Origin of the sequence: Mycobacterium haemophilum DSM 44634 (assembly GCF_000340435.2) — a bacterium.
Lineage (GTDB): Bacteria > Actinomycetota > Actinomycetes > Mycobacteriales > Mycobacteriaceae > Mycobacterium > Mycobacterium haemophilum.
Genome location: NZ_CP011883.2, coordinates 2,937,822 through 3,168,507, shown reverse-complemented (window position 1 = coordinate 3,168,507; position 230,686 = coordinate 2,937,822). Strand labels below are relative to the sequence as shown.

At 64.0% G+C, this 230,686-nt stretch carries 180 protein-coding genes, 2 tRNA genes, 3 rRNA genes and 23 pseudogenes (2 of these 208 only partly in view); 126 read left to right on the top strand and 82 right to left on the bottom strand.

Annotated features, from left to right (window positions below):
* The 3 genes from pks2 to B586_RS14800 form a co-directional block, all read left to right on the top strand.
* Window positions 1–1,599 carry the 3' end of a sulfolipid-1 biosynthesis phthioceranic/hydroxyphthioceranic acid synthase gene (pks2, locus tag B586_RS14810; RefSeq protein ID WP_054879563.1) on the top strand. Its footprint begins 4,803 nt before the window's first position, so only the last 1,599 of its 6,402 coding nucleotides appear in the window; its start codon lies off the left edge, out of view; its stop codon occupies window positions 1,597–1,599.
* Between the two features lie 79 nt (window positions 1,600–1,678).
* The gene (locus B586_RS14805; RefSeq protein ID WP_054879564.1) at window positions 1,679–3,094 is read left to right on the top strand and encodes a condensation domain-containing protein; all 1,416 of its coding nucleotides are present in this window, start codon (window positions 1,679–1,681) and stop codon (window positions 3,092–3,094) included.
* Between the two features lie 63 nt (window positions 3,095–3,157).
* Window positions 3,158–6,193, top strand: coding sequence for an MMPL/RND family transporter (locus tag B586_RS14800; RefSeq protein ID WP_418001107.1), 3,036 nt, complete (start codon window positions 3,158–3,160; stop codon window positions 6,191–6,193).
* 136 nt (window positions 6,194–6,329) lie between these two features.
* On the opposite strand, the gene B586_RS14795 is transcribed toward B586_RS14800, so the two are convergent.
* The 11 genes and pseudogenes from B586_RS14795 to B586_RS14755 all read right to left on the bottom strand — a co-directional run bounded on the left by B586_RS14795 (window position 6,330) and on the right by B586_RS14755 (window position 15,816).
* Complete coding sequence (locus B586_RS14795) at window positions 6,330–6,917, bottom strand: PPE family protein (RefSeq protein WP_054879566.1); 588 nt, start codon at window positions 6,915–6,917, stop codon at window positions 6,330–6,332.
* Between the two features lie 47 nt (window positions 6,918–6,964).
* The gene (locus tag B586_RS14790; protein WP_054879567.1) at window positions 6,965–7,264 is read right to left on the bottom strand and encodes a PE family protein; all 300 of its coding nucleotides are present in this window, start codon (window positions 7,262–7,264) and stop codon (window positions 6,965–6,967) included.
* A gap of 390 nt (window positions 7,265–7,654) precedes the next feature.
* Window positions 7,655–8,245, bottom strand: coding sequence for a PPE family protein (locus tag B586_RS14785; RefSeq protein ID WP_054879568.1), 591 nt, complete (start codon window positions 8,243–8,245; stop codon window positions 7,655–7,657).
* A gap of 46 nt (window positions 8,246–8,291) precedes the next feature.
* Window positions 8,292–8,420 (bottom strand): hypothetical protein, encoded by a 129-nt coding sequence (locus B586_RS22420; protein ID WP_257720466.1) that lies wholly within the window; start codon window positions 8,418–8,420, stop codon window positions 8,292–8,294.
* A gap of 298 nt (window positions 8,421–8,718) precedes the next feature.
* On the bottom strand, window positions 8,719–9,309 hold the full coding sequence (locus tag B586_RS14780) for a PPE family protein (RefSeq protein WP_054879569.1): 591 nt from the start codon (window positions 9,307–9,309) through the stop codon (window positions 8,719–8,721).
* A 47-nt stretch (window positions 9,310–9,356) separates the two neighbouring features.
* Window positions 9,357–9,656: a PE family protein gene (locus B586_RS14775; protein ID WP_054879570.1), complete on the bottom strand. Its 300-nt coding sequence runs from the start codon at window positions 9,654–9,656 to the stop codon at window positions 9,357–9,359.
* Between the two features lie 120 nt (window positions 9,657–9,776).
* Window positions 9,777–10,222: pseudogene (locus tag B586_RS22925) on the bottom strand (IS6 family transposase); the annotation flags it as partial.
* Window positions 10,223–10,294: 72 nt separating this feature from the next.
* A complete protein-coding gene (locus tag B586_RS14770; protein WP_047314967.1) occupies window positions 10,295–11,380 on the bottom strand; it encodes a PE-PPE domain-containing protein in 1,086 nt (361 codons plus the stop codon).
* A gap of 159 nt (window positions 11,381–11,539) precedes the next feature.
* Window positions 11,540–12,232, bottom strand: coding sequence for a GAP family protein (locus B586_RS14765; RefSeq protein ID WP_047314966.1), 693 nt, complete (start codon window positions 12,230–12,232; stop codon window positions 11,540–11,542).
* 32 nt (window positions 12,233–12,264) lie between these two features.
* A complete protein-coding gene (gene fadD21 / locus B586_RS14760) occupies window positions 12,265–14,004 on the bottom strand; it encodes a fatty-acid--AMP ligase FAAL21/FadD21 (protein WP_047314965.1) in 1,740 nt (579 codons plus the stop codon).
* 180 nt (window positions 14,005–14,184) lie between these two features.
* Window positions 14,185–15,816, bottom strand: a complete 1,632-nt coding sequence (locus tag B586_RS14755; protein WP_156406795.1) for a PucR family transcriptional regulator — start codon at window positions 15,814–15,816, stop codon at window positions 14,185–14,187.
* Window positions 15,817–15,899: 83 nt separating this feature from the next.
* Here B586_RS14755 and pruA point away from each other — a divergent pair, with 83 nt between their 5' ends.
* From pruA to B586_RS22150, 5 genes and pseudogenes are all read left to right on the top strand, one after another.
* The gene (pruA, locus tag B586_RS14750; RefSeq protein WP_047315017.1) at window positions 15,900–17,531 is read left to right on the top strand and encodes an L-glutamate gamma-semialdehyde dehydrogenase; all 1,632 of its coding nucleotides are present in this window, start codon (window positions 15,900–15,902) and stop codon (window positions 17,529–17,531) included.
* Window positions 17,531–18,526 (top strand): proline dehydrogenase family protein, encoded by a 996-nt coding sequence (locus B586_RS14745; protein WP_054880892.1) that lies wholly within the window; start codon window positions 17,531–17,533, stop codon window positions 18,524–18,526. The genes pruA and B586_RS14745 overlap by 1 nt, the downstream gene beginning before the upstream one ends.
* Before the next feature lie 52 nt (window positions 18,527–18,578).
* Window positions 18,579–19,226 (top strand): TIGR03085 family metal-binding protein, encoded by a 648-nt coding sequence (locus B586_RS14740; RefSeq protein ID WP_047314964.1) that lies wholly within the window; start codon window positions 18,579–18,581, stop codon window positions 19,224–19,226.
* A 277-nt stretch (window positions 19,227–19,503) separates the two neighbouring features.
* Window positions 19,504–19,803: pseudogene (locus B586_RS22155) on the top strand (PE family protein); the annotation flags it as partial.
* Between the two features lie 712 nt (window positions 19,804–20,515).
* Window positions 20,516–20,827: pseudogene (locus B586_RS22150) on the top strand (PE family protein); the annotation flags it as partial.
* A gap of 693 nt (window positions 20,828–21,520) precedes the next feature.
* Here B586_RS22150 and B586_RS20325 read toward each other — a convergent pair.
* From B586_RS20325 to B586_RS22525, 3 pseudogenes are all read right to left on the bottom strand, one after another.
* A pseudogene (locus B586_RS20325) lies at window positions 21,521–21,768 on the bottom strand (WXG100 family type VII secretion target).
* Window positions 21,765–22,095, bottom strand: a pseudogene (locus tag B586_RS14725) (WXG100 family type VII secretion target). Before B586_RS14725 ends, B586_RS20325 begins: the two co-directional pseudogenes overlap by 4 nt.
* Window positions 22,085–23,173 (bottom strand): annotated as a pseudogene (locus tag B586_RS22525) (PPE family protein). The pseudogenes B586_RS14725 and B586_RS22525 overlap by 11 nt, the downstream one beginning before the upstream one ends.
* A 406-nt stretch (window positions 23,174–23,579) precedes the next feature.
* Between B586_RS22525 and B586_RS14715 the strand changes: the two are divergent.
* The 6 genes and pseudogenes from B586_RS14715 to B586_RS14695 all read left to right on the top strand — a co-directional run bounded on the left by B586_RS14715 (window position 23,580) and on the right by B586_RS14695 (window position 28,166).
* Window positions 23,580–24,494 (top strand): alpha/beta fold hydrolase, encoded by a 915-nt coding sequence (locus B586_RS14715; protein ID WP_054879572.1) that lies wholly within the window; start codon window positions 23,580–23,582, stop codon window positions 24,492–24,494.
* Window positions 24,495–24,539: 45 nt separating this feature from the next.
* On the top strand, window positions 24,540–25,970 hold the full coding sequence (locus tag B586_RS14710) for an acyl-CoA synthetase (RefSeq protein WP_054879573.1): 1,431 nt from the start codon (window positions 24,540–24,542) through the stop codon (window positions 25,968–25,970).
* A gap of 319 nt (window positions 25,971–26,289) precedes the next feature.
* A complete protein-coding gene (locus tag B586_RS14705; protein ID WP_054879574.1) occupies window positions 26,290–26,586 on the top strand; it encodes a PE family protein in 297 nt (98 codons plus the stop codon).
* A gap of 16 nt (window positions 26,587–26,602) precedes the next feature.
* Complete coding sequence (locus B586_RS14700; protein WP_054879575.1) at window positions 26,603–27,178, top strand: PPE family protein; 576 nt, start codon at window positions 26,603–26,605, stop codon at window positions 27,176–27,178.
* Window positions 27,179–27,336: 158 nt separating this feature from the next.
* Window positions 27,337–27,510 (top strand): annotated as a pseudogene (locus B586_RS20320) (PE family protein); the annotation flags it as partial.
* 77 nt (window positions 27,511–27,587) lie between these two features.
* Window positions 27,588–28,166, top strand: coding sequence for a PPE family protein (locus B586_RS14695; RefSeq protein WP_156406793.1), 579 nt, complete (start codon window positions 27,588–27,590; stop codon window positions 28,164–28,166).
* 50 nt (window positions 28,167–28,216) lie between these two features.
* On the opposite strand, the gene B586_RS14690 is transcribed toward B586_RS14695, so the two are convergent.
* Entirely contained in the window at window positions 28,217–29,482 is a 1,266-nt protein-coding gene (locus tag B586_RS14690; protein ID WP_054879577.1) for an Rv1453 family transcriptional regulator, read from the bottom strand.
* A 495-nt stretch (window positions 29,483–29,977) separates the two neighbouring features.
* Here B586_RS14690 and B586_RS14685 point away from each other — a divergent pair, with 495 nt between their 5' ends.
* The 7 genes from B586_RS14685 (at window position 29,978) to B586_RS14655 (ending at window position 35,060) form a co-directional block, all read left to right on the top strand.
* Window positions 29,978–30,283 carry a PE family protein gene (locus tag B586_RS14685; RefSeq protein WP_054879578.1) on the top strand — a complete coding sequence of 102 codons (306 nt, stop codon included), beginning with the start codon at window positions 29,978–29,980 and terminating at the stop codon, window positions 30,281–30,283.
* A gap of 55 nt (window positions 30,284–30,338) precedes the next feature.
* Entirely contained in the window at window positions 30,339–31,052 is a 714-nt protein-coding gene (locus B586_RS14680) for a PPE family protein (protein WP_054879579.1), read from the top strand.
* Between the two features lie 387 nt (window positions 31,053–31,439).
* On the top strand, window positions 31,440–31,760 hold the full coding sequence (locus B586_RS14675) for a PE family protein (protein WP_047314957.1): 321 nt from the start codon (window positions 31,440–31,442) through the stop codon (window positions 31,758–31,760).
* Between the two features lie 55 nt (window positions 31,761–31,815).
* Window positions 31,816–33,084 (top strand): PPE family protein, encoded by a 1,269-nt coding sequence (locus B586_RS14670; protein WP_054879580.1) that lies wholly within the window; start codon window positions 31,816–31,818, stop codon window positions 33,082–33,084.
* Between the two features lie 72 nt (window positions 33,085–33,156).
* Complete coding sequence (locus tag B586_RS14665) at window positions 33,157–33,456, top strand: WXG100 family type VII secretion target (RefSeq protein WP_054879581.1); 300 nt, start codon at window positions 33,157–33,159, stop codon at window positions 33,454–33,456.
* A gap of 67 nt (window positions 33,457–33,523) precedes the next feature.
* Window positions 33,524–33,811, top strand: a complete 288-nt coding sequence (locus B586_RS14660; protein WP_047314363.1) for a WXG100 family type VII secretion target — start codon at window positions 33,524–33,526, stop codon at window positions 33,809–33,811.
* Window positions 33,812–33,995: 184 nt separating this feature from the next.
* On the top strand, window positions 33,996–35,060 hold the full coding sequence (locus B586_RS14655; RefSeq protein WP_082129417.1) for a PPE family protein: 1,065 nt from the start codon (window positions 33,996–33,998) through the stop codon (window positions 35,058–35,060).
* Window positions 35,061–35,111: 51 nt separating this feature from the next.
* Here B586_RS14655 and dapD read toward each other — a convergent pair whose 3' ends face one another.
* A complete protein-coding gene (gene dapD, locus B586_RS14650) occupies window positions 35,112–36,065 on the bottom strand; it encodes a 2,3,4,5-tetrahydropyridine-2,6-dicarboxylate N-succinyltransferase (protein WP_156166363.1) in 954 nt (317 codons plus the stop codon).
* 44 nt (window positions 36,066–36,109) lie between these two features.
* Between dapD and dapE the strand changes: the two genes are divergently transcribed.
* Window positions 36,110–37,174 (top strand): succinyl-diaminopimelate desuccinylase, encoded by a 1,065-nt coding sequence (gene dapE, locus B586_RS14645; protein ID WP_047315011.1) that lies wholly within the window; start codon window positions 36,110–36,112, stop codon window positions 37,172–37,174.
* A gap of 24 nt (window positions 37,175–37,198) precedes the next feature.
* Here the strand turns inward: dapE and B586_RS21655 are convergent, their stop codons facing one another.
* A complete protein-coding gene (locus tag B586_RS21655) occupies window positions 37,199–39,382 on the bottom strand; it encodes an AAA family ATPase (protein WP_054879582.1) in 2,184 nt (727 codons plus the stop codon).
* 85 nt (window positions 39,383–39,467) lie between these two features.
* Between B586_RS21655 and B586_RS14635 the strand changes: the two genes are divergently transcribed.
* The 7 genes and pseudogenes from B586_RS14635 to B586_RS20315 all read left to right on the top strand — a co-directional run bounded on the left by B586_RS14635 (window position 39,468) and on the right by B586_RS20315 (window position 45,276).
* On the top strand, window positions 39,468–40,031 hold the full coding sequence (locus tag B586_RS14635) for an LOG family protein (protein WP_047314951.1): 564 nt from the start codon (window positions 39,468–39,470) through the stop codon (window positions 40,029–40,031).
* A gap of 31 nt (window positions 40,032–40,062) precedes the next feature.
* Window positions 40,063–41,847, top strand: coding sequence for a long-chain-acyl-CoA synthetase FadD6 (gene fadD6, locus B586_RS14630; protein ID WP_047314950.1), 1,785 nt, complete (start codon window positions 40,063–40,065; stop codon window positions 41,845–41,847).
* Between the two features lie 8 nt (window positions 41,848–41,855).
* Window positions 41,856–42,810, top strand: a pseudogene (gene folP, locus B586_RS14625) (dihydropteroate synthase).
* Entirely contained in the window at window positions 42,807–43,787 is a 981-nt protein-coding gene (locus tag B586_RS14620; protein WP_054879584.1) for a glucosyl-3-phosphoglycerate synthase, read from the top strand. Before folP ends, B586_RS14620 begins: the two are co-directional and overlap by 4 nt.
* Window positions 43,788–43,911: 124 nt before the next feature.
* Window positions 43,912–44,256 (top strand): DivIVA domain-containing protein, encoded by a 345-nt coding sequence (locus B586_RS14615; RefSeq protein WP_054879585.1) that lies wholly within the window; start codon window positions 43,912–43,914, stop codon window positions 44,254–44,256.
* Window positions 44,257–44,261: 5 nt separating this feature from the next.
* On the top strand, window positions 44,262–44,837 hold the full coding sequence (locus B586_RS14610; protein WP_054880893.1) for a DNA-3-methyladenine glycosylase I: 576 nt from the start codon (window positions 44,262–44,264) through the stop codon (window positions 44,835–44,837).
* A gap of 271 nt (window positions 44,838–45,108) precedes the next feature.
* Window positions 45,109–45,276 (top strand): DUF3117 domain-containing protein, encoded by a 168-nt coding sequence (locus B586_RS20315; protein WP_003406247.1) that lies wholly within the window; start codon window positions 45,109–45,111, stop codon window positions 45,274–45,276.
* A gap of 26 nt (window positions 45,277–45,302) precedes the next feature.
* Here B586_RS20315 and glgA read toward each other — a convergent pair whose 3' ends face one another.
* Window positions 45,303–46,475: a glycogen synthase gene (gene glgA, locus B586_RS14605; protein WP_047315009.1), complete on the bottom strand. Its 1,173-nt coding sequence runs from the start codon at window positions 46,473–46,475 to the stop codon at window positions 45,303–45,305.
* A gap of 173 nt (window positions 46,476–46,648) precedes the next feature.
* On the opposite strand from glgA, the gene glgC reads away from it, so the two are divergent.
* Both glgC and B586_RS14595 read left to right on the top strand, forming a co-directional pair.
* Window positions 46,649–47,863 carry a glucose-1-phosphate adenylyltransferase gene (glgC, locus tag B586_RS14600; RefSeq protein ID WP_047314946.1) on the top strand — a complete coding sequence of 405 codons (1,215 nt, stop codon included), beginning with the start codon at window positions 46,649–46,651 and terminating at the stop codon, window positions 47,861–47,863.
* 79 nt (window positions 47,864–47,942) lie between these two features.
* Window positions 47,943–48,590, top strand: coding sequence for a TetR/AcrR family transcriptional regulator (locus B586_RS14595; protein WP_418001106.1), 648 nt, complete (start codon window positions 47,943–47,945; stop codon window positions 48,588–48,590).
* A 4-nt stretch (window positions 48,591–48,594) separates the two neighbouring features.
* On the opposite strand, the gene B586_RS14590 is transcribed toward B586_RS14595, so the two are convergent.
* The 5 genes from B586_RS14590 to B586_RS14570 all read right to left on the bottom strand — a co-directional run bounded on the left by B586_RS14590 (window position 48,595) and on the right by B586_RS14570 (window position 53,261).
* Window positions 48,595–49,269, bottom strand: coding sequence for a methyltransferase family protein (locus tag B586_RS14590; protein WP_054879587.1), 675 nt, complete (start codon window positions 49,267–49,269; stop codon window positions 48,595–48,597).
* A gap of 40 nt (window positions 49,270–49,309) precedes the next feature.
* On the bottom strand, window positions 49,310–50,962 hold the full coding sequence (locus tag B586_RS14585; protein WP_168162548.1) for an ABC transporter permease: 1,653 nt from the start codon (window positions 50,960–50,962) through the stop codon (window positions 49,310–49,312).
* Window positions 50,959–51,888, bottom strand: coding sequence for an ABC transporter ATP-binding protein (locus tag B586_RS14580; protein ID WP_054879588.1), 930 nt, complete (start codon window positions 51,886–51,888; stop codon window positions 50,959–50,961). The genes B586_RS14585 and B586_RS14580 overlap by 4 nt, the downstream gene beginning before the upstream one ends.
* Window positions 51,878–52,516 carry a TetR/AcrR family transcriptional regulator gene (locus B586_RS14575; protein WP_047314942.1) on the bottom strand — a complete coding sequence of 213 codons (639 nt, stop codon included), beginning with the start codon at window positions 52,514–52,516 and terminating at the stop codon, window positions 51,878–51,880. The genes B586_RS14580 and B586_RS14575 overlap by 11 nt, the downstream gene beginning before the upstream one ends.
* Window positions 52,517–52,586: 70 nt before the next feature.
* Window positions 52,587–53,261: an O-methyltransferase gene (locus B586_RS14570; RefSeq protein WP_047314941.1), complete on the bottom strand. Its 675-nt coding sequence runs from the start codon at window positions 53,259–53,261 to the stop codon at window positions 52,587–52,589.
* Between the two features lie 299 nt (window positions 53,262–53,560).
* Between B586_RS14570 and sigE the strand changes: the two genes are divergently transcribed.
* From sigE to tatB, 4 genes are all read left to right on the top strand, one after another.
* Entirely contained in the window at window positions 53,561–54,325 is a 765-nt protein-coding gene (gene sigE, locus B586_RS14565) for an RNA polymerase sigma factor SigE (RefSeq protein WP_047315007.1), read from the top strand.
* Window positions 54,326–54,431: 106 nt separating this feature from the next.
* Window positions 54,432–54,872, top strand: a complete 441-nt coding sequence (rseA, locus tag B586_RS14560) for an anti-sigma E factor RseA (protein ID WP_197079872.1) — start codon at window positions 54,432–54,434, stop codon at window positions 54,870–54,872.
* A gap of 129 nt (window positions 54,873–55,001) precedes the next feature.
* Complete coding sequence (gene htrA, locus B586_RS14555) at window positions 55,002–56,531, top strand: serine protease HtrA (protein WP_047314939.1); 1,530 nt, start codon at window positions 55,002–55,004, stop codon at window positions 56,529–56,531.
* 53 nt (window positions 56,532–56,584) lie between these two features.
* Window positions 56,585–56,959: a Sec-independent protein translocase protein TatB gene (tatB, locus tag B586_RS14550; RefSeq protein WP_047314938.1), complete on the top strand. Its 375-nt coding sequence runs from the start codon at window positions 56,585–56,587 to the stop codon at window positions 56,957–56,959.
* An 88-nt stretch (window positions 56,960–57,047) separates the two neighbouring features.
* Here the strand turns inward: tatB and B586_RS14545 are convergent, their stop codons facing one another.
* The 5 genes and pseudogenes from B586_RS14545 to B586_RS14525 all read right to left on the bottom strand — a co-directional run bounded on the left by B586_RS14545 (window position 57,048) and on the right by B586_RS14525 (window position 62,052).
* The gene (locus B586_RS14545) at window positions 57,048–58,211 is read right to left on the bottom strand and encodes an Mrp/NBP35 family ATP-binding protein (RefSeq protein ID WP_082607640.1); all 1,164 of its coding nucleotides are present in this window, start codon (window positions 58,209–58,211) and stop codon (window positions 57,048–57,050) included.
* A 30-nt stretch (window positions 58,212–58,241) separates the two neighbouring features.
* A pseudogene (locus B586_RS14540) lies at window positions 58,242–59,378 on the bottom strand (lytic transglycosylase domain-containing protein); the annotation flags it as partial.
* Window positions 59,379–59,499: 121 nt separating this feature from the next.
* On the bottom strand, window positions 59,500–60,042 hold the full coding sequence (locus B586_RS14535; protein WP_047314936.1) for a DUF1003 domain-containing protein: 543 nt from the start codon (window positions 60,040–60,042) through the stop codon (window positions 59,500–59,502).
* On the bottom strand, window positions 60,042–61,346 hold the full coding sequence (locus B586_RS14530) for a magnesium transporter MgtE N-terminal domain-containing protein (RefSeq protein ID WP_047314935.1): 1,305 nt from the start codon (window positions 61,344–61,346) through the stop codon (window positions 60,042–60,044). Before B586_RS14530 ends, B586_RS14535 begins: the two co-directional genes overlap by 1 nt.
* An 85-nt stretch (window positions 61,347–61,431) precedes the next feature.
* Complete coding sequence (locus B586_RS14525; RefSeq protein WP_054879590.1) at window positions 61,432–62,052, bottom strand: DUF4190 domain-containing protein; 621 nt, start codon at window positions 62,050–62,052, stop codon at window positions 61,432–61,434.
* Between the two features lie 193 nt (window positions 62,053–62,245).
* On the opposite strand from B586_RS14525, the gene B586_RS14520 reads away from it, so the two are divergent.
* The 6 genes from B586_RS14520 (at window position 62,246) to B586_RS14495 (ending at window position 67,794) form a co-directional block, all read left to right on the top strand.
* On the top strand, window positions 62,246–62,773 hold the full coding sequence (locus B586_RS14520; RefSeq protein WP_047314933.1) for a general stress protein: 528 nt from the start codon (window positions 62,246–62,248) through the stop codon (window positions 62,771–62,773).
* A gap of 83 nt (window positions 62,774–62,856) precedes the next feature.
* Window positions 62,857–64,200 carry an extracellular solute-binding protein gene (locus B586_RS14515; RefSeq protein WP_276011595.1) on the top strand — a complete coding sequence of 448 codons (1,344 nt, stop codon included), beginning with the start codon at window positions 62,857–62,859 and terminating at the stop codon, window positions 64,198–64,200.
* A gap of 29 nt (window positions 64,201–64,229) precedes the next feature.
* A complete protein-coding gene (locus B586_RS14510) occupies window positions 64,230–65,144 on the top strand; it encodes a carbohydrate ABC transporter permease (protein ID WP_047315005.1) in 915 nt (304 codons plus the stop codon).
* A 16-nt stretch (window positions 65,145–65,160) separates the two neighbouring features.
* A complete protein-coding gene (locus tag B586_RS14505) occupies window positions 65,161–65,985 on the top strand; it encodes a carbohydrate ABC transporter permease (protein WP_168162596.1) in 825 nt (274 codons plus the stop codon).
* A 4-nt stretch (window positions 65,986–65,989) separates the two neighbouring features.
* Window positions 65,990–67,171 (top strand): ABC transporter ATP-binding protein, encoded by a 1,182-nt coding sequence (locus tag B586_RS14500; protein WP_047314930.1) that lies wholly within the window; start codon window positions 65,990–65,992, stop codon window positions 67,169–67,171.
* Window positions 67,168–67,794: a suppressor of fused domain protein gene (locus B586_RS14495; protein WP_054879592.1), complete on the top strand. Its 627-nt coding sequence runs from the start codon at window positions 67,168–67,170 to the stop codon at window positions 67,792–67,794. Before B586_RS14500 ends, B586_RS14495 begins: the two co-directional genes overlap by 4 nt.
* A 398-nt stretch (window positions 67,795–68,192) precedes the next feature.
* Here the strand turns inward: B586_RS14495 and corA are convergent, their stop codons facing one another.
* Window positions 68,193–69,302: a magnesium/cobalt transporter CorA gene (gene corA, locus B586_RS14490; protein ID WP_047314928.1), complete on the bottom strand. Its 1,110-nt coding sequence runs from the start codon at window positions 69,300–69,302 to the stop codon at window positions 68,193–68,195.
* Window positions 69,303–69,500: 198 nt separating this feature from the next.
* Between corA and B586_RS14485 the strand changes: the two genes are divergently transcribed.
* The 3 genes from B586_RS14485 to B586_RS14475 all read left to right on the top strand — a co-directional run bounded on the left by B586_RS14485 (window position 69,501) and on the right by B586_RS14475 (window position 72,755).
* A complete protein-coding gene (locus B586_RS14485) occupies window positions 69,501–70,490 on the top strand; it encodes a malate dehydrogenase (protein WP_047314927.1) in 990 nt (329 codons plus the stop codon).
* 232 nt (window positions 70,491–70,722) lie between these two features.
* On the top strand, window positions 70,723–71,907 hold the full coding sequence (locus B586_RS14480; RefSeq protein WP_054879593.1) for an NAD(P)-dependent malic enzyme: 1,185 nt from the start codon (window positions 70,723–70,725) through the stop codon (window positions 71,905–71,907).
* A 44-nt stretch (window positions 71,908–71,951) separates the two neighbouring features.
* Window positions 71,952–72,755 carry a glycine betaine ABC transporter substrate-binding protein gene (locus B586_RS14475; protein ID WP_276011593.1) on the top strand — a complete coding sequence of 268 codons (804 nt, stop codon included), beginning with the start codon at window positions 71,952–71,954 and terminating at the stop codon, window positions 72,753–72,755.
* A 123-nt stretch (window positions 72,756–72,878) separates the two neighbouring features.
* Here the strand turns inward: B586_RS14475 and B586_RS14470 are convergent, their stop codons facing one another.
* The 3 genes from B586_RS14470 to B586_RS14460 all read right to left on the bottom strand — a co-directional run bounded on the left by B586_RS14470 (window position 72,879) and on the right by B586_RS14460 (window position 78,390).
* Complete coding sequence (locus tag B586_RS14470) at window positions 72,879–73,709, bottom strand: SDR family NAD(P)-dependent oxidoreductase (RefSeq protein WP_054879595.1); 831 nt, start codon at window positions 73,707–73,709, stop codon at window positions 72,879–72,881.
* On the bottom strand, window positions 73,709–77,425 hold the full coding sequence (locus B586_RS14465; protein WP_054879596.1) for a multifunctional oxoglutarate decarboxylase/oxoglutarate dehydrogenase thiamine pyrophosphate-binding subunit/dihydrolipoyllysine-residue succinyltransferase subunit: 3,717 nt from the start codon (window positions 77,423–77,425) through the stop codon (window positions 73,709–73,711). The genes B586_RS14470 and B586_RS14465 overlap by 1 nt, the downstream gene beginning before the upstream one ends.
* A gap of 185 nt (window positions 77,426–77,610) precedes the next feature.
* Window positions 77,611–78,390, bottom strand: a complete 780-nt coding sequence (locus tag B586_RS14460; protein ID WP_047314922.1) for a hypothetical protein — start codon at window positions 78,388–78,390, stop codon at window positions 77,611–77,613.
* Window positions 78,391–78,616: 226 nt separating this feature from the next.
* Here B586_RS14460 and B586_RS14455 point away from each other — a divergent pair, with 226 nt between their 5' ends.
* The gene (locus B586_RS14455; RefSeq protein WP_211141500.1) at window positions 78,617–80,479 is read left to right on the top strand and encodes an MFS transporter; all 1,863 of its coding nucleotides are present in this window, start codon (window positions 78,617–78,619) and stop codon (window positions 80,477–80,479) included.
* A 6-nt stretch (window positions 80,480–80,485) separates the two neighbouring features.
* Here the strand turns inward: B586_RS14455 and B586_RS14450 are convergent, their stop codons facing one another.
* Both B586_RS14450 and B586_RS14445 read right to left on the bottom strand, forming a co-directional pair.
* A complete protein-coding gene (locus B586_RS14450; protein WP_054879598.1) occupies window positions 80,486–83,977 on the bottom strand; it encodes a TM0106 family RecB-like putative nuclease in 3,492 nt (1,163 codons plus the stop codon).
* A gap of 48 nt (window positions 83,978–84,025) precedes the next feature.
* Window positions 84,026–84,622 (bottom strand): LppP/LprE family lipoprotein, encoded by a 597-nt coding sequence (locus B586_RS14445; protein WP_047315004.1) that lies wholly within the window; start codon window positions 84,620–84,622, stop codon window positions 84,026–84,028.
* A 108-nt stretch (window positions 84,623–84,730) separates the two neighbouring features.
* Between B586_RS14445 and B586_RS14440 the strand changes: the two genes are divergently transcribed.
* From B586_RS14440 to B586_RS14430, 3 genes and pseudogenes are all read left to right on the top strand, one after another.
* Window positions 84,731–86,446 (top strand): DEAD/DEAH box helicase, encoded by a 1,716-nt coding sequence (locus B586_RS14440; protein ID WP_054879599.1) that lies wholly within the window; start codon window positions 84,731–84,733, stop codon window positions 86,444–86,446.
* Window positions 86,443–87,603, top strand: coding sequence for an acyltransferase family protein (locus tag B586_RS14435; protein ID WP_047314918.1), 1,161 nt, complete (start codon window positions 86,443–86,445; stop codon window positions 87,601–87,603). The genes B586_RS14440 and B586_RS14435 overlap by 4 nt, the downstream gene beginning before the upstream one ends.
* A 51-nt stretch (window positions 87,604–87,654) precedes the next feature.
* Window positions 87,655–88,221 (top strand): annotated as a pseudogene (locus tag B586_RS14430) (siderophore-interacting protein); the annotation flags it as partial.
* Between the two features lie 63 nt (window positions 88,222–88,284).
* Here B586_RS14430 and B586_RS22140 read toward each other — a convergent pair.
* The 6 genes and pseudogenes from B586_RS22140 to tap all read right to left on the bottom strand — a co-directional run.
* The gene (locus B586_RS22140) at window positions 88,285–88,581 is read right to left on the bottom strand and encodes a hypothetical protein (protein WP_231584586.1); all 297 of its coding nucleotides are present in this window, start codon (window positions 88,579–88,581) and stop codon (window positions 88,285–88,287) included.
* Window positions 88,545–89,099: pseudogene (locus B586_RS22135) on the bottom strand (PPE family protein); the annotation flags it as partial. The pseudogene B586_RS22135 and the gene B586_RS22140, both read right to left, overlap by 37 nt.
* A gap of 300 nt (window positions 89,100–89,399) precedes the next feature.
* Complete coding sequence (locus B586_RS14415; RefSeq protein WP_047315001.1) at window positions 89,400–89,990, bottom strand: TetR/AcrR family transcriptional regulator; 591 nt, start codon at window positions 89,988–89,990, stop codon at window positions 89,400–89,402.
* On the bottom strand, window positions 89,990–91,201 hold the full coding sequence (locus B586_RS14410) for a cytochrome P450 (RefSeq protein WP_054879600.1): 1,212 nt from the start codon (window positions 91,199–91,201) through the stop codon (window positions 89,990–89,992). Before B586_RS14410 ends, B586_RS14415 begins: the two co-directional genes overlap by 1 nt.
* A 56-nt stretch (window positions 91,202–91,257) precedes the next feature.
* Window positions 91,258–92,625: an FAD-binding oxidoreductase gene (locus tag B586_RS14405; RefSeq protein WP_054879601.1), complete on the bottom strand. Its 1,368-nt coding sequence runs from the start codon at window positions 92,623–92,625 to the stop codon at window positions 91,258–91,260.
* Window positions 92,624–93,882 (bottom strand): annotated as a pseudogene (tap, locus tag B586_RS14400) (multidrug efflux MFS transporter Tap); the annotation flags it as partial. The gene B586_RS14405 and the pseudogene tap, both read right to left, overlap by 2 nt.
* Before the next feature lie 109 nt (window positions 93,883–93,991).
* On the opposite strand from tap, the gene B586_RS14395 reads away from it, so the two are divergent.
* Entirely contained in the window at window positions 93,992–94,804 is an 813-nt protein-coding gene (locus B586_RS14395; protein ID WP_054879602.1) for a uracil-DNA glycosylase, read from the top strand.
* 203 nt (window positions 94,805–95,007) lie between these two features.
* Here B586_RS14395 and B586_RS14390 read toward each other — a convergent pair whose 3' ends face one another.
* Window positions 95,008–95,442, bottom strand: a complete 435-nt coding sequence (locus B586_RS14390; protein WP_047314912.1) for an HIT family protein — start codon at window positions 95,440–95,442, stop codon at window positions 95,008–95,010.
* 22 nt (window positions 95,443–95,464) lie between these two features.
* Window positions 95,465–96,628 (bottom strand): MalY/PatB family protein, encoded by a 1,164-nt coding sequence (locus B586_RS14385; RefSeq protein WP_047314911.1) that lies wholly within the window; start codon window positions 96,626–96,628, stop codon window positions 95,465–95,467.
* Between the two features lie 159 nt (window positions 96,629–96,787).
* On the opposite strand from B586_RS14385, the gene B586_RS14380 reads away from it, so the two are divergent.
* From B586_RS14380 to B586_RS14365, 4 genes and pseudogenes are all read left to right on the top strand, one after another.
* Window positions 96,788–98,185 carry an amidase gene (locus B586_RS14380; RefSeq protein WP_156406789.1) on the top strand — a complete coding sequence of 466 codons (1,398 nt, stop codon included), beginning with the start codon at window positions 96,788–96,790 and terminating at the stop codon, window positions 98,183–98,185.
* A gap of 139 nt (window positions 98,186–98,324) precedes the next feature.
* Window positions 98,325–99,557, top strand: coding sequence for a metal-dependent hydrolase family protein (locus B586_RS14375; RefSeq protein WP_047314910.1), 1,233 nt, complete (start codon window positions 98,325–98,327; stop codon window positions 99,555–99,557).
* Between the two features lie 42 nt (window positions 99,558–99,599).
* A pseudogene (locus B586_RS14370) lies at window positions 99,600–100,760 on the top strand (adenylate cyclase regulatory domain-containing protein); the annotation flags it as partial.
* 479 nt (window positions 100,761–101,239) lie between these two features.
* On the top strand, window positions 101,240–101,812 hold the full coding sequence (locus tag B586_RS14365; RefSeq protein ID WP_047314909.1) for a hypothetical protein: 573 nt from the start codon (window positions 101,240–101,242) through the stop codon (window positions 101,810–101,812).
* 9 nt (window positions 101,813–101,821) lie between these two features.
* Here B586_RS14365 and B586_RS14360 read toward each other — a convergent pair whose 3' ends face one another.
* Window positions 101,822–103,543, bottom strand: a complete 1,722-nt coding sequence (locus B586_RS14360) for a serine/threonine-protein kinase PknH/PknJ (RefSeq protein WP_054879603.1) — start codon at window positions 103,541–103,543, stop codon at window positions 101,822–101,824.
* A 463-nt stretch (window positions 103,544–104,006) separates the two neighbouring features.
* Here B586_RS14360 and B586_RS14355 point away from each other — a divergent pair, with 463 nt between their 5' ends.
* Window positions 104,007–104,672: a PPE family protein gene (locus B586_RS14355; RefSeq protein ID WP_082607635.1), complete on the top strand. Its 666-nt coding sequence runs from the start codon at window positions 104,007–104,009 to the stop codon at window positions 104,670–104,672.
* A 22-nt stretch (window positions 104,673–104,694) separates the two neighbouring features.
* Here the strand turns inward: B586_RS14355 and B586_RS14350 are convergent, their stop codons facing one another.
* Together B586_RS14350 and B586_RS14345 are read right to left on the bottom strand one after the other, a co-directional pair.
* Window positions 104,695–106,587 carry an ABC transporter ATP-binding protein gene (locus B586_RS14350; protein ID WP_054879605.1) on the bottom strand — a complete coding sequence of 631 codons (1,893 nt, stop codon included), beginning with the start codon at window positions 106,585–106,587 and terminating at the stop codon, window positions 104,695–104,697.
* The gene (locus tag B586_RS14345; RefSeq protein WP_054880896.1) at window positions 106,584–108,338 is read right to left on the bottom strand and encodes an ABC transporter ATP-binding protein; all 1,755 of its coding nucleotides are present in this window, start codon (window positions 108,336–108,338) and stop codon (window positions 106,584–106,586) included. The genes B586_RS14350 and B586_RS14345 overlap by 4 nt, the downstream gene beginning before the upstream one ends.
* A 195-nt stretch (window positions 108,339–108,533) precedes the next feature.
* On the opposite strand from B586_RS14345, the gene B586_RS14340 reads away from it, so the two are divergent.
* Window positions 108,534–109,100, top strand: coding sequence for a DUF3558 domain-containing protein (locus B586_RS14340; RefSeq protein ID WP_047314905.1), 567 nt, complete (start codon window positions 108,534–108,536; stop codon window positions 109,098–109,100).
* An 8-nt stretch (window positions 109,101–109,108) separates the two neighbouring features.
* Window positions 109,109–109,672, top strand: coding sequence for a DUF3558 domain-containing protein (locus B586_RS14335; protein ID WP_047314997.1), 564 nt, complete (start codon window positions 109,109–109,111; stop codon window positions 109,670–109,672).
* A 7-nt stretch (window positions 109,673–109,679) separates the two neighbouring features.
* Here B586_RS14335 and B586_RS14330 read toward each other — a convergent pair whose 3' ends face one another.
* Window positions 109,680–110,195 carry a SixA phosphatase family protein gene (locus B586_RS14330; protein WP_054879606.1) on the bottom strand — a complete coding sequence of 172 codons (516 nt, stop codon included), beginning with the start codon at window positions 110,193–110,195 and terminating at the stop codon, window positions 109,680–109,682.
* A gap of 35 nt (window positions 110,196–110,230) precedes the next feature.
* A complete protein-coding gene (locus tag B586_RS14325) occupies window positions 110,231–111,628 on the bottom strand; it encodes an HNH endonuclease signature motif containing protein (protein WP_054879607.1) in 1,398 nt (465 codons plus the stop codon).
* Between the two features lie 147 nt (window positions 111,629–111,775).
* On the opposite strand from B586_RS14325, the gene B586_RS14320 reads away from it, so the two are divergent.
* The 3 genes and pseudogenes from B586_RS14320 to B586_RS14310 form a co-directional block, all read left to right on the top strand.
* Window positions 111,776–112,975 carry a metallophosphoesterase family protein gene (locus tag B586_RS14320; RefSeq protein ID WP_054879608.1) on the top strand — a complete coding sequence of 400 codons (1,200 nt, stop codon included), beginning with the start codon at window positions 111,776–111,778 and terminating at the stop codon, window positions 112,973–112,975.
* A complete protein-coding gene (locus tag B586_RS14315; protein ID WP_054879609.1) occupies window positions 112,972–115,593 on the top strand; it encodes an AAA family ATPase in 2,622 nt (873 codons plus the stop codon). Before B586_RS14320 ends, B586_RS14315 begins: the two co-directional genes overlap by 4 nt.
* A gap of 35 nt (window positions 115,594–115,628) precedes the next feature.
* Window positions 115,629–116,439: pseudogene (locus tag B586_RS14310) on the top strand (alpha/beta fold hydrolase); the annotation flags it as partial.
* Here B586_RS14310 and B586_RS14305 read toward each other — a convergent pair.
* The 4 genes from B586_RS14305 to B586_RS14290 all read right to left on the bottom strand — a co-directional run bounded on the left by B586_RS14305 (window position 116,426) and on the right by B586_RS14290 (window position 121,968).
* A complete protein-coding gene (locus tag B586_RS14305; protein ID WP_054879611.1) occupies window positions 116,426–118,120 on the bottom strand; it encodes an ABC transporter family substrate-binding protein in 1,695 nt (564 codons plus the stop codon). The pseudogene B586_RS14310 and the gene B586_RS14305 overlap by 14 nt on opposite strands.
* Window positions 118,121–118,259: 139 nt before the next feature.
* Entirely contained in the window at window positions 118,260–120,098 is a 1,839-nt protein-coding gene (locus B586_RS14300) for a dipeptide ABC transporter ATP-binding protein (protein WP_054879612.1), read from the bottom strand.
* A complete protein-coding gene (locus B586_RS14295; protein WP_054879613.1) occupies window positions 120,095–120,994 on the bottom strand; it encodes an ABC transporter permease in 900 nt (299 codons plus the stop codon). The genes B586_RS14300 and B586_RS14295 overlap by 4 nt, the downstream gene beginning before the upstream one ends.
* On the bottom strand, window positions 120,991–121,968 hold the full coding sequence (locus B586_RS14290) for an ABC transporter permease (RefSeq protein ID WP_047314898.1): 978 nt from the start codon (window positions 121,966–121,968) through the stop codon (window positions 120,991–120,993). Before B586_RS14290 ends, B586_RS14295 begins: the two co-directional genes overlap by 4 nt.
* A 192-nt stretch (window positions 121,969–122,160) precedes the next feature.
* Here B586_RS14290 and B586_RS14285 point away from each other — a divergent pair, with 192 nt between their 5' ends.
* Window positions 122,161–122,652, top strand: a complete 492-nt coding sequence (locus tag B586_RS14285; protein ID WP_047314996.1) for a beta-class carbonic anhydrase — start codon at window positions 122,161–122,163, stop codon at window positions 122,650–122,652.
* 86 nt (window positions 122,653–122,738) lie between these two features.
* Here the strand turns inward: B586_RS14285 and B586_RS14280 are convergent, their stop codons facing one another.
* On the bottom strand, window positions 122,739–123,173 hold the full coding sequence (locus tag B586_RS14280; protein ID WP_054879614.1) for a PaaI family thioesterase: 435 nt from the start codon (window positions 123,171–123,173) through the stop codon (window positions 122,739–122,741).
* Between the two features lie 120 nt (window positions 123,174–123,293).
* Between B586_RS14280 and cysD the strand changes: the two are divergent.
* From cysD to B586_RS14265, 3 genes and pseudogenes are all read left to right on the top strand, one after another.
* Window positions 123,294–124,285: pseudogene (gene cysD, locus B586_RS14275) on the top strand (sulfate adenylyltransferase subunit CysD).
* Window positions 124,285–126,135, top strand: coding sequence for an adenylyl-sulfate kinase (cysC, locus tag B586_RS14270; protein ID WP_054879616.1), 1,851 nt, complete (start codon window positions 124,285–124,287; stop codon window positions 126,133–126,135). The pseudogene cysD and the gene cysC overlap by 1 nt, the downstream one beginning before the upstream one ends.
* 70 nt (window positions 126,136–126,205) lie before the next feature.
* Window positions 126,206–126,691 carry an Rrf2 family transcriptional regulator gene (locus B586_RS14265; RefSeq protein WP_047314894.1) on the top strand — a complete coding sequence of 162 codons (486 nt, stop codon included), beginning with the start codon at window positions 126,206–126,208 and terminating at the stop codon, window positions 126,689–126,691.
* On the opposite strand, the gene B586_RS14260 is transcribed toward B586_RS14265, so the two are convergent.
* Window positions 126,688–127,077, bottom strand: coding sequence for a VOC family protein (locus B586_RS14260; protein WP_047314893.1), 390 nt, complete (start codon window positions 127,075–127,077; stop codon window positions 126,688–126,690). The genes B586_RS14265 and B586_RS14260 overlap by 4 nt on opposite strands.
* 181 nt (window positions 127,078–127,258) lie before the next feature.
* Between B586_RS14260 and B586_RS14255 the strand changes: the two genes are divergently transcribed.
* From B586_RS14255 to B586_RS14245, 3 genes are all read left to right on the top strand, one after another.
* Window positions 127,259–127,744: an NUDIX domain-containing protein gene (locus tag B586_RS14255; protein ID WP_211141641.1), complete on the top strand. Its 486-nt coding sequence runs from the start codon at window positions 127,259–127,261 to the stop codon at window positions 127,742–127,744.
* 30 nt (window positions 127,745–127,774) lie between these two features.
* Window positions 127,775–128,311, top strand: coding sequence for a pyridoxamine 5'-phosphate oxidase family protein (locus B586_RS14250; RefSeq protein WP_054880897.1), 537 nt, complete (start codon window positions 127,775–127,777; stop codon window positions 128,309–128,311).
* Between the two features lie 123 nt (window positions 128,312–128,434).
* Window positions 128,435–128,905: an Rv2253 family sensor-like surface protein gene (locus tag B586_RS14245; RefSeq protein WP_054880898.1), complete on the top strand. Its 471-nt coding sequence runs from the start codon at window positions 128,435–128,437 to the stop codon at window positions 128,903–128,905.
* Between the two features lie 266 nt (window positions 128,906–129,171).
* Here the strand turns inward: B586_RS14245 and B586_RS22520 are convergent.
* Window positions 129,172–131,049: pseudogene (locus B586_RS22520) on the bottom strand (PE family protein).
* A 467-nt stretch (window positions 131,050–131,516) separates the two neighbouring features.
* On the opposite strand from B586_RS22520, the gene B586_RS21020 reads away from it, so the two are divergent.
* Window positions 131,517–131,807: a type II toxin-antitoxin system RelE/ParE family toxin gene (locus B586_RS21020; RefSeq protein WP_054879618.1), complete on the top strand. Its 291-nt coding sequence runs from the start codon at window positions 131,517–131,519 to the stop codon at window positions 131,805–131,807.
* Between the two features lie 14 nt (window positions 131,808–131,821).
* Entirely contained in the window at window positions 131,822–132,121 is a 300-nt protein-coding gene (locus B586_RS21015; protein ID WP_054879619.1) for a HigA family addiction module antitoxin, read from the top strand.
* 604 nt (window positions 132,122–132,725) lie between these two features.
* Here B586_RS21015 and B586_RS14215 read toward each other — a convergent pair.
* Entirely contained in the window at window positions 132,726–133,082 is a 357-nt protein-coding gene (locus B586_RS14215; RefSeq protein WP_156406785.1) for a hypothetical protein, read from the bottom strand.
* Window positions 133,083–133,207: 125 nt separating this feature from the next.
* Window positions 133,208–133,280: transfer RNA gene (locus B586_RS14210), tRNA-Arg, on the bottom strand.
* Window positions 133,281–133,590: 310 nt separating this feature from the next.
* Between B586_RS14210 and argS the strand changes: the two genes are divergently transcribed.
* The 21 genes from argS to B586_RS14105 all read left to right on the top strand — a co-directional run bounded on the left by argS (window position 133,591) and on the right by B586_RS14105 (window position 155,550).
* Window positions 133,591–135,243, top strand: a complete 1,653-nt coding sequence (gene argS / locus B586_RS14205; protein ID WP_047315857.1) for an arginine--tRNA ligase — start codon at window positions 133,591–133,593, stop codon at window positions 135,241–135,243.
* 53 nt (window positions 135,244–135,296) lie between these two features.
* Complete coding sequence (gene lysA, locus B586_RS14200) at window positions 135,297–136,658, top strand: diaminopimelate decarboxylase (RefSeq protein ID WP_211141639.1); 1,362 nt, start codon at window positions 135,297–135,299, stop codon at window positions 136,656–136,658.
* 21 nt (window positions 136,659–136,679) lie between these two features.
* Entirely contained in the window at window positions 136,680–138,005 is a 1,326-nt protein-coding gene (locus B586_RS14195) for a homoserine dehydrogenase (RefSeq protein ID WP_054880899.1), read from the top strand.
* Window positions 138,002–139,084, top strand: a complete 1,083-nt coding sequence (gene thrC, locus B586_RS14190; protein ID WP_054879623.1) for a threonine synthase — start codon at window positions 138,002–138,004, stop codon at window positions 139,082–139,084. Before B586_RS14195 ends, thrC begins: the two co-directional genes overlap by 4 nt.
* Window positions 139,085–139,166: 82 nt before the next feature.
* Entirely contained in the window at window positions 139,167–140,117 is a 951-nt protein-coding gene (thrB, locus tag B586_RS14185; RefSeq protein WP_418001139.1) for a homoserine kinase, read from the top strand.
* Between the two features lie 266 nt (window positions 140,118–140,383).
* Window positions 140,384–142,219: a transcription termination factor Rho gene (gene rho / locus B586_RS14180; protein ID WP_054879625.1), complete on the top strand. Its 1,836-nt coding sequence runs from the start codon at window positions 140,384–140,386 to the stop codon at window positions 142,217–142,219.
* 240 nt (window positions 142,220–142,459) lie between these two features.
* A complete protein-coding gene (gene rpmE / locus B586_RS14175; protein WP_054879626.1) occupies window positions 142,460–142,699 on the top strand; it encodes a 50S ribosomal protein L31 in 240 nt (79 codons plus the stop codon).
* A gap of 94 nt (window positions 142,700–142,793) precedes the next feature.
* Window positions 142,794–143,867, top strand: coding sequence for a peptide chain release factor 1 (gene prfA / locus B586_RS14170; protein ID WP_054879627.1), 1,074 nt, complete (start codon window positions 142,794–142,796; stop codon window positions 143,865–143,867).
* A 53-nt stretch (window positions 143,868–143,920) separates the two neighbouring features.
* Window positions 143,921–144,808: a class I SAM-dependent methyltransferase gene (locus B586_RS14165; RefSeq protein ID WP_368859893.1), complete on the top strand. Its 888-nt coding sequence runs from the start codon at window positions 143,921–143,923 to the stop codon at window positions 144,806–144,808.
* Window positions 144,805–145,458 (top strand): L-threonylcarbamoyladenylate synthase, encoded by a 654-nt coding sequence (locus tag B586_RS14160; protein WP_054880900.1) that lies wholly within the window; start codon window positions 144,805–144,807, stop codon window positions 145,456–145,458. The genes B586_RS14165 and B586_RS14160 overlap by 4 nt, the downstream gene beginning before the upstream one ends.
* A gap of 32 nt (window positions 145,459–145,490) precedes the next feature.
* Window positions 145,491–146,702: a glycosyltransferase family 4 protein gene (locus B586_RS14155; RefSeq protein WP_047315848.1), complete on the top strand. Its 1,212-nt coding sequence runs from the start codon at window positions 145,491–145,493 to the stop codon at window positions 146,700–146,702.
* A gap of 249 nt (window positions 146,703–146,951) precedes the next feature.
* Entirely contained in the window at window positions 146,952–147,407 is a 456-nt protein-coding gene (locus B586_RS14150; protein ID WP_047315847.1) for an ATP synthase subunit I, read from the top strand.
* Window positions 147,400–148,155 (top strand): F0F1 ATP synthase subunit A, encoded by a 756-nt coding sequence (gene atpB, locus B586_RS14145; protein ID WP_047315846.1) that lies wholly within the window; start codon window positions 147,400–147,402, stop codon window positions 148,153–148,155. The genes B586_RS14150 and atpB overlap by 8 nt, the downstream gene beginning before the upstream one ends.
* Before the next feature lie 88 nt (window positions 148,156–148,243).
* Window positions 148,244–148,489 (top strand): F0F1 ATP synthase subunit C, encoded by a 246-nt coding sequence (locus B586_RS14140; RefSeq protein ID WP_047315845.1) that lies wholly within the window; start codon window positions 148,244–148,246, stop codon window positions 148,487–148,489.
* A 21-nt stretch (window positions 148,490–148,510) separates the two neighbouring features.
* Window positions 148,511–149,023: a F0F1 ATP synthase subunit B gene (locus B586_RS14135; RefSeq protein ID WP_054879629.1), complete on the top strand. Its 513-nt coding sequence runs from the start codon at window positions 148,511–148,513 to the stop codon at window positions 149,021–149,023.
* Between the two features lie 5 nt (window positions 149,024–149,028).
* A complete protein-coding gene (locus B586_RS14130; protein ID WP_047315843.1) occupies window positions 149,029–150,369 on the top strand; it encodes a F0F1 ATP synthase subunit B/delta in 1,341 nt (446 codons plus the stop codon).
* Between the two features lie 60 nt (window positions 150,370–150,429).
* Window positions 150,430–152,082, top strand: coding sequence for a F0F1 ATP synthase subunit alpha (gene atpA, locus B586_RS14125; RefSeq protein WP_047315842.1), 1,653 nt, complete (start codon window positions 150,430–150,432; stop codon window positions 152,080–152,082).
* A 7-nt stretch (window positions 152,083–152,089) separates the two neighbouring features.
* On the top strand, window positions 152,090–152,986 hold the full coding sequence (locus B586_RS14120; protein WP_047315841.1) for a F0F1 ATP synthase subunit gamma: 897 nt from the start codon (window positions 152,090–152,092) through the stop codon (window positions 152,984–152,986).
* Window positions 152,987–153,240: 254 nt separating this feature from the next.
* A complete protein-coding gene (gene atpD, locus B586_RS14115; RefSeq protein ID WP_047315840.1) occupies window positions 153,241–154,692 on the top strand; it encodes a F0F1 ATP synthase subunit beta in 1,452 nt (483 codons plus the stop codon).
* A gap of 42 nt (window positions 154,693–154,734) precedes the next feature.
* On the top strand, window positions 154,735–155,100 hold the full coding sequence (locus tag B586_RS14110; protein ID WP_047315839.1) for a F0F1 ATP synthase subunit epsilon: 366 nt from the start codon (window positions 154,735–154,737) through the stop codon (window positions 155,098–155,100).
* 6 nt (window positions 155,101–155,106) lie between these two features.
* Window positions 155,107–155,550, top strand: a complete 444-nt coding sequence (locus tag B586_RS14105; RefSeq protein ID WP_047315838.1) for a DUF2550 domain-containing protein — start codon at window positions 155,107–155,109, stop codon at window positions 155,548–155,550.
* 360 nt (window positions 155,551–155,910) lie between these two features.
* On the opposite strand, the gene B586_RS14100 is transcribed toward B586_RS14105, so the two are convergent.
* Complete coding sequence (locus B586_RS14100) at window positions 155,911–156,486, bottom strand: cob(I)yrinic acid a,c-diamide adenosyltransferase (RefSeq protein ID WP_054879630.1); 576 nt, start codon at window positions 156,484–156,486, stop codon at window positions 155,911–155,913.
* A 114-nt stretch (window positions 156,487–156,600) separates the two neighbouring features.
* On the opposite strand from B586_RS14100, the gene murA reads away from it, so the two are divergent.
* From murA to rrf, 4 genes are all read left to right on the top strand, one after another.
* Window positions 156,601–157,857 (top strand): UDP-N-acetylglucosamine 1-carboxyvinyltransferase, encoded by a 1,257-nt coding sequence (murA, locus tag B586_RS14095; protein WP_047315836.1) that lies wholly within the window; start codon window positions 156,601–156,603, stop codon window positions 157,855–157,857.
* 300 nt (window positions 157,858–158,157) lie between these two features.
* Window positions 158,158–159,689, top strand: a 16S ribosomal RNA gene (locus tag B586_RS14090).
* A 301-nt stretch (window positions 159,690–159,990) separates the two neighbouring features.
* Window positions 159,991–163,107: ribosomal RNA gene (locus tag B586_RS14085) — 23S ribosomal RNA — on the top strand.
* Window positions 163,108–163,198: 91 nt separating this feature from the next.
* Window positions 163,199–163,311, top strand: a 5S ribosomal RNA gene (rrf, locus tag B586_RS14080).
* The 16S, 23S and 5S rRNA genes sit together here, the layout of an rRNA operon.
* 58 nt (window positions 163,312–163,369) lie before the next feature.
* Here the strand turns inward: rrf and B586_RS14075 are convergent.
* Window positions 163,370–163,867, bottom strand: a complete 498-nt coding sequence (locus tag B586_RS14075) for a methylated-DNA--[protein]-cysteine S-methyltransferase (protein ID WP_047315835.1) — start codon at window positions 163,865–163,867, stop codon at window positions 163,370–163,372.
* A complete protein-coding gene (locus B586_RS14070) occupies window positions 163,864–165,360 on the bottom strand; it encodes a DNA-3-methyladenine glycosylase 2 family protein (protein ID WP_054879631.1) in 1,497 nt (498 codons plus the stop codon). The genes B586_RS14075 and B586_RS14070 overlap by 4 nt, the downstream gene beginning before the upstream one ends.
* 194 nt (window positions 165,361–165,554) lie before the next feature.
* Here B586_RS14070 and B586_RS14065 point away from each other — a divergent pair, with 194 nt between their 5' ends.
* Window positions 165,555–167,024, top strand: a complete 1,470-nt coding sequence (locus B586_RS14065; RefSeq protein WP_054880901.1) for an FAD-dependent oxidoreductase — start codon at window positions 165,555–165,557, stop codon at window positions 167,022–167,024.
* On the opposite strand, the gene B586_RS14060 is transcribed toward B586_RS14065, so the two are convergent.
* A complete protein-coding gene (locus B586_RS14060; RefSeq protein ID WP_054879632.1) occupies window positions 167,021–168,640 on the bottom strand; it encodes an adenylate/guanylate cyclase domain-containing protein in 1,620 nt (539 codons plus the stop codon). The genes B586_RS14065 and B586_RS14060 overlap by 4 nt on opposite strands.
* A gap of 45 nt (window positions 168,641–168,685) precedes the next feature.
* Here B586_RS14060 and nucS point away from each other — a divergent pair, with 45 nt between their 5' ends.
* Together nucS and B586_RS20280 are read left to right on the top strand one after the other, a co-directional pair.
* Window positions 168,686–169,357 carry an endonuclease NucS gene (nucS, locus tag B586_RS14055; protein WP_047315832.1) on the top strand — a complete coding sequence of 224 codons (672 nt, stop codon included), beginning with the start codon at window positions 168,686–168,688 and terminating at the stop codon, window positions 169,355–169,357.
* A 23-nt stretch (window positions 169,358–169,380) separates the two neighbouring features.
* Window positions 169,381–169,689 carry a hypothetical protein gene (locus tag B586_RS20280; RefSeq protein ID WP_082607633.1) on the top strand — a complete coding sequence of 103 codons (309 nt, stop codon included), beginning with the start codon at window positions 169,381–169,383 and terminating at the stop codon, window positions 169,687–169,689.
* Here B586_RS20280 and mce read toward each other — a convergent pair.
* Window positions 169,686–170,153 (bottom strand): methylmalonyl-CoA epimerase, encoded by a 468-nt coding sequence (mce, locus tag B586_RS14050; protein ID WP_047315831.1) that lies wholly within the window; start codon window positions 170,151–170,153, stop codon window positions 169,686–169,688. The genes B586_RS20280 and mce overlap by 4 nt on opposite strands.
* 90 nt (window positions 170,154–170,243) lie before the next feature.
* Here mce and B586_RS14045 point away from each other — a divergent pair, with 90 nt between their 5' ends.
* From B586_RS14045 to B586_RS22120, 5 genes and pseudogenes are all read left to right on the top strand, one after another.
* Entirely contained in the window at window positions 170,244–171,425 is a 1,182-nt protein-coding gene (locus B586_RS14045; protein WP_047315830.1) for an acetyl-CoA C-acetyltransferase, read from the top strand.
* Window positions 171,426–171,475: 50 nt separating this feature from the next.
* Window positions 171,476–172,414 (top strand): thioredoxin family protein, encoded by a 939-nt coding sequence (locus B586_RS14040; RefSeq protein WP_054879633.1) that lies wholly within the window; start codon window positions 171,476–171,478, stop codon window positions 172,412–172,414.
* 57 nt (window positions 172,415–172,471) lie between these two features.
* Window positions 172,472–173,563, top strand: a complete 1,092-nt coding sequence (locus B586_RS14035) for an LLM class flavin-dependent oxidoreductase (protein ID WP_156406783.1) — start codon at window positions 172,472–172,474, stop codon at window positions 173,561–173,563.
* Between the two features lie 105 nt (window positions 173,564–173,668).
* Window positions 173,669–174,406 carry a hypothetical protein gene (locus B586_RS14030; protein WP_054879634.1) on the top strand — a complete coding sequence of 246 codons (738 nt, stop codon included), beginning with the start codon at window positions 173,669–173,671 and terminating at the stop codon, window positions 174,404–174,406.
* A 222-nt stretch (window positions 174,407–174,628) separates the two neighbouring features.
* A pseudogene (locus B586_RS22120) lies at window positions 174,629–174,886 on the top strand (PIN domain-containing protein); the annotation flags it as partial.
* 200 nt (window positions 174,887–175,086) lie between these two features.
* Here the strand turns inward: B586_RS22120 and glgB are convergent.
* Entirely contained in the window at window positions 175,087–177,294 is a 2,208-nt protein-coding gene (gene glgB, locus B586_RS14025; protein ID WP_054879635.1) for a 1,4-alpha-glucan branching protein GlgB, read from the bottom strand.
* Between the two features lie 5 nt (window positions 177,295–177,299).
* Window positions 177,300–179,387: an alpha-1,4-glucan--maltose-1-phosphate maltosyltransferase gene (locus B586_RS14020; protein WP_211141498.1), complete on the bottom strand. Its 2,088-nt coding sequence runs from the start codon at window positions 179,385–179,387 to the stop codon at window positions 177,300–177,302.
* A gap of 173 nt (window positions 179,388–179,560) precedes the next feature.
* Here B586_RS14020 and glgP point away from each other — a divergent pair, with 173 nt between their 5' ends.
* A complete protein-coding gene (gene glgP / locus B586_RS14015; RefSeq protein WP_054879637.1) occupies window positions 179,561–182,161 on the top strand; it encodes an alpha-glucan family phosphorylase in 2,601 nt (866 codons plus the stop codon).
* Here glgP and B586_RS14010 read toward each other — a convergent pair.
* The 5 genes from B586_RS14010 to B586_RS13990 form a co-directional block, all read right to left on the bottom strand.
* Window positions 182,148–186,608: a protein kinase domain-containing protein gene (locus B586_RS14010; protein ID WP_168162547.1), complete on the bottom strand. Its 4,461-nt coding sequence runs from the start codon at window positions 186,606–186,608 to the stop codon at window positions 182,148–182,150. The genes glgP and B586_RS14010 overlap by 14 nt on opposite strands.
* Before the next feature lie 13 nt (window positions 186,609–186,621).
* Window positions 186,622–187,497: a DegV family protein gene (locus B586_RS14005; RefSeq protein ID WP_054879639.1), complete on the bottom strand. Its 876-nt coding sequence runs from the start codon at window positions 187,495–187,497 to the stop codon at window positions 186,622–186,624.
* A 141-nt stretch (window positions 187,498–187,638) separates the two neighbouring features.
* Window positions 187,639–190,890, bottom strand: a complete 3,252-nt coding sequence (locus B586_RS14000; protein ID WP_082607631.1) for an MFS transporter — start codon at window positions 190,888–190,890, stop codon at window positions 187,639–187,641.
* A 132-nt stretch (window positions 190,891–191,022) separates the two neighbouring features.
* Window positions 191,023–193,047, bottom strand: coding sequence for an ATP-dependent DNA helicase (locus B586_RS13995; RefSeq protein ID WP_054879640.1), 2,025 nt, complete (start codon window positions 193,045–193,047; stop codon window positions 191,023–191,025).
* Window positions 193,048–193,050: 3 nt separating this feature from the next.
* Window positions 193,051–194,406 carry a nicotinate phosphoribosyltransferase gene (locus B586_RS13990; protein WP_156406894.1) on the bottom strand — a complete coding sequence of 452 codons (1,356 nt, stop codon included), beginning with the start codon at window positions 194,404–194,406 and terminating at the stop codon, window positions 193,051–193,053.
* A 98-nt stretch (window positions 194,407–194,504) separates the two neighbouring features.
* On the opposite strand from B586_RS13990, the gene clpS reads away from it, so the two are divergent.
* The 11 genes from clpS (at window position 194,505) to B586_RS13935 (ending at window position 202,101) form a co-directional block, all read left to right on the top strand.
* Window positions 194,505–194,822, top strand: coding sequence for an ATP-dependent Clp protease adapter ClpS (gene clpS / locus B586_RS13985; protein WP_047315820.1), 318 nt, complete (start codon window positions 194,505–194,507; stop codon window positions 194,820–194,822).
* 25 nt (window positions 194,823–194,847) lie between these two features.
* A complete protein-coding gene (gene aosR, locus B586_RS13980) occupies window positions 194,848–195,438 on the top strand; it encodes an oxidative stress transcriptional regulator AosR (RefSeq protein ID WP_047315819.1) in 591 nt (196 codons plus the stop codon).
* Window positions 195,435–196,496: a P1 family peptidase gene (locus tag B586_RS13975; RefSeq protein ID WP_047315818.1), complete on the top strand. Its 1,062-nt coding sequence runs from the start codon at window positions 195,435–195,437 to the stop codon at window positions 196,494–196,496. The genes aosR and B586_RS13975 overlap by 4 nt, the downstream gene beginning before the upstream one ends.
* A complete protein-coding gene (locus B586_RS13970; protein ID WP_054879642.1) occupies window positions 196,487–196,900 on the top strand; it encodes a M67 family metallopeptidase in 414 nt (137 codons plus the stop codon). The genes B586_RS13975 and B586_RS13970 overlap by 10 nt, the downstream gene beginning before the upstream one ends.
* A 41-nt stretch (window positions 196,901–196,941) precedes the next feature.
* On the top strand, window positions 196,942–197,214 hold the full coding sequence (locus tag B586_RS13965; RefSeq protein WP_047315816.1) for a MoaD/ThiS family protein: 273 nt from the start codon (window positions 196,942–196,944) through the stop codon (window positions 197,212–197,214).
* Window positions 197,215–197,223: 9 nt separating this feature from the next.
* On the top strand, window positions 197,224–198,186 hold the full coding sequence (locus B586_RS13960) for a cysteine synthase (RefSeq protein WP_047315815.1): 963 nt from the start codon (window positions 197,224–197,226) through the stop codon (window positions 198,184–198,186).
* 73 nt (window positions 198,187–198,259) lie between these two features.
* Window positions 198,260–198,940, top strand: coding sequence for a rhomboid family intramembrane serine protease (locus tag B586_RS13955; protein WP_047315814.1), 681 nt, complete (start codon window positions 198,260–198,262; stop codon window positions 198,938–198,940).
* The gene (gene murI / locus B586_RS13950; RefSeq protein WP_047315813.1) at window positions 198,937–199,779 is read left to right on the top strand and encodes a glutamate racemase; all 843 of its coding nucleotides are present in this window, start codon (window positions 198,937–198,939) and stop codon (window positions 199,777–199,779) included. The genes B586_RS13955 and murI overlap by 4 nt, the downstream gene beginning before the upstream one ends.
* 72 nt (window positions 199,780–199,851) lie before the next feature.
* Window positions 199,852–200,634, top strand: coding sequence for a cyclic nucleotide-degrading phosphodiesterase (locus B586_RS13945; RefSeq protein WP_047315812.1), 783 nt, complete (start codon window positions 199,852–199,854; stop codon window positions 200,632–200,634).
* Window positions 200,635–200,683: 49 nt separating this feature from the next.
* Window positions 200,684–201,463 (top strand): ribonuclease PH, encoded by a 780-nt coding sequence (gene rph / locus B586_RS13940; RefSeq protein ID WP_054879643.1) that lies wholly within the window; start codon window positions 200,684–200,686, stop codon window positions 201,461–201,463.
* Complete coding sequence (locus tag B586_RS13935; RefSeq protein ID WP_236971412.1) at window positions 201,460–202,101, top strand: non-canonical purine NTP pyrophosphatase; 642 nt, start codon at window positions 201,460–201,462, stop codon at window positions 202,099–202,101. Before rph ends, B586_RS13935 begins: the two co-directional genes overlap by 4 nt.
* A 54-nt stretch (window positions 202,102–202,155) precedes the next feature.
* Here the strand turns inward: B586_RS13935 and B586_RS13930 are convergent, their stop codons facing one another.
* Window positions 202,156–202,500 (bottom strand): DUF3817 domain-containing protein, encoded by a 345-nt coding sequence (locus B586_RS13930; RefSeq protein ID WP_047315808.1) that lies wholly within the window; start codon window positions 202,498–202,500, stop codon window positions 202,156–202,158.
* Window positions 202,497–202,877 carry a lipoprotein LprD gene (locus B586_RS13925; RefSeq protein ID WP_047315807.1) on the bottom strand — a complete coding sequence of 127 codons (381 nt, stop codon included), beginning with the start codon at window positions 202,875–202,877 and terminating at the stop codon, window positions 202,497–202,499. The genes B586_RS13930 and B586_RS13925 overlap by 4 nt, the downstream gene beginning before the upstream one ends.
* Before the next feature lie 305 nt (window positions 202,878–203,182).
* Between B586_RS13925 and B586_RS13920 the strand changes: the two genes are divergently transcribed.
* The 6 genes and pseudogenes from B586_RS13920 (at window position 203,183) to B586_RS13900 (ending at window position 206,242) form a co-directional block, all read left to right on the top strand.
* Window positions 203,183–203,265 (top strand) — tRNA-Leu (locus B586_RS13920).
* A 132-nt stretch (window positions 203,266–203,397) separates the two neighbouring features.
* Window positions 203,398–204,138 (top strand): 3-oxoacyl-ACP reductase FabG, encoded by a 741-nt coding sequence (fabG, locus tag B586_RS13915; RefSeq protein ID WP_047315806.1) that lies wholly within the window; start codon window positions 203,398–203,400, stop codon window positions 204,136–204,138.
* Between the two features lie 7 nt (window positions 204,139–204,145).
* Window positions 204,146–204,601: pseudogene (locus tag B586_RS21000) on the top strand (2-methylfumaryl-CoA isomerase); the annotation flags it as partial.
* Window positions 204,600–204,962 (top strand): annotated as a pseudogene (locus B586_RS13910) (FCD domain-containing protein); the annotation flags it as partial. The pseudogenes B586_RS21000 and B586_RS13910, both read left to right, overlap by 2 nt.
* 296 nt (window positions 204,963–205,258) lie before the next feature.
* The gene (locus B586_RS13905; RefSeq protein WP_047315865.1) at window positions 205,259–205,558 is read left to right on the top strand and encodes a PE family protein; all 300 of its coding nucleotides are present in this window, start codon (window positions 205,259–205,261) and stop codon (window positions 205,556–205,558) included.
* 78 nt (window positions 205,559–205,636) lie between these two features.
* Entirely contained in the window at window positions 205,637–206,242 is a 606-nt protein-coding gene (locus B586_RS13900) for a PPE family protein (protein WP_052915601.1), read from the top strand.
* 229 nt (window positions 206,243–206,471) lie between these two features.
* Here B586_RS13900 and B586_RS13895 read toward each other — a convergent pair whose 3' ends face one another.
* On the bottom strand, window positions 206,472–207,278 hold the full coding sequence (locus B586_RS13895; RefSeq protein ID WP_054879645.1) for a TetR/AcrR family transcriptional regulator: 807 nt from the start codon (window positions 207,276–207,278) through the stop codon (window positions 206,472–206,474).
* A 167-nt stretch (window positions 207,279–207,445) separates the two neighbouring features.
* Here B586_RS13895 and B586_RS20275 point away from each other — a divergent pair.
* The 3 genes and pseudogenes from B586_RS20275 to B586_RS13880 form a co-directional block, all read left to right on the top strand.
* Window positions 207,446–207,805: pseudogene (locus tag B586_RS20275) on the top strand (SDR family oxidoreductase); the annotation flags it as partial.
* 38 nt (window positions 207,806–207,843) lie between these two features.
* Window positions 207,844–208,163: pseudogene (locus B586_RS20270) on the top strand (dihydrodipicolinate synthase family protein); the annotation flags it as partial.
* Between the two features lie 171 nt (window positions 208,164–208,334).
* Window positions 208,335–209,555: a cytochrome P450 gene (locus B586_RS13880; protein ID WP_054880904.1), complete on the top strand. Its 1,221-nt coding sequence runs from the start codon at window positions 208,335–208,337 to the stop codon at window positions 209,553–209,555.
* A 72-nt stretch (window positions 209,556–209,627) separates the two neighbouring features.
* Here B586_RS13880 and B586_RS13875 read toward each other — a convergent pair whose 3' ends face one another.
* From B586_RS13875 to B586_RS13850, 6 genes are all read right to left on the bottom strand, one after another.
* Window positions 209,628–209,915, bottom strand: a complete 288-nt coding sequence (locus B586_RS13875; RefSeq protein ID WP_054879647.1) for a WXG100 family type VII secretion target — start codon at window positions 209,913–209,915, stop codon at window positions 209,628–209,630.
* A gap of 69 nt (window positions 209,916–209,984) precedes the next feature.
* Complete coding sequence (locus B586_RS13870) at window positions 209,985–210,284, bottom strand: WXG100 family type VII secretion target (RefSeq protein WP_054879648.1); 300 nt, start codon at window positions 210,282–210,284, stop codon at window positions 209,985–209,987.
* Window positions 210,285–210,362: 78 nt separating this feature from the next.
* Entirely contained in the window at window positions 210,363–211,565 is a 1,203-nt protein-coding gene (locus tag B586_RS13865) for a PPE family protein (protein WP_054879649.1), read from the bottom strand.
* 49 nt (window positions 211,566–211,614) lie between these two features.
* Window positions 211,615–211,911 (bottom strand): PE family protein, encoded by a 297-nt coding sequence (locus B586_RS13860; RefSeq protein ID WP_047315799.1) that lies wholly within the window; start codon window positions 211,909–211,911, stop codon window positions 211,615–211,617.
* 412 nt (window positions 211,912–212,323) lie between these two features.
* A complete protein-coding gene (locus B586_RS13855) occupies window positions 212,324–212,884 on the bottom strand; it encodes a hypothetical protein (RefSeq protein ID WP_047315862.1) in 561 nt (186 codons plus the stop codon).
* Window positions 212,885–212,937: 53 nt separating this feature from the next.
* Entirely contained in the window at window positions 212,938–213,687 is a 750-nt protein-coding gene (locus tag B586_RS13850) for a hypothetical protein (RefSeq protein ID WP_054879650.1), read from the bottom strand.
* A 187-nt stretch (window positions 213,688–213,874) separates the two neighbouring features.
* Between B586_RS13850 and B586_RS22805 the strand changes: the two are divergent.
* Window positions 213,875–213,997: pseudogene (locus tag B586_RS22805) on the top strand (acyl-CoA dehydrogenase family protein); the annotation flags it as partial.
* 4 nt (window positions 213,998–214,001) lie between these two features.
* Here B586_RS22805 and B586_RS13845 read toward each other — a convergent pair.
* The gene (locus tag B586_RS13845; RefSeq protein ID WP_054879651.1) at window positions 214,002–215,963 is read right to left on the bottom strand and encodes a SpoIIE family protein phosphatase; all 1,962 of its coding nucleotides are present in this window, start codon (window positions 215,961–215,963) and stop codon (window positions 214,002–214,004) included.
* A gap of 716 nt (window positions 215,964–216,679) precedes the next feature.
* Between B586_RS13845 and B586_RS21640 the strand changes: the two genes are divergently transcribed.
* A complete protein-coding gene (locus tag B586_RS21640; RefSeq protein ID WP_054879652.1) occupies window positions 216,680–217,459 on the top strand; it encodes a DivIVA domain-containing protein in 780 nt (259 codons plus the stop codon).
* Window positions 217,460–218,226: 767 nt separating this feature from the next.
* On the opposite strand, the gene B586_RS13830 is transcribed toward B586_RS21640, so the two are convergent.
* The 4 genes from B586_RS13830 to B586_RS13815 form a co-directional block, all read right to left on the bottom strand.
* A complete protein-coding gene (locus tag B586_RS13830; protein ID WP_047314363.1) occupies window positions 218,227–218,514 on the bottom strand; it encodes a WXG100 family type VII secretion target in 288 nt (95 codons plus the stop codon).
* Between the two features lie 68 nt (window positions 218,515–218,582).
* Window positions 218,583–218,882 carry a WXG100 family type VII secretion target gene (locus tag B586_RS13825; protein ID WP_054879653.1) on the bottom strand — a complete coding sequence of 100 codons (300 nt, stop codon included), beginning with the start codon at window positions 218,880–218,882 and terminating at the stop codon, window positions 218,583–218,585.
* A 157-nt stretch (window positions 218,883–219,039) separates the two neighbouring features.
* Window positions 219,040–219,672 (bottom strand): PPE family protein, encoded by a 633-nt coding sequence (locus B586_RS13820; protein WP_168162546.1) that lies wholly within the window; start codon window positions 219,670–219,672, stop codon window positions 219,040–219,042.
* Between the two features lie 184 nt (window positions 219,673–219,856).
* Complete coding sequence (locus tag B586_RS13815) at window positions 219,857–220,171, bottom strand: PE family protein (RefSeq protein ID WP_257720481.1); 315 nt, start codon at window positions 220,169–220,171, stop codon at window positions 219,857–219,859.
* Window positions 220,172–220,660: 489 nt separating this feature from the next.
* Here B586_RS13815 and B586_RS13810 point away from each other — a divergent pair, with 489 nt between their 5' ends.
* Together B586_RS13810 and B586_RS13805 are read left to right on the top strand one after the other, a co-directional pair.
* Window positions 220,661–221,371 (top strand): DUF1906 domain-containing protein, encoded by a 711-nt coding sequence (locus tag B586_RS13810; RefSeq protein ID WP_047315792.1) that lies wholly within the window; start codon window positions 220,661–220,663, stop codon window positions 221,369–221,371.
* Between the two features lie 501 nt (window positions 221,372–221,872).
* Window positions 221,873–230,686: pseudogene (locus B586_RS13805) on the top strand (fatty acid synthase subunit beta domain-containing protein); it runs 467 nt beyond the window's last position.

Here is a 230,686-nt window from a genome sequence, read left to right as displayed (position 1 = left end):
GAGATCTTCGCGACGGCGGGTAGTCCGCAGCGGCGACAGCTGCTGCGCGACATGGGTATTGAGCATGTCTACGACTCTCGCAGCCTCGAGTTCGCCGAACAGATCCGTCGTGACACCAAGGGGTACGGCGTTGACGTCGTGCTCAACTCGCTGCCCGGCGCTGCGCAACGCGCCGGAATCGAATTGTTGGCCTTCGGTGGGCGGTTCGTCGAGATTGGCAAACGCGACATCTACGGAGACACTCGACTCGGATTGTTCCCATTCCGCCGCAACCTGTCGTTGTACGCGGTCGACTTGGCGTTGTTGACGCATACCCACCCGGAAACCGTTCGGCGCCTGCTGACCACCGTGTACCAACGCACCGCCGAGGGGGTGTTGCCGGTGCCGCAGACCACGCACTATCCCATTCATGACGCGGCTGGGGCCGTCCGCTTGGTCGCTGGTGCCAGGCACACCGGCAAGGTGTTGCTGGACGTGCCGCACACCGGATCCAGTGTGGCCGTGGTGCCCCCGGAGCAGGTTCGTGCGTTTCGGGCCGACGGCGCCTATATCGTCACTGGCGGGTTGACCGGCCTGGGGCTGTTCCTCGGCACCGAGATGGCCGCCGCGGGCTGCGGACGGGTGGTGCTCAACTCCCGCTCGGCGCCCAATCCCCAAGCGCAGCAGACAATCGAGCGGCTGCGCGCCAAAGGCGCCGACATCCAGGTGGAGTGTGGTGATATCGCTGAGCCCGGGGTTGCTGACCGCTTGGTGGCGGTGGCGACCCAATCGGGGCTGCCGGTTCGCGGCGTGCTACATGCAGCGGGGGTGGTTGAGGACGCTACGTTGACCAACGTCACCGATGAACTCATCGACCGTTGTTGGGCGCCCAAGGTCTACGGCGCGTGGAACCTGCACGTGGCTTTGAAAGAAGTAGCCCTGCAAGAAGGAAAAGCCGCACAGCCGCTGGATTGGTTCTGCTCGTTCTCGACGGCCGCCGCGCTGGTCGGTTCGCCGGGGCAGGGTGCATATGCGGCGGCCAACAGCTGGTTGGATGGTTTCTCGCATTGGCGCCGGGCGCAGGGCCTTCCGAGCACCGCGATCGCTTGGGGGGCATGGGGTGAGATTGGTCTCGCCACCGCCTTGGCCGAAATGGCCGGCGCAGCGATCGCACCCGCCGAGGGCGCTCGCGTCTTCCAGACGCTGCTGTGCTACAGCCGCCCCTACTCCTGCTATGCGCCGATCATGGGAACGCCGTGGTTGACGTCCTTTGCGCAACGCAGCCGCTTCGCCGAGGCGTTCCAGTCCATTTCCCAAGGCCAAAAAGACAAAAGCAAGTTCCTGGCCGAATTGAAAGTATTGCCTCGCGATGAATGGCCCAGCATGATTCGACGGCTGGTGTCCGAGCAGATCAGCTTGCTGCTGCGGCGCACCATTGACCCCGATCGGCCGCTATCTGACTATGGTCTGGATTCGCTCGGGAATTTAGAATTACGAACCCGCATCGAGACAGAGACGGGGGTACGCATAAGTCCCACTAAGATCACCACAATTCGAGGTCTCGCCGAGCACCTGTGCGAAGAGCTGGCAGCTATGGAAGCTGAGTCACCAGCCAGTTGATAGCAGGCGCTTACATCGTCGGGGGATGATAGCCGCCCCAACCGGGGCATAGCGGGGAGTTCGAGTCAAGGAGAAAACGTTGCGGGTCGGGCCGTTGACACTAGGAACACTGCTGGATTGGGCACCCCGAGCGGGTAAGACCATCTCGTGGCAACCAACACCTGCCACCTGCGAGAAGGTGTCGCAGGCACCGGTGAGTTCGGTGCCGGTCGCCTACATGCAGGCGCAGCACATCCGCGGTTATGTCGAGCAGAAAGCGAAGGGGCTCGACTACTCACGGCTGATGATTGTCAGCTGCGACCAGCCCGGCCAATGTGATATCCGTGCGGTCAACTACATCGTCAACGCGCACCTTCGCCGCCATGACACCTACCGTAGCTGGTTCGAGTACACCGACGACGGCGAAATCATCCGACGCACGCTATCCGACCCCGCAGACATCGAATTCGTGCCCGTCGAACACGGCGAGCTGTCGTTGGCCCAAATACGCGAACTTGCGGTGAGCACACCAGATCCGCTGGAGTGGGGCTGCTTCCAGTTCGGGGTGATCCAAGCCGAGGAGCACTTCACGTTTTATGCCAGCATCGACCACGTCCACGTGGACGCGATGATCGTCGGTGTGACGCTGATGGAATTCCACATGATGTACAGCGCACTTGTCAGTGGCGCTGGTCCCCTCGAGCTGCCGGAGGCGGGCAGCTACGACGAGTTCTGCAGTCGCCAGCACCAATTCACCTCCATGCTTACTGCGGAGTCCCCACAGATTCGCTCGTGGACCCAGTTCGCTGAGCCTAACGACGGCAGTTTTCCCGATTTCCCGCTGCCACTTGGTGATCCGTTGCAGCCCACTGAGGCCGACATCGTCACCGTGACCATGCTCAATGAGCAGCAGACGGATCGATTCGAGGCGGCATGTACCGCCGCCGGCGCTCGTTTTGTCGGTGGTGTGCTGGCTTGCTGCGGCCTGGCCGAGTACGAATTGACCGGTGCCGACACCTATTACGGGCTCACCCCGCGCGACACCCGTCGCACTCCGACCGATATGTTGACCCAAGGCTGGTTCACCGGCCTGGTTCCGATCACGGTCCCTATCGCTGGCTCATCGTTCGGCGACGCCGCGCGCGCCGCGCAGAGTTCCTTCGACACCGACGTGGACTTAGCCGAAGTCCCCTATGACCGGGTGGTGGAGTTGGCGCCGACGGTGCACAAGCCGCGGCCGAACTTCCCAGTGATCAACTTCCTTGACGCGGGCACCGCGCCGCTTTCGGTATTGCTCACCGCGGGATTGGACGGCCTCAATATCGGTGTCTACAGCGATGGTCGTTACTCGTATCAGATGTCGATCTACGTGATCCGGGTTGAGCAGGAGACCGCGGTGGCGGTGATGTTCCCGGATAACCCGGAGGCCCAAGAATCGGTCGCCCGCTATCTGGAGACGTTGAAGTCCGTGTTCGAGCGCGTCGCCGAAAGTGGGCACTGGCGCAATGTCGCATGATCCCCGTCGCACCTGGCCGGCGCTATTGGAGGTGAACTCATCTTCGGTCGGTTAGGCGACATCGTGGCACGGTGGCCGTGGGTTGTGATCGGCTGCTGGGCCCTGCTTGCGCTGGTGCTCCCGATGACGGTGCCGTCGTTGACGGAGATGACTCAGCGTCATCCCGTCGCGATTCTGCCCGCCGACGCGCCGTCGAGCGTCGCAGCCAAAAAGATCTCCCAGGCGTTCCACGAGGCCGGCTCGGAAAACGTATTGATCGTGCTGCTGACCGACGACAAGGGGTTGGGACCGGCCGACGAAACCGTGTACCGCACGCTGGTGGATCGGCTGCGGCGGGACACCAAAAGCGTTGTGATGCTGCAGGACTTCCTCAGCACGCCGCCGTTGCATGAGCTGCTCGCCAGCAAGGACGGCAAGGCGTGGATTCTGCCGGTCGGCCTGGCCGGCGAGCTCGGCACGCCCACGTCCTACCAGGCGTATGTACACGTCGCGGCCATCGTGAAACAGGCCTTGGAAGGCGCAGCCGGATCGTCACTCCAGGCCAACTTGACGGGGCCAGCGTCCACCGTCGCTGACTTGACCGACGCCGGAGCGCGAGATCGCACGTCGATTGAGCTGGCGATTGCCGTCTTGTTGCTGATCATCCTGATCATCATCTATCGCAACCCGATCACCATGTTGTTGCCGCTGATCACGATCGGCGCATCGTTGCTGACCGCGCAGGCCGTGGTATCCGGCGTCTCAGTGCTGACTGGCCTGGCTGTGTCCAACCAGATGATCGTGTTGCTGTCTGCGATGATCGCCGGTGCGGGAACCGATTACGCGGTGTTCCTCATCAGCCGCTATCACGACTACGTCCGGCTGGGTTCTGGCTCGGCGCAGGATGCGGGTCGCGCCGTGCGACAAGCACTGACATCCCTCGGCAAGGTGATCGCCGCGTCGGCGGCGACCGTAGGCATCACGTTCCTCGGGATGGGCTTTACCAAAATCGGAGTGTTCTCCACAGTCGGTCCGGCACTGGCGATTGGGATCGCGGTAGCGTTCCTGGCCGCGGTGACCCTGATGCCGGCCATCCTGGTGCTCGCCGGGCCGCGTGGCTGGGTCGCACCGCGGCGTGACCGCGCCGGCGCATTCTGGCGGCGAACCGGGGTGCGGATCGTGCGCCGCCCGGTGGCCTACTTAAGCGCGAGCATGGTCATTTTGATTGCGCTGGCCCTGTGCGCCAGCCTCGTTCGCTTCAATTATGACGATCGCAAGCAGTTGCCGGCCTCGGACCAGAGCTCTGTCGGGTATGCCGCCCTGGAACGCCATTTCCCGGTCAACCAGACGATTCCGGAATACCTGCTGATCCAATCGCCGCACGATCTGCGCACGCCTCGTGCCCTTGCCGACATGGCTGAGCTGGCGCAACGGGTGAGCCAGATTCCGGGTATCGCCCTGGTCCGCGGGGTCACCCGGCCCACCGGAAAGCCGCTTGAAGAGACCAGCGCGACGTATCAGGCGGGCATGGTCGGCAAACAGCTAGGCAGTGCGTCCCACATGATCAGCGAAAGCACCGGAGACTTGAACCGACTGGCCTCGGGCGCTGGCTTGTTGGCAGACAAGCTCGGCGACGTACGCACCCAAGTCGGCCAGGCCGTCGCCGGCATCAATGGGCTGCTCGACAGTCTGGCGTCCGTGCAGAAGATGTTTGGTGGCGGTAAGACGTTGGGCGAGGTCGACACCGCCGGCAAGCTTGTCTCGAGCATGCGTGCCCTGGGCAACACGCTGGGGATCAACTTCTCAGCCTCGATGAACAACATCAACTGGGTCGGCGCCGTGGTCATCGCCCTCGATGCCAGCATGCTGTGCGACACCAACCCCCTCTGCGCCGATGCGCGCGCCCAGTTCCACAAGCTGCTCACCGCATCCGAAGACGGAACCCTGGACAATATCGCTAACCTGTGGAAGCAGTTGGGGTCCACGCAGTCCGCGCAGACCGTGGGCGCCACGATCAACGGTCTGGAGAAAACGCTGACCGCCGTTAATAGGTCGCTGCGCTCCTTGGGGCTGGATAATCCGAGTGCGATGCGCTCGAAGTTGATCGGCTTGCAAAACGGCACCAACGACCTCGCGAGCGCCGGCCGTCAGATCGCCGACGGTGTAGCGGTGCTCGTCGACCAAACCAAGACGATGGGCACCAGTCTGGGCCGGGCGTCGGCCTTTTTGACAGAGATGGGCCAAGACGCGTCACAACCGTCCATGGCCGGATTCAATATGCCGCCGCAGCTGCTCAACACGGAAGATTTCAAAAAACTCGCTAAGACTTTCATCTCGCCGGACGGCCATTCGGTGCGGTACTTCATTCAAACTGACCTCAACCCGTTCAGCAGCGCGGCCATGGATCAGGTCAACACGATCCTCAACGTTGCCAAGGGCGCCCAGCCAAACACCACCCTGTCCGACGCGTCGATCTACCTCTCCGGCTATACCGTGACGCTTCGAGACACCCGCGACTACTACGACCGAGATCTGCGACTTATCGTCATCGTCACGATCATCGTTGTGCTTTTGATCCTCATGGCACTGCTGCGCTCGATAGTCGCGCCGCTGTACCTCGTCGGGTCGGTGATTGTCTCGTATCTGTCGGCGCTCGGACTCGGCGTCTTGGTGTTCCAGGTGCTATTGCGGCAGCAATTGCATTGGAGTGTGCCGGGATTGGCGTTCGTGGTGCTGGTCGCGGTGGGTGCGGACTACAACATGTTGCTCGCATCGCGGCTGCGTGACGAGTCGTCACACGGCGTGCGTGCCAGCGTCATTCGTACCGTACGTTCCACCGGTGGAGTCATCACCGCGGCGGGCCTTATCTTCGCCGCATCGATGTTTGGTCTGCTGTTCGCCAGCATCGGAACCGTCGTGCAGGCCGGCTTCGTGCTCGGGTCCGGAATCTTGCTCGACACTTTCATTGTCCGCACTATTACCGTGCCTGCGGTGGCCGCTTTGCTGGGACGGGCGAGTTGGTGGCCCGCGCGGCCGTGGCAACAGGGCGCAGCCGATGATGACTCGGCAACGACGAAGACCGTGTTCGACGCCGTGACCGACGCCTCACCGGAAAGCTGAAGCTGAATCCTGTTGCCCTGCTTCTAGGCGGCCCGCATTGTCGCAGGGCTGAATTCGATTGCCCTGTTCCTCCTCGGGCCGCTGGGCGGCCCGCATTGTCGCAGGGCTAGCGAACAGGAACTAAGCGCCGCGCTAGTCAACCACTTGACGATGCCGACGAACCAGAAACCGATGTGTCCGTGCGAACCGGCTGGACCGACTCGGTGTTGTTGGTGATCGACGGTGGCGACGGCCACGGAGCCAACCTCGACGACGCATCCGCCAACCTGGCCCTGTACCTGTTCCACACCTGACCGTTATGGGTGCAGAACTGCTGGTATTGCTGGTCGAGTAGCGTGATTCCGTAGGTGTTTACCCCGAGCGGGTTATTGAGCAGCTGCGCTCGCCGGGTTAAGTTACCGCGGATTGCCGTTGGGGGCACCACATCGCGATGTGCACGCCAATAGCCCCTGATGATGCGCTCGATCTGATTTTGTGTCTCAACGAGCTGCTGACCGAGGTCATCCAGCCACGTTAGAAACGGCTTGGTTGCCTCAATCATCTGCATCGCCACGGGACCCGACCACTCTTCTGTCAGACTGACGAGCATTTGGTTGAATGACGACTTGAAGTCCAGTAGCTCCTCGCTCAACGACCCCCACTCGTCGGCGGCGCGCTGCATCGAGGCAGGACCCGGGCCCACACGCGTGTAGTTGGTGATGGTCTCCGCTCGTAGATCCGGCATTTGTTGTTCGTTGTTCCTTCTGGCTCGTAATAACTGTGATGACTCGTTTAGCCCATGGTCTTGGCGCTGTCGGCCTCGGCGGTCGCATACTGAGCAGCAGCGGCGTCCAAGGCGGACGCAAACTCCGCAAGAATCACCGCCGCCTCAGCGAGGGTCTCCCGAAACTCCTGCGCGTACCGGACTAGATGCGCTGCCGCCTTTTGCGAGTCCGGATCGGGCGCGGGAGCAACCACAGCGGTTATCGTTGGGGCCGCCCCAGCATCGACGGTCGCCGCCTCGTCACAAATTTTTCGCACGTACGCAGCCGCTTCCGTCAATACCGGAGGGGCTGTGGTCAGAAAAGACATACCAACTCCACTTCGTGACTAACGAATCCGCGCAAACTGCACCGGGCTAATCGCCTATCGATGGTTTGCGCTATCGGCCACACACGTTGGGGCCCAAGAGATAAAATCCGCGTAACTACTGCGAATCTGACCTCTCACAATACACGCTGCCACCAGATGGCGCCACTGTTCCGTTGATTCGCCCTCATCGTGGCATCACAACGTTGTTTGAAAATAGTTGTGGCACAGTGGGTGTAGGTGATTTGTTGCTAAATCAGGTTTCTGAGTGCGTCTTTCATGCTGCTGCGGCGGCTGTGGTTTCGTCCGAGATTGGCAATCGGTTGGTCATCTTGCGAACGGGAACCGTTGAGCCTTCTTATACGTTGGTGCAATTGCCAGCACCGCGCTAGGTCAACCGCTTGACGATGCCGACGAATCAAAGACCGACGTGTCCGTGCGAACCGGCTGGACCAACCCGGTGTTGTTGGCGATCGGCGGCGGCAGCGGAAACGGAGTTATCTGCGACAACGCGTCCGACAACTCAGACCTATACCTTTCCCACACCCGACCGTTGTGGGCCCAGAACCGCAGGTATTGTTCGTCGAGTTGCGCGATCTCGTGAGCGTTTTGCCCGAGCGGGTCATTGACCAGTAGCTGCGCCCTCCGCGTACGGTTAGCGTTGATCCGCGCCGTGGGCACCACAGTGTGATACGCATTCAAATAGGCGCAGATGATGCGAAAGATCTGCTCCTTGATCTCAAATAGCTTGACACTGAGGTCATTCAGCCATCGCAGAAGTGCCTTGGCTGCCTCAATCACCTGCGTTGCTATGGGACCCGACCACTGTGCTGTCAGAGAGAGCAGCATGTGGTTGAACCTCGACTCGAGGTCGATGATCTCCGCACGCAACACTCTCCACTGGCAAGCGGCGCGCCCCATCGAGGTAGGACCCGGGCCGACACGCAGGTAGTTGGCGATGGTCTCCGGTGGCAGATTCGGCATCGTTTGTTCGTTGTTCCTTCTGGCTCGCAACGACTGTGATGACTGTTTAGCTCAAGGCCTTGACGTTGTCAGCCTCGGTGGCCGCATACTGAGCAGCACTGACGTCCAAGGCGAGCGCAAACTCCTCAAGAATCGCCGCCGCTTTCGAATCCAGATCGCGCTCGGGAGCAAACACAGGAGTTCAAATCTGGGAAACTAGTGCAAATTCCCGACTTCCAACGGTACATGCTGTCACCTTATGGCGTCATTGTCCCGTTGATTCGTCCTCTTCGTGGCGTCACAACGTTGTTTGAAAATGGTTGTGGCACAGTGTGTGTAGGTGATTGATTGCTAAATCTGATTTCTGAGTGTGTCTTTCATGCCGCTGAGGCGGTTGTGGTTTCGTGCCGAGATTGGCAGTCGGTTGGTCATCTTGCGAACGGGAACCGTTGAGCCTTCTTATGTATTGGTGTAATTGTCGGTACCGCGCTAGGTCAGCCACTTGACGATGCCGAGGAATCAGAGACCGACGTGTCTGTACGAATCGGCTGGACCGACTCGGTGTTGTTGGCGATCGGCGGCGGCAGCGGAAACGGAGTTATCTGCGACAACGCGTCCGACAACTCAGACCTATACCTTTCCCACGCCCGACCGTTGTGGGCCCAGAACCGCAGGTATTGTTCGTCGAGTTGCGCGATCTCGGCAGCGTTTTGCCCGAGCGGGTCATTGACCAGTAGCTGCGCCCTCCGCGTACGGTTAGCGTTGATCCGCGCCGTGGGCACCACAGTGTGATATACATGCGCATAGGCACCGATGATGCGGGCGATCTGCTCCTTGGTCTCAAAGAGCTTGACGCTGAGGTCATTCAGCCATCGTAGAAATGGCTTGGCCGCCTCAATCATCTGCAGCCCCACGGGACCGGACCACTGTGCTGTTAGACCGACCAGCATGCGGTTGAACCTCGACTCGAGGTCCATGATCTCCTCACGCAACAACCTCCACTGGCGAGAGGCGCGCCCCATTGAGACAACATTTGGGCTGACACGCATGTAGTCGGCGATGATCTCCGGTGACAAATACGGCATCGTTTGTTGGTTGTTCCTTCTGGTTCGTAATGACTGTGGTGATTCGTTTAGCTCATGGTCTTGGCGTTGTCGGCCTCGGTGGCCGTATACTGATCGGCACCGGCGTCCAAGGCGAGCGCAAACTCCTCAAGAATCGCCGCCGCCGCAGCGATGGTCTCCGAATACTGCTGCGCGTGCCGGACTAGATGTTCTGCCGCCCTTTGTGAGTCCGGATCGGGCGCGGGAGCCACCACAGCGGTTATCGTTGGGGCCGCCGCAGCATCAACGGTAACCGCCTCAGCACGAATCTTTCGTGTCTCCGTAGCCGCGTCGTTCAATGCCTCGGGGGCTGTACTCAGAAATGACATGTCAACTCCACTTCGTGAATTAACGAATCCGCGCAAATTGCATCGGACTGATCAACTGCACCGCCGACAATCATGCGAGCATCAATGCCGTGCATTGCACCAGTTCTCGGATCCTGGTCGCTGATAGCAGTTCTCAGCCCGATTGTTCAGGTATCTCGAGTGGCGCACTGGGTCACCGACACCAGAAGCTCGCGGCGAGTGATCTGATAGCTCGCCAGCTTGTCGGTGATAATCACCCGCGGCGCATAACGCGGGCCCGTGAGCAGTTTGTGGAAAACCGCTTGGCCGCTTTGGCACTTCGTCGCGACTGAGCGAACATATCGGGTAGGCCACGGTGCTGGTCGACGGCACGCCATAGGTAATAGGTCATGCCGGGTGATCTTGATAAAGACCTCGTCGAGATGCCGTATGTCGCCGGGGCGGGGCCGGTCGACACTGACGCAGCTGGTTGGCGTAGTCCGGCCCAAACTTGGCTCACCAAGAGCCGATCGTCTCGTAGCTGACCGCGGAAACCGCGGACCAGTATGTATCAACTCCTCAACGTTGCGTAGGCTCAGCGCAAAACGATGCTACACAGCACCGCGCTAGGTCAACAACTTGACGATGCCGACGCGTACTAAAGCCTGATAAAAGTCAGGTCAGCCTGGGGGTGGCGGGAGGATCGAGCGAACCTGGGCGAAGGCATCGAGGATGCTGTCGCGGAGCCCCGGGTCGATGCTGGTGATCGGGTCCATACCGTTCACTGGATCTACAGAAATCGGCTTGTCGAACGGATTGTCGTTGTACGCATACGCGGCATCGATTTTCGGCTGCAGCACCGCATCGATTTGATCCACCAAAGCGTCGGACCAGCCAAGGTAGCGCAGCGGCAACGTCAACGGAAGATGATTCAGAGGAATGAAATACGTCGTCGTCTTGGCGCCCCGTGAGTTAACAGTGGTCTTGATGTTCTGCGGGGGCACATCGCCAGGATTGAGGAACGCCGATGGGGTGTGCGAGATTGCTGCCCCGGCGGCGCAATTCAGCTGAGCTAATAGGTTGTCTGCCCGGTCAGGAAAGTCGGACAGCCCATCGTAGGCGGCGACAATTCGGTTGCTGTCGTACTGGCTGTCCACGTGCGGGGGCATCGTGTAGTCGATCAGCGGGATATAGTCACCAGGTCGGAAGATGCTGGCAAGCACGCTCTTGCCGAATCCTTGGTATCCCGACGGATCACCGAAGGTGTTGAACGTCAACTGGTCTGGTGGTGGCGCCGTCGGGTCAGTGGCGAGCCGCGCCTGTTCGGTGTCGAGCGCAAGGCTGCCCTGGGACAAGCCGACGACGGCGCCCGGCTCGGTTCCCTGGTGAATGGCTTGGTTTAGGTTTTTCGTCGCTACGGCAATCGCCTCGCCGATAGTCACCTCGTCTCGAGGCCCCGGCACCAAAAACGTCGGCACATAGCGAAAAGGGGCCCCGGCGGGGTAGTCGATGAGCTTGCGCTTGATGTCCGGAAAGAAACCCTCGCCGGCCCGGATGGTGTAGTAGTCCCAGTCAAAGGTCGGCGGTCTCGCGCCGCCCAGCGCATAGACGACTTTGGCGGGCGAGTCCTCACGCACCGGAACCGGGCTGGGTGGCAGCCATGGTTCCCATGGTGTCCCGGGCTCGGCTGAGGCGACGGCCGGGCCAAATCCACCGGCCGTACCCACGGTCAAGGCGGCAAGGGCCGCAGCCAGCAGTCGCTTCATCTCGTATTCTTCTCCCCGAGTAACCCGCTGGGGCTGTGCATCCGCGTAATGGTAGCGATTTTCGCGCCGCAATGCGCGCCGAGCCGCGATGCAAGGACGTTTACGGTACTTACGGTACCGCATGGTTGCCGGTTGCCGCGCAGTAACTTGGACACCCGCTCACAGCCCAGCTGTGCCGACTGCGAGCAGGACGCAGCCGACTCCGGCCAGCAAAGTGGCAACTTCGAGACGGCGGCGTGATCGGATCCAGTCGTTGAGCGCCGCCATCCATGCCCGCGTCGCATCGGGCGCCAGCAGGTAGGCGGCGAGCGGGATCTCTATCAGCGCGAAGGCTACGACGTTGAACATCAGTAGTGCCCCGACTTGTGCCGTGGCTGCGGCGTCGGAGGCCAAAATGACAGCAAGGGCGGCCAAATAGTCCACAGACGGCAGCGCGATCCCCAGGCCGGCCACGCCCGCGACCCAGAGCGAACCCCCATTCAACAGTCTTGCGAGCGGTCTTGGTGCCCACTTTGACAGTTTCGGCGGGCCCGAAGCGCTATCGACCGGAGACTCCGCTGGTTGCTCGCGGTTGACGGCGACCTTCACGGCCAGTACGGCGGCGACCAACAGAGCCAGCACACCGATCAGAATTTGCACCTTGGGCAACGTGAATTGTGTTGAGGCCATGAGTCTGCGGCGAAAGACGAACAACACAACGAAACCCACGGTCATCCCCATCGCGAATCCGCCGCACAGGAATGCGAGCAGTTGCAGCATCGGTCTGGGTCTGTTCAGCATCAGTACCGTCATGCCGATCCGGAACGGTTCGAGGCTCACTGCGACGGCCATCACCAGGATAGTGATCCACATGGTAACTCGTGGTGGTCAGCTAGCGGGTGCGCTTAGCCGTCCAACCGGGAGAACTGCTGTCGCCGGTACTGCTCGACACAGGCGGCCCGTCTGATCTTGCCGCTCGTCGTGGTGGGAATCGACCCCGGTGGTACCAGAACGAGGTCCGCGACGTTTAGGCCGTGCGCCTTGGATATCGCCGCGGTGACGTCGTTCTTGACGGCGGCGAGCTTCTGCATCGCCTCCTCATCGGAATCGCCGCGCTTTTTGACTTCGATAATGGTGACCAATTTCTCGGTCTCATCAACCGGGACGGATATCGCCGCGACCCGACCACCGGTGATCTGCTGGACCGTCGATTCGATGTCCTCGGGGTAGTGGTTGCGCCCATACACGATCAGCAGATCTTTCATACGGCCCACGATGAACAGCTCATCCTCGGAAATGAATCCGAGGTCTCCGGTCCTCAGCCACGGTCCCTCGGGCGTGCCCGGCGAGGGGTTGGCCACCGTTCCGCCGAAGGTACGTTGGGTCTCCTCTGGTTTATGCCAATAGCCTTCGGCGACGTTGTCGCCATGTAGCCAGATTTCACCTACCGTTCCTGCTGGGCACTCGAGGCACGTCTCGGAATCCACGATTCGCACTATCGGCGACTTCGGCGTGCCGTAGCTCAGCAGCGGCGCGCCACTGCGTGCGTCGCACCGTTCCACGGTGCCTTCCGACAGCTTCTCGGGTTCGAAATAAACGACCTCCGGCGAGCCCCCCTTAGGGCGGCTGGCGGCATAGACAGTTCCTTCGGCTAACCCGTAGGAGGGCAGCAGCATGTCGTCGCGGAAATTGAATGGGGCAAACCGATCGGAGAACCGATTGAGCGTGGCGGGGTGGACTCGTTCACTGCCGCTGAGGATGCCCTGGCAGGCGCCGAGATCGAGGCCGGCCATATCGGCGTCTGATGTCCGGCGTGCAGCCAATTCGAAGGCGAAGTTCGGCCCTCCCGAAAACGGGTGGCTGCTGGTGGCCAGCGCTTGGATCCACCTGGCCGGACGTTGCAGGAACGCGATGGGACTTGTGAGCTCGCCGCGCCAGCCGCCCAGGATGGGTGCGACGACGCCGAGAACCAAGCCCATATCGTGGTAGAACGGCAGCCACGACACGATGGTGAGATCAGGTGGCGCCGCGCCGTTGGTAGGCGCGAAGTAGTCAGCCATCAGCTGTTGGAAATTCACCATAAGGTTCCGGTGCGTGATCATGACTCCGGCTGGCAGGCGGGTCGAGCCCGAGGTGTACTGCAGGTACGCCGTGCTCGGCGCACCGGTGAGCCGAATACTCGATGGATTCTCGGCGTCCAGATTTGGTGAATCGACTTCGATGATCGTCGGGACGGCGTCGGTGTTCGGTTGACGAACGTAGTCGGCGACTGCTTCGGCAACCGCAGACGTCGTCAGGACGACCGAGGGCGAGGTGTCGGCAAGCACCGCACCCACACGTTCGTCATGGGAGCCGGCTTGCGGCACCGACAGCGGAACCGCGATAAAGCCGGCCTGCATCGCGCCCAGGAACGCGACGATGTACTCCAGACCCTGGGGAGCCAATATCACGGCCCGGTCTCCCATCGAGCCGTGCCGCCTGAGCTCGTGCGCAACGTTCAAGGTTCGCTGATACAGCTGCGCCCAGGTCAGCGATTCGCGGACGCCCGCCCAATCCTGCTCGTAGTCGGTGAAGCTGAACGCGACATCGTCGGGCTGCAGACCAGCACGTTCGCGCAGGAGGGAGAGGACGGACGAGTTGTGCATGGGCGTTAGGTTACCGTCTCAGCCGGGGTCGGCGAGACGATGCGTTGGCGCCGGGGCACTGCGCTTCGTCACTCGAGCGGTCCGAGCGCTCGAGCGTGAAGCTGGCCGCACGCTGGAGCTCGAACGTGCGGCCAGCTTCACGCTCGGGCGCTATGTGCCGTGCGGGACAGCATATCGCGGCTAAGCCGAACGCTCCGTGACCCGCAGTCCTAGCGAAAAGAGCAGCCGCACATCAGGATCAGCGAGCGATGTCGACAGCAGCTGCTCAATCCGCCGGACCCGGTAACGCACAGTGTTGGGATGCACGTGCAGCCGCTGCGCGGCAGCGGCGATGTCGCCGAAGCTGTCCAGGTACGCTCGTAGGGTCTGGGTCAGCATCGGATCCCGCGACCGTAGGTCGTGCACCCGCGGGTCGACCAGCCGTTCGTCGGTGCCAATCAAGGTGATGATCTCGTCGAGTAAGACGGTGGTCCGCGCTTCGGCCACGGATGTCACCTGATCAATCGAGACCGGGTGGCGCTCAGCGCTATCGAGCACGCGGTCGACTTCGACACGTGCCGCAGCAACGCCGGACAAACCAGCGATGGGCGCGGCGATGGCGGCCCGCAAGGCTACGCCTAGCTCGGTTTGCAGTGCCCCGATCGCGCCGCGGACCCACGAGGTAACCGAGCGCGTCGTCGTGGTGTCTGGTAACAGCACGTAGATCCGCGATCCCTGAGAGGCGACCTGGGCGTCACGGCGAAAAGCGCTGGCGCTCAATGCCAAGACGTCAGCCGGTCGCGCATGGCGGTTCCCAGTGTGCTCAGCGTCCCCGTCGAAGCCGATCAGCGCGGCGTTCCCCTCGGCGGCGAGGCCGAGTTCGCGGGCGATGACAGCCGCGGTGTCGGCTGGCGAAACCTCCATGTCGCCGAGACCCAGCAGTTGCTGCAGCCGCCGCGCGTGTGTGGAGGGTGTAGCTGCCAGCCGCGACATGATTCGGGCCGCTAACACCGCCGCCCCCCGCAGTATCTCTTCGGCGTCGTCGGCCAACGGCTGTGCGCCTTGCTGCACCCAGATCGCGCCGGCAAACACCGGTGGTCGCCGCGGCGCGATCGGCGGTCGATGGATCCCGATCGCCAGCCTAGGACGCAGACCCAATTCCGGGCGCTCGCCGACGCGCACTACTTCGCCGCCGGCCCGGAGTGCATCGAAGATGCCCCATTGGCCGATCCACTCCAAATGTTCTGGCGGGCCGGCACGTCCAAGGATGGACATGCGTCGCAGCTCGTCGGCTTCGTCGTTGGAGGCCGAGTAGGCGAGGACATGTGACTGGGCGTCTTCGATGCTGACCATGCCGTGGATGCGGTCGGCCAGGGACTGCGCCAAACCGAACAGATCGGTACCCGAGTCGTCCGCGGGGTCGCCGCGGTCCCCCAAAGACGGCTGGTGATGTTCGAAGACGTGGTTCACCAGCTGGTAGAGCCGCTCCCACCGGGCCCGCGGCTCCACGGCCACCACCGCTGATCCGGCCGCGACCGCCGTGGACACCAATGTGTTGGACGGCTCCTTGACAAAAATAGCCACCGGCGCGCGCCGTGCTTGCTGGTGGAGCCACCGCAATGCTTCGGCTTGCTCCTGCTGGGGGATGCCCAGCAGGAAGAACACGTCGGCCGCACCCGTCGCCGCGGCCAGGCCTAGACGCACATCATCGGAGTCGATCAGCGCCGCCGAGCCCACCGGAAGGTCTAGGCCCCGCGGCGCGTCAACCAGGCTGACCATGGTCGCGTCCAACGCAAGCAGCAGCTGGCCCAGCCCAACACCGGCCACCCGCATATTGTCTGATTCTACTACATTGCCCGTCCTATCTTGTCTGATCAGCTAACAAGATGGGGTGCCGCGTCGAGGATCCTGGCAGCATGGACGCGATCACCCAGGTGCCGACACCGGTCAACGAGCCAGTCCACGACTATGCGCCGCAATCCCAGGAACGCACCCGGTTGCGCACCGAACTGGCGGCGCTGGCTGACCACCCGATCGAGCTCCCGCATGTCATCGCCGGTAAGCATCGGATGGGTGACGGAGAGCCGATCGACGTCGTCCAGCCGCACCGGCACGCTGCGAAGCTGGGCACCCTGACCAACGCCACGCACGCGGATGCCGCCGCGGCGATCGAGGCCGCGATGGTCGCAAAGAATGCTTGGGCAGCAATGCCTTTCGACGAGCGGGCTGCGGTGTTCCTGCGGGCCGCCGAGCTGCTGGCAGGGCCGTGGCGGGAAAGGATCGCTGCCGCAACGATGCTCGGCCAATCCAAGTCCGTCTACCAGGCCGAGATCGATGCGCCGTGCGAGCTGATCGACTTCTGGCGGTTCAACGTGGCGTTCGCGCGGCAGATCCTGGCGCAGCAGCCGATCAGCGGACCGGGGGAGTGGAACCGCAGCGACTACCGCCCGCTGGATGGCTTCGTCTACGCGATCACGCCGTTCAACTTCACCTCGATCGCCGGCAATCTGCCGACCGCGCCGGCGCTGATGGGCAACACGGTGGTGTGGAAGCCGTCGATCACCCAGACCCTGTCGGCGTATCTGCTCATGCAACTGCTCGAGGCCGCGGGGTTACCGCCCGGGGTGATTAACCTGGTCACCGGCGACGGTTTCGCGGTCTCCGACGTGGCGCTGGCCGATCCGCGGCTGGCGGGCATCCACTTCACCGGATCGACGGCCACCTTCCAGCATTTGTGGCAGCAGGTGGGCGCCAACATCGGGCGCTACCACAGCTATCCGCGGCTGGTGGGCGAGACCGGTGGGAAGGATTTCGTGGTTGCCCACGCCTCGGCGCGCCCGGATGTATTGTGCGCGGCGTTGATTCGCGGAGCCTTCGACTACCAGGGCCAGAAATGCTCGGCGGCGTCACGCGCGTTCATCGCGCATTCGGTGTGGCAGCGGATGGGCGACGAATTCCTGGGTACTGCAGCCGAGCTGCACTACGGCGACGTCACCGACCTGACCAACTACGGCGGAGCGCTGATCGACCGACGTGCCTTTGCCAAGAACGTCACTGCCATTGAACGGGCGAAAGGCACGGCCGCTGTCACCATTGCGGTGGGCGGCGAATATGACGATAGCGTAGGTTATTTCGTGCGTCCGACGGTCTTGCTATCCGACGACCCGACCGACGAGTCCTTCGCGACCGAGTACTTCGGTCCGCTGCTGTCGGTGCACGTCTACCCCGATGACCAGTACGAGCGGATCCTCGACCTCATCGATACCGGGTCCCGCTACGCGCTGACCGGTGCGGTCATCGGCGACGACCGCCAGGCTGTCCTGACGGCGCAGCACCGACTGCGGTTTGCCGCGGGCAACTTCTATGTCAACGACAAGCCGACGGGGGCGGTGGTCGGGCGCCAGCCGTTCGGAGGTTCGCGAGGCTCGGGTACCAACGACAAGGCGGGTTCGCCGCTGAACCTGTTGCGCTGGACGTCGGCACGTACCATCAAAGAGACGTTCGTCGCGGCCACCGAATGCAGCTACCCGCACATGGCGTCGGACTGATGGGCGGACTGTTCGCCCACACTGTGCGTCCGGCGATGCTGGCGGCTAGCCGGGCTGACAGGTTGCGCCGTACCGTCGAACGATCGCGGCTCACCCGCCGGGTGGTGCGCCGGTTTGTCCCCGGCGACACACTGGACGGTGTGTTGGACATCGTTGCGGCGCTGCGAGATTCGGGCCGTTATGTCAGCATCGACTACCTGGGCGAAAATGTCACCGACGCCGACGACGCTGCAGACACCGTGCGAGCGTATCTTCGCCTGCTGGATGCGCTGGGCAGGCGGACCGACGCAGTACGCGATGGCATACGGCCGCTTGAGGTATCGCTGAAGCTTTCGGCGCTTGGGCAGGCGTTGGATCGCGACGGCGAGAAGATCGCCTTGGACAACGCTCGCACCATCTGCGAGCGGGCCGAGCGGGTCGGCGTCTGGGTCACGGTGGACGCCGAAGACCACACCACCACCGATTCGACGCTGTCCATCTGTGGCGACCTGAGGGTCGACTTCGGATGGCTGGGCCTGGTTTTACAGGCCTACTTGCGACGCACGCTGCGCGATTGCGCGGAGCTGGCCACGGTTGGAGCGCGAGTCCGGTTGTGCAAGGGTGCCTACGACGAACCGGCAGCGGTGGCCTACCGTGACGGTGCCGCCATTACCGACGCGTATCTGCAGTGCCTGCGCGTGCTGATGGCCGGATCAGGTTATCCGATGGTGGCCTCCCACGACCCGATGGCGATCGGCGCGCTACCTAGAATGGCGCGCGAATCAGGCCGTAACGCCAGGGATTTCGAATACCAGATGCTGTATGGCATCCGTGACGACGAGCAGCGACGGCTGGCAGCCTGCGGCAACCAGGTACGCGTGTACGTGCCGTTTGGCACCCAATGGTACGGGTATTTCATGCGGCGGCTGGCCGAGCGCCCAGCCAACCTGACATTCTTCCTGCGGGCCTTGGCGCAGCACGGTCACGGAGCGCGCCTGGGTCGGGTGCCGGGTTGATCTAGTGGGGGATACGCGAACGCAGGCCGAATCGCGTTGGCACCATGGAGATATGGAAGACCTTCAATTTGATACCCAGGAGCGCCTTGCGCTGTGCGATCTCTTCCGAAAACTCGGTGCTGACGTACCCACGCTGATAGAGGGCTGGACCGCCCAAGACCTCGCCGCCCATCTCGTGCTGCGTGAACGCGATCTCATCGTTGGCCCGTGCATGGTCCTTCCCGGGCCGTTCCAACGGTTTGCGGAGCGACGCAGAGTGCAGTTCGCCCGGCAGCGAGAATTCGGGTGGCTTGTCGCGCGGATCCAGTCTGGCCCACCGCCCGGATTCTTCCGCATCGGATGGGTCCGTTCCCTGGCGAACCTCAACGAGTTCTTCGTCCACCACGAGGATGTGCGCAGAGCCAACGGCATGGGCCCTCGCGATACCCTCACGCCAGCATTCGAGGCTGCCTTGTGGCGAAATGTCCGTCGCGGCGCTCGCTACCTGAGTCGGAGGTTGCGCGGGGTGGGTTTGGAGATCGGGTGGGCGGGGACCGACGAGTGGATGACGGTTCGTAGGGCCCAATCCACTGCTCGACTCAGCGGTCCGCCTGGCGAGCTGCTGCTGTACCTGTTCGGGCGCAAGCGCGCGGCGCAGGTCGAGGTGACTGGATCGGCACAGACGGTCACGACGGTGCACCGGACGCACTTCGGGATGTGAGGTGCTCAGGCGAGACGGGTGATAATCCAAATCAAGGTTTCCGGTCGTGGAGTCACCACGGTGTAGCCCGCCGCAAGTGTGTGCACTGTGCACCGTTGTGGGTATTTGGCTGCGGTGGTTTGAGGAGATTTACCCTGTCGCGGTCGTTGCGCGCCGATGATCATTGGCGGCGGCTCGCGTCAGCAACGTAGTCCGTGCGCACAGCGCCGACTTCCGGATCGCTGGGGTGCGCTACTGGTACTTGATCATCACTGGCAGTTGTTTGAGGAGAACTCTGATGTCTCATCCATTTCCCCATCCGTTTGTGACGGTAGAACCGGGCGCTCTCGGGGCAGCCACCGGAGATTTGCAGGGCGTCGGTGCGCAGCTGGCCGCTAGCAATGCTGCGGCGGCCTGCGCGACGACCGGTATTGTGCCGGCGGCCGCCGACGAGGTGTCGGCGCTCAACGCGCTGCACTATAGCGCGCAAGGGGAGCTCTACCAGGTGATCGCGGCGCAAGCCGCGGTGATGCATCAGCAGCTTGCCGACACCCTTGCTACCGGCGCGGATTCGTATGTCACCACCGAAGCCACCAACCAGACCAACCCGGCGGACATTCCGCAGATCCCACAGGAGGAGATCGCGAACCTTCCCGCTGGCCTTAATTTTGAGGAAATCCGTCAGATGTATGCCCAGCCCTATGGCCCGCCGGTACTTCCGCCATTGCCTGAGCCGGACCCGGTGCCCTTACACCCGGTATTTACCTACGTCACCTATCAGGATTTCTGCAATTTCAGTTATGACGATTTCTTAGATATGTATGACTATATGGATAGTCTGCCGTGGGGTCCGCCCGGGTCAGACCTATCGCTGGAGCCGGACCTAGCGTATGACCCGCCGGGGAGTCCGCCAACGCAAGAGATATGGCTGGATGAGGGAATGGACGACCCGATGCGGCAGTTCATACGCTACGGACATTTCGGCGTGGGGCCAGGTGGTGGTCCAGGCATATAAACCGGTGTTGGTGCAGTGCCTGCAAGCTAACGTGCGCACAACGATTATCAGCAGAATGCTGACGGCTGATCGGTCATGGTGTGTGCGTTGTGCACCATCGAGTCAGCGAATTGGCAAGGGTTTTGGTGGATTTACCCTGGTGGGGGCGTTGCGCGCCGGCCATTATTAGCCGCAGTTCGCATCAGCAAAGCCGCCGGTGCGCATAGCGCAAGTGACTAAATCACTGGGGCGCGCGCTAACGGTAGGTGATCATCGATCGCGGGCAGTTGCTCGGGTTATTTGAGGAGAAACTCAGATGTCTCATCCCTTTCCCCATCCTTTTGTGACAGTAGAACCAGCAGCCCTCACGGCAGCCGCCGGCGACTTGCAGGGCATTGGTGCCCAGCTGGTTGCCAGCAATGCTGAGGCCGCCCTCGCGACGACCGGTATTGTGCCGGCGGCCGCCGACGAGGTGTCGGCGCTCAACGCAGTGCACTTTAGTGCGCAAGGTGAGCTCTACCAGGTGATTGCCGCTCATACCGCGGTGATCCATGAACAGTTTGCCAACACCGTTGTCACTGGTGCGGATTCCTATGCCGACGCCGAGGCGACCAACGCGGCGGCGGCGGCCGAACAGGCCGCCCACTGGGATAACGTCCCGCAGATTCCACTGGACGCGCCCGGAAATGACTTCCCACAGATTCCAACGGACGCCGACTGGGATAACGTCCCGTTTGGAGCGGACGCCGATTGGGGCAGTAGCAGCACTAGCAGCAGTAGTGGTAGCGATTCCGACTTCGTCATCTACGGGGATAACGAAGGTAACATCTACGGGCGCAAGATAATCCCGGACAAGATTGGTAGGCTCGGCGGCGAGTACCTCATCGACTGGCAAACCTACCAGGCTCCGGCAATGCCCGAGCAACAGCCGTTCTACAGAAGTTAACCGTTCCCAACTGGGCCCGGATGAAGCATCCTGCTGGTAACTGATGTACGCACGCCGTGCCGTGGCTGATTAGTTGGTGGTTGGTGCGGATTCGTGTACGCGATCACCTCACGTGGCGATCCACGCGATCAATAGTCACATCGGCCACAGGAGTACCGGGAGCCGGCAATCACCCTATTGGTCGGTTGCGTGATGGCTTGCGAATCGTCAACCGACCTGCTTTGAGCGCGATGGCTAGGACGATTAAATCTGTTGATACACAGCATGGTTCGCGATAATAGGGGCGCTCACTTTGAGCCGGGGCTGGAACATTCGTGCGCACCCGCCCGACGACCGCGCCAACACCAACACCCCAATCCGCGACACCGGTGCGCACTACACAATCCTGCAACAGGCTCCAGAGTGTTGCGGGTTAGACCCAACCCGCTCGTAAATCATCTGAAAGTTGCGGCCCAAATCGGTGATGAACCTGCTGGCAGGACGCCGAACCGGCGCCGCCCCAAAAGTTCGCGGCCGCAAGCACATCGCGCACGATGGCTTGATGTTCAGCCTCCAGCGAGGCGGCCTGGGCGCGGATGGTGGCCCCGTGGGCGTCAATATCGCCGAAACTGATAGTTGATCATCGTGATAGCTCTCCTGATAGGTAAATGGTTGGCGAGCTGCTCAAGACCCGCTGGAAAGCGTGCTCTTGGTGCTCGTAGTTGTTGGCGTCGCGCGCTAGCTCGTCGCGCACCCCGTGCAGCATGTTCACGATGTTGCGGAACGCCTGATCCATCCGCCCGATGGTGTCGTACGAGATCGCCTGCGCGGTCCCACTCCAGCCCGCGCCCGCGATGTTCAGCGACCACGCCCACATCTTTGCGGGCCTCGTCCTCCACGATCTCGAGGTTATGGGTCCGACCCGCCCGGGTGCGGCTCAAACCCTCACGGCCGCAACTGCTATCCGGCAGCCACGTAACGGGGCATCACAAGGGCACGCGATGGCAGGCGCAGCGAGTCGCTACCCCCGCCGCTGCCCATGCCGGAGGCCAGCTACCCCAGGGGCAGCCCGCCCAACGTGTTTGCCGACCCGGTTTCGGCGGCACCGGACAGGCTGTTGGTCAGCGGCAATGCGCTCGCGGCCACACCCGAACCCCTCAAACCGGATGTGCTGCCAAGCGATTCCACCGCTGTGGCCCCGTCTTGGGCCACGGTTTGAGCTGCGCTAGTCGCCGCTGAGGTGAAATTTTTCATCAGCGAGCCCATAGTGTTGGTCATCGACATACCCGAGTTCGTCGTCGACACCTGGTTGTTGACCATCGAGACGACGCTGCTCAACGGCGCCACGGACGAGTTGGTCGCCGATAACAACTGGGGGGACTCGGTGGGCATAGCGGCTTGTTGGGCCCCGGGCGTGGCCAGTTGTTGCAGCATCTGGGGCGCGATGTTCATCACCTGACTGGCTGCGTGTTGAGCAACGGCCTGGACAGTTGCGGTGGCCTGCTGGCCCAGCCCGGCCTCATTAACCACCGCTGGCGCCTGCTCAAACGGCGTCGTTGCGCTTGCCGCGGCCGCCGAAGCACCCGCATAGCCATACATCGCCGCCGCATCCTGGGCCCACATCTCGCCATAGAGCATCTCGTTGATCGCGATCGCTGGGGTGTTTTGCCCTAACAAGTTGGTTGCGATCAGCACCGCGTTCTCCGCGCGGTTCTCCGCAACCATCAGCGGCGGCACCGTCATCGCAAATGCCGCCTCGTAGGCGGCCGCGGTGGCCTTGGCCTGACTAGCAGTCAGCTCGGCTTGAGCCGCGGTCTGGCTTAGCCACGCCACATACCGTCCAGTCGCTCCCGCCATCAACGCCGACGCCGCACCCAACCAGCTCGCCGTCAACCCCCATACCACCGACTGAACCGACTGCGCTATAGAAAACAGCTCAACGGCCAACCCGTCCCACTGCGCGGCAGCAACCAACATCGGGCCAGAACCCAAACCCGCGTACATCCGCGCGGAGTTAACCTCCGGCGGTAACACACCAAAATCCAACATCTTTCTTACCCTCCTACTGCTTGCTGTATCAGCGTGCGCTACAGGAGATTTGGCCTCTGCGCGGTACGTACCAGCAACGTTGCCGGTGTCGAACTGACTCAAATAATCACCGCGACGCAACGTCCGCGACAGGGTAAAACCCCCCAAACCACCGCAACCGAAAACCCGCAATGGTGCACAATGCACCGACAGGCCCAGCCGACGGGCGATTCCCCCAAACCGCAGCAGCCAACAAACCCGCCATGGTGCACACTGCACACAGCACACTGCATCACCGCGTCGACGCCGGGTCAGCACAACGATCGTCCGTCACGAACTGGGCCTCGGTGAGCGCGCGCGGGCCGGGCCGTCCCCAATAACACAGACGCGACTTTTGTGGCGGCTTGTCACATGCGAAGCTCTCGGCATGGTCCTCGCTATCGCCCGCCCCAAACTTGAGGGAAACATCGCCGTCGGCAACAACCGCCAGATGGGCTTCGCCGAGTTCGGTGCTCCGCAGGGGCGCGCGGTCTTCTGGCTGCACGGAACTCCAGGTGCTCGCCGGCAGATTCCGACCGAGGCCCGGGTTTACGCGGAACACCACAACATCCGTCTGATCGGCGTTGACCGGCCTGGGATTGGTGCGTCGACACCGCATCAATACCCGGCGATAGCCGCGTTCGCCGACGACCTGCGGGTGATCGCGGACACGCTCGGAATCGGCAGGATGGCCGTCGCCGGTCTGTCCGGGGGCGGTCCCTACACCCTGGCGTGCGCTGCGCGGTTGCCTGACCGGGTGGTCGCGGCCGGCGTGCTCGGTGGCGTGGCGCCGACGACCGGCCCAGACGCGATCAGCGGCGGTGCGATGGCCCTCGGTGTGCTGGTCGCGCCGCTGCTGAAAATGGGCGGCGGCCCGCTGCGGGTGTGTGCGAGTCTGCTGATCCGGGCGGCTCGGCCGGTCGCGTCGCCCGCGCTCGACGTGTATGGCCTGCTCTCGCCGCGAGCAGACCGGCACCTGCTGGCTCGTCCTGAGTTCAAGGCGATGTTTCTCGACGATTTGCTGACCGGGAGCCGCAAGCAGCTAGCCGCGCCATTCGCTGACGTCATCGCGTTCGCCCGCCACTGGGGTTTCGGGCTGGATGAGGTGAAAACCCCGGTCCTCTGGTGGCACGGCGACCATGACCACATCATTCCGTTTTCCCATGGGGAGCACGTCGTTTCCCGGCTGCCCGATGCCAAGCTGGTTCACTTGCCCGGCGAAAGTCATCTTGCCGGGCTTGGCCGCGGCGAGGAGATCTTGTCCACCTTGATGGAGATCTGGGACCGCGACGAGCGGGCGTGACTCGGTCTCGCACCGAGCTTGCACTACCCCGGGTAACCTGCTCACGTGTTGCTGGCATCGCTGAATCCGTCCGTCGTTACCGCCACCGACATCGCTGACGCGGTACGCATTGACGGCGTCGTGCTGAGCCGCAGCGATTTGGTCGGTGCCGCAACCTCGGTGGCTGAGCGCGTCGGAGGCGCGCGCCTGGTCGCGGTGCTGGCCACGCCGACGACGTCGACGGTGCTAGCGATCACCGGTTGCCTGATCGCCGGTGTGCCGGTGGTCCCGGTGCCCGCGGATATAGGTGTGGCCGAACGCCGGCACATGCTCGCCGACTCCGGGGCACAGGCCTGGCTGGGCCCAGCACCCTGCGAGGACTCGGCGTCGGAGGGGTTGCCGCACATCCCGGTCCGACTGCATGCCCGGTCCTGGCACCGCTATCCCGAGCCGTCACCCGATGCCACCGCGATGGTGATCTACACCTCGGGTACTACCGGGCTGCCTAAGGGGGTACCGCTGAGCCGGCGAGCGATCGCCGCTGATGTGGATGCGCTCGCCCAAGCCTGGCAGTGGACGGCCGATGACGTTCTGGTGCATGGATTGCCGCTGTTTCACGTGCACGGACTGGTACTGGGTTTGCTCGGATCGCTTCGGATTGGAAATCGCTTCGTGCACACCGGAAAACCCACCCCGACCGGCTATGCCCAAGCCTGTGCTGAAGCCAGGGGATCGCTGTTTTTCGGGGTCCCCACGGTATGGTCGCGGCTGGTGGCAGACGAGGCAGTTGCCCAGGCGTTAAGACCCGCACGGCTGCTGGTGTCGGGGAGTGCCGCATTGCCGGTTCCGGTGTTTGATCGGCTAGCGCACCTCACCGGTCACCAGCCCATCGAAAGGTATGGCAGCACGGAATCATTGATCACCCTATCGACGTTGGCCGACGGTGAGCGCCGCGCCGGCTGGGTGGGCCTGCCGCTGACAGGCGTGCAGACCAGGCTGGTTGATGAGAACGGCGGTCCGGTACCCCACGACGGGGAAACCGTTGGGAGGCTTCAGGTTCGCAGCCCGACCGTGTTCGGAGGCTACCTGAATCGACCGGAAGCGACGGCCGAGGCCTTCGACGACGACGGCTGGTACCGCACCGGTGACGTCGCGGTCGTCGACAATGGCGGGATGCATCGCATCGTGGGCCGCGAGTCGGTGGACCTCATCAAGTCCGGCGGATACCGGATCGGCGCCGGCGAAATCGAGACGGCGCTGCTCGGACATCCGGACGTGCGGGAGGTGGCAGTGGTCGGGCTGCCGGACGAGGACTTGGGCCAACGGATCGTCGCATTCGTCGTCGGCTCGGCGGCACTCGGTGCTGATGAGTTGATTAACTATGTTGCCCAACAGCTTTCGATACATAAGCGGCCGCGTGAGGTCCGCTTTGTGGATGCGCTGCCGCGCAACGCGATGGGCAAGGTCCTCAAGAAGCAGTTGCTCTCCGACGGCTAACTAATGAAGTCTTTTGCCGTTGCTGGGTATTGGGTGATCGCCGAAACTAATTGAACATCAGTAAAATACGCGACCTGCTGGTGTGACTTGCGTCTTCGAGGATCAGTTTATTGTGCTTGAGTGCGGTTGCGCGGCGATGCGTCGCTGTGTAATCTGCCTGCAAGCCAGTTCTGGCAAATTCAATCTATATACATCAACTATTGCGCCCGTCGCATCGCTGCGATCGTTGGCCACTGGCTTGCGCCACCACCGCTGGCGGTGCTTGATACCCGTCTCCAAGTAATCGGCTTGGGGTTCCTTGCGAAGGACTGGAGTTGGCATGTCTTTTGTGACCGCAGTGCCTGCGACGCTGGCGGCAGCGGCTGATGTATTGCGGGGTATCCCTGCTAGCACCGCTGCGGTGTATGCCGCGGCGGGTCCGCGGACCTTTGTTACTGGCCCGGGTAACGACGTGGTGTCACGTCGGGTGGAGCGATTCTTCGGCGCGCACGCGGAGAACTATCGGGAGATCAGCGCTCGGGCTGAGTGGATGCTTGGCCGGTTTGCCGACTGCATGTCGAATGCCGCAAATCAGTATTCGACCGCCGAGGCCACCAACGACAACACCTTGGGCTGACGAAGGGAATACTGAGTTGGTTGAATCTGCAGCGTTGGGTGCCTGGGAACTGGCGTATTTTGCGTCGCAAACGCCGGAGGCCAACGCTACCAGCCTGCTTGACGGCCCGGGTCCCGCTTCACTAAAGGCCGGCCACAAGGCATGGCGCGAGGTGTATTACGGGCTATGTGAGGCAAAGCATACTTTTGAGGATGCGTTCCGGTCGTTGCAGTGGACGGGTCCGGCGGCAATCGAGATGATCCGGGCGGTCAGCTGCTATGCATTGTGGTTGGACGACACCAAAGATCTTGTCGGGGAGACCGCCAAGCAGATCGTCCGGATCGTGTCGGCCTACGATGCGGCGTGGCTGAAGATTGTGGGCCCGGATCGGATTGCCAAGAACCGCGCTCAGCTGCAGGAGCTGATCGCGAGCGACCGGTTTGGGGAAAATGCTGAGGCGATCACGGCCACGGAGGCCGAATACGAGCAGTACCGGGTGCAGAACGCCGAGGTGATGTTCCGGTATGCAAACGAGGCGACCGCGGCAATGTCGCAGGTGCTGCCGTTTGAGGAGGCGCCGCCGATCACCCATGAGGCGCGTCCACATCTATGACGTAGGCGAAATTAATGAAGGACCGCCAAATTGAGTGGCCATGTAATCGGCTGGAACCGCAGTCAGTTTACAGGAGCTGATCGCGCGCGACCGGTTCGCGAAATGCTCCGGCGATCGCGGCCGCCGAGGTTGTGTAGCGGGCCTTTGTTACTGGCCCGGGTAACGACGTGGTGTCACGTCGGGTGGAGCGATTCTTCGGCGCGCACGCGGAGAACTATCGGGAGATCAGTGCTCGGGCCGAGTGGATGCTTGGCCGGTTTGCCGACTGCATGTCGAATGCCGCAAAACAGTATTCGACCGCCGAGGCCGCCAACGACAACACCTTGGGCTGATCTCGCTGACGGCGGCACCAGCCCAGCAGCGTCGACACGAAATACAGCAATCGTTACCAGTCGAAAGGAATGTCGAGTTGGTTGAATCTGCAGCGTTGGGTGCCTGGGAAATGGCGCATTTTGCGTCGCAAACGCCGGAGGCCAACGCCACCAGCCTGCTTGGCGGCCCGGGTCCCGCCTCGCTGGTGGTGGGAGGCGCGGCGTGGCGCGAGGTGTATTTTGAGCTGGTTGAGGCAAGGCGTACTTTTAAAGATGCGTTGCGGCTGCTGCTGCAGTGGACGGGTCCGGCGGCAATCGAGATGACCCGGGCGGCCAACGGTTATCTAATATGGATGCACGACACCATAAATTCTGTCGGCGTGATAGCTAACCAGATGCTCTGTATCGCGGAGGCCTACGCCGCGGCGCAGCTAAAGATTGTGGCACCGGGTCGGATTGCCAAGAACCGCGCTCAGCTGCAGGAGCTGATCGCGAGCGACCGGTTCGGGGAAAATGCTGAGGCGATCACGGCCATGGAGGCCGAATACGAGCAGTACCGGGTGCAGAACGCCGAGGTGATGTTCCGGTATGCAAACGAGGCGACCGCGGCAATGTCGCAGGTGCTGCCGTTTGAGGAGGCGCCGCCGATCACCCATGAGGCGCGTCCGCATCTATGAGTTTGTAGCCGTAATCCTCAGGGTGCTAGCGAAATAACCCCGCCCAGAGGTTATGCCGGCACGCCATCGTTGCGACCGGCGCGGGGGCCGGAGGTGTTGGATTGGTCGCCGCGCCACTGCAGAGCTTCAAGAGCGACGGCAATGTGGACGCTGGTGTGGTCGAGGGGCCGCGGGAGGAGTTTTTCCGCGGACTCGATCCTGCGCAGCAAGGTGTTGCGGTGAGTAAATAGCCGTTTCGCGGCACGGGAGGCGTTGCACTGTTCATTGATGAACGTCAGTAACGTCTGCTGCAGCGCTGGGCTGGCTGACTCGAAATCTCCGAGCGTGCTGGTGATGAATTCTTTTGCGGCCGCTGGATTTTGGGTGATCAACGAGACCAATTGCACGTCAGCAAAGAACGCAACCTGCTGGTGCGACTTCAGCCGGGCCAAGGTGCGCTGTGCGGTAAGGGCTTCCAGATGGCTGCGTCGAAAGCCTTCGATGCCGGCTGCGCTAGTCCCGATGGCGACACGCGCCTTAGTCAGGTTGAGCAGCGCTTTCTGCACTTCCGAGACGTCCAGGGCGACCGCCTCGGCCAGCCACACCCAGCGAGCGGCGGCACTGGCGACCACGATCAGCTGCTGCGCTGACCCGACGACGTGGCTGAACGCTTCAGCGGCCTGGTCGAGGTAGCCACGGTCGCCATCAAGGTCGTCGCTCCAGATCACGGCGGCGGTATGTGTGGGGCTGAGACGATAACCCAAGCGCGCTTCGGCGCGCTCCTGAGTGACCGGGGCGCCTTCGAGAATAAGGTCGACAACTTCCAGTCGTTCGGCGTGGGTGCTGCGGGTCAGTTCGTCGTGCTCCAGTTGCATTTGCGCGGCGATGGCCTCCAGCGTGGCCGCGACGTACTCGTTGATCGATTGCGCGGACACGTCGAGCATTTCGCGTAGTTCTTGGGGGTCGGAGGTGAGTTCGAACGCGATCTCCATCCACCGTCGCCAGGCTGTGTACTCCCCGACTCGATAAATGTCGAGCGCAAGCACGTCCCGCCCGCGCCGCACCAGATCCCGTGCCATGGTCAGGGGCTCAGGGCCGAGATTGGCCGGCACCGGGGCGCCAGGGTCACGCAAATTGGCGGTAGCCCAGTGCACCAGATGGGCACGGCTGGCGCGCCGAACGACCTTGGCCAGGACCGGGTCATTAGCGATGGCGGGGTTGGCGGTGACGGTAGCGCTATCAAGTTGGTCGATCCACTCTTGGCTGGGGTTGAGCGCGATCCGTGCGCCTTCACGGATCAGCTCACGCACTCGTGGAGACGGGCGTTGCCTGGCCATGGGCACACTGTAGGGCCGATGTGTGAAGATTGACACCTCGGGTCGAGCCAAATGGGGAACATTTCACCCTTGGGCCGTCGCGGCGCAACCGTCGTCGCCAGCGTAAAATCCCTTGCCATCAGCGGTATTAATGGTGGATAGCGGGAGCACGTGGTCCCGGATATCAGAACGTATTGAACAACGGCTAGACGGCTAGTTCACCTGGGTTCTGTCGGCGGAGTTTGATTCCGGATGATTGCCGGCCTAGTGTGCATTTTGCACTTTTGGATGGGAGCAATATTGGCAAGGTCGCACCACCGGCCGGCTTGGTGGGTGCATTTTGCACCCTTGGTCTCCGTTGTTCGGGTGGATTTAACCTGTCGCAAATGTTGCCGAAAGGTAATCATTAACGCAGTTCGCGCCGCCAAGCAGTCGATAGGGAGAGCGCAGGTGACCAGGTCGCGTGATCTTTCCCCTGTAGTAGCTCGGATCCATTGAGTTTCGAGGAGGAACCACATGTCCTTTGTGTTCGCACGCCTAGACGAGCTGGAGGCGGCAGCTGGCCAGCTGCAGACCATGGGTTTCTCCTCGGCGGCAAGCAACGCCGCGGCGTACCCGGTGACCACCGCTGTTCGTCCCCCGGCTCGCGACGAGGTGTCAGCGCTGGTAGCGAGGTTTTTTAGTAACCAGGCGAAGCAGTACCACGGGTACGCCGCTCAGGCCGCGGACAATCATCAGAAGCTTATCGAGAGCTTGCGGACGGGCTCGTTTGCGTATCGGGACGCCGATTCCGACATCGCGAACGAATTCGGGATCTTCTAGCGGACGTCGCTAGCTGCACACGACTGGATACCAGCCAGCAGTAAGGAGCAACGCGATGCTGGACTTTAGTGCCTACCCACCCGAAGTTAACGCCACCCGGATGTATTTCGGTGCAGGTGCTGGCTCGATAGTAGCCGCGGCCACCCAATGGAGTGATCTGGCGACCCAGCTAAGCACCACGGCGGAGGGGGTGCAGTCAGTGCTCCAGACGTTGCTGCCGTCGTTTAGGGGTGTCGCGGCGGAGGCGCTGACCAGGCGGGTCGGGCCGTATGTGGAGTGGCTGACTACGACTGCCGCGAGCGCCCAGCGGATCGCGATCCAGCTCGGGGCCGCAGCAAAGGCCTATGAGACCGCCCGCGCGACGACGGTGCCGCCGCTGACCGTGTACGCGAACCGCGCGCAGACCATAGCGCTGAAGGCATTCAACTGGTTCGGGCAATTCTCCACCATGATCGCGGACAAGGACGCCGACTACGATCGGATGTGGGACGAAAACGCGACAGCGATGGCTACCTATCACTCTCAAGTGGTCGACGTGATAGGGCAGACGCTACCGTTTGAGGCAGCACCAAAGCTGGTCAGCGACGTCGGGCTGGTCAGACGTGTCTGGCCAGGCCTACGAGAGTCACTCGATTTCTTCGTTAGCCAGGTGGACCAGGAGCGCGACGCGACCGGCGAACTCGTGCTCAATCGGAGGATGACCGCTACTTCCACGGAGGGGACGCCGCAGTCCCAAGTCCCCACCTCACAATCCGTTCGTGGGTGCTAGTTGGCTGTGGCAAACGGGTCTGTCGATGGTCAACGGCATGGGGTCGACCCCTTAGGTGAACAATGGCTAGACGGACGGTTCACCTAGATTCTGTCGGCGGTTCTGTCGGCGGAGTTTGATGCCGGCCGATCGCCGGCCCAGTGTGCATTTTGCACCTTCGGGTAGGCAAAATTGGGAAGATCTCACCACCGGCCGGGCCGGTGGGTGCACTTTGCACCCTAGATTCCTGTTGTTCGGGTGGATTTAACCTGTTGCAAACGTTGCCGAAAGGTAATCATTAGCGCAGTTCGCACCACCAAGCAGTCGATAGGGGGAGCGCAGGTGACCGGGTCGCTTGACTTTCCCCGTGCCGTAGCTCGGATTCTTTGAGTTTCGAGGAGGAACCGCATGTCTTTTCTTGTGAATGTAGACCCACTTGCGATGACAACAGCAGCTGGCCAGCTGGAGCTGCTTGGTTCCAACACGGTGGCAGCCAATGTCGCGGCGGCCTCGGTGACCACGGTGATTCCTCCGCCGGCCGCCGACGACGTGTCACAGTATTTATCGCAGTTCTTTAGCAACCACGGGCAGGAGTATCAGGCACATGCCGCTCGGGGCGCGGTCATTCACCAGAAGTTGGTCACGAGCCTGGAGAATGGCGCGATTGACTATGTGGACGTCGAGATGCGCAACGGGCACGACTTCGACGAAGTGGATTCTTGGTTCTAGCGGACGTCGCTAGCTGCACACCAGTGGTTACCAGCGAGTAAAAGGGAGCAACGGAATGTTTAATTTCGCAGAGTTGCCGCCCGAGACCAACTCCACCCGGATGTATCTCGGCGCGGGTTCTGCCCCGATATGGGCCGCCGCCGCGGCCTGGACTGTTCTGGCCAAGGAGCTGGGTGTGGCGGCGCGCGGGTTGGAGTCAGTGCTCGCCAAGCTATTGGAGTCGTATAGGGGTGAGTCGTCGGAGGCATTGACAGGGCGGATCATGCCGTATGTGCGGTGGCTGGATCTGACCGCGGCGAGCGCCGAGGAGACCGCGACCCAGCTCGAGGAAGCGGCGGTCGCCTACGACACGGCTCGAGCGGCGACGGTGCACCCGCTGGCGGTGTACGCGAACCGCGCGCAGGTTATGGCGCTGAAGGTAACCAATCTTTTCGGGCAATTCTCCACCTTGATCGCGGCGAAGGAACTCGAATACGACGCGATGTGGGAGCAAGACGTAAAGGCGATGGTGGCCTATCAGGCGGCCGTGCTCGAGGCGACGGCGGCGACAAGGTCGACGGCGGCGTTTACGCCGGCACCGGAGATGGTCAACGAGGTCGGGCTGGTCGAAGAGTCCTTCGGTTCCTTCGTTAATGACGGGGTCGAGGAGTTCGACGAACTCATGGGGGTCGGTACTTCTAAGCTCGGTACTTCCAAGGTGGGGACGTCCAGGGTGGGGACGTCGCCACTGGGGTCCAGGGTCGCCACCAACAAAGTCGCTCTGGGGCTCTCGTCGACTGCGGCGAAGCCGTTGTGGGGGGGCGTTGCACAGCACTTGGGGCCCATGAGCAACGTCGTCTCGATGGTCAACAACAAGGTGGGGATGGCCAACACGGGTCTGTCGATGGTCAACGGCATGGGTTCGATGATGAAGAGCGTCGTTCCCACAGCGGCGGCGAAGGCTGCAGAAGTTGTGGCCGAAGGTGGCCAGGCGCTGGGCAACGCTTTCGGGTCGATGGGGCGTGGCGCGCTGGGCTCGGGCCTAGGTAGTCAGTTGACCGGCGGCTTGGGCAAGGGGGCCTCGTTGGTCGGCTCGTTGCGGGTGCCGGAAGCTTGGAGCGCGGCCAACAAGGCGGTCACGCCGGCGATGCACGCATTGTCGCCGCTCACCAGCAACATGGCTACCGCGGTAGAAAGCGGGTCGGCGCCGCTGATGGGGGGGGTACCGATGGCGCCTATGGCCTCTGGCATGGGCGGCATGGGTGGTATGGGTGGCACCGTCAACACCGTATTTAAGACCCCAACGCGTAGTTTCATAATGCCTCGCCCCTGGGCCGGCGGATAACCGCTGCGGCTCGCAACTGTGTTACCCATAACGCAACGAAATTAACGAAATCAACTGAAGGAGACACAAAGCATGACTGCACGTTTTATGACCGATCCGCACGCGATGCGGGATATGGCGCGTCGTTTTGAGGTGCACGGCCAGACGGTGGAGGACGAGTCGCACAAGATGTGGGCCTCGACGCTGAACATCGCGGGTGCGGGCTGGAGCGGGACCGCGCAGGCGACGTCCTTTGACACCATGGGGCAGATGAATCAGGCGTTTCGCAACATCGTGAACATGCTGCACGAGGTGCGTGACCAGCTAGGTGCCGCCGCCACCCGCTACGAGCAGCAAGAGCAGGCCTCCCAGCAGATCCTGCAAAGCAGCTAGCCTCGAAAACTACTGCTGTCCACGACCTTTTCTCATTCACTTTCTCAATTGAGGAGCACAAAAACTCATGTCCAGCATTAACTACCAGTTCGGGGATATCGACGCCCACGGCGCCACCATCCGCGCGCAAGCGGCGTCGTTGGAAGCCACCCATCAGGCCATCCTGGCCAGTGTGCGCGACGCCGCTGACTTTTGGGGCGGCCAGGGCTCGGCGGCATGCGAGCAGTTCATCAGTGATCTGGGACGCAACTTCCAGATGATCTATGAGCAGGCCAACGCCCACGGCCAAAAGGTGCAAGCCGCCGGTAACAACATGGCCGACACCGACCGCTCGGTCGGTTCCGCTTGGGCCTAACCTAATACCCCACCTGAGGGCCGCCCGCTGTCAACGTTGACACCGGGCGGCCTTTGGCGGTATTGAAGACAGGCGTCTCGGTTGCGAGGCGTTATCTGGCCTATAGTCTGATCAAGCTGTACCTAGGGGGGATTTGCGCGGCAATGCCTGCCGGCCTGTCCGGTAGAACAAGCGCAGCAGATAACTGATGGATTTCGGGGCGTTACCACCAGAGGTCAATTCGGCGAAGATGTATTCCGGTCCGGGTGCGGGCCCGATGTTGGCTGCTGCGGCGGCCTGGGATAGCCTTGCCGCCGATCTGTACTCGGTGGCGTCCTCGATTCAGTCAATCATCTCGGAGCTGACATTGGGGTTGTGGCTGGGCGCGTCGTCGGCGTCGATGGCCGCCGCGGCCATGCGGTATGTGGCGTGGCTAAACGTCACCGCTGCGCAGGCTAAGCAAACCGACATCCAGATCGCGACCGCGGCGGGCGCCTATGAGACGGCGTTCAGGATGACGGTGCCGCCGCAGGACGTCGAAGCGAACCGTACCCTGGTCCGGGTGTTGACCGAGACCAACATCGCCGGGGAAAACGCCCCATTGATAGCCGACGCCGAAGCGGCCTACGACGAGATGTGGGACCGGGACGTTACCGCGATGTATGGCTACGCGAACGCCGCGGCGGCCGCGGTGGCGGCGACGACGCCGTTTGAAGCGCCGCCGGAGATCGTCAACGAGACTGGCCTGGGCCAGCAGGCTATCGGCATCACCATGGGGATGCGCAACGTGCTGTCGATGCTTAGTGACAACGGTGGCATGGTCGACTCGGTGCTTTCCATGGCCGACACGGCGAGCTCGATGTTGGCGGGTGTCCTTCCCGCGGCCCCGGCGGCTGTCGAAGATACGGTGCTAGCAGTTGGTGACGAGGCTGCCGCGTTGGCGCAGGCAGTGGGCGGCGCACTGGGCCGGGCGGCGGGTGTGGTCGGCGTGGGCGGTCCGGAGCTGTCTGCGGGCTTGGGGCGGGCCATGTCGGTCGGCTCATTGTCAGTGCCGCCAAGCTGGGACGCGGCCAACCAAGCGGTCGCCCCGGCGGTCCGCGGCTTGCCGGTAACCGGCCTGGGCCATGCGGCCAACAGCGGGCCAGCCCCGCTGATGGGGGGTCTGCCGGTGGGGCAGCTGGCCCACGGCGCGGCCGGTAGCGGGGTCAGCAGTGCGCTGCGGACGCCGCCGCGCGCTTTCGTGATGCCCAGCACCCCGGCCGCCGGATAGTTCCACTTCGGCCAAAATCGCAGGAGCGCATTCATTGGTAGGGTCCGGTCGTTAGTTAGCGTGCAAGGCTTCGTTGAGCGTGCTGCCCTGACCGTCGCGGGCTACCACCTCGACCGCCCCCGTCACCGAATTGCGCCGGAACAGCAAGTTGCTGCCGCCGGAGAGTTCACGAGCCTTGACCGATTTGCCGTCCGGGGTGTTGACCTTGGTGCCGGCAGTGACATACAAGCCGGCTTCAACGACGCAGTCGTCGCCCAGTGAGATACCCAGCCCCGAGTTGGCGCCGAGCAGACACCGCTTGCCTATCGAAATGACCTGCGTGCCACCGCCGGACAGGGTGCCCATGATCGACGCTCCACCGCCGACGTCGGAGCCGTCGCCCACCACCACGCCCGCTGAGATGCGGCCCTCCACCATCGACGCGCCTAGGGTTCCGGCGTTGTAGTTGACAAAGCCCTCGTGCATCACCGTGGTGCCCGGCGCCAGGTGAGCGCCTAGCCGCACCCGGTCGGCGTCGGCGATGCGCACCCCGGTGGGGACGACATAGTCGACCATCCGGGGAAATTTGTCGACGCCATAGACGGTGACCGGTCCGTGGCGGCGCAGCCGTGCCCGGACGGCTTCGAAGCCGTCGATTGCGCAGGGGCCCCGATTGGTCCAAACCACGTTGGTCAATACCGAAAACAAGCCGTCGGCGTTCAGCCCATGCGGCGCCACCAGCCGGTGCGACAGCAGATGTAACCGCAGGTAGGCGTCGTAAGCGCCGGCGGCGGCTTCGTCCAATGAGCCGATGACCGTGCGGACCGCGATGGTCTCGGTGCCGCGGTCGTCATCGCGGCCGATCAGCGCGGCCAGCTCGGGGGGAACGTCGGACGCCGCCAGTCGTGAGGTGGCGCTGGTGCCCGATTCGGTCAGTTCCGGTGCGGGAAACCAGGTGTCGAGGATCGATCCGTCCGAGGCAAGGGTTGCCAACCCGATGCTTGCAGCTCCAGTCACGGCGGTCAGGTTACTTGCTCGGCATCCAGGGCATCACCAGTACCCTGGGATGCGTGCTGGACTTGCGGGGGGACCCAACCGAGCTGACCGCGGCGCTGGTCGACATCCCCAGCGAGTCGCGGGCCGAAGCGCGCATTGCCGACGAGGTGGAGACCGCGTTGCGGGCCCAGACCTCCGGCTTCGAGGTCGTTCGTAGCGGCAACGCCGTGCTGGCGCGCACCTCGTTGCACCGGCCGTCGCGGGTGCTGCTCGCCGGGCACCTCGACACCGTCCCCGTGGCCGGAAACCTGCCCAGCCGCCGCGAGAACGACGTGCTACACGGCTGTGGCACCGTGGACATGAAATCCGGTGATGCGGTTTTCCTGCACTTGGCGGCCACCGTGGCCGAGCCGGTGCATGACCTGACGTTGGTGTTCTACGACTGTGAGGAAATCGATTCGGCGGCAAATGGTTTGGGCCGCATCGAGCGGGAGCTGCCGGAGTGGTTGGCCGCCGACGTGGCCATCCTGGGCGAGCCCACCGGCGGCTATATCGAGGCCGGCTGTCAGGGGACACTGCGCGTCGTGATCGGTGCGGTTGGAACCCGTGCGCATTCCGCACGTTCCTGGTTGGGCGACAACGCAATCCACAAACTGGGTGCCGTGCTGGACCGGTTGGCCGCATATCGGGCGCGCACCGTCGACATCGATGGATGCGTCTACCGCGAGGGCCTATCTGCGGTGCGCATCGACGGCGGTGTCGCCGGAAACGTGATACCCGATGCGGCCTCGGTGACAGTCAACTACCGCTTTGCTCCCGACCGGTCGGTGGCCGCGGCGCTACACCACGTGCACGACGTGTTCGATGGGCTCGACGTGCAGATCGAGCAGACCGACGCGGCGGCGGGCGCGCTGCCCGGCCTGTCGCAACCGGCCGCCAAGGCCTTGGTCGAGGCGGCCGACGGGCAGGTCCGCGCGAAATACGGCTGGACGGATGTGTCGCGATTCGCCGCGCTGGGTATCCCGGCGGTCAACTACGGCCCCGGTGACCCCAACCTGGCGCATCGGCGCGACGAACGCGTGCCGGTCGCCCAGATCGGCGCCGCCGTGGACATGTTGCGCCGCTACCTCCGCGGCTGACGCTGGCCAGCGTCAAGGTGCGGTTTACCCGCAGCGTTCGGCGGCTGCGGCCGCATCGGCGGCCGCGGCGCGCATCCCGATCGCGGCCAGCTCCTCGGACACAGCCGTCAGGGCGGCAGGGTCGCGCGTGGCCAATGCGCGGGCATGGTTGACGACGATGTTGCCGACGGCACAGTCGATTTCGGCGGCCAGCCGGGTCACCGGGTCGACGGCGCGGATGTCGCCCAGCCGCACGGCGTCATGCCAGGCGTGCAGTGCCACCGCCGATTGGCCGGAACGCTCTGCTGTACGGGCGGCCTCGCGGGCCGCCGCGATCGCCCCCGTCGCGTCCCGGGCGGTGGCTTTGGTCCAGGCGCGTGCCAGCCCAAGCTCGGGTGCGAACAGTGCCGACTTCGTTCCATGCCGGGTTTCGGCGCGCCGCAACGCTTTTGCGGACTCGGGTATGTCGCCCTGCTGCGCCAGCGCCATCGCCAGCAGCATCAGCGAGAGCGGTCCCCACGAGTAGCCGGTGCGCTCTAAGGCGGCTGCTGCCGGGCCGAGCAGCGCCGCGGCGTGACCGAATTCGCCGTTAGCGATCAGCACATGCGCCAGTAGCACCTCGCCGATCGCGCGGCCTGGCTGCAGCAGTTCGGCGAAGTCGGTGAACTGCTGAGCGAGGTCGGCTGCCATGCCGAGTTGACCCGCCATCAACAGCGCGGTCGTCTGACCCAGCCCGACCGTGAAGCGCAGCAGCCCGGGATGTTCGGCGTTCAGCACACGCTGCGCCATCGGCTCGACATCGTCGAAACGGCCTTGCCGCGCCGCGCACAATGTGGCCGCGCTGGCCGCCCAGGCCACCGCCAGGTCATCGGCCGACGGTGAGCCCAGCACATTGTCGGCGATTTCGACGGCCTTCCCGACATTGCCCGCGTTCATGGCGAAGGTGGCGCTCAGCGCGTCGAGCGTGGTGCGCGGGCCCGCATCCGTGACCCGATTGCGGATGGTTTGCAGGAACGCGGTAGCCCGTTCCGGCTCGCCGAGCATAAAGAACTGATTGGCGGCCCGCAGGAGTGTCCAGGCCATCAGGTCCGGTTGCGACAGCGTCGCGGGGTCGGCCGCGGCCAGCAACGCATCGGCGTCCCGGCCCCGGCCCTGCCATGCCAGTGCATTGGCCAGCGGCAGCCGCGCCGCCAGGGCCGCCGAGTCGCCGGAACGTTGCAGCGCCGAGCGGGCCAGTCGTTCCCCCAGCGTGAGGTCGCCGAGTCGCAGCGCTTGCTCGGCGGCGGCGATGACGTCACCCACCGGCTGCGGGGCATCGCTGTCCAGCGCCAGGGACGCCAGCCGCAGCTGATCGCTGAGGTTGTCCGACGGATGCTGCGAATGCAGCACGACCAGCTCGGTGCGGCGCCGTCGCGCACCGTCGTTGCCAAGCGCGGCCCGCGCCCGCTCACCGAACAGCGGGTGCGCTGTGTAAACCACCGGGTTGTCCGCGTGTTCGCCGCGGAGCCGGGTTTCTGCCGCGCCCCATTCTTCGGCCTGCCCGACCGCGCCGTCGCCGGCGAGGGTGGTGAGGTCGGCGAGCGTCAGCGGCTCCTCGACGGCGAGGTAATCCAGCACCGTGCGCGCCGGTGCGGGTAACTCGGCGATGAATTCGTCGACCTCGGCTGGCTCGGAGGACTTTGTCACACCGCCGGGTGCGTCGATGTCGATCCGCTGCAGTAGACCGTCGGTCCACAGCGCTGCGATGGCCTCGGGTGCGGCGTCAGCGCGGGCAGTCACAATCATCCGGGCCGTGCCGGCCAGCGCTAACTGGTACACCAGTGTGGCCGACAGGACGTCCAGGTCGTGGGCATCGTCGACGACAAGCAGCAGATCGCGCTGCCGATCGTCACCGCTCAACGACGCCCGGGCCGCCCGCAATAACGCAGCCGGTTTCCCGATATGGGCCCCGAAACCAGGAAAGTCCACCAGATGGCTGAAGGCGCCGAACGGGACCGCGCGCTCGGTCGGGGTGCCGATAACCCAGCGGATGACAGTGCTCGGGTGGCCGCTGATGAAGTGTTCAGCGGCCAATCGGGCCAAGGTGGACTTGCCGACGCCATCGGGTCCAAGGACAACGGCCCCCGCGGAGCGGGACGATTCGATCCCAGGTTGTGACACCTCGCCGAGCGCAACATTCAGCTGCTCCAAGGCGGCCGCATGGTGAGGGACGTTCCATCGAATCGGCACTGCCGGATTTTAGTGCGCGCTCGGGCCGAATAGTGGTATGGCCAATGTCATGGTCTCAACGGCGTTAGTCTACCTTTGAACGACTATGCCTCCGGACCGCAGTACACCCAATGAGTGGGCGATTTGTGTCTTCTGCGCGGCTGGACCGACGCACCCCGAGTTGCTCGAACTGGCCGCCGAACTCGGTGAGGCGATCGCTGAGCGCGGCTGGACCCTAGTCTGGGGCGGAGGCCGCGTTTCGGCGATGGGCGCGGTGGCGTCCGCGGCGCGGACACGTGGCGGTCGGACAGTCGGCGTGATCCCGGAAATGTTGCAGCGCCGCGAGATTGCCGACACCTACGCCGGTGAGCTGATCGTCACCGAGACGATGGCCGAACGTAAACAAGTCTTGGACGATCGCGCTGATGCGTTCATCGTGTTGCCGGGCGGTCTGGGGACCTTGGATGAGCTGTTCGAGGCATGGACCGCAGGCTATTTGGGTATGCACAGTAAACCCATCGTGATGCTGGACCCCTGGGGGCACTACGACGGCCTCTGGGCTTGGCTGCACGGATTGGCTGATAGTGGTTATATCTCGCCGGTAGCGATGGAGCGGCTGGTAGTGGTCGACAAAGTGGACGCTGCACTCGAGGCTTGCGCGCCCGTCTGAGTTCGGTCGGCAACAGAATCGGGGGTGTACGGTGTCCGATCGCGACGGTGCTGCGCGCACCGCGGTCAGCCTGACCGATATCGCATCTGGGGTCGCCGGCGTTGTTGCCGATATACCGGTGATCATGCGAGGGGTGCTGACCGGGTTGCTGGCTTGGCCGAACTCGAAGAAGTCGATCGGGTCCGTCTTCCAACAGCGGGCCGCTCGTTACGGGGACCGGGTCTTCCTCAGGTTCGGCGATCAGCAAGTGAGCTACCGCGACGCCAACGCGACCGCCAACCGGTACGCCGCGGTGCTGGCCGCACGCGGCGTCGGCCCGCACGACGTCGTTGCGATCATGCTGCGCAACTCGCCTAACGCGGTGCTGGCGATGTTGGCTGTGGTCAAGTGCGGCGCCATCGCAGGCATGCTCAACTACAACCAGCGCGACGAGGTGTTGGCGCACAGCCTGGGTCTGCTCGACGCCAAGGTGTTGATCGCGGAGACCGACCTGCTCAGCGTCGTCACCGAATGCGGTGGCTGCAGCGGCAGCGAACCGCTGACCATCGAGGATCTAGAGCGATTCGCCGCGACAGCACCCGCCACCAACCCGGCCACGGCGGCTGCGGTGCTAGCCAAGGACACCGCCTTCTACATTTTCACCTCGGGCACCACCGGGTTCCCCAAGGCTAGCGTGATGACCCACCACCGGTGGCTGCGCGCGCTGGGTGCATTCGGCGGGCTGGGGTTGCGGCTGAAGGGCTCCGACACGCTGTATAGCTGCCTACCGCTGTACCACAACAACGCGTTGACGGTCGCGGTGGCCTCGGTTGTCAATTCGGGCGCGACATTGGCCCTGGGTCAGTCGTTTTCGGCGTCGCGGTTCTGGGAGGAGACGATTGCCAGCCGGGCCACGGCGTTCATCTACATCGGCGAAATCTGCCGTTATCTGCTCAACCAGCCGGCCAAGCCGACCGACCGCAAGCACCGGGTACGCCTGATCGCCGGCAACGGGCTGCGACCGGAGATCTGGAGCGAGTTCACCACACGTTTTGGCATCGCGCGAGTGTGTGAGTTCTATGCTTCCAGCGAAGGCAACACCGCTTTTATCAATATCTTCAATGTGTCCGGGACTACCGGGTTCTCGCCGATGCCGCTGGCGTATGTGGCGTACGACTCCGACACCGGTGCTCCGCTGCGTGACGAGAACGGGTGGGTGCGTCGGGTGCCGTCCGGTGAACCCGGCTTGTTACTCAGCCCGGTCAACTGGCTGCAGCCGTTCGACGGTTACACCGACAAAGCGTCAAGCGAAACAAAGTTGGTGCGCGACGCTTTCCGGGCGGGCGACTGCTGGTTCAATTCGGGCGACGTGATGCGGCCGCAGGGCATGCGCCATGCCGCGTTCGTCGACCGGCTTGGCGACACGTTCCGCTGGAAGGGTGAGAACGTCGCCACCACACAGGTCGAGGCGGCGCTGGCGTGCGACAAGTCTGTCGAGGAGTGCACGGTTTTCGGTGTCGAGGTTCCACGCACCGGCGGCCGCGCCGGGATGGCGGCGATCAAGCTGCGCGACGGCGCCGAATTCGACGGCCGATCGTTGGCTCGCGCGGTGTATGACCAGCTGCCGGCCTACGCGCTGCCGCTGTTCGTGCGGGTGGTGGAGTCGATCGTGCACACCACCACATTCAAGAGCCGCAAGGTGGAGCTGCGCAAGCAGGCCTATAGCCCCGACGTAGCGGACCCGCTGTACGTGTTGGCCGGCCGCGCCGACGGCTACGTGCCCTACTACGACGGCTACCCCGCCGAGGTGTCGGCCGGTAAGCGACCGCAAAGCTAGACGCCCCCTTGCCGAGCGTGCGGCCAGCCGCACGTTCGGCGTCGAGTGTGCGGCTGGCCGCACACTCGCGTGGGGCACTATTGATTGGTGCAGTCAACGCTGTGCGGCCGGCCGGTCGCAGCGGATCGCCCGCTGATCATGGCGATCGTCAACCGCACCCCGGACTCGTTCTATGACCGGGGCGCGACCTTCACCGACGAGGCCGCCCGGGCTGCCGCGCACCGGGCCGTCGCCGAGGGCGCCGATGTCATCGACGTCGGCGGCGTCAAAGCAGGACCCGGTCAGGGTGTTGACGCAGACACCGAGACCGCCCGGTTGGTGCCGTTCATCGAATGGCTGCGCAGCGCCTATCCAGACCTGCTGATCAGCGTCGACACCTGGCGATCAGAGGTGGCAAGACTGGCCTGCACCGCAGGCGCCGACCTGATCAACGACAGCTGGGGTGGCGTCGACCCGGCCATGCCCGAGGTCGCCGCCGAGTTCGGCGTGGGCCTGGTGTGTTCGCATACCGGTGGCGCGCTGCCCCGCACGCGTCCCTTCCGGGTGAGTTACGGCACGACGACCCGCGGTGTGGTGGACGATGTGATTCGCGCACTCACCGCCGCCGCCCAGCGGGCGGTCGCGGCCGGAGTAGCCCGCGATTCGGTGTTGGTCGACCCGACCCACGATTTTGGCAAGAACACCTTCCACGGGCTGCTGTTGTTGCGTCATGTGGACGAACTTGTTAAGACCGGGTGGCCCGTGCTCATGTCGTTGAGCAATAAGGACTTCGTCGGGGAGACTCTGGGCGTGGGTTTGACCGAACGGCTCGAGGGGACGTTGGCTGCCACCGCGTTGGCGGCGGCAGCTGGCGCCCGCATGTTTCGGGTGCACGAGGTCGGAGCGACCCGGCGGGTCCTGGAGATGGTGGCCTCGATCCAGGGGACGCGCCCGCCGACGCGCACGGTGAGGGGACTCGCATGACGGCATCGGAGCTGGTCGCCAGCGCGCTAGCGGCCCGGCCCGGGGATGCGTGGCTCGCGGACCGCAGCTGGAGCCGTCCAGCCTGGACGATCGACGAATTGGTGGCAGCCAAGGCCGGGCGGACGATCTCGGTGGTGCTGCCGGCCCTCAACGAGGAACAAACCGTCGAATCGGTGATCGACAGCATCTCACCGCTGGTCTCCGACCGTGCGGGGCTGGTCGATGAATTGATCGTGCTGGACTCGGGCTCGACGGACGAGACCGAGATCCGGGCCATCGCTGCCGGCGCCCGAGTGGTCAGCCGTGAACAGGCGGTGCCTGAGGTCCCGACCCGGCCCGGCAAGGGTGAGGCATTGTGGCGCTCGCTCGCCGTTACCAGCGGCGACATTGTGGTGTTCGTCGATTCTGATCTGATCAACCCGCACCCGATGTTCGTGCCGTGGCTGGTCGGCCCGCTGCTCACCGGTGACGGCATTCACCTGGTCAAAGGTTTTTACCGGCGGCCGCTCAACAGCAACGATGTCAGCGGCAGCGCGCGTGCCACCGGTGGCGGGCGGGTCACCGAGTTGGTGGCCCGGCCGTTGTTGGCGTCGCTGCGGCCGGAGTTGGGCTACGTGCTGCAGCCGCTGAGCGGCGAGTACGCAGCCACCCGCGAACTGCTGACAGCGCTTCCCTTCGCGCCGGGCTATGGCGTGGAGATCGGTCTGCTGGTCGATACCTTTGACCGGCTGGGCCTCGACGCGATCGCGCAGGTCAACCTCGGCGTTCGAGCGCACCGCAACCGGCCGCTGGCCGAGTTGGGCGCCATGAGCCGTCAGGTCATTGCGACCTTGCTGTCGCGTTGCGGTATTCCCGACTCTGGGGTCGGGCTGACCCAATTCTTTGTCGACGAGTCCGACGGTGACGGCTACACCCGGCACACGTGGCCGGTGTCGCTGGCCGATCGGCCGCCGATGAACAGGGTGCGGCCGCGTTAGGAGCGATCGCAAGCGCGGCGCTGCCGGGCGCAGCGGGTCGCGACTGTTGGATTGGGAGCGATCGCAAGCGCGGCGCTGCCGGGCGCAGCGGGTCGCGACTATCAGATAGGGCAATATCGTTCCCGTGGCGTTGGTGTTGCTGTACCTGGTGGTGCTGGTCTTTGTCGCGATTGTGCTGTTTGGCGCGGCCAGCCTGCTGTTCGGTCGCGGCGAGCGGCTGCCGCCCTTGCCTCGCGGGACGACGGCGACAGTGCTGCCCGCGCACGGCGTTACCCGCGCTGACGTCGACGCCGTCAAGTTCACCCAGGTGTTGCGCGGGTACAAGCCCAGCGAGGTGGACTGGGTGCTGGACCGGCTCGGCCGCGAGCTCGAGGCGTTACGTGGTCAGCTGGCGGCGACCGCAGACACCGAAGCAGATGCCGATGTCTCGAATGTCCCCAACGGGGACGACGGTCAGGATGTCACGTGAGCCGCATCGACGACGGGCTGGTTCGCTGTGGCTGGGCCGACGTTCCATCCGGGCCCCACTGGCAGCTGTATCGCACCTATCACGACCAAGAGTGGGGCCGCCCAGTACACGGCGGAGCGGCCTTGTTCGAGCGGATGAGCCTGGAGGCCTTTCAAAGTGGTCTGTCGTGGCTGATCATCCTGCGCAAGCGGGAGAATTTCCGGCGCGCCTTCTCCGGGTTCGATATCGAGAAGGTAGCCGGTTATACCGATGCCGATGTGCAACGGCTGTTGGTCGACGACGGAATCGTGCGCAACCGCGCCAAGATTGAGGCGACGATCACCAACGCGCGTGCGGCCGCTGACCTGGGGTCTGCAGCGGACCTGTCCGAGTTATTGTGGTCATTCGCCCCACAGCCGCGGCCCAGGCCCGCTGACGGATCCGAAATCCCCTCGACCAGTGCGGAATCGAAGGCTATGGCGCGTGAATTGAAGCGACGCGGATTCCGCTTCGTCGGGCCTACTACGGCCTATGCGCTGATGCAGGCGACGGGGATGGTCGACGACCACATCCGCGCTTGCTGGGTGCCCCCAACCCGGTGACCCCAGCGGGTCGTCCACCGCCCCGTTGTCGGGACACCCCCAGCCGCGCAGCGGCGAGGGGGACGGCGAGGGGGAGCCGGGCAACTAGGCGCAGCACCCTGGTTAGGCCTGAGAACCGGGTCTTTGTGCACTCGCCGACCTGAATAGGGAACAATAGAGGGGTGATTTGGCAGTTCAATGTCGGGTATTACTGGAAATCCACTGACGGGGCATGCTCGGCGCCGAACAGGTCCGCGAGGGCGGGCCAGCTTGAATTTGGAGGGAGCACACGATGGCGGCGATGAAGCCCCGGACCGGAGACGGTCCTTTGGAAGCGACGAAGGAGGGGCGCGGCATCGTGATGCGGGTACCGCTAGAAGGTGGTGGCCGACTCGTCGTCGAGCTGACACCGGACGAAGCCGCCGCTCTGGGTGACGAACTTAAGGGTGTTACCAGCTAAACCGGTCAGTTGGCAGGTAGTCCTGGTTATGCACAGACTTTCCGGTAGATGTTCAGCGTCTGTTCGGCGACGTGGGCCCAGGAGAATTCCTCGATGCAGCGCTGGCGTCCGGCGTGGCCGTAGCGTTCGGCTTTTCCTGGGTCGGCGACCAACTCATTGACCGCCGTAGCCAATCTGCCCTGGTAACCTTTTGCGTCGTCAGGGTCGTAATGCACCAATGACCCGGTGATCCCGTCGGCGACTACTTCGGGTATCCCGCCGACGTCGGAGGCCACTACCGCCGTCCCGCACGCCATTGCCTCCAGGTTGACGATTCCCAACGGCTCGTACACCGACGGGCACACGAAGACTGTTGCTGCCGAAAGTACTTCGCGTATCTTCCCGATGGGAAGCATCTCCCGGATCCAAAACACCCCGGTGCGAGTGCGGGCCAGTTCGGAGACGGCGGCCCGCACTTCATCGGCTAACTCCGGGGTATCGGGAGCACCGGCGCACAGCACCACCTGCACGTCCGGGCTAAATCGGTGTGCGGCCGCCACCAGATGGGCGACACCCTTCTGTCGGGTGATCCGTCCCACGAACGCCACGGTGGGCCGGCTGGGATCGATGCCGACCTCGGCCAGTACCGACCCGGTACGCACCGGCCCGGCCGGATACCACACATCGGTGTCGATCCCATTCCGGACGACGTGCACCAGGCTCGGATCCAGCGTGGGATAGACCCGCAGCATGTCGTCGCGCATACCGGAGCTAACCGCGATGATCGCGTGAGCACCCAGCACCGCGGTGTGCTCCACCCACGTCGACACCCGGTAGCCGCCACCGAGTTGTTCGGCTTTCCATGGGCGCAGCGGCTCAAGCGAGTGTGCGGTCAGCACATGGGGAATGTCGTAGAGCAACGCGGCGAGATGCCCGGCCAGACCGGTGTACCAGGTATGCGAATGCACGATGGTGGCCGCTGACGCGGCATTGGCCATCATCAGATCCGACGACAAGGTAGACAGCGCCGCGTTGGCATCGTGGAACCGGGGGTCGGGCTGATGGGCCTGCACTGCATGGGCGCCCGGACGGGGTGCGCCCATGCAGTGCACATCGACCACGCACCGACGGCGCAATTGTGCGACCAGTTCGGTGACGTGTACCCCGGCCCCGCCGTAGACCTCCGGTGGGTACTCCCGAGTCATCATGGCCACTCGCATACCGGCACCGTAATGCGGCGACCCCGAATTTTCGAGTGGCCGCCGAGTCGGGCCGAAGAACTCGAACTGCCCGTCGAACCGAGGCCAAATACCTTGACGGACAGCCCTCCAGGACGGCGCCATCGAGGGATTCCCCCTGGCAGCGGTGCGCGGCGGCCGATAGGTTTGGAGCCATGAGGGAAGTGCCACACGTGCTGGGCATTGTGTTGGCCGGCGGTGAGGGCAAGCGGTTGTACCCACTGACCGCGGACCGGGCCAAGCCCGCTGTTCCCTTCGGGGGCGCCTATCGGCTGATTGATTTCGTGCTCTCTAATCTGGTCAACGCCCGTTACCTGAGGATTTGCGTTCTCACTCAATACAAGTCGCATTCCCTAGACCGCCACATTTCGCAAAACTGGCGGTTGTCGGGCCTCGCCGGTGAATACATCACGCCGGTGCCAGCACAGCAGCGGCTCGGTCCACGCTGGTACACCGGCTCGGCGGACGCGATCTATCAATCACTCAACCTCATTTATGACGAAGACCCTGACTACCTAGTGGTTTTCGGCGCCGACCACGTATACCGGATGGACCCCGAGCAGATGGTCCGGTTCCACGTCGACAGCGGGGCCGGCGCCACGGTGGCCGGCATTCGGGTTCCGCGCAGCGACGCCACCGCGTTCGGCTGCATTGACGCCGACGACTCTGGCCGTATCCGCCGTTTCGCTGAGAAGCCGCTCGACCCGCCCGGGACACCGAACGACCCCGATACGACGTTTGTCTCGATGGGCAACTACGTCTTCACCACCAAGGTGCTCGTCGACGCGATTCGCGCCGACGCCGATGACGACCACTCGGATCACGACATGGGCGGTGACATCATCCCGCGGCTGGTGGCCGACGGGATGGCTGCGGTGTATGACTTCTCCGACAACGAGGTGCCTGGCGCCACCGACCGGGACCGCGCCTACTGGCGCGACGTGGGCACGCTGGACGCGTTCTATGACGCCCACATGGATCTGGTGTCGGTGCATCCGGTGTTTAACCTGTACAACAAGCGTTGGCCGATTCGCGGTGAGTCGGAGAATCTGGCGCCGGCGAAGTTTGTCAACGGTGGCTCTGCTCAAGAATCGGTGGTGGGTGCGGGGAGCATCATTTCGGCGGCCTCGGTACGCAACTCGGTGCTGTCGTCGAATGTCGTGGTCGACGACGGCGCGATCGTGGAGGGCAGTGTCATCATGCCGGGTGCTCGGGTCGGCCGCGGCGCGGTGGTGCGCCACGCGATCTTGGACAAGAACGTCGTCGTCGGGCCCGGTGAGATGGTTGGCGTGGATCTCGAGAAGGATCGGGAACGCTTCGCGATCAGTGCTGGCGGGGTAGTCGCGGTCGGCAAGGGTGTGTGGATCTAGCCCGACGTAGGTTAGGCCAGCCGTTGAATCATGTCGACGAGGTTGTCGATGTCTATCGACACACCGGTAAACTATGGCCGTGGTTGATCACTCTTCGCAGAGCAATTACGTGCCTGCGTCACGAGGCCGCCGGTCGTCGCAGCTTTCCGGCGACGACCGCGAACAGGCAATCCTGGCTGTCGCTGAACGGCTCCTGGCGGAGCGACCGCTGGGTGACTTCTCCGTCGATGACCTAGCCAAAGGCGCCGGAATCTCGCGCCCAACCTTTTATTTCTATTTCCCGTCAAAGAACGCGGTATTGCTGTCGCTGCTCGATCATCTGAACATCAAGTCACGCTCGGCGGTTGAAGCACTCGCCGAACAGCTACCCGCGGACCCCGCCGCGGTTTGGCGGGCCGCAATCACGGCCTTCTTCGAGGCGTGCGGAACTCACCGAGCGGTGGCCGTTGCTGGTGCCGCGGCCAAAGCCACTAACCCCGAGGTGCGCCAGCTGTGGTCCAAGGTTATGCAGCAGTGGATCGACTACAACACAGCTGCGATCAAGGCCGAGCGCAAGCGCGGCGCAGCCCCCGACACCGTTCCCGCCGAGGATCTGGCAGTGGCTCTGCAACTGATGACCGAACGAGTGATGGCCGCGACATTCGCCGATGAAAAGCCATCGATCCCCGAGAAGAAAGTTGTCGACACGCTCGTGCATATCTGGCTGGCCAGCGTTTACGGCAGCTGACCGCTCACCACACGTGGGGCGCCAGCCGATATCGCACCCGCTGCGTGTATTCGCGGTATCCGCTCAATTCTTGGGTAAGCATCTTCTCCTCGTCGAGGATGCGGAAGACGAGCCCCGCCACACCAGGGATCACCAGCAGCAGCCCCCAGTAGGACCCGAGCGCCAGCGGTATGCCCAACATCATGATCACGTTTCCGACATACATCGGGTGTCGGACGAACTTGTAGACACCGCCAGCGATCACCGTCTGGCCTGCCTCTACGGTGACAGTGGCTGCCGCGTAGCTGTTTTGGATTATCACCAACATGGCGATACCGAGCCCGGCCGCTACCAACACATCACCCAGCAAGGACACCCGGGTAGGTACCGACGACCATCCCATCCGATGGTCTACTGCGCTCACAATCATCATCGCGAACAGGTCCACAACCGCACCGGTGATGACGATCTTTTGCACGGTTCTGCCTTCTGCTCGTGGGCCGGCGCGCATCCGTCGCCGCAACGCAGCAGGGTTCGTCCGGGCCAAGTAGATGGCGGGGGAGACCGATGCGGCTGTGAATACGCCGATGAAAACCCATGCCTGCCAATAATTGAACGTGCCGGCCGGTAAGAATAAGAGCAAACTCACCACGGCCAGTCCATACACTGATGATGCGATGAGTCGAACACCGATCTTCATGATTCTATGCACCTCGCTGTCGCAGGCCTGCTGAGCCAACCTAACTACGTAGATCGCGTCGTCGGAAAGACGTTGCTCCCAATGCTATTAGCACTGCATCGATCGCCAGCAGCCAAAGCAACGGCACGACGGTGAAGTCACCGCCACCCACCCGAGGAATGTGTGCGAATGGTTCAAGGTCGAGCATCCACTGCGGGAATCCGGCTAACGAACCGATCAAGTACAGCGCAACGAATGCGGCCAGCACGCCCCATGCCACCGGCGTGAACCTCGGTGCGAGACCGAACAATCCGACCGTCACTGCGGCCAACAACCAGACGGCGGGCAGCTGCACTGCCGCGGTGCCGACCACGATGGCCGCCTTGCCGCCGACGTCGCCCGCCGCGGCGCCGTAGACGAGGCCGAACGCTAGCCCTGCGACCAGCATTGCCGCCGTGGATCCAACCAACGCAGCAGCCAAATGACTTGCCAGCCAACGAGTTCGGAGAACCGCGCCGGCCAACACCGGCTCGGCTCGCTGGCTGGATTCTTCCTGGTACAGTCGCAGGGTGAGCGAGATGGCGAACGCGGCAGCCACCATGGCTATCATCGTGAACGCCACCGTGATGAAGGCCTGCTCGAGCGCATCAATCCTCGTGCCGCCCATGCGGGCGACGATGTTACGTGCCATGGTGCTGTCACCGAGCTCGTCGCCGATGCCGTGCACCACGCTGCCCATCACCACGCCATACAGGCATAGGCCGACGGTCCATAGCAGGATCGCGCCCCGGTCCAGCCGCCACGTCAGCCCGGTGGCGCTGCGCAGTCCCGCCGCGGCGGTGGCGGGACCGGTGCGTTCGGGGATCAGTCCCGCGCCGACATCGCGGCCGGCGAGCAGCCGGTAGGCCGCCAGGGTGAGCACGACTGTCGTCGTCAGGGGTAGCAGCAGCACCCACCAGCGATCGCCCGCATACGGCCGCACCTGCAGTGACCACCCCAGTGGGGAGAGCCACGACAACGTGCCCGAACCGGCATCACCGATGGCGCGCACCGTGAATGCCGTCGCCAGCACGGTGAACGCGGCGCCGCGGGCGACCCGGGCGCTCGGTGAGAGCTGCGCGGCCACCGCGGCCACGGCGGTGAAGACCAGACCGGAGCATGTCAGCGCCGCCCCGAAGGCCAGCGATCCGCCGGCCGGAATGTCGGTGGTGAGCAATCCCGCCGCCCCGATCGCACCGGTGGCGATCGACGCCCCGATCGACAACGTCAGTGCCGCGGTGAGGCTGGCATTACGGCCGACGGCGGTCGAGTCGATTAGCTCGGTGCGGCCGGTCTCCTCGTCGGCACGGGTGTGCCGGATCACGGTGAGGATGACTGCTACCGCGATGATCAAGTGGAACATCCCTGCCTTCCAAATGCCTACCGCCCCAAGGCTGTTGTTGTAAACCTGGCCGTAGAGGGCGCGCTGGGCGGGGCTGGCCATGATGGTGGCCGCCAACATGGCGCGGCTGGCCTCGGTGGGGTAGATCTTCGAGATGCTGCCCACGTACACGCTGGCCAGCGGCAGTGACAGCAGCAACACCCACAGCGGCAACACGACTCGGTCGCGCCGCAGGTAGAGCCGCAACATGCCCAACGTGCCGGAGAAGTTGGAACCGGTGCCTGGCGCCGGGTGCGACGGATGTTGTGGTCGATCCAGGGTTGCGGTGCTCATAGTGCCGGCACCTCTTCGGTGACGTCCCCAATGTCGTAGTGGCGCAGGAAGAGCTCCTCGAGCGTGGGCGGCTGGCTGACCAGGCTGCGCACGCCGGCGTCGCCGAGCACTCGGATCAGTTGCCCGAGGCTTTCGCTGTCGACCTGGGCACGCAGCGTGTTGCCGTCGACGCTGACGTCCTCGACACCCTTGATCCGGCTGATATCGCCAGGATCACCGATCATTTCGGCTTTGATCGAGGTGCGGCTCAGGTGCCGCAGCGAGTCCAGTGAACCGCTCTCGACGGTCTGGCCGGCCCGGATGATGGTCACTCGTTGGCACAGCGCCTCTGTTTCGGCCAGGATGTGGCTGGACAACAGCACCGTCACGCCGCGGTCACGCGCTTCGCCAACACACTGCTGAAACACGTTCTCCATCAACGGGTCCAATCCGCTGCTCGGCTCGTCCAAGAGCAGCAGCCCGGCCCGCGACGAAAATGCCGAAATCAGGGAGACCTTTTGACGGTTGCCTTTCGAGTAGGTGCGGGACTTTTTATGCGGGTCAAGGTCGAAGCGCTCGATCAGCTCGGCGCGGCGCTTCTCGTCGATGCCGCCGCGCATGCGGGCCAGCAAATCGATGGTCTCGCCGCCCGTCAGTGACGGCCACAGTGTGACATCGCCTGGCACATAAGCGATCTGGCGGTGCAATTCGACGGCATCGGTCCACGGGTCGCCACCCAGCAACCGGACGCTTCCGCCGTCGGCCTTCGCCAGGCCCAGCAGGATGCGGATGGTGGTGGACTTCCCGGCACCGTTCGGTCCCAGGAAGCCGTGCACTTCGCCTTGGCGCACCGTCAGGTCAAGGCCGTCCAGCGCCCGCACTGAACCGAAATTCTTTCTCAGATTGCGGATTTCGATGGGAAAATTGACGGAGTTTTTAGTTGGCATGGGATTCTCCTTGATTCTCTGCAGCCAGAAAGGCGTCGTACATGGTCCGGTCGGTCAGCAGGCCTTCGCTATAGACCTCGAGTGCGGGCAGCACCATATCGCGCGAATAGTCGCGCAGCACCGCACGCAGATCCGTTGGGGTTGCATGCATTTGCAGATAGAGCAGGAAACCGCCGCCACCGGTGATGGCCAAATACCTGGCCCGGGCATGCGGATCACGGCTGGGCATAATGGTGCCCGCCCGCACGCCTTCGTCTATGTACTCTTCGGCATTGTCAATCATGCGCTGCCACAACATTTTCGCCAGGTCGCCGCCGGACTGCATGCTGCGCACCAGGTAGGCCATCAGCGGGGCGTAGGACTCGATCGCGGCGAGCTGTCCGAACCAGGTGGCCGGATCGTTGGACCTCAGCGCCTCCGATTTGCTGCTGCGGATCTCTTCGGCAACGTAATCGTCGCAGGCTTTGCGCAGGCCGTCCTTGGAGCCGAAGTGGTGGATGACCAGCGACGCGCTTACCCCCGCTGCTTCGGCGATCGCGCGTACCCCAACACCGAAGCCATGCTGCCCGAACTGTTCGATGGCCGCATCGCGGATCCGAGCGGCAGCGGTCAGATCCACTGAACGCATGTTCAGGAGATTAAACGTGCGTTCAGTCCTCGGTCAAGGATGTGGTGCGTTAGGAATCCGTAAAAGTTGGTTACTCGCGGACTGCGGCCAGCAGGCCGTCACCGAGCGGCACCAGCGCCGGGGTGAGTCGCTCGTCCTCGGCGATGAGTCGGGCTGCCTCGCGGACCGCGGTCACCTCGGCATCGCGTGCCGCGGGATCACCGGCTCGCCCGCCTAACGCCGCTCGGTGCACCACGATGACCCCGCCGGATCGCAGCAGTCGCACGCCCTCAACGACGTAATCCGGCTGGTCGATCGGGTCGGCGTCGATGAACACCAGGTCGTAAGATTCGTCGGCGAGCCGGGTCAGGACATCTTGGGCGCGGCCGCTGATCAGCCGGGTGCGCGACGGTCCGACACCCGCCTCGGAGAACGCCTGTTTGGCCAGCCGCAGATACTCGGGCTCGATATCGATCGTGGTCAAAACACCGTCGTCGCTCATGCCGGACAACAACCAGAGTCCGCTGACCCCGGCACCGGTACCCACCTCAGCGACGGCCTTGCCGCCGCTGAGCTTGGTCAGCAGGCTCAGCAGTGCCCCGACCGCGGGCGTTACCGCCCCGGCGCCGATCTCCGCGGAGCGTTCGCGAGCACTAGCCAAGATGGCGTCTTCTGATATCGATCCCTCCGCGTGCGCGAAGAGTGAATCGGCTCGACTAGCGGCAGCCTGGCCAGGGGTGACCGAGCGGTTATCGGTACCGTCCATGCCCGCAGCGTATGTCGAATTCGCAGCGTGGTCGGGCAGGCGCGCTTAGCGTGGCGACGGCGAGCGCCGGCCCTATGGCCGGCGCGAGTTAGGAGTCGCGCAATGAGACCCAGCGTGGCGACGGCGAGCGCCGGCCCTATGGCCGGCGCGACACGCTCTGAGGCCGCGGAGCGACGAACGTCACATTCTCGGTGTCCACCGCCGATATCTGCTGTGTAGATCTGGTCACGATACGGTTTCTCAGGCAAACCTCAGTTTGCTCCTATATCGCGCATACGCCGATGGGCGACGGTATCGATATGGAACGCGGAGGGTGCTGGACCGGGAATACACAATGCCAGCTGCGTGTTGCGCCCGGTGACGAACTGCCTACCCTTGAAGGCAGGGCAAATCCGGAGGATCCGATCATTACCACGCTGTTGAGCCCGACCACCATGTCTCATCCCCTACCCAGCCGCGACGACGACTGGGTAGAACCATTTGACGCGTTGCAGGGCACCGCGGTTTTCGACGCGACTGGGGACAAGGCAACGATGCCGTCGTGGGATGAACTGGTGCGTCAACATGCGGATCGGGTGTACCGGCTGGCCTATCGGCTTTCGGGCAATCAGCACGACGCTGAGGACCTGACGCAGGAGACCTTCATTCGGGTGTTCCGATCGGTCCAGAACTACCAGCCAGGAACCTTTGAAGGCTGGCTGCACCGCATCACGACGAACCTGTTCCTCGACATGGTCCGCCGGCGGGCCCGCATCCGCATGGACGCCTTGCCCGACGATTACGACCGGGTGCCTGCCGACGAGCCCAATCCCGAGCAGATCTACCACGATTCGAGGTTGGGACCTGATCTACAGGCCGCCCTGGATTCACTGCCGCCGGAGTTTCGTGCCGCTGTTGTGCTGTGTGACATCGAGGGTTTGTCCTACGAGGAGATCGGTGCAACCTTGGGTGTGAAGCTGGGCACCGTACGTAGCCGCATCCACCGCGGACGTCAGGCGCTACGCGACTACCTAGCCGCGCATCCCGCACACGACGCCGACGCCATGCAGATTAAGTCGGCTTAGTCCTGCCAACTCCCCGGTCGTGCTGGGGTTTTGCCGGCTCTATGCGGGTATTGGGCACCGCGCCGCGCTACATTCGAGGTATGGGTGGCAGCGAAAGGGGTTGGTGATGGCCGGCCCGGAAAACATGGGACAGGTGTTCCGGCGCGCGTTCTCCTGGCTCCCTGCACAATTTGCGTCCCAGAGTGATGCGCCAGTCGGCGCGGCGCGCCGGTTCGGCTCCACCGAGCACCTGTCCGTCGAGGCAATCGCGGCGTTCGTCGACGGTGAGTTGCGGATGAACGCGCACTTGCGAGCCGCACACCACCTTTCGCTGTGCGCCCAATGCGCGGCCGAAGTGGATGATCAGAGCCGAGCACGTGCAGCGCTGCGTGACTCCCACCCGATTCGGATCCCGAGCACGTTACTCGGATTGTTGGCTGAAATTCCGCACTGTCCACCCGACGACACATCTCCAGTTTCGGAGCCGGTTTCGGAGCCTTTTTCGGACGGACCAGTATCCGACCGTTTCGTTGATGGCGAGGTCCGTGACCAGCGGAAGCGTCGATAGCTTGACGGCCGCGTGCCGGAGCTCAGGTGATAGCTGCTGGCTGCGTGGCCGCGTGCCGACCAATCGGGGACCGTGGATACTAGGGTGGACACGTCTCGAGCGCTCAGAAGAGGATCCAAAGAGGATAATGTGACCTCCGACCAAGGCAACGACCCTGGCCAAAAAAGCGGCCAAAGCCCCGGCCATCGCCTGGCACCGCGCCCCGTCTCTCGGCCGCCGGTCGACGCGGCATCGCGTCAGACGTTCGGTCGCCCCCGTGGGCTGCGGGGATCCTTTGTAGCCGAATATGTGCGCCCACAGAAGTATCGGGACCGCAGCGAATTCCGGCCTGATGATCAACCGGCCGACCCCGTCCTTGCCGAAGCGTTCAGCCGGCCATTCGGGAGCAGCGATTCGCTGCAGCGCCATCCTGTCGATGCGGGCGCGCTGGCTGCTGAGAGAGACGTCGACCAGTCGGACGAACCCGACGATCCGTGGCGAGACCCTGCGGCTGCGGCCGCTCTGGGGAGTCCTGCAGTGTCTCCGCCGATGCCGCACACCGCATTGGGCCGGGGCGGCAAGCTCGGCGTGCGCGATGTGTTATTTGGCGGCAGGGTGTCCTACCTTGCTCTGGTCATCTTGGTCCTGATTGCGTTGGTGATTGGCGCGGTCGGCGGTGTAATCGGTCGTAAGACGGCTGAAGTCGTCGACGCGTTCACCACGTCGAAAGTGACGCTGGCAACCAATCACAATGCTGAAGAGCCGGCCGGTCGGTTCGCCAAGGTGGCGGCGGCCATCGCCGACTCGGTGGTGACGATTGAGTCGAAGAGCGACCAGGAGGGTATGCAGGGCTCCGGCGTCATCGTTGACGGCCGCGGCTACATTGTCACCAACAACCACGTGATTTCGGAGGCGGCCAACAATCCCAGCCAGTTCAAGACGACCGTGGTGTTCAACGATGGCAAGGAAGTGCCCGTCAACCTGGTGGGCCGCGACCCCAAGACCGACCTGGCCGTCCTCAAGGTCGACAACGTGGACAACCTGACCGTGGCGCGGCTTGGTGATTCCGGCAAGGTGCGGGTTGGCGACGAGGTCCTGGCGGCAGGTGCGCCGCTGGGGCTGCGCAGCACCGTGACCCACGGCATCGTCAGCGCGCTGCACCGCCCCGTCCCGTTGTCGGGAGAGGGATCCGACACCGACACCGTGATAGACGCCATCCAGACCGACGCCTCAATTAACCACGGCAACTCTGGTGGTCCGCTGATCGATATGGATTCCCAGGTGATCGGCATCAACACTGCCGGCAAGTCACTGTCGGACAGCGCCAGCGGGCTGGGCTTTGCGATCCCGGTCAACGAGATGAAATCGGTTGCGCAAGCACTGATCAAGGACGGCAAGATCGTGCACCCGACGCTGGGGATCAGCACCCGGTCGGTGAGCAATGCGATCGCGTCCGGTGCCCAGGTGGCCAATGTGAAGGCAGGAAGCCCCGCGCAAAAGGGCGGAATCCTGGAAAACGACGTCATAGTTAAGGTCGGCAACCGGAAAGTCGCCGACGCTGATGAGTTCGTCGTCGCCGTGCGGCAGCTGACCATTGGACAGGACGCCCCGATAGAGGTGGTCCGCGACGGTCGGCACGTCACGCTGACGGTGAAACCCGACCCCGATACCAGCTCGTGATGATCGCAAGCGCGGCGCAGCCGGCCGCAGCGGGTCATCACCATCCGACCTAGGTGTTCGCCAACATCGGCTGGGGGGAAATGCTCGTCCTTGTGGTGGTCGGGCTGGTGGTGCTTGGTCCGGAACGGCTTCCCGGAGCCATCCGCTGGACATCGGGCGCACTGCGGCAGGCGCGCGATTACCTCAGCGGTGTGACCAACCAGCTGCGCGAGGACATCGGCCCCGAGTTCGACGACCTGCGTGGCCAACTCGGTGAGCTACAGAAGCTGCGGGGTATGACACCGCGTGCGGCGCTGACCAAGCACCTCCTCGACGGCGATGACTCCCTGCTTACGGGGAATTTCGATCAGCCGGTGAACGACACGCCGGTACCGCCGGCCGAGCCACGGCCTGGCGACCACACTCCGTTCGACACCGACGCAACCTGAACCGCGTGCCGTAAGCCCGCGAAGGTGCGCGGATGTACGCATTTTGCGGCGTGTCCTTGTACAGACGCGCACGCTCGCGGGAGGCGGGTTAACGCCGCGACGGGTCGAGTCCCAGCGACATGCCCGCCAGTCCGCGGCGCCGTGACGACAGCTCGTCGGCGATGCGGAGCAGTTCCTTACCTACCGGCGAATCCGGTGCGCTCAGCACGATCGGTATGCCCGAATCACCGGCGGCTACCAGCGCGGGATCCAGCGGGATCTGACCCAGCAGCGGCACCTCGGCGCCAACCGCGCGGGAGAGCCGCTCCGCGACCTGTTGGCCGCCGCCCGCGCCGAAAACCTGCAACGTTGAGCCGTCAGGCAGCACCAGCCCGGACATGTTCTCCACCACACCCGCCAGGCGCTGCCGGGTCTGCAGCGCGATGCTGCCGGCTCGTTCGGCGACCTCGGCCGCGGCCAGCTGCGGCGTGGTCACCACAAGAATCTCAGCGTTGGGGATCAGCTGAGCCACCGAGATGGCGATGTCGCCGGTACCCGGCGGCAGATCGAGCAGCAGCACATCCAGATCGCCCCAATACACGTCGGCTAGGAACTGCTGCAATGCCCGGTGCAGCATGGGCCCGCGCCACACTACCGGCGTATTACCCTCGGTGAACTGCGCGATCGAAATGACCTTCACTTCGTGCGCGATGGGCGGCAGGATCATCGACTCAACTTGGGTGGGCCGGTCGCTGCTGCCCATCATCCGGGGGATGGAGTGACCGTGGATGTCGGCATCCAGCACGCCGACCGACAGACCACGGGCGGCCATCGCTGCGGCCAGGTTGACCGTGACGGTGGACTTTCCGACTCCGCCCTTGCCGGACGCGACCGCATACACCCGGGTCAACGAGCTGGGCTGGGCGAACGGGATGACGGGCTCGCGAGCATCCCCACGCAGCTGCTTGCGCAGCTCGGTGCGCTGCTCATCGCTCATCACGTCCAGATTGACCCGCACCGCTTTGGTGCCGGGAACGTCGGTGACCGCCTTGGTGACCCGCTCGCTGATTTCGGACTTCTTCGGGCAGCTGGCGATGGTGAGGTAAATCCCAATCTGCACATTGCCGTCCGGCTCGATGTCGATACTTTTGACCATCCCGAGTTCGGTAATGGGGCGCCGCAGTTCGGGGTCGATCACCTTTGCCAGCGCGGTGCGGATTGCCGCGCTCAGGTCGGCTTTCACATCAGCAGAGTCGTGACCAGTTCCAGACATCACCGCCGAGTGTAGTCAGCCGGCCGGATCGGGCGCCGGGCTCGGTGGGCCGATGCAGATCAGGGTGCAGCCCGGCAGCGGCAGCACCGGCTGAGGTGTGGCGGGCGCCAGCCACGGAAACATCGGCGGCTGGCTGACGAGCTGCGGCGGGCTGAGGTCGATCAGCGGCAGCTGCGCCATCGGATCGTTTATCGGCAGGCCGTTGACGTTCAACGGCAGCCCAGGCCCGAGTCCCTCCGGACGTTCGAGGTGCGCGTCGCCGAGCGGCGGCACCGGCCCGGTGATCGGCGGCAGATCCACCGGGACTACACCGGTGGCATAGGCCGCGGCCCAGCCCAGCACGTTCTGCGCATACGCCGCCGAGTTGTTGTAGCGCAAGATCGCGGCTAAAACTTGTGACGGGTCGCGCAGGTTGAGCCCGCCGCTGCACAGGTACCGGGCAGCGGCCAGCGTGGAGTCGAACAGATTCTGTGGATCGGCGTTGCCCCCGATGCCGTGGCCTTTGCCGTCCGAGGCAAATCGCGCCCAGGTGCCGGGCAAGAACTGCATTGGTCCTATCGCCCGGGCGTAGGTGATGCGGTTGCCGACACGGCTTGAGATGATGATCTCGTTGCCGGGCAGCGTGCCGTCCAGGGCAGGCCCGTAGATCGGGTGGATCGCAGTGCCGCGGGCATCAACGGCGCCGCCGCCCGCGTGGCCCGATTCGATGCGCCCGATCCCGGCCAGCAAGTTCCAGCTGACTCCGCAGCCTGGGGAGGCGACGGCCATCTTCTGTTCGGCAGTGCGGTAGGCCGACAGCGCGACAGTCGGAATGCCAAGTGCGCCATGTGTGTTCACGACCATGGGTGGCGGCGGTGCGGAGACAGCAGTCGCGGCGACGTGGAAGCTGGTCGGCGGGCGCTGCACAGCTACAACAAGCACGCCACGCGGGCCGGTCGGGCCGGACAGACTACTGTCGGACGGGGAAACCGCAGCCACCGGAGTGATCGCGGTGCGCAGCGCGGGGATCTTTCCGGGAAATGCGGGGGCCGCGCCCCCGACCGCTCCAGCGAACACGAGGGGAATGATCACGGCGGTACCGAACGCGGGCGCCCGTGTTGCTCGACGTGCCCGCTGCCGCACCGCTGCGATGGCCGGGTGTGCACCCCAGCGTCCCCCTATGCGCACTCGACCATCCTCAGTTGTGAGCTGTCGGGAAACTACGCTTTCTAACCCGTTCCTTAGCCTAGTGAACTAGCTCACCATACATAATTCTTGTGACCGGAGTGGCGCATTGGGCGCTTGGTTCTCAGCAGGATTTCTTCGCGTGCCGATCGACGCTGTCACCGGTCTGGGCCGGCTCGCTGCGCGAGTTGCTCGGCTGCAGGTTAGCCAGCAGGGTGCGCACGTCTTCCAGTTCGTGGCGCAGGTATTCACGCGTCGCGACCTCGCCGATAGCCAGCCGCAAGGCAGCCAGTTCGCGGGCCAAATACTCGGTGTCGGCCTTGGTTTGCGCAGCGCGACGACGATCCTCTTCGAGTGCGACTCGGTCCCGGTTTTCTTGACGATTCTGGGCCAGCAGAATGAGCGGCGCCGCGTAAGCGGCCTGTGTGGAGAAAGCCAGGTTGAGCAGGATGAAAGGGTAAGGGTCCCAGCGCCACTTCAGTGCGAATAGATTCAGCGCAACCCACACCAACACCACGATCGTCTGCAGCAGCAGATAGCGGCCGGTGCCGAAGAAACGCGCAATTGATTCGGTGATGTGCCCGACGGTCTCGGTGTCCCAGCTCGGCGTCAACCTGCGCGATGTCCGTGGGGTGTAGAGCCGTCGCGGTGCGGGGGACTTCCTCATCAGGACCCTCCGGGTATGCCGGCGGTTCCGCACCTCGAGAACTCCGGTACATCCACGCGCCAGTCGTGTGGCAGCAGGTGGTCGAGCAGGTCGTCCACGGTCACCGCTCCCAACAGGTGGTTTTGGTCGTCGAGCACCGGCCCGCATACCAGGTTGTAGGCGGCGAGGTAACGGGTCACCGCGGCCAACGGAGTCTCCGGTGTCAGCGTGGGTAGGTCAGTGTCGATGATTCCACCGACCAGCTCGGCTGGCGCTTCGCGCAGCAGCCGCTGCAGGTGTACGCAGCCTAGGTAGGGCCCGGTGGGCGTGGCTGTGGGCGGCCGGGCCACGAACACCATGGACGACAGCGCGGGGGATAGGTCGGAATCACGGACCCGGGCCAGTGCTTCGGCGACGGCGGTGTCCGGCGTCAGCACCACCGGATCGGAGGTCATCAAGCCGCCCGCGGTATCTGGCGGGTACGTCAGTAGCCGTCGCACTGCGCCGGAATCCCCAGGATCCATCCGGGTCAGCAGCAACTCGGCGTCGGTCGGACTCAGCACGCCGAGCAGGTCGGCGGCATCATCGGGATCCATCGCCTCGAGCACATCGGCGGCGCGTTCGGTGCCCAGTTGCGACAACACATCGGCCTGATACAGCTCGGGCAGCTCCTGCAGAATGTCGGCGAGCCGTTCGTCGTGGAGCGCTTTGAGCACCTCGTAGCGTCGCGCGCGCGGAAGTCCGCGGATGGCGTCGGCCACATCGACCGCCTTGCGTCCGTCAAACTGATCCAGTAGCTGCGCAACCCCTTTACCCGGCATTGCCAACGCCGAGGGCGTCAAGCCCTGCACGTATTGCCAGTCCACGACGTGCACGGGGCCGCGTCGTCCCAGCCGTCGTTGGGCCCGGACGGCGATTTTGGTGACCATCCAGTCGCGCGTTCGGGTTTGTTCGATACCCAGGTCAGTGATCACGACGTCAACGCCGGCCAACTCGGGCAGTGCGGGATCGTTGACTCTAACCGGGGTGTCGAGCACTTGACCGAGTGCCAGCACCTCGCCCGGCCGCTGCCCGAAGTGGTGCAACGACACGTTGCTGGTGGCTAGTGTCACCGCGTCTGGCTCGATCGCGGCGACCCGCAGCATCGGGATGAAAATGCTGCGGCGGGTCGCCAAATCGACGACCAACCCCAGGATTCGCGGTTGCTGGCGGACAATGCTGATGCTGATCACGACATCACGGACCCGCCCGAAGGATTCGCCGAGTGGGCCCAACACCAACATCCGCGCGAGCCGCGCCACATATACCTTATTGACCGATCCCATGCTGGAAAGCGTAAGCAGCCGCGTCCCGGATGGGCAGCTGCCCGGGCATCGGCACGCCCGCACCGCAGGCCCCGCCCTGCAGGCCCTAATGCGAATGCAGCGCGAATACCGCGACGATCAAACTCACCAGCAGGGTCGCGATGCCGATCACTATGCCGGCGACGGCCAGGCCGTAGCCTTCTTGGCGAGTCCGCTTGATCTGATTGAGGGCGATGGTGCCGAGCACGATGGCCACCATCGAGCCGATGCAGCACACCAACCCGGTGAACGAGGAGATCAGCGAGGCGATCGCCATCGCGTTCATTCCTGGCTGGGTGGCGCCGTAACCTCCCAGATAATCCGGCGGGTAGTAGTCCCCCGGATAGGTGCCTGGATACTCGCCCGGATGCCAAGGCGGCCCATGGCCGCCCGCCGGTGCGCCAAATTGCGGCGGTGGGTAGGACGGCCCGCCGTAGCCTGGCGGCTGTCCGTATCCCGGCGGGGCGGGCGCCATGGGTTCTGGATAGTCGGCCGGAAGGTCCTGCGGATAGCCGGGAGGAACATTGGGTGGTGGATACGCCGCGGGCGGGTAGTCGGCTGCGTGCGATGGTGCTGGCGGATTCCAGGGTGCACCCCAAACCGGCTGCCCTGGAGTCCCGGTACCGGTCGGCGGGTTAGCCTCATCGTCGTGGGCACTTTCGCCGAAGGCGCCGCCGGGAGCTGTCATGCTGTTCAACCTAGCCTATGCGCTGCTGGCGGCTGCGGCCGCAAATCGAAGGCGGCAGCCGATGATTCGACGGGATGTCACGTTTGCTTAAAGGTTGTCTGCAGGTTTCCCTGGATAGTGTGGGAGCGCTCGGATGAAACGATGGCCTAGAACCGGGGGGAGCAGAAGGGGGGAGCAGAGGAGATGAGCATCGATGACTAGCCCTTTCCAGCCTGGACAGGTTCCTGGCGCAACACCTGGGGCGACGGGCGCGGGTCGCCGCGGCACGCCCGGGTTACCCACCCCGCCTAAAGGCTGGCCGGTCGGGTCGTATCCGACCTACGCTGAAGCGCAGCGTGCCGTCGACTACCTATCCGAACAGCAATTCCCGGTTCAGCAGGTGACCATTGTTGGCGTCGACCTCATGCAGGTGGAACGGGTCACTGGTCGGCTGACATGGGCCAAAGTGCTGGGCGGCGGCGTACTTAGCGGCGCCTGGCTTGGTCTGTTCATCGGGTTGGTGCTGGGCTTCTTTAGTCCTAGCCCGTGGGCGGCGCTGGCCACCGGTTTGGTTGCCGGCGTGTTCTTCGGGTTGATCACCTCCGCGGTTCCCTACGCAATGGCCCGCGGCACAAGGGATTTCAGCTCGACTTTACAATTAGTGGCCGGCCGCTACGACGTACTCTGCGATCCGCAAAATGCGGAGAAGGCGCGCGATCTGCTGGCGCGCCTGGCGATCTGACGCCCGGACGGCAGGCGCAGGTGGTGATTCGGCGCGTCCGCCGAGCGGGCGCGGTCGTGCTCGCAGCGTTGACCCTCGCATCGATGGTGTCGGCCTGCGGGACCGGCGGTAATCGGCTAGTGATCAGCTTCTACACGCCCGCTAACGAGGATGCGACATTTACCGAGGTCGCGCGGCGTTGCACCGAGCAATTGCACGGCCGGTTCGCCATTAAGCATGTGAGTCTGCCGAGGTCGCCAGACGAGCAGCGATTGCAACTGGCCCGGCGGCTGACCGGTAACGACCGCACCCTGGACGTGATGGCGATGGATGTGGTGTGGACCGCGGAGTTCGCTGAGGCGGGATGGACGCTGCCGCTATCGGACGATCCGGCGGGGCTGGCTGAGGCTGATGCGACCGTCGACACCCTCCCGGGCCCGCTCGCGACGGCCACCTGGAAGCGCAAGCTGTATGCCGCGCCCGTCACTACCAATACCCAATTGCTCTGGTACCGAGCAGATTTAGTGGATCAACCGCCAGGTGACTGGAATGGCATGGTGGCTGAGGCGGCCCGGTTGCATGCGGCTGGCGAACCCAGCTGGATCGCCGTGCAGGCCAATCAGGGCGAGGGACTCGTGGTGTGGTTCAACACGCTGCTGGTGAGTGCGGGCGGACAGGTGCTGTCCGAGGATGGCCGCCACGTCACCTTGACCGACACGCCGGAGCACCGGGCCGCCACCGTCCGCGCGCTGCGGATCCTCAAGTCGGTGGCCACCGCGCCCGGAGCCGACCCGTCGATCACCCGGACCGACGAAAGCACCGCGCGATTGGCGGTTGAGCAGGGGAAGGCCGCGCTGGAGGTCAACTGGCCGTTCGTGCTGGCGTCGATGCTGGAGAACGCGGTGAAGGGCGGGGTGGCTTTCCTGCCGTTCGATCGGATCCCCGCGTTGGCCGGCAGCATCAACAACGTCGGGACATTCGTACCCAACGACGAACAATTTCGCATCGCGTATCAGGCCGCCCGGAAGGTGTTTGGTTTCGCGCCGTATCCCGGTGTGTCGCGCAGCGAGCCGGCCAAGGTGACGATCGGCGGGCTGAACCTGGCGGTGGCCAGCACCAGCCGTCATAAAGCCGAAGCGTTTGAAGCCGTCCGGTGTCTGCGCAGTGAGCAAAACCAGCAGTACCTCTCGATCGAAGGGGGGCTGCCGGCGGTACGGGCCTCGCTGTACTCCGACCCGAAATTCCAGGCCAAGTACCCGATGTACACCATCATTCGAGAACAGCTGACCGATGCCGCGGTGCGGCCCGTGACGCCGGCCTATCAGGCGGTGTCGATCCGGCTGTCGGCCGCGCTGAGTCCCATCACCGACATCGACCCCGAGCCCATGGCCGACAAGCTCGCCGCGCAGGTGCAAAAGGCCATCGACGGGAAGGGGCTGTTGCCGTGACCACCTGCTTGCGGGCGAGAGCGGCGGCCATGACAGCGGTGGCCGGCAAAACGTGGCAGGTGCGCGCCAGGAGCGTGCACCCAGAACAGCGACTGGCGTTCCTTCTGGTCGCGCCCGCCGCGATGTTGATGCTGGCGGTGACGGCCTATCCGATCGGATACGCGGTCTGGCTAAGCCTGCACCGCGACAACCTGGCCACCCCGAACGAGACCGCGTTCATCGGTCTAGACAACTACCAAACGATCTTGACCGACCCGTATTGGTGGACGGCGCTGGCGGTGACGGTGGCGATCACCGTGGTTTCAGTGTCGATCGAATTCATTTTGGGCCTGACGTTGGCGCTGGTGATGCACCGCACCCTCCTCGGCAAGGGCCTGGTGCGCACGGCGGTGCTCATCCCATACGGCATCGTCACGGTGGTCGCGTCGTACAGTTGGTATTACGCCTGGACGCCGAGCACCGGATATTTGGCGAACCTGCTGCCGCAAGGCAGTGCGCCGTTGACCGAGCAGATCCCGTCGTTGGGCATCGTTATCCTCGCGGAGGTCTGGAAGACCACTCCGTTCATGTCGTTGCTGTTGCTGGCCGGGTTGGCACTGGTTCCCGAGGATTTGCTCAAAGCTGCGCAGATGGATGGCGCCGGCGCGTGGCGGCGACTGACGAAGATCATTTTGCCGATCATTAAGCCGGCGGTCGTGGTGGCGCTGTTATTCCGGACGCTGGACGCGTTCCGCATTTTCGACAACATCTATGTGTTGACTCAAGGTGCCAACAACACCGAATCGGTGTCGATCCTGGGCTACGACAACCTGTTTAAAGGCTTCAACGTGGGGCTCGGTTCGGCGATCAGCGTGCTGATTTTCGGCTGCGTAGCCCTCATCGCGGTGATTTTCATCAAGGTGTTCGGCGCCGCGGCGCCCGGAGGTGACGGCAATGGGCACTGAAAAAGGAAGGGCGCGGGTGGGCGCGCGGCGCACCACGATTTGGGTCATCATCGATACCGCCGTGGTGGGATATGCGCTACTGCCACTATTGTGGATTCTGTCCCTGTCGCTCAAACCGACGTCAACGGTCAAGGACGGCAAGCTGATTCCGTCGTCAGTGACTTTCGACAACTACCGCGGCATCTTTCGGGGTGATCTTTTCAGCGCAGCGCTGATCAACTCCATCGGAATCGGATTGACTACCACCGCGATAGCGGTGATGCTCGGCGCGATGGCGGCCTACGCGATTGCCCGGCTGGCTTTTCCAGGTAAGCGACTATTTGTCGGTACCACCCTGCTGATCACCATGTTCCCGGCGATCTCGCTGGTGACGCCGTTGTTCAATATCGAACGCCGGGTCGGTCTGTTCGACACGTGGGCGGGGCTGATCCTGCCCTACATCACTTTCGCGTTGCCGCTTGCCATCTATACCTTGTCGGCATTCTTCGCCGAGATCCCGTGGGATCTAGAGAAGGCGGCCAAGATGGATGGCGCCACGCCGGGTCAGGCGTTCCGTAAGGTGATCGTCCCGCTGGCGGCGCCGGGTTTGGTCACCGCGGCGATCCTGGTGTTCATCTTCGCGTGGAACGACCTGCTGCTCGCGCTGTCGCTGACCGCCACCAAGGCGGCGATCACCGCCCCGGTTGCCATCGCGAACTTCACCGGTAGTTCGCAGTTCGAGGAGCCGACCGGTTCGATCGCGGCCGGTGCAATCGTGATTACGGTCCCGATCATCGTCTTTGTTTTAATTTTCCAGCGACGAATTGTTGCCGGGTTGACTTCTGGTGCTGTGAAGGGATAGCTCGATGGCCGAGATTGTGCTGGAGCACGTCAACAAGAATTACCCGAACGGCGCAACCGCGGTGCGCGACCTGTCCATCACCATCGCCGATGGGGAATTCCTGATCTTGGTTGGGCCTTCCGGCTGCGGTAAGACCACGACTCTGAATATGATTGCTGGACTTGAGGATATCTCGTCAGGTGAGTTACGCATCGGCGGTGACCGGATGAACGAGAAGGCGCCCAAGGACCGTGATATCGCGATGGTGTTCCAGTCTTACGCGCTGTACCCGCATATGACCGTGCGGCAGAATATCGCGTTCCCGCTGACGCTGGCCAAGATGAAGAAGGCGGAGATCGCGCAGAAGGTCTCCGAGACAGCCAGAATCCTTGATTTGACTGATCTTTTGGACCGTAAGCCCTCGCAGTTGTCTGGCGGGCAGCGGCAGCGGGTCGCGATGGGCCGGGCGATCGTTCGCCATCCCAAGGCATTCTTGATGGACGAGCCACTGTCCAATTTGGATGCCAAACTGCGGGTGCAGATGCGTGGCGAGATCGCCCGGCTGCAGCGCAGGCTGGGTACCACCACCGTCTACGTCACCCACGACCAGACCGAGGCCATGACGCTAGGGGACCGCGTGGTGGTCATGCACTCTGGTGTCGCACAGCAGATCGGTACGCCCGATGAGCTTTATGAACGTCCGGCCAATCTATTTGTCGCGGGGTTCATCGGTTCGCCGGCGATGAATTTCTTCCCCGCCACGTTGACACCGAATGGACTGGCCCTGCCCTTGGGGGAGCTGACCTTGTCGCGGAAAGTCCAGGCGGTGATCGGGCAGCACCCGGTGCCGGACAGGGTTATCGTCGGGGTGCGACCCGAGCACCTGGCCGATGCCAAGTTGATCGACGCAGACCAACGCGGTGCGGCGCTGGTTTTCGAGGTAAAAGTCGACTTGGTCGAATCGCTAGGAGCCGACAAATACGTCTACTTCACCACCGCTGGTTGTGATGTGCATTCAGCTCAGCTGGACGAGTTGGCGGCTGAATCGGAAGCACGTGAAAACCAGTTCGTGGCACGAGTTCCCGCTGAGTCAAAAGTGGCCATTGGAGAGTCAATCGAGTTGGCTTTCGGCGCAACGAAAATCGCCGTTTTCGACGCTGACTCTGGGGTGAATTTGACCGTTCCTGCACTGACTGATGCGCGGTGACAAAGACTTTGGCTCAAGTGCGTGCATACCTGTGCCGAAAATTCGCGCAGGCAGGTGTCGCAGGTATAGCCGCCGAGCCTGATTCGGCGAGCGTGACGTTCCTGGGTACCGAACCTATCGAGGTGCTGCGATTCCGTTCCGGGGCAGACGGATTGCTGCACTACGTGTCGTTGGGGTGCTCGCGTTATCCGATGACTGATCCGACCGAGATGCTCGCTGACCGGTTACGCGGCCCACGTGCTGAAGTTGTGCTGTGCCTGCGCGATCCCGGGCCGGTCACCGGGCTGGCGCGCAGCCTGGCGGTGTTGGCGGCGACGCCGGCGGTCGACGGTGTGGTGCTGGTCGAGGATGCGCTGATCGACCTCGGATCGCCGCTGTGGGTGCGACCATCGGGGCGGTTGCCGTTCACCGCGGTGTTGTTGGGCCGCAGTGATATCCCTGACCTGCCGCTGGCGCCCCCTCGGGATCCAGTGCGTTTTCTGTCGGTGACTCCTATCACCGCGACCGAGGCGGCCTGGGTTCGGCTCAACGGCGCCCTGGGTGCTCAAGCCTTGCGGCAGGCATGGCAGAGCGACGGCGTCGACGTGTTAGATCCGAATCGCCGTGCCGCGCAACCCGATTGATGCGTTCATCGATTGTGCGTGCACGGCGTTGACTGTGCGTCAAGGGCGGCCGAATAACGGAGTTCTCGCCCTAGACGCACACCCAATGCCCTGACCGCACACTCGATGCGGTAGGCCCAGCTCGAACCGATTGCCCGGTTAGCCCGCTCGTCGCTGCGGCGCCGGGCTCGAACCGATTGCCCGGCTTCTCCTCACGCCGCCACGCGGCGCGCATCGTCGCCGGGCTCGAACCGATTGCCCGGCTTCTCCTCACGCCGCCACGCGGCGCGCATCGTCGCCGGGCTCGAACCGATTGCCCGGCTTCTCCTCACGCCGCCACGCGGCGCGCATCGTCGCCGGGCTCGAACCGATTGCCCGGCTTCTCCTCACGCCGCCACGCGGCGCGCATCGTCGCCGGGCTAAAGCCAGTTCCTGTTACGGAATTGCCAGTAAAGGACCGTACAGATAATGGCCATCCCGGCCATCACCGCCGGGTAGCTCCACGTCCAGTTCAGCTCGGGCATGAAACGGAAGTTCATACCGTAGATGGCGGCGACCATGGTGGGCACCGCCACGATACCGGCCCAGGCCGCCATCTTGCGCATATCGTTGTTCTGCTGCATCCCGACGCGCGCCAACGCGGCTTGTACCAGTGAATTGAGCATGTCGTCGTAGCTGGCGATCTGGTCCGCGGCTTCGGTCTGGTGGTCAGCGACGTCACGCAGGTAGCGGCGCAATTCCTTGGAGATTAAGTCTTTGTTATCCGTTTGCATTCGCCCGAATGCGGCCGACAGTGGAGCAACACAGCGGCGAAGTTCGACGACCTCGCGCTTGAGTAGGTAAATCGGCTCGACGTTGAGCCTGCGGCCGGGGGCAAACGCCACTTCCTCGATGGCGTCGATATCGCCTTCCATCAGATTGGTCACCGCTAAGTAGTGGTCCACCACGTAGTCGGAGATGGCATGCATCACCGCGTACGGGCCCAGCCGCAGATGCTCGGGGTCGGCATCCATCCGGGTGCGCACCTCGGACAGCGCGCCATGCTCGCCGTGGCGGACCGTGATCACGAAATTCTTGCCGACGAAGATCATCACCTCGCCGGTCTCGACGATCTGGCGGGCCAGCACCACCGATTCGTGCGGGACATAATTGACGGTCTTCAGGACCAGAAACAACGTGTCGTCGTAGCGCTCCAACTTGGGCCGCTGATGGGCGTGCACGGCGTCCTCGACTACCAGTGGGTGCAGCCCGAAAACGTCGGCGACGTTCTGCATGTGGCTTGTGTCAGGCTCGTGTAACCCGATCCAGACGAAGCCCTCGTGCCCCATCAGTTCGATCTCGCGCACCTTGCTCAGTGCGGCGGCGTACGTCGTGTATTTGCCGGGCAGCCGATGGCCTCCGACATAGACGCCGCAGTCGACCAAGGGCTCAGCGGGCGGAGGGGAAATGGGATGTACGTGGGGCTCATACGGCTGGGGCTTCGCGACCGGTCTCAGCGCTTCAGGCAACGCGTCAAACCCCGGGAACATCTCAACCTCCCATCGCGGCACCGGTGCATTAAGCGGTGCTTTATGGTACGCGTCCTGGCAGAACAGCGGAGGACCGACGATTGCCGGACGGGTCCCAGCGGGGGGACAGCACTGCTGGACCGAAAATCTCGGGCCGGTAGGGGTGCGCTAGTTTCGACCTAGTTTCCTCCAAGACCTTCTCCATAAGGAGTAACCGAAGTGAGCGCAAGTCCCCTCAAGGTCGCCGTCACCGGCGCTGCCGGCCAGATCGGCTATAGCCTGCTGTTCCGCTTGGCGAGCGGCTCGCTGCTGGGGCCCGACCGCCCGATTGAGCTGCGTCTGCTCGAGATTGAGCCCGCGCTCAAGGCGCTCGAGGGTGTCGTGATGGAACTCGACGACTGCGCGTTCCCGCTGTTGGCGGGTGTCGAGATCGGCGCGGATCCGACCAAGGTCTTCGACGGCGTCAACCTGGCCCTGCTGGTCGGGGCCCGGCCGCGTGGACCGGGTATGGAGCGCGGGGACCTGCTGGAGGCCAACGGCGCGATCTTCACCGCTCAGGGTAAGGCCCTCAACGCGGTCGCCGCCGCCGACATCCGCGTCGGTGTGACCGGCAACCCGGCCAACACCAACGCACTGATCGCGATGACCAATGCGCCCGACATCCCGAAGGAGCGGTTCTCGGCGCTCACCCGTCTGGACCACAACCGGGCGATCTCGCAGCTAGCCACCAAGACCGGTGCCGCGGTCACCGACATTAAGAAGATGACGATCTGGGGCAACCACTCGGCCACCCAATACCCCGACGTTTTCCACGCCGAGATCGGCGGTAAGAACGCCGCCGAAGTCGTGGGCGACCAGGCCTGGATCGAGGACTACTTCATCCCGACCGTCGCCAAGCGCGGCGCCGCGATCATCGATGCACGCGGCGCCTCGTCGGCCGCCTCGGCCGCGTCGGCCACCATCGATGCCGCCCGGGACTGGCTGCTGGGTACCCCCGCAGGCAACTGGGTCTCGATGGCGGTCGTATCCGATGGTTCGTACGGCGTGCCGGAGGGTCTGATCTCCTCGTTCCCGGTGACCACCAAGGACGGCAACTGGACGATCGTGCAGGGGCTGGAGATCGACGAGTTTTCGCGCGGGCGGATCGACAAGTCGACCGCCGAGCTGGCCGACGAGCGCAAGGCCGTCACTGAGCTGGGTCTGATCTGAGCCTGGGCCTGCGCTAGGCGTCCGTCGCCCGTCGTGGCCGGGATTGCCAGCGGTTCCCGGCGTTCCGGTCCCGCCGCTCAGGCCGTCGGTGCCGATAAACAAGGAGCCGAGTCCGCGAAGGCCGGCCGCGCCGCCGCCGTCCCCGCGGCTCGTCTTTGCGCCGTCACCGATCAGCGGGCGTTCCAGCAGCAGCTGGGTTTCGTCCGGCTAGCCCTGCAGTACCCTCGACCCCGTGCCAAAAATCGACCTGCCGCCACAGATCGTCATCGACGACGACGAGATCTTTCAGGCCCACGTAGGAGGCAAGCTTTCCGTAGCGCTTAAGGCACCGCTGGACACCCAACGTGCGTTGTCGATCGCCTACACCCCGGGCGTGGCGCAGGTCAGCCGCGCCATCGCCGCCGATCGCACCCATGCCGCCCGCTACACCTGGGCGAACCGCCTGGTGGCCGTCGTCAGTGACGGCAGCGCGGTACTCGGGCTCGGTGACATCGGACCCGCGGCGTCGCTGCCGGTGATGGAGGGCAAGTGCGCGCTGTTCAAGGCATACGGCGGGCTTAACGCGATCCCGATCGTGCTGGACACCAAAGATCCCGACGAGATCGTCGAAACCCTGGTGCGGCTGCGCCCGACATTTGGCGCCGTCAACCTCGAGGACATCGCCGCGCCGCGTTGCTTCGAGATCGAACGGCGGGTTGTCGAGGCGCTGGACTGCCCCGTTATGCACGACGACCAGCACGGCACCGCGATCGTCGTGCTGGCCGCACTGATGGGCGCCACCAAGTTACTCGGCCGCGACATGTCCTCGCTGAAGGTGGTGGTGTCCGGCGCCGGTGCTGCAGGTGTCGCGTGCACGAATCTCCTCCTCGCCATGGGTGTTTCAGGAATTACTGTGCTCGATTCGCGTGGCATTCTGCATACCGGGCGTGACGACATGAACCGCGTCAAGTTCGATTTGGCGCACCGCACCAACCCCGACGGTCTCACCGGCGGCATGGCCGATGCGCTCGCCGGCGCGGACGTGTTCCTCGGGGTGTCGGCGGGCCTGGTCGGTGAAGAGTTGATCGCCACGATGGCACCCGATCCGATCGTGTTCGCGCTATCCAATCCGGACCCGGAGATACACCCCGACGTCGCGGCCAAGTACGCGGCGGTGGTGGCGACCGGGCGCAGTGACTTCCCGAATCAGATCAACAATGTGCTCGCCTTCCCCGGGGTATTTCGCGGCGCTTTGGATGCTGGAGCGCGTCGGATCACCGAGAAGATGATGGTGGCCGCGGCCGAGGCGATCTTCTGTGTCGTCAGCGACGACCTCGCTCTCGACCGGATCGTCCCGAGCCCGCTGGACTTCCGAGTCGGGGAAGCGGTGGCCAGCGCGGTGGCGCTGGCCGCAGAAGTGTCAGACACCGCGGGGTGAGGGTCGGTAGGCTGGCCGCGCTGCTGCTCGCCGGGACGCTGGCGATGGCTGGCTGCTCGGCCGGCACCGGTGATCGTCATCCGGAGCTGGTTGTCGGGTCCAAGCCTGATTCGGAGTCCACACTGCTGGCCGACATCTACGTCGCGGCGTTGCGGTCATACGGTTTCGGGGCGCGTGCCGAAACCGCGAGTGACCCCATGGCGAAACTGGATTCGGGCGGATTCACCGTCGTCCCTGGATTCACCGGCAAGGTGTTACAGATCTTGCAGCCCGGTGCAGCGGTATTTTCCGATGCTCGGGTCTACCGTGCGATGGTCTCCGCACTGCCCGAGGGCATCGCCGCCGGCGACTACACCACCGCCGCCCAAGACAAGCCCACGCTGGTCGTGACTCCGGACACCGCGAAGGTCTGGGGTGGCCGTGACGTGAGCCTGGTGCCCAGCCACTGCACCGGGCTGGTCGTCGGGATGGTCGCCGGCGCCCACACCCCCTCGGCGGTGGGCGCGTGCCGGCTGCCCGCCGCGCGTGAATTTCCTGATTATCCAACGATGTTCGCCGCGCTACGGGTCGGCCAGCTGACCGCGGGCTGGGCCACCACCGCCAACCCCGACCTCCCCACCGACCTGATTGTGCTGGCCGACGGCAAACCCGAGCTGGTGCAGGCCGAGAACGTGGTGCCGCTCTATCGGCGCAACGCGCTGACGGATCGGCAACTGCTGGCCATCAACGAAATCGCGGGGGTGCTGGATACCGCGGCCCTGACCGAGATGCGCCGCCAAGTTGCACGCGGTGCGGACCCGCAGGCGGTCGCCGACGGGTGGATGGCAGAACACCCGCTGGGCCGTTAGTTGCCGCGAGGGCGCGTGTCGGTACAACGACACGCCGTGTGGGCCGTACAACAGCGCACCTTCGGGAGCGCTGCGCGGGTGGCCGGGCCGGGGGCACCAGGGGTGCCGGCGGCGATATCAGCTTTAGCGTTGACCGGGGATCAGCCGGCTCGCCACATGCGCGAACAGCCGCTGATATCCAGATCCCCCCAAACGTGCCACCACGTCCACGACCTTGGCATCCGGGCCGACCAGCACCCGCGCCTTCTTTTTGTGCACCGCTTTGAGGATGATCCGGGCGGCGCGCTGCGGGCTGGTATGGGCCACCCGCGTGTCGAATCGGCTGGCCATCTTGCTCACGTCGAGTCCCTCGGCGGCGGTGGCGTTGCGGGCGATCGCGGTCTTGATGCCGCCCGGGTACACAGTGGTCACCCGCACCGGGCGGCCGGCCAACGCCATCTCCTCGCGCAGCGCCTCGGTGAAGCCGCGGACGGCGAACTTGGCCGCGTTGTATGCCGCCTGCCCCGGTACTGAGAACAAGCCGAACACACTGGAGACGTTGACGACGTGGCCATCCCCGGAGGCGATCAAATACGGAAGGAACGCCTTAGTGCCGTTCACCACACCCCAATAATCGACGTCCATCACCCGTTCGATGTCTTTGAACTGGCTGACCTCGACGTCCCCGGTGTATGCGATGCCGGCGTTGTTGTAGATCTGGTTCACCTTGCCGAAGTGCTCGTTGACCGCGTCGGCATAGGCCAGGAAGGCCTCGCGTTCGGTCACGTCGAGTCGGTCGGTCTTGACCGACGCGCCGATCGCCTTCAGCTGTTCCTCGGTCTGCGCGAGCCCTTCGGTGTCGACATCGCTAATCGCCAGCTTGGCACCCGAACGGGCCAGTTCGATAGCCAAGGCTTGCCCGATACCCGAACCAGCGCCGGTGACCACGGCGACCTTGCCGGCGAACCCCTCCACTAGCAGCTTCCCTCGCCAAACGCGGTATCGAGGATCTCCTGCTGCTCGACGGCGTGCACCTTCGACGAACCCGACGATGGGGCCGACATCGCCCGGCGCGAAATGCGCTTGATCCCGCCGAGCAGGTCGGGCAGCAGCTCGGGCAAGGTCAGGCCTACCGACGGCCAGGCGCCTTGGTTGGCCGGCTCCTCCTGCACCCAGAAGAACTCCTGGACGCCTGCGTAGCGTTCGAGTGTTTCGCGCAGTCGACGCCTCGGCAGCGGGGCAAGCTGCTCAAGGCGCACGATCGCGACGTCGTCCCGGTGGTCCTTGGCTTTGCGGGCGGCCAGCTCGTAATAGAGTTTGCCGCTGGTCAGCAAGATTCTTCTGACCTTGCTGCGGTCGCCGACCCCATCCTCATAGGTGGGTTCCTCCAGCACCGAGCGGAACTTGATCTCGGTGAAGTCCTTGATGTCGCTGACTGCGGCCTTGTTGCGCAACATCGACTTGGGCGTGAACACGATCAGCGGACGCTTAATGCCGTCGAGAGCATGCCGGCGCAGCAGGTGGAAGTAGTTCGACGGAGTCGACGGCATCGCAATCGTCATCGAACCCTCCGCCCACAGCTGCAGGAAGCGTTCGATGCGGCCGGAGGTGTGGTCGGGGCCCTGCCCCTCGTGCCCGTGCGGCAGTAGCAGCACCACCGTCGACAATTGTCCCCACTTGGCCTCACCGGAGCTGATGAATTCGTCGATGATCGACTGTGCGCCGTTGACGAAGTCGCCGAACTGCGCCTCCCACAGCACCACGGCATCCGGGTTGCCCACCGTGTAGCCGTACTCGAAACCGACAGCGGCGTACTCCGACAGCGGCGAGTCGTAGACCAGGAACTTGCCGCCGGTGGGGCCGCCATCGGGGTTGCTGGCCAGCAGCTGCAACGGAGTGAATTCCTCGCCGGTGTGGCGGTCAATGATCACCGAATGCCGCTGGGAGAAGGTGCCGCGCTTGGTGTCTTGGCCCGACAGCCGCACCAGCTTGCCTTCCGCCACCAGCGACCCTAGGGCCAGCAACTCGGCGAAAGCCCAGTCGATCTTGCCTTCGTAGGCCATCTCACGGCGCTTCTCGAGCACCGGCTGCACCCGCGGGTGCACGGTGAAACCCTCTGGTACCGCCAGGAATGCGTCGCCGATGCGGGCCAGCAGCGCCTTGTCCACCGCGGTGGACAACCCCGCGGGGATCATCTGGTCGGACTCCACCGACTCGCTGGGCTGCGCGCCGTGCTTCTCCAGGTCGCGGACCTCGTTGAACACCCGCTCCAGCTGACCCTGATAGTCGCGCAGCGCGTCCTCGGCTTCCTTCATTGAAATGTCGCCGCGGCCGATCAACGCTTCGGTGTAGCTCTTACGGGCGCCGCGCTTGGTGTCGACGACGTCGTACATGTACGGGTTGGTCATCGACGGATCGTCGCCTTCGTTATGCCCACGTCGGCGGTAGCACAGCATGTCGATGACGACGTCTTTCTTAAACCTCTGCCGGAAGTCCACGGCCAGCTTGGCTACCCACATGCAGGCTTCTGGGTCGTCGCCGTTGACGTGGAAGATCGGCGCGCCGATCATCTTGGCGACATCCGTGCAGTACTCGCTGGACCTGGAGTACTCCGGCGCGGTAGTGAAGCCGATCTGGTTGTTGACGATGATGTGGATGGTGCCGCCGACGCGGTATCCGGGCAGGTTCGCCAGGTTGAGCGTCTCGGCGACCACGCCCTGGCCGGCGAAGGCCGCGTCCCCGTGCAGCATCATCGGGACCACCGAGAAACGCTGCTCACCGTCGCCGTCCAGCAGGTCCTGCTTGGCCCGGACGAGACCTTCGAGCACTGGGTCCACGGCTTCCAGATGTGACGGGTTAGCGGTCAGCGATACCTGAATGTCGTTGTCGCCGAACATCTGCAGGTACAAACCGGTAGCACCGAGGTGGTATTTGACGTCGCCGGAGCCGTGCGCCAGCGCTGGGTTCAGATTGCCCTCGAACTCGGTGAAGATCTGCGAGTACGGCTTGCCGACGATGTTGGCCAAGACGTTGAGCCGGCCGCGGTGCGGCATGCCGATGACCACCTCGTCCAGGCCATGCTCGGCGCACTGGTCGATCGCTGCATCCATCATCGGGATGACGCTCTCGGCGCCTTCCAGCGAGAACCGCTTCTGCCCGACGTACTTGGTATGCAGGAACGTTTCAAAGGCTTCGGCCGCGTTAAGCTTGCTCAGGATATATTTCTGTTCGGCCACAGTCGGTTTGACGTGCTTAGTCTCGACCCGCTGTTGTAGCCACTCCTGTTGTTCGGGGTCGAGCATGTGGGTGTACTCCACGCCGATATGGCGGCAGTAGGCGTCGCGAAGCAAGCCCAGCACGTCACGCAGCTTCTTGTATTCACAACCGCCAAAGCCATTGACCTTGAATACCCGATCCAGGTCCCACAGCGTCAGGCCGTGAGTCAGCACGTCGAGGTCCGGGTGACTGCGGAAGCGGGTGTTATCCAACCGTAGCGGATCGATGTCGGCCATCAGATGGCCGCGGTTGCGGTAGGCCGCGATCAACTCCATGACGCGAGCGTTCTTGTCGACGATCGAGTCTGGGTTGTCAGTGCGCCAGCGCACCGGCAGGTACGGGATGGAAAGCTCGCGGAAGATCTCGTCCCAGAAGCTGTCCGAGAGCAGCATTTCGTGGATCGTGCGCAGGAAGTCACCCGATTCTGCGCCCTGGATGATGCGGTGGTCGTAGGTCGAAGTCAGGGTGATCAGTTTGCCGATACCCAATTCGGCGATGCGCTCGGCGCTGGCGCCTTGAAACTCGGCGGGGTATTCCATGGCGCCCACGCCGATGATGGCGCCCTGGCCAGCCATCAGCCGCGGCACCGAATGCACGGTGCCGATAGTGCCGGGGTTGGTCAGTGAGATCGTGACGCCGGCAAAGTCTTCGGCGGTCAGTTTGCCGTCGCGGGCCCGGCGGACGATATCTTCATAGGCGGTGACGAACTGCGCGAATCGCAGTTCTTCGCAGCGCTTGATGCCGGCCACCACCAAGGACCGCTTGCCGTCTTTACCGTGCAGGTCGATCGCTAGGCCGAGATTGGTGTGGGCCGGCGTCACCGCGGTGGGCTTGCCGTCAATCTCCGCGTAGTGCCGGTTGATGTTCGGGAACTGTTTGACCGCCTGCACCACGGCGTAGCCCAGCAAATGCGTGAAGGAGATCTTCCCGCCGCGGTTGCGCTTGAGCTGGTTGTTGATGACGATCCGGTTGTCGATCATCAGCTTGGCCGGAACGGCGCGCACACTGGTCGCTGTCGGCACGTCCAGCGACGCGGACATATTCTTGACGACCGCTGCGGCGGCGCCGCGCAGCACCTGCAACTGGTCACCTTCGGCAGGCGCGGCAGTGGCGGCTTTGGCGGGGACTGCGGCAGGGCCGGCTGGTCCGTTGGCTACCGCTGGGGTGGCCGCGGGCTTGGCCTTGCTCGCTGCCGGCTCAGCGGCCGCAGCTGGCTTCGCTTGAGGCGCGGCCGCGGGTTGTCTGTCAGCGGAGGTCGGGGCCGCAAGTACCTGTTCGGCGGTCGATTCGGGGTTGTAGTCAACCAGGAATTCGTGCCAGCTGGGATCGACCGAGGAGGGGTCGTCGCGGAACTTGCGGTACATCTCTTCGACCAGCCATTCGTTTTGCCCGAATGGTGAACTTATGTTGGCCACGGCCGCTGTTCGCCTCGATTCTTCTGTCCTGCAAGCGCATTGCGCGACGCCTGCCACTTTCTGCACTCTGGTTGGCGGGGTACCCTCGCACCCGCCGCGGTCTTGAACGGTCTCCGCCCCCCATAAAGGCTATCGCTTCGGCTGCGATTAGCCAGACAGACCGGGGCTCTGCGCCTAGTTGACGTCTAACCAGCCTCATGAACCGCCGGCAGCAGGACCAGGGTGGCTGGCCAGCGCGACGGCGCGGTGCCGAACGCGTTGCGGGCATTGTGGACAATCTTCTTGCCCACTATGCGGTTGCCAGCGCCGCCCACCGCGGCGCCGATACCGACCGGCAGCATCTTGCCGAACATCAGCGCTCCGCGACGCACCGTGTACCGTTTGACGACGTACTTGAGCATCCGTGTGTTCAACCGGGCCCACGTCGATAGCGGCAGCGAGGCCATGCCCTCCGCCAGCCACCCCCCATTGGTGCGGCCCGGACCGATCAGTTCACCGATGGCGCGCCTGGTGTCGTCTCCGACCAGCACAGCCAACACCAGCGCGCGGCGTCGTTCCCGGTGGTTGGCGGGGATGCCGTACACCGATGCGGTCGCCAGGACGAAGACCGCGGTCGCCTCCAGGAAGAACACCGTTTCACCGGCGCCCGCAGACACCGCAGCCAACGTCCCGACCCCAGGCAACGTGGCCGCCGAACCCACCGCCGCACCGCTCGCGGTCAACGCGGCCAGATAACGCTTTTCCAGCATGACGACGATCTCAGCCGGGCTGGCACCTGGGTGTGTACGTCGCAGCCGGGCCACATAAGCCTCCGCCACCGGGCCCTGCATCCGCGAACTACGCTCGATGACCTGCGCCAATGCCCGGGTGGACGCTTTGGGCTGGCCGCCTGCAGTGGCTGGAACTTGGTCCGGCTGAGACTTATTCCAGGACCTATTCTGAGGACCGTTCCGTCGGGCGCACATATTGCCTCTCCTGTGAATGGCGTGCCTTTAGGCTAACGCCGGTTCGGGTCATCGCTGGCAGAGCCGAAATCATGCCGGGTCGCGCACCCGGCACCAAGTCCGGTGGCGTCGTGTTGAGTTGCCCAGCCGAAATAATGCGGGCTGAATATTTAGGTCGGCGACGATGCGGGCTGTCGACCAGCTGGGGAGGGATATTCCGGACAGGAGAGCTGAACGAGGTGGGCAAATGACGTCGGCTCGCATCGACTCCGCAAACCCGTGGTATGCGCTGTGGGCGATGATGACCGGCTTCTTCATGATCGTGCTCGATTCGAACATCGTCGCCATCGCGAACCCGACCATTATGGCCGACTTGCGTGTCGGGTATAACACGGTGGTCTGGGTGACCAGCGCCTACTTGCTGGGGTATGCGGTGGTGTTGCTGGTGGCCGGGCGGCTGGGCGATCGGTTCGGCCCCAAGAACCTCTACCTGATCGGCCTGGTGGTGTTCACCGTCGCTTCGGCGTGGTGTGGGTTGTCGGGCAGCGCCGCCATGCTGATCGCCGCTCGGGTCGTGCAAGGCGTTGGCGCTGGGGTGCTTACCCCGCAAACTTTGTCGACGATCACCCGGATCTTTCCCACGCAGCGCCGCGGTGCCGCGATGAGCGTGTGGGGGGCGACCGCCGGCGCCGCCAGCCTGTTGGGGCCGTTGGCCGGCGGCGCGCTGGTCGACGGGCTGGGCTGGCAGTGGATTTTCTTCGTTAACGTCCCCGTCGGCATCGTCGGCTTGGCACTGGCGGTTTGGTTGGTGCCGGTGCTGCCCACCCAGGGGCACCGGTTTGACCTGGTCGGGGTCGGGCTGTCTGGGGCGGGCACGTTTCTGATCGTCTTCGGGCTGCAGCAGGGGCAAACCGCTCATTGGGCGCCGTGGATCTGGGCGACCCTCGTGGCAGGTGTTGGGTTCCTGGCGACATTCGTCTACTGGCAGGCAGTCAACACCGGCGAGCCGCTGATCCCACTAAATATCTTCGGCGACCGGGACTTCAGCCTGTGCAACGTCGGGGCAGCGATTGTGGCGTTCGCGACGATGGCGCTGCTACCGCTGATGTTCTATGCGCAGGCGGTGTGCGGACTGTCGCCGACCCGCTCGGCGCTGCTGATCGCGCCGCTGGCGATCACCAACGCGGTGCTGGCGCCAGTTGCCGGCATGATCATCGACAGGTACCACCCGCGGCCCGTGCTCGGTTTCGGCTTTTCGATGCTGGCGATCGCGCAGACGTGGCTCTCGTTCGAGATGGCCCCGGGCACACCAATCTGGCGGTTGGTGTTGCCGCTCAGTGCAATCGGTGCTGGGCTGGCGTTCGTGTGGTCGCCGCTGACCGCCACCGCGACCCGCAACCTGGCGCCGCAGCTCGCCGGTGCGAGCTCTGCTGTGTACAACTCGATCCGCCAGCTCGGAGCCGTGCTCGGCAGCGCGGGCATGGCCGCATTCATGACGTCGCGGATCAGTGCCGAGCTACCGTCGATCCCGCGCGGCGGGCACGCGCCCGCGGGCTCCAACGCCTTGGCGTTGCCCGACTGGCTGCGCGGCCCGTTCGCGGCCGCGATGTCGGAGTCGATGTTGCTGCCCGCGTTCATCGCCTTGTTCGGAATTATCGCGGCGCTGTTCGTGGTCGGCGGCACGGCTTCGGCGATGAGCCGTGCGGTCGGCGAGCGACCCGGCCCCGTCTCCGAAAATGGCGACCGTGACAGTGGCTATGACGACGATAATGATGACTACGTCGAGTTGATACTTCATCGCGAGCCCGACATCGACGTGACGCTGAATGCGCAGAACGAATCGGTGTGCGATACCGAACCGATAATGGTGCGGTTCCAACACCCGCAGCCGACCCCCGCCGACGCATGGCACAGCGATCCCGTGGAATCGCGGCACAGTTTGCTCGCCGATTCCGATTCGGTATCGTCTCAAACTGAACCGATTGGCTTGACCCGCAACGGCACTCACGTCGACGGCGAGCAGCGATTCCGCCCGACACCGCCAAATCGGCATTACCGTCGCGATCCGGACGATCCCGTCAGCTATGGCCGGCACGCGTCCGGTAGATAGTCTTACCTAGGTCGATGGTGATGACCCGCTGCGCCCGGCTTCGCCGCACTTGCGATCATCACTAGATTCCGGTCCGCCGGCCACATCGAATGCCGCCAGCGTCAAAAATGCGCCCAAGTCAATCAGGCCACCGGGCGTGGCAGGCAGGTACTCGGTCAGCGTCTCCGAGCGTACGATCACTGCCGCATATTGTGCCCGACTGACGGCGACGTTAAGCCGATTCCTGTTGAACAGGAACGAAATTCCACGTGGTACCACGTCAACAGACGAGGCGGTCATCGAGATAAAGACTACCGGAGCCTGCCCGCCCTGAAACTTATCCACTGTTCCGACCCGCACCCCACCGAGCCCGGCCGACATCAATCGTTGACGCACCAGCGCCACCTGGGCGTTATACGGTGCCAGCACTAAGACGTCGGAGACGTCCAACGGCCGGGTGCCGTGCTCGTCGGTCCACGGCGTGCCGAGCAGCCGCTGGATCTCGGCGGTGACGGCATCGGCCTCCTCGGGGCTCTCTGTCGAGTTGCCTTGGTGGTGAACGGCAAGCACGTGCACGCCGGGCTGATACTGGTCGAGGCGCCGCGCTGCCGTGTACTCGGCGTGGGCATGCAGTCTGCCTTCGTAGGACAGTGTCGAGACTGCGGCACAGACCGCAGGATGCATCCGGAAGGAGCGGTCCAGAAAGTAGCCGCGTTCATCGGGCAGGGTTCGCTGACCATCAACCAGCCAATCCAACGCGGAAATATCGACCGGTTCGGGATGAGTGCCCTGACTGACCTGTGGTAGCTGTTGCGGGTCGCCGAGCAGCATGAGATTCGCCGCCGCGGGCGCGACGGCGATGGTGTTGGCCAAACAAAACTGGCCGGCCTCGTCGATTACCAGCAAATGTAGGCTTCCCGGTGGAACACGACTGCGATTGGCGAAATCCCATGCTGTACCACCGATTACGCATCCGTCGGGGTCGGCGATAAAAGCGGGGTAATCGTTCGCGTCGATCTCCTGCCAGCGCGGAGCGCTGCGGTCATGCCGTTTCTTTGCGACTCGTCGCGGATCGAGGCCGGCTGCGATCACGCCGTCCAAGAGGTTCTCCACCGCGGCGTGCGATTGCGCGACAACGCCAATGCGCCAGGCATGGTTGCTGACCAATCGCGTGATTACGTGCGCGGCGGTGTGCGTCTTGCCGGTCCCGGGTGGTCCGTGCACGGCCAGGTACGACGAATCCAGGTCCAGCACCGCAGCGGTGATGTCGGCGACCGTATCGGTGCCGCGCGGTAGTGGGGTGCCGCTGCGGGTTTGGGGAGCGCGGCGCAGCAGAATGTCGACCAGCGCGGTGCGGGGTAGTTGCGGCAAGCTGGCGGCCAGCGCACTGGCCGTTGCTTCGATCGAATCCCGCAGGGCCGTTGTTGCTATCGGTGGCCCGGGGGTCAGCGCGAACGGTAACTGGTGAAACATGTTGCCGTCATTGCCTACTCGCTCGACGATGACCACCTCGGTGGGTACCGTCAGGTCGTCGGCCTCGATAACCTCGGCTCGGCCGGCGGCCCGCCGGTCGGGATGGACGGCCATAGCCGGCGGAGCGGGAGGCTCATAGAGTGCAAAAACCGCCGAACTGAGGTCGCCACGTGCCAGCCCGCCGCGCAGCCGCACCCGTCGCTGCGGCTTGCGTGCGCGAGGTGGCGTGTGCCAATCGACGATGACCGACGCGTCGTCGGCAACGAAGACGTCTGTGTTGTCGGCCCACTCGTCAACAGGGAAGTTCAGCCGGTCGAAGTGCCCCCACCAGAACGGCTTGTCCTCGCGTCGATGGTAGCCGCGCGCCGCGGCCACCAAGGCGACCGCGGTCTGCTCGGGTGTGCGGTCGCCGACGGCGGCATCGCCGGTGAAACTCGACAAGGCCGACAACGTTGCATCGTCGCCGTTCTGGATGGTGTTCCCCTCGGGAACTGGTTGGGCGCCAACCGGTACGACGCCGGCTTCGTACGCGCGCAGCAGCAGCCAGTTGCGCAGTTCGCGAGTGGACCTGCAGTCGTAGTGGTTGTAGTCTTCGATCTCCTTGAGCACGGTTGCCGCCTCGTCTAAGCTGCCGGCGGCACGCAATTCGCAGTACCGCCCGTAGCAGGTGATCGAGTCGGCGGCGGTGGTTACGTCGCCGGCGCGCAGTTGCGCCCCCATATACAGCGGCTCCAGCGCCTTCAGGCTAAACGATTCGGCGCCTACGCGAATGCTCTTGCGTACCAACGGGTAAAGGTCAACCAACGTGCCGCTGCGCAGTAGCTCGTCGACTTCATCCTCGCCGACCCCGTATCGTCCGGCAAGCCGCAACAGCGCAGTCTTCTCGTAGGGTGCGTAATGGTAGATGTGCATCTGCGGTCGACGCTTACGACGCTTGGCCACCATCGCCAGAAATTCAGTGAGCGCCTGGCGTTCGTCCACCCGGTTGTGCGCCCACAGCGGGCGAAAGGTCCCGGCGGGTCCGGCCTCCAAGATGCCGAACAGGTATTCCAGACCCCATTCTTGGCCGTCGACCGTCCATAGCGGATCACCCTCGAAGTCGAAGAACAGGTCACCGGGATCCGGCTCGGGTAACAGCGCCAGCGGTTGCGGGTCAACGATCTCGAACTGCGCAGTACTGGTGTCACGTTGGCGGACTTGCAGTTTGGCCTGTGCGGCTAACATGCTGAGCGCGCTGGACGACAGGTCGGGTACCGGGCCGGAATGATCGGCCAGCTCGGCGATGGTAGTGATGCCGACGTCAAGCAGCTTGTCGCGCTGGCTTACTCGCATACCCGCGATCAGCAGCAGATCGTCGGTCGCACGCAGCTGTTCGGTGCACTGCGGACAGCGAAAACAGGCCCGCACCCCGTCGTCTTCCCAGCGCACCGCCGTGCCTGCGGCATAGTGCTGGTCGAGCAGCCGCTGCAGGAGCGCGCGCTGAGACCGGTAAACCGGGATCAGGTCGCAGACACGGTAGCAGACGACCGTTCCGTCGCCCAGCCGCAGCTCGGCCTCCGCTGCCACCGGGACGCCCGAGCCGGCCAGCGCATCGGCGTAGGCCGCCAGCTGCAACAGCGCGGTGACTTTCGGCGAGCGTGCCAGCTTGGTATCAACGACCCGATAGTGCTCGCCGTCTCGTACCAGGAAGTCGGCGAACCCGACGAAGCGGCCGTCGAACATCGTGGCCTGATACACCGCCGGAGCACGGTTGGCGATGGCGCGCTGGGTCGCCTCGGCGGCGGCGGCGAATCCGGCGCAGGTGTATGCCGGACGGCCAATGACCGCAACCGCATCCCCGAACTTGTGTCGCAGTTGGTCAAGGTGACGCCGTTCATGCTCGGCACCCAGAGCGCTGGTTCGCGCGAACAGTTCATCTTCGGTGGTGGTGACGACCGGGCCCCAGCCCAATCTCGCGTCGAAATCCCGCAGTAAGGCGTACTCGCACCGGGCCGCGGCGGCAAGATCCGACGCGCTGTACACGATGGTCTCGTCGGTGACGAACACAGCACCAACTGTAGGTGAGAGGTCCGACGGTAGCGGGGTGCTGTGTGGCTAGCCGCCGGGTGCGTTACCGATGAGCTCGACCGCGTTGCCGTTCCAATGGAACCTCACCGCGGTGGTTAAACCGTCAATGCCGCTAGGGTAGGTCAACGCCACCGTGTCGCCGGTGGTCTGCGCTGGGTCAATGCCGTTGAACCCGTATGTATCGGGCACCCCTTGCGGGATGAACTGGCCAAGATGAAACAGCACCGCCCGGGTGGTGGGGTTGACCGCGTTCGTGTTGGCCTTGATGATCACCGCCGATAGTTGAGCGCACTCGTTGTAGTTACCGGCCAAAGGTTCTGGATTCCAGGGCTGTTGGCTGCGTGGATCGCGGGGTAGCTCGGAGACCACCCTGGCGATGGTGGGTGCGGCAAGATTGACCGCGCACGGATCGGCCGGCGGCGCGCTGCTGGTGGGCGGGGCAGCCGTCACGGACGGCGGATTCGGTGCACTGGTGATGATGGTTGAGGTGGTCGCGGGGGCCGCTGGAGTCTTTGCGACCGTGGAGTCTCCTGAACCACAGCCGGTCAACGTCCCGGCGACCAACACGACGGCGACCACGCCCGGCAGTGACTCGGGACAGGGCGGCGACCACACATCGCGCACGGTACCGCCTGCCGTCGCGAGCGTCCGCAGTTGTACGGCTGATGCGGCGTGTCGCGGTACAGACACGGACGCCCGCGACCGGCGGTGCGCAGCTAAACTCCATGTGCGATGGCCATCCCAGACAACCCGCCCGTGGCGTCCCTTGAAACGTTTGCCGATCTGCAGATCCATCCGCGCGTCTTGCGGGCGGTTGCCGACGTCGGCTACGAATCGCCGACAGCTATCCAAGCGGCGACGATTCCGGCGCTAATAGCAGGTTCCGATGTGGTGGGACTAGCGCAGACCGGCACCGGCAAGACGGCGGCTTTCGCGATCCCGATCCTCTCTAAAATCGACATCACGAGCCAAGCAACACAAGCTCTGGTGCTGGCGCCCACTCGTGAGCTGGCTTTGCAGGTAGCCGAGGCGTTCAGTCGCTACGGGGCTCATTTGCCGCAGGTCAACGTGCTACCGATCTACGGCGGGTCATCGTATGGCGTGCAACTGGCCGGGCTCCGACGCGGTGCGCAGGTAGTGGTCGGCACCCCCGGCCGTGTCATCGACCACCTCGAACGCGGCACACTGGACCTGTCGCGACTGGACTACCTGGTGCTCGACGAGGCCGACGAAATGCTCACCATGGGTTTCGCCGAAGACGTTGAGCGCATCCTTTCCGAAACCCCGGAATACAAACAGGTAGCTCTATTTTCGGCGACCATGCCACCGGCGATCCGCAAACTCACCACCAAGTACTTACACGATCCGCTCGAAATCACGTTCAAAGCGAAAACCGCTACCGCCGAGAATATTTCGCAGCGCTACATCCAGGTTGCCGGTCCACGCAAGATGGACGCATTGACCCGTGTCCTAGAAGTCGAGCCGTTCGAGGCGATGATCATCTTTGTCCGCACCAAACAGGCGACCGAGGAGGTCGCCGAAAAACTGCGTGCCCGAGGATTCTCTGCCGCGGCTATCAACGGCGACATTCCGCAGGGGCAGCGCGAGCGGACCATCACCGCCTTGCGTGAAGGCGCCATCGACATCCTGGTTGCCACCGATGTCGCCGCGCGCGGGCTGGACGTGGAACGGATATCGCATGTGCTCAACTACGATATTCCGCACGACACCGAGTCCTACGTACACCGGATCGGACGCACCGGCCGGGCCGGCCGCTCGGGAAAGGCGCTGTTGTTCGTTTCCCCACGGGAGCGCCACCTACTCAAGTCGATCGAAAAGGCTACCAGGCAAGCGCTTACCGAGGCCGAATTGCCTACCGTCGAACATGTCAATGCACAGCGGGTAGCTAAATTCCGCGATTCCATCACCGACGCGCTCGGCGGCCCGGGAATCGAGCTATTTCGTAGGCTGGTCGAGGACTACGAACGCGAGCACAATGTCCCGATGGCTGACATCGCCGCGGCGCTGGCGTTGCAGTCCCGTGACGGCGAAGCGTTCCTAATGGCACCCGAACCGCCGCCCCAGCGACCCGAGCGGCGCGAAGGCAAAAATCGCGACCAACGTCGGGAACGTTCCGAAAAGCTGAGGAGTGGAAGGGACTTCGCGTCATATCGCATCGCTGTGGGCAAGCGGCACAAGGTTGGTCCCGGCGCGATCGTGGGCGCCATTGCCAACGAGGGAGGTTTGCATCGCAGCGACTTTGGCCATATCACCATCGGGCCAGACTTCTCCCTGGTAGAGCTGCCGGCTAAATTGCCTCGCGCCGCACTGAAAAAGCTTGAGCGCACCCGAATTTCGGGCGTGTTGATCAACCTTCAGCCCGACCGGCCACCCGAGAAAGCCCGCGGTCGTGATGGCGGCAAACCACGCAGAAAACACACCGGATGACGCTGTCCGAGGAAAGGGACGCCCACGGCGGACTCGAGCAGGTGTCGCAGGTGGATCGGGTCGCGTCGCTGACCGGCATCCGGGCGGTTGCCGCCCTCCTGGTCGTTGGCACCCACGCGGCGTACACCACCGGCAAGTACACCCACGGCTATTGGGGCCTGGTCGGTGCTCGCTTGGAGATCGGCGTCCCGATCTTCTTCGTGCTATCCGGTTTCCTGCTATTCCGCCCGTGGGTGGCCTCGGTCGCCACTGGCAGTCCGCCACCGTCGGTGAGCCGCTACGCGTGGCACCGGGTTCGGCGCATCATGCCTGCGTACGTGATCACCGTGTTGTTCGCCTACGCGCTGTATCATTTCCGCACCGCGGGGCCGAACCCTGGACACAGCTGGATGGGATTGATCCGCAACCTCACGCTGACGCAGATCTACACCGACGGCTATCTGGGTTCGTATCTGCACCAGGGCCTCACCCAGATGTGGAGCCTGGCAGTGGAAGCCGCTTTCTATGTGGCGCTACCGCTGTTGGCATATCTGTTGTTGGTGCTGCTCTGTCAGCGGCGCTGGCAGCCAAAGTTGGTGTTGGCTGCTCTTGCGGGGACGTTGTTGATCAGCCCGGGATGGTTGATCCTGGTGCACACCGATCACTGGTTTCCTGACGGCGCTCGGCTGTGGCTGCCGACCTACCTGGCCTGGTTTCTCGGCGGCATGATGCTGGCCGTGCTGCAGGCGATGGGTGTGCGCTGCTATGCGTTCGGGGCGATACCGCTAGCGATCATCTGCTACTTCATTGTGTCGACACCGATCGCTGGCGCGCCAACCACATCGCCGGCATCGCTGGGGCAGGCGCTGGTCAAAACGGGCTTCTACGCCGCGATTGCCACGTTGGCGGTGGCGCCGCTGGCCTTAGGTGATCTGGGGTGGTATTCGCGGCTGCTGGCCAGCCGGCCGATGGTGTGGCTGGGCGAGATTTCGTACGAGATCTTCCTGATCCATCTGGTGACGATGGAGTTCGCGATGGTCTACGTGGTCCAAGATCACGTCTACACCGGCTCGATGCTGAACCTCGCCGTTGCCACGCTGGCGCTGACGGTCCCCCTGGCCTGGCTGCTGCACCGCTGCACGCGGGTACGGAACGGAACAGAACCTTCGGCTAGATAGGTTACCCTGTCCTAAGTTAGCGGCTGGCGATGAAGGGGAGCCAGGACCTGGCTCGCCGAGCATTCCGTGCATCCGACGATGTGGATCCGGATGTGGTTCGCCGACGGGCACCAACGCGGTTACACGCTGGTCAATCCCAATCCGGTGGCCGGCACCGTGGATATCGAGTTCGCGCTGCACGACGGTTGCGCGTCGGATTGGGCGCGAGCCGCACAGCCCGGCGACACCATCGGGGCGACGGTGTTGGGTAGCAAGTTCGCCATCCCTGAGCCACCTCCGACTGGGTACGTCATTGTGGGCGACACCGCGTCACTGCCCGCGATCAACTCCCTGCTCGACTCGATCGGGGACGCCCCCGCATCCGTGTTTCTCGAGGCCTGCTGCGACGACGACAAATGCCTGCCGGTGCTGCGCCGTGCCGGTGTCACCTGGGTGGACCGCAGGAACGGCGGCGGCGAGTTGCTCGAGACCGTGCGGTCGGCGGCGTTTGACGCGAGCGATCACTTTGGCTGGGTGGCCTGCGACACCCGTACCACGCGGTCAGTCGCAAAGGTGCTGCGGCAGCACTTTGGCATACCGAAAAAATCCATTAAGGCACAAGCTTATTGGGTGGCCTGACCGGATCTTGCCGCGTGCGCCACACCGAGCCCTGATACGTCGCTACTTCGGGGCTAAGTCGGGCTACCGCGGCCCTACTCGGGTGCGATGCGCATCCTTGCTGGAGTGGGCATCCTTGGAGGTACGGAGGGCGAGCGCACCGGCGGCCTCGTCGCGTCTCCCGGCGGTGTTGGCCTTGGCGGTGGTGTTGGCACTGGCCTTGGCGCCGGCACTGGCCTTGGCGGTGGTGTTGGCCTTGGCGTCCCGCCCCCCGGCGGTTGCGCCGGCGGTGGCGGCGTCACCGGTGGTGGCGCGCCCCCCGGCGGTGGCGGCGTCACCGGTGGTGGCGCGCCCCCCGTCCCGGGCATGCCAGGCAGGCACCGCGTCAGATAGTGCAGCGGTGACAGCTTCGACCAGGCCTGCGAGGCGCCGGCGTGGTAGCAGCCCATCGCGCTCACATCCTGGGCCCACATCTGTTCGTACTCGGACTCGATGGCCATCAGCGCCTGGACGTTCTGCCCGAAGATATTGGTATGCGCCAGACATGACAGCAGGGCCCGATTAGCGGCCACCAGTGGAGGCTTCACCGTGGCGGCCAACGCCGATTCGAAAGCCGCTACCACCGCCGCGGCTTGGGCGGCAGCCTCCTCGGAATGGCTAGCCGCCGTGGCGAGCCATGCTGTGTATGGCGCGGCCGCGGCCGACATCGCGGCAGCGGCGGGACCCTGCCACGTCGCACCAGCCAAGCCCGAGGTCACCGATCCAAACGAGCTTGCCGCCGAGCGCAGCTCGCTGGCTAATCCAGTCCAGGCTGTGGCAGCCGCGAGCATCGGCCCCGACCCGGCTCCGGTCTCCATCAGCGCCGAATTGACCTCGGGGGGCAACATTGGGTAACTCATTACCAATCCTTCCTTAGGGCGTGAACTCAGTGGCTTTTCGTGAGCACCCTGATGACAGGCCAATCCGATTGCCGCCCAGCAGCGGCCGCGACGCGAAGAGGTTGTGTGCGAACAACAAACATGCCTCGCATCACCTCCACGACACTCTGATTAACCGGCGATGATCGATGAGCCCTAACATAACGCCGGCCCGGTGCCGAATTCAGCAATATCGACAAAAATTCGCATCGACATAATCGGGCATTAGCGCTACGCCGGTGCGCCGCGGTGCACGCTGTGGCAGGCCGGCTGAACGAACAACTATTGGGCGGGGACCTGCGTCACGATCGGGACGACGAACTCCTCAATCATTGCCCGCTCGTCGGCGTCGTCTTGGCCCGGGAACATCAACAACGAGGTGATCACCCGCACCACCCAACGGGCCCGGCGTGCGACGGTGGCGGTGTCGTGGGGCCCCAGTGAGTTGACGAATGCGGTAGCCAGGGCCGTGATCACCTCAGACTGTCCGGCTATCTCGCCGCCGAGCGGCGGGCGGGTACTGACAAACCACGACGCCAACGCCGGGCTTTCGCGAACCATCCGCAACGCGGTGGTGATGCTCGCGGCCAAACGTTCGTGTGGGTCGTCGATGCCGTTGATCCGCCGCTTGATCTCGCCACTGAGCCGGTAGGTCTCGCGGTGCACGTATGCGGTCCGCAGTGCCTCACGATTCTCGAAATACCGGTACAGCGTCGCGCGCGAACAGCCTGCCGCCCTGGCGATCTCGTTCATACCAATCGAAGCCGGGTCGCCCTGAGTGTAAAGGTCCTCGGCGGCGTCGAGTATCCGATCAGCGGCAACCTCGGTGCGTCTGGCGGCCAACCAGTCGCTGCCTTTTACCGGGCCCGCCATCACGGCCGCACCGTAATCGGCACTGACAGTGGGCGTCGTATGTAACTGCCGCCGGCCCACGCGATACCGGACTCGTCGACCTCGAAGTCGGGGCAACGGGCCAGCAGCTCGGTCAGCGCAACCCGGGATTGCATCCGGGCCGCCGCGGCGCCCAGGCAGTGGTGTGCGCCGTGGCTGAAGGTCAGGATGTTGCGTGGGCACCGGGTCACGTCCAGCTCGCCGGCCTGCGGGCCGTATTGGCGTTCGTCTCGGTTGGCCGACCCGTAGAGCAGCAACACCCTGCGACCCGCCGCGACGGTGGTGTCGCCGATCGTGACATCACGCGTGGTGGTGCGCGCTAGTCCCTGGACGGGGGAGGTCAGCCGCAGCAGTTCCGCAACCGCATCGGGGATCAGTTCTGGGTGGTCGACGAGCAATTGACGCTGGTCGGGCCGCTGGTGAAGCAACGGCATCGAGCCGCCGAGCAGGCCGGTGACAGTGTCGTTTCCGCCGGTGACCATCGTGAACGTGAACGCCAGCACCGACGGGGCGCTGACCCCGGCAGCGACCAAGTGCGAGACGGTGTCGTCCTCGGGTTCGGTACGGCGTCGCTCGACCAGCGCGGTGAAGTAGGCCATCATCGACTCGACCGCATCGCCGGCGGTTTTCAGCGCGTTGGTGCTGCCGTCGGCGTCCGCCGTGTTGGTCGCCACGATGGCTTGAGTCCAGCCGTCGAACTGAACCCGATCCTCCTCGGGGACACCGAGATAGTGTGCGACCACCATCGACGGCAATGGCTTGAACAGTTCGGTGACGATATCTCCGCCGCCACGGGCGCGCAGTCTCTCGATGCGCTCGACGACGAAATCACGCACCTTCGGCTCCACCGCGTCGACCTGTCGCGGGGTGAAACCGCGTGACACCAGTTTGCGGAACTCGGTGTGCACTGGCGGATCCTGCATCACCATCGGTGGGTTGTTTTGCAGCCCAAGTAGTTCCATATCGCTGTAGTTGACGGTGAGCCCCCGCCCGGAGGAGAACGCCGCGTGGTCGCGGGCCGCCGACCAGACGTCGGCGTGTCGGGACAGGACGTAGTAGTCGTCCTCGGGCTGGTCGGCGGGGATAACGTGGTGCACCGGGTCGTGGTCGCGCAGCGCGCGGTACATCGGCCAAGGATTGGGCCAGGTGTCGGCAGTGGCGAGCTGAAACCCGTGAGACATTGCTCGCAACATGTCTCATGTCTAAGACGCGAAGCCGGCGATGTCAATCGCTATCCGGCGGTCACGGGCTAGATCGCCGCGCCGGGGTTCAGGATTCCTAACGGATCCAATGCGTGCTTGATGCGCTGGTTGAGCTCCATCACGTCGGGCCCGAGGTAGCCGTCCAGCCATGGCCGCTTCAACCGGCCGACGCCGTGTTCGCCGGTGATGGTGCCGCCGAGGCCGACGGCCAGGTCCATGATTTCTCCGAACGCGAGATGGGCGCGCTCCGTCATCGCGGCATCGGCGGGGTCATAGACGATCAACGGATGGGTGTTGCCGTCGCCGGCGTGCGCGATCACCGAAATCATCAGGTCGCGTTCGGCAGCGATGCGCGCGATCCCGGTAACCAACATGCCCAGCGCCGGCAGCGGCACTCCGACGTCTTCGAGCAACAGCGATCCCTTGCTTTCGACCGCCGGGATACAGAACCGGCGCGCGGCAACAAACGCTTCGCCCTCGTCTGGATCGTCGGTGGAAAACACCTCTGTGGCACCGTTTTCGGCGAACACCGCGGCCATCAGTTCGGCGTCCTGACTGGCCGCGCGCCCGCGTTCATCGGAGCCGGCCACCAGCATTGCCGCGGCCGAGCGGTCCAGGTCCATCCGGCAGGTGTCCTCGACGGCATTGATTGCCACCGAATCCATGAATTCGAGCATTGCGGGACGCAGCCGAGCGGTGACCCCCAGCACGGCATCGACAGCCGTCTGGACCGAGGCGAAGGTGGCCACCACGATGCTCGACGCGTTTTGGGCGGGCAACAGCCGCAGTGTTACTTCGGTGATGACGCCCAGCGTGCCTTCGCTGCCAACGAAGAGTTTGGTCAGGCTCAGCCCTGCGACGTCCTTGAGCCGCGGGCCACCCAACCGGACCGCGGTGCCATCGGCCAGCACTACCTGCATGCCCAGCACGTAGTCGCCGGTGACGCCGTACTTCACACAGCACAGCCCGCCGGCGTTGGTGGCGACGTTGCCGCCGATGCTGCATATCTCGAACGACGACGGATCAGGTGGATACCACAGCCCATGTTCGGCGGCGGCCTGCTTCACCTCCACGTTGAACAGGCCGGGCTGACACACCGCGGTGCGGGTGACGGGGTCGACGGTGATGTCACGCATCTTTTCCGTCGACAGCACGATCCCGTCATCCAGCGCGGTAGCACCGCCCGACACGCCGCTGCCGGCTCCCCGGGCCACCACCGGCACCCGGTTGGCGCTGGCCCAGCGCAGCACGGTCTGCACCTCGTCGGTGCGTCGTGGCCGAACCACGGCCAGCGGCTTGCCTGCCGACGGGTCCAAGGCGCGGTCCTGCCGGTAGCCCTCGGTGACGGTCGGGTCGGTGACCACCATCCCGTCGGGCAGATCGGCGATGAGACTGGTCAGCACATCCGCAACCACGACCCGATCCTACGGGCCCGGATCGACGACCAACTCTGGTGCGTGGTCTAGTTCGCGCAGCGACGGCAACCCGACGCAGACAAGCCCGGTCACCACGATGGGCAGCGCCAACGCCAAAAACGCTGCCCGCAATCCGGCGGCGTCGGTCAACGGACCGGCCAGCAGCAGGCCCAACGGGCCGGCGGCGAACGCCAGCGACGTCATCACCCCGACCACCCGGCCACGCAGATAGTGCGGCGCCCGGGTTTGCACCACGTAGTTGTAGATCGGTGCGATCGGCCCATAGAGCAGGCCGATCAGCGCGACCAGTACCAGGATGATCGGCAACGGCGGCAGCAGCGCGATCAACACCGTCGCCGAACCGAAGGTCAGGATTGCGGTCAGCATGATCGTGCGTCGGCGCGCGTGTTGTGACAGCACGGCGTAGCCGAGCGCGCCCACCAGACCGCCCATCGAGAGCGCCATCAATACCCAGCCCAGCTGCTGGGGTTGATGCCGGTCGGTGAAGTATTTCGGAAACAGCACGCTTTCCATCGGCAGGTACAGTGCGGTGACCGCCAGGTCGATCATGGCCAGGGTGCGCAAGACCCGCAGGCTCCACACGAAACGCAGCCCGTCGGCGATCCCGGATACCAGCCCCTGCGGTCGGGTCGCGTGGTGCGGCTTACCGGCGCCCTCGAGCCGCAACGCGGTAATCGCCAGGATCGACAATCCGAAGGCTCCCGCGGTGATCCACATCGTGGTGATGCCGCCGACCGTGGCGATCATCAGGCCACCGACACCCGGGCCGACCACAAATGCCAGGTTGAGGATCGCCTCGTAAACACTGTTGACTCGGTCCAAAGACCAGCCCGCCCGAGCGGCGGCCTCGGGCAGCATCGACAGGCGAGCCGTCACCCCTGCGGGGCCGAAGAGCGCTGCGAGCGCGGCCAGCGCGGCCAGCACCCCGACATTAACTGCCTGGCCGCCAAACGCCCACGCCACCAGCGGGACACCAGCCACCGCTGCGCCAGACAACGCATCGGAAACCAATGACACCCGGCGGCGTCCGAAGTAGTCGACCGCCGTGCCGGCGATCAGTGTCGAGGCGAGCAAGGGCAGTGTGGTTGAGCCGGCCACGATCGACGCGTCCCGTGCGCTGTCGCCGCGCTGTAGCACCAGCCAGGGGAAGGCAATGATGGAAATGCCATCACCCGCGCACGCCACTAACGCGGCGCACAGGATCAGGAACGCCGGGCCGCGGCTGTTGTTTCTCATGCGGGGCTGAATTTAACGCCAAGGCCGCACGCAGAGCCACCGAATTTCGGACCTCACAGTAGTGGGGCCACATTCGCCGCCGCGCGCGGCGGAATGCTTCGATGTTCGTGTGCTCAGCCATCCCAATACCGGCCAGTCGTTCGGTTCTCCAGTCGGGCCTGGAACCGGCTGGCCGGGCGATCCGGCCACACCGCGGACCCCGGTTGCCGCCGATGCCGAGCAAGTTTTGGTGTTGGCGGGCGGAGCTGGGTCGATTCCCGAACTCAACGCGCAGATCAGCGTGTGCCGAGCCTGCCCGCGATTGGTCGATTGGCGTGAGGAGGTCGCGGTCGTCAAACGCCGAGCCTTCGCCGACCAGCCGTATTGGGGGCGGCCGGTTCCCGGCTGGGGATCGGAGCAGCCGCGGCTGTTGATCGTGGGGCTGGCGCCCGCCGCGCACGGCGCCAACCGGACCGGGCGGATGTTCACCGGCGACCGTTCTGGGGACCAGTTGTACGCCGCGCTGCACCGGGCCGGGCTGGTGAACTCACCGATCAGCGTGGACGCCGCAGACGGGTTGCGGGCCAACCAGATTCGGATCACTGCACCGGTACGGTGCGCCCCGCCGGGCAATGCTCCGACGCCGGCGGAGCGGGTGACCTGCTCGCCCTGGCTGGATGCCGAATGGCGGTTGGTGTTCGAGCACGTCCGGGTAATCGTCGCCCTGGGTGGATTTGCCTGGCAGGTCGCGCTTCAACTACCGGGCACCTCCGGAATGCGCAAGCCGCGATTCGGCCACGGCGTTGTGGCGCAGCTGCCCTCCGGTGTGCGCTTGCTCGGCTGCTACCACCCGAGTCAGCAGAACATGTTCACCGGTAGGTTGACGCCGGCAATGCTCGACAACATTTTCCGCGACGCCAAGAAGTTGGCCGGGATTACCTGAACGGCTAGGAGGCTGCCGCTCCGCCAGGCATTGACCTGGGCGTCGGCGATGTGCCCGGCTCCGCCCCCGTAGCGCGCGCCGCGCGCCCAGCGTCGAAATTGCTGTGGGGGTTGTGCAAGCGCCACTAGTCACGACCATCACGGCAATTTCGCCGGCTTGACCGCCAAGCCGATCACGTTCTTAACAGCACGGCAAGAGCTTTGCTAGTCCGACCGGCTCACATCAATCTGGGCCAGGGCTTCCCGCAGGATCCGACCCGTCGTTTCCCGGTCCGGGTCCCGGCGCAGCACCATCCCTTTGGCGACCGATAACTTGTCGCCGTTGCGGCGCGGCAGCACGTGCAGATGAATATGAAACACCGTCTGGAAGGCGGCGCGACCATCGTTGATCGCGATGTTTGTGGCGTCGGCCAGTTCGGTCGCGCGGGCTGCCTGAGCGATCCGTTGGCCGATGGTGACCATCGCAGCCAACGTCTCCGGTGGCGTGTCAGCCAGATCTACGGTGTGCCGTTTGGGCAGCACCAGGGTGTGGCCGCGGGTGAACGGGCGGATGTCCAGGATCGCCAGGTAGTCGTCGTCTTCGTAGATCCGGACAGCCGGAGCTTCCCCGGCGACGATCGCGCAGAACACACAGGACATGTCGCCACGTTACTGGTCCAAGTCACCGAACGATCGCGGTGGCGATCGCTTCGATCGCCCGATCGAGGATTGCCCGGGTAGTGCCGAAGTTCAGCCGCGCGAATCCGGCGCCCACCGTGGCGCCGAACGGGATACCGGGCGACAACGCCACCTTCGCGTTCGCAAGCAAGTACTCGGCAGGCTCGGCCGGCAGGTTGAGGCCGCGGAAGTCCACCCAGGATAGATAGGTGCCCTCCGGGACGTTGACCTTCACCCCGGGGACCAACTCCGGCAGCACCCGCACCAGGTGGTCGCGGTTAGCCTGCAGGTAATTGATCAGCTCGTCGAGCCACGACGCGCCATGTTGGTAGGCCGCGATGTTGGCACGGATACCAACCGTGGATGTGCCCATTTTGTGCAGCATGTTGATCCGGTCCCACTCTTCGACGTCTCGACTATTGGACAGGATGACCTGAGCGCACATCAGGCCGGGCAAGTTCCACCCTTTGGAGGCCGATACCAGCGTGACCACCGTTTCGGCGGCCGGGTCGGACACCGACGCGGCCGCGATGTGGCGGCGTCCATAAACCAGTGGCCCCCAGATCTCGTCGGCGATGACCCGGGCGCCATGGCTGGCGGCAATGTCCACAATCGCTTGCAGCTCAGCTTCGGTGAATGCGGTGCCCAGTGGGTTGTTGGGATTGCACAGAATCACCGATCCGGCCCCCTGCACGAATGCGGCCTCAAGAGCGTCTAGGTCAAGAACGTAGCGTCCCGAATCTTGCTGCACCGTCGGGATTTCCACTCGCTGGCGGCCAGTGACCTGCAGGACACTAAAGAACGGCATGTAGGCGGGCACGGGCAACGCGACCGGACTCTCTGGGCGAGTGAGGAAGTTGACAACGACTTCCATTCCCTTGAGGACATCGGGAACGACGCGGATCCGGTCGGGTTGGACGTGCCAGCCGTAACGTTGCCGGCACCAGTCGGCGGTCGCCCTCGGCAACGTGTCCTCGCCGAACGGTGGGTAGCCGAACTCCTCGTTCTCAACGCAGGCCCGCGCCCCGTCAAGCACCGCCGGTGCCGTGGGATAGTCCATCTCCGCCACCCACAGCGGCAACACGTCGGGTCCGAAGAAGTTCCACTTGATCGTGTTGCGGGCCCGAAGCTGCTGCTCGGTCAACAGATTGAAAACGTTGTCGTGCATGTCAGTAGTCTGTGCCCTCTCGTCTTTTGCTGCCGGGTACCAGCCACCACCCCAACGTGGCCACAGCGTGGCTGAGCCCACTGTGCACGGGAGAATATGCACCACATCTTCGCGCCTGACGCCCGCGGGTCGCTTAAGCCAGCCCGATATGCTGCCGCGGTGAACGCAACCGATCTCGCCTTCGCCGGCGCTGCCGCACAGGCACGAATGCTGGCCGACGGTGAAGTCACCGCGCCAGCTCTGCTGGAGATGTACCTGGGACGGATCGCGCGTCTGGATACTCAGCTGCGCTGCTATCGCGTCGTACTCGTCGATCAAGCGCGGGCCGAAGCTGCCGCGGCACAGGACCGCCTCGATGCCGGTGAGCGGCTGCCGCTGCTGGGGGTGCCGATCGCCATCAAAGACGATGTCGACGTCGCCGGCGAGGTGACGACGTACGGCAGTGGCGGCCACCGTCCGGCGGCGATCTCCGACGCTGAGGTGGTGCGTCGGCTGCGCGCGGCGGGCGCGGTCATCATCGGCAAAACCGCAGTGCCCGAGCTGATGATGATGCCGTACACCGAGTCGCTGACCTTCGGGGCCACCCGTAACCCGTGGAACCCGGCGCGCACGCCGGGCGGCAGCAGCGGCGGGAGTGCTGCCGCGGTGGCCGCCGGGCTGGCTCCGCTGGCACTGGGGTCCGACGGCGGCGGGTCGATCCGCATCCCGTCGTCCTGGTGTGGCGTGTTCGGTCTGAAACCGCAACGCGATCGGATCTCATTAGAGCCGCATGACCAGGCGTGGTACGGACTCAGCGTCAATGGCCCGATCACGCGGTCGGTGATGGACGCGGCGTTGTTTCTTGACGCGACGGCCACAGGGTCCGGGGCCCCCGGTACCGAAGGTGAGTTCGTGGCCGCGGCGGCGCGTAATCCCGGCAAGCTGCGAATTGCCTTGAGCACCAAGGTTCCAACGTTTCCCGTTAGGGTCGGCCGGGAAGAGCTGGCAGCCGTCGGCCAGGCCGGTGCATTGCTTCGCGAGCTGGGCCACGACGTCGTCATACGCGACCCTGAATATCCGCGGCCCGCGTTCTATGCGAACTATTTGCCCCGATACCTGCGCGGCATCAGCGACGACGCGGATGCGCAGGCGCACCCCGACCGGCTCGAAGCACGCACCCGGGTGCTGGCCCGGTTGGGATCATTTTTCTCGGACCGGCGAATGGCCGCCATTCGCGCCGGAGAGGCGGCGCTGAGCCGCCGGATCCAGTCGATCTTCGACGACGTCGATGTCGTCGTCACCCCGGGCACCGCCAACGGCCCGTTCCGCGTCGGCGCCTACCAGCGCCGCGGCGCGCTGTCGACACTGCTGCTGGTAGCGCAACGCATTCCGTACTACCCGATCTGGAATCTGACCGGTCAACCCGCCGCGGCCGTCCCATGGGACTTGGACGGTGATGGCCTGCCGATGTCAGTGCAGCTCGTCGGGCGGCCGTACGACGAAGCGACGCTGTTGTCGCTGTCCGCCCAGATCGAAGCCGCACGACCGTGGGCCCACCGGCGACCGCCGGTGTCATGACGCGGCATTAGTAAAGTCGTTGGCCACCAAGCTTTTCAGATCGATCATGGCGCTTAGGTGAACCACTGACTGGTCGCCGGCTTTATTGCCGCTGTATGTTTACCGGTGACAGCCGCAGGCACGTCGAAAGACCCTTGATATGCAGTCCGCACCGCGATGCATTGCGATTCGCGCTGATCACGTGTTCGACGGGTACCGGTTTCACAGCGGACCGGCAACGATCATGGTTGAGGATGGTCAAATCCGGGCAGTCGATTTTGCCGGCGCCGTCTGCCCGCCGGATATGCCTCTGGTGGACCTGGGGGAGTCAACTTTGTTGCCGGGCCTCGTGGATGCGCATGCGCATCTGTGCTGGGACCCCACCGGTAACCCCCAAGATTTGGCTAGCGACCCGGCGGAGGTGCTGCTGCGGCGGGCACGACGGCATGCTGAGGCCGCGCTAACTTCGGGCATCACCACGATTCGCGATCTGGGCGACCGCGACTTTGCGACCTTGTCGCTGCGCGACGAATACCGGCAGGGAGCCACGGTGGGGCCGGAACTGGTGGTTGCCGGGCCGCCATTGACTCGCACCGGTGGGCATTGTTGGTACCTCGGCGGTGAGGCTGATAGCACCGAGGCACTCATTGACGCGGTGCAGGAGCGGGCCGCGCGGGGAGTGGATTGGATCAAGGTGATGGCCACCGGCGGATTTACCACGGTCGGAACCGATCCGTGGCGGCCGCAGTACGACCATGATCAATTGGCCGCGGTGGTTGCGGCGGCTCATCAGGTCGGATTACCGGTGACTGCACACGCACACGCCACCGCTGGGATTGCCGAGGCGCTCGCCGCGGGTGTGGACGGGATCGAACACTGCACCTTCCTCAGCGAAAACGGCCCTCAAATCGATGTCGCCAGTCCGGACATCATTGCAGCGATCGTTGCTCAGGGGGTGTGGTGCGGTATCACGATTGCTCGCGTGCACCCGGGGATGGCGCAGCACATCGTGTCAATCAGCCGGGATATCCGGCGAAATATCCGCCAGCTCATGGATTCTGGTGCGCATGTCGCCTTGTCTACCGATGCTGGTGTCAGCCCGGAAAAACCCCATAACGTGTTACCCCACGAGCTGGTGGATCTGTCCCGACATGGCTTCACCGGCACCGAGGTGCTGACGTGCGCGACGGCCGCGGCCGCTGCCAGCTGTGGACTGGGTCACCGCAAGGGCCGTATCGCACCGGGTTATGACGCTGATCTGCTGGCTGTTGCCGGCGGTGTAGACGATCACGACCTCGCCGGGCTTTGCGACGTCAAAGCCGTCTGGCGCAGTGGAACCCAGGTGCCGCTGCACCCATCCGATGGCAGCCCCAGCACTAGCCCGTCGCGCTGATCACCGCACCCGACTGCGCGCCGGCGTTATACGTTGACCAGTGTGGACAACCACATAGATCAAGCGTCCCAGAACATCGAGGATCTGCTCGGCGGCTTGGCAGGCGCCGCGCGTGCGGAACGCGCCGAGCTTGTCGAGTGGTTGATAGGGCAGGGCATCACCGCTGATGAGATCCGGGCGACCAACCCGCCGCTGCTCGTAGCTACCCGTCACCTTGTTGGTGACGACGGCACCTACGTTTCGGCTCGCGAGATCAGCGAGCGGTACGACGTTGACCCGGTGTTGCTGCAGCGCGTGCAGCGCGCCATCGGACTCGCCAGCGTGGATGACCTTGACGCGGCCGTGCACATGCGCGCGGACGGTGAGGCGGCCGCACATGTACAGCGGTTCATTGAGCTTGGGCTGGATCCCGATCACGTCGTGCTCGTCGTGCGGGTCCTCGCCGAGGGCCTGTCACATGCTGCAGAAGTTATGCGATACACCGCTTTGGCGGCGATCATGCACCCGGGAGTCACTGAGGTGGAGATCGCCAAAGCGTCGCAAGAGCTGGTCAGCCGGATCGTGCCGATGCTCGGCCCGATGATTGAGGACATGCTGTTCATGCAGCTGCGGCACATGATGGAGACCGAAGCGGTCAGTGCGGGCGAGCGAGCCGCCGGAACGCCGCTGCCGGGTGCGCGTCAGGTGACCGTCGCCTTCGCCGACCTTGTCGGCTTCACCCGGCTGGGTGAGGTGGTTTCAGCAGAGGAGCTAGGGCAACTCGCCGGCCGCCTGGCTGAGCTCGCGCGTGACCTGACTGTCCCACCGGTGCGCTATGTCAAAACGATTGGCGACGCGGTGATGTTTGTCTGCCCCGAGCCGGCGCCGTTGCTGGATGTGGTGCTAAAGCTTGTTGAAGTTATTGACACCGACAACGACTTTCCTCGGTTGCGTGCGGGGGTGGCTTTTGGGATGGCGGTGAGCCGGGCCGGCGATTGGTTTGGTAGTCCGGTGAATGTGGCAAGCCGGGTCACGGGGGTGGCACGGCCGGGCAGCGTGCTGGTTGCGGATTCGGTGTGCGAGGCGGTCGGTGACGCGGCGGGATTCCACTGGTCATACGCCGGCCCACGTCGCCTCAGGGGCATCAAGAGTGAGGTCAAACTCTTTCGGGTCCGGCGAGGCGATGGGTCCGACAAGTCGGATCCCGCCTCGGATCCGTCCCCAGGGGGCTCCCAAAACGCCCCACCCGCCGCTGCCGTGCCCAGTTCGGCGCGGCAAAAGTTGCTGCGGCGAACGACGTAGCTAGCTGATTCGGCGCACAAATGGGCAGGCCCGGAGCGCCTCTAGGGGACGTCTGACAGCGTCCTGCGCTAGTCCCACGCGGCCGGCTCTCACCCCGTCTTCCGGCGCTTTGGATTGGTCGCTTCCGGGCCTGCTTCGCTACCAAAAATACAACGTCGCGCCCCTGATAGCAACGCTTTTCCGGGCTGAGCGCACTCGCTTGGGCTAGCCGCCGAACAACCAGGCTGCTCGTCGGCGTGGTGGTCGACGGCGTGAATGGGCTGGCGGGTCATTCTGCCGCTGCGGCTTGGGCTTCGGTCGGCAGTTTCGCCCGTGTCGAGACACTGGCCCCGGCAACGGTTTGACGTTCGCTGCCGGTGAACGCGGTTTCCTGCCAGATATAACAGTGTAATCATGTAATCATGAAGCAATATCACACGCATGGGCGCCGATACGGCCGCCCCGGGGGCTGGCAGCAAGCTGCGCAACCCGATGCCAGCGGCGCGGCGGAATGGTTCGCCGGCCGCCTTCCCGATGACTGGTTCGACGGCGATCCCATGGTCATCGTTGACCGCGAAGAGATCACGGTCATCGGCAACCTCGCTGAATCCGACAGCGTCGGAAAGGAAGAAAGCGAGGCCCGCGCGCAAGGCCGGGTCTCGCGGTTCCGTGAAGAAACCCGGCCGGAACGAATGAGGATCGCCGATGAAGCGCAGGATCGCTACGGCCGCAAGGTATCTTGGGGCGTAGCGGTCGCAGGTGAACGAATCCTATTCACTCACATCGCCGTACCGGTGATGACGCGCCTGAAGCAACCGGAGCGTCAGGTGCTGGACACACTGGTTGATGCCGGCGTCGCCCGGTCCCGCGCCGACGCACTCGCGTGGTCGGTCAAGTTGGTTGGTGAGCACACCGAGGAGTGGCTGACCAAGCTGCGTACCGCGATGTCGGCGGTCGACGATTTGCGTGCGCAGGGGCCGGATCTTCAGCCTTAACCGACGCGGCTATTGGTTGTTGATTCTTTCGACGATCTTGTCGGTGATCTGGCCACCTTGATCGCTGTCGATGTGGTAGCCGCATGCGTTCACGTCGACGATCACATTGTTGGCCACGCCCATCGCGCGTTGGCACTCCCAGCCGTCAGCGCCCTCCTGCGTGTCCACCACCGTAATTTTCGGAGGATGGCCGTTGATTTGTGCAAACGTCCACCTGTACGTCTTGTTTTTGTTCGTGACGGTAATTGTCTTGCCGGAGCAGCCTTTCCAGTTGTGTGCCGACGTCTCTAGGAATGCCTTGGCTTTGTCCGCCGACGGAAAGAGCACCACGGCTTGGTTGACCCAGTGGTCGTAGTTGTCTCCGGGTTCGGACGACACTAAGCCGCTTACCCCGATGTAGCCGGTGCCTGCATACACCGGATCCTGACTGGTATAGAGGGCGCCTTGGCAGGCTGGCTGTGACAGCGTCACCGGGGAGGCGTCCATCGACGTGATGGGCTTCCCGGGCTCCATGGTTGAGGAGTCCATGATGGAGTCGATTTCTGAGGGGCTCAGCAATAGATCGCTGAGACGCTCAGCCGGTATTGGATGGGGAGCCGGTGCAAGTGTGGGTTTGGGATTGGGTCTGACAACTATCCAGATGCCCACAGCGCCAACGATAACAACGAGGACAACGGCGACAGCAGCGATGATGGGCCAGGGGTTGCGGTTGCGTGGTGGTGGTGGTGTGTATGGGGGTAGGCCGCTCCAGTTGTTGGTTGGCGTCCAGTTGGGGTAGCCGGTGGGTGGCTGTTGCGGTGGGGTTGGTGGACGTGGTGGTGCGGTGGTGGCTGCTGGGGTGGGCAGGGTGGCTTCTTGGCTGCGGCGCACGATGTTGGCGGCGTGGTCTTGGTCGGGGTCGCTGAGTGCTTCGTGGGCGGCTAGTGCGAGGTCGCCGGCGCTGGCGTAGCGGTCTTCGGGTTTTTTGGCCATGCCGCGTGCGATGACGGTGTCGAAGGCTTTGGGGATGCCTGAGCGTTGGGTGCTGGGTTGGGGGATGGGGTTCATGAGGTGGGCGGTGACCAGTGTGCTGGCGCTGTCGGCTCGGTAGGGTGGGGCGCCGGTGAGGCACTCGTAGAGCACGCAGGCGAGTGCGTAGATGTCGGCCCGGTAGGTTACCTCGTCGTTGGAAAACCGTTCGGGGGCCATATATTTCCAAGTGCCGACCGCGGTTCCTAGTTGGGTGAGTTTTTCGTCGGTGGTGGCGCTAGCGATTCCGAAGTCGACTAGGTAGGCGAAGTCGTCGCGGGTGAGTAGCACGTTAGGGGGTTTAACGTCGCGGTGCATCACGCCAGCGGCGTGGGCGGCGTCAAGGGCTGAGGCGATTTGGGTGATGATGGCGACCGCGCGGGGCGGGGTTAGTGGGCCGAACCGTTTCAGCACGCTGTCCAGGTCGGTGCCGTCGATGAGGCGCATTTCCAGATACATTTGCCCGTCGATGTCGCCGTAGTCGTGGATGGGTACTACATGGGGCTCATGCAGTCGGCCTGTGATGCGTGCTTCGCGTTTCATTCGTTCGCGAAATATCGGGTCGTTGCTGAAGGTTTGCGACATCAGTTTGACTGCTACTGTCCACTCTTTGATGGTGTGATCGGCTTCGTAGACTTCGCCCATCCCGCCGCGGCCGAGCAGCCGTTTGAGGTGATAGGGGCCAAACATTGTCCCCACCCGCGAGTCCCGCGCGTCGTTCATCGCTGATCCTCCCGACCAACCCACAGTCCGCCGCAACGTTCCGGCGTGGCAATCATGACGGTAAGCCCACACCAGGCCGGCCGCACGAAAACCGCAACATCTCGCATAATGCGAGCGTGCGGACTGCCTCACCACGTTGCACCGCTGCTAAGGGGCGGACTGGTCTGGTGTTAGCGAAAAGTCTTGTAGTAATTGGTCGATTTAGATGTGGGCTGTTTCAGTGAAAAATGTTGCACAGCACGAACGCCTAGCCTAGTGTCCCGCAGCGATCTGGAATGTAAATTCATCATCACAGATGCGGACATGGACACCGTCGTTCAGCGTGGCTGCGGCGCGGGAAGCGGAGGTCGGCATGTCTTGTGCGATCACGAACCCCGAAGCGTTGCAGGTAGCCGCTGTGCAGCTATGATGCCACTGCTGTGTCCCTCGTGACCGACGATGCCAAAGCCTTCGACTGACCCCGATGAGGGCAATACCAGCACCGCAAACATACGAACAACAGCAGTCGTCACGAACCGAAAGGAATAACGAACAAAGTGACGTTAGTCGGCGCGTTACCATCAGAGGTCCTATACGGAGATTCCCACCAGAGATCAACTCCGCCAACATATATGCTGGGCCGGGTCCTGCTTCGTTGCTCGCCGCCGCCGAGGCGTGGGAATCCGTAGCTGCGCAGATGACTTCCGAGGTTTTTAAGCCGTTCATGAAAGTGCTCGACACGCTGCTGGCGGAGTGGTCAGGTTCGTCGGCGATGCAGATGCATCAGGCGATCGGTCCGTTTTTTGAGTGGCTGATTGAGCTCGAAGCGCAGCTTGGCGTGATTCCCAAGGAGATCCACCGCATCCACGAGGCCTATTTGACTGCGCGTAAGAAGATGGTGGACCCAAAGGATATTAGCGCTAACCGCGATGCGGTTCATCAGCTGGAGACCGACAACGCGTTGGGGCAAAACACTGCGGCGATCGCGACCCTCGAGGCCAAATACAAGCGGTACTGGATGGACGACGTCCACGAGATGACGGTCTATGAGCTGGCGGTGCTCGACGCGTTGTCAGCGATGACTCCGTGGGGGTCGCCGCCGCCGATCACCATCGAAACCGGGTCAGCCCAGGAGGACAACATCGGTTAGCCGGCCAGCCACAAGGCCGCGCTCAGGCTTGCGTCATTCGGTAATACGCCCCCCGTCGGGCCAGGAGCTCGGCGTGATTGCCTTGTTCTACAAGCTGGCCGGACTCCACCACCAGAATGCGGTCCGCATCGCGGATCGTTGAGAGACGGTGCGCGATAATGAAACTCGTTCGATTCTGGCGAAGCTCGCGGGTGGCGCGTGCGATGAGGGCCTCGGTGCGGGTATCGACCGAACTGGTTGCCTCGTCCAGGATTAACAGCTGCGGCCGGGCCAGAAATGCGCGGGCGATGGTGATGAGTTGCTTCTCGCCGGCGCTGAGGTTGCCGCCGTCGCCACTGACCCGGGTCTGGTAGCCCGCCGGCAATGTGTGGACAAACCGGTCGACGTAGGCCGCCTTGGCGGCTGCTATCACCTCGTCGTCGCTGGCCTGCGGCCGTCCGTAGGCAATGTTTTCCGCGATCGTCCCGTCGAATAGCCAGGTGTCTTGCAGCACCATGCCAATTCGTGAGCGCAGCGCATGTCTGCTCATCATGGTGATGTCGACCCCGTCGATCAGGATTCGGCCGCAATCCACCTCATAGAATCGCATGAGCAGGTTCACCAGGGTGGTTTTGCCCGCTCCGGTCGGTCCGACGATCGCTACCGTGCTGCCCGGTTCGGCCACCATCGACAGGTCGTCGATCACCGGGGTGCCCGCGCAGTAAGCGAAGCTCACATGCTGAAACTCCACCCGCCCGCTGGTACGTGGGCGCTGGCCATTGGGCAGCGGCAGCTCGGCTGCCGGCGGTGCGTCGGGTTTCTCAGGGACCTCGTCGAGCAAGTCGAAGACCCGCTCGGCGCTGGCTACCCCGGATTGCAGGGTGTTGTACATTCCCGCCACCTGGCTCAGCGGCATGTTGAATTGCCGGACGTATTGAATGAAGGCCTGGATGTTGCCGAGCGTGATTTGTCCGGTGGCTACCTGTAGGCCACCCAGCACAGCGACCACCACGTAGCCCAAGTTGCCAATGAACGTTGTTGCCGGTGATACCAGACCGGAGCAGAACTGGGCGCCGAAACTCGCCTGGTACACGTCATTGTTGAAGGTGTGGAACTGTTCTCGCGCTGCAGCCTGGTGGCCGAACGTCTTAACCACCGTGAACCCGCTGTAGGTCTCCTCGATATGGGCGTTGAGACGTCCGGTGCTCGTCCACTGAGCCACGAACAGCCGCTGCGAGCGTCGCGCGATCGCTCGCGTCGCTAGTAGCGACATCGGCACCGTCAGCAACGCAACCAGCGCCAGCAACGGCGAGATCGACACCATCATCGCCAGCACCGCCACCACGCTCAACAGTGACGTCAACAGCTGGCTGAGTGTCATTGACAGTGAGGATTGGAGGTTGTCGATATCGTTGGTGACCCGGCTCAGCAGCTCACCGCGCTGCCGTGCATCGCAGTAGGACAGCGGCAGCCGGTGCACTTTGTCTTCGACGTCGGAACGCAGCGCGACCATGATGCGCTGCACGGTGACGTTGAGCAACCTGGCTTGTGCCCAAATCAGCAGTGCGGAAAGCAAATACAGAGCCAACGCCAGTCCTAGCGTTCTTCCTACCGCGACGAAGTCCACGCCTTTGCCTGGGGTTACGTTCATCCCAGACAATAGGTCGGCGAAGGCATTGTCGCCACGGGCCCGGGCTGCGGCGACCGCCTGCGCTTTGCTGATTCCCGCGGGTAGCCGTCGCCCGATCACGCCGTTGAAGAGCAGATCGGTGGCGTGCCCGAGAACCCGCGGAACGATGACCCCGATAGCGGTGCCGGTGATGCCGAGTGTGACCACCGCGAGGCTTAACCGACGTTGCGGCACCAGCTGTTTCACCAAGCGTCCAGCCGAACCCCAGAAGTCGCGGGACCGGGCGGGTGCGGCGGCTACCGTCACTGCGCGTCTCCGGCGCCGGCACTGACCGACTGCGAGTCGGCGAACTCCGCATAGGTAGCGCAGTCAGCCATCAGTGACTCATGAGTGCCCGAACCCGCCAGTTTCCCGTCGTCGACAACGATCACTTGGTCGGCCTGGGTGGCAGTCGAAATTCGCTGTGTTACAACGATAATTGTGGCATTGTCGGATATCTCGCGCAGCGACTCGCGGACCCGTGAGTCGGTGTGTACGTCGAGTGCGGAGAACGCGTCGTCAAACAGATAGATGGTCGGACGGCGGATGACGGCGCGCGCAATGGCCAACCGTTGCCGTTGCCCACCAGAGAAGTTGATTCCGCCCTGGGCGACGCGCATCTGCAGTCCGTCATCGTGTGCCCGGACGAATCCGTCGGCGTCGGCCACCCGCAGCGCAGCCCACATCTGCTCGTCGGTGATCACCTGATCGGGGGCCGCGCCGTAGCGCAGGTTGTCGGCGACGGTGCCGGAAAACAGGTAGCCGCGTTGGGGCACCAGCCCGATCGCCGACCAGAGCCGCTCGGTGTGGTAGTCGCGGATGTCGACGCCGTCGACCAGGACCGCGCCGGCGGTCACGTCGTACAGCCGGCAGATCAGCGCCACCAGCGTCGACTTGCCCGAACCGGTGCTGCCCACCACCGCTGTCGTGGTACCGGGCAGTGCGGTGAACGAGATGTCCTGCAGCACTGGACGGTCAGCGCCCGGGTAGGTGAACGTCACGTCGTCCAAGCGCACTACGCCGGTGACCCCACCGCGCGGGAATCGGGGGCATGGCGGGTTGCCGACGGCAGCGCGGGTGGACAGCACCTCGGTGATCCGCTCGGCGCACACGGATGCGCGGGGCAAGACCACCAAGGTCATCGTTGCCATCAACACCGCCATCAGGATCTGGGTGAAGTAGGCCAGGAAGGCGGTCAGCGAACCGACCTGCATCTGGCCGTTATCGATGCGCAGCCCGCCGAACCAGATCAGCGCGACGCTGGACACATTGATGGTCAGCGTGGTGACTGGCAGCATCAGCGCTTGCCAGTTACCGGCGCCCAGCGCGGCATCCGAGAGCGCGGCATTGGCCCGCTCAAACCTGGCACGCTCAAAGGGTTCGCGGGTGAACGCCCGGACCACCCTGATGCCGGACAACTGATCGCGCATCACCCGATTGATGCCGTCGATCAAACTTTGCATGCTGCGAAACAGCGGCAGCATATGGGAGCTGATCCAGTAGTTTGTCACCGCCAAAATCGGGACGCTGACCAGCAGCAGCCAGGTCAGCGCGGCCTCCTGGTGGATGGCCATGACGATGCCGCCGACGCACATGATCGGCGCGGTCACCAGCACGGTGCCGGATATCTGAACCAAGTACTGGATCTGCCGGACATCGTTGGTGGTTCGAGTCAACAACGTCGGCGCTCCGAATCGCGCGGTCTCGCGCTCGGAGAACGTGGTGATGTGATCGAACATCGCCGAGCGCAGGTCACGGCCAAAACCCATCCCGGTCCGGGAGCCGAAGTAGACCGCCCCGACCGAGCACAACGCCTGCAATCCGGTGACCGCCAGCATCACCATGCCGAGCCTGACGATGGTCGCGGTGTCGCCTTTGGAGACGCCGTCGTCGATGATCGCCGCGTTGACCGTCGGGAGATACAGCGACGCCAGGGTACTGATCAGCTGCAGCACCATCAGCACCGCGACCAGTCGGCGGTACGGCCGGATGTACTGGCGCAGCAGTGCCAGGAGCATGTGGTAACTGTCGCACATGGCATGCGTCCGAGTCGTCACCCCGATACTTGGGGGCCGGATGGTTCTGTGCTGACGGCGTCAACACGAAGAGGATTGAAATGCCTGATCAGGTGGCGTGTCGGTGGTTGACTCGCCAGGCTGACGCTACAGTGCATCCTGTGGACCAGCAGCAGGCTCAGCAAGAGGGTAGCCGCAGTGCGACGTGACGTGGGGGCGCTGGCCCTGGCGGCTCGGGGGCTGATGGCGCTGATGATTGTGATTCCGACGGTTGCGGGGTGCTCCAATTCAGGCTCCAATAAGTCGGGAGGGACGATAGCGTCGACGCCGGGGAATGCGGGTGGGCATCACGGCCCGATGTTCCCGCAATGCGGCGGCATCAGCGATCAGACAGTGTCGCAGCTGACGAAGGCGGCTGGCCTGACGAACACCGCCCGGAATTCGGTGGGCTGCCAGTGGCTGGCCGGCGGCGGTATCCTCGGCCCGCACTTCTCGTTTTCGTGGTACCGGGGCAGCCCGATCGGGCGTGAACGCAAGACCGAAGAGCTGTCACGGGCGAGCGTCGACGATATCAACATCAACGGCCACAACGGTTTCATTGCGATCGGAAACGAGTCCAACCTGGGCGATTCACTCTGCGAAGTCGGAATCCAGTTCCAGGATGACTTCATCGAATGGTCGGTCAGCTTTAGCCAAAAGCCATTCCCGCCGCCGTGCGACGTAGCTAAGGAACTGACTCGCCAGTCGATTGCGAACTCGAAATGATGGAGTGGATGCGGCTCAGGGTGCGGGGTAGGCGAAGCATTTTTACCGGTGTCGCCGTGTTGGTTAGCGCGGCGCTGGTTGTGACCGGTTGCTCGAGGTCAGTTGGGGGTACGGCGGTCAAAGCGGGCTCAGGTGGCGTCCCACGCAACAACAATTCCCAGCAGCTATACCCGAACCTGCTCAAGGAGTGTGAGGTGCTGACCACCGACATCCTGGCGAAGACGGTGGGTGCCGATCCGCTTGACATTCAGAGCACGTTTGTCGGGGCGATCTGCCGGTGGCAGGCGGCCAACCCGGCGGGTCTGATTGACATCACCCGGTTTTGGTTCGAACAGGGCAGCCTCGCCAACGAGCGCAAGGTGGCTGACTTCTTGAAGTACAAGGTCGAGAGTCGTTCGATCGCGGGTGTGGATTCGATTGTGATGCGCCCGGATGACCCGAATGGTGCGTGTGGTGTCGCCAGTGATGCGGCGGGAGTGGTCGGTTGGTGGATCAATCCTCAGGCGCCCGGTATCGACGCCTGTGGGCAGGCCATCAAGCTTATGGAATTAACGTTGGCCACCAACTCCTAAACCGGGTTCAGCGTGGTACATGGAAGGCGACCAGCGCGGCACCTTCTAGTTCGAGGTGTTGCCAGCAACCGGCTACATGGAGCACTGCGATCCCCGACGTCGGGAACTTCGTTGAGATGCGTTGGGCGGCATCATTGTTGGTGCCGGCACCAGCCAGGGCGAGCGCCACAGCAGATATCGTCGGTTCATGACCAACGACGAGCAACGTGGTGACCTCGTCGCTGACCGCGTTGATCTCCTCGATGACCGTGCCGGGGGCGGCCGCGTAGAGCCGCTCGGTGTAACGGACTGGGGCCTCGATGCCGCTGCGTGCCAAGGTCTCCCGGGCACGCGTCGCCGTCGAACACAACACTTCCTCGACAGCAGGCACGTTGGCGCGCAGCCAATCACCTGCCAGGCCAGCTTCCCGCACCCCGCGAGGCGCTAGTGGCCGGTCATGGTCGGCTATCTGGTCCGGGAAGCCCGGCGGGTACGACGACTTCGCATGCCGCATCAGCACCAGGCGGCGGTGTCCGTCCTTCATCTGGCTGACGTTACTCATCACGGAAGCGGGACTCGCTATGCCGCGTCGTCATCGTCGTCTTCGTCCCCGTCGTTGTCTCCGGCATGCAGGAGTTTTTCGGGGTGCCAGTAGGTGTTGGTGCGGGGTTGGCCGTGGTCGAGGTGGGGTGGTGGGATCCATTCGGTGTCGCCGTGGGTGTTTTTGCGGGTGGTCCAGCCGCCGGGTTGTAGGAGGCGGTGTTGGGGGCCGCAGCCGAAGGTGAGGTTGTTGATGTCGGTGCTGCGGCAGGTGGCGTAGGCGGTGACATGATGCACTTCGCAGTAGTAGCCGGGTACTGTGCAGCCGGGCGCGGAGCAGCCACGCTCCTTGGCATACAAGACGATTCGCTGCGCGGGGGAGGCGAGTCGCTTGGTGTGGTAGAGCGCCAGCGCCTTGCCCTTATCGAAAATCGCCAGATAGTGCCGGGCATGCCGCGCTAGGCGGATGACATCACTCATGGGCAATAGGGTGTCGCCGCCGGTGAGGCCCTTGCCGGCGGCGGCCTCGAGCTCGGCCAGGGTGGTGGACACAATGATGGAGGCCGGTAGCCCATTGTGCTGGCCTAGTTTTCCCGAGCACAGCAGGGCGCGCAGCGCCGCGTTGAGGGCGTCGTGATTGCGCTGGGCAGGGCTGCGGGTGTCTTTGTCGATGGCCTGTTGCGAAGGCACGCCGTCCACACACGGGGTGTCATCGACGGGGTTACACATGCCCGGCGCGGCCAGCTTGGCCAGCACAGCTTCCAGGGTGGCGCGCAGCTCGGGGGTCAGCCAGCCGTGCAGCGCCGTCATGCCGTCGGCTTGCTGGTTGCCTAAGGTTAAGCCGCGCCGCCGCGCCCGATCCTCGTCGCTGTAGGTGCCGTCGGGGTTGAGGCAGTCGGCGAGCCGATCGGCCAGCCCGGCCAGGTGCTCGGGCCGAAACTGGGAGCCCAGTTTCGCAAGATGCGCTTCGGCGCGTTCGCGGGTCACCACATCAACCCAGCCCGGCAACCCGTGGCAGAACTTCCGAATCACCGCCACCTGGCCGGCGCCCAGCCGTCCGGAGCGTTGCGCGGCGGCGGTAGCCGCCAGCGCCGGTGCCAGCACTTCACCGGTAATCGCGCGCCGCTCACCCAGATCGGCGGCCTCCCGGATACGCTTGGCGGCCTCGGCGCGGCTGATCAGCGTCCACTCGGCAATCGCATGCGAGAGCCTACCGCCCAACTCTTCGGGGGTGGCTTGACGGGCCAGGGAATTAATCACGCCATGCTCCACCGCGGGCAACCTGCGGCGCACCCGCTCTACCCGCTCCAACAACACCAACCACTCCCGGGCGCACAGCGCATCAAAATCCAGCGCGACCACACCATCGACGGCGGCATCCAACGCATCAAAGGCCGCCGTGATCGCCTCTCGATCAACCACACCGCCCGAGCTCATACTGTGACGCTATCGGAGGGGTATGACAAAAACGCCGCCCAGAAACCACGCAAACCCAACCTGCCGAGCGAGGTCCCGCGACTTGTCGGGGCGCCGCCCTACACTCGCGTTGCCTCGATAGCCACGCAAATTTCTCGGAGAGACGGAATGCGATTCCTACACACCGCTGACTGGCAGCTCGGCATGACCCGGCACTTCCTTGCCGGCGACGCCCAGCCACGGTATTCGGCGGCCCGCCGCGACGCGGTGGCCGGGCTAGGCGCGTTGGCCGCGGAGGTGGGCGCCGAGTTCGTCGTGGTGGCCGGTGACGTCTTCGAGCACAACCAGCTCGCGCCGCAGGTGATCAGCCAGTCTTTGGAGGCCATGCGCGCCATCGGTATTCCGGTCTACCTGCTGCCGGGCAACCACGATCCGCTAGACGCGTCGTCGGTGTACACCAGCGCGCTGTTCACCGCCGAATGCCCGGACAATGTCACCGTGCTTGACCGGGCCGGTATCCATCAGGTTCGGCCCGGACTCGAGATCGTCGCTGCGCCATGGCGGTCCAAGGCCCCGACCACGGACCTGGTCGCCGACGTTTTGGCGGGTCTCGCGGCGGACACCGTCACACGCGTGCTCGTCGCCCACGGCGGTGTCGACGCGCTTGACCCGGATCGCGACAAACCCTGCCTGATCCGCCTCACCGGAGTCGACGATGCGTTGGCCAGCGGCGTGCTGCACTACGTGGCTCTTGGTGACAAGCATTCGCTTACCCAGGTCGGCAGCAGTGGTCGGGTGTGGTACTCCGGCTCGCCGGAAGTCACCAACTTTGACGACATCGAATCCAACCCCGGCCATGTCCTGGTCGTCGAGATCGATGAAAATGACCTGCGACGCCCTGTCACCGCGACGGCCCGACATGTCGGTCGTTGGCGGTTTTTCACCTTGCACCGTCAGGTGGACACCGGCCGGGACATCGCAGACCTCGACATGAACCTGGACCAGATTACGGACAAGGACCGCAGTGTGGTGCGGCTCGCCCTGACCGGTTCGCTCACCGTCACCGACCGTGCCGCGCTGGATGCGTGTCTGGACAGATACGCACGGCTATTCGCGTGGCTAGGCCTCTGGGAACGTCACAGCGACCTAGCGGTGATACCCGCCGACGGTGAATTCAGCGACCTCGGTATCGGTGGGTTCGCGGCCGCCGCCGTCGACGAGCTGGTCGCCGCCGCACGCGAAGGAGACACGGAGTCCGCCGTCGACGCCCAGGCGGCGCTGGCACTACTGTTGCGGCTCGCCGAAACAACAGGTGTGCGGCTCGCCGAAACAACAGGTGTGCGGCATGCCGCCCGGGGAGCGGCATGAAGCTGCACCGGCTGGCGCTGACGAATTACCGTGGTATCGCGCACCGGGAGATTGAGTTTCCCGACCGCGGTGTGGTTGTGGTTCACGGCGCCAACGAGATCGGCAAGTCGTCGATGATCGAGGCGTTAGACTTGCTGCTGGAATCCAGGGATCGGTCGACGAAAAAGGAAGTGAAGCAAGTCAAACCGGCCCATGCCGATGTTGGCTCCGAGGTCTGCGCTGAGATCAGCAGCGGCCCTTATCGTTTCGTATACCGCAAACGCTTTAACAAAAAGTGCGAGACGGCACTGACGGTACTGACACCGCACCGCGACCAACTAACCGGCGACGAAGCGCACGACCGGGTCCGGGCGATGTTGGCAGAGACGGTCGACAACGATCTGTGGCATGCTCAACGGGTGCTGCAGGCGGCGTCGACCGCCGCGGTGGATCTGTCCGGCTGTGATGCGCTGTCACGTGCCCTCGATGTCGCGGCCGGGGACACCGCGGCGCTGTCTGGTACAGAGCCACTGCTTATCGAGCGAATCGAAGCCGAGTATCGGCGCTACTTCACTTCGACCGGACGTCCCACCGGGGAGTGGGCCGCCGCGATCTCCCGGCTATCCGACGCTGAGGCTGCGGTGGAGGAGTGCGCCGCGGCGGTCGCTGAGGTCGACGACCGGGTGCGTCGTCATGCCGTCCTGACTGAGCATGTGGCCGAACTGTCGCAACAACGGCTCGCCGCTGGACCGCGGTTGGCCGTCGCTCAGGCCGCCGCTGACAAGATCGCAACCCTCGCCCGCCAAGCGCGCGAAGCCGAGCTGGTCGCAGCCGCCGCAGCCGCGACGAACGCCGCAGCCGCTACCGCCCACACTGGGCGGCTGCGGCTGCTCGCCGAAATCGACACTCGCGTCACCACTCTTGCTGCCGCCCAGGCCGAAGCCCACGAAGCCGCCGACGCGGAATCGACGATACGTGCCGACGCTGAGGCGTCAGATGCCGCAGTCGAGGAGGCTACCGAGGCCCTGACTGCGGCCCAACGGCGCGTTGACATCGCTCGGCGCACCGTCGACCAGCTCGCCGACCGCCAGGAGGCGGACCGGTTGAGCACTAGGCTGGCCAAGATCGACGTCATCCAGGGTGAGCACGACCAAGTCTGCGCCGAGCTATCCGCGGTCACGTTGACCGAGCAACTACTGCAGCGCATCGAAAAGGCCGCGGCCGCAGTGGATCGCACCGGTGACCAGTTGACGCTGATCTCAGCGGCGGTGGAATTCACCGCCGCTGCCGACATCGAACTCACCGTTGGTCAGCAACGAGTGTCGTTGGCGGCAGGACAAAGTTGGTCGACAACAGTTACCGGCGCCACCGAAGTCGAGGTTCCCGGTGTCCTGACTGCCCGCGTGATACCTGGCGCTACCGCACTCGATGCTCAGTCCAAATACGCTGCAGCACAACAAGAGCTGGCCGAAGCGCTGGCCTCTGGTGATGTCGTTGATCTTGCGGCGGCGCGGTGCGCCGACCAGCGGCGCCGTGAACTGCAAAGTAGCCGCGACCAGTTGAGTGCCGCTCTGGCCGGCCTGTGTGGTGATGATCAGATCGACCAACTGCGGGCACGGCTGGCGCAGTTACGCGACGGTCACGCCGGTGAACCCGATCTCTTCGCAGCGGACACCGGTTCCGCTCGTGCCGAACTCGAAGCGGCCGAGACGGCTCGCGCTGCCGCCGACGCCGAACGCGAGGTTCGTCGTCGTGTCGCGGCGGTTGCAAGTTGTCGACTTGCCGAAGCATCAGCTCGAGCAACGGTTTTACTGAACAAAGCGGAAACTCAACGGGCCGAGCTCGATAAGGCCACCGACCAGCTGGCCCAGCTGCGGGCGTCGGTCAGCGATGAAGACCTGGCGTCGGCGGCGCGAGCCGGGCTGCGGGCGGCGCAAACGGCGCAGCAACGGACCGCTGAGCTGGCTGAGGAGTTGGCTGCCGCGGCGCCGGACGCGGTGACCGCCGAATTGGCGGCTGCCACCGCGTCGGCCGAGTCGCTGCGCGATCAATACGAAGATGCCACCGGCGCGTTGCGCGAGATCAGCATCGAACTCTCGGTTTTCGGCACCGAGGGGCGCCAAGGCAAGCTCGATGCCGCCGAGACGGAGCGTGAACACGCGATCAGCCAGCACACGCGGGTCGGCCGCCGAGCGCGGGCCGCCCAGCTGCTGTGCTCGGTAATGGCACGCCACCGCGACGCCACACGGCTGCGTTACGTCGAGCCCTACCGCACAGAATTGCAACGGCTTGGCCGACCGGTGTTCGGGTCCACTTTCGAGGTCGACATCGACAGTGACTTGCGGATCCGCAGCCGCACCCTGGACGGGGTTACCGTGCCTTTCGAGTCCCTGTCAGGCGGGGCCAAAGAGCAACTCGGCATCCTGGCGCGGCTTGCCGGCGCCGCCCTAGTCGCCAAGGAAGATAGCGTTCCGGTGGTGGTCGACGACGCGCTGGGATTCACCGATCCAGACCGGCTGGTCAAGATGGGGGAGGTCTTTGACACCGTGGGTGCGCACGGACAGGTGATCGTGTTGACGTGTAGTCCCGACCGGTACGACGGCGTCACGGGTGCGCACCGCATCGATCTCAACGTTTAGCAGTCGGCTCGCTGTTCGGTTCAGCGTGCCGCCGCCGTAAGTCTGCGCACCCGCTGGTTAATCATCCCGGGCGGCCCGGGCGTGGCGTCGCTGCAGCTATACCAAGGGCTGCGGCGCCGGGCCGTCGCTGCCGGTCTCGATGTCATCATGATCGAACACCGCGGGGTAGGAATGTCGCGCCGCGACGACTTTGGGGCTGACCTGCCGCCCCAAGCGCTTACCCTCGATCAGATCGTCGACGATGTGGCCGCGGTGCTCGATGACGTCCAGGTGGACTCGGCCGTCATCTACGGCACCTCGTACGGCACCTATATCGCGGCGGTGCGCGACGCCATTCGGGGCCGGCTCCTGCAGGGCGATAAGCCTGAAACCGCCGCATTGGCGCCCAAGGTTCGCCAACTTGTCGACGCAGGACTGATGACCGCGGCCACGCTACTCGATCGCCTACTCGACCTGGTGCTCGGTGGTCGAATTATGTTGTGGCAGGGACTGTCCCGGTTCGTCGCGATGACTAACCACACGGTGCCCTACCGTTACGAAGCCGACCTGGTGAACCGCATCGCATTCCGCGAACTTGACTACGCCGCTGCTGCCGAATGCGGTGCTGTTGACGCTCCCGACTATGGCGCACAGCGCGCTGGACTTTCGTGAGCCCGCGGCGCTGGCCATCGCCGTCCGGTATGGCGTGGCGACTTCAACGGCCTGGCCAGCCAGGCCGCGACGCTGGACGTGCTCCCGGCGCGTCCGGTCGTGCGGCTGCTGTGGAAGGCGATCGATGTGGCCGCCGCAGCCGAGAGCGCCCTGCCGGCGGTATTGCCGCTGCGGCGCCGCCTCAGCTCTGCATAAATCCGATGGCGGTGTAGTTCAGGTCGCCGAGGCCGGCTGCGCCGAAATTGGCTAGCGTGCTGCGGACAGCGACGTCGCCCGGAGATTGGGTGAGCGGCAAGCTGAACCCTTCGGCCCAGATCAGCTTGTCGACCTCGTTGGCCAACGCGCGCGCCTTGGCGGGATCTAGCTCGGCCAGCGTTCGTTCGATCGCGGTGTCGACCGCCGGGCTACCGATCTTGCCGAAATTGCTCTCCCCGTCGGATTGATAAATCTGGGTGAGCGCTGACAGTGGGAACGCGTCGCCGACCCAGCCGAACTGCACGATATCGAAAGCCCCCACGTTGACGTAGTTGGTGAAAAAGCCGCTGCCCGATCTGGCTTGGAGTTCGAGCTTGACGCCGATCTGCGCGAGGCTGTGCTGGGCGATCTGAGCAAACTCCCGGCTGCCCTGCGCGTCGTAGAACAGATCGCGGATGACCAGTTGACGGCCGTCCTTCTCCCGAAACTGACCATTGAGCTTCCAGCCCAAGGCGTCGAGCTCGTGTTTCGCCCGCTCTGGGTCGTAGGCGACAACGCCGCTGTTGTCCTGGTAGCCCTCCTGCCCGTCGACGTAGACATGGTTGTTCAACGGCTCGGGGTTATTGGTCAGGCCGTACTGGACTACCTTGGCGATGGTGCGCCGGTCGATGCCCTTGGACACCGCGAGGCGCAGCCCCTTGTCGGCGAGGATGGAGCCGGCGGCACCGTTGAAGGTGAAGTGAGACCAGCTGGCGGCGGGTGCGTGCCGGATGGAGATGCCCTTGGTGCGCGCTGCGATGGTCAGCTGGTCTAGCGTGCCGACTCCGGTCGCATCGATCGTGTTGTTTTGCAACGCTGGCAGCCGCGCGGCGTCATCGAGGACCAGGTAGGTGATGCTGTCCAGGCGCGGTGGTGTTCCCCACCATTTCGGGTTGCGGGTCAACATGATTCGCTGTGTGGTTCGATCCAGTGACGACACCATAAACGGGCCCGCCGACGGGCCTGGCCTGTCGAGCTGGCCCTTGTTGAACGCTTCTGGGGTGGCGGTCATGGTGGCGGGCAGCAGCATGCCGTTGCCGGCGAACATGCCGCGCCACTCGGCGTACGGCTGGGCGAAGGTCACGACGGCTTGCCGGTCGTCGACACCGGGGCGCACCGAACCGACGCGCTCGCAGCCGTTGGGCGCGGCGATCTCGAATGCTTTGTCCTTGCCGCTATTGGCGTGGATCTGGCGGTCGATATCTCGCCAAGTGATCGGCGTGCCGTCGGACCAGACCGCCTTGGGATTGATGGTGTAGGTGACCACCTGCGGGGAAGTGCTGGTGAGTTCGATGCTGGTGAAGTAGTTGGTGTCGACAGTTGTCGAACCGTCCGGACCAATGATAAACGCTCGCGGCATGGTGGCTTTCATCATCGAGGCGACCTCGGCGTTGTTGCCATCGATGTGCAGAATGTTGAAGTTTGACGGGAAGTCGGTTAGCGCCAGCCGCAAGTTGCCGCCGTCTTTGAGCGTGGCCGGATCCTGCGGGTTGATATCGCTGGTTGTGCCGAGCGCAGTGTTCCCCTCGGCGGAGGGCACAAGGCGGGTGGCTGCCGAGCATCCATTCAGGATCAGGCCGACCCCCAGCAACGCCGCGACGACCCGGCTCGGTTTGATGTGCGGCGACCGTCGAGTGTGCATCCAGGGCGACGACACGCGAGCGTGCACCGCCCTACCCGCACACTCGAAGCCCACAGCGCACAGTCGACGCCACCAAGCCACCACCGACCACTCCAACCCAACCCGGGGACATGCCTGGTCGGGCTGGGGTGAAACCCCACTAGGCATCATCACCCACCTCCGGTTGTGGTACCGCGCTCAGCAACCGCCTCGTGTAATCGTGCTGTGGATTGCGGAAGACATCGTGACTGTCGCCCTGCTCGACAACGGTACCAGCGAACATCACGGCGACGTGGTGTGCGAGATGTTTGACCACCGAAAGGTCATGGGACACAAACAGGTACGACAGCCCAAACCGGTCTTGGAGGTCAAGCAACAGGTTGATGATGCCGGCTTGGATGGATACGTCGAGCGCGGACACCGGTTCGTCGAGTGCCAGAATTTTGGGTCGCAATGCCAGCGCTCGTGCGATACCGATGCGCTGCTTCTGTCCGCCGGAGAACTCGGCCGGATAACGAGCTGCGTCGGCGCGGCGCAATCCCACGATATCGAGCAGTTCGGCGACCCTCGTGTGAGTAGCGCTCTTGCCGAAACCATTGGCGTGCAACGGTTCGGCGATCAGTTCGAAGACCGGCAATCGCGGGTCCAGCGACGCGACCGGGTCTTGGAACACGACCTGAATGTCGCGTCGCAGCGATCGCCGGCCTGCCCGGTTCAGGGTGGCCACATCGGTGCCGAGCACTTCGATCGATCCCGATTGCGGCGCAGCGAGTCTCAGGATTTCGTGCAGAGTCGTTGACTTACCCGATCCGGACTCACCGACGATGCCGAGGGTGCGACCCTGGTGCAGCTCGAAACTGACACCGTCGACCGCGCGGACTTCGCCGATAGCGCGGCGTAACACCACACCTTTGGTTAATCGGTATGTCTTCACCAGATCTCGTACCCGCACTACGACTGACGAGTCGCTGACTGCTGATGCGAGGGTGTCGGTGGTGATGCCGTAGATGTCGGCGGCACTGCGCCCATTGACCTGGTCGGTGCGGATGCAGGCGGCCCGGTGATCAGCCCTGACTTCGATCAATTCTGGTTCGCGCACCCGGCATTCGTCGATTACTAGCGGGCAGCGCGGTGCGAACGGGCATCCTTGCTGGCGGCCGGCTAACGAAGGGGGCGCACCGGGTATCGGAACTAGCCGGGTGCCCTGCGCGGCGTCCAACCGAGGTACCGAGCCCAACAGCCCTACGGTGTAGGGCATCTGGCGTTCCCGGTAGAGGTCGTTCACTCGGGCCGACTCGACGACCCGGCCGGCGTACATGACCAGCGCCCGGTCGGCGAATGCGGCGACCACACCGAGGTCATGGGTGATGATGAGCACCCCGGCCCCGGTGACGTCGCGCGCCGTCTTGAGCACTTCGAGGATCTGCGCTTGCACGGTGACGTCCAGTGCGGTGGTGGGCTCGTCGCAGATCAGCAGGTCGGGATCGTTGGCGATCGCGGTGGCGATCACCACCCGTTGCCGTTCGCCGCCGGACAGCTCGTGCGGAAAGGCGCGAGCGCGACGCTCTGGCTGCACGATCCCAACTAGCTCAAGCAGTTCCACGGCGCGTCGACGGGCGGCCCGGCGGCCCACCCGCGGCTGGTGCACTTCGATTGCCTCGGCGATCTGGTCGCCAACGGTGTAGACCGGGGTTAGCGCAGACATCGGATCCTGGAACACGGTGCCGATCGCTTTGCCGCGAAACCGTGACATGGCCTCGTCGGCGAGCCCGACGAGTTCGGTGCCGTGTAGCCGGACCGAGCCGCGCACCTTGGCGTATTCCGGCAGCAAGCCCACCACCGCCATCGCCGCCGCGGATTTACCTGAACCCGATTCGCCGACCATGGCCACGACTTCCCCGGCGTCGATGTGATAGCTGATACCGCGCACCGCGGTCACGGGTTCGCCGTCCGTTCCGAACGTGACGGCCAGGTCAGATACTTCCAGCAGTGGGCTCATCGCCGCAGGGTCCCGCTGCCTGGGTCGAACGCATCGCGCAAGCCGTCGCCGGTCAGGTTGGCGCACACCAGAATCAGCACCAACACGCCGGCGGGAAACAAAAACACCCAAGGGAACGTCGTTGCGGACTGAGTGCCGTTGGCGATCAAAGTGCCCAACGACACATCGGGCGGCTGAACGCCGAAACCGAGAAAGCTCAAACCGGTTTCGGCCAGGATGGCGGCGCCCACGTTGAGCGCGGCGTCGATAATCAAGATCGACGCCACGTTGGGTACCACGTGGCCGACGATGATGCGGCGGCTGGAGACTCCCATATACCTTGCGGCCTGGATGAATTCGCGTTCGCGCAAGCTCATAGTCATGCCGCGCACCATGCGAGAGCTGACCATCCAGCCAAAGCCGGCCAGCAGCAGAACGAGCAGCATAATGTTGGCCGAACTCTTGGTTCGCGGTGACACGATGGCGATGAGGACGAAGCTGGGCACCACCAGCAATAAGTCGACCACCCACATCAGCGCCCGATCCCGCCAGCGCCCGAAATAACCCGCGATCGACCCGACGGTAGCGGCGATGCCGGTGGAGATAAACGCCACGCAGACGCCGATCAACATCGACTTCTGCATTCCCCGTAGCGTCTGCGCCAACAAGTCCTGACCCAGCGCGTTGGTGCCCAGCCAGTGCCGGGTGTTCGGCGGCTGCAGCAGCGCGGTGAAATCAAGGTCGTCGTAGGAATAGGGCAGCAGCGACGGCAGCACATAGCAGGCGACGAACAGCAGCACCAGCAGCATCAGAGACGCCGACGCGGTTCGGTTGCGCGCAAACCGGCGCAGCACCAAGGTACGGCGCGAAGTGAAACTCGTTGGCTCCGAACCTGATAGACCGTCGGTGAGGGTCATGACACCCGGACCCGCGGGTCAAGTGCTGCATAGATGACGTCGGAGAGCAGGCCAGCTAGCAATATCACCGTGCCGAAGAACACTGTGATGGCCGCGACGATATTGGTGTCCTGAGTCGCGACACCCTGCACCATCCATTCACCCATGCCATGCCAGCCAAAAATTTTCTCGACAAACAGGGCTCCGGTGACCAGCCCGGCGACCCCATAGGCGAACAGGGTGGCCATCGGGATCAGTGCGGTGCGTAATCCGTGTTTCAGCAGCGCGCGCCGACGGGTGAGCCCTTTGGCGCGGGCCGTCCGAATGAAATCCTGGCCGAGAACGTCAAGCATCGCGTTGCGCTGATATCGGCTGTATCCGGCGGCACCAACCAGCGTCAGCGTCAGCGTGGGCAGGATCAAATGCCGCAACCGGTCGATTAAGTGAGGCCACGTCCCACCGTCGACTCCTGGTGACGTCTCTCCGGTGTAGTCGAAGAGCTGGATGCCAACGGCCCAGTTCACCCGCAGCGCGCTCAGGATCAACAGGTTGGCGATCACGAATGTCGGTGTGCTGAGCACCAGCAGCGCCAGCAGGGTGACCACGCGGTCGCTGAGTCGGTACTGGCGGATGGCGCCCCACGCCCCGGCTGCCACACCCAGCACGGTGCCCGTCACAGAGCCAATGATCAGCAGCCGCAGGCTGACTCCAACGCGGCGCCCGAGAGTGGCACCTACCGGCTGTCCGGTGATGGTGGTGCCGAAATCACCGCGTATGGCGTGCGACGCCCAGTTTGCGTAGCGGATCGGTATGGGTTTGTCCAAGCCGAGCGCATGGGCCTTTGCGTCGATCATGGCTTGCGGCGGGCGGGGACTGCGCTGTAGCAGGCTGTCCAGCGGCGAGAACGCCGCCGAGGTGAGGCAGTAGGTCAGAAACGATGCCAGTGCCAGCAGTACGACGTAGTTGAGCAACCGGCGCGCCAAAAAGCGAATCATGGCTGACCATCCCGCTCGTGTCGCATTGGGACAGGTTAGCGATCGATGCCGCCCAGCACGACGGCGCGCTCGGCTGGACCGTTCTAATCGAGCTGATTCTCATGGGTGAAATCTTCAGTGCCGATTGTTAAAATCCACCGCGGCATTGATCTGTGTAGCAAATTCCTTACCGCGATACTCGAGGAGACTTGCGTGACGGTTACCGAGGACTACCTGGCCAATAATGCTGAATATGCGCGCACCTTCAAGGGGCCGCTTCCGATGCCACCGAGCAAACATGTCGCAGTCGTCGCATGTATGGATGCCCGGCTTGACGTCTACCGCCTGCTGGGTCTCAACGAGGGGGAGGCTCATGTCATCCGGAATGCCGGCGGCGTCGTGACCGACGATGCCATCCGCTCGCTGGCCATCAGCCAGCGGTTGTTGGGAACCCGAGAGATCATTCTGATTCACCACACCGACTGCGGGATGCTCACCTTCACCGACGATGACTTCAAACGCGCTATCCAGGACGAGACCGGCGTGAAACCGCCATGGGCGGCCGAGGCTTTCCCCGACGTCGAGGCGGACGTCCGCCAGTCGTTGCGCCGCATTGGGAACAGCCCGTTTGTGACCAAACAGGTGTCCTTGCGTGGGTTTGTCTTCGACGTTGCCAGCGGCAAGCTCAACGAGGTCACGCTGTAGATCTCGTCGAGATTGCCGTCAGGGCTGTGTTACCCCCCGGGCGCCACGACCATGACGGCAATCTCGGCGATCGTCTGATTACGCGGTCAGCCGACCTTGTAGGTGGCAAGCGCCTTGGCGAGCAGTCGGCCTTCCGGATCGACGATCTCAGCCTCGCAGTTGACCAGTGACCGGCCGCGCCGCAGCACCTTGCCCACCCCGATCAAGTCGGTGGCTCGGGCCGGCGCCATGAAGTCCAGCGTCATCGACACTGTCACGCCCCGGAGTTCGGGCGGCGCTTCCGCGCCGCACCACGCCGCCGCCATGATGGTCACGTCGGCGAGGGTGGCGATAGCGCCGCCATGCACCATGTCCCCGATGGTGACATTGGACGGATCCCAGGGCAGCCGCAGCCGTATTTCGTCGTCGGAGAGCCGATCGGTGACGATTCCCAGCTTGGCGACAAACGGCGACTGGGGCAGGAACTGCGCGATGACGTCGCGGCCACTGCGCGGTCCGGCAGCATCGAAAGGGTCTGGCATTTGTCCATGCTGTCACGCCATCGGGCGCCGCCGAAATTGGAATCTGAGGCTCGTGGCCCGGTGGTGGCTAGCACCGCGATCGTCTTTCATTGACAGGGCTGGGGGAGGCTGGTTCTATTGATGACAATACAAGTAAACATGGTCATTTCTACCAGATTTATCGGGAATGCTAGCAGGAGACCATGATCAGTGATCTAAAGTCTGGCCCCGCGGTCGGCCAATACGAATTGAGCCATCTGCGCTTGCTAGAGGCCGAGGCGATCCACATCATTCGGGAGGTGGCCGCCGAGTTCGAGAGGCCCGTGCTGTTGTTCTCGGGTGGCAAGGACTCCATCGTCATGCTGCACTTGGCGCTCAAGGCGTTCCGGCCCGGGAGGCTGCCGTTCCCGGTGATGCATGTCGATACCGGCCACAATTTCGACGAGGTCATCGCGACCCGTGATGACCTCGTCGCGGAGTTCGGGGTGCGCTTGCTCGTGGCGTCGGTGCAAGACGATATCGACGCCGGGCGGGTTGTTGAAACCATCCCGTCGAGAAATCCGATCCAGACCGTCACGTTGTTGCGTGCCATCCGGGAAAACAAGTTCGACGCAGCATTCGGGGGAGCGCGGCGTGACGAGGAGAAGGCGCGCGCCAAGGAGCGGGTGTTCAGTTTCCGCGACGAATTCGGCCAGTGGGACCCCAAGGCGCAGCGGCCCGAACTGTGGAACCTCTACAACGGTCGACACCATAAGGGCGAGCACATCCGGGTCTTCCCGCTGTCCAATTGGACCGAGTTCGACATTTGGTCGTACGTCGGAGCCGAGAAGGTCATATTGCCGTCGATCTATTTCGCACACCGGCGCAAGGTGTTCACCCGCGACGGCATGTTGCTGGCCGTACACCGGCACATGCAGCCACGCGCCGACGAGCCGGTGTTCGAGGCCACGGTGCGATTCCGCACCGTCGGGGACGTCACGTGCACCGGGTGCGTCGAGTCGACGGCATCGACCGTCGCTGAGGTCATCGCCGAGACCGCGGTGTCGCGGCTGACCGAGCGCGGGGCGACCAGGGCTGACGACCGGATCTCGGAGGCCGGAATGGAAGACCGCAAGCGGCAGGGTTACTTCTGATGGCCGCACCCGCTACGCTCTTGCGGCTTGCGACAGCCGGCTCCGTCGATGACGGCAAGTCCACACTGATTGGGCGCCTGCTCTACGACTCCAAGGCCGTGATGGAAGATCAGTGGGCGTCGGTGGAGCAAACGTCTAAGGAACGTGGACACGAGTACACCGACCTGGCGCTCGTCACCGACGGCTTGCGCGCCGAACGTGAACAGGGCATCACCATCGACGTCGCCTACCGCTACTTCGCTACTCCCAAGCGGAAATTCATCATCGCCGATACCCCTGGTCATATCCAGTACACCCGCAATATGGTGACCGGGGCGTCCACTGCACAGCTGGTGATCGTGTTGGTCGACGCGCGGCACGGCCTGCAGGAGCAATCTCGTCGACACGCTTTCCTGGCGTCGTTGTTGGGCATCCGTCACCTGGTGCTCGCGGTTAACAAGATGGACCTGATCGATTGGGACCCAGAAAGATTCGAGTCGATTCGAGACGAATTCCACGCCTTTGCGGCACGGCTGGACGTCCAAGACGTCACCTCCATTCCGATTTCCGCGCTGCACGGCGACAACGTGGTGATCAAATCGGACCAGACGCCGTGGTATGACGGGCCGGCGCTGTTGTCGCACCTCGAAGAGGTTTACATCGCCGGTGACCGCAATCTGGTCGACGTGCGGTTCCCGGTTCAATACGTCATCCGGCCACACACCCATGAGCATCGAGACCACCGCAGCTACGCTGGGACGGTGGCCAGCGGGGTGATGCGGCCCGGGGATGAAGTAGTCGTGCTCCCGATCGGCAAGATCACTCGGATCACAGCGATTGACGGACCGAACGGTCCAGTGGCCGAAGCGTTTCCACCGATGGCCGTCTCGGTGAGTCTTGCCGACCAGATTGATATCTCGCGGGGCGACCTCATCGCACGCACCAACAATCACCCGAGGGTCGCGCGGGACTTCGACGCGACGGTGTGTTGGATGGCGGATACCGCGGCCCTAGCGCCCGGCCGCGACTACCTCATCAAGCACACCACCCGAACCACGCGCGCGAAGGTAACCGCGCTGGACTACCGACTCGATGTCAACACCCTGCACCGTGACAAGACCGCAACGGCGTTGAAGCTCAACGAACTCGGTCGCATTAGTCTGCGCACCCAAGTACCTTTGCTACTCGACGAGTACACCCGCAACGCCAGCACCGGTTCGTTCATCCTCATCGACCCGGACACAAACGGAACGGTGGCGGCCGGCATGGTGTTGCGCGACGTCGCGGCGCACACGGCAAGCCCGAACACCGTGCGGCACCAGTCACTGGTCGCCGCCAAAGACCGGCCCCGGGGCGCGACGGTGTGGCTTACCGGTCTGTCGGGCTCCGGCAAGTCATCGGTGGCAATGCTGGTCGAGCAGAAACTACTCGAAAAGGGAATTTCTGCTTACGTTCTCGACGGCGATAACCTACGGCACGGCCTGAACGCCGATCTGGGCTTTTCCATGGCCGACCGTGCCGAGAACCTACGTCGGTTAGCACATGTGGCCACTCTGCTCGCCGACTGCGGCAACATCGTGTTGGTGCCGGCGATCAGTCCGCTGGCCGAGCACCGCGCGCTGGCCCGTAAAGTGCACGCCGACACAGGATTTGACTTCGTCGAGGTGTTCTGTGACACTCCGCTCGAAGACTGCGAAAAGCGTGATCCCAAGGGGCTGTATGCCAAAGCGCGGGCGGGTGAGATCACGCACTTCACCGGTATCGATAGCCCGTATGAGCGGCCGAAGAGTCCGGATCTGCGGCTCACCCCAGACCGCGGCCTCGACGAGCTGGCGCAGCTAGTCATCGATCTGCTCGAGTCGCGGACCTAGCAGCAGGTCGTTCCCCGCGCCGCTACGCGAGGCGCATCGTCGCCGGACGATGGGTGGCACAATCCTCAGAATGCGCATGTCAGCAAAGGCGGAGTATGCGGTGCGGGCGATGATCCAGCTCGCCACGGTCGCCAACGGCACGCTGGTTAAGACCGACGACTTGGCCCAGGCTCAGGGCATTCCGCCGCAATTTCTGGTCGACATCCTTACCAACTTGCGCACCGACCGGCTAGTGCGAAGTCACCGCGGTCGTGAGGGTGGCTACGAGCTGGCGCGTCCGGGAACCGAGATCAGCATTGCCGATGTGCTGCGCTGTATCGACGGGCCGCTGGCCAGCGTTCGCGACATCGGACTCGGCGACCTGCCGTACTCGGGCCCGACCGCGGCGTTGACCGACGTCTGGCGGGCACTACGCGCCAGCATGCGGTCGGTCCTGGAAGAAACAAGCTTGGCTGATGTCGCCTCCGGTGTCTTGCCGAAGCACGTCGCGAAACTCGCCGACGACTACCGGGATCAGGAGAGCACGCGGCACGGTTCACCGCGGGGCGGCGATTAGCCGCCCGAGCCGTAGGGTCGGGTAAGGATCTCCATGGCATGGCCGGAGGGATCCGAAAAATACACTCCGCGGCCGCCGTCGTTGTGGTTGATCTCGCCGGGACGTTTGGCGCCCGGGTCCGCCCAGTGCGGCAATCCACGCGATTCGATCTTGCCGTAGATCGCGTCGAACTCCTGGTCCGAAACCAGAAATGCGTAGTGCTGCCGTGGGATCTCTTCGCCTTCTTGGACATCCGCATAGTCGAGATTGACGCCGTGTTCGAGGGCGACGACCATGAAACGGCCAGACGGTGTGGGGCGCGGCAGGCCGAACAGCTCGGTGAGAAATTCCGCGGATTCTTGCTTGTCGCGTGACGCGACAATGGTGTGGTTGAAACTGATAGTCATCGTTCTTGCCAGTCAACCACTGTTGCCGCGACGCGACAACAAATCAATCGAGGCATCGAGGAGACGTTCCGACGCGTCAAGCAGGCCGCCGAGTCATCGGCCTGATTCGGCGCAGGTAATACTAAGCGACGTGCCTATTATCGAATACGTTGCGTCTCGTGAGATCTACCGGACCCCCTGGATGGTGCTCCGCCAGGACGACATTCGCCTCCCTGATGGCAGCCCCAGCATCTACGGCGTCGTGGACAAGCCGACATACGCGCTGGTGATGCCCTACGATGGGCATCGCTTCCAGTTGGTCGAGCAGTTCCGGTATCCCGTCGGCGCCCGGCGCTGGGAGTTCCCTCAGGGCACGGCTCCTGATCTGACTGACCTCGAACCGGCTGAGCTGGCCGAGCGTGAGCTACGCGAGGAGACCGGATTACGTGCGACATCGTTCGAGGCGCTCGGCCAGCTCGACACCGCGCCGGGAATGACCAGCCAGCGCGGGTGGGTGTTTTTGGCCACCGGGATCTCCGAGGGAGCAGCGGAGCGCGAGCACGAGGAGCAGGACATGCGCAGTGCTTGGTTCTCGCGCGAAGACTTCGAGCAGATGATCCGCTCGGGGGTGATCGTTGACGCGCAGTCGATTGCGGCCTACGGCCTGTTCTTGCTGAGCGGGCGATGACTCCTAGGGCCGGTGTTGGTCAATACCGGCATGACAATCACACAGCGCAATCTCGACGGATACGGGGCGCCGACGATTGAATGGGCCCGCGTCAAAGCTGTGCTCGACGGCCAGCTGACGCAGGCGCCAGGCACCGGTGGTCCGCAACGCCACACGGTGTGGCTTACCACGATCAACCCTGACGGCAGCCCGCATGTGATGCCGTTGGGGGTGGTTCACCGCGGTGGCTCCTGGTACTTCACATCCGGCCCGGTCACTCGGAAATCGCGCAACTTAGCCCGCGACCCCAGGTGCGTGGTCAGCGTCGCTACCGATCCGTTTGACCTCGTCATCGAAGGTAGCGCCGAACGGGTGACCGATGCGGGCGAATTAGGTTCCGTCGCTGAGGCTTTCGTCAGCGCCGGATGGCCTGCTGAGGTTGCCGGCGACGCGCTCACGGCCCAGTACAGTGCGCCGTCGGCCGGGCCGGCGCCGTGGCACGCCTATCGGCTGAAGCCGTCGACAGTGTTCGCGCTGGGCACGTCGGAGCCCTTTGGCGCCACAAAGTTTCAGTTGGACCGAAGCTAGGCCGAGCTACCACAGCGCGATCGTGTCCGTGCTGATATCGCATTGCGTCATCGAACCCGCACCATTGACACGATGGATCCGCGATCGAGGTGTGCAACTCAGTTGGCTGCGGTGCTCAGCGTCATGGCAGTCGTGACTTTTGTCGCCCCCGTGGCTGTGGTGCACGCGGCGATGCCGTCCTGGAATGGCAAATACTCGTTGGTGAGATATGCCGTGAACAAGACCGGCACTAGCGCGGCCGCCAGCCAAGCCGAACCCACTTTCAGCGCCGACTATGTGTTTGTCACCTCATGTTCGGCAGGTAGGTGCCTCGCTACTGCGACCGACGGACCTACTCCGAAAAACCCGACGCTGCCCACGCCGTCGCGCTACAGGTGGGACGGAACCAGATGGGTCGAGCACTTCGATTTCCAGTGGGATTGCTATATGGGAGAAGGCGTTCCGAAGGTGTGGGCACCGGCGAAGTCGTGGGCGTTCTATACGCCCCAGCCCGACGGGTCGTTGCGCGGTACCTGGCACACGGACATCGACAGTGGTCCGTGCCGGGGATCCGTTGAAATGCCGGTGGCCGCGTTTTCCGTGGGGCCTCGATAAACGGCGCTGCCCGCAGCTATTTCGAGGTGAGCTGATGCGACCGGTGATCGTGACAATCCACGCGGTCTAGCCATCTCCGCTTGCGCAGCAATCCGGACAGGCTTGCGCCCGCTCAGTGCCAATACCTGTCGGATCGACCTCCATGGCAGGCGCCTGGCCCCCGGGGTCCATTCGACAACGATGAGTTCGCAGCCTATTTGGCCCTTGCGAAACGAGCAGCACGACCGTCCGCGGCAGGCAAATAGGTTCCGCGCCAACCGAGATGCTTAACCGTGTGAGCCGTCCGCGCCGTTGGTGCCAGGGTTGCCGTTGGGGCTTTGGGGAGGGCTGATCGCTCCGGTGCCGCTCGTACCGCCAGTGCCGACCGATGTACCTCCAGGGCCGCCCGCGCCGCCGGCACCACCAGGTCCTGCGGTACCGCCGGTACCCGAGGCACCGCTCAGGAACCCTCCGTGCCCACCCGTTCCACCGGGAACACCGCCGATGCCGCCGGTTCCGCCGGTGCCTCCGTTGCCAGCGTTACCGCCGGTGCCACCGGCGCCACCGACGGTGTCAACCCCAGGCACGCCGTTACCGTCGCCGCCATTGCCGGCGTCGCCGCCGCCCCCGCCGACCCCGCCGAGGCCGCCGGCCCCACCGGCCCCGGCATCACCCCCGTTGCCGCCGTTGCCGAACAACCCCACTGCCGCGCCGCCGTTACCGCCGGCGCCGCCGGTGCCGCCGGTGCCGCCGGTGCCACCCTCGCCGCCGGTGCCGCCATGACCGCCCGCTCCGCCGGTGGACGAGATATTGGCGGAGCTGCTGGTGCCGTTGACCGTCGCGGTGCCGGCGTTACCACCGATACCACCGCACCGCCGGCTGCGCCGCCGCCGCCGACGCCGCCGCCCACCTACGCCGCCGTTGCCGCCGTTGCCGAACAGCGTTCCGCCGGTGCCGCCCGCGCCGCCGGCCCGCCAGCGCTGCCGTTGCCGCCGGAAGCGCCGGTGGCGCCGTTGCCACCGGAACCGCCACTACCCCCCTGGGTGGCACCGACGCCCCGCACCGTGGTGGCGGTGCCACCGTCGCCGCCGTCGCCGCCACTGCTGCCGGGGGCCACCCCCATGGTCCCGTTGGCACCGTTACCGCCGATGGCATTGCCGTTGAAATCGGTGACTGTCGCGTTGCCCCCTGCGCCGCCGGCAGCGCCGGCGCCGCCGGCGATGGAGGCACCCGGGCTGCCGCCGGCACCGCCCGTGGCAGTGACGCTAGTACCCGAGGTGGATGTCGCGCTGGCACCTTCGCCGCCGGTGCCGCCCGTCGGAGTCAGGCCGACACCTGTGGCCCCGGTGCCGCCGTTGGAGCCAGTTTGGCTGTCCGGCCCAACGACATCCGCGGGGCTGGTGCCGGTGCTGGCCGCGGGGCCGGCAGTGGGGTTGACACCTGTTGCCCCGGCTAGTCCGGCCCCGCCGGTACCACCGGCCCCTCCGGTACCGATTAGGCCAGCGTTGCCGCCGTTGCCCCCGACAGCTCCAATGCCGCCGTTAATGCCGGCCACGCCGACACCGCCGGTCCCGCCACTACCCGCCGTTGCCGTACAGCCATCCGCCTGCCCCGCCGGTCCCGCCGGCTGCGCCGGCACCACCCGCTCCACCCATGCCGCCCTTGCCGATCAGCCCCGCCGCGCCGCCGGCGCCGCCGGGCTGACCGACCGCGCCGGCCGCACCGTTGCCGCCGTTGCCGAACAACAACCCGCCCGCCCCGCCGGGCTGCCCCGGCGTCGTCCCGTTGGTGCCGTTGCCGATTATCGGACGCCCCAATAGCACCTGAGTTGGCGCATTCACCACGTCCAGCACACCCTGCTCCAGTATCTGCAACGGTGAGGCGTTCGCGGCTTCGGCGGCCGCGTAGGACCCCGCACCCGCGGTCAGGACCTGAACGAACTGTTCATGAAACGCTGCCGCCTGATTGCTGAGCGTCTGATACCCCTGCGCGTATGCACCGAAGAGCGCCGCGATGCCCGCTGACACCTCGTCGGCGGCCGCGGCCATCATCCCCGTCGTTGACAACGCCGCGGCCGCGTTAGCCGAGTTGATCGCCGAGCCGATGCTGGCCAAATCGTTTGCTGCTACCGACACCGCTTCTGGCACCGCGGTCACAAAAGACATGCCCCAACTCCCAACCCAAGCACGACGGTCGGCGATCACCAGTCACCGCAAGAAGTACGGACAACCAGCAGCATATGTGCATCGCAACTGGTCATATGGCGTTTTCGTCACATCTGGTTGTCGCTACCTGAGGTGAGCCCGTCGTAGTGGTCTGAGGGACCGGCTAGGTGGATGTCGGTTCGCGATGCCCTCGCCCCGGTGGTGTGGCCGTGTCGCCTGGCGGGCCGGCCCGTAAGGCATTGACAGGACGGCGACCGAACCGCGGGCGTGCATGGGGCCCCGGCGGGTGGGCACCGCTCGCGATACCGGGTCGACAATTATCTATTTGCCGCTAAACGAAAAAGCAGACAACCGTCAAAGGGCGTTTTCGAGGGTGCGCTTGCCCGTGGCAGTGGATAGCCCCCCGGGCGGGCCCGCTGACTGCTAATGTTTGACGTTAGTAACGGACAGCGTTAGCATACAGACTCGTGATCCGGTCGTTCAGCGACAGCGACACCCAGAAGATCTGGGAGCTGCGCTGCCCGAAAGGGATCAGCAAGGATCTGGCGAAAGCGGTTCGCCGGAAGATGCAGATCCTCGACGCCGCAGAGAACATCAACGATCTACGGGTTCCTCCAGGGAACCGCTTGGAAAAGCTGACGGCTAAGGGCGGCCGTGAAGGGCAACACAGCATCCGCATCAACGACCAGTACCGAATCTGCTTCAAGTGGAGCAACGGCGGCGCGGACAACGTTGAACTGGTTGACTACCACGACTGAGAAAGGAGCAAACAATGGCCGATTTCGCACCCACCCACCCCGGCGAGATCCTCGCCGAGGAGTTCCTGGTACCCATGAGGATCACCCCCTACCGTCTCGCGAAGGAGATCGGCGTACCGCAGACCCGCCTGAGTGAGATCATCGCCGGCCGGCGTGCCATCACGGCTGACACTGGGCTGCGGCTATCGCGGGCACTGGGCCTTAGTGACATGTTCTGGATCAACCTACAGGCGCGCTACGACGCCGACATGGTCCGCATCGACAAGAGCGCCGAGCTCGAGCACATTCGTCCACTAGCTGCGTGCGCTGGCTGATTCAAAGCGCCGCTTGTTGTCATCGACAGCATGGCTCCTGACCCGCTGCTGCGCTGCTGCACCTAAGGTCACCAGCATGTCAGCACAATTCTGGCGAAGCTCGTTGCCATCGTCTGGTCCGCGGCCATACTCGTCGCCGTCTTTATCGGCTTGCCGACGTTACTGACGGCGACCGGCGCAGAGATCCATGCTGGATTGGTTGTCAATGCCCTGCCCGCAATCGGTTCCTTGACCCGGCCAGTGTGGCGCTGTGGGTTGCTACGAGCGACCGGCTTGAGCGAACACGAGAACGTAACGCGGAAGACGTTGCTCAATCCAAGCTCGTCGGCATTCGACCGCTGCACCGCGGATACAACACACAGACTGCTGAGGGGCCGACGCTGGCCATCGACGTCATCAATTGTGGTACGAGGGTCATCGTTGACGTGACTTCTCAGGCTGGATGTGGAAGGACATGACCCCGGCATCGATCAATACACCCGCGACTCGCTCACGCGGATGTGGGGCCAACTCGTCAAAGCTGCGGCTGTACGCCCGATCCGGCTGCACGACGCCCGCCACTCGTGTGGCACAGCGTTGCACCTTCGGGGCGTGCCACTGGCCGTTAAAGCCAAGTGGCTCGGGCAGGCGGACGCCGCTTGTTCTCTACGTTAGGGTCGGCCCTGCCCGCGCGGTTATAGAACATGTCCCGAATCGCGTTGAAGGCGCGCTTGGTGTCGATCGTGTTGGTAAGTATGTCCGTGCAAACCTCGGTGAACTCGCTGGCTGCCGCATAAAGATTCTCTTCTTCGCGCAGCTTGTCCTCGCGGGTTTCTCTGCGGTCGAGCACCTTGTCTTCTTGTTTGAACTTCCGCTTGTCACTGGCGTGTGTGGTGAAGTAGGTGCCGATACTGCCGAGACCGCCCACGATGACGCCGCCCGTCCAGAACTCATGGGTTGTGAAGATGTGGGCCCAGCTCACGTGTTCCAGCCTAGGGCCGGTCACCGCGCTGCTCACGGAGGCGTGCCGCGTATCCGTTGGCGTCACGCCGATGACCTTTAGTTGCACGAATCTCGCACGGACCTGCAAACGTGCTGGTCAGATAGTGCCCCCGGCAGGATTCGAACCTGCGGCCTTCTGCTCCGGAGGCAGACGCTCTATCCCCTGAGCTACGGGGGCGCACGAATAACATGTTGCGCCAGTGGGCCCCGACAGACTAACGCATCGGGATGACTGGGCTGCATTGCCCGGCTCGCCCCGGCAAGCGGGAGGTGCCCCCACCTCAGACGGCCATGCCGTCTGCATCGTCGCCGGGCTGGGCTGCATTGCCCGGCTCCTCCTCAGACGGCTACGCCGTCTGCATCGTCGCCGGGCTGGGCTGCATTGCCCGGCTCCTCCTCAGACGGCTACGCCGTCTGCATCGTCGCCGGGCTGGCGGCCACCGCGACGGATTCGGGCGTTATGGCCCCAGCCCATAGGATGGACGTTCGTGACCCCCGCCGACCTGGCTGAGCTGCTCAAAACCACCGCTACTGCGGTGCTGGCCGAGCGTGGGCTCGACGCTGCCGCTCTGCCGCCGACGGTCACCGTCGAGCGGCCGCGCAATCCCGAGCACGGCGATTACGCCAGCAACCTGGCCATGCAGCTGGGCAAAAAAGTCGGCGCAAACCCGCGTGAGCTGGCCGGATGGCTTGCCGAAGCGCTGGTGCAGGCCGACGGCATCGCGGACGTAGAGGTGGCCGGACCCGGCTTCATCAACATGCGCCTCGAGGCGTCGGCGCAGGCCAAAGTTGTCAACACCGTCATTGACGCTGGCAACAGCTTCGGTCACTCCGAGGCGCTGGCCGGCCACCAGATCAACCTGGAATTCGTCTCGGCCAACCCGACCGGACCGATCCACATCGGCGGCACTCGGTGGGCCGCCGTCGGCGACGCCCTCGGCCGCCTCCTCACCACACAGGGTGCCGACGTGGTGCGCGAATACTATTTCAACGACCACGGCGCCCAGATCGACCGGTTCACCAACTCGCTGATCGCCGCGGCCAAAGGCGAGCCCACCCCGGCCGACGGCTACGCGGGCACCTACATCACCGATATCGCCGCGCAGGTGATGCAGCAGGCGCCCGACGCGCTGAGCCTGCCCGAACCCGAGATGCACGAGACCGTCCGCGAAATCGGCGTTGACCTGATGTTCACCCACATCAAAAAGTCACTGCACGAGTTCGGCACTGACTTCGACGTCTACACCCACGAAGACTCGATGCACACCAGCGGCCGCGTCGATCAGGCCATCGCCAGGCTGCGCGAGACCGGCAACATCTACGAAAAAGATGGCGCAACCTGGTTGCGCACCAGCGCTTTTGGTGACGACAAGGACCGCGTCGTGATCAAGAGCGATGGCAAGCCGGCTTATATCGCCGGCGATCTTGCCTACTACCTCGACAAACGGCAACGCGGCTTCGACCTGTGCATCTACATGCTCGGTGCCGACCACCACGGATACATCGCCCGACTCAAGGCTGCGGCCGCCGCATTCGGCGATGACCCGGCCACCGTCGAGGTGCTCATCGGGCAGATGGTGAACCTGGTCCGCGACGGCCAGCCGGTCCGGATGAGCAAGCGAGCCGGCACCGTGATCACCCTCGACGACCTGGTCGAGGCGATCGGCGTCGACGCCGCGCGCTACAGCCTGATCCGCTCGTCGGTGGACACCGCGATCGACATCGACCTGGAGCTGTGGTCCTCGGCATCGAATGAAAACCCGGTCTATTACGTGCAATACGCGCATGCCCGGCTATCGGCACTGGCCCGCAACGCCGCCGAACTCGGCCTGATCCCGGACACCGGCAACCTCGAGCTGCTCAGCCACGACAAAGAAGGTGCGCTATTGCGCACCGTCGGTGAATTCCCGCGGGTGCTGAAAACAGCTGCGTCGCTAAGAGAACCCCATCGGGTATGCCGTTACCTGGAAGACCTCGCCGGCGACTACCACCGGTTTTACGACTCCTGTCGGGTGTTGCCTCAGGGCGACGAGCAGCCTACCGATCTGCACACCGCGCGCCTGGCCCTGTGCCAGGCCACTCGTCAGGTTATTGCTAACGGGCTGGCAATACTTGGAGTCAGCGCACCGGAGCGGATGTGAACGCCCATCCCGCCGGTCCCCGGCACGCCGAAGAAACCCGTCACACCGCGACCCTGTCGCGGCGGCAAGCTCCAGACGATCTGTTGCAGCTAGCGTCAAATGTATGGCCACGCAACACAACTCGCGACGAAACCGGCGTGGCCTGCATTGCCGGCAGCAAGCTGACCGACCTTGCCCAGGAGTACGGGACTCCGCTGTTCGTCATCGACGAGGACGACTTTCGCGCCCGTTGCCGGGAGATTGCGGCGGCATTCGGCGGCGGGGAAAATGTGCACTATGCCGCCAAGGCCTTCCTGTGCACCGAGATAGCGCGGTGGATCGACGAGGAAGGTCTTTCTCTCGACGTGTGCAGCGGCGGCGAGCTGGCCGTCGCGCTGCACGCCGCCTTTCCGCCAGAGCGGATTACCTTGCACGGCAACAACAAATCGGTCGCAGAGTTGACTGACGCAGTCAAAGCCGGAGTGGGCCATATCGTTTTAGACTCGACGACCGAAATCGAGCGCCTCGACGCCATCGCGGGCGAAGCGGGCATCATCCAAGATGTCCTGGTGCGCCTGACCGTCGGTGTAGAGGCGCACACCCATGAGTTCATCGCCACTGCACACGAAGACCAAAAGTTCGGGCTGTCGGTGGCCAGCGGTGCGGCGATGGCAGCGGTCCGCCGGGTGTTCGCGACCGATCATCTGCGACTGGTTGGGCTGCACAGCCACATCGGTTCGCAGATCTTCGATGTCGCCGGCTTCGAGCTTGCCGCGCACCGGGTTATCGGCCTGCTGCGCGAGATTGTCGGTGAGTTTGGACCCGGCAAGACGGCCCAGCTATCGACCGTCGATCTCGGTGGCGGCCTGGGTATCTCGTACCTGCCGGACGACGACCCACCGCCGATCGCCGAGCTGGCGGCCAAGCTGAGCGCCATCGTGAGCAACGAGTCGGCCGCGGTGGGGCTGCCGGCGCCCAAGCTTGTGGTCGAGCCCGGACGCGCCATTGCCGGACCAGGCACCATCACCCTGTATGAAGTCGGCACCGTCAAGGACGTCGACGTCAGCGCCACCGCGAACCGGCGTTACGTCAGCGTCGACGGCGGCATGAGCGATAACATTCGTACCGCGCTCTACGACGCACAATATGACGTCCGACTTGTCTCGAGAACCAGCGATGCGGCAGCGATACCTGCTCGGATCGTCGGAAAGCACTGCGAAAGTGGCGATATCGTGGTGCGTGACACCTGGGTACCCGGCGACCTGCAGCCCGGCGACCTGGTTGGGGTCGCCGCAACGGGGGCCTACTGCTATTCGCTGTCAAGCCGTTACAACATGATCGGCCGTCCCGCTGTGGTCGCGGTGCGCGCCGGGCGGGCTCGTCTGATCCTGCGCCGGGAGACGGTCGACGATCTGCTGAGTCTGGAAGTGAGGTGACCTGTGTCCGGTGACACCCCTATGTCCGGTGATGAAAAGCCGGTCGGCGTAGCAGTACTCGGGCTGGGCAATGTCGGCAGCGAAGTTGTTCGCATTATCGAGGACAGCGCTGACGACCTCGCGGCTCGCATCGGTGCTCCACTGGTGCTGCGGGGCATCGGGGTCCGCCGGGTCGCCGCCGACCGCGATGTTCCGGTCGGCCTACTGACCGACAACATCGAAGAACTCGTCTCGCGTGAGGATGTCGACATCGTCGTCGAAGTGATGGGGCCAGTTGAGCCGTCTCGCAAGGCGATCCTGTCGGCGCTCGAGCACGGCAAATCCGTCGTCACGGCGAACAAGGCGTTGCTAGCCACCTCCACAGGAGAATTGGCGCAAGCGGCCGAAAGTGCGCATGTCGACCTGTATTTCGAAGCGGCAGTAGCAGGTGCCATTCCGGTAATCCGCCCGCTCACCCAGTCACTGGCCGGCGACACCGTGCTGCGGGTGGCCGGCATCGTGAACGGCACCACCAACTACATTCTGTCCGCGATGGACAGCACTGGCGCCGACTACGACAGCGCGCTGGCCGACGCGAGCGCGCTGGGCTACGCCGAGGCCGATCCCACCGCGGACGTCGAAGGCTATGACGCCGCGGCCAAGGCCGCGATCCTGGCATCGATCGCCTTCCACACCCGGGTCACTGCCGATGACGTCTATCGCGAGGGCATCACCAAGATCACCCCGGCTGACTTCGAGTCGGCGAAGGCATTGGGATGCACCATCAAGCTCTTGTCCATCTGCGAGCGCATCACCGCCGACGACGGCCAGCAACGAGTTTCGGCCCGCGTGTATCCGGCGCTGGTGCCCATGTCGCATCCGCTTGCCACGGTCAGCGGAGCGTTTAACGCCGTGGTGGTGGAGGCTGAGGCGGCCGGGCGGCTGATGTTCTACGGCCAGGGCGCCGGCGGCGCACCTACCGCGTCGGCGGTGACCGGCGACTTGGTAATGGCAGCGCGCAACCGAGTGCTCGGCAGCCGCGGACCAAAAGAATCCAAGTATGCTCAACTGCCTGTGGCACCAATGGGTTTCATTTCGACTCGGTATTACGTGAGCATGAATGTCGCCGACAAGCCCGGCGTATTGTCCGCGGTGGCAGCAGAATTCGCTAAGCGCGAGGTGAGCATCGCCGAGGTCCGCCAAGAAGGTGTGGTGGATGACGGCGGACGACGGGTGGGAGCCCGTATCGTAGTGGTCACCCATGGCGCCACCGACGCTGCGCTCTCCGAAACCGTCGATGCGCTGGCTGACTTAGACGTCGTGCAGGGTGTCACAAGTGCGTTGCGACTGGAAGGAACCAGCCTGTGAGCGGCCAGCAGACGACCACCCACCAGCCCTGGCCGGGCGTGATCGCGGCGTACCGGGACCGATTGCCAGTGGGCGACGATTGGACCCCGGTCACCCTGCTCGAGGGTGGCACGCCGCTCATCGCCGCGCCCAGACTGTCCGAACAAACCGGCTGCACGATCCACCTCAAGGTGGAGGGCCTCAACCCCACCGGCTCCTTCAAGGACCGGGGCATGACGATGGCGGTGACCGATGCACTGGCCCGTGGGCAGCGGGCCGTGTTATGCGCGTCGACGGGAAACACCTCGGCGTCGGCGGCGGCCTACGCTGCCCGCGCCGGTATCACCTGCGCGGTGCTCATTCCGCAGGGCAAGATCGCGATGGGCAAGCTCGCACAGGCGGTTATGCATGGCGCCAAGATCATCCAGATCGACGGCAACTTCGACGACTGCCTGGAGCTGGCTCGCAAAATGGCCGCCGACTTTCCGATGATCTCTTTGGTCAACTCGGTCAACCCGGTGCGCATCGAAGGTCAAAAGACAGCGGCGTTCGAGATCGTTGACGCGCTGGGCGCCGCACCACACGTACATGCCCTTCCGGTCGGCAACGCCGGGAACATCACTGCGTACTGGAAGGGCTACACCGAATATCACGCCGATGGGCTGATCGACAGGCTGCCCAGGATGCTGGGCACCCAGGCCGCGGGCGCGGCGCCCCTGGTACTCGGCGAGCCGGTGAGCCACCCCGAGACCATCGCTACCGCGATCCGTATCGGCTCGCCGGCGTCGTGGACGTCGGCCGTCGAGGCCCAGCAGCAATCCAAGGGGCGATTCCTGGCCGCGACGGATGAGGAGATCCTGGCCGCATACCACCTGGTGGCGCGTGCTGAAGGCGTCTTCGTCGAGCCCGCGTCGGCGGCCAGCATCGCTGGCCTCCTCAAGGCCATTGATGACGGCTGGGTGGCTCGTGGATCAACGGTGGTGTGTACGGTAACCGGCAACGGTCTCAAGGATCCCGACACGGCGTTGAAGGATATGCCGAGCGTGTCCCCAGTGCCTGTCGATACTGCCGCCGTTGTTGAGCAGTTGGGGTTGGCCTAGTGGCGATCGCAAGCGCGGCGGAGCCGGGCGCAGCGGGTCGCCACTTGTTAGGCCTAGTGCACAGGGACTGTTGGTGACCCGGATGTTGCCTGCTGGGCTGGTGGCGAGCGCCGTGGTGGCGGCGTCCAGTGCGAACCTCGGGCCGGGTTTCGATAGCGTCGGTTTGGCATTGAGTCTTTGTGACGAGATCGTGGTCGAGACAACAGATTCCGGCTTGGTTGTGGTCGTCGACGGCGAGGGTGCCGACCAGGTGCCGACGGGCTCTGAACATCTGGTGGTGCGTGCCGTCCGACGCGGCCTGCAAGCCGTCGGGGTCAGCGCGGCTGGCCTGGTAGTGCGCTGCCGCAACGCCATCCCGCACTCCCGCGGTCTCGGCTCCTCGGCGGCGGCCGTGGTCGGTGGCCTAGCGGCGGTGAATGGCCTTGTTGCCCAGATTGATTCGACGCCGTCGGATTCGGCACCGCTAAGCGAAACTCAGCTAATTCAGCTCGCGTCGGAGTTCGAGGGTCATCCCGACAACGCGGCGGCTGCAGTATTGGGCGGTGCGGTGGTTTCGTGGATCGACCGCAGCTGTGATCGGCTTAACTACTGCGCGGTACCGCTGCGGCTTCATCCCGATATCCAGCTGTTCGCCGCGATTCCCGAGGAGCGTTCGTCAACCGCGGAGACTCGGGTGCTGCTGCCCGTCCAGGTCAGCCACGACGACGCGAGATTCAACGTGAGTCGTGCCGCGTTGTTGGTGGTAGCGCTCACCGAGCGGCCGGATCTGCTGATGGCCGCGACAGAAGATGTGCTTCATCAGCCGCAACGTGCGTCGGCGATGCCGGCCTCGGCGGAATATCTGCGACTGTTGCGGCGTCATAACGTGGCAGCGACACTTTCTGGAGCGGGTCCATCCCTGATCGCCTTGAGCACCCAGTCGGAGTTGCCCCGGGAAGCGGCAGAGTACGGCGCTGCAAACGGATTTATCATCACCAAAATGACCGCCGGCGAGGGAGTTCGCTGGCGGCCAGGAGTCACAGTTCCCGGGTAATCCACACCGTTGCCGGCGGGTTTGCTTGCTTCCGGCAAGGAAGCGGGCTATCCTCGGAGCCGTCCAGCAATTGCAGCATCTGCATCTGCATCCATACTGCGTTGACGCTAGGACAACACCAATTCTTCTCGTGGACGAGGTTCGCTGTTTGGGCCGCCGATCCTGGCGATCACCGTTAAAGAGTCGATGATTGGGCGCACTCAGCGCTTTGGCTGAATGCAACGACCCCTCGTATGACGTGATCAGCGAGGGAAGAAAGGAAATCCGTGACTGAAACGGACCTCATCACGGCTGGCGAAAACACTGACAGCACAGAGCTGTCGAACGCCGTGACTACAGACACTTCGGACGTCAAAACCACTGCGGTCACAGCGTCACTGGGATCGCTGTCCACGATGGTGCTGCCTGAACTGCGGGCGCTGGCCAATCAGGCCGGTGTCAAGGGCACGTCGGGCATGCGTAAGAGCGAACTGATCGCCGCAATTGAGGAAAGCAGGGGGCAGGCCAACGGCACGTCGGTCAACGACGGCCCATCGCGAGACCACGGCGGATCCGAAACAGCGGTCAGCACCGAAGCACCGGCTGCCCAAGAGGAGCAGAACGATTCAACCGTCGAGGCGGCGCCCCGCCGGGAACGACGCGGCGCTTCCCGGGAAACGGGTGCCGCGGCCCGCACTGGCACAGCAGAGGGCACGGAATCGGATCGCCGGGGCACCGCTGTCGACGACACTGACACCCTCCAAGGGAGCCAATCGGACACCAAGACCGACGAGCGCGGACCAGATGCGGGTAGCGATCAGGGCGTTGACCAGCAGGGTTCGGGTTCGCAGCCGCGCGGTGACGAGGACGGCGAGGGCCGCCAGGGCAGGCGCGGACGCCGATTCCGCGACCGCGATCGTAGGCGGCGCGGTGAGCGGTCGGGCGATGGTGCCGAGGCCGAACTGCGTGAGGACGACGTCGTTCAACCGGTAGCCGGCATCCTTGACGTTCTCGACAATTACGCGTTCGTGCGTACCTCTGGTTACCTAGCCGGTCCGCACGACGTCTATGTGTCCATGAATATGGTGCGCAAGAACGGCTTGCGCCGGGGTGACGCAGTGACCGGCGCGGTTCGGGTGCCCCGAGAAGGCGAGCAGCCCAACCAGCGCCAGAAGTTCAACCCGCTGGTACGTCTGGACAGCATCAACGGTGGATCGGTCGAAGATGCTAAGAAGCGGCCCGAGTTCGGCAAACTGACACCGTTGTACCCCAATCAGCGGCTTCGTCTGGAAACCACGCCCGATCGGCTGACCACCAGGGTTATCGACCTCATCATGCCGATCGGCAAGGGCCAACGCGCGCTGATCGTGTCGCCGCCCAAGGCCGGTAAGACCACGATCCTGCAGGACATCGCCAACGCGATTACCAAGAACAATCCGGAATGCCACCTGATGGTCGTGCTGGTCGACGAGCGACCTGAAGAGGTCACTGACATGCAGCGTTCAGTCAAGGGCGAGGTCATCGCCTCGACATTCGATCGGCCGCCGTCGGATCACACTTCGGTCGCCGAGCTGGCTATTGAACGCGCCAAGCGGCTCGTCGAGCAGGGCAAAGACGTCGTCGTGTTGCTCGACTCGATCACCCGGCTGGGGCGCGCCTACAACAACGCGTCGCCGGCCTCGGGTCGCATCCTTTCCGGTGGTGTCGACTCCACCGCGCTTTACCCGCCCAAGCGATTCCTCGGCGCCGCCCGCAACATCGAGGAAGGCGGGTCGCTGACCATCATCGCCACCGCGATGGTCGAGACCGGGTCTACTGGAGACACGGTTATCTTCGAGGAGTTCAAAGGCACCGGCAACGCCGAACTCAAGCTGGACCGCAAGATTGCCGAGCGGCGGGTTTTCCCTGCGGTCGACGTCAACCCGTCCGGTACCCGCAAAGACGAGCTGTTGCTGTCGCCTGACGAGTTCGGCATCGTGCACAAGCTGCGCCGTGTGTTGTCGGGTCTGGATTCCCACCAGGCCATCGACTTGCTGATGTCGCAGCTACGCAAGACCAAGACAAATTACGAATTCCTGGTGCAGGTATCCAAGACGACACCAGGCTCCATGGACGACGACTAGCGGCCCACGCCGGCGGTGCAGTACGGCGAGCTCTAGGTCGCGGTAGGGCTAGCACAGCCGGCTTCGCCTCGGTCAACTGGTCGGGAATGCGTGGGCGCATCTGGGTGTTTGGGGTGATGGCGGTTGACCTGGCATAATCGAGGGTCGACTACCCCAGAGCCACCTCAGGTTCTGGCGAGCTCATGCCCGGCCGCCGGATCGAAATGAGAACCCGGGCGGCAAACGACCAAAGAGGACACCATGAAAGCTGACATTCATCCCGCCTACGAGGAGACCACCGTGGTCTGCGGATGCGGCAACACGTTCCAAACGCGCAGCACCAAGCCGGGAGGCCGGATCGTGGTTGAGGTTTGCTCACAGTGCCACCCGTTCTACACGGGCAAGCAGAAGATTCTGGACAGCGGCGGCCGGGTCGCCCGCTTCGAAAAGCGCTACGGCAGGCGCAAGGCGGCTGACAAGGCCGAATCAGCCGACAAATAGCTGGCTTACCGACGCCCGAACTGTGCTGAATCGGCACAGGCCGGGCGTCGGTTTGCGTTTGCGGCAGTCGGCCCGTTTCAGGAGGAAGGTCAGCATGACGCAGCCCGTACAGACGATTGACGTGCTGCTCGCCGAACACGCCGAGCTCGAGCATGCGCTGGCGGATCCCGAATTGCACAGCAAGCCAGACGAGGCGCGCAAAGCCGGACGCCGGTTCGCCCGATTGGCCCCGATTGTGGCAACCCACCGCAAGCTGGTGGCGGCCCGCGACGATCTGGCGACCGCACGTGAACTCGCGGCCGACGACGAATCGTTCGCTGACGAGGTGGCCGAGCTGGAATCACGGGTAGTCGAACTGGACACCCAACTCACCGACATGCTGGCACCGCGCGACCCCCATGACGCCGACGACATTGTGCTCGAAGTCAAATCCGGTGAGGGAGGCGAAGAGTCGGCCTTGTTCGCCGCCGACCTGGCCAGGATGTACATTCGCTACGCCGAGCGGCACGGCTGGACGGTAACGGTGCTGGACGAGACAACTTCAGATCTTGGCGGCTACAAGGACGCGACGATGGCTATTGGCAGCAAAGGTGATTCGGCCGACGGCGTGTGGTCGCGAATGAAGTTCGAGGGCGGAGTGCACCGGGTGCAGCGGGTACCGGTAACGGAATCCCAAGGCCGCGTGCATACTTCGGCGGCAGGTGTGCTGGTCTATCCGGAACCCGAGGAAGTCGGTGAGGTGCAGATCGACGAGTCGGATCTGCGCATCGACGTCTACCGGTCTTCGGGCAAAGGCGGCCAAGGCGTTAATACCACCGATTCCGCGGTGCGGATCACTCATCTGCCCACCGGGATTGTCGTCACCTGTCAAAACGAACGGTCGCAGCTGCAGAACAAGACCCGTGCGTTGCAGGTGCTGGCCGCCCGCCTACAGGCAATGGCCGAGGAGCAAGCACTAGCCGACGCGTCGGCGGATCGGGCCAGCCAGATTCGCACGGTGGACCGCAGCGAACGCATTCGCACCTACAACTTCCCGGAGAACCGGATCACGGACCACCGAATCGGTTACAAGTCACACAATCTCGATCAGGTCCTAGACGGTGATCTGGATGCGCTTTTTGACGCGTTAAGTGCTGCTGACAAGCAGGCTAGGCTGCAACAGGCATGACGGACCGTCCGGCGCGACGATGCGGCTCCGAAGGAATGAGGAGGAGGCGGATAATTCAGTCCGAGCTGCGGCGTGCGATTGACTCTGCTGCGACGCTACTCGCGGAAGCGGGGATCGGTTCCGCGCGTTGCGATGCCGAGCAGCTGGCCGCTCACCTAGCCGGCACCGATCGCGGTCGGCTGGCCTTGCTTGACACGCCCGGCGACGAGTTCTTCGGGCGTTACCGCGACGCCGTTGCCGCGCGGGCGCGGCGGGTGCCGTTGCAGCATCTCATCGGGACGGTGTCGTTCGGGCCGGTAGTGCTGCATGTCGGCCCGGGTGTGTTCATACCGCGCCCAGAGACCGAGGCCATATTGGCGTGGGCGATGGCACAGCGGCTGCCGGCGCGGCCAGTGATTGTGGATTCATGCACTGGATCCGGTGCGTTGGCGGTCGCGCTGGCTCAGCACCGGCCCGCGGCACGAGTGATTGGCATCGACGACTCCGATGCTGCCCTGGACTACGCACGCCGCAACGCTGTGGGCACCGCGGTAGAACTCGTGCGCGCCGATGTCACCACCCCGGGCCTGCTTCCCGAACTTGACGGACGCGTCGACCTCTTCGTGGCCAACCCGCCCTACGTTCCCGATGACCCCGTCTCGCTGTGCATTCTGGAACCTGAAGTGACCCAATATGATCCGCGTCACGCGGTGTTTGGTGGGCCGGACGGAATGGCGCTGACGGCTGACATTGTCGGTCTCGCTGGGCGTTGGCTGCGCCCCGGTGGCTTGTTCGCCGTCGAGCATGATGACAGCACATCGGTGCCAACGTTTGAATTGGTCTGCCGAACAGGACTTTTCGACGACGTCCTAGCCCACCACGATCTGGCCGGTCGGCCGAGGTTTGTGACGGCCCGCAGGTGCGGGCATCACCCGCGGACGGCGGAGAAGTGCCGCGCATGACTGAGGTGTTCGACTGCGCCGACCCGGACCAGCGTGCGCGCGGAATCGCTTCGGCTGTCGCGGCGCTCAAGGGTGGTCGACTGGTTGTCATGCCGACGGACACCGTCTATGGCATCGGCGCCGACGCCTTCGACAGCGCCGCCGTGGCCGCGCTGCTGTCAGCGAAGGGGCGAGGACGTGACATGCCGGTGGGTGTCCTGGTGGGCTCCTGGCACACCATCGAGGGTCTGGTCTATACGATGCCCGACGGGGCCCGTGAGTTGATCCGCGCATTCTGGCCGGGCGCGCTGAGCCTGGTGGTTGTGCAAGCGCCCTCGTTGAACTGGGATCTCGGCGATGCGCGCGGCACCGTGATGCTGCGAATGCCGTTGCATCCGGTTGCCATCGAATTGCTGCGTGAGGTCGGGCCGATGGCGGTTTCTAGCGCCAACGTCTCCGGTCAGCCGGCCGCGGTCGACGCCGACGGGGCGCGTGGTCAACTCGGCGAGCTGGTCGGGGTCTATCTCGATGCTGGTCCGTCCGCGCAGCAGGCCGCCTCGACCATCGTCGATCTGACCGGAGAAACCCCGCGGATCCTGCGACCCGGCCCCGTGAGTACTGCGCGGATCGCGGAGGTGCTGGGGGTGGCCCCCGCGAGTCTGACCGCCTAGCCGCTCGGCGGGGTTAATCGGGTCTCAGGAAGGTGGCGTACGTTTTCGAGGTGTCCAGCGACTTAGCCAGCTTTGCCAGTGGTTTGCTCGCCCTGTCTGATCGCAGCGCCGGTGTCCCGCTGCGCGAGCTTGCCCTGGTCGGACTGACCGCCGCGATCATCACGTACTTCGCAACCGGGCCGGTACGGGTGCTAGCCACCCGCTTGGGAGCGGTCGCCTATCCGCGCGAACGCGACGTTCATGTGACGCCAACCCCACGGATGGGTGGGCTGGCTATGTATCTCGGTGTTTTGGCTGCAGTCTTTCTGGCGTCTCAGCTTCCGGCGCTCACCCGCGGGTTCGTCTATTCCACGGGCATGCCCGCGGTGCTGGTGGCCGGTGCAGTGATCATGGGTATCGGGCTGATCGACGACCGCTGGGGTCTGGACGCGCTGACGAAGTTTGCGGGTCAGATCACCGCCGCCAGCGTACTGGTCACCATGGGCGTTGCCTGGAGCGTCCTCTATATCCCGCTGGGTGGCGTTGGCACCATCGTGCTGGACCAGACCTCCTCGATCCTGCTTACCTTGGCGCTGACCGTGTCGATCGTCAACGCGATGAACTTCGTCGACGGACTCGACGGACTGGCCGCCGGGTTGGGGCTCATTACCGCGATGGCAATCTGCATATTCTCGGTTGGCTTGCTCCGTGACCACGGCGGTGACGTGTTGTTCTATCCGCCGGCCGTGATATCGGTGGTGCTCGCGGGAGCCTGTCTGGGTTTCCTGCCGCACAATTTTCACCGGGCCAAGATCTTCATGGGCGATTCCGGGTCGATGCTGGTCGGCTTGATGCTCGCGGCCGCCTCCACGACCGCTGCCGGACCGATCTCGCAGAACGCGTACGGCGCTCGCGATGTGTTTGCCCTGCTGTCACCGTTCCTGCTGGTGGTGGCGGTCATGTTCGTGCCTGCGCTGGACACGTTGCTGGCGATCGTCCGGCGCACCCGCGCTGGGCTCAGCCCGTTCAGCACCCCTGACAAGATGCACTTGCACCATCGGCTCCTGCAGATCGGGCATTCGCACCGTCGAGCGGTGCTGCTCATTTACCTGTGGGTGGGCATCATCGCGTTCGGCGCCGCGAGCACGATCTTCTTCAACCCGCGCCACACCGCCGCGGTCATGTTGGGCGCGATAGTCGTCGCCGGTGTCGCGACGGTGATCCCGCTCCTGCGTCGCCGCGACGACTACTACGACAACGACTAGGGAAGCCTACGACAGGGAGTAGTAGTGGCGCCTACCATGTGGTACGGTGCAGCTAGAACCCCGAAATAAATCTCGCGGGTTGCCGGCCACCCGGCTTATCGGATGCCTCTCCGAGCGCGCCGCTGCACGACCGACACAGGGAGCTACCCCTTGGGTAATTCCAGCGCGACGACTGCGATACGCTCTGCGGGCCACCGATCGGTCGGTTGAGTGGTTCCGGTTCCATCAATCCGGGATTGAGGTAGCGCAGTGACGACACCAGCGCAGGACGCGCCGTTGGTGTTTCCCGCTGTTGCTTTCCGCCCGGTTCGGCTTTTCATCATCAGCATCGTCCTCACCGGGTTGGCGATGCTCGCCGCCGGTTTGTCCGGTCACCTGATGGTCGGCGTCTTCGTTGGCATCGGGTTGCTACTAGGTTTGCTCAACGCCCTCTTGGTGCGGCGTTCAGTCGAGTCGATCACGGCTCAAGACCACCCGCTGAAAAGGTCAATGGCGCTTAACTCTGCGTCACGGTTGGCGATCATCACCGTCCTCGGGTTGATCATCGCGTACGTCTTTCGGCCGGCTGGGCTGGGCGTGGTGTTCGGGTTGGCGCTGTTCCAGGTGCTACTGGTGTTGTCGACCATGCTGCCGGTCTGGAAGAAGTTGCGCGCCGACAACGGAGTACTCAACGGATCAGAAGGGAGGAGCAGCAGCGATGACTGAGACGATCCTGGCCGGAGGTCAAATCGAGGTCGGCGAGCACCACACCGCTACCTGGCTCGGGATGACCGTCAACACCGACACGGTGCTCTCCACTGCGATCGCAGCGGCGATCGTCATCGCGCTGGCCTTCTTCTTGCGTGCCAAGGTGACCTCAACGGGTGTGCCTGGCGGCGTGCAGTTGTTCTGGGAGGCGATCACTGTACAGATGCGCGCTCAGATCGAGAGCGCTATCGGCATGCGGATCGCCCCGTTCGTGCTGCCGTTGGCGGTCACCATCTTCGTGTTCATCCTGATCTCCAACTGGCTCTCGGTGCTGCCGCTGCAATACACCAACGCAGATGGGCACACCACCGAGGTGCTCAGCTCGGCCGCAGCCGACATCAATTACGTGCTGGCGCTGGCGCTGTTCGTCTTCGTCTGCTACCACGTGGCGGGCATCTGGCGTCGCGGCATTGTCGGGCACCCGGTCGCGGTGCTCAAAGGTCACGTGGCGTTCCTGGCGCCGATTAACCTGGTCGAAGAAATCGCAAAGCCGATTTCGTTGTCGCTTCGACTCTTCGGCAATATCTTCGCCGGCGGGATCCTGGTTGCCCTGATCGCGCTGTTCCCTCCGTACATCATGTGGGCGCCGAACGCGATCTGGAAGTCGTTCGACCTGTTCGTCGGCGCCATTCAGGCGTTCATCTTCTCAATTCTGACCATCTTGTATTTCAGCCAGGCCATGGAGGTTGAGGACCATCATGACTAAAACCGCCACGAATCGGTCTGGCCCACACACCATTACAGATACCCGGTAGACCGCTACCAGATAGCTACCAGATAAAGGAGGACAAAGTATGGATCCCATGATCGCGCAGGGTGCACTCATCGGTGGTGGCCTGATCATGGCCGGCGGCGCAATCGGCGCTGGTATCGGTGACGGTATAGCCGGTAATGCGCTGGTTTCGGGTATCGCCCGGCAACCTGAGGCGCAAGGCCGCTTATTCACACCGTTCTTCATCACCGTCGGTTTGGTTGAGGCGGCCTACTTCATCAACCTGGCGTTTATGGCGTTGTTCGTCTTCGCCACACCCGTCAAATAATTTGGCTGTGATGGGTTGTAAATGCGTGACGTGAGCCCGATCGTTCTTGCCGCCAACCAGGCAGCAGAGGAAGGCAAGAGCAGCAACTTCCTCCTCCCCAACGGCACCTTCTTCTTCGTGCTGGCCATTTTCCTTGTGGTGCTCGGCGTGATCGGCACTTTCGTTGTGCCGCCGATCCTGAAGGTATTGCGGGAACGCGACGCCATGGTCGCCAAAACCCATGCCGACAACAAGATGTCGGCCGAGCAGTTCGCTGCCGCCCAGGCCGACTACGAAGCAGCCATGAAGGAAGCGCGAGTCCAGGCGTCGTCGTTCCGAGACAACGCCCGAGCAGACGGTCGTAAGTCCGTCGAAGAAGCGCGTGCCCGTGCGGAGCAGCATGTGGTGTCGACGTTGCAAATTGCCGGCGAGCAACTGAAGCGGGAGCGAGACGCGGTGGAACTGGATTTGCGCGCCAACGTAGGCGCCATGTCGGCGACCCTGGCCAGTCGAATCCTGGGCGTTGACATCACCGCCTCCGCTGTGACGAGGTAGCACCAATGTCAACATTCATCGGCCAGTTGGTGGGCTTCGCGGCCATCGTCTATCTGGTGTGGCGGTATGTAGTGCCGCCGGTGCGCCGTTTGATGAGCGCTCGGCAGGACGCGGTGCGCCAACAGTTGACCGAGGCGGCCGAGGCCGCCGATCGGCTAGCCGAGGCGAGCCAGGCCCACACCAAAGCCACCGAAGACGCCAAGGTCGAGGCCCAGCGTGTCGTCGAAGAAGCTGCCGAAGACGCCAAGCGCATTGTCGAACAATTGCAAGCCCAGGCCGATGCCGAGGCGGAACGCATCAAGGTACAGGGAGCCCGCCAGGTCGAACTGCTGCGGGCACAGCTGACCCGTCAGCTTCGGCTGGAGCTTGGCTACGAGTCTGTGCGCCAGGCAGCAGAATTGGTGCGTAGTCACGTTGCCGACGCGGCGCAGCAGTCGGCCACCGTCGATCGCTTCCTCGATGACCTCGATGCCATGGCCCCCAAGGTCGCCGACGTTGAGTATCCGTTGTTGGCGAAAATGCGTTCGGCCAGTCGGCGGGCGCTGGTCGACTTGGTGGATCGGTTCGGCATTATCGCCAAGAGTCTGGACAATCAAGCGCTGTCTACCCTTGCCGGCGAACTGGTGTCGGTCGCCAAAATGCTGGACCGCGAAATCGTGGTGACTCGGTATCTCACCGTGCCCGCCGAGGATGCGGCACCCCGGGTCCAGTTGATCGAGCGACTGGTATCCGCCCACGTCGGAGACCCGACGATGGAGGTACTGCGGGCGGCGGTCTCGGAGCGCTGGTCGGCCAACGCCGACCTGATCGATGCCCTCGAACACATCTCGCGCCAAGCGCTGTTGGAAGTGGCCGAACGTGACGGTCAGGTCGACGAAGTCGAAGACCAGCTGTTCCGGTTTTCCCGCGTTCTCGACGTCCAGCCGCGACTTGCCATCTTGTTGGGCGACTACGCGGCGCCAGCCGAAGGCCGGGTTCGGTTGCTGCGCAAGGTGCTGGGCAGCGCGAGCAGCGTGGTCGCCCCGATCGCGGTCGCCCTGTTGTCCCAGACAGTCGAGCTATTACGAGGTCAGCCGGCCGAGGAAGCCATACTGTTTTTGGCCGAAGTTGCCGTGGCTCGTCGTGGCGAAGTCGTCGCGCAAGTCAGTGCGGCGGCCGAGCTCAGTGATGCCCAGCGCACGCGTCTCACCAAAGTGCTCAGCCGTATCTATGGTCATCCCGTGACCGTGCAGCTGCAGATCGACGCCGCACTACTGGGTGGGCTCTCAATTGCTGTGGGCGACGAGGTGATTGACGGTACGCTCTCGTCTCGTCTGGCCGCGGCCGAGGCTGGGTTGCCCGACTGAACACGAACTAGTCACTAAATCCGTGCGAAAGACGAAAATCAAGTAGGAAGACAAAAAGCCATGGCCGAGTTGACAATCTCCGCTGACGACATTCAGAACGCGATCGAAGAGTACGTAAGCTCTTTCACCGCCGACACGTCCCGCGAGGAAGTCGGTACCGTCGTCGACGCCGGGGACGGCATCGCGCACGTCGAAGGCCTGCCCTCCGTGATGACCCAGGAGCTGCTCGAGTTCCCCGGCGGGGTCCTGGGTGTCGCACTGAACCTCGACGAACACAACGTCGGCGCGGTGATCCTCGGTGACTTCCAGAACATCGAAGAAGGCCAACAGGTCAAGCGCACCGGCGACGTTCTGTCGGTCCCCGTTGGGGACGCGTTCATGGGGCGGGTGGTCAATCCACTCGGTCAGCCGATCGACGGACGCGGAGACATCGAGGCCGAAACTCGGCGCGCGCTGGAGCTGCAGGCGCCGTCGGTGGTCCAGCGGCAAAGTGTGAAGGAGCCGCTGCAGACCGGGATCAAGGCCATCGACGCGATGACCCCGATCGGCCGCGGCCAGCGTCAGCTGATCATCGGCGACCGTAAGACCGGCAAGACTGCGGTGTGTGTCGACACCATCCTCAACCAGCGCCAGAACTGGGAGACCGGCGATCCCAAGCGGCAGGTGCGCTGCGTGTACGTGGCCATCGGGCAGAAGGGCACCACGATCGCTTCCGTCCGCCGCGCCCTGGAGGAAGGCGGCGCGATGGACTACACCACCATCGTTGCGGCGCCGGCATCGGATTCCGCTGGCTTCAAATGGCTTGCGCCGTATACTGGTTCGGCGATCGCTCAGCACTGGATGTACAACGGCAAGCATGTGCTGATCGTCTTCGACGACCTGACCAAGCAGGCCGAGGCATACCGCGCCATCTCCTTGCTGTTGCGCCGTCCGCCGGGTCGCGAAGCCTATCCCGGTGACGTGTTCTACTTGCACTCGCGGCTGTTGGAGCGGTGCGCGAAGCTTTCCGACGACCTCGGTGGCGGCTCGCTGACGGGTCTGCCGATCATCGAAACCAAGGCCAACGACATCTCGGCCTACATCCCCACCAACGTCATCTCGATCACCGACGGGCAGTGCTTCCTGGAGACCGACCTGTTCAACCAGGGTGTCCGGCCGGCCATTAACGTCGGTGTCTCGGTGTCCCGGGTCGGTGGCGCGGCGCAGATCAAGGCAATGAAAGAGGTGGCAGGAAGCCTCCGCTTGGACTTGTCGCAGTACCGCGAGCTAGAGGCTTTCGCTGCCTTTGCCTCTGACCTGGACGCCACCTCCAAAGCACAGTTGGAGCGCGGTGCGCGACTGGTCGAACTGCTCAAACAACCGCAGTACCAACCCATGCCCGTCGAGGAGCAAGTGATCTCGATCTTTTTGGGCACCGGCGGCCACCTGGACTCAGTGCCGGTCGAGGACGTCAGGCGGTTCGAAACCGAACTGCTGGACCACATCCGGGCTTCCGAGAACAAAATCCTGACTGAGATCCGGGAGAGCCAGAAGCTCACCGACGAAACCGCCGATTCGCTCACCGAAGTCATCAAGAGCTTCAAGAAGGGCTTCGCGGCGACCGGTGGTGCATCGGTGGTGCCCGACGAACATGTCGAAGCCCTCGATGAGGAGAAGCTCGCCAAGGAAGCAGTGCAGGTCAAGAAGCCTGCGCCCACGGTCAAGAAGAAGTAGCTAACCGATGGCTGCCACACTTCGTGAACTACGCGGACGGATCCGTTCAGCGGGCTCGATCAAGAAGATCACCAAGGCCCAGGAGCTGATCGCGACGTCGCGTATCGCCAGGGCGCAGGCCCGCCTGGAGTCCGCCCGGCCCTACGCCGTCGAGATCACCCGGATGCTCACGACCCTGGCTTCCGAGGCCGCTCTCGACCATCCATTGCTCGTCGAGCGCGCTGCACCCAAGCGCGCCGGCGTGTTGGTGGTGTCCTCCGACCGTGGACTGTGTGGCGCGTACAACGCCAACATCTTCCGCCGCTCCGAGGAGTTGTTTTCGCTGCTGCGGGCGGAAGGCAAAACGCCGGTACTGTACGTGGTCGGCCGTAAAGCGCTGAATTACTACACTTTCCGCAACTGGGACATCACTGAGTCGTGGACTGGCTTCTCTGAGCAACCCAAATACGAGAACGCCGCCGAGATCGCTTCGGCGCTTGTCGATGCATTCATGCTCGGCAGCGGCGAGAACGGTGCAGGCGTTGACGAGCTGCACATCGTCTTCACCGAGTTCAAATCGATGCTGTCGCAGTCGACCGAGGCCCGCCGGATGGCTCCGATGGTCGTGGAATACGTCGAGGAGTCCAAGCTGCCGCGCACTCTGTACTCGTTTGAGCCAGATGCCACGACGCTCTTCGAAGCGTTGCTGCCGCGGTACCTCACTACCCGCGTGTACGCCGCGATGCTCGAATCCGCGGCATCGGAGCTGGCGTCGCGCCAACGGGCGATGAAGTCGGCAACCGACAACGCGGACGATCTGATCAAGGCCCTGACGTTGGAGGCAAACCGTGAGCGGCAGGCCCAGATTACCCAAGAGATAAGCGAAATCGTCGGTGGCGCAAATGCACTCGCCGACGCGCGCTAGTGGCGATCGCAAGCTCGGCGGAGCCGGGTGCAGCGGGTCGTCACTCGTTAAACCCCGTGGCGATCGCAAGCTCGGCGGAGCCGGGTGCAGCGGGTCGTCACTCGTTAAACCCCGTGGCGATCGCAAGCTCGGCGGAGCCGGGTGCAGCGGGTCGTCGCTCATTAAACCCCGTGGCGATCGCAAGCTCGGCGGAGCCGGGTGCAGCGGGTCGTCACTCATTAGCCCCAGGTAGCCCACGAGGAAGCGAAGAGAATATGCCTGCTACTACTAAGACGACGAAAACGACCGGAAACACGGAGACCAGCGGCCGCGTGGTACGGGTCACCGGGCCCGTGGTCGACGTCGAGTTCCCGCGAGGTTCTGTCCCGGAGCTGTTCAACGCGCTCAACGCGAAGATCACTTTCTCCTCGCTCGCCAAGACCCTCACGCTCGAGGTTGCGCAGCATCTCGGTGACAACTTGGTGCGTACCATCTCGTTGCAGCCCACCGACGGGCTGGTGCGTGGAGTTGAGGTCACCGACACCGGTAACTCGATCGCGGTGCCGGTTGGCGAGGGCGTCAAGGGGCATGTTTTCAACGCGCTGGGGCACTGCTTGGATGAGCCTGGGTACGGAGAAGAGTTCGAGCACTGGTCGATTCACCGTAAGCCGCCGTCCTTCGAGGAGCTCGAGCCTCGCACCGAGATGCTCGAGACCGGCCTGAAAGTCGTGGATCTGCTGACTCCGTATGTGCGTGGCGGCAAGATCGCCCTGTTCGGCGGTGCCGGGGTGGGCAAGACGGTGCTAATTCAGGAGATGATCAACCGCATCGCCCGTAACTTCGGCGGTACGTCGGTGTTCGCCGGCGTGGGAGAGCGCACCCGCGAGGGCAACGACCTGTGGGTCGAGCTTCAAGAAGCCAACGTGCTCAAGGACACTGCGCTGGTATTCGGTCAGATGGATGAGCCGCCTGGCACCCGTATGCGGGTGGCGCTGTCCGCGTTGACGATGGCCGAATGGTTCCGTGACGAGGCGGGCCAGGACGTGCTGCTGTTCATCGACAACATCTTCCGGTTCACCCAGGCCGGGTCCGAGGTGTCGACGCTACTCGGTCGTATGCCATCGGCGGTGGGGTACCAGCCCACACTGGCCGACGAGATGGGTGAGTTGCAGGAGCGCATCACGTCGACGCGGGGCCGGTCGATCACGTCGATGCAGGCCGTCTACGTACCGGCCGACGACTACACCGACCCGGCGCCGGCGACGACGTTCGCTCACCTGGACGCCACCACCGAGCTGTCCCGTGCGGTGTTCTCCAAGGGCATCTTCCCCGCGGTAGACCCGCTGGCATCGAGCTCTACCATTCTCGACCCCGGTGTCGTAGGCGAGGAGCACTACCGGGTGGCGCAGGAAGTCATCCGGATCCTGCAGCGGTACAAGGACCTTCAGGACATCATTGCGATCCTCGGTATCGACGAGCTCTCTGAAGAGGACAAGCAGCTGGTCAATCGGGCCCGGCGCATCGAGCGGTTCCTCTCGCAGAACATGATGGCGGCTGAACAGTTCACCGGGCAGCCGGGTTCGACGGTCCCGGTCAAAGAGACCATCGACGCGTTCGACCGCTTGTGCAAGGGGGAGTTCGACCATGTGCCCGAGCAGGCCTTCTTCTTGATTGGTGGTCTCGACGACTTGGCCAAGAAGGCCGAGAGCCTCGGCGCCAAGTTGTGATCCGGTCTGGCTGGATCGAAAGGTATCGAAAGGCGTTGTGGCATGGCTGAATTGAACATTGAGATCGTTGCCGTCGACCGAAAGATCTGGTCGGGCAAGGGCACCTTTTTGTTCACCCGCACCACCGTCGGCGAGATCGGTATCCTGCCTCGCCATATCCCCGTGGTAGCCCAATTGGTCGACGACGCCATGGTGCGCGTCGAACGGGAAGGCGAAAAAGATCTACGGGTCGCGGTGGATGGCGGCTTTTTGTCGGTGACCGAGGAAGGGATCAGCATCCTCGCCGAATCCGCCGAATTCGAGTCGGAGATCGACGAGCACGCCGCCAAGCAGGATGCCGAGTCCGACGACCCACGTATCGCCGCCAGGGGTCGCGCCCGATTGCGCGCCGTCGGCGCGATCGACTAGCCGCCGATGAGCGCGCCCATGGTCGGCATGGTCGTGCTCGTTGTCACGTTGGGCGCAGCGGTCCTTGCCCTGAGCTATCGGTTATGGAAACTGCGTCAGGGCGGAACGGCTGGGATCATGCGAGACATCCCGGCGATCGGAGGTCATGGCTGGCGCCATGGCGTGATTCGCTATCGGGGTGGGGAGGCCGCCTTCTACCGGCTGTCCAGTCTGCGGTTGTGGCCGGATCGCCGGCTGAGCCGACGGGGTGTTGAGATCGTGGGTCGGCGCGGTCCGCGCGGCGACGAGTTCGACATCATGACTGACAAGATCGTCGTATTGGAACTGCGCGATACGACGCAGGATCGGAGGTCGGGATATGAGATCGCCCTCGATCAGGGCGCAATGACTGCGTTCCTGTCGTGGCTGGAGTCCCGTCCGTCACCGCGCGCACGGCGTCGCAGCGTTTGAAGAAGCCAATCTGGAAAAGTTAAGTATCCGAACGGGTCTGCCAAGGCGCGACGGTCTGGCATCCGTACTCTTCGGGCTGCACATCCCGCAGTGTTTCGCTGAATTGCCAGCGATGGCCGGCGAGATCCTCGACGGTGCATTCTCGTTCGCCGTAAACGTGGTCGGTGGGAGAGGCTCTAACGCCCTGGCTCCGGCCGCCCTGGCCCGCTCGAACTGGGCGGCCACGTCATCGACCCGGACCTTGATGACGTGCGTCACCGTGCTAGCTCCAGGTAGACGAGTATCGGGATCACGGTCGCCGGAGGAATCGACCGATTGTGTTTCATAGCAATCATCCTGTGTTACTACAGCTTTCGCCAATCAGCCGCCTGGTCGCCACAGCACGTCATCACCCGCATTCGCCGCCCGCGACAGGATAAAAAGCAGATCCGACAGCCGGTTCAGGTATCTCGCGGGCAAAACACTGACCACTCCCGGGTGAGCGTCGACAGCGGCCCACGCCGATCGCTCGGCCCGACGTGTCACCGTGCGAGCGACGTGCAATAGCGCTGACAATGGCGAACCACCTGGTAGCACAAAGGAGTTCAGCGCCGGTAACGGTGCGTTATACGCGTCACACCACCCCTCGAGCCGATCAATGTATGCCTGGGTGATCCGTAGCTGGGGATGTGCGGGATTTTCCGCTGGGTCTGTCAAGGGGGTGGACAGATCTGCGCCGGCATCGAACAAGTCATTTTGGATATGCCGTAGTACGCCGGCGATTTTTTGGTCGGCATTTCCTAGGGCAAGTGCGACGCCGATCGCGGAGTTGGCTTCGTCGCAATCCGCGTACGCCACGAGGCGGAGATCGGTTTTCGCGACCCGTGAGAAATCGCTCAACCCTGTCGTCCCGTCGTCGCCGGTTCGCGTGTAGATGCGGGTCAGATGTATTGCCATGACCAAACGGTACTCGGCTGACTTGCGTGGTTGGCCCCCTCGCCGCTCCGCGGAGCGCGTTGTCGCCAAGCTGGCTGACTGACAAGCCGATACCGCTTCACTAGACTGACCCGGGTGGCGGAGCGATTCGTGGTGACCGGCGGCAACCGGTTGTCAGGCGAAGTCGCCGTCGGAGGTGCCAAGAACAGCGTGCTCAAGCTTATGGCCGCGACGTTGTTGGCCGAAGGCACCAGCACGATCACCAATTGCCCCGACATCCTCGATGTGCCGCTGATGGCGGAGGTACTGCGTGGCCTGGGCGCCACCGTCGAACTCGATGGCGACGTCGCCCGAATCACCTCGCCCGACGAACCGAAGTACGACGCTGACTTCGCTGCCGTGCGGCAGTTCCGGGCCTCGGTCTGCGTGCTGGGGCCGCTGGTCGGGCGGTGCAAACAAGCCAGGGTCGCGCTCCCGGGTGGTGACGCGATCGGATCGCGTCCGCTGGATATGCACCAGGCCGGCCTACGGCAGCTGGGGGCTCGCTGCAATATCGAGCACGGATGCGTGGTGGCTTCCGCAGAAGCGTTGCGCGGCGCTGAGATTCAGTTGGAGTTTCCCTCAGTGGGGGCTACCGAGAACATCCTGATGGCCGCCGTCGTGGCTGAGGGTGTGACCACAATTCATAACGCGGCGCGCGAACCCGACGTGGTCGACCTGTGCACGATGTTGAACCAGATGGGCGCACAGGTCGAAGGCGCGGGTTCGCCGACTATGACGATCACCGGCGTCCCGCGGCTCTACCCGACCGAGCATCGCGTCATCGGAGACCGGATTGTGGCCGCTACCTGGGGCATTGCTGCTGCCATGACCCGCGGCGACATAGCGGTGACCGGTGTTGACCCGGCCCATCTTCAGCTGGTGCTGCACAAGTTGCATGACGCGGGTGCCACCGTCACCCAGACGGACGACAGTTTCCGAGTGGCCCAGTACGAGCGCCCGAAAGCCGTCAATGTTGCGACCTTGCCCTTCCCCGGTTTTCCGACCGATCTGCAGCCGATGGCGATCGCTTTGGCGTCGATCGCCGATGGCACGTCGATGATCACGGAGAACGTGTTTGAGGCACGATTCCGCTTTGTCGAAGAGATGATCAGGCTGGGCGCCGATGCCCGCACAGATGGGCACCATGCTGTCGTGCGGGGTCTTCCACAACTCTCGAGCGCACCGGTGTGGTGTTCGGACATCCGCGCCGGCGCCGGCTTGGTGCTCGCGGGACTCGTCGCTGACGGAGACACCGAGGTCCACGACGTTTTCCACATCGATCGCGGGTACCCATTGTTCGTGGAGAACCTGGTGAGTTTGGGAGCAGAGATTGAGCGAGTATGCTCGTGAGGCACTGCTCGTCTGGCCCCAACTGACAAAGTCATCAGACAAAGATGATCGAAAACCGGGGCTTGACTCCTCTGCCGGATCTGTATTAAGCTGGCAGGGTTGCCCCGAAGCGGGCGAAAACAAGCGATGAAGTGTTGTTTGAGAACTCAATAGTGTGTTTGGTGTTTTTGTTTGTTGTTGTTTTTTGACTGCACCTAGCACTCCCCGTGTGTGGGTGTAGTCGCATTTATTTAGATGCCAGTTTTTGGTGTCTTGTCAGGTATCTCTGATTGTAAATTCACCTCGTTATCGAGGGGTTTTTGTTTGGAGAGTTTGATCCTGGCTCAGGACGAACGCTGGCGGCGTGCTTAACACATGCAAGTCGAACGGAAAGGTCTCTTCGGAGATACTCGAGTGGCGAACGGGTGAGTAACACGTGGGTAATCTGCCCTGCACTTCGGGATAAGCCTGGGAAACTGGGTCTAATACCGGATAGGACCTCAAGGCGCATGCCTTTGTGGTGGAAAGCTTTTGCGGTGTGGGATGGGCCCGCGGCCTATCAGCTTGTTGGTGGGGTGACGGCCTACCAAGGCGACGACGGGTAGCCGGCCTGAGAGGGTGTCCGGCCACACTGGGACTGAGATACGGCCCAGACTCCTACGGGAGGCAGCAGTGGGGAATATTGCACAATGGGCGCAAGCCTGATGCAGCGACGCCGCGTGGGGGATGACGGCCTTCGGGTTGTAAACCTCTTTCACCATCGACGAAGGTTCGGGTTTTCTCGGATTGACGGTAGGTGGAGAAGAAGCACCGGCCAACTACGTGCCAGCAGCCGCGGTAATACGTAGGGTGCGAGCGTTGTCCGGAATTACTGGGCGTAAAGAGCTCGTAGGTGGTTTGTCGCGTTGTTCGTGAAATCTCACGGCTTAACTGTGAGCGTGCGGGCGATACGGGCAGACTGGAGTACTGCAGGGGAGACTGGAATTCCTGGTGTAGCGGTGGAATGCGCAGATATCAGGAGGAACACCGGTGGCGAAGGCGGGTCTCTGGGCAGTAACTGACGCTGAGGAGCGAAAGCGTGGGGAGCGAACAGGATTAGATACCCTGGTAGTCCACGCCGTAAACGGTGGGTACTAGGTGTGGGTTTCCTTCCTTGGGATCCGTGCCGTAGCTAACGCATTAAGTACCCCGCCTGGGGAGTACGGCCGCAAGGCTAAAACTCAAAGGAATTGACGGGGGCCCGCACAAGCGGCGGAGCATGTGGATTAATTCGATGCAACGCGAAGAACCTTACCTGGGTTTGACATGCACAGGACGCGTCTAGAGATAGGCGTTCCCTTGTGGCCTGTGTGCAGGTGGTGCATGGCTGTCGTCAGCTCGTGTCGTGAGATGTTGGGTTAAGTCCCGCAACGAGCGCAACCCTTATCTTATGTTGCCAGCGGGTAATGCCGGGGACTCGTGAGAGACTGCCGGGGTCAACTCGGAGGAAGGTGGGGATGACGTCAAGTCATCATGCCCCTTATGTCCAGGGCTTCACACATGCTACAATGGCCGGTACAAAGGGCTGCGATGCCGCAAGGTTAAGCGAATCCTTTTAAAGCCGGTCTCAGTTCGGATCGGGGTCTGCAACTCGACCCCGTGAAGTCGGAGTCGCTAGTAATCGCAGATCAGCAACGCTGCGGTGAATACGTTCCCGGGCCTTGTACACACCGCCCGTCACGTCATGAAAGTCGGTAACACCCGAAGCCAGTGGCCTAACCCTTGGGAGGGAGCTGTCGAAGGTGGGATCGGCGATTGGGACGAAGTCGTAACAAGGTAGCCGTACCGGAAGGTGCGGCTGGATCACCTCCTTTCTAAGGAGCACCACGAAAAACACTCCAATTGGTGGGGTGTAAGCCGTGAGGGGTTCTCATCTGTAGTGGACGAGAGCCGGGTGCACAACAGCAAATGAATCGCCAGACACACTGTTGGGTCCTGAGGCAACACTCAGGCTTGTCCCATGTTGGGCTTGATCGGGTGCTGTCCCCCCATCTTGGTGGTGGGGTGTGGTGTTTGAGTATTGGATAGTGGTTGCGAGCATCTAAATGGATACGTTGCCAGTAATGGTGGCGTGTTCATTGAAAATGTGTAATTTTCTTCTTTGGTTTTGTGTGTAAGTAAGTGCTTAAGGGCGCATGGTGGATGCCTTGGCATCGAGAGCCGATGAAGGACGTGGGAGGCTGCGATATGCCTCGGGGAGCTGTCAACCGAGCGTGGATCCGAGGATTTCCGAATGGGGAAACCCAGCACGAGTGATGTCGTGTTACCCGTATCTGAATATATAGGGTGCGGGAGGGAACGCGGGGAAGTGAAACATCTCAGTACCCGTAGGAGAAGAAAACAATTGTGATTCCGCAAGTAGTGGCGAGCGAACGTGGAATATGGCTAAACCGCACGCATGTGTAACCAGGTAGGGGTTGTGTGTGCGGGGTTGTGGGAGTGATACATCTCAGTTCTACCTGGCTGAGGGGTAGTCAGAAAGTGTCGTGGTTAGCGGAAGTGGCCTGGGATGGCCTGCCGTAGACGGTGAGAGCCCAGTACGCGAAAACCCGGCACCTACCTTGTGTCAATTCCCGAGTAGCAGCGGGCCCGTGGAATCTGCTGTGAATCTGCCGGGACCACCCGGTAAGCCTAAATACTTCTCGATGACCGATAGCGGATTAGTACCGTGAGGGAATGGTGAAAAGTACCCCGGGAGGGGAGTGAAATAGTACCTGAAACCGTGTGCCTACAATCCGTCAGAGCCTCCTTGTGGGGTGATGGCGTGCCTTTTGAAGAATGAGCCTGCGAGTCAGGGACATGTCGCGAGGTTAACCCGTGTGGGGTAGCCGCAGCGAAAGCGAGTCTGAATAGGGCGTATCACGTGTGAGCGTGTGTAGTGGCATGTTCTGGACCCGAAGCGGAGTGATCTACCCATGGCCAGGGTGAAGCGCGGGTAAGACCGCGTGGAGGCCCGAACCCACTTAGGTTGAAGACTGAGGGGATGAGCTGTGGGTAGGGGTGAAAGGCCAATCAAACTCCGTGATAGCTGGTTCTCCCCGAAATGCATTTAGGTGCAGCGTTGCGTGGTTCACCACGGAGGTAGAGCTACTGGATGGCCGATGGGCCCTACTAGGTTACTGACGTCAGCCAAACTCCAAATGCCGTGGTGTAGAGCGTGGCAGTGAGACGGCGGGGGATAAGCTCCGTACGTCGAAAGGGAAACAGCCCAGATCGCCGGCTAAGGCCCCTAAGCGTGTGCTAAGTGGAAAAGGATGTGCAGTCGCAAAGACAACCAGGAGGTTGGCTTAGAAGCAGCCACCCTTGAAAGAGTGCGTAATAGCTCACTGGTCAAGTGATTGTGCGCCGATAATGTAGCGGGGCTCAAGCACACCGCCGAAGCCGCGGCACATTCACGTTTACGTGGGTGTGGGTAGGGGAGCGTCCCTCATTCAGCGAAGCCTCCGGGTAACCGGTGGTGGAGGGTGGGGGAGTGAGAATGCAGGCATGAGTAGCGATAAGGCAAGTGAGAACCTTGCCCGCCGAAAGACCAAGGGTTCCTGGGCCAGGCCAGTCCGCCCAGGGTGAGTCGGGACCTAAGGCGAGGCCGACAGGCGTAGTCGATGGACAACGGGTTGATATTCCCGTACCCGTGTGTGCGCGCCCGTGATGAATCAGCGGTACTAACCACCCAAAACCGGATCGATCATTCCCCTTCGGGGGCGTGGAGGTTCGGGGCTGCGTGGGAACTTCGCTGGTAGTAGTCAAGCGATGGGGTGACGCAGGAAGGTAGCCGTACCAGTCAGTGGTAATACTGGGGCAAGCCCGTAGGGAGAGCGATAGGCAAATCCGTCGCTCATATATCCTGAGAGGTGATGCATAGCCGATTGAGGCAAATTCGGTGATCCTCTGCTGCCAAGAAAAGCCTCTAGCGAGCACACACACGGCCCGTACCCCAAACCGACACAGGTGGTCAGGTAGAGCATACCAAGGCGTACGAGATAACTATGGTTAAGGAACTCGGCAAAATACCCCCGTAACTTCGGGAGAAGGGGGGCCGGAATATCGTGAACACCCTTGCGGTGGGAGCGAGATCCGGTCGCAGAAACCAGTGAGAAGCGACTGTTTACTAAAAACACAGGTCCGTGCGAAGTCGCAAGACGATGTATACGGACTGACGCCTGCCCGGTGCTGGAAGGTTAAGAGGACCCGTTAACTCGAAAGGGTGAAGCGGAGAATTTAAGCCCCAGTAAACGGCGGTGGTAACTATAACCATCCTAAGGTAGCGAAATTCCTTGTCGGGTAAGTTCCGACCTGCACGAATGGCGTAACGACTTCTCAACTGTCTCAACCATAGACTCGGCGAAATTGCACTACGAGTAAAGATGCTCGTTACGCGCGGCAGGACGAAAAGACCCCGGGACCTTCACTACAACTTGGTATTGATGTTCGGTACGGTTTGTGTAGGATAGGTGGGAGACTGTGAAACCTCGACGCTAGTTGGGGCGGAGTCGTTGTTGAAATACCACTCTGATCGTATTGGACATCTAACGTCGAACCGTATATCCGGTTCACGGACAGTGCCTGGCGGGTAGTTTAACTGGGGCGGTTGCCTCCTAAAATGTAACGGAGGCGCCCAAAGGTTCCCTCAACCTGGACGGCAATCAGGTGGCGAGTGTAAATGCACAAGGGAGCTTGACTGCGAGACCTACACGTCAAGCAGGGACGAAAGTCGGGATTAGTGATCCGGCACCTCTGAGTGGAAGGGGTGTCGCTCAACGGATAAAAGGTACCCCGGGGATAACAGGCTGATCTTCCCCAAGAGTCCATATCGACGGGATGGTTTGGCACCTCGATGTCGGCTCGTCGCATCCTGGGGCTGGAGCAGGTCCCAAGGGTTGGGCTGTTCGCCCATTAAAGCGGCACGCGAGCTGGGTTTAGAACGTCGTGAGACAGTTCGGTCTCTATCCGCCGCGCGCGTCAGAAACTTGAGGAAACCTGTCCCTAGTACGAGAGGACCGGGACGGACGAACCTCTGGTATACCAGTTGTCCCACCAGGGGCACCGCTGGATAGCCACGTTCGGACAGGATAACCGCTGAAAGCATCTAAGCGGGAAACCTTCTCCAAGATCAGGTTTCTCACCCACTTGGTGGGATAAGGCCCCCCGCAGAACACGGGATTGATAGGTCAGACCTAGAAGCTCAGCAATGAGTGCAGGGAACTGGCACTAACCGGCCGAAAACTTACCAACACACATCGCAACCACTATTCGTTCGTGACTTTATAGTCGCGCTAAATGCCACACCCCCCACCAGAACACTTGAATGAAAAATGAATAGAGTTACGGCGGCCACAGCGATAGGGAAACGCCCGGTCCCATTCCGAACCCGGAAGCTAAGCCTGTCAGCGCCGATGATACTGCCCATTCGGGTGGAAAAGTAGGACACCGCCGAACATACACAAAAACACCCCTGTTATCCGGGGGTGTTTTTGTATTTGTGTATTTCCGCGCCCTAGTCGAATAGTGTCAAATTCGCCGACGCCTGGTGTTTCTCCAATTCGAGCAGGGTGTGCTTGCGATCGAGTCCGCCGCCAAAGCCGGTAAGGCTGCCATTGGCGCCGATAACACGATGGCAGGGAACAATGACGGCGATCGGATTATGGCCGTTGGCCAATCCCACCGCACGGGCAGCGCCGGGCGACCCGATCTGTTCGGCGATCTCTCCGTAGGACCGGGTCTCTCCATACGGAATGGTCAGCAGGGCCTGCCAAACTCGCTGTTGGAATTTCGTTCCCCGTAAATCGAGCTCGACAGCGAATTCGGTAAGCTCACCGGCGAAGTAGGCGCCAAGTTGGCTGACGGTATCAGCAAATGCGCCATCGTCGGGCGTCCAGTCGGCGCGGCTCGGCTCGTAGGTTTGATCGACCATTCGCAAGTTCGTCAACACCGAGCCATATCCGGCCAATGTCAACGGTCCTATTGGGCTATCGATGGTGCGGTAGTTAATCATGCGATCTCCTTTGGCGGCCATTGGTTTACTGGATGGTCGAGGGTGGTCCAGAGGTGTTGGGTGGCGTAGGAACGCCAGGGACGCCAGCGAGTGCTGTGCTCGGTGAGGGCGCGCTGTGCCTTGGGCAGGCCTAGTTGCTGGGCAGCCAGCTGTACGCCGAGGTCGCTGGCCGGAAAAGCGTCGGGGTCACCAAGGCCGCGCATGGCGACTACCTCAGCTGTCCAGGGACCGACGCCCGGAAGGGATAGCAATTGACTACGCGCGCGAGTCCAGTCGCACCCGGCGTCCAGGGTGACACTTCCGTCGGCAATGCCGGCGGCGAGTGCGCTGATCGTCCGTTGCCGTGCTGTGGGGACGGCCAGATGCGCGGGGTCGATCTCGGTGAGTTGCTCGACGGAGGGGAAGGTGTGGGTCAATGTGCCCCCGGCATCGTGTACCGGATTTCCGTAGGCGACTACTAGCCTGCTCAGGTGGGTTCGTGCCGCCTTGGTCGACACTTGTTGGCCTAATACCGCGCGGATGGCGAGCTCAGCCTCGTCGACGGTGCGGGGGATACGTTGTCCAGGTGCCTTGGCCACCACCGGCCCCAGATTGGGGTCGTCGGTGAGCGCTTCGACCACCGCTTCAGGATCGGCGTCGAGGTCGAGCAGCCGCCGGCACCGAGCGGTCGCCGCCGCGAGGTCTCGGAAGTCATCGAGCACCAGCACGCAGCGCACATGATCGGGTGCCGGCGTCAGGCTGACTAGGCCGTTACCCCAGGAGAGCCGCAGCGTGCGTCGGTAGGCACCGTCGCGCACCTCTTCGCAACCGGGCACCACACCGGCAGCCAGATGACCGAAAACACCCTCATACGCGAACGGCGTGCGCACCGGTAGCCGAAGCGAGACCGTCCCGGCGGAGGTAGCTCGGACTTTCGAGGACCCGTAGCGGGCGGCTGCGCGTTTGCGCAACGCCGTCGGCGGGGCGTCACACACCAGGCGCACGGTGTCGTTGAACTGGCGGATGCTAGAAAACCCGGCCGCGAATGCGACATCACTGAACGGCAGGTCTGTGGTCTCGATGAGCACCCGGGCAGTCTGGGTTCGTTGCGCGCGAGCCAGCGCGAGCGGGCCGGCGCCGACCTCGGCCTGCAAAAGCCGCTCCAGCTGACGGGTGGTGTAGCCGACGCGGACGGCAAGGCCGCTGACGCCTTCACGGTCCACTGTGCCGTCCGCAATTAGCCGCATTGCCCGCGCGACCACGTCACCACGCACGTTCCATTCCGGGGATCCCGGGGAAGCGTCGGGTCGGCACCGCTTGCACGCGCGGAAGCCCGCTCGCTGGGCGGCTGCCGCGCTTGGCAGGAACTGCACGTTACGGGCGAACGGGGGCCGCACTGGGCAGCTGGGCCGGCAGTAGATCCGGGTCGTCAACACCGCAGTGACGAACCAGCCGTCGAACCGGGCGTCCTTGGATTGGACCGCCCGATAGCAGCGTTCGAAATCGTCATGCACGCTTCCACCCTTACACCTTGACACCGACAAAACTGGCGGGAAAACGACATCGTAGTGAGCTCATGCGAGGACCCGGGGTCGGCCAGGCGAGTAACGGTTGGGGCACGTTTCGGGTTGTCCCGCGACGCGTCGTGCGGCGCTGCGGTTTGGGTGGTTGACAATGCGGGGCATGATGCAATCGCGGAAGCCCGATGTTGGCGGGTGAGATCTCGCGCCAGACGTTTCTGCGAGGTGCCGCCGGAGCGTTAGCCGCTGGCGCCGTTTTTGGAGCCGGCGCAGTTGGATCGGGCCGAGTCGGTTTGGGCCGGGCTCTCGCCGCTCCGAACAGCTCCGGTTGGGACGCTCTTTCTGCCGCCCTCGGCGGGAAAGTGTTGCGACCCGGCGACGGTCCCCAATTCGCAACGGCCAAGCAGGTTTTCAACACGAACTACAACGGCTCGACGCCGGCGGTGATCGTCACCCCGACATCGACGGCGGACGTGCAAAAGGCGATGGCGTTCGCCGCGGCCCACCAGCTCAAGGTCGCCGCGCGCAGTGGTGGGCACTCCTATGTGGGCGCGTCTACCGCGAACGGCGCCATGGTGCTTGATTTGCGTCAGCTGCCCGGGGACATCAATTACGACACCGCCACCGGGCAGGTCACGGTGACGCCGGCTACCGGTTTGTATGCGATGCACCAGGTGCTGGCCGGGGCCGGTCGCGGCATTCCGACGGGTACCTGCCCGTCGGTCGGTGCCGCGGGGCACGCCTTAGGCGGCGGGCTGGGCGCCAATTCCCGGCATGCGGGCCTGCTCTGTGACCAATTGACGTCGGCATCGGTGGTGCTGCCCAGCGGCCGGCTGGTCACCGCGTCTGCCAGCAACAACCCCGACTTGCTCTGGGCGTTGCGTGGCGGGGGTGGCGGCAACGTCGGGGTGACGACCTCGCTGACCTTTGCCACGTTCCCCACCAAGGACGTTGACGTGGTGAACCTCAATTTCCCGCCGCAGGCGTTCGCCCAGGTCTTGCTTGGTTGGCAGAACTGGCTGCGGACCGCCGACCGAAGCAGCTGGGCACTGGCGGACGCCACCGTCGACCCGCTGGGTACGCATTGTCGTATCCTCGCAACCTGCCCGGTCGGGTCGGGCAGCAGTGTGGCGGGCGCCATCATTTCAGCCGTTGGGGTGCAACCAACGGGGACCGAGAACCACACCTTCAATTACTTGGACCTGGTCAAGTATCTGGCCGTCGGGAACCTCAACCCGTCGCCGCTGGGATATGTCGGCGGATCCGATGTCTTTCCCGTCGTCAACGCGGCTGTCGCCCAAGGGATCGCCTCGGCTGTCGACGCTTTTCCGCGCGGCGCGGGCCGTGCGTTGGCGATTATGCACGCCCTCGACGGTGCGCTCGCCGGTGTGGCGCCGGGGGCCACCGCCTTTCCGTGGCGCCGGCAGTCCGCGCTGGTGCAGTGGTACGTGGAAACATCCGGTGACCCGTCGGCAGCGACCAGCTGGCTCAACGCGGCACATCAAGCGGTGCATCCGTATTCGGTCGGCGGCTACGTGAATTACATTGAGGCGAACCAGCCGGCATCGCGGTACTTTGGCACGAATCTATCCCGGCTTAGCGCGGTACGGCAGAAGTATGATCCTGGCCGAGTCATGTTCTCCGGACTGAATTTCTAGCCGCCAAGTGACGCCAGTTGGGTGGGATGATCGTGCCCGCGAAGCGTCACGGTCTCGCCCAAACGCCAATGGGTGCACTCGTTTTCGCTTGCACCTTGCAGCGCCGTGGCCGTCGCCAATACCCGGCCCTGGTGTGACTTGGCTAGCTCGCACAATCGAGCTGCCTCGTGGACCGGCTCGCCGATCACGGTGTACTCGAATCGTTCTTTGGCGCCGACATTGCCGGCCACGACCTGGCCTGCCGCCACGCCGATACCGGCCTGGCACTCAGGCATTTCATTGGCCAGGCGGTCGGCGATGGTGCGGGCGGTGGCCAGCGCTTCGTCCTCGGGTTGGTCGAGGTGATTCGGGGCCCCGAAGATTGCCAGCGACGCGTCACCCTCGAATTTGTTGACCAGTCCATGGTGGCGGTCCACTTCCTCGACGACGATCGCGAAAAACCGGTTGAGCAAGGCAACCACCTCGGTCGCAGGCCGGCTAGTCACCAACTGGGTGGAGCCGACGATATCGAGGAATACGACGGCGACATGGCGTTCTTCCCCGCCCAGCGTCGGTCGCTCGCGTTCCGCGGCGGCGGCGACTTCGCGCCCCACATGTCGACCGAAAAGATCGCGCACGCGTTCGCGCTCCCGCAGTCCATCGACCATGGAATTGAACCCACGCTGAAGCTCACCGAGTTCGGTGCCGTCGAATACCACCAGGTTGCCCTGCAAATTTCCCTGCTCGACGCGCTTGAGTGCGGCACGCACGACCCGCACCGGGGTCGCGGTCAGCCAGGCCAGGATCCACATCAGCAGGGAGCCGGAGGCCAATGTTACCGTCGACACGATCAGCACGCCCGTCGCGAACTGGACCCGGGTCAGACTACGTTGCAATATTTCGAAGATCGCTAGCAGGCCGACGCCGATGACGGGCGCGCCCGAACCGATCAGCCACACCATCATGGTTCGGCCCATGATGCCCGGCGCGAACCGCCGCGGCGGCGGTCCGGCCTCGAGCGCCTGCGCGGCTATCGGGCGCAGCGCGAACTCGGTGAACAGGTAGCTGCTGGTGCTGACGAACACGCCGCAAAAGCTCACTGCGAACAGAAAGCGCGGGATGAACATGGTGTTCGCCAGGCCATAGAGGGTCGTCAACAGCACCGTGCCGACTCCCCACAGGATGAGGTCGGCGCGCGCAACTCGCCACGGTATCCGGAACGTGTTGCGCTCGTCGTTGTGGCTGGGTTTGCGCTCCTCGATCGCCCAGCGCAGGGCCAGTACGGTCCGTCGGGTAACGATGTAGGCGCCGAGGGCCATGGCAACCCCGAAGTAGGTCGGCATCACCACGAAGGTGAGCCACACCGGCGCGTCCGTGAACACACTTGGTGCCGGGATGGCAACCGTGACCAAGAGCACGGCAACGCCGATCCCGATCAGGTTCACGGCCGCTATCAGGACGGTCAAGATGATCTGGATGCGTATCCGCCGACGTTGTTGGCTTTCCGACACCCGGCCAAGCAGCCAGGAGCCATACGCGGGGACTTCTTCCAACCGGCCGCTCTGACGAGTCACCGTCTCGAGCACCCGGCCCAAGCGTTGTGCCATGCTCTTCGTGGGGACCCGGGTGGTTGACATGGTGGCGCCAGCCTAATTTGTTGGTCACGCTCTAAGGTGAGTCGGGTGCGTCTAGTGATTGCTCAGTGCACCGTCGACTACCTTGGCCGGCTGACCGCTCACCTGCCGTCGGCGCGCAGGTTGTTGCTGTTTAAGGCGGACGGGTCGGTCAGTGTGCACGCCGACGACCGCGCCTACAAGCCGTTGAACTGGATGAGTCCGCCGTGCTGGTTGACCGAAGACGTCGCTGGCGCCTCGCCGGTCTGGGTGGTTGAAAACAAGGCCGGCGAACAATTGCGCATTACTGTTGAGGAGGTCGAGCACGACTCCAGTCACGAGTTGGGCGTGGACCCCGGGCTGGTCAAAGACGGCGTCGAAGCCCACCTACAGGCATTGCTTGCGGAGCATGTCGGGCTGCTGGGCGAGGGATACACGCTGGTCCGTCGTGAGTACATGACCGCGATCGGGCCCGTCGACCTGCTCTGCCGCGATGAACAGGGGGGATCGGTCGCGGTGGAAATCAAACGGCGTGGCGAAATTGACGGCGTCGAGCAGCTCACCCGCTACCTCGAGTTGCTGAATCGGGACAGCGTTCTCGCGCCGGTCAAGGGGGTGTTCGCCGCTCAACAGATCAAGCCGCAGGCGCGCACTTTGGCTACTGACCGCGGCATCCGTTGCGTAACATTGGATTACGACAAGATGCGGGGCATGGACAGCGATGAGTACCGGCTGTTCTAAAGTTTCCCGATTAGACTGACGCCATGGCTCGTCGCCGCAGATCGACGCGTGGGCAGCGACCAATATCGCCATCACCGGTGCTGTGCCGGGTGGAAACAGGGCCCGATGGCCACGACTACGAAGTGCTCCCGATCGCTGCGGCCGGTGCCGTCAAAACCTATCGCTGTCCTGGATGCGATCACGAAATTCGTTCTGGCACTGCGCATGTGGTGGTATGGCCTGCTGATTCACGGCAAGCCGGAGGCTCGCCGGGAGTCGACGATCGGCGACATTGGCACACCCCGTGTTGGGCTCACCGCGGCACCCGCGGTCCGACCCGACGGTGGTCTTAGGACGCCGGCTCGACCAACTCGATCAGAACGCCGCCAGCATCCTTCGGGTGGATGAAGTTGATTCGTGAGTTCGCCGTGCCCAGCCGGGGTGCGTCGTAGACCAGCCGGACTCCCTGTGCGCGGAGTCGCTTGCTAAGGCTGTCGAGATCGCTGACCCGACAAGCCAGTTGCTGCATGCCCGGTCCGTGCTTATCCAAGAACTTCGCGATCGGCGACGACTCGTCGGTCGGGGCCATCAACTGAATCTGTGCTGTGCCGGTCAGGGCGCCGCGTGCCGACAGCATGGCTTCGCGGATCCCCTGGTCGTTGTTGACTTCCTCGTGGACCAGGATCATGCCCAGGTGGTCGTGATACCAGGCGATGGCTGCATCCAGGTCGGCGACCGCGATGCCGACGTGATCGATCGCTGTCACCTGCGCGGTGGCCAGCAGCTGACGGGTGTCGACTTGATCGGTCGTCATCACACAACGGTAACCTGACGGGAAAGATTGCGCTTCTCGGGCAGGTCGAATCGGCCTGCAGAGGGGCCCCAGGAGCAGGCCCAGGAGGTAGTCATGACGACATCGGTGATCGTTGCTGGGGCACGGACACCCATCGGCAAGTTGATGGGGTCATTGAAGGACTTTTCGGCCAGCGATCTGGGTGCGATCGCCATTGCCGCCGCGCTGGAGAAGGCCAACGTAGCGCCGTCGGCGGTGCAGTACGTGATCATGGGCCAGGTGTTGACCGCGGGGGCCGGTCAGATGCCGGCGCGGCAGGCGGCAGTGGCGGCCGGTATCGGTTGGGATGTTCCGGCGCTGACGATCAACAAGATGTGCCTGTCCGGTCTTAACGCCATCGCGCTCGCTGACCAGCTCATTCGCGCCGGAGAATTCGATGTGGTGGTGGCCGGCGGCCAAGAATCCATGACGAAGGCACCACATCTGCTGATGGACAGCCGGTCGGGCTACAAGTACGGCGACGTCACGATTTTGGACCACCTGGCCTACGACGGCCTGCACGACGTGTTCACCGATCAACCGATGGGCGCGCTCACCGAACAGCGCAACGATGTCGACAAATTCACGCGCCAAGAACAGGACGAGTTTGCTGCCCGGTCGCACCAAAAGGCGGCCGCGGCATGGAAGGACGGCGTCTTCGCCGACGAAGTGGTGCCGGTGAACATTCCGCAGCGCAAAGGTGATCCGCTGCAGTTCACCGAGGATGAGGGGATCCGCGCCAACACCACGGCCGAGTCGTTGGCCGGTCTGAAACCGGCGTTTCGCCGCGATGGCACCATCACCCCCGGCTCTGCGTCGCAGATCTCCGATGGTGCGGCCGCCGTCGTGGTGATGAACAAAGAAAAGGCGCAGCAGCTGGGGCTGACGTGGCTGGCCGAGATCGGTGCCCACGGCGTTGTGGCCGGCCCAGATTCGACGCTGCAGTCCCAGCCGGCCAACGCCATCAAGAAGGCAGTCGACCGCGAAGGTATCTCCACCGACCAGCTCGACGTCGTAGAGATCAACGAGGCGTTTGCGGCGGTGGCGTTGGCCTCCACGCGTGAACTTGGCATCGCTCCCGAGCTCGTCAACGTCAACGGCGGCGCGATCGCTGTGGGGCACCCCCTCGGGATGTCGGGAGCCAGAATCACGTTGCATGTCGCGCTGGAATTGGCGCGTCGCGGTTCGGGCTACGGTGTTGCGGCCCTGTGCGGCGCCGGTGGCCAGGGTGACGCGCTGATTCTGCGGGCCGGTTAGCGTGCCACCGGGTGGATCGGTACCCGATGGGACGTGACAGACTTGACCACGTGACGCGTCCGCGATCCCCCATCGGGCCTGCCACGGCCGGTGCGGTAGACCTTTCAGGTCTCAAGCAGCGAGCTCAGCAGAAGACTTCAGCAAGTGACCCCGCCAGCCGAGCAACGTCGGCGGCGCGCGGCGCGGGTAGCTCCGAAAACACCTCGGTCACTGAGATCACCGAGGCCAATTTCGAAGATGAAGTGCTGGTCCGGTCCGACGAAGTACCGGTCGTGGTGCTGGTGTGGTCACCGCGCAGTGATGCGTGCGTCAAGCTGCTTGAGACACTGTCCGGCTTGGCGGCCGACGACGACGGCACCTGGTCGTTGGCGACGGTCAACGTCGACGCGGCGCCCAGGGTGGCGCAGATCTTTGGTGTTGATGCGGTCCCGACCGTGGTCGCGCTGGCTGCTGGGCAGCCGCTGTCCAGCTTTCAGGGCGTGCAGCCTGCCGATCAGCTGCGCCGCTGGCTGGACTCGTTGCTGTCGGCGACAGCCGGCAAGCTGAGAGGGCCCACTGGTTCCGAGGATTCTGCGGAAATGGATCCCGCGGTTGCCCAAGCCCGCCAGCAACTGGAGGCCGGCGACTTCGTCGTCGCGAAGCGGTCATATCAAGCGATCTTGGATGCCAATCCGGCCAGCGTCGAAGCGAAGGCCGCGATCCGGCAGATCGACTTCCTTACGCGCGTAACCGCGCAACGCCCCGACGCGGTCGCAGTCGCTGATGCCGCGCCGGGCGACATTGCGGCGGCGTTAGCGGCCGCCGACGTGCAAATCCTCAACCAAGATGTGACCGCGGCGTTCGAGCGCCTGATCGCGTTGGTGCGCAGCACATCTGGAGATGAGCGCAGTTCGGTACGTACTCGGCTGATCGAGCTGTTCGAACTCTTCGATCCGGCCGATCCCGATGTCATCGTCGGTCGGCGCAACCTTGCCAACGCGCTGTATTGAGATCGCACGCCGCAGTTCGTTTCGGACCTGCAACCCGAGATCAGCAGGGGTGAATTTGTGAAGGTCGGCTTGCTCGTGGTGCCGATGCACCCCTTCGAGTCGTACCGCATGATGCTGACCGTCGCCGAAGAGGCCAACGTCGACTCATTCTGGGTGCCCGACCATTTGCTAGGCACGACACACCCTGACCTGTGGCCTGACATGGCTTTGGCTTCGCTATCACCCGATTCTGACGCCTGGTACGACCCGTTTGCCTGCATCGCTGCTATCGGTCATGAATCAAGTCTTCCGATGGGAGTCTGTGTCACCGACGCGATCCGACGGTGCGCACCTGACGTGGTGAGGACCACATTGACCCTGCACCAGCTCTGCCGCGGCGGATTCTGCCTCGGAGTCGGTGCCGGGGAAGCCGAGAATCTTGTGCCCTTCGGCTATGATTTCTCCACTCCCGTAGCACATTTGGAAGCGTTCCTGATCGAGCTGCGAGCGCTCCTCGACCACGGTGTCATGCCGGCCGGGGAATCCCGCGGCCGTATCGGTCTGCCACTGCAACGTGACGACCTCGGCTCCCCGAAGGTTTGGGTGGCCGGACATGGACCGCGGATGCTACGTCTGACCGGCGAGTATGGCGATGGCTGGATTCCAGCCTGGCCGATGAGCGCTTCGAGCTACGGCGACAAGCGCCGCACAATTGCAGAGCACGCCGAGCGGGTCGGACGGCCGATGCCAGAGTGTGCATTGCATATCGGCTTGATCATCGGCGAATCCCGCAACTATGTCGCCGAACTGATGGACCGCGATCCCCTCGGAAAGCTATGTGCTCTCATGTGTTCCGCCGAGACCTGGACCAAATATGGAATGACCCATCCTGGCGGACCACAATGCCGCGGTCTGATGGACCTGATCTACCACGACCTCGATCCGAAACAGCTTCGTGCGCTCGCACCGACAATCCCCTTCGAACTCGTCGAGGAATTCATGTTCATTGGCAACGCCACCGAAATCGCGGATAGAGTCCGCGGCTACGCCGACAACGGTCTCCAACATGTCATCTTGGGCAACGCAACCGGCGTCGTTGGCGGGTTCGACGAAATCAACGCGAACACCACAGAGCTGCTAACCCTAATAACCGCTCTTCGCGAGTTCTAAAGTGGCCGCACCCGAGCATCGCGCGTCAGAGACGTTTTTCCTACGTAGATGGTGTTCCATTAGTCCGATGAACGCCGATCAGCGTCGACCTAGGCAGCGTGCACTTTGAGCAAATTGCTGGATCAGGTGATGGAAGCCCATGGGGGTTTGGACCGGTGGCAGAGGGCCAGAGCCATTCATGCGCGTGTGCGCACGGGCGGTCTGCTGGTTCGGACGCGCGTGCCTGGTAACCGGTTCTCCGACTACCGCATCACCGTCGATGTCCAGCAGCCCCGCACGGTAATAGACCCGTTCCCGTATGACGGGCAGCGTGGGGTCTTCGAGCGCGGGATGGTACGAATCGAGAATCGCGAAGGCGACGTCATCAGTTCGCGCACGCGCCCACGTTTAGCGTTCTTCGGCCGCTCGGGCCTGCGTCGAAACATTCGTTGGGACGCAATGGATTCCGTCTACTTCGCCGGCTATGCCATGTGGGGCTACCTTACGGTGCCCTACCTGCTGATGCGCGAGGGCGTGCAGGTTGATGAGGGGCAGGCGTGGAAGGAAGGGGCAGAGACATGGCGACGGCTAAACGTCAGCTTCCCACCGGACATCGACACCCACTCGCGGCGTCAGAGCTACTACTTCGATGCCAGTGGTCACCTGCGTCGCCACGACTACGTCGCACTAGTGGTTGGCCGCTGGGCGAGGGCGGCTCATTATTGCGCCGACCACGTGCAGGCCGGCGGACTCGTTTTCGCGACCCGTCGGTGGGTTCACCCGATCGGTCCCGGTAATCGCCCGTTGCCGTTCCCCACCCTGGTCTCGTTGCAGCTAAGCGACATGGTTGTCGTGAGCAAGTAGGGTGTCGCCGCCCCGAATCCGTACGACAGGGTGACGCGGTGGGACGGATGGGAGGTCGATGAGAGGCACGCGAGGGGGTGACTCGCAACGAGCTTTTGCGCCGGAGGCTGGCCGAGCAGACCAACGCTGGCCGGGTGCCGGTGTCTGCTGCTGATTTCGACCGGTTCAGTGAGGTGTTCACCGATCTGGCAGATCCCGAGGTGATGGCAGCCGCGTGGCATCCGGGAGTTCGGTTTGGCGCCGTTGGCTGCGATACCGGTGAAATACCTCACGTCGGCAGCGGAGGACCGGGCATTCGACGTGCAGCTGATGCTGGCCGACAAGGGCATGCATCGTGGTCCGTCAGTGCCGGACCTGATCGTCGCCGCGACCGCGGAACTCGGCGGGTTGACCGTCTTGCATCTGGACAAGCATTTCGACCTTACCGCCGGCATCACCGGGCAGCCAGTGGGTGATTGGCCGCACGGTAAACCGGTCGCACATCTAAAGAAACAAAGACACCGGCCAGCGAGCGGGCCACGGCGTACCGTTACCTCTCGTCCTTACCCTTGCCGCGGCGCAGTTAAACGGCCTGGGGCGTTAGTCCTAGAAGATGCCGGTGGGGTCGCGGTCGATTGCGGTAGTGGGTCTTCGACGCATGGCGACGCCGTCAACTGCGCTGAGCCCTTGGCGCGCTTGCGCTACTCGGGTTCCAACCACAATGCCGACATCGGCGGCAGCACCAGCACCGCTGACGCCGGGCGGCCGTGCCACGGATCATCGGTGGCGTCGACGCCGCCGAGGTTGCCGACCCCGGAGCCGTTGTAGGCGACAGCATCGGTGTTCAACACCTCACGCCAGCGTCCGGCCGACGGCAGGCCGAGCCGGTAGCCGCTGTGTTCTGAACCAGCGAAATTGAATACACAGGCCAGTATCGAGCCGTCGTGGGCATATCGCAGGAAACTCAGTACGTTGTTGGCGGAGTCGTTGGCGTCGATCCAGGAATAGCCCTCGGAGGTGGTGTCTTGACTCCACAGCGCCGGGTGGCCGCGGTAGAGGCCGTTGAGGTCGCGTACGAGGCGCAGAATCCCGTTGGAGAAACCGTTTTCGTCGAGTTGGAACCAGTCCAGGCCACGCTGCTCCGACCATTCGGCGCGCTGGCCGAACTCCTGGCCCATGAACAACAGTTGCTTGCCCGGGTGCGCCCACTGGTAGGCGAGCAGGCTGCGTAGTCCGGCGGCCTTGGCGTGGTTGTTGCCCGGCATCCGCCCCCACAGCGTGCCCTTGCCGTGCACCACCTCGTCGTGGCTGAGCGGCAGCACGTAATTCTCGCTGAATGCGTACAGCATGGAGAACGTTATTTCGTTGTGGTGGTAGCTGCGGTGCACCGGATCGCGGCTGATGTAGTCGAGCGTGTCGTGCATCCAGCCCATGTTCCACTTCATCGAAAAGCCCAGTCCGCCAATGTTGGTCGGTCGCGTCACGCCGGGCCATGACGTCGACTCCTCGGCGATGGTGACAATGCCTGGCGCGGCTTTGTGTGCTGTGGCGTTCATCTCCTGCAGGAACTGCACCGCTTCCAAGTTTTCCCGCCCGCCGTAGATATTCGGGGTCCAGCCGCCCTCGGGACGTGAGTAGTCGAGGTACAACATCGACGCGACCGCGTCCACCCGGAATCCGTCGATGTGGAACTCTTCGAGCCAGTACAACGCATTGGCCACCAAGAAGTTACGCACCTCCGGACGACCGAAGTCGAATACGTAAGTGCCCCAGTCTAATTGCTCACCGCGCATAGGATCGGAATGCTCATAGAGGGGTGTTCCGTCAAACCGCCCCAGCGCCCATGCGTCCTTGGGAAAGTGTGCCGGTACCCAATCCACGATGACACCGATGCCGGCCTGGTGAAGCGCGTCGACCAGCGCCCGGAAGTCGTCGGGAGTGCCAAATCGCGATGTCGGTGCGTAGTACGACGTGACCTGATATCCCCACGATCCGGCGAACGGATGCTCCGCAACCGGCAGCATCTCAACGTGGGTAAACCGATGTGCTACAACATAATCTGTCAGCTCGCGGGCAAGCTGACGGTAGCTGAGTCCGGGGCGCCACGAGCCGAGATGGACTTCGTAGGTGCTCATCGGCTCAAACACCGGGTTGCGCTGCGCACGCCGTGCCATCCACTCGTCGTCACCCCAGGTGTAGTTATTCGACGTGACCCGCGATGCAGTCTGCGGCGCCACCTCGGTGCCGAAGGCGAACGGGTCGGCCCGATCGGTGATGACACCATCGGCGTCGTGCACCCGGAACTTGTACAGACCTTCGGCAGGGAACCCGGGCCAGAACAATTCCCATACTCCCGACGAGCCCAGCATCCGCATCGGGGCGTCGTTGCCATTCCAGCCGTTGAACTCGCCGATCAAGCTGACGCCCTTGGCGTTAGGCGCCCACACCGCGAACGACACCCCGTCCACCGCGCCGTCGGCGGTGGTGAACGAGCGTCGATGGGCGCCAAGGACTTCCCAGAGTCGCTCATGCCGGCCCTCGGCGAACAGATGAAGATCGACTTCGCCCAGGGTGGGCAGGAAGCGGTAGGCGTCCGCGACGGTATACGAGTCGGAACCCTGATAGCTCACCTGCAGTCGGTAGTCGATGAGGTCGACGAACGGTATCGCCACGGCGAACAAGCCGGATTCGAGGTGCTGCATTCCGAACCGGTTATCACCCACCACCGCGACGACGCCGACTGCGTGCGGTCGAAACGCTCGGATGACAGTGTGGTCGGCATACTCGTGAGCGCCCAGGATGCTGTGCGGATCGTGGTGTGCACCGGAGAGCAAGCGAGTTACGTCGGCTGGCTCGGGCGCCAGGTGGCTCTCGGCGAGTTGGTCGGTTCGGCTCTCGGATTGGCTCAAGCCCGTTACCTCCTGCGCAGCAATGTGGTTCGGGATTCCTGCGGTAAAAGTGGCATGTTGATGATGTGAGCGACTGCCTGCCCCGGATCGATACGAATGTAATTCGCTTGCCCCCATTGGTATTCCTGGCTGGTTATCTCATCCCGCACCCAAAACCGTTCGTAGGGCTCCATACCCAATGCGGCCATGTCTAACCATAGCGTCGCTTCCTCGGGTCCAAGTGCGTTGAGTGTCACCACCACTAGCACGCAGTCGCCAGTGGCCGGGTCGAACTTGCTATATGCCAGCAATGCCTCGTTGTCCACATGATGGAACGCAATGGTGCGCAACTGCTGCAGTGCGGGATGCAGCCGGCGAATTTCGTTGAGCTGCTTAATGAATGGCTCCAGCGATTTGCCTTCGGCGAGCGCGCCAGGGTAGTCGCGGGGGCGCAATTCGTACTTCTCCGAATCCAGGTATTCCTCGCTGCCGTCGCGCACCGGGCGATGCTCGAACAGCTCGTAACCGGAGTACATTCCCCAAGCCGGACTCATGGTCGCCGCCAGCACGGCGCGGATCGCGAACATGCCCGGGCCGTTATGTTGGAGTACTGCGTGCAGGATGTCGGGGGTGTTGACGAACAGGTTTGGCCGCCGGTAGTCGGCGAGTTCGGCTATTTCGTTGCCGAATTCGGTGAGCTCCCACTTGGCCGTGCGCCAGGTGAAGTAGGTATAGGACTGCGTGAAACCGAGCTTGGCCAGTCCGTACTGGCGCGCCGGCGGGGTAAAGGCTTCGGATAAGAAGAGCACGTCGGGGTTGGTGGTTTTGACCTGGCCGATCAGCCAGGCCCAGAAATCGGGTGGCTTGGTGTGTGGATTGTCGACCCGAAAGAATGTGACGCCGTGGTCGATCCAATGTCGCACTACGCGCAGCACTTCATCGTAGAGACCAGCAGGATCGTTGTCGAAGTTCAGCGGGTAAATGTCCTGGTATTTTTTCGGTGGATTCTCCGCGTAAGCGATTGTGCCGTCCGGCAATTCGGTGAACCAATGCCGATGTTGGCGGGCCCATGGATGATCCGGCGCGCATTGCAGCGCCAGGTCCAGGGCCACCTCCATGCCCAGATCACGTGCCGCGGCCACGAAGTCGTCGAAGTCGTCGATAGTGCCCAGGCTTGGATGTACCGCATCGTGGCCACCCTCATCGCTACCGATCGCCCATGGAGACCCGATATCTGTCGGCGCGGCGGTGGGAGAGTTGTTGCGGCCCTTGCGATGTATCTTGCCGATCGGATGGATCGGCGGCAGGTACACCACATCGAATCCCATGTCGGCGATACGCGGAAGTGCCGCGGCTGCAGTGGCGAAGGTGCCGTGCACCGGGTTGCCGTCGGTGTCCCAGCCGCCGGTCGAGCGCGGAAACATCTCGTACCAGGAGCCGAAGCGGGCCAACGGCCGGTCCACCCAGACCCCGAACTGCTCGCCCCGGGTAACCAGATCCCGCAGCGGATAGTTCGTCAAAAGTTCATCGATTTCGGGCGCCAGCGCCAGCGCGGTGCGGGTCACCGGATCTCCGGGGGTCCGTAACGCCGCCGCGGCCGTCTGCAGCGGCCCGCGCTGCGCGCGCGGCACACCGGTTGCGGCACGCTCGAACAGCGCGGCTCCGACCAAAAGATCGTTGGACAATTCCGTCTCACTCTGGCCAGCGTCCAACTTGGCAATCAGCGCATGCCGCCAGGTGTGTATCGGGTCGCCCCAGCCGTCGACTCGGAAGGTCCACAATCCGACGCGGTCGGGGGTGAACTGACCGTGGAAAACGTAGGGTTCTTGACCCATCGTCATGTGAAGCAGTAGCGGCTTGACTCGTTGGGCCGGGGCGGGTGTTGCTGCAGGCCTTGTTTCGCGGGCCTGGACCGCCGTGATCCGGCGGGTTTCCGTCGTGAGCGGATAGCGCAGCCCGAGATAGCGGACGACCAGGGTAGCTGCGACAGCCTCGTGGCCTTCTCGCCATACCGTGGCGCTGACCGGCACCATCTCGCCGACCACGGCTTTGGCGGGGTACACGCCGCAGGAGACGACCGGTGCGACGTTATCGATCTCTACCCGACCGGGCACCACCACTCCTTCTGCTCCGTGGCTCGCCCGCACGGGGGCGACCCCCTGTACTTCGTCGCGGAATGCCCCATTGCCTACCCGATACCCACCCTAGTGTCTGGTCATACTCCCGCGGGTGAACGGTTGTTACGTGGTCCATGCGCGTACCGGGGTCCTCAGTAAGGTAGTGACGTGTGAAAGCCCTCCGCCGCTTTACCGTCCGTGCTCATCTACCCGACCGCCTCGCGGCGCTAGATCAGCTATCGACCAACCTGCGGTGGTCGTGGGATAAGCCGACGCAAGACCTGTTCGCGACCATCGACCCGACGCTGTGGGCGCAGTGCGGCAACGACCCGGTGGCGCTCCTGGGAGTGGTGAATCCGTCACGGCTGGACGAGTTGGCACTCGACGAAGGGTTCCTGGGCCGACTCGATGAGCTGGCTGCCGACTTGAGCGACTACCTAAGCCGTTCGCGGTGGTATCAACAGCAGCAGGCAGATGCGGCCCAATCAGCCCTGCCGACCGCCATCGCGTACTTCTCGATGGAGTTCGGCGTCGCCGAGGTGCTCCCCAATTACTCGGGCGGCCTCGGCATCTTGGCTGGCGACCACCTGAAGGCCGCCTCCGATTTGGGGGTGCCGCTGATCGCGGTGGGCCTCTACTACCGCTCCGGGTACTTCCGGCAGTCGTTGACCGCGGACGGCTGGCAACACGAGACCTACCCGTCGCTGGATCCGCAAGGGCTCCCGTTGCGCCTGCTCACCGCTGGCAACGGCGATCCTGTGCTGGTGGAGCTGACCCTGCCCGACTCCGCGCAGCTGCGGGCCCGGATTTGGGTCGCGCAGGTGGGCCGTGTTCCGTTGCTCTTGCTGGACTCCGACGTCCCGGAGAACGAGCACGAGCTGCGCGGCGTCACCGACCGTCTCTACGGCGGCGATCAGGAGCATCGCATCAAGCAAGAGGTCCTGGCCGGTATTGGCGGTGTGCGGGCGATCCGCGCGTTTACCACCATTGCGGGGCTGCCCGCGCCGGAGGTATTCCACATGAACGAGGGCCACGCCGGATTCCTCGGAATCGAACGCATCCGCGAATTGGTTACCGATTCGGAATTGGACTTCGACACTGCGCTGACGGTCGTGCGGTCCAGCACGGTGTTCACCACGCACACCCCGGTGCCTGCCGGTATCGACCGGTTCCCGGTCGAGCTGGTGCGGCGCTACTTCTCGGGTGCGCCCGCGCTGCTGCCGGGGGTGCCGGTAGAGCGAATCCTCGCACTTGGCGCCGAAGATGATCCGACCAAATTCAACATGGCCCACATGGGTCTGCGGCTGGCGCAACGGGCCAACGGCGTTTCGCTGCTGCACGGCCGCGTGAGCCGGGCCATGTTCAGCGAGCTGTGGCGTGGATTCGACCACGACGAGGTGCCGATTGGGTCGATCACCAACGGCGTTCATGCGCGTACCTGGGCGGCGCCGCAGTGGTTGCAGCTGGGACGCGAACTGGCCGGGTCGGATTCGTTCAGCGACCCCGGCGTCTGGCTCCGTCTGCAACAGGTCGATCCGGGCCATCTGTGGTGGATCCGCTCGCAACTCCGCTCGCAGCTAATCGATGACATCCGGGTGCGGCTGCGTCGCTCTTGGTTGGAACGCGGCGCGTCGGACGCCGAACTGGGCTGGATCGGGGCGGCCTTTGATCCGAATGTGCTGACCATCGGCTTCGCCCGCCGCGTTCCCACGTATAAGCGCCTCACCTTGATGCTGCGCGATCCGGATCGGCTGGAACGGCTGCTGCTCGACGACAACAAGCCGATCCAGTTGATCGTTGCCGGCAAGTCGCACCCCGCTGATGACGGCGGTAAGGCGCTGATCCAGCAGGTGGTGCGGTTCGCTGACCGGCCGCAGGTGCGTCACCGCATCGCCTTCCTGCCCGATTACGACATGTCGATGGCCCGAAAGTTGTACTGGGGCTGCGATGTTTGGCTGAACAATCCGCTGCGGCCGTTGGAGGCGTGCGGCACCTCAGGGATGAAGAGCGCTCTGAACGGCGGATTGAATCTTTCCATCCGCGACGGCTGGTGGGACGAGTGGTACGACGGCGAAAACGGTTGGGAGATACCGTCTGCCAGCAGCGTGGCGGACGAGACTCGTCGCGACGACCTGGAGGCCAGCGCGCTCTACGACCTCCTAGAACACGCGGTGGTACCGAAGTTTTATGAACGTGACGCACACGGGGTCCCGCCGCGCTGGATCGAGATGGTGCGGCACACCCTGCAGACGCTGGGGCCGAAAGTGTTGGCGTCCCGCATGGTGCGTGACTATGTCGAGCACTACTACGTGCCCGCGGCGCAGTCACTGCGCAGGACGGTCGCCGCGCCTGCGGGAGGTGAGAGGGTGGGCGAGGCGTTCAGCGCGGCCCGCGAGCTGGCTGCCTACCGGCGCCGCGTCGAAAAAGCGTGGCCCATGATCGACATCACCGACGTCGACAGCACCGGCTTACCCGATACCCCGGTGCTGGGGTCGAAGCTGACGCTGACCGCCACCGTGCAGCTGGCCGGACTGGGGCCCGACGAGGTGACGGTACAGGCGGTGCTCGGCAGGGTGGACGGCAGTGACGTGCTGCTGGATCCGGTTACCGTCGAAATGGCGCACATCGATACCGCCGAGGGCGGCAACGAGATCTTTTCGACGACAACGCTGCTGCCGCTGGCGGGAGCGGTCGGATACACGGTGCGGGTCCTGCCTCGCCATCCGATGCTCGCGGCCAGCAACGAGCTTGGTCTGGTCACCCTCGCCTAGCAGGCGGTCCCCACCGCACCTCATGGACTCGCTGCGTTTCCTGCAGACCCTTGAGCTGCTCCTCACGCGCGTCACCGAACTGAAACTCTTGATTGCCGGCGACCAGTTCGCGCAGCACCGACGACACGAGGATCTCGTTGCCCTGTGCCTTCGCCGCGATCCGTGCCGCGAGGATCACGTTGTGACCGTAGAAGTCCTCCTGCTCGCGGATCACCTCGCCAGCGTGCAGTCCGATCCTGACCTGCGGCACCCGGCTACCGGGACGATCGCGCCGCTCCGCGAAGTCGCGCTGGATCGCGATCGCACAGCGGATCGCGCTGCTGGCGCTGCCGAAAGCGACCATGAACCCATCGCCCTGCGATTTGACCTCAAAGCCGCGGTGCACGGCCAAGTGACGACGGATGACCGCGTTGTGGCCGTGCAGCAGCTTGAGCCACCGCTCGTCACCGAGCTGCTCGGTGAGCACCGTCGAGCCTTCGATGTCGGAGAACATGATCGTGACCGTTCCGTCGGGCGCCGCTACCGCGCGCAGGTCGGGCCGGTCCAGTTCGACCGATTGGGCGACGCTCTCGAGTCCCGTCCAGCCGAGCATCGACTCTTGCTGCTGGGCGTCCTGATGCCCGTGGCGAAGTCGCGCGAGTCGCTCGACTTCGGCGCGCATGCCAATGCGCCGCGCCAGCGCAAGCCCCTGGTCGATCAGGCCCATCGCCTTCTCGCGATCCGCTTGGTCAGCTCTGTTGAGCAGCGTGCGAGCGTATTCGCAGCAGACTCGCGGGGTCACATAGACGCAGCCGATCTCGGCGTTACGTGCCAGCGCCAGTTCGAAGTGGCGCACCGCATCCTCATCGCGGCCGGCCGCCGCGGCGGCGAAGCCGAGGAACGCCTGGTTGGAGCCGAGGCAGCCGGCTCCGGTGAGGAATAGTGTGCAGCGGTCCGCGTAGGGTGCCAACAGCTCGTACAGTCGGTCGGCTGCGTCGCTGTCGCCGACCGCCAGCGACGCAATGGAAAGCGCGCAGACCGACGTCACCCAGTCACTGGTTCGCACCAGCGCCTCGAAGCCATCGGCCGCAAGCTCCGCGAACCTGGCGCGGGCCTCATCGAGCTGGCCCGTCTCGGTGAGCAACCACACATACGCCGACGGCCACGCCTGGCCGTAGCGCGCGGCGGCCTCGCGGCCGGCGTCGGTCAGCTGCTCTAACCTGCCATCGGCCAACCTGATCAGGAACGACTGCGCACTAAATACGATTTCGGCCACCTCGCGCCGGACCCGCTGGCCAATCGGCAGGTTGCTTTGTGCGAGGCGCTCGGCCTCCGCAAGGCGCCCCTGCATGAGGGCCCGCATGGTGCGAAACACCGCCGCCTTCCACGCGTGGCGGGGCTGGTGCAGGTCGCCGGCCAGCCGGTCGCACGCCTCGATCTCGGCGTCGACCGCGTGAAAGTCGCCAAGCTGTGCGCGCGCGATGAGTGGCAGGTGGTGTCCCTCGAACTCCATATCGCGGTCACCGACGATGCGGGCGAGCCGCACCATCTCCTCGCCGGCCGCGACCGCCTCTTCGATCCGGTCGGGGCCTAACGTCGACCACTGCCGGCTATGCATGGCCAGCAGCAGGATTTTCGGGTCGCCAACGCGTTCAGCCATTTCCACTGCTTGTGCGCTGGCCTGGCTGGCTGCCGCTAGCGTCCCTTTGCAGCGCAGCTCGAGCGCCAGCCGAGCCAGCACCCGCACCCGCAGCGCGCTGTCTCGTGCCGGCAACACCTCGAGCGCCTCGTACAACATCGTCACCAGCTGCTCATCGGCACGCACGGTAATCGCGAAGCCGCCCCAATTGCCGGCTCCGTATCCCAGTGCGGCACGGGCGTAGTGGTCATCGAGTGCCAGTTCACGCGCCGTCGCCGCCGCCTCCCTGAAGGTTTCCCGGGCCCCCTCGGTGTCGCCGGACCGCAGTCGGGCATCCCCGAGCGCCAACAGCAGGTCGCACCGGCGCCGTGGCACCACCTCCGAGAGCGTGTCGAACAGCCGCAGCGACGTCTCGAACAAGCTCACTGCGTCTTCATAGGCGTAGGTCGCCGCTGCCCGTTCGGCCGCCCACCATGCGTAGTCGGCGGCCCTGGCGATGTCACCGCGTGGAGCCGCCTTCGCGAAGTGGTACGCGATCGCAGACAGATGCGACTCGATGCGCTCTTCATAAATTTGCTCGAGCGCGTCGCCGGCGGCGATGTGCAGCTGGGCGCGGCGCAGCGTCGGGAGGTCGTCGTACAGCGCGTCGCGGGTAGCGCCATGAGCGAAGACATACCGGCCGGCCTCGCCGACAGGTTGCCGCACGATCGTTCCGTCGAGCGCAGGCTGCAGCCGGCTGAGTACGGCGTCTGTCTCGAGCTCGCTGATCCGCGTCAGGACCTGCACATCGAATTCACGCCCGATCACCGCGGCTGTCGACAGCAACTCGACCGTCTCAGCCGGCAGCTTCTCCAACCGACGGGAGACCACCTCGCGGACACCCCGGGGGATGCCGAGTTCCTGGCCTTCCCGCACATCGACAAACCACCGTCCGTCGCGCCAGCTGAGCGCTGCAGAGTCGATCAGGTGGCGGATGATTTCCTCGGCGAAGTACGGGTTGCCCTCCGACTCTCGACACACGGTGTCGGCGAGCGCGAGCTCATGCCGCTGCTCCAGCCGTTGCTGCAGCACCGCTTCGAGCATCGCCTTGACATGTTGATCGGCAAGTCCGCGCAGCCTGATGCGCGCATAGCCGCGTTCCTTGCTGAGCGCGGTGAGCACCTGGTTCAGGTAGTGGTCGCCGGTGAGTTCGTCGTGACGGTAGGTGCCCAGCAAAAACACGCTGGAGCGGGGCAGCTCGCGGGCGATAAACGACAACAGCATCAGCGAGGGCCGATCGGCCTGGTGCAGATCTTCCAGGAAAATCGCCAGCGGGCGGCGCTCAGCAGCGCCGATGAGGAACCTCGAAACCGAATCGAACAACCGGAATCGGGCCTGCTCGGCGTCGAGCACGGGCGACTCGGGGATTTCCGGCATCTGCTCGCGGACCTCGGAAACGATCTGTGCGATCTCAAACGCGCCCGAGCCCAAGTCAGAAGCCACCGTCTTAGCGTCGTGCTCGCGGGCATAGTCGCGGATCACCTGGACCCAGGGCCAATAGGCGGGAGCGCCCGCGCCCGCATAGCAGCGGCCCCATAACACCTGCGCGCCCCGCAGTGCGGCATAGGCTGCGACTTCGGCGGCAAGCCGGGTCTTGCCGATGCCGGACTCACCACTGACCAGCACCGAGCGTCCGTGGCGGCCGATGGCGTCATCGATCGCCTCGCGTAATTGCTGGGTCTCACGGTTGCGCCCGATGAACGTGCTGTCGGTGATCCGCTCGAGCGCCGCAGCGTCGTGAATCGAGGTAGTGTCGCCGGTGATCGCGGCGGCGATCACGTTGAGCGTGTCGCGAACCTCGGGTGCCTCTTGCGGGCGGGCATCCGGCGACTTCGCCAGCATCTTCAGCAGCAACTGGTCAAGCGCGGCCGGAACAGCGGAGCGATGTGCGCTCGGCGCCAGCGGCGCGGTCGACACATGCTGGGACACCACTGCGGCGGCTGACTCGCCCACGAATGGCGGTATGCCGCAAAGTAATTCGTAGAGCAGGGCGCCAAGCGAATAGATGTCCGAACGCGCATCGGCGGCACGGCCGAGACCCTGCTCGGGCGACATATAAGCGACGGTTCCGATGATGGTTCCCTCGCGTGTCAGGCGCGAGCTGCTTTCGGCGACGGCAAGCCCGAAATCGCCGAGCTTGGCGGTGCCGTCGGGCGCCAACCACACGTTCTGGGGTTTGACGTCACGATGCACCACACCATGGCTGTGCGCGTGCGCGAGCCCGTTGGCGACGTCTGCCCCGATGCGAACGACGTCTTTGACCGCGAGCCGGTGGTCGGCCGCGTCGGATAGCAGGGCTTGCAGGTCACCGCCGGCCATGTACTGACTAATCAGGTACAGCTGACCCGCGGTCTCGCCGAAGTCATAGACGTTGACGACATTGGGGTGCTCGCCAAGCCTGGCCATTGCCTCAGCTTCCCGGCGCGCGCGACGCATGCCGGTCTCGTCCGAGCCGTCGGCCTTGAACACCGCGGCGGCCACGTCGCGGTGTAGGCGCGTGTCGGTGGCAAGGTAGACCCGTTTGCCGGCACCTTCGCCAAGCAGCCGACCGACCGTGTAACGCCCGTCCGACAGTGTCGGCGGGGCGGGCGCGCTGGCGGGTTGCGCCGGCTCGGACCCGACGCTCAGCTTGGTGCCGCATTCGTCGCAGAAACTGAGCGAGCCAGGGTTGCGCGCACCACACTGCGGGCATACCACCTCGATCGCGAGCCGCATGCCACAGCTGCCGCAGAACTTGGCCTGAGGCCGGTTGGCGGTCCCGCAGTTGCGGCATTCGACACTCGCGACCATGTTCATCGGTTTGCTATCCGCCGTCCAGCGCGATGCCGGGAAGACCTCCGACCCACAACGATCCGGGACCGTAGTTGACGGCAATCACCGGTCCAGCCTCGGTGACCAGCAACGGCTTGGTGCCGAACAGCCCGCCGAGCCGCTCCACCAGCTGCTGCGCGTCCTCGGGTGCCTGCGTGTGATGCACGAACCAGCGATCGGCGCCCGCCACGCGGCGTTGTCGCATCAGTTCGACCAGGCGTTCACTGCCGCGTTTGCGGGTGCGTACCCGCTCGACGGCCTTGGTTTCCGATTCGATCGTGATGATCGATTTGAGGTCAAGCGCGGAACCGATCCACGCGGCGGCGCTCCCGGCTTTGCCGCCGCGCCGTAAATACTCGAGCGTCTCGACGAGGACCCATAACCTGACCTCTTGGCGCGCCCGGCGGACCCGCTCGATCACAGCCAAGCGGTCATGTCCCGCGGCCGCGGCGCGCGCGGCGGCCAGCGCCTGAACTCCCATATGTCCGCCCGTGCCGGCCGAGTCGATCACCACCACGCGCTCACCACCGCGCCCCTCGGATTCCAGCCGCGCCGCAGCCTGGCGCGCGTTCGAGCAGGTTTCGGAAAAGGCCGAGGTGAGTAGCACCGCGACAATGGCGCTGTGGGTCTCCAGCAGCTGCTGGAACACCGCGAGGTAATCGTCGACGGTGGCCGGCATCGTCGTGGCGTCGCCGTTCGACGCCGCCAGCTCTCGGTAGAACCTGTCTAGATCGCCGTCGAATTCCGACTCGCGTAGCCGGCCGTAACCCAGGTCGTAATACATCGACACCACCGTGATGTCGAGGCTGTCGATGAGATGAGCCGGCAAGGCGCAATTGCTGTTGGTAACCACTGCGATATCAGCCATGCGCACTCTCCCGCTCGGAAATATACGCCCGAGTAGCGGGGTTCGCGATGGCGTTCAGGTGGCATCGCGGATGGTCAGCTCGACGCCGGGAACACCGCCGCGGCAGCCTCTTTTGCGTTGATCAGTGGACCCGTGTGGCACCTATCGGTGCGCTAGCGCCATGATCTGCGGCATGACTTCGCGGGCAGCGATCCGGCCTGCCTCGCGGGCGCGGTCGATCTGGTGGAACTCCAGGAATCCGACTTCGCTGACATCTGGGCGGATCGCCAGGTCGGCGTGGGCCAGCTCCGCCGCCGATGCCATCCCGCTGCCAATCGTCATGGTGCGCATCAGGGTGTCGACGATGCTCGGCACTTGCGGCGTGCTGGAGGTGAGGTCGTCGGCGCTGTCGGCGCCGATACGGACGGCGATCACCGGGCCTTCGTCGCTGGCCAACGCGGCTACCGGCAGGCTGTCCAGCACGGCCCCGTCGACGTGCAGCGTGCCGTCATAGATCTGCGGCGCGTACAAGCCGGGCACCCGCATCGAACAGCCGATGACATCGGCGAGACGGCCTCGCCGATGCACGACGGCCCGCCGAGCCAGCAGGTCGACGCTGACACAGCGGAATTGCTTCGGCAGCTCCTCCACCAGCAACCCGCCAAAGCCGCTCTGCAGAGCGGCCAGGGTGCGCCGCCCACGAATGAGTCCCTTGCTCGGCACGGTGTAGTCGGAGATCAAGCTGTTACGCAGGAAGTACTCGTAGACATAGGCGTCTATCGCGGTTGCGTTCATGCCCGTGGCAGCAAGGGCCGCGATCATCGCGCCCATGCTGGTACCGGCGAACCGGTCAACCGTCAGCCCGGCCGCCTCCAGCTCCTCCAACACCCCCAGGTGGGCGAATCCGCGTGCCCCGCCACTGCCGAGTACCAGCCCGATCGAGCGACCCGCGATGCGCGCGGCGAGTGGGCGCAGGTCGGCGGCCGCGTGTCCTGGTCGAATCGCATGCATTGACCGCGGCGTGATCAATTCCTCCCACCTGCGGCGGTGTTCACGCTGGGCGTGCGGGCCTGCCAACACCAGGTCGGCGCCAACCGCACGCGCCGGCAGCGGAGCTGAAGGTGGTGTCGGATCGGCAACCACCAGCACGACGCGGTCGGCGACGCGCAAGCAAAAGTCGCGCCAGCCTGCGTCGTCGGCCGCAGCCTGCAGCACCACTTTGTCCGCAGCAAGCTCCGCGTTTTCCAGCCCGTCGCGGTCGACGCGGCCGGGATTCACCGCTCGCAGCCGCTGTGACAGCGCGGCGACCAGCTCGGTGGCCACCATCGACACGGGTGCGGGGGTGTCGATGCCGACAACCGCGACGACCACTTCCGGCGCGGGTGGGTACGGCACCGCCGGTGGCGGCGCCTGATGCAGCCGGGTGGCCAGAACCTGGACCAGCGCCTCGAACACGCCCGAGTCGGCGATCTTGTTGAAGTCCGCCTTGCCCAGGCGCACCAGGGTGGAGTCGCGCACCGCGCGAATTGATGCGGATCGGGGCGCGTCGATCAGCAAGCCAAGTTCGCCGACGACCTCACTGCGGCCCAGCTCCCGGACGATGATGTCGTTCTGGATCACCTGCAGACGGCCGTGACGCAGCACATACAGACAGTCGGATACCTCACCCTGGTGGAACAGGTACGCGCCTGCCTCCAGCTCAACGTGCTCGGCGCGGTCCCGCAGTTCGGCTAGGGCGACCGCATCCAACCCGGCAAACAGCGGCAGAGCTGCCAGCAGATCGACCTCGTGGGAAGCGGCCGACCGGTGTTGGCTGGGCGCGAATTCCGGCTGCGGCATGGGCCGCGGCGTCAGCGGGTCACCGCGTGGCGCGGGCGCCGACTCCACCACTTCGGCAGCGCTGTGGCGGACGCGGCCCAAAAACAGCCCTGCCATCGCGACCAGCGCAAAGCAGATCGCGGCCAGCACCCATCCTCGCCGCAGCCCCGGTTCGAACGCTCCCCGAGCCGGCGTCCCGATCACGACCACCAGGAGCGCGATGCCAAGCACAGCGCCGAGTTGGCGAGCACTGCTGACCACTGCCGAAGCAGTTGCGTAGCCGCCGCCAGCGGCCAGCCCAGCCAGGGCGGCACTGCCGAGCACCGGCAGCGTTGCGCCGACTCCGATGCCCTGTAGCAGCTGGCCGGGCAGCCACGCACCGAGGAAATTGGGCGTCGACCCGACGCGCTCGATATACCAGAGCAGGCTGCCGGCCCACATCAGTGCGCCGGCGACGATGATCACGCGGTAACCACGCCGATCGGCGACGCGGCCCAGTACCGCGGCGACAACGGCTGCAACCAGTGCGGCTGGGGCGATCGCCAGGCCCGCTTGCAGTAACGTATAACCCCACACGTAGTTCAGGAACAGCACATGCGTGAGCAAGTAGCCGTAGAACCCGGCGCTCGCGATGATGGTGAGCACATTGCCGGCCACGAACGACCGGATCCGCAACAACGCGGGGTCAATGAGCGGTGCAGGGTGGTAGTGCGAGCTGAGCACAAAACCAGCCATCGCGACCGCCCCGGCCAGCCCCGACCCGATGGTTGCCGCGCTGACCCAACCCCAGTCTGAACCCTTGACCAACCCCAGCGTCACAAACCCAAGCGCGATGGCCAGCAGTGACGCCCCGCGCAAATCAGGCGCATGCCGCCGCCCTGGGGCGCGGCTTTCGACGAGTCCCCGCCGGGCCACCACCACTGCCACCACCCCTAGCGGAAGGTTCACCAAAAACACCCACCGCCAGCTCGCGACCTCCACTAGTGCGCCGCCGATCGGCGGGCCGAGGCCCGAGGCGAGCGCCGCCGCCGAACCCCACAGGCCGATCCCGCGCGCCCGGCGTGCGACCTCGAAGCCTTCGACGACCAACGCAAGTGATGCTGGTATCAATACCGCGGCGCCGATGCCCTGCAGCACGCGGAACGCAACCAACTGCTCGACGCTGCCGGCCGCCGCGCATAACACGGACGCGGCCGTGAACAGCACTACGCCATAGATAAACATCCGTTTGCGCCCCAGCAGGTCGGCGATCCTGCCGCCGGTCACCAGACACGCGGCTAAGACGATGTTGTACGCGTTGAGCACCCAGGACAGGCTGCTGATGTCCTGGCTAGCGAAGTACCGCTGGATGGCCGGGAAGGCGACGTTGACGACCGTGGAGTCGAGAAACGCCAGGAAAGCGCCGAACGCCGCCACCAGCAGCACCGCGGTCGACGAGGGCTTGCGACGCTGGGTGAGCGGGGCGGCGTGTTGGCCACGATGGCGTGGTCTGCCTATCCAGATCGTGTCGGATTCGACAGCGGCGGCGATCCGGGCGTCCTGGTCCGTCGCGTGCTGCGCAGTGCGGCTCCGTCGAGTCCCAATTCTGTACGGCATGACGCATCTCCATCCAGTGCGGCTGCTGCCAACCCTGATTCGGTTACTGAATGTGGGGGCGCTGGGTCCGCGGTTGATCGTAGTTGGCGGTGCTGGCCTCGATGCAGGAATCGTTTGACTTCGACCTTCGGATCATGCCGGTGCGTCCAGCGCGGTGCGCAGCCGTGCCAGCGCCTGGCGGACTTGCGTGGCGTCGGTGGTCTCCCAGAACGGCGGCAGCGACGCACGCAGGAAGCGGCCATAGCCGGCGGTGACCATCCGAGGGTCGAGCACCGCAACCACTCCGCGGTCGGTGCCGCGGCGCAACAGCCGGCCCGACCCCTGCGCCAGCAGCAGCGCGGCGTGGCTGGCGGCGACCGCCAGGAAACCGTTGCCGCCGTGGGCGGCCACTGCCCGCTGGCGAGCGCTCAACAGCGGGTCATCCGGCCGGGGGAACGGAATACGGTCGATGAGCACCAACGACAACGATGGCCCCGGTACATCGACACCCTGCCATAGCGACAGCGTGCCGAACAGGGAGGTAGCCGCGTCGGCGGTGAACTGCTCGACCAACGCCGACGTGCTGTCGTCGCCCTGACACAGCACCGGTGTGGGCAGCCGCTCGCGTATGGCCTCGGCGGCGGCCCGGGCGGCCCGCATCGACGAAAACAGCCCCAGGGTGCGCCCACCGGCCGCGGCGATGAGTTCGGCGATTTCGGTCAGCTGCTCGGCGGAGCCGGTGCCGTCGCGGCCTGGCGGCGGGAGATGGGCCGCGACGTAGAGGATTCCCGCCTTAGCGTGGTGAAATGGCGAGCCGACATCGATGCCACGCCAGGGCAGATCGTCGGTGCCTTCCTCCGATCCGGCCAGGCCCCACGCTGCGGCCATCGCGTCGAAGGATCCCCCGACCGTCAGCGTTGCCGAGGTCAGCACGGTGGTCGAACGGGCGAACACCTGGTTGCGCAGCAGGCCGGCCACTGACAGCGGCGCCACCCGCAGCACGGGGCGCGGCGCGCCCCGATTGTCCTCGTGATCCAGCCAGACCACGTCGGTGCGATCTGGGATAGCGGGCGCAAACGACGTCAGGATTCGTGATGCGGTATCGGATATCTCGCTCAGTGCCGCAACCGCTTCGGCACGCACTGACGCGACCGTGGCGGGACTTGTTTGGCTGCTGGTGTTGATGGCCGACCGTGCCGCATTGGCCGCGTCGCGCAGTGCGGTCAGGTAGGTCGCCATCTCGTCATCGAGGTGGTCGATGCGGCCCGGTCTGATGATCTGGGCGTCATGAATCGCCGCGGCCAAGGTGGCTGTTGTCGCCTCCAGCCGTTGGGTCAGTTCGGGATCGACCAATCGGGTGATGCGTCGGGCGGCGACACCGAGGGCCGCCGACGTCAGCTCCGCGGTGGCCACCGACGTCACCCGGTCCACCAGTTCGTGTGCTTCGTCGATCACCAGCAGCGTGTGTTCGGGTAACACCGCCGATTCGGCAACTGCGTCGATGGCCAGCAGCGCGTGGTTGGTGACCACGATATCGGCGGCAGCGGCACGGCCGCGGGCTCGTTCGGAGAAGCACTCCGAGCCAAACGGGCAGCGAGCCACGCCAACACATTCCCGTGCCGACACGCTGACCTGCGACCAGGACCGATCGCCGACACCGGGCTTGAGATCGTCGCGGTCACCGGACTCGGTCGTCGACGCCCAAGCGGTCAGCCGTTGCACGTCGCGACCCAACGCGGTGACCGCCATCGGGTTGAACAGTTCTTCCTGCGGCCGTTCTTCCTCGGCGTCTGGCTCACCGGCAGCACTGCCGTGGATTTTGTTCAGGCACAGGTAGTTCCGTCGGCCTTTGAGCAATGCGAACTGCGGCCGGCGGGGTAGCGCGTCAGCGAGCGAATCGGCCAGCCGCGGCAGGTCACGATCGACGAGTTGACGCTGCAATGCGATCGTCGCCGTCGAGACGACGACCGGGGTGTCGTCGCTGACGGTGCGAACTATCGCAGGAATTAAGTAGGCCAGCGACTTGCCGGTGCCGGTGCCGGCCTGCACGACGAGGTGCTCGCCGGTTTCGAAGGCGTGCGCGATGGCGGTGGCCATCTCTAGCTGGCCGCTTCGTTGGCTGCCGCCGATTGCGGCCACCGCGATGGCCAGCAGCTCGGGCACTGACAGGTTTGACACGGCTTAAGCCGGGATCTGCCGCGTCGGGATCGCCGCGTCGCCGTGCGCCAATTTCAGCCCCTCCCACGGCAGGCTGTGCAGCCCGGACGCCACCAGTTTGCGCGCTGCGGCCAGTGCGCCGCCATCGGTGTCGGCGACAACGCGCCCCGCCCGGGCCAGTGGAATGGTCAACATCCGGCACGGTTCGGTGCTGGCGGGTGCGCGGCCCGCCGGATAGACGACCTCCTCGGTGATGGTTCCGCTGGCACGCGACACTCGCAGCGCCTCTTTGCGGCCTCCGCGGGATTCCTTGTGGTTACTGCGTTTCTGGACTGCCATGCCGTCAACTTCGACCAGTTTGTAGACCATGTTCGCGGTGGGCGCGCCCGAGCCGGTGACCAGCGACGTGCCGACGCCGTAGCTGTCCACCGGCTCGGCGCGCAACGCGGCGATGGAGAACTCGTCAAGATCGCCGGACACCACGATGCGGGTCTTGGTGGCGCCCAGCTGGTCGAGCTGTTCGCGCACCTGGCGGGTCAGCACCCCCAGCTCGCCGGAGTCGATGCGGACCGCACCCAGCGTGGTACCGGCGGCGGCCACCGCATTGGCCACGCCGGTCGTCACGTCATAGGTGTCCACCAACAGCGTGGTGTCGACGCCCAGCGCGTCGACTTGAGCGTGAAACGCGGCGAGTTCCGTCACTTCGGGTGGGGCGTCATCGCGACTATGCAACATCGTGAACGCGTGGGCGGCGGTGCCCCCGGTCGGTATTCCGTAGCGCCGCTGGGCCTCTAAGTTCGATGTCGCGGCAAAACCGGCGATATAGGCGGCGCGGGCCGCCGCGACCGCGGCGCGCTCGTGGGTCCGTCGCGATCCCATCTCGATCAGCGGGCGTTCCCCGGCGGCACTGACCATGCGAGCAGCCGCCGCCGCGATCGCGCTGTCGTGGTTGAAGATCGATAACACCAGCGTTTCGATCACCACGCATTCGGCGAAGGTTCCGCGCACCGATAGGATGGGCGACCCGGGAAAGTAGAGCTCACCCTCGGCGTACCCATCGATGTCGCCGCCGAACCGAAAACCGCGTAGATAGTTCAACGTGTCGGAGTCGAGGAATTGGGCCAGCAACTGGCAGGCGTCGTCGTCGAACCTGAACTGCGGCAAGGCTTCCAGCAATCGGCCGGTTCCGGCGACCACCCCGTAACGGCGACCCTCCGGGAGTCGGCGGGCGAACACTTCAAATGTGGTCTGGCGGTGAGCGGTGCCGTCGCGCAACGCCGCCGCCAACATGGTCAACTCGTACCTGTCGGTCAGCAGCCCAGCTGGGTCTAGATTGCCGGGCTCTCCCCCTCGCCGCTGCGCGGCTGGGGGTGCCCCCACAACGGGCCGTATCGGCCCGCATTGTCGCCCAGCTAAGACCGAGTCGTTCATCCCGCAACGGTAACGGCTGCCAGCACCGGCTCGGTATCGTATAGGCCATGGTTGTAACGTCAGCGCCGACAGAGCCGAAGGTGAGGCCGGGCACTACCGGACAACGCGAGGCCGCTCCGGTAGACGTCACGGCCTGTCCATGGGTGACGATTGTGTGGGACGACCCGGTCAACCTGATGACGTATGTGACGTACGTGTTCCAGAAACTGTTCGGCTACAGCGAGCCGCATGCCACCAGGCTGATGCTGCAGGTTCACAACGAAGGTAAGGCAGTGGTGTCGGCGGGCAGCCGGGAGTCTATGGAGGTCGACGTGTCCAAACTGCATGCCGCCGGTTTGTGGGCGACGATGCAGCAGGACCGGTGAGATCCGAGGGTATCCGGGATCGTCCGTGCGCAAATGGAAGCGCGTTGAGACCGCCAACGGTCCCCGTTTTCGGTCCGCCTTGGCGCCGCACGAGGCTGCCCTGCTCAAGAACCTCGTCGGCGCGATGCTCGGTTTGCTGAACGAGCGCGAATCTTCCTTGCCGCCAGACGAACTTGAGGAAATCACCGGTATCAAAGCCGGGAATGCGCAGCGTCCGGGGGACCCGACGCTGCGTCGGCTGCTGCCCGACTTCTACAAGCCAGACGACAAGGACCACTTAAACCCGTCGGCTCTCGATGCCGCCGATAGCCTCAACGCCGCGTTGCGCAGTCTGCACGAACCGGAGATCATCGACGCCAAACGTGTTGCTGCACAGCAGTTGTTGGACACGGTTCCGGAAAACGGCGGCCGGTTGGAACTAAGCGAAGAAAGTGCGAATGCCTGGATCGCTGCGGTCAACGACCTTCGACTGGCGCTCGGTGTCATGCTTGAGGTCGGCCCCCAGGGACCCGAACGGGTGCCAGCCGACCATCCGCTGTCCGCGCACTTCGACGTCTACCAGTGGCTGACGGTGTTGCAGGAATACCTGGTTTTGGCGCTGATGGCGACCCGATGAACTCCATCACTGACGTCGCGGGTATCCAGGTTGGCCACTACCACAGGCTTGATCCTGACGCGTCCCTCGGTGCGGGCTGGGCCTGCGGTGTGACCGTCGTGCTGACACCGCCCGGGACGGTTGGTGCGGTCGATTGCCGGGGTGGCGCGCCGGGCACCCGGGAGACTGACCTGCTCGACCCAGCCAACAGTGTGCGGTTCGTTGACGCGGTGCTGCTCGCCGGCGGCAGTGCCTACGGTCTGGCGGCCGCCGACGGCGTCATGCGCTGGCTGGAGGAACACGAGCGCGGCGTGGAGATGCGCGGCGGAGTGGTGCCCATCGTGCCGGGCGCGGTGATTTTCGATCTGTCAGTCGGCGGCTTTCACTGCCGGCCGACAGCGGACTTCGGCTACCAAGCGGCTGCGGCGGCTTTTGACGGCCCCATCGCGGTCGGAACGGTCGGCGCCGGGGTGGGGGCGCGGGCTGGCGCGCTCAAGGGCGGCGTCGGCACCGCGTCGATCGCGCTGGCGTCGGGGGTGACGGTGGGCGCGGTGGTGGTGGTGAACTCTGTCGGCGACGTCGTCGACCGGGCCACCGGTCTGCCGTGGATGGCGGACCTGATCGAAGAGTTTGCGCTGACGCCACCCCCGGCCGAGCAGATCGACGTGTTCGCGCGGCTGCCCTCCCCGCTGGACCCACTGAACACCACGATCGCCGTGGTGGCGACGAACGCCGCGCTGAGCCCGGCCGCCTGCCGGCGCGTCGCCATAGCCGCGCACGACGGCCTGGCTCGCACCATCCGGCCGGCGCACACCCCGCTGGACGGCGATACGGTGTTCGCGCTGGCGACCGGGGCCGTCGAGGTAGCCTCGGGGGCCGTTGGGAACACCGCGCCCGCGGCGATGTCTCCGGACACGAGGCTGGTCGCCGAGGTGGGCGCGGCCGCGGCCGATTGCCTGGCGCGGGCGGTGCTGGCTGGGGTGCTGACCGCCGAGTCGGTCGCTGGAATACCGACTTACCGCGCCATGTTGCCCGGAGCATTCAGGACCTCAATCGGAGAGGGCAATCGTTGTTGGTGATTCGTGCTGACTTGGTGGCTGCGATGGTGGCCCACGCGCGTCGCGACCACCCTGACGAAGCGTGCGGGGTGCTGGCCGGTCCAGAGGGTTCCGGTCGCCCCGAGCGCCACATCCCCATGGTCAACGCCGAGCGGTCGCCGACGTTCTACCGATTCGACGCGCACGAGCAGCTCCACGTGTGGCGGGCGATGGAAGACGCGGGTGAGGCCGCCGTCGTCATCTATCACTCGCACACCGCGACCGAGGCGTATCCCAGCCGTACGGATGTGAACCTGGCCGCCGAACCGGACGCACACTACGTGCTGGTGTCCACCCGCGACCCAGACCGTCACGAGCTGCGCAGCTACCGCATTGTCGACGGCGCCGTCACCGAAGAGCCCGTCACTGTCGTCGAAAAGTACTGAGCAGACCCCGAAAGTCTCCCAAGAGTCCAAGAAAGGCCCGCATGAGCGTCACCGTTTCCATCCCGACCGTCCTGCGGCCGCACACCGGTGGCCAGAAGCGCGTATCCGCCAGCGGCGACACACTGGGCGCGGTCATCAGCGACCTGGAGTCCAACTACTCGGGTATCTCCGAGCGCCTGATCGATAACGGCAAGCTGCACCGCTTCGTGAACATCTATGTCAACGACGAGGACGTGCGATTTTCCGGCGGCCTAGACACCGCGGTAGCCGACGGTGACTCGGTCACCATCTTGCCCGCCGTGGCAGGTGGGTGAGCGGAGCATATGACGCGATACGACTCGCTGTTAGCCACCCTGGGCAACACGCCGCTGGTCGGTCTGCAGAACCTGTCGCCACGATGGGGAGATGACCCGCACGTGCGGCTATGGGCCAAGCTCGAGGACCGCAATCCGACCGGGTCGATCAAGGACCGGCCGGCGCTGCGGATGATCGAGCAGGCCGAGGCCGACGGGCTGCTGGCGCCGGGTGCGACGATTCTCGAACCCACCAGCGGTAACACTGGTATCTCGCTGGCGATGGCAGCTCGGCTTAAGGGGTACCAGCTGATCTGTGTGATGCCCGAGAACACGTCGACGGAGCGGCGCCAGCTGCTGGAGCTCTACGGCGCGCGGATCATGTTCTCGCCGGCCGAGGGCGGATCCAACACCGCGGTAGCCACCGCCAAAGAGCTGGCCGCCGCGAATCCGTCGTGGGTGATGCTGTATCAGTACGGCAACCCGGCCAACACCGACTCGCACTACTGTGGCACCGGTCCCGAGCTGCTTGCCGACTTACCCGAGATCACTCACTTCGTCGCCGGCCTAGGCACCACGGGCACCCTGATGGGTACTGGCCGATTCCTACGTGAGCGTGTTCCCGGCGTCAAGATCGTGGCCGCCGAACCCCGCTACGGTGAGGGGGTGTATGCGCTGCGCAACATCGATGAAGGATTTGTGCCCGAGCTGTATGACCCGGACGTGCTGACCACCCGGTACTCGGTGGGCGCCGCCGACGCCGTGCGTCGCACCCGAGAGCTGGTGGATTCCGAAGGCATCTTTGCTGGCATCTCAACCGGCGCGGTGCTGCATGCCGCCTTCGCGATGGGATCCGCGGCGCTAGCTGCCGGTGAACGCGCTGACATCGCGTTGATAGTCGCCGACGCCGGCTGGAAGTATCTGTCCACCGGCGCCTACGCCGGTAGCCTGGATGATGCCGAGAACGCCCTGGACGGGCAGCTATGGGCATGACCCGCGCCGGCGACGATGCAGAGCGAAGCGATGAGGTGGGGGTACCGCCCGCTTGCGGGGGAGAGCGGCGCTCATGAACCAGCCGGCGAAAAATCTGGGCCATAAACCGGCGACCGAGACAAACAGGCGGCCCCGGTGGATGGTGGGCGGGGCCACGATCCTCACCTTCGTGGCGTTGCTATACCTCGTCGAGCTGATTGATCAGCTGACCCGGCATTCCCTGGATGCCAATGGGATCAAGCCGTTGAAAACTGACGGCCTTTCGGGGGTCATCTTCGCGCCCGTGCTGCACGCCAACTGGCAACACCTGATGGCCAATACGATCCCGCTGCTGGTACTTGGGTTTCTGATGACGCTGGCCGGATTGTCCCGGTTCGCCCTCGCCACCGCGATGGTGTGGATCCTCGGCGGCTTCGGCACCTGGCTTATCGGCGATCTGGGCAGCAGCTGCGGCCCGACCGACCACATCGGGGCCTCCGGCCTGATCTTCGGCTGGCTGGCCTTCCTTCTGGTGTTCGGGTTGTTCGTCCGTAAGGTGTGGGACATCATCATCGGGCTGGTGGTCTTATTCGCATACGGCGGCGTGCTGTTGGGTGCCATGCCGGTGCTCGGCAGATGCGGCGGCGTGTCGTGGCAGGGCCATTTGTGTGGCGCGATCGCAGGTGTCGTGGCCGCGTATCTGTTGTCCGTGCCGGAACGTAAGGCCCGCGCACTCAAAAAAGCCGGCACCGGTTCGCCGCGCGGAAAGACATGAGCTCGTCGTCCCCTGCCGGCCGGCGGGGACCCCAGTTGCCCGTCGGGGTTTTCGACTCCGGCGTCGGCGGATTGACGGTCGCGCGGGCGATCATCGACCAGCTGCCCGACGAGGACATGGTGTATGTGGGCGATACCGGCAACGGCCCGTACGGACCGCTGTCCATCCCCGAGATTCGTGCGCACGCGCTGGCCATCGGTGACGACCTGGTTGGCCGCGGCGTCAAGGTCCTGGTGATTGCGTGCAACACCGCGTCCGCGGCGTGCCTGCGCGACGCTCGTGAGCGCTACGACGTGCCCGTCGTCGAGGTCATTTTGCCGGCCGTGCGCCGTGCGGTTGCCGCCACCCGCAACGGCCGCATTGGGGTCATCGGCACCCAGGCCACCATCACCTCGCACGCGTACCAAGACGCGTTCGCCGCCGCCCGCGACACCGAGATCACCGCGGTGGCGTGCCCACGCTTTGTCGACTTCGTCGAGCGCGGGGTCACCAGTGGTCGTCAGGTGCTCGGACTGGCTGAGGGTTATCTGGAACCGCTGCAGCGCGCCGGGGTCGACACGCTGGTGCTGGGTTGCACGCACTACCCGCTGCTGTCCGGACTGATCCAACTGGCGATGGGCGAAAACGTCACGCTGGTCTCCAGCGCCGAGGAGACCGCCAAGGAAGTGCTGCGGGTGCTCACCGAAAGAGACGTGCTGCGTCCACATGACGCGCCGCCCGCCACCCGGGTCTTCGAAGCCACCGGTGATCCCGAGGCGTTCATTGGGTTGGCTGCGCGATTTCTCGGTCCCGCGGTGAGTGGCGTTCAACCGGTGCAGCCTCATTCTCGTGTCCACTAGGTGGGTGCAAGAGATTCTGATCACCTTAATGGGCAATGTTTTCCTCATCCTGGTATCGGGCATGGCACAGTAGTGACCGTGCGAATAACCGTGCTCGGCTGCTCCGGCAGTGTGGTGGGTCCGGATTCGCCTGCGTCGGGTTATTTGCTCCGAGCCCCGGACACCCCGCCGTTGGTTCTTGACTTCGGCGGGGGAGTGCTCGGGGCGCTGCAACGGCATGCGGATCCCGGCTCGGTGCATGTGCTGTTGTCGCATCTGCACGCCGACCACTGCTTGGACATGCCCGGACTGTTCGTGTGGCGTCGCTATCACCCGTCGCGCCCCGTCGGCAAGGCATTGCTGTACGGCCCCGGTGATACCTGGTCGCGGTTGGGGGCGGCGTCGTCACCGTACGGCGGGGAGATCGACGATTGTTCGGACATCTTCGATATTCACCACTGGGTCGACGGGGAACCGGTGACACTGGGAGCGCTGACGATCGTGCCGCGGTTGGTGGCTCACCCAACGGAGTCCTACGGCCTGCGGATCACCGATCCCAGCGGTGCGTCGCTGGTCTATAGCGGCGACACCGGTAGCTGCGACCAGCTCGTCGAACTGGCTCGGGACGCGGACGTCTTCCTCTGCGAGGCGTCCTGGACACACTCGCCGGACCGGCCGTCGAATCTGCATCTGTCGGGCACCGAGGCCGGGCGGGCTGCGGCGCAGGCAGGTGTCCGCGAGCTGCTGCTGACGCATATCCCGCCGTGGACCTCGCGTGAGGACGTGATCAGCGAGGCCAAAGCAGAGTTCGGTGGTCCGGTGCACGCGGTGGTGTCCGGTGAGATGTTCGATATTCAAGCCCCCGAACGGGTCTGAGCCGGGCTGGGTCTGATTGCCCGACTGCCACACGTCTAGGGTTGGCGTCGTGTCCAAACGAGAAGACGGTCGCCTTGACGACGAGCTTCGCGCGGTGGTCATCACCCGCGGGTTCACCGAACACCCGGCGGGTTCGGTGCTCATCGAATTCGGTCACACCAAGGTCATGTGCACCGCTACCGTCACCGAGGGAGTGCCGCGCTGGCGGAAGGGATCGGGTATGGGGTGGCTCACCGCGGAATACGCGATGCTGCCGTCGGCCACCCATACTCGTTCGGAACGCGAATCGGTGAAGGGTCGGCTGTCCGGGCGCACCCAGGAGATCAGCCGGCTGATCGGGCGGTCATTGCGGGCGTGCATCGATCTGGCGGCGCTTGGGGAGAACACCATCGCTGTCGACTGCGACGTGTTGCAGGCCGACGGTGGCACTCGCACCGCGGCCGTCACCGGCGCCTACGTGGCGTTGGCCGATGCGGTGACTTACCTGTCGGCGGCGGGCCGGCTATTAGATCCCAGGCCATTATCGTGTGCCATCGCCGCGGTCAGCGTCGGCGTGGTCGACGGCAGGATTCGGGTGGACCTGCCTTACGAGGAAGACTCGCGGGCCGAGGTCGACATGAACGTCATCGCGACCGACACCGGGACGCTGGTGGAGATTCAGGGGACCGGTGAGGGCGCGACGTTCCCACGTTCGACGCTGGACAAGCTGCTCGACATGGCACTGGGTGCTTGCGACACGTTGTTCGCCGCACAGCGTGATGCGTTGGCGCTGCCGTACCCGGGTGTGCTGCCCGAGGGACCGCCACCGCCGAAGGCGTTCGGAAGCTGACAGCGGCGCTTGTGACTCAGCTGCTGGTCGCCAGCCGTAATCGGAAAAAGCTGGCCGAGCTGCGCCGCGTGCTCGACGGTGCTGGGGTGTCGGGGCTGACGCTGGTGTCGCTGAACGACGTGGCGCCGTTCGATGAAGCGCCCGAAGCCGGCGCCACCTTCGAGGACAACGCGCTAGCTAAGGCGCGCGACGCGTTCGCAGCGACGGGTCTGGCGACTGTGGCCGACGACTCCGGTTTGGAGGTGGCCGCTTTGCACGGCATGCCGGGAGTGCTGTCGGCGCGCTGGTCAGGTAACCACGGCGATCCCGACAGTGATGCCGCCAATACCGCGCTACTGCTGGCGCAGTTGCGCGATGTGCCGGACGAGCGGCGCGGCGCGGCATTCGTGTCGGCCTGCGCGTTGGTATCGCGGTCTGATGAAATCGTCGTCCGAGGCGTGTGGCCGGGCACGATCGCCAGGGAGCCGCGCGGTGACGGCGGGTTTGGCTACGACCCGGTCTTCATTCCTGACGGCCCGGACATGGCAGGCCGCACAGCGGCTCAATTAAGCCCAGCGGAGAAGGACGCGGTCTCGCATCGCGGCCGTGCGTTGGCGCTGCTGGTGCCCGCGCTGCGTGCCCTTGCCGCGCGAACGTGAAACCAGCCGCACGTTCGAGCTCGAGTGTGCGGCCAGCTTCACGTTCGACCGTGCCTAAAACCCGAAGCGGGCTTTGATGTCTTTGGTTTGGAAATGCTCGACGATGATGCCCAGCAGTGGGATGGTGCCGGCTAGCAGCACACCGACGGTTTTGCCGATCGGCCATCTGACCTTGATGGCGAGGTTGAACGCGGTCAACACGTAGACGAAATACACCCAGCCGTGCACCACTTCGATCCACCGGATTTCGTGGTGGAAGGCGAGGTGCGAGACGATCTCGTAGCACAGTGCGATGAGCCAGATACCCGTTGTCCAGGCCATGATTCGGTAGCCACGTAGCGCGGTGCGGATCTTCTCAACGGGAAAGGCGGGTGCTTGGGGTGTCTCGGGTGTGGTCATGCGGTGGTCCTGTTCTGTTTTTCGGCGTCTTGCTTGGCCAGCTCGGCTAGGTAGGCGTTGTACTCCCGTAGGGCGGGATCGTCTGGTGGCTGCTGCGCGGGCTTGGGGCGAGCGGGCAGCAGTTCGGGTGGAATTTCGGTGATGCAGTCCGCGTTCCGCGGCTGCGGGGGCGACTCTTCATAGCGCACGAAGTTGCGGTACGCGTAGAGGCAGAACCCGGCGAACAGCGGCCACTGTAACGCATAGCCGAGATTCTGGAAGGTACCCGAGGCCGACTGAAACCTGGTCCACTGCCACCAGCCCAGGGCCAGGCAGCCACCGGCGGCAACGATCGCCAAGGCGATCAGCGCGGGCCTGCGACGACGTGTAGTGGACACTCCTTGACGGTACCGCTCACGACTTGGCCCGACGAATTCATCGAGGCGCGCCACCCAAGGTTGTCGAGCGCCGCGCAGAACGATCCACGACATAGGAGTATGCCGCGGCCGGAAGTGCGGAAAAGTCATGACCGACGCCGCAGCCCGGTCCACTCGCTAGCCTTGGTCGAATCTGTGGTCGGCGTCGCCTGTCCAGCACCGTCGGTCGCGGCACACGGCAGACCCGCACGCCGCTCGGCTTTCGTCGGTTATGGGCTAAGCTATGCCGCGCCACCGACGAGCAAGCGATAAGATCGCGAGGTTCCGCGGGCGTGGCGAAACGGTATACGCGCCGGCTTTAGGTGCCGGTGCTCGAAAGAGCATGTGGGTTCGACTCCCTCCGCCCGCACTCTTGCACCAAACAGGTCGCGGTGTTGTTCGATGTAGCGCCCGTCTGTGCGGGATGGCCGGTGATGTCGTCACGATTCCTCGAATCCGTGCAGAACTTCGGCGAGGATCCTATAGGAAATATGATTTCCAGGTGGCGTTGCTGAGCGGTCAGATCGCGGTAGTCACCGGCGGTGCACAAGGTCTGGGTCTGGCCATTGCCGAGCGGTTCGTCGCAGAGGGCGCGCGGGTGGTGCTCGGTGATGTGAACCTCGAGGCGACTGGAGTTGCGGCGAAGCAACTGGGTGGCGCGGATGTCGCCTTGGCAGTGCAGTGTGATGTGACCCGGGCCGCCGATGTTGACACCCTTGTTCGGACTGCTGTCGAGCAGTTCGGTGGACTGGACATCATGGTCAACAACGCCGGGATCACCCGCGACGCGACGATGCGCAAGATGACCGAAGAGCAGTTCGACGAGGTCATCGCGGTACACCTGAAGGGGACGTGGAACGGTACCCGGATGGCCGCGGCGATCATGCGGGGCAACAAACGTGGCGCAATTGTGAACATGTCGTCGGTGTCGGGCAAGGTCGGCATGGTCGGTCAGACCAATTACTCGGCGGCCAAGGCCGGGATCGTGGGGATGACCAAGGCCGCGGCCAAAGAGCTTGCCTACCTAGGTATTCGGGTGAACGCGATCGCTCCCGGATTGATTCGTTCGGCCATGACCGAGGCAATGCCGCAACGCGTTTGGGACGCAAAGGTGGCGGAGGTTCCGATGGGGCGGGCCGGGGAGCCCAGCGAAGTAGCCAGCGTCGCTCTGTTCCTCGCCTCCGATCTGTCGTCGTATATGACCGGAACCGTTCTGGAAGTCACTGGCGGTCGACACATCTGAAGCCAGCAGAATGGTCGTCGAGGGCGACGGCATTGTCGTGACCAACGCCGGCTTGTCGTGGCTAAGTCATGATCGCCTGCCCGTCAAGCGTTCCGATGTCATCCATGTTCAGCTGCTTGGGCGCGGTGACAGTTCCACCGGCATGGATTACACCGTGAACGCGAGTGCCGGATTCCCGCTCGTCACCGGTCTGGCCAATCATTGCGGGCCGATCAACCATGTGTTGCCGGCCTGGGATGTGTGCTGTGGCCTGTACGCCGCGCTGGCCACGGCGGGAAACCTCGGGTTCTTGACTGAGCCTCAGGTGAATGGGACACAACGTCCGCGTCTAGGCAACGCCATCTACGGCCAGTACGGCCGGGATTTCGCCAGTCGTGATGGGGCCGCGTTCATGGTTGTCGCGTTGACCGGGCGGCACTTTCGCGACTTGGTTGAGGTAACCGGGACCGGGGCAGCGGTGGCAGTTGGAAGACACCTATGCCGGAACCGACGACGAGCGGACGGTTCGCCTCAACCACGAGTTTCATCGGGCCATCAATATTGCGGCGGACTCGCCGAAGCTTGCCCAGCTGATGTCACAGATTACCCGCTACGCACCTGAATCGGTGTTCCCCACCGTCGGGGGCTGGCACGACCAGTCGATACGGGATCATCGGCGGGTCTTGTCTGCGCTCGAGAAACACGATGACAAGCTCGCCCGGACTGCGATGTCGGAACACCTTGCCGCCACAGCTATTCCGTTGATCGACCACCTTGTTGTGCGTGGCGTGGTTGCCGAAGCGAGCCATCCGCTATCTCGGCGGCGGCGCAATACGGCGAGTTGAGGGCCGGACATGGCTGCTCCGGTCAGCCTGGTTTTGCCAATGCACCCGCTCGAACACGCCGAGGCATACCGCTTGTGGTCGGTTCTGCGGCCGCTGCAGTGGATTTCTGTGGGATCAACTTCCGGCTGATTTCGGTCTAGGGTGTGTTTGCACGCTAGGCTTCAGCAGCTTACGTCGAGTTAACCATGAAGTTCGTCGTATAACTGTGCGCAATGGCAATCGCTCCGTACCGCCTAGGCCGGCGGTGTGGACAGCACGAGCAATTGCTTAAGTTCTTGATGAGGAGCGAAGTCGGCATGTCTTTTGTGACCACAGTCCCCGAGGCGATGGAGGAGGCGGCTGTTTTGGTGGAGTACGTCCATGCTCATATGGTTAACAGCAGTGCGGCGGCGGCGCCGGGTACGACCGCCGTTGTGCCCCCGGCTAACGACGCGGTGTCGAAGAAGGTGGCGGCGCACCTCGCCAGGCACGCGGCGAACTATCAAGAGATCAGCGCGGAGTCAGCGCTGAGCCTTGACAGGTACTGGGCAGCCTTGTCGGACGGCGCCGCTGCCTATTCGGCCGCTGAGGCCGAGAACACCAGGGCCTTCAACTGATCTCGCTGAAGGCGACACCGGCACAGCAGACCTCGGCACCAGTGGCAGCATCCGTTGCCAACCGGAAGGAACAACGAGATGTATTTTGGAGCGCTACCACCGGAGGTGAACTCTGCCAACATGTATGCGGGCGCGGGCGCTGACTCAATGTATGCCGCCGCCAACGATTGGCAGGACTTGGCGAGTGAGCTGAATATAGCCGCTACGGGGTTTGATGGCGTGTTCTGCGCGCTGCAGCGAGAGTGGCTGGGTCCGACGGCGATACGCATGGCCGAGGCGGCCTTGCCGTATAAGTGGTGGCTGTGGGCCGTGTGGCGGCATGTCATTGTGTCCGCCAAACAGACCCTGATCCTCGCGGAGGCCTATGAGGCAGCGTTTGAGATGACGGTGCCTCCGGAGTACATCGCATGGAACCGCGCTGAGTTGCAGACGCTGATCGCGGACAACGCGTTCGGGCAAAACGTTGCGGCGATCGCGGGCCTCGAGGAGCAATATGACGAGTTCTGGGCCCAGGACGTCGAGGCGATGGATACCTACGCAACTAGGGCGTTGGATGCGTTGTCGGCAGTGACCCCATTTAAGACGGCGCCGCAGATCACCGGCGAGCTCAGGCCGGTACCCGAGGCCGTCGCGGTTTCTAGCGGGTCAGCAACAACGCCCTCGTCAATCAGCCCAGCCTGGTAATGAACAAACGTGACGTTGCGAAGGTCAGCGTGGCCGGTCCCCATGTCTACCAGAAAGCATTGGAGTGCAACGATTCTGCCGACATCAGGGCCCAATTCACGTCCTGGAGCTTTGGCGAGAACATGCGTCGGTGGGGTTGCTCGGCTCGTTCGGCACCGTCGGCGGTTACTTCGCTCACGCCGCTATCGCTACCTCGGTAACATCGGCCCGACAGAGTACAAAACGTGCTTCAACGAGCTGCGATCGACTTGGTTCGCCCGCGTTGACTTGTTGACTTAGCTGCTTTGCGTGGCTGGGCGGGCACCGACTTGCCCGCTGGTGCGCCCTCCTCGATCAACCGGCCGGCGTGGTCGAGGATGCAGTCGAGGCCGTATTCGAAATTGGTTTCATCAGGGGCCCCAATGTGGTGTCCCTTCTTGGTCACTTGAGCAATCAGCGGCGTGGTGGCGGGGTCGATTGCCACGGCGTCCTCGATAGCACGTGAACCGCTATCGGGCGACTGGTTTTTCTCGTAGAGCCGGTGCAGCACCACTGATCCGCGGACGTGGACCGAAACCGCGGAGTAGGTGTCGAAGGCGTCCTCCGGCGATAAGCCGGCCTGCACCAGATTGGCGATCGCCCGTTCCATCTCTTGAGCGCCCAGGCGTGCCGCTTTGGGACTAAGAGCGGCTCGAATCAGAATCAGATCGCACAGTATTGGGTTGCCCATGAACGTTTTACGCATCAGACGGGCGTGGTTGCGCAACGTCTCGCGCCAGTCGCTGGCTTGCACGTACGGGGTGGCGAATACGTACTTGCTCAAGGCGCGGTCGGTCATCGCGTTGAGCAGATCATCCTTCTTGCGGAAGTACCAGTAGATACTGGTGACACCGACGCCGAGGTACTTGCCGAGCAGCGGCATGCTCAGGTTGTCGATCGATACTTGTTCTGCGAGTTCGAATGCGCCGCTGATGATGTCGTCGGGATTGATGGATCCGCGTTCGCGTCGCTGACGCTTGTCGACGGTTGCCTGCTTGGCCACTACGGGCACCTCCATCAAGATCCAATGTTGCGCATACGGCCCGAGTCACCTCAGCGGCCCAAGCAAATCTACCGGCAGTTGTTTGCCCGCCTGCACATACGCGTACGTGTCGCCTTTCGGTGTGCTGTGCCATTCTCCGGCTGCTACTGTAATTCCTATCGTAGGCTTTCTGATAAATACGGCTGGACGCCGCGGTGACAGACTTGACAGGTCGTGGTAGCCCGGATGCCGTCGGCCTGGTAGCTCGGTGAACGATGGGACGGTCGTCTCAATGTGCTCATCAATGCTGGACCGAGTGTACAAGGCAGCTTCGACGATCTGACCGACGAACAGTGGCGCCAATCCGTCGACGAGGGCGTGACGGCGACGACCCTTGTCGCCTGATGGCGGCCATCGCCAAGCATTTCGGACATCTGGCTCAACTGCCCCGAGCAGGCCTGCCGGAGCAAGTCGGACCGGTCGTCGCATTCCTCGCATCGCGACGCAATTCCTACATGACCGGAGCCAACATCAGCGTCGACGGTGGTTCGGACGTCACGTGATTTGATTCGGAAACGCTTGGCGGACAGGAGGAGTAGATATGACGACGGCCGGTACGGCCCGTGCTTGGGCACCCGGCGCCTTGCCGGGAATCGGCGACTCCCGCTACACGCCATTCTGCGGCGAGGGCGGTGAGGACATCGACTGGGGTGCCTACCGCACGCTCGTGCGCTACTGCGTCAGCGATCCCGGACACCCGATGTTGTGGTGTGCCAGTGGTATTGCCGAGTTCTGGTTATGATCCTCCATGAGCGGAAACGCTTGCTGGAGGTAGCAATCGAGGAGGCGCGTAGCGCTAATCCGCACATCGTCGTGCAGGCCTGCACCTCGGCCATGACGGCGAAGGACTGTTTGGACTTGGTCCGGGCCATCGGTTCGACTTTCGACATCTCTCCGCCTTATGTACTGGATTACTTACTGTAAAGTCGTCGCATGGGTGGTGGCCCTCGCCTCAAGATCGACGGGAGTATCGCCGAGAATGACGCCGAACTGGCAGCGGCCACCGCTGCCTCACCAGTGAGCGCAACGGTGATGGACGAGGCTGCCAAGTTATTGGCAGATCCGTTGGCGTATACCGACGAGCAGCGATTGCACGCGGCACTAGCTCATCTGCGGGCTAGTGCCCCGGTGTCGTGGGTCGACGTGCCAAACTACCGCCCGTTCTGGGCGATCACCAAGCATGCCGACATCATGGACATCGAACGTGACGACCTGCTGTTCACCAACTGGCCCCGCCCGGTCCTGGTGACCGATGCGGCTGACCAGCTACAGACCGCTGCGGGCGTACGCACGCTGATTCACATGGACGATCCGCAGCACAGGGTGGTGCGCGCGATCGGCGCAGACTGGTTTCGCCCGAAGGCGATGCGGGCGCTAAAAGCGCGCATCGACGAACTCGCCAAGAGCTATGTCAACAAGATGATGGTCGCCGGGCCGCAGTGCGACTTCGCCGAGCAGATCGCGGTCAATTACCCGCTCTACGTGATCATGTCGCTGCTGGGCCTGCCGGAGCCCGACTTCCCGCGCATGCTCAAGCTGACCCAGGAGTTGTTCGGTAGCGATGACAGTGAGTTCAGGCGCGGCTACACGAACGAGGACCAGCTACCGGCGTTGCTCGACATGTTCGGTTACTTCAACGGTGTGACCGCGTCGCGCCGCGCGCATCCGACCGAGGATCTCGCGTCGGCCATCGCCAACGCCCGTATCGATGGTGAACTGCTGTCGGATATCGACACCGTGTCCTACTACCTCATCGTGGCTACCGCGGGTCACGACACCACTAGCGCGACCATCTCCGGAGGCCTGCACGCACTCATCGAGAATCCGGACCAGCTTGCGCGTCTGCGTGACAATCTCGGCTTGATGCCATTAGCTACCGAGGAGATGATCCGCTGGGTTACCCCGGTCAAGCAGTTCATGCGCACTGCTGCCGAAGACACCACCGTGCGCGGAATTCCGATCGCTGCAGGCGAATCGGTACTGCTATCGTATGCATCGGCCAACCGCGACGAGGATGTGTTCGACGAAGCGTTCCGCTTCGACGTCGGGCGTGAGCCCAACAAGCATCTGGCCTTCGGCCACGGTGTGCATTTCTGTCTGGGCGCGGCGCTGGCCCGCATGGAGGTCAGCAGCTTCTTCACCGAGTTAGTGCCAAGACTGAAATCCATTGAGCTGACCGGTGATCCGGAATTCATTGCCACGACATTCGTCGGTGGCCTCAAACACCTGCCGGTTCGCTACTCATTGGTTTAAGCGGGCAACGAGGATGCCGATGGGCCGCCCCGGTGCCGACGTTGGCAGGGGCGGCGCTGAGGCGACTCTAGGTTAGGCCCAACTGGAACCGACGGAGCTGTCGGTCTCGGCCATGTTGTTACCGGCGGCTTGCACTTTTTGGCCGTGGGCGTTGGCCTGCTCATAGATCGTCTGGAAGTTGCGTCCCAGATCAGTGATGAACTGCTCGCATGCCGCTGAGCCCTGGCCGCCCCAAAAGTCGGCGGCGTCGCGCACACTGGCCAGGATGGCCTGATGGGTGGCCTCCAACGACGCGGCTTGCGCGCGGATGGTCGCGCCGTGGGCGTCGACATCCCCGAACTGGTAGTTAATGCTGGACATGAGTTTTTGTGCTCCTGAAGTGAGAAAGTGAATGGGAAAAGGGTCGTGGATAGCAGCGGTTTTTCGCCGTTAGCTGCCTTGCAGGATCTGCTGGGAGGCCTGCTCTTGCTGCTCGTAGCGGGTGGCGGCGGCACCGAGCTGGTCACGCACCTCGTGCAGCATGTTCACGATGTTGCGAAACGCCTGATTCATCTGCCCCATGGTGTCAAAGGACGTCGCCTGCGCGGCCCCACTCCAACCTGCACCCGCGATGTTCAGCGTCGAGGCCCACATCTTGTGCGACTCGTCCTCCACGGTCTGGGCGTGCACCTCAAAACGGCGCGCCATATCCCGCATCGCGTGCGGATCGGTCATAAAACGTGCGGTCATACTTTTATCTCCTTCAAGTTGGTTGATGTCGTGGCGAAACCCGCTACGTTGTGGGTCAAACCGTTAGGCCCGCCGCCGTTATCCGCCGGCGAGGTTGCGGGGCATCACGAAAGCTTTCGGTTGCAGGCGCAGCGCAGTGTTGACGCCGCCGATGCCGCCGCTCCCGTTGGAGCCCATAGGCGCCATCGGTAGCCCGTTCATCATCTGCCCGGACCCGCCTTCGGCCGCGGCGGCCATGCTGGTCAGCGGCAATCCGCGCACTTGAGCGACGCCCTGGTTGGCCGTGGCCCATGCTTCGGGCACCCGCAACGAGCCGACCGACGCCGACCGGCCCAAGTTCCCGCTCACATTGACACCCGAACCCAGCGGGCCGCGGCCCATTGACTCGGCGACGCCCTGCATCGCCTTGGCCGCGCCTTCTGCTGCCTTGCTCGCCGTCGGCATGAAGCCCTTCATCATCGAGCTTAAGGTGTTGGTCTGCGACACACCCTGGCCAAGCATCGAAACGCCGTTGTTGGTCATGCCGACGAGGTTGCTCATGGGCGACAAGTGCTGTGCAACGCCCCCCCACAACGGCTTCGCCGCAGTCGTTGCGGGCCCGGAAAGGGCTTGTGGGCTGGCGACTCCCATTGACTTGCTCACTGGTGACGCTCCCAATTGGGACGTGGCGGTTATCCCCTGATTGGTAGCCTGCGCGACTGGGCTGAGTGCCTGCTCGGCCACGAGGGCCGCTGGGGTCAGCCCGAGGTCGCTGACCACCTCCGGCGCCGCCGTAAACGGCACCGTCCCCACCACCGCGGCGACCACGCCGGCCTGATAGAACAGCATCGCCGCCGCGTCTTGGACCCACATCGCAGCGTATTCGGCTTCCTTCTCAGCGATCGCGGGGGTGTTTTGCAAGAAAAGGTTGGTCACGACCAGCGCCGCTGTCTCCACGCGGTTCGCGAACACCATCTCCGGCGGCACCGTCATGCTGTAGGCCGCCTCATAGGCGTCGGCCGCGAGTGTGGCCTGGTTCGCGGTCAGCTCGGCCGCCGAGGCGGTCGCGGTCAGCCAGATCACATAGGGCGTGACCGCCTGCCCCAGTGCTAGCGCCGACAAACCCAAAAACGGCCCCGCTAGCAACCCCTCGATCACCGACTGGATCCCCTGCGCCGCGGTGAACAGCTCGGTCGCCAGCACACTCCATTCCGCGACGGCGGCCAGTAGCGCACCCACACCCGCGCCGGCATACATTCGGGTGGAGTTGATCTCAGGCGGCAACGCTGTGAAATCCAACATCTCGTTGTTCCCTTGGCTCGCTGGTATTCAGTGCAGCTAGCGGCGTCCGCTAGAAACCCACCTGGGTGGCAAGCTCGGTGGTCGCATACGCAAACGAGCCCGTCAGCAAGCTCTGGACAAGCTTTTGGTGAACGACTGCGCCCCGAGCGGCGTGCCCGTGATACTCCTGCGCGTGGGTACTAAAGAACTGCGACAGAAACGCTGACACCTCATCGGCAGCCGGGGGAAGAACAGCGGTGGTCACCGGGGCCGCCGCGGTATTGCTGGCCACCGTGGATACACCGATGCTCTGCAGGACGCCAGCTGCCGCGGTTAGTGCTGTGGGTTGTGCCGTCACAAAGGACATATGAATTCCTCCTCGAAGAACCCAAGCCATTTACCAGGGAGCGATCCAGGACCGCCAATTGGTTTGGCTACTTGCGCTCTCCGCACCCACTGCGCCGGTGGTGCGAACTGGTCTCAATGATCACCGTTACGCAACGCCCGCAACAGGTTAAAACCACCCGAATTGCCGCAGTTTTCGGTGCAAAGTGCACTTATCGGCGCGGTCAAAGGTTAATTCCATCTGAACAAATAAACGCAAGGTAAACAGCACACGAAAGATTCGTAAAATGGGGCAAGGTGATGCCCTGGTTGACTTCGCCGAGCTGTGCCGGGTGCGAGCCTTGGCGGAGAAGATTTGTTACTACTTGGCGCCGTTCCTGCTCAACGCTCAGGCGATCCGCGACGCTGTCGCTGTGGAGCAGCAGCCTGTCCGGCTAGACAGGTTCGAACTTGGTGATCAGCCAGTTGCCGCCGACCCGGGTCAAGCTCACCAGTACGCTGCTGGCCGCCATCGATGGATCGGGGCTGTCTTTGCTGGTGGTGCTCTGGTCGACAAAAACCAGCACGACGGCCGAATTGGGCCGCAGCTCTGACACCGCGGCGCGCATCACGTGAGCGGTGGTTTTCAACGACTTCTGTTTGGCGGCCGGAGCCACGATCTGTTGAGTGAACTGGTTGTAGTAGGACAGGAAATCCCCGGACAGATGCGACCTGGCGGCGGCAAAGTCCTTGTCGAGTGTGTCGGGCGAGTACGACAACAACGCGACCGTCCCGTCGGACGCTGCACTGACCACAGTCCGGGCGACGCTGGAGTCGGTCTGTTGATCGGGCCGGTACTGCTTGAAATACAGCCAGGTCGCCAGACCGGCGGAGAGCGCCGTGAGCAGGACCAGAATCACCGGAACGAGTTTCACGTTACGCAGCCCGCGCAGCCGGTCACGTCGCGACGGTTGGGTCTGCGTGGGGGAGTCGTCAGGTGCGGGGGACTCGGTCACCGAATCATCGACTTCGGTTGTAGCTCGGTCCTTTTCGACGTGCACATCATCCGTCACGGTACGAACTCAACTTTCGACATCTTGTATTGGCCGCCGTCCTCGGTCACGGTTACCCGCAGCCGCCACGCCCGCGGTTCATTTTTGGCGCCTGCGGAATTGGTGATGCGTGACGTTGCCGAGACCAGAACCAAAGCGGCACGATCGCTCATAGACTCGACGGCCGCCGCGTTCACGGTTCCTTGGGTGACAACTTTGGACTGCTCGACCACCTTCGTGAAATCGGCGGCCCGCTTTTGGAAGTCGTCGCGGAATTCGCCCGTGGAGCTGTCAATCACCCGTTGCACATCCTCTTGGGCTTTGTTGAAGTCCAGGGACGTCAGATTGACCACGCCTTGCCTGGCCCCGGCGACAAACGCCGCGGTGCGCTGCTGGCGCTGGGCGGTATCACGGTGTTGCCACGCCATGTATCCGCTGAATCCACCACAGGCGAGGATGAGGACGATCGCGGCCGCTTTAGCAATCGTGGCTAGCGACGGCAGCCGCAACCAGCGGCGCCGCCGTGCAGCAGGCTTCGTTAAGGCCTCGGTTTTGGCGGCTGCGCTGGTCTCGTCACCGGTTTTCGTATCAGCAGCCTCGGCAGGGGCTTGCACATCGCGCCGCAGCCGGGCGGCGCGGGCGCGGGCACGCGCCGCGGCGGCCAATGCCTCGGCCGCGGCGGCTTCTGCCTCGGCCTCCTCGGCCAACGCCATCGCGTCGGCTTTGGATAGAGCCGAATCCGGCTGCCCCTCGTTCGCCTCAGCCATCGCGGTTACAGCTCGTCAACGTCATTATCGACTGAACTCCGGTATCTGTGACTCCTATGACCCATTGCTACCATCAGAGTTGCCAGCGAACTCCGACTAGGACCGATCAAGCGGATAATCTTGCACCCCAACTTGCTCCCCCCTTCCTCCGCAGCGGCGATCGAATGCCTCGGAAGGCCCGGCCGGCATGACCGCTGTTGACTCTCCCGAAAAGATACTCTTCGCCTCAACCACCCACGCCTTTCTGCGTAAAGAAGCTCCGCTGCGCTACGTCCGGGAGCTGCACGCCTCGCGGGTGGTGATCGACCCTGCCGCTATCCCTCCGAGACGAGGTTCTCGGCGTCGGTAGCGGCGACGGGCATCTGGACCAGTGACAAGACGTGGTGGGCTGGGCTGCCTGGCGGTGCTACCAGCACACAGTCGCCACCCTGCCTACGCCCCCGGTCCTGGGCGGCGGCCAGCGCGCTGACGCCCCCCGATCCGAGCTGAGTGACTGCGCTGAGATCAATCGTCAACGGTGCTATGCCGGAACGGCTTTCGACCGTAATCTGGCGGTCCAGGGTGGCCGCGCTGGTAGCGTCGACGTCGCCGCTGACAACGATGCGGCCCGCGTCGACGACCGAGGAGACGAATTCGCAATCGACGGTGCGCTGATAGCTTGCCGGGCCGACCAGTGGGTCGGTGATGAAGTTCGCGGGTCGCGACAAGCGGTGCGTTAAGGAGGCGGTCGTTCCGTCAGCTTCATGCGCGACATGTGTGTGGGTCATCAACGCTTCGGCTATGGCAAGTCCACGACCGCGGCCCCGGTCGCCTGCACGGGAGTCCTTCCACTGTCCATGGTCGGTCACCGAGGCGCGGAGGTTGCCGTCGCCGCACAGCGCTGCCTCGATGACAAGACCGCCGGGAACCTCGCTCGGGTAGCCGTGTTCGACCGCGTTCTCGACGAACTCCGAAATTGCGTGTACGACGTCGCAGATGTCAGCGGCATCGGCGCCGATCTCCGAGAGCCATTCACGAAGCCGGGTCCGAACCGCACGTGCGGCGTGGAGCGTCGCATCCTGCGTCATGCGAAAAAGCGGTGGCGGGGTGCGACGTTGCACCGCCAGAAGCGTGACGTCATCACTGTAACCGGTTGAGCGGAGCAGTAATTCAAGTGTTTCCGAACAGATGCGGTCGATGGGCCGGGCAGGCGTATCCATGACAAAGCCGCTGCCGCCGGCGATATTGGCTGCCAAGTCGGCGAATTCGGCGGTGCTGGCGCCGACCGGCCGGCCCGGTCGTTCGATCAGGCCATCGGTATACAGCAGGATCGAGTCGCCGACGTCAAGCACTTCGGTGCGCACCGGAAATCCGGTGCCGCTTCCGAGTGGACCCGCGCCGGTTGGTTCCAGGTAGCGCGAACTGGCGTCGGCAGTGACCAGTAACGGCGGCGGGTGCCCGGCGGTGCAGTACTGGAATTCACCCGTGATGAAATGGAGCGAGCCCACGCATAGGGTGGCCGACTTCGATCCGGGCACCTGTTCATGGAAGATGTTCACTGCCTCAAGCGCTTCGACGATGGTGTGGCCTGCCGAGATCTGCATCCGCACGGCGGTGCGTAGTTGTGACATCACCGCCGCGGCTTCGACACCATGGCCGACGACGTCGCCGACAACCAGCACCAGCCGATCGCCGAGGGCCATCGCATCGAACCAGTCGCCGCCGGCCGCAGTGCCCTCGGCGGCTAACAGATACTCTGCGGCGATGTCGGCGCCGGGAACAACGGGCACCGACGGGGCCAGCAACGCCTGCTGCATCACGGTGGCTGAATCGCGCACATGGCGGTACCGCTCGGACAGCTCTTCCACGCGTGCCTCGGCGGCCAGCCGTGCCCGCACCCGGTCGGTGACGTCATCGAAGATAAGCTGCACGCCCTCGATCGAGCTGTCCGCCCGCCGGCGCGGCGTGACGAGAAAGTCGAAGAATCGTTCCTCGAGCCCCGAACCGTCGTAGTCAGCTTGCAGCCGCCACTCCGTCCCGCGTTGTGCCTCGCCGGTTTGATACACCCGGTCGAACATCTCATAGATTTTCTGGCCCTCAAGTTCGGGATAGACCTCTCGCGCGGGCCGTCCCACGGTGGTGAGCATTGGATTGAATAAGCGAAAGGCCGCGTTGATCGCGGTGATGCGATGGTCGGGCCCCGCCATGCCAACCAGCATCGCGGGCACGTTCTCGAAAATGCGTCGGACGTCCTCTGCCGCGCCGACCTCTTTGTCCCAGTCCATTTCGGCCGCCATGTGCCCGTCCCTCCTAGGGCTTGCTACGGACCGCTTACGGACCCCTGGTACCAACAAAGCTGCGCTGACGACTTCGCCAGGCACGACTTCCACATTATCAACACGTGTCAAATGGTCGGCGCACCAGATTTCGGCACGTCGCGAGCTGCTCAGTGGCCGTCACGTGTGGTAGAGACGGGCGTGCTCGCCCAGCGGCTTGCGGTCGCCCACGACTAGATCAGGCTGACACAGGCTTGGAGACCTTCATCACCTTCATCATGTTGCCGTCCAGGATCTTCTCCACGTCTTCGGAGTGGAGACCAGACATCTCGTCGACGAACGTGATGCGGTAAGCCCGGCCGAACGAGCTAGCGTTGGAAAATAACCTACGGGACCGTACGTTTGGCGTAGTGAAAACCTACGGAACCGTATTTGCGGGCATCAGTTGACAACAGTCATATTCCGTGAGATTCATAGTCGGTCACGTATGCATTTTGTCAAGTAGGTTTGAATGACGACAGCTTGGCCGTGGGCGGTAGCCGAGATGGAGATGATACGCAAGAGGTATCGATGGTGACGGTGCGAGGGGTTCCCGAAGGTTTGGCGCTGGCCAGTTCGCCGGTGCCAGCGCTGGCTGCTGCGTATGCTGTTGCGGCGCAGGCCATTACAGCCGCGGGGCGGGTGGCGGTTGATGCTGAGATTGAGGTTCGTTTTTGCCCGGCGAGCGGAGACGGCCGATGGCGCTGACTCCTGCTGATGTTCACAATGTTGCGTTCTCTAAGCCACGTATCGGCAAGCGTGGTTACTGCGAAGAAGAGGTCGACCTCTTCCTGGACCTCGTTGAGGAAGAGCTAGTCGGCCACATCGAGAGGAACGCGGAGCTTTGTAGCCTCAATGCCGAGCTCCGTAATCGTGTTGCGGGGCTAGACAAGCGGGAAGCCGAGCTCGCCGACAGGCAAGCTGAGCTTGCGCAGCGATACGCCGCTGTCAATCAGCGTGAACGGCAAGTCGGCGAACAAGAGGCCCGGCTGTGCCAGCAGGAAGCAGCGATCGCCCGGCGGGAGGCTCGGCTGCGTGAGCAAGAAACCGAGATTCGCGAGCGGCAGGACCGGCCAGAGCCGGTCCGCCCCTTTTGCGTCAACGGTGACGCGGCTATGTACCACCTGCCGCAGTCCCACCAGCCTGCGCCGCAAAGCACCGCGCCACATCTGCAGCACGCCGTTGCCCATGGGCCGCTGCACTCCGAGACTGGGCGGACGGTCAGCGCGGTGCACGGTCGGCACCACATGGAGCGGACAGCGATTCGAGCGGTGACCGACATACTCGGTAACAGGATGACTGAGACGGTCTGCGAGTGGATGCGCACCAGCACCGTCAACCACACCAGTTCGGAATTGCCTAGTGAGGCGGTCCCTCCACTGCAGGAACTCATGCGCGAGAATGCCGAACTCACCCGCTCCAATGGCATTCTCAAAGCTGCGGCGGCTCTGCTAGCGGCCGAGCTGGACCGGCACTAAGCACTGCGGCCTGCGGCGCGACGATCAGTCCCTCGGCTGCGATCATTGCCGAGCAGGTTCACCTTCGGTGCTGCTGGTGCTACCTGATGACTTTTATTACTGCGGTGGGTTCGGCGACTCCGCGGGGTCTGTGGCCGGTGAAGTCGCGTAGTGGCTGGTGTGGATTTGTGTACTAGATTCGGGCCGTGGGCCGTGGGTTGCGGTGATGTGCTCGGTGCCAAAGCCATCGACCGCGATCACCCCACGTGGCGATCCACGCAATCAACATCGGCCGCGGGAGTACCGTGAGCCGGTCATCAGGTGAGTTCCATGTGTGATATCGCCGGTGGTCTCGCACAAAGAACTCAACCCTATTGGTTGGTTTGGTCGGTCGCGGGACGGCTAGACCAATGAAATCTGTTGATACACAGCATTGTCGCGATGATGGGAGCGCACGCCTTGAGCCGAGGCTGGAAATTCGTGCGCACCCGGTGTGCACTGATACGGTAACTGAGGCGACCCCGAGCTGGTGCCCCCGGTCGCACCCATCAAGTAGCAGGAACCCAAATGCAGGCGGCTACGCCGCGGCTGTCCCCTGAGCCGAGTGCCATGCCGGCTGCGGGGCCGCCTCTGGATCCCGGAGCCTTTGGTTGTCCCTCACCGCGTAGCGGCACGGCCCTGCCTGTGCCGCTACGCGGTGCTCGGCTCATCTTAGGATCAATCCCCGACAACCAACGTCTTGGTGATTCCCGGGGATTGTCACTTCACCTAACTGGCCGGTGTAGGGGTTAGGCCCATGCGGAACCGACCGAGCGGTCGGTGTCGGCCATGTTGTTACCGGCGGCTTGCACCTTTTGGCCGTGGGCGTTGGCCTGCTCATAGATCATCTGGAAGTTGCGGCCCAGATCACTGATGAACTGCTCGCATGCCGCCGAGCCCTGGCCGCCCCAAAAGTCAGCGGCGTCGCGCACACTGGCCAGGATGGCCTGATGGGTGGCTTCCAACGACGCGGCTTGCGCGCGGATGGTGGCGCCGTGGGCGTCAATATCCCCGAACTGGTAGTTAATGCTGGACATGAGTTTTTGTGCTCCTCAATTGAGAAAGTGAATGAGAAAAGGTCGTGGACAGCGGCGGTTTTCCGCCGTTAGCTACCCTGCAGGATCTGCTGGGAGGCCTGCTCTTGCTGCTCGTAGCGGGTGGCGGCGGCACCTAGCTGGTCACGCACCTCGTGCAGCATGTTCACGATGTTGCGAAACGCCTGATTCATCTGCCCCATGGTGTCAAACGAGGTCGCCTGCGCGGTCCCGCTCCAGCCCGCACCCGCGATGTTCAGCGTCGAGGCCCACATCTTGTGCGACTCGTCCTCCACCGTCTGGCCGTGCACCTCAAAACGGCGCGCCATATCCCGCATCGCGTGCGGATCGGTCATAAAACGTGCGGTCATACTCTTTGTCTCCTTACAGTTAATTTCGTTACATTGTGGGTGAAATAGTCCGAGTTACAGTGGTTATCCGCCGGCCAGATGGCGGGCAGGGTGATCCCACCACCGACCGCCCATCCATCTACGACACCAATTTCCAAATGCCGCCAGCGGTCAGAACTCAGTAGTATGTACCTTCATCTTCGACGAGGGTGGTGCTGCTGATGGTATGATAGCCGCTGCTGCGATGATGGCCGCCGAACGACCTGGAAGTGCTGCCTTGGACCACCTGCGGCGCCGGTGTAATTCCTACTTCTTCTTCAACCTGCCTCATAAGCTCGAAGGCAGCAAACTGATATGTATTCATCGCGTCCGCATTCTGGGCCCACATCTCTTGGTACGTCCGATCAAGCTCCAAGATTTTGGCGGTGAATTGCCCTAAAAGGTTAGTTGATTTCATGGTTAAGGCGGCCGCGCGGTTCGCCACTATCGTAGATGTCGGCACCATCGAGCGGACCGCCGTGTCGTAGGCCTCCGCCGCTTGACCGAGGGACTCGGCGGTCGCACCGGCCGTGCGGGCGTGTCTAGTCAGCCAGTCACCGTACCGACCTGCCGCGTCTATAAATTGGCGCGCTGCCTTACCTTTAAACAATTCTTCCGTTGCGCTAATTTGAGCTACCCACTGCTCCGTCATGAGAGTCAAATCTTGCGCCAGCTGTCGCCATGCTGTTTGAGCGATTACTATCGGCTTAGAACCCGGACCTTTAATATTGCTAACGTTGACCTCGGGTGATAATAAGTTGAAATTTGGCACCTCGGTTACTTTCTCCTCAACTCTACAATTAACATATTGCTGACAGATCTATTCGCTGGTAACAAACCGTGAGCAGGCTTCAGGCTCCGGGACAACTACTTGCCGATGTCCACGCCTCGACCGGTATGCACCTGGTACAGCAGCCCGCGAGCATTAAATGAACATTAATCATCTTCGAGAAGACTCAGTACTCAGTCCCCTCATCAACCAGCAGCTCTTTTTTGGTGCGCTCCTCAGCCTTTTCATATTCAGATGCGGCATCCTTTAGGCTCCAGGAGAACTGCTTGCCGATGTCCGCGCCGCGATCGGTATGCACTTGGTACGACACCCCGCGAGCATTAAAAAATCTCGCTAACAGAGCTGACACGCTATCCTTCCCCGGCGCGGGAATCTTGGTCATCGCCGGGGCCTTCTGGGCATTTGCTATCGAAATTTGGTGAGCTATCTCCACCATCTTGGTGCTCACCTCAGTCATGCTATTTGGCTTTACCCGTATCATCTCCCTGTCGTGCATGAAAGACTGACTCAAGTCTTGTACTGACCGACCGACGTGGGACGTAGCCAATGGGGAGGACGTAATCAATGGGGAGGACGTATCGAACTGGGACGTACCCAACTGGGACGTACCCAACTGGGACGACTGCAGCAAGCTTCCCTCTGGTACTATTTCGTCTGTTTCTGGATTAAACGCCACTTAAGCACTCCCTCTCGGCCGGTTAGTTAGTGAACGTCATCATGCAATCACGTTTCGGATACCTTACAGGAAGGTTAACGGCCGTGTCGTCGGGGGTGCACGCTGTCGTGTCCCGGCAGGTAGGACCGGTTTGGCTCTGGGCCAGGACCACCCGCTTGCCACCGGTAGGACCATCTGGCTAGCTGGTTGTCCGGCCTAGATACCGGCGGCATAGTGACGTTCGGGCGCGATACGTCCATCTGTGACTGGTGGGGCTGATGTGACTTATGGTGTTTCTGAAGTATTCTGTGGCGTGTGGTGGTTTCTCGGCGTGACGTCCTCAAATTCGCTGCCGCGACCCCGGGCCTGTTAGGTCTAGGCGTCGCCGCCGCGGCGTTGCGCGCCGCACCGGCATCAGCGGCAGGTTCACTTGGCACCTTGTTGGACTACGCGGCCGGAGTCATCCCCGCCAGCCAGATCAGGGCCGCCGGCGCGGTGGGGGCAATCCGATACGTGTCCGATCCCCGGGGCGCCTGGATGCTCGGCAAGCCGATCCAACTCGGCGAGGCTCGTGACCTGAGTAGTGGTGGCCTCAAGATTGTTTCTTGCTATCAATACGGCAAGGGGAGCACCGCTGACTGGCTGGGTGGGGCCGCCGCCGGCCTGCAACACGCCAAACGCGCCGTCCAGCTGCACGCCGCCGCGGGCGGCCCGGCCAGTGCCCCCATTTACGCCTCGATCGACGACGAACCGTCGTATGAGCAGTACAAGAACCAGATCGTTCCGTATCTGCGGGCCTGGGAGTCGGTGATCGGGCACGAGCGGACCGGGGTGTACGCCAATTTGCAGACCATTGATTGGGCGGTGCACGATGGCCTGGGCACCTACTTCTGGCAGCACACGCCCAGGGGACGTGCCCATTCGGTCGCGCACCTGCACCAGGTCAGGGTGGACAAAAACACCGTTGGCGGGGTCGGGGTGGACATCAACTCAATCCTCAAGCCCCAATTCGGGCAGTGGGCCTAACCCGCTGGGGCCTGCTGGCCGGCTTCCAGTAAACATTTGTTCGCTCATTGCCCGTGGTCGCAGACCCGTGATGGCGCGCGGTGGCGCGCACCGAGCGGCCGCCACAGCTCACATTTTTTACATAACGATTCCATAACAATACTGCCTTGATCAGCGCAGTTATAGCTACTCGACCGTAACCACCTGCACGCAGGACGTTTGTCCGCGGCGCCCCCGCTCGCGATTTAACCGGGCGTTACTCACAACGTGGTTACCCGTGCGTAGAACTCGCCAGTAACCAATCGGCGTGCACGAAGGGCACGTTCTCTTATGACACCCTTATTGGCAGCCGATGCAGTCTGCCGCGCGGCTCGACCCACGGCCGGCGCGCCAACGCACCGGTCAGCTGACTTTCGGTCTGCGGTTCAACGCGGAATCGACCGGAACCGACGGGCCTCGCACGGCAGTCCAGGCGGCCTGGCGAACAGATACCTCAAAGACGCACACAGGGAGATACAGAACGTGACGATCCACGAGCACGACCAAGTATCCGCTGATCGCAACGGAAATAGCCTGCATAGCACCCATGCTCTGGTGGATCGGCTAACGGCTGGCGAGCCGTACGCCGTCGCGTTCGGCGGCCAAGGCAGCGCCTGGCTCGAGACCCTGGAAGAACTCGTGTCCTCTGCCGGGGTCGAATCCGACTTGGCAACGTTGGTCGGTGAGGTCGAGTTGCTCCTCGAACCAGTCGCCAAAGAGCTGGTCGTGGTGCGTCCGATCGGCTTCGAGCCACTGCAGTGGGTACGTGCGCTGGCGGCCGAGGACCCGGTCCCCTCCGACAAGCACCTGACGTCGGCGGCGGTGTCGGTGCCCGGCGTGCTGCTCACCCAGATCGCGGCCTGGCGCGCCCTGGCCCGACAGGGCATGGACCTTATCGCGACACCCCCAGTGGCGGTCGTGGGGCACTCCCAGGGTGTGCTCGCTGTCGAGGCGTTGAAGGCCGGGGGGGCGCGCGACGCTGAGCTATTGGCAATGGCCCAGTTGATTGGTGCCGCCGGAACGTTGGTGGCCCGCCGCCGCGGCATCTCCGTCCTCGGCGACCGTCCGCCGATGGTGTCGGTCACCAACGCCGACCCCGAGCGGATTCGCCGGCTGCTCGATGAGTTCGCACAGGATGTTCGCACCGTGCTGCCCCCGGTGTTGTCCATCCGCAACGGGCGGCGTTCGGTTGTCATCACCGGCACCCCCGAACAGTTGTCGCGATTCGAGCTGTATTGCCGGCAAATCTCCGAGAAGGAAGAAGCCGACCGCAAGAACAAGGTCCGCGGCGGCGATATCTTCGCGCCGGTCTTCGATCCGGTGCAGGTAGAGGTGGGCTTCCACACGCCGCGCCTGGCCGACGGTATTGACATCGTCGGAAGCTGGGCCGAGAAGGTGGGCCTCGATGTCACGTTGGCCCGGGAACTGACCGAGGCCATCCTGGTGCGCGGAGTCGACTGGGTGGACGAGATCACCCGGGTACACGGTGCTGGAGCTCGGTGGATTCTCGACTTGGGGCCTGGTGACATCCTGACCCGGTTGACCGCGCCGGTGATCCGCGGCCTCGGTGTGGGCATCGTGCCCGCTGCAACCCGCGGTGGTCAGCGCAACCTCTTCACCGTCGGGGCCGTGCCCGAGGTGGCTCGCGCTTGGTCGAGCTATGCCCCGACCGTGGTCCGACTTCCCGACGGCAGGATCAAGCTCTCGACGAAGTTCACCCGGCTGACTGGGCGCTCGCCGATTCTGCTCGCGGGCATGACCCCGACCACCGTCGACGCCACCATCGTCGCCGCTGCGGCCAACGCCGGGCACTGGGCCGAACTGGCCGGCGGCGGGCAGGTCACGGAAGAAATTTTCGCCGACCGTGTCGAGCAACTGTCCGGACTGCTCGAGCCGGGACGCACCTATCAGTTCAACGCGTTGTTCCTTGACCCGTACCTGTGGAAGCTGCAAGTCGGTGGTAAGCGGCTGGTGCAGAAGGCCCGGCAGTCCGGCGCGGCGATCGACGGTGTGGTGATCAGCGCCGGTATCCCGGATCTCGAAGATGCCGTCGAGCTGATCGAGGAGTTGGGCGGCGTCGGCATCAGCCATGTCGTGTTCAAACCCGGCACCATTGAGCAGATCCGTTCGGTGATTCGCATCGCGACCGAGGTGTCCACCAAACCAGTGATCGTGCATGTCGAGGCGGGCGGGCGGGCGGCCACCATTCCTGGGAAGACCTCGACGACCTGCTGCTAGCCACCTACTCGGAGCTGCGCTCGCGTGCCAACATCACCGTGTGCGTCGGCGGCGGCATCGGCACCCCCGAAAGGGCGGCGGAGTACTTGTCCGGACGTTGGGCGCAGGTGTACGGCTTCCCGTTGATGCCGATCGACGGCATCCTGGTCGGCACCGCGGCGATGGCGACCAAAGAGGCCACTACCTCGCCGTCGGTTAAACGGATGCTGGTCGAAACGCAAGGCACCGACCAGTGGATCAGCGCCGGAAAAGCCCAGGGCGGCATGGCTTCTAGCCGTAGCCAGCTCGGTGCCGACATCCACGAGATCGACAACACTGCCTCACGTTGTGGCCGGCTACTCGACGAGGTCGCTGGCGACGCTGAGGCTGTCGCAGAGCGGCGCGACGAGATCATCGCGGCGATGGCCAACACCGCTAAGCCCTACTTTGGCGACGTTTCAGAGATGACCTACCTGCAGTGGCTGCGGCGCTACGTCGAGCTGACGATCGGTGACGGCAACTCGACCGCCGACACCGCGTCACCGGGCAGCCCGTGGCTGGCCGATACCTGGCGTGACCGGTTCCAGCGGATGTTGCAACGTGCTGAATCACGTTTACATCCAAAGGATTTCGGTCTGATTGAGACCCTCTTTGCCGATCCGGCGCTGCTGGAGAAGCCCGACCAGGCCATCGCCGCCCTGCTGGCGCGCTACCCAGACGCTGAAACCGTCCAGCTGCATCCGGCGGATGTGCCGTTCTTCGTCACGCTGTGCAAGACACTAGGCAAGCCGGTCAACTTCGTGCCGGTCATCGACAAGGATGTGCGGCGTTGGTGGCGCAGCGACTCGCTGTGGCAGGCGCACGACGCCCGCTATGACGCCGACCAGGTGTGCATCATCCCCGGCATTGCGGCGGTGGCCGGCATTACCCGGATGGACGAACCCGTCGGTGAGTTGCTGGACCGCTTCGAGCAGGCCGCCATAGATGAAGCGCTCGAGGTGCTCGCATCATCGGGAGCGCAGCCGGTGGCGGTCACGTCGCGCCGGCTGGGCCGCGCCGATGTGGCCGGACCGCTGGCCGTGGTGCTTGACGCACCCGATGTGCTGTGGGCCGGGCGTACCGCGACCAACCCGGTTCATCGGATCGCCGACCCGAATGAGTGGCAGGTTAATGGAAACCTCAGTGCGACACACTCATCCACCGGTGCCCGGTTGCAGGTAAAAGCCGAAGACCAACAGGTCGTTCTCAGCGTCCCGGTGTCGGACGGTTGGGTCGACATCCCGTTCACGCTGCCTGCCAACACCGTTGACGGCGGTACCCCGGTGATCTCCACCGAGGATGCCACCAGTGCTATGCGCGCAGTGCTGGCAATTGCCGCTGGGGTGGACGGGCCGGAGTTGCTGCCCCCGGTGAAAGACGGAACCGCCATCGTCACGGTCGACTGGGATCCCGAGCGGGTTGCTGATCACACCGGAGTCACTGCCACCTTCGGCGAGCCGCTGGCGCCGAGTCTCACCACGGTGCCCGACGCATTAGTCGGTGCGTGCTGGCCCGCGGTTTTCGCGGCCATCGGTTCGGCGGTAACCGACACCGGTGTCCTGGTGGTGGAGGGTCTGCTGAGTCTGGTGCACCTGGACCACGCTGCCCATGTCGTTGGCCAGCTGCCGACAGTTCCGGCCCAATTAACAGTCACCGCAACGGCTTCGCTGGCCACCGATACGGACATGGGTCGTGTCGTGCCCGTCTCGGTGATCATCAGCGACGCAGCCGCGGGCGCCGTGCTTGCCACCCTCGAGGAGCGGTTCGCGATCCTCGGGCGCACCGGCGCCGCCGAACTCACCGACCCGGTCCGGGCCGGTGGCGCAGTATCCGAGAACGCGACCGACACGCCGCGCCGCCGGCGTCGTGACGTCACCCTTACCGCACCGGTTGATATGCGTCCGTTCGCGGTGGTGTCCGGCGACCACAACCCCATTCACACCGACCGGGCAGCTGCGCTGCTGGCAGGCCTGGCGGATCCGGTCAGTGGAGGTGGGCCGATCGTGCACGGCATGTGGTTGTCGGCTGCCGCCCAGCACGTGGTCACGGCCACCGACGGGCAAGCCCGGCCGCCGGCGCGGCTGATCGGGTGGACCGCACGATTCCTCGGCATGGTGCGTCCCGGCGACCAGGTCGACTTCCGTGTCGATCGCGTCGGAATCGACCAGGGCGCAGAAATTTTGGAAATTGCTGCGCGCATCGGTTCGGATCTGGTGATGTCGGCGACCGCACGGCTGACTGCGCCCAAGACCGTCTACGCGTTCCCCGGCCAGGGCATTCAGCACAAGGGTATGGGCATGGATGTTCGGGCTCGTTCCAAGGCGGCCCGCAAGGTGTGGGACGACGCCGACAAGTTCACCCGTGGCACGCTCGGGTTCTCGGTGCTGCACGTGGTGCGCGACAACCCGACCAGCATCACCGCCAGCGGTGTGCATTACCACCATCCCGATGGGGTGTTGTACCTCACACAGTTCACCCAGGTCGCGATGGCCACGGTCGCGGCCGCGCAGGTTGCCGAGATGCGCGAGCAGGGTGCGTTCGTCGAAGGGGCCATCGCCTGCGGCCACTCCGTCGGCGAGTACACGGCGCTGGCCTGTGTCACGGGCGTCTATCAGCTGGAAGCCTTGCTAGAGACGGTGTTTCACCGCGGGTCAAAGATGCACGACATCGTGCCGCGCGACGAGCTGGGCCGCTCTAACTACCGGTTGGCGGCGATTCGGCCCTCGCAGATCGACCTGCCCGACGACGAGGTTCCCGCGTTTGTCGCCGGTATTGCGGCCAGTACTGGTGAATTCCTGGAGATTGTGAACTTCAACCTGCGAGGCTCGCAGTACGCGATCGCCGGCACGGTTCGCGGCCTGGAAGCGCTGGAAGCCGAGGTGGAGCGGCGCCGCGAGCTCACTGGCGGCCGGCGCTCGTTCATCCTGGTGCCCGGCATCGACGTGCCCTTTCACTCACGGGTGTTGCGGGTCGGCGTGGCCGAATTCCGCCGCTCGCTGGATCGCGTCATGCCGCACGACCAAGATCCCAACTTGATCGTCGGACGCTATATCCCGAACTTGGTGCCACGGCCGTTCACGCTAGATCGCGACTTCATCCAGGAGATCCGGGATTTGGTGCCCGCCGAACCGCTCGACGAGATCCTCGCCGACTACGACACCTGGCGCCGTGAGCGCCCCAGCGAGATGGCACGCCGGGTGATCATCGAGCTGTTGGCGTGGCAGTTCGCCAGCCCGGTGCGCTGGATCGAGACGCAGGACCTGTTGTTCATCGAGGAGGCCGCTGGTGGCCTGGGTGTGGAGCGGTTCGTCGAGATCGGTGTGAAGTCGGCGCCGACCGTCGCCGGACTGGCCACCAACACCCTCAAGCTGCCCGAATATGCCCACAGCACAGTCGAAGTGCTCAACGCTGAGCGTGACGCCGCGGTGCTATTTGCCACCGACACCGACCCCGAGCCAGAGCCTGAGGCAGAAGAGCCTGCCGAGTCAGGCGCGTCAGCGCCTGAGATCACCACCGTTGCGCCAGCCGTCGCGTCGGCGGCCGCCGACGTTCCATCCGGCGCTCCGTCGGGTGCTGCTCGGCCGGACGACATTTCGTTCGGCGCCGCCGACGCCACCTTGGCGTTGATCGCGCTGTCGGCCAAGATGCGCATCGACCAGATCGAGGAGCTGGACTCGATCGAGTCCATCACTGACGGTGCGTCGTCGCGGCGCAACCAGCTGCTGGTCGACCTGGGCTCCGAGTTGAACCTGGGTGCCATCGATGGTGCCGCGGAGGCAGACCTGGCCGGGCTGCGGTCGCAGGTCACCAAGCTGGCACGCACTTACAAGCCTTACGGTCCAGTGCTTTCCGACGCGATCAACGATCAGCTGCGCACGGCGCTGGGCCCCTCGGGCAAGCGGCCAGGCGCCATCGCCGAGCGGGTCAAGAAAACCTGGGAGCTCGGCGAGGGTTGGGCCCATCACGTCACGGTCGAGGTCGCGTTGGGCACCCGGGAGGGCACCAGCGTCCGTGGCGGAGCCCTGGGCAATCTGCATGAGGGCGCGTTGGCCGATGCCGGCTCCGTCGACAAGGCCATTGATGCGGCGGTCACTAGCGTCGCGGCGCGTCGTGGCGTCGCGGTGGCCCTGCCATCGGCGGGCGGTGGCGGAGGTGCCACCGTCGACGCCGCAGCGCTGAGCGAATTCACCGAACAGATCACCGGCCGCGACGGCGTGCTCGCTTCGGCGGCCCGTCTGGTGCTGAGCCAGCTGGGCCTCGATGATCAGGTCGGCGCGTCGGCTGGATCGTCAGGGGCCACCGATGCCGAGCTCATCGACTTGGTCACCGCCGAACTGGGTTCGGACTGGCCGCGTTTGGTGGCTCCGGTGTTCGACGCCAAGAAGGCTGTTGTCTTCGACGACCGCTGGGCCAGTGCCCGTGAGGATTTGGTCAGGTTGTGGCTGAGCGACGAGGGCGAGATTGATGCCCAATGGTCGCGTCTGTCGGAAAGGTTCGAGGGTGCCGGCCACGTCGTCGCCACTCAGGCCACCTGGTGGCAGGGCAAGTCACTGGCCGCGGGCCGTCAGATCCACGCGTCGCTGTACGGACGGATCGCTGCCGGCGCCCAGAACCCGGATCCAGGTCCCTACAGCAGTGAAATCGCCGTGGTGACAGGGGCTTCGAAGGGTTCGATCGCCGCCTCGGTGGCTGCACGACTGCTCGATGGCGGTGCCACCGTGATCGCGACAACGTCGAGGCTCGACGAGGAACGGATGGCGTTCTACCGCGCGCTGTACCGCGACCATGCTCGGTACGGCGCGGCGCTGTGGGTGGTCCCGGCCAACATGGCGTCCTACTCCGATATCGATGCACTGGTCGAGTGGGTCGGCAATGAACAGGCTGAAAGCCTTGGGCCACAGTCGATTCACATCAAGGACGCGCAGACGCCGACGCTGTTGTTCCCGTTTGCGGCGCCGCGCGTGGTCGGCGACTTGTCGGAGGCCGGTGCGCGTTCCGAGATGGAGATGAAGGTGCTGCTGTGGGCTGTACAGCGGCTAATTGCCGGTCTGTCGAAGATCGGCGCCGAGCGTGATATCGCGTCGCGACTGCACGTCGTGCTGCCCGGCTCGCCTAACCGCGGAATGTTCGGCGGTGATGGGGCTTACGGCGAAGCCAAGTCGGCGCTGGACGCCGTGGTGAGTCGTTGGCACGCCGAGTCTGCGTGGGCGGCGCGGGTCAGCCTGGCGCACGCGCTGATCGGCTGGACTCGCGGCACCGGGCTGATGGGACACAATGACGCTATCGCCCACGCCGTCGAGGAGGCGGGCGTCACCACGTACTCCACCGACGAGATGGCCGCAATGTTGTTGGATTTGTGCGATGCGGAGTCTAAGGTGGCCGCGGCCGGCACGCCGATCACGGTGGACTTGACCGGCGGCCTGGGTGAGGTCGACCTCGACATGGCCGAACTCGCCGCCAAAGCGCGTGAGGAGATGTCGTCGTCGCAAGACGGGGCCGCTGAAGCCGCCGAGGCAGCGGGCACCATTGCCGCGTTGCCCTCCCCGCCTCGCGGCTACACCCCGGCGCCACCGCCGCACTGGGCTGACCTCGACGTCGACCCCGCTGACCTGGTGGTGATCGTTGGCGGCGCCGAAATAGGACCGTACGGTTCGTCGCGTACCCGGTTCGAGATGGAGGTCGCGGGCGAACTGTCGGCTGCCGGCGTCCTGGAGCTGGCCTGGACCACCGGGTTGATTCGCTGGGAAGACGACCCGCAACCCGGTTGGTATGACACCGAATCCGGCGAGCTGGTCGATGAGTCCGAACTGGTCGAGCGTTATCACGACACCGTGGTACAGCGCTGCGGCATCCGCGAGTTTGTTGATGACGGCACGATCGACCCCGATCATGCGTACCCGCTGCTGGTCTCGGTGTTCTTGGACAAGGACTTCGCGTTCGTCGTCTCCTCGGAGGCCGACGCTCGTGCCTTTGTCGAGTTCGACCCGGAGCACACGGTCATCCGGCCGGTGCCCGACTCGAGCGACTGGCAGGTCATCCGCAAGGCCGGCACCGAGATTCGGGTGCCGCGAAAGACCAAGCTGTCCCGAGTCGTTGGCGGTCAGGTTCCGACCGGATTCGACCCGACGGTGTGGGGCATCAGCCCCGACATGGCTAGTTCCATCGACCGGGTGGCGGTGTGGAACGTCGTGGCGACCGTCGACGCGTTCCTGAGCGCCGGCTTCAGCCCCGCCGAGGTGATGCGCTATGTGCACCCCAGTTTGGTCGCCAACACCATGGGCACCGGTATGGGCGGTGGCACCTCGATGCAGACGCTGTACCACAGCAACCTGTTGGGCCGTAACAAGCCCAACGACATCTTCCAGGAAATCCTGCCGAATATCGTTGCCGCGCACGTGGTTCAGTCCTACATCGGCAGCTACGGATCGATGATTCACCCGGTCGCCGCGTGCGCGACGGCCGCGGTGTCGGTCGAGGAGGGCGTCGACAAGATCCGGCTGGGCAAGGCCGAGCTGGTGGTGGCCGGCGGCATCGATGACCTGACGTTGGAAGGCATCCTCGGCTTCGGTGACATGGCGGCCACCGCCGACACCGCCATGATGCGTGGCCGGGGCATCCACGACTCCAAGTTCTCCCGGCCCAACGATCGGCGTCGGCTGGGTTTCGTCGAAGCCCAGGGCGGTGGCACCATCCTGCTGGCGCGTGGTGACCTGGCGCTCAAGATGGGCCTACCGGTGCTCGCGGTGGTGGCGTTTGCCCAGTCGTTCGGCGACGGTGTGCACACGTCGATCCCAGCGCCGGGCTTGGGCGCGCTGGGCGCAGGCCGCGGTGGCAAGGATTCGCCGCTGGCCCGGTCGTTGGCCAAGCTCGGCGTGTCCGCTGACGACATTGCGGTGATCTCCAAGCACGACACCTCGACGCTGGCCAACGATCCCAACGAGACCGAACTGCATGAGCGGCTTGCCGACTCGATGGGCCGCTCCCAAGGTGCTCCGCTGTTCGTGGTGTCGCAGAAGAGCCTCACCGGCCACGCCAAGGGCG

Coding starts and splice junctions, on each gene's coding strand:
- B586_RS14795 (WP_054879566.1), bottom strand. CDS start 6,917: ATGCCGGATCTACGAGCGGAGACCATCACCAACTACACGCGTGTGGGC.
- B586_RS14790 (WP_054879567.1), bottom strand. CDS start 7,264: ATGTCTTTTCTGACCACAGCCCCTCCGGTATTGACGGAAGCGGCTGCG.
- B586_RS14785 (WP_054879568.1), bottom strand. CDS start 8,245: ATGCCGAATCTGCCACCGGAGACCATCGCCAACTACCTGCGTGTCGGC.
- B586_RS14780 (WP_054879569.1), bottom strand. CDS start 9,309: ATGCCGTATTTGTCACCGGAGATCATCGCCGACTACATGCGTGTCAGC.
- B586_RS14775 (WP_054879570.1), bottom strand. CDS start 9,656: ATGTCATTTCTGAGTACAGCCCCCGAGGCATTGAACGACGCGGCTACG.
- B586_RS14770 (WP_047314967.1), bottom strand. CDS start 11,380: ATGAAGCGACTGCTGGCTGCGGCCCTTGCCGCCTTGACCGTGGGTACG.
- B586_RS14765 (WP_047314966.1), bottom strand. CDS start 12,232: ATGTGGATCACTATCCTGGTGATGGCCGTCGCAGTGAGCCTCGAACCG.
- fadD21 (WP_047314965.1), bottom strand. CDS start 14,004: ATGCACAACTCGTCCGTCCTCTCCCTCCTGCGCGAACGTGCTGGTCTG.
- B586_RS14755 (WP_156406795.1), bottom strand. CDS start 15,816: ATGCGGGTGGCCGGTGTTGGGCTGGGCCAGCTGCTGCTTGCGTTGGAC.
- pruA (WP_047315017.1), top strand. CDS start 15,900: ATGGACGCGATCACCCAGGTGCCGACACCGGTCAACGAGCCAGTCCAC.
- B586_RS14745 (WP_054880892.1), top strand. CDS start 17,531: ATGGGCGGACTGTTCGCCCACACTGTGCGTCCGGCGATGCTGGCGGCT.
- B586_RS14740 (WP_047314964.1), top strand. CDS start 18,579: ATGGAAGACCTTCAATTTGATACCCAGGAGCGCCTTGCGCTGTGCGAT.
- B586_RS14715 (WP_054879572.1), top strand. CDS start 23,580: ATGGTCCTCGCTATCGCCCGCCCCAAACTTGAGGGAAACATCGCCGTC.
- B586_RS14705 (WP_054879574.1), top strand. CDS start 26,290: ATGTCTTTTGTGACCGCAGTGCCTGCGACGCTGGCGGCAGCGGCTGAT.
- B586_RS14690 (WP_054879577.1), bottom strand. CDS start 29,482: ATGGCCAGGCAACGCCCGTCTCCACGAGTGCGTGAGCTGATCCGTGAA.
- B586_RS14685 (WP_054879578.1), top strand. CDS start 29,978: ATGTCCTTTGTGTTCGCACGCCTAGACGAGCTGGAGGCGGCAGCTGGC.
- B586_RS14680 (WP_054879579.1), top strand. CDS start 30,339: ATGCTGGACTTTAGTGCCTACCCACCCGAAGTTAACGCCACCCGGATG.
- B586_RS14675 (WP_047314957.1), top strand. CDS start 31,440: ATGTCTTTTCTTGTGAATGTAGACCCACTTGCGATGACAACAGCAGCT.
- B586_RS14670 (WP_054879580.1), top strand. CDS start 31,816: ATGTTTAATTTCGCAGAGTTGCCGCCCGAGACCAACTCCACCCGGATG.
- B586_RS14665 (WP_054879581.1), top strand. CDS start 33,157: ATGACTGCACGTTTTATGACCGATCCGCACGCGATGCGGGATATGGCG.
- B586_RS14660 (WP_047314363.1), top strand. CDS start 33,524: ATGTCCAGCATTAACTACCAGTTCGGGGATATCGACGCCCACGGCGCC.
- B586_RS14635 (WP_047314951.1), top strand. CDS start 39,468: ATGCCTCCGGACCGCAGTACACCCAATGAGTGGGCGATTTGTGTCTTC.
- B586_RS14620 (WP_054879584.1), top strand. CDS start 42,807: ATGACGGCATCGGAGCTGGTCGCCAGCGCGCTAGCGGCCCGGCCCGGG.
- B586_RS20315 (WP_003406247.1), top strand. CDS start 45,109: ATGGCGGCGATGAAGCCCCGGACCGGAGACGGTCCTTTGGAAGCGACG.
- glgA (WP_047315009.1), bottom strand. CDS start 46,475: ATGCGAGTGGCCATGATGACTCGGGAGTACCCACCGGAGGTCTACGGC.
- glgC (WP_047314946.1), top strand. CDS start 46,649: ATGAGGGAAGTGCCACACGTGCTGGGCATTGTGTTGGCCGGCGGTGAG.
- B586_RS14590 (WP_054879587.1), bottom strand. CDS start 49,269: ATGAAGATCGGTGTTCGACTCATCGCATCATCAGTGTATGGACTGGCC.
- B586_RS14585 (WP_168162548.1), bottom strand. CDS start 50,962: ATGAGCACCGCAACCCTGGATCGACCACAACATCCGTCGCACCCGGCG.
- B586_RS14580 (WP_054879588.1), bottom strand. CDS start 51,888: ATGCCAACTAAAAACTCCGTCAATTTTCCCATCGAAATCCGCAATCTG.
- B586_RS14575 (WP_047314942.1), bottom strand. CDS start 52,516: ATGCGTTCAGTGGATCTGACCGCTGCCGCTCGGATCCGCGATGCGGCC.
- B586_RS14570 (WP_047314941.1), bottom strand. CDS start 53,261: ATGGACGGTACCGATAACCGCTCGGTCACCCCTGGCCAGGCTGCCGCT.
- sigE (WP_047315007.1), top strand. CDS start 53,561: ATGGAACGCGGAGGGTGCTGGACCGGGAATACACAATGCCAGCTGCGT.
- rseA (WP_197079872.1), top strand. CDS start 54,432: ATGGCCGGCCCGGAAAACATGGGACAGGTGTTCCGGCGCGCGTTCTCC.
- B586_RS14545 (WP_082607640.1), bottom strand. CDS start 58,211: ATGTCTGGAACTGGTCACGACTCTGCTGATGTGAAAGCCGACCTGAGC.
- B586_RS14535 (WP_047314936.1), bottom strand. CDS start 60,042: ATGAGGAAGTCCCCCGCACCGCGACGGCTCTACACCCCACGGACATCG.
- B586_RS14530 (WP_047314935.1), bottom strand. CDS start 61,346: ATGGGATCGGTCAATAAGGTATATGTGGCGCGGCTCGCGCGGATGTTG.
- B586_RS14525 (WP_054879590.1), bottom strand. CDS start 62,052: ATGACAGCTCCCGGCGGCGCCTTCGGCGAAAGTGCCCACGACGATGAG.
- B586_RS14520 (WP_047314933.1), top strand. CDS start 62,246: ATGACTAGCCCTTTCCAGCCTGGACAGGTTCCTGGCGCAACACCTGGG.
- B586_RS14515 (WP_276011595.1), top strand. CDS start 62,857: ATGGTGTCGGCCTGCGGGACCGGCGGTAATCGGCTAGTGATCAGCTTC.
- B586_RS14510 (WP_047315005.1), top strand. CDS start 64,230: ATGACAGCGGTGGCCGGCAAAACGTGGCAGGTGCGCGCCAGGAGCGTG.
- B586_RS14500 (WP_047314930.1), top strand. CDS start 65,990: ATGGCCGAGATTGTGCTGGAGCACGTCAACAAGAATTACCCGAACGGC.
- corA (WP_047314928.1), bottom strand. CDS start 69,302: ATGTTCCCGGGGTTTGACGCGTTGCCTGAAGCGCTGAGACCGGTCGCG.
- B586_RS14475 (WP_276011593.1), top strand. CDS start 71,952: ATGGCTGGCTGCTCGGCCGGCACCGGTGATCGTCATCCGGAGCTGGTT.
- B586_RS14460 (WP_047314922.1), bottom strand. CDS start 78,390: ATGTGCGCCCGACGGAACGGTCCTCAGAATAGGTCCTGGAATAAGTCT.
- B586_RS14455 (WP_211141500.1), top strand. CDS start 78,617: ATGACGTCGGCTCGCATCGACTCCGCAAACCCGTGGTATGCGCTGTGG.
- B586_RS14440 (WP_054879599.1), top strand. CDS start 84,731: ATGGCCATCCCAGACAACCCGCCCGTGGCGTCCCTTGAAACGTTTGCC.
- B586_RS14435 (WP_047314918.1), top strand. CDS start 86,443: ATGACGCTGTCCGAGGAAAGGGACGCCCACGGCGGACTCGAGCAGGTG.
- B586_RS14415 (WP_047315001.1), bottom strand. CDS start 89,990: ATGGCGGGCCCGGTAAAAGGCAGCGACTGGTTGGCCGCCAGACGCACC.
- B586_RS14410 (WP_054879600.1), bottom strand. CDS start 91,201: ATGTTGCGAGCAATGTCTCACGGGTTTCAGCTCGCCACTGCCGACACC.
- B586_RS14390 (WP_047314912.1), bottom strand. CDS start 95,442: ATGTCCTGTGTGTTCTGCGCGATCGTCGCCGGGGAAGCTCCGGCTGTC.
- B586_RS14385 (WP_047314911.1), bottom strand. CDS start 96,628: ATGCACGACAACGTTTTCAATCTGTTGACCGAGCAGCAGCTTCGGGCC.
- B586_RS14375 (WP_047314910.1), top strand. CDS start 98,325: ATGCAGTCCGCACCGCGATGCATTGCGATTCGCGCTGATCACGTGTTC.
- B586_RS14365 (WP_047314909.1), top strand. CDS start 101,240: ATGAAGCAATATCACACGCATGGGCGCCGATACGGCCGCCCCGGGGGC.
- B586_RS14360 (WP_054879603.1), bottom strand. CDS start 103,543: ATGAACGACGCGCGGGACTCGCGGGTGGGGACAATGTTTGGCCCCTAT.
- B586_RS14355 (WP_082607635.1), top strand. CDS start 104,007: ATGAGGGCAATACCAGCACCGCAAACATACGAACAACAGCAGTCGTCA.
- B586_RS14345 (WP_054880896.1), bottom strand. CDS start 108,338: ATGCTCCTGGCACTGCTGCGCCAGTACATCCGGCCGTACCGCCGACTG.
- B586_RS14335 (WP_047314997.1), top strand. CDS start 109,109: ATGCGGCTCAGGGTGCGGGGTAGGCGAAGCATTTTTACCGGTGTCGCC.
- B586_RS14330 (WP_054879606.1), bottom strand. CDS start 110,195: ATGAAGGACGGACACCGCCGCCTGGTGCTGATGCGGCATGCGAAGTCG.
- B586_RS14325 (WP_054879607.1), bottom strand. CDS start 111,628: ATGAGCTCGGGCGGTGTGGTTGATCGAGAGGCGATCACGGCGGCCTTT.
- B586_RS14320 (WP_054879608.1), top strand. CDS start 111,776: ATGCGATTCCTACACACCGCTGACTGGCAGCTCGGCATGACCCGGCAC.
- B586_RS14315 (WP_054879609.1), top strand. CDS start 112,972: ATGAAGCTGCACCGGCTGGCGCTGACGAATTACCGTGGTATCGCGCAC.
- B586_RS14305 (WP_054879611.1), bottom strand. CDS start 118,120: ATGCACACTCGACGGTCGCCGCACATCAAACCGAGCCGGGTCGTCGCG.
- B586_RS14300 (WP_054879612.1), bottom strand. CDS start 120,098: ATGAGCCCACTGCTGGAAGTATCTGACCTGGCCGTCACGTTCGGAACG.
- B586_RS14295 (WP_054879613.1), bottom strand. CDS start 120,994: ATGACCCTCACCGACGGTCTATCAGGTTCGGAGCCAACGAGTTTCACT.
- B586_RS14290 (WP_047314898.1), bottom strand. CDS start 121,968: ATGATTCGCTTTTTGGCGCGCCGGTTGCTCAACTACGTCGTACTGCTG.
- B586_RS14280 (WP_054879614.1), bottom strand. CDS start 123,173: ATGCCAGACCCTTTCGATGCTGCCGGACCGCGCAGTGGCCGCGACGTC.
- cysC (WP_054879616.1), top strand. CDS start 124,285: ATGGCCGCACCCGCTACGCTCTTGCGGCTTGCGACAGCCGGCTCCGTC.
- B586_RS14265 (WP_047314894.1), top strand. CDS start 126,206: ATGCGCATGTCAGCAAAGGCGGAGTATGCGGTGCGGGCGATGATCCAG.
- B586_RS14260 (WP_047314893.1), bottom strand. CDS start 127,077: ATGACTATCAGTTTCAACCACACCATTGTCGCGTCACGCGACAAGCAA.
- B586_RS14255 (WP_211141641.1), top strand. CDS start 127,259: ATGGTGCTCCGCCAGGACGACATTCGCCTCCCTGATGGCAGCCCCAGC.
- B586_RS14250 (WP_054880897.1), top strand. CDS start 127,775: ATGACAATCACACAGCGCAATCTCGACGGATACGGGGCGCCGACGATT.
- B586_RS14245 (WP_054880898.1), top strand. CDS start 128,435: ATGGCAGTCGTGACTTTTGTCGCCCCCGTGGCTGTGGTGCACGCGGCG.
- B586_RS21015 (WP_054879619.1), top strand. CDS start 131,822: ATGGCCGATTTCGCACCCACCCACCCCGGCGAGATCCTCGCCGAGGAG.
- B586_RS14195 (WP_054880899.1), top strand. CDS start 136,680: ATGTCCGGTGATGAAAAGCCGGTCGGCGTAGCAGTACTCGGGCTGGGC.
- thrB (WP_418001139.1), top strand. CDS start 139,167: ATGTTGCCTGCTGGGCTGGTGGCGAGCGCCGTGGTGGCGGCGTCCAGT.
- rpmE (WP_054879626.1), top strand. CDS start 142,460: ATGAAAGCTGACATTCATCCCGCCTACGAGGAGACCACCGTGGTCTGC.
- prfA (WP_054879627.1), top strand. CDS start 142,794: ATGACGCAGCCCGTACAGACGATTGACGTGCTGCTCGCCGAACACGCC.
- B586_RS14160 (WP_054880900.1), top strand. CDS start 144,805: ATGACTGAGGTGTTCGACTGCGCCGACCCGGACCAGCGTGCGCGCGGA.
- atpB (WP_047315846.1), top strand. CDS start 147,400: ATGACTGAGACGATCCTGGCCGGAGGTCAAATCGAGGTCGGCGAGCAC.
- B586_RS14140 (WP_047315845.1), top strand. CDS start 148,244: ATGGATCCCATGATCGCGCAGGGTGCACTCATCGGTGGTGGCCTGATC.
- B586_RS14135 (WP_054879629.1), top strand. CDS start 148,511: ATGCGTGACGTGAGCCCGATCGTTCTTGCCGCCAACCAGGCAGCAGAG.
- B586_RS14130 (WP_047315843.1), top strand. CDS start 149,029: ATGTCAACATTCATCGGCCAGTTGGTGGGCTTCGCGGCCATCGTCTAT.
- atpA (WP_047315842.1), top strand. CDS start 150,430: ATGGCCGAGTTGACAATCTCCGCTGACGACATTCAGAACGCGATCGAA.
- B586_RS14120 (WP_047315841.1), top strand. CDS start 152,090: ATGGCTGCCACACTTCGTGAACTACGCGGACGGATCCGTTCAGCGGGC.
- atpD (WP_047315840.1), top strand. CDS start 153,241: ATGCCTGCTACTACTAAGACGACGAAAACGACCGGAAACACGGAGACC.
- B586_RS14110 (WP_047315839.1), top strand. CDS start 154,735: ATGGCTGAATTGAACATTGAGATCGTTGCCGTCGACCGAAAGATCTGG.
- B586_RS14105 (WP_047315838.1), top strand. CDS start 155,107: ATGAGCGCGCCCATGGTCGGCATGGTCGTGCTCGTTGTCACGTTGGGC.
- B586_RS14100 (WP_054879630.1), bottom strand. CDS start 156,486: ATGGCAATACATCTGACCCGCATCTACACGCGAACCGGCGACGACGGG.
- B586_RS14075 (WP_047315835.1), bottom strand. CDS start 163,867: ATGATTAACTACCGCACCATCGATAGCCCAATAGGACCGTTGACATTG.
- B586_RS14060 (WP_054879632.1), bottom strand. CDS start 168,640: ATGTCAACCACCCGGGTCCCCACGAAGAGCATGGCACAACGCTTGGGC.
- B586_RS20280 (WP_082607633.1), top strand. CDS start 169,381: ATGGCTCGTCGCCGCAGATCGACGCGTGGGCAGCGACCAATATCGCCA.
- B586_RS14045 (WP_047315830.1), top strand. CDS start 170,244: ATGACGACATCGGTGATCGTTGCTGGGGCACGGACACCCATCGGCAAG.
- B586_RS14010 (WP_168162547.1), bottom strand. CDS start 186,608: ATGGTCGCGAGTGTCGAATGCCGCAACTGCGGGACCGCCAACCGGCCT.
- B586_RS14005 (WP_054879639.1), bottom strand. CDS start 187,497: ATGGCTGATATCGCAGTGGTTACCAACAGCAATTGCGCCTTGCCGGCT.
- B586_RS14000 (WP_082607631.1), bottom strand. CDS start 190,890: ATGCCGTACAGAATTGGGACTCGACGGAGCCGCACTGCGCAGCACGCG.
- clpS (WP_047315820.1), top strand. CDS start 194,505: ATGGTTGTAACGTCAGCGCCGACAGAGCCGAAGGTGAGGCCGGGCACT.
- B586_RS13975 (WP_047315818.1), top strand. CDS start 195,435: ATGAACTCCATCACTGACGTCGCGGGTATCCAGGTTGGCCACTACCAC.
- B586_RS13965 (WP_047315816.1), top strand. CDS start 196,942: ATGAGCGTCACCGTTTCCATCCCGACCGTCCTGCGGCCGCACACCGGT.
- B586_RS13960 (WP_047315815.1), top strand. CDS start 197,224: ATGACGCGATACGACTCGCTGTTAGCCACCCTGGGCAACACGCCGCTG.
- B586_RS13955 (WP_047315814.1), top strand. CDS start 198,260: ATGAACCAGCCGGCGAAAAATCTGGGCCATAAACCGGCGACCGAGACA.
- murI (WP_047315813.1), top strand. CDS start 198,937: ATGAGCTCGTCGTCCCCTGCCGGCCGGCGGGGACCCCAGTTGCCCGTC.
- B586_RS13930 (WP_047315808.1), bottom strand. CDS start 202,500: ATGACCACACCCGAGACACCCCAAGCACCCGCCTTTCCCGTTGAGAAG.
- B586_RS13905 (WP_047315865.1), top strand. CDS start 205,259: ATGTCTTTTGTGACCACAGTCCCCGAGGCGATGGAGGAGGCGGCTGTT.
- B586_RS13900 (WP_052915601.1), top strand. CDS start 205,637: ATGTATTTTGGAGCGCTACCACCGGAGGTGAACTCTGCCAACATGTAT.
- B586_RS13895 (WP_054879645.1), bottom strand. CDS start 207,278: ATGGAGGTGCCCGTAGTGGCCAAGCAGGCAACCGTCGACAAGCGTCAG.
- B586_RS13880 (WP_054880904.1), top strand. CDS start 208,335: ATGGACGAGGCTGCCAAGTTATTGGCAGATCCGTTGGCGTATACCGAC.
- B586_RS13875 (WP_054879647.1), bottom strand. CDS start 209,915: ATGTCCAGCATTAACTACCAGTTCGGGGATGTCGACGCCCACGGCGCG.
- B586_RS13870 (WP_054879648.1), bottom strand. CDS start 210,284: ATGACCGCACGTTTTATGACCGATCCGCACGCGATGCGGGATATGGCG.
- B586_RS13865 (WP_054879649.1), bottom strand. CDS start 211,565: ATGTTGGATTTCACAGCGTTGCCGCCTGAGATCAACTCCACCCGAATG.
- B586_RS13860 (WP_047315799.1), bottom strand. CDS start 211,911: ATGTCCTTTGTGACGGCACAACCCACAGCACTAACCGCGGCAGCTGGC.
- B586_RS13850 (WP_054879650.1), bottom strand. CDS start 213,687: ATGGCTGAGGCGAACGAGGGGCAGCCGGATTCGGCTCTATCCAAAGCC.
- B586_RS13845 (WP_054879651.1), bottom strand. CDS start 215,963: ATGGCGGCCGAAATGGACTGGGACAAAGAGGTCGGCGCGGCAGAGGAC.
- B586_RS21640 (WP_054879652.1), top strand. CDS start 216,680: ATGGCGCTGACTCCTGCTGATGTTCACAATGTTGCGTTCTCTAAGCCA.
- B586_RS13830 (WP_047314363.1), bottom strand. CDS start 218,514: ATGTCCAGCATTAACTACCAGTTCGGGGATATTGACGCCCACGGCGCC.
- B586_RS13825 (WP_054879653.1), bottom strand. CDS start 218,882: ATGACCGCACGTTTTATGACCGATCCGCACGCGATGCGGGATATGGCG.
- B586_RS13815 (WP_257720481.1), bottom strand. CDS start 220,171: ATGATACGGGTAAAGCCAAATAGCATGACTGAGGTGAGCACCAAGATG.